Genomic DNA, 230686 nt, shown 5'->3' on the forward strand with positions numbered 1-230686 from the left:
TTGACGACCTCGATGACGGTACCGGTGACGATGCCGTCCTCTTCCTTGATCTTCTCGATGGTGCCCCAGGCACGCTCGTACTGAGCGCGCTTCTTCGAGAGGATCAGGCGGCCTTCCTTGTCCTCCTTCTGGAGAACGAGGGCTTCGATCTCGTCACCGACGGCGACAACCTCGTTCGGGTCGACGTCGTGCTTGATCGAGAGCTCGCGGCTCGGGATGACACCTTCGGTCTTGTAACCGATGTCGAGCAGGACCTCGTCCCGGTCGACCTTCACGATGACGCCGTCGACGNCACCGATGTCGTTGACCGCGACGGCCGGCACGGTGGCCTGCACCGGCTGCACGGTCGCCGCCGTGGCAGGCCGCGCCGCCCCCGGACGGCTGTGCGCGGCAGCCTGCCAGGATGCGGAAGCGTGGACGGAGACGGCGCCGGACGCGCCGTGCCGGCGGTGCGGCCGGTAGGACGACGGGACGCCGTGCCAGCTGTCACCACCTCGGTCGAGGAGGTTTCTGCACACCGTGTAGGAGGCAGTGACCAGGCGTGCGACGGGATGGTCGGCGCCGACCAGGTCGGTGACGGCACGGCATTGCCATCCCAGGTCCTGGAAGATCTGTGCCGACCGGGTGTGTTCGGTGGTCGTGCGCACGCATTCGAGGCGTGCCACCGCGAGGTTCCCGGTCGCGGCGAGGGACTGCGGGTGGCAGGCGCCGAGACGGCGGGACAGGCGCGTGCTGATGAAGGCCAGCTGGGTGGTCGCCCGGTCCAGGCGTGCCGTCGACCGGGCGGCCCGCGCGCACTCGACCTGCACGGCGGCCAGCTTGCCCTGCACCACCAGGGCGCGGGGATGGTCGGCTCCGAGCATGGCGGACAGACGCTGGCTCGCTGCTTCCAGGACTCCCGCCGCGTGTTCCAGCCGGTCGCTGGACTGCGCGTCGCGGGCCGACTCGAAGTACGCGAGGGCGAGTTGGGCCACGATCAGATAGCCCTGCGGGTCGCGGCTGTCGAGGGCCGCGAGGGCGGCCAGCGACGCGTCGCGCAGCTCGGTCATGGGCGCGTCGTCGACGTCCTGGGGCTTCTCACGGCGGGCCAGGCTGACGCGTACTCCCGCCAGGAGCTGGCGGATCCCGGCCGGTGGCATGCCGGGCGCGGCGTCGAGGTGGCCCTCGGCCTGGGTCAGCCAGTGGGCCGCCTGCGTCGGCTGCGTACGGGCGCTTATGGCGGCGAGGTTGGCCAGAGCCCGGAGCCGGGACCAGCCCGGCCGGCCGGCGCCGCCGGGCCGAGGAGCCGGTGGTGTTGCGGGCCGAGCGCCGTCCTCCTGCGCCGCAGCAGGGCTTTCGGCGCCGGCTGTGCTGTCCTGCTCGATTCCGCGAGGGGGTAGGACCGCGTCCGTCTGATCGCCCGCCAGCAGTTGCTGCGCCTCTTCCGGGCGGCCGAGGCAGGTGAGCAACACCGCGCACCGGTTGGGGTCTCCGCCCGGTGGGCGTCCCTGGGGCGGGTGGGTCACGAGCTGCTTCACCAGGGCGTACGAGGCGTCGTTCACCCCCATCTGGTACAGCAGCCAGGCCAGCCGCATCACGGATGCCAGGTCGTCGTCGCCGTAGGCGGGGAACTTCCCCTCGGCCCACCGGGCCGTGAACGTCCTCAGCGCATCGGGCACCGTGACTCGGCGGGCATCACGCAGTGCCGCCTCAGCACACGCGACAGCCTCTTCGTACGAGTCGATCATGCCTCCTCACCCCCCTTGTCGCCGCCGAGTGACCCGTGTGCGCCCAACGCCTCCGTGAGGTCGTCGAGCAACCGTAGACGGAACCCGTCCAGGTCCAGTGGGTCGACCAGCCCGCTGTCGCCCAGGTGGTCGAGAAATTTGAGTGAGTCCTCCGTCCGGGCACAAAGCTGGGCCACCACCGGGTCCCTGATGTCCTGAGGAGACCACGAGGCGACCTCTGCCTTGGGGGATATGTCCAAAGTGGCAGTACTGGAACCCCCATCGGTGCAAACTGGAGGGGATTGAGGGTGTGTTCCGGCGCGCGTCTGCGCGCCGTGCGCCTGCCCGGTGCCGGGGACCACGACCGCTTCCTCGGACGGGGCGGCCGTGGCCGGATGGGCCGGCGGGAGTCCCGTGCCGGTCAGCCATTGCGCCAGACTCAGGGCGGACAGCCCGGGGAACGCTTCCATCGCGCTGTCGATCGCCGTGGCGATCATTCCGTCCGGCGCGCTGGGCGCGGCCGAGCGCGGGGAACTGGACCCCATGAGCACGCCGACCAGCGTCTGCTCGGTGTCCTCGGTCGCTCTCTCGACGGGCCCGCCGCCGAACGCGCTGTAGTCCTTGGCCGGTCCGTCCAGCACCAGTTGCAGAGTCGTACGGCACGGGGCGTCCTGCGCGTGGTCGTGCACGACGCCGTCCACCGTGCCGTGCAACGGGCGCCGCACGCGCGGGGGAGTGTAGGGAGCCAGCCAGTCGTCACCCTTGACGACATGATCCATGCGCGGGGTGGGCAGAACCTGGCTCGGCGGGGCCACCACCAGGATCAGGGCGAGGCCGGCCTCTGGCTGGAGGTCGACGACGCGCCCCTCCAGCTCCACCGGTTCTTCGCCGGCCAGCTCCAGGACCAGCGTGGAGCCGCCGTCGAGCGGCTGCACGCACTCGAGGAGTGTCATGACGAAGAAACGGGTGATGAAGAAGCCGCCGCCCAGCACGGCATCGTGCTGACACAGATCGACCCAGTACTCGTCTTCGTTCATGAGTCCCTCAGGTCCGTTCGCGTACGGTCGGCCGTGGGCCGGAAACCTCAACTGTTCGTGCACCCGCTTTCCGTAGGCGCCTTGGATGTATGCCACCCACAACGCTGCCTCGTGCCCCACTGGTTCCGCTCCGACCCGCGCAGATGGAGTGAAGGCGCATGGTGGTGAGGCAGGCGCACAACGGGGCGTGAACGTTCCTCATGCACGCCTCCTGCCATTCACACGCGCCCCAGGGCGCGGCTGGCGCCCGAGATCACGGCGGTCGCCAGCAGCCAGCCGGACACGATCAGGAAGACGGCCACGGCCTTGTCCCAGCCCGCGGGATCGAAGGCCGAGCGGTAGCCCAACGAGACGACGGGCACCAGGAGGTCCACGCAGTACAGCACCGGATCGAAGGCCCGCTGGCCCGATCCGCCCACAGGGGCGGGCGCGCGCACCGAGAACCAGGACGAGCCCGCAGCCACCAGGGCCAGCAGCCACAGCAGCGCCCGCCGCGGGGCGTATCCGTAGCCGAACAGGACGTCCTGCACGGTGCCCCAGATCCGGCCGGTGAGGCGGTCCCCGCGCCGCAGGTGCCGCTCCCGCGCGTGCCGTACGGTCCGCGCCGCCCGCTCGTCCCCGGAGGACTGGTAGGAGAGCGCCAGCTGTTCGAAGACGCCGACCCCCGCCTCCTGGTCGAGGGCGAGCCAGCCGAGCCGGCCCTTCACGTCCAAGGGCGAGGTGGACCCGAGGCGCTTGTAGACGAGCCCCTCGATGTCGAGGTTGCCCGCTCGGGGCCAGGCGGACGGATCGTCGACGAGCGCGCCCACATGGGCGTCGCGCAGGACGATCCGTCCCTCGGGGGCGCCGCGCAGATCGAGACGCAGCCGCGGAGTCGTCAGCCGGCCGAGGACGAGCCCCGCGTGCGGACCGGCGAGGGTGGCGTCGTGGAAGGTGACCACCGACTCGACGGTCGCCCCGCGCAGCAGGACCTGACCGCTCGTGTGGAAACCCCAGTCCGCGTAGAACCCCCTACCGCAGGCCAGTCCGGTGGCGTCCAGGCCACCGACCCGCGCGCCGTTCAGGCCGAGCGCGTGACCGACCCTCGCGTCGCGCAGATACAGCGCTCCGGTGGCGGTCAGCGACTGCCCCTGCACGGCGCCCTCGACCCGCAGCCGGGGAGCGAAACAGGACCAGGGGCCCGTGGAGAACAGCGCCAGTTCCTCGGCCACCAGATTGCCGGCGATCCTCGCGTCCGCGAGCCGCAGCGGCGCCTCGGCGGACGCCTCCGCGACCCGGCGCGGCGCCCGCACCCCGTCGCGGACGGGGCGCGCCTCGGCACCCAGCGGGACGGGCCTGCCGGGCTCCCCGCCGATACGGCAGCCGGCCAGCCGTACATCGCCCTCGACCGCGAGACCGTCGGCCACCAGTGCGGGAAGACGTGAGGCGCCGAGATCCAGCGACCCCGCCGAAAGACCCCGCAGATCAAGCGAGTCGGTGAAGCGGCACTCCACGAACTCCAGTCCGAAGGCGAGTTGTCGGTGTGTCAGATCCACCGGCCCGACCACGCGCGCACCCCGCAACCGGAACGGACCCGATGCCGGATCGTGGCCGACCACCGCGGCCTCCAGCCTGCTCGCCCTGATGGGCCTTCCGGCCGCCGCCGCACGCTGCAGCCGGGTCATGTCGTCACGCCGCGCCATTGCCAGTTCCCCCGATATGTTCCGCAGGCATATCACCACAACCCGAGCCGCGGCGGGACCGGTTCGGACAGACTGGGCCGATGAGCGCATGCACCTACTTCGGTGACGACGCGGCGGCCGCACTGGAGCAGTGGCAGCGCGGCGGGCCCACGCTGGACTTCGTGGAAGCGCTGCCGGACGGCGGCAGCGGAGCACGGCTGGCCGTCTTCCACCACGACGGGGACGCGGACCACCCGGAACACAAGCTGCTGATCAAACTCTGCGCTCCGGACGAAGGCGCCGTCACCGAACCGTACGACCTGGACATCGCATGGAGGTCGGGTCCGTCGTTCGACAAGGGGGCGCGTACGTTCGACTTCCCGGAACGCCGGCTCGTCCGGCAGGTCTACCCGCCGCTGGCGGTGGCGGACACCTGGCTGATGTTCCTCGGCATCGCCCTCGACGACCGCGGTGATCACGAACTGACCCCGCTCAGCCGGCTCACCTCCTCCACGGAGCGTGCCGGCGTCGCCGCCGCCGTCATCCGATCGGTGCTCAGCGAATGGAACCCGGATCCCGGTGCCGATCACTCCATGACGGCCCTGGAATTCCTGCGCAGGGCGCTCGGCCACCGGGCGGCCCCGGACAGCGCACTGGCGCGCACGGCGACCGGCCTGCTGGGCGCCGACGCGCAGCGCCCGCGCATCACGCTGCCGGGCCGTTCCGCGTCCCTGCCGAACCCCCTGTGCTTCGAGGGCTCTGCGCTGGCCGGGCTGAAGCCGCCCACCGTCGCCCTGGGGCGCGCCCACTACGACCTGCACCCCGGCAACATCATGGTGGAGACGATCCCCGCACTCGTCCCCGACGCCCATCGCTTCGTCGACCTGTCACGCTTCCAGCAACAGGGCCTGCTGGCACGGGACCCGGCCCACCTGACGCTGTGCCTGGTCTGCGACTACCTCCCCGAACTGGGCGATCGCGCCCTCGACGACCTGGTCGAACTCCTCGTCGCGGACGCGCCACCCGACCCGAACGAGGACCTGCTGCCCGCCGGCCTGCACACGATGGTGCGGCAGACCCGCTCCGCCCCGGACGAGTGGCGCCACCGCAGGCGCTATTCCCTGACCGACTGGCGCCCCCAGTACCTGCTGGCTCTTCAGGCCTGCGCCCTGATGTTCGTCACGCGTCGCACCACCGAGCGCGAACGACGCTGGTTCCTGGAACTGGCCGCCCACGCCTGCGCCGCCTTCGAAGGTGTGGCCAAGCCGGTGCCCTCGGCACCCCAGCCGCCTCCTGTGTCCCCGACCGAAGACGCCACGCCGTCGCGCCCCGCGACGGAAACTCCGCGGCCCACTGCTGTCCGGACGGAACTCGAACGCCTACGACCACAGTTGGCCCATGCTCTGGGCCGCCTCTCCGACCTACGCTTCGACCGCGTCCTCGACGAGAACCTGCGCACGGTCATCCACCGGTGCGAGCGGCTGGAACGACTCGCCGCCCCGAGCTCCGCCGCATCCGCCGACGAAGCGGACGACCCACCGTGGCGTCCCGTGCTGTCAACGGCCCGCGCTCTGCGGGAGCTCCGGAACGGTGGTGACGCCCGACAGGACGATGTCGAGCGGGCCAGGGAGCAGTTTCTCGTCGCGCTGAGCGCCCTGCTGGACGACGGGCCGAACATCGGAACGCCTCGATCGAGCCTTCGATAGGGTCCCGATCATGAGCGTTGAGGTGCAGGTCGTCCGTGAGGCGACCGACGAGGTGGTCGGGGCGGTCGCCCGCCTGTTGCCGCAGCTTTCGAGCACGGCGAAGGAACCCGACCGTGAGTCGGTGACGGAGCTGCTGCGCAGTGATGCCAACTCGCTGCTGACGGCCCGGATCCAGGGCCAGGTGGTCGGCATGCTCACCCTGATCACGTTTCCGTTGCCGTCGGGCCTGCGCTGCCGGATCGAGGATGTCGTGGTCGACGAGACGGCCCGAGGGCACGGCGTCGGAGCAGCCTTGACGGCGGAGGCACTGCGCCTGGCCGAGGCGGCCGGGGCGCGGACGGTCGACCTGACCTCCCGTCCGTCCCGCGGGGCGGCGAACCGACTGTACGAGCGTCTGGGATTCCAGGGGCGCGACTCCAAGGTCTATCGCTTCGTCGTGCAGTCGTAGGCGGCGCAGCGGACACGGTGCGAGGCGGGTTGTCGCAGGGCTCGTCATGCCCCTGCGCGGATGATCCGCGTGCCCGGGGCGGCGGGGAACCTCGCGGCGGAGCGGACAGGACCGTCGTGGAAGGACATCGCCCCGGCTCAAAGCCCACGGGGTGATGAGCCGGTGCGTCGCGGGCGGACGTGACCCACGTGCCCAGCCCGCTTCGGCCGCGCCGCTCCAACGGCGCCCGGGGGAGCGGCGGGTGAGGCTCCGGGGCCTGTAATGAGCGAGTAACGGCCTCCTCCTAGCGTCCGTGCTCCCCCGTTCCGTCCCTGGAGGAGCACCCCCGATGCACCTGTCCCGATCGCCCCGGCGCGCTGTCGCCGCGTGGGCGGCGGCCGCGCTCACCGCAGCGGCCCTGATGACGGGGCTGCCGCGCGCGGCAGCCGACTCGTCGCCGCCGGCCGAGAGCCCGAAGGTCGACTCCGCGTTGCGTGACGCGGTCGCAAACGGTCGAGAAGCGTCCTTCTTCGTCGTCCTGAAGGCACAGGCCGATCTCTCCGCGGCCCGCGCCAAGCACACGCACGAGGCCAGGACGACGGCCGCGTTCAAGGAACTGCGCGCGAAGGCCACGGACAGCCAGCGCTCGCTCACCGCCTACCTGGACAAGAAGAAGGTGGGCCACAAGGACTTCTGGACAGCCGACGCCGTCCATGTCACCGGCGACACGCCAAGGCGTACGAGCCGCCGCTCACCAGCCGCGGTGGAAGTTCGCAACAGGCCCATGACGAGCCAGGGTGGGGGGTGCCTGCGCACGGTGCGGGTGCCCGGGGGACACCCCCACCGTGCGGAGGGCGGGGCGCGGCCGACGGCGCCGCGCCGGATCCCGTCAGACGGGGAGCCGCTCCAGCAGCGCCGTGAAATCCGAGCCGGGCGGCAGCGTTCCGAAGGCGAGGCCCCGGTCCCCGGAGAGACGTGACGCGCAGAACGCGTCGGCGACCGCGGCCGGCGCGTGCCGGACCAGCAGCGAGCCCTGGAGCACCAGGGCCGCCCGCTCGATGACACGGCGGGCGCGCAGCGGAGCGTCCTCGGTCAGGACGAGTTCGCCCTGCAACTCCCGCCAGGCGGTGTCGAGTCGGTGATCGGCACCGGCCGCCGCCTCGATCTCGGCACGGAACGCCTCCAGCGACTCGGGCTCCCGGGCCAGGGCACGCAGCATGTCGAGGGCGTTGACGTTGCCGGAGCCTTCCCAGATGCCGTTGAGCGGGGCCTCGCGGTACAGGCGCGGCATGCCAGAGGCCTCGTCATATCCGTTGCCCCCGAGGCATTCCAGGGCCTCGGCCACGGCGGCGGGCTGACGCTTGCACACCCAGTACTTGCCGACCGCCGTGGCAAGACGCAGGAAGGCGCGCTCCTGGGCGTCGCCGCGCTGGGCCCGGTCCGTGGCCCCGGCCAGCCGCAGCGCGAGCGTGGTCGCGGCCTCCGACTCCAGGCCCAGGTCGGCCAGCACATTGCGCATCAGGGGCTGGTCCACGAGCCTGGCGCCGAACACCGTGCGGTGGCGTGCGTGGTGAGCGGCCTGGGCGAGCGCGGCGCGGGTCCCGGAGGCGGAGCCGAGCACACAGTCGAGCCGGGTCATGGTCACCATGTCGATGATGGTGCGCACACCCTTGCCCTCGTCCCCGACGAGCCAGGCCACGGTGTCGTCGAACTCGGGCTCGCTGCTCGCGTTGGAGCGGTTGCCGAGCTTGTCCTTGAGCCGCTGGATGCGGAAGGTGTTGCGGCTGCCGTCGGGCAGGACCCGCGGGACGAGGAAACAGGACAGTCCGCCAGGTGCCTGCGCGAGGACGAGGAACAGGTCGTTCATCGGCGCGCTGGTGAACCACTTGTGCCCGCGCAACCGCCAGGTCCCGTCGGGCTGTTCGGCGGCCGTGGTCGTGTTGGCGCGCACATCGGTGCCGCCCTGCTTCTCCGTCATGCCCATCCCGGCGAGCAGGCCGCGCTTGTCGGCGGGGGTGCGCAGACCGGGGTCGTAGACACGGCTGGTGAGCAGCGGCTCGTACGCCTTGGCGAGATCGGGGGTGTGGCGCAGCGCCGGGACCACCGCATACGTCATGGACACGGGGCAGCCGTGTCCGGCCTCGGCGCTGCTCCACACCATGAACCCGGCGGCGCGCGCCACGTGCGCGCCCTCCCGCTCGTCGGCCCAGGCGCTGCCGCCGAGCCCCTCGCCGATCGCCGCGTCCATCAGCGCGTGGTACGAGGGGTGGAAGTCGACCTCGTCCACGCGGTGGCCGTAGCGGTCGTGGGTGCGCAGCACCGGCTCGTACCGGTTGGCCTCCTCCGCCCAGCGCTGCACCTCCTCGCTGCCCGTGCGGCGGCCGAGCCGGTGCAGGTCGTCCAGGTACCAGGCGGCACCCTCGCGGCGCACGCCCTCGATCAGCACCGGGTCGTCGGCGACGTCGTGCCCGGCCAACGGCGGCGGCTGGTTGGTCACTTCGTGCGTCACGGCGGCAGGGTGGCTGCGCGGTGCGGGCGTGGACATCGGGCCTCCTGGGAGCGGGTCGGGTCAGACGGACGGGGCGCCCGCGCAGCGCAGGGCCATGGCCCTGAGCTCTGCGAGGAGCTCGTCGGTGGCGTCTTCGTCGGGTGCGCCGAGCGGGTCGACGAGCACCTCGCCGATCGCGCCGGTGAGCGCGGCGGCGGTGATCTCGCCGTTCTGGGCGGGCAGCAGCCCCGCCGTCATGCCTTCGCGGACCACTTCCGCGAACAGGGCGCGGTAGCGGCGGCGGAAGTCGAGGCGCTCGGCGCCGACGGCGGGTTCGGTCGGCGCGGCGAGCAGCGCGTAGGCGAGTCCGCGGTTCTCCAGCGCGCGACGGGCGAAGACCTCCACGCCGTGGGCGAGCCGTTCCACGGCCGTGCCGGGTCCGTCGAGCACCTGCCCCAGCACCTCCACCTCGCGTCCGGCCGCGCGCCGGAACACCTCGACGGCGAGGGCCGACTTGGACGCGAAGTGCTGGTAGACCGAGCCCGCCGCGATCCCGGCCGAGTCCGCGACAGCGGTCACCGACGCCTGCGACCAGCCCACCTCGGCGACGACCGCGGTGGCGCAGGCCACGAGGTGGTCCCGGGCGGCTTCGAGCCGTCGGACTTCGGCGGGGGTCTTGCGATAGGGCATGCAAGAAGTGAACCATCATTCAGAGTTTCCCGCTACGGCCCTGAGCCCGGCCTGACTCGTCCGAGGTGCAGACGTCCCGGGCCGACTCGCGAGTACGTACGTGGTCGCGCCGCGGCGAAGTACGGCGGGACAGGGCTCCGAGGACGGGGAAACGCCGTGGGCCCGGCCGGCGCCGCCGATGAGGCGGAGCCGGCCGGGCCCAGAGACGGTGATGTTCGATCAGGCTCGGGTCGACGCCACCGCCGACGCGGACACGGAGGCAGGTGCGGTTCCCGGAGCGGACTCGGCGGCGATGCGCCGCAGGTGGTACGTCCGCAGCCGCAGGGTGCACCAGATGCCGATGACGGAGACCGCCATGAGCGCGGACGCCGGGGGCCAGTAGGCGCCTCCGGCCAGGGACGACAGCCAGACCGCGGTGACCGGTGCGAAGCCGGCGAAGACCAGGTTGCAGATCTGGTAGGAGAGCGAGATGCCGGTGTAGCGGACGTACGGGGCGAACCCGTCGGCCAGGATGGCGGCGATCGGCCCGTACAGCGCGGACATCACCAGGCGCATGGCGAGCATCATCAGGTAGATCAGTACGACGCTTCCGCCGTCCATGACCATGAACTGCGGGATCGCGAGGAGTACGACGCCCACGAGGCCCGCGACGACGACCTTGTGCGCGCCGATCCGGTCGCCCAGGAGCGACAGGAACGGGGTGACCACGAGTTCCAGGAACGCGGCCAGGGTGAGGCCGTTGAGGAGCATGGACTCCGAGAGGTGCAGGTCGTCGGTGCCGTAGGAGAGCAGGTAACTGGTCACGACGTAGTAGCCGCCGGTCGCGGTGGCGAGCGCGAACACGCCCGTGAGAACCGTCTTCCAGCTCTTGTGCAGCACCTCGGCGACGGGCAGCCTGCGATCGCCCTGCTCGGCCCGGTCGGCGTGGATGTCGTCCATCACCGGGGAGTCCTCCAGCTTGGTGCGCACCACCAGGCCGATGGCGACGAGGACCGCGGAGGCGAGGAAGGGCACCCGCCATCCCCAGCTGTCGAACGCCTGGTCCCCGAAGAGGTTCATCAGACTGAAGGCGCCGGTGGAGAGCAGGGCGCCGACGGAGGAGCCGAGCTGCGCGAAGGAGCCGAAGAACGTGGCCTTGCCCTCGGGCGCGTTCTCGACGGCGATGAGCACCGCGCCGCCCCACTCGCCGCCGATCGCGATGCCCTGGACGAGGCGGAGGGTGATCAGCAGGACGGGGGAGAGGACCCCGACCTGTTCGTAGGTGGGCAGCAGGCCGATCGCGAACGACGCGATACCCATCATCAGGAGCGTGATGACCAGGGTCTTCTTGCGGCCGACGCGGTCGCCGATGTGGCCGAACACGATGCCGCCGAGCGGGCGCAGCAGGAAGCCGACGGCGAAGGTCGCGAAGGAGGAGATGGTCTTCAGGGCCGTCGGCATGTCGGCGGGGAAGAAGACGTCGTCGAACACGATCGCAGCGGCGGTGGCGAAGGCGTAGAAGTCGTACCACTCGATGGACGTGCCGGCCAGGGCGGCGAGGGCCGATCTGAACGGGCTCTGCGGTGTGCGTGGGGTGGTGCGGTCCGACATGGGGACCTCCGGCAGGAAGCGGACTGGGGACAGGAGCGGGGGCAGGGCCTGGAGACGAGGGCCGGGCACCCGAGGTGGAGGGCCGGGCCGCCGGACCGGGAATCGAGGTCCGGAACACCCGGGGTGAAGCGGCGGGACACACGAGTGGGGCAGCGGACGCGGGTGGTGTCCACTCGCGCGTGTCCGGTCGGACGGCGCCGACGCGCTCGCCGGCCGGATCACGGACGGGAACGTCGGGCGCCGCGCGGGAGGTCAGCGCCCCGGCGCCGTCCAGGCCCGGCTGCCGCCGACCCAGGTCTCACGGACGCGGACGCCGGTCAGTTCCTCGGCGGGAACGGTCAGCGGGTCGGTGTCGAGGACGGTGAAGTCGGCGAGGAGGCCCGGCGCGAGAGCACCGACCGCCTTCTCGCGGTGCAGCGCGCTCGCCGCCGCAGCGGTGTGAGCGTGCAGCCCGGCCCCGACCGGCAGCCGCAGGGACTCGTCGCCCAGGACCGTGCCGAGCACGGTGCGGCGGGTCGCGGCGGCGGCGACCGCCTCCAGCGGGGCGGGCGGCGCGACGGGCGCGTCGGAGGAGAAGACGACCGGGACGCCCACCTCGGTACAGCGGCCGGCCGGGTTGTAGCGGTGGCCCAGCTCGCCTACGGCGGTCAGCGTGCCGTCGCCGGTGCGCAGGTGGTGCTGCGGCTGCATGACCGGGACGACGCCGAGCGAGCCCATGCGGTCGATCTGTTCGTCGGTGGGCAGTCCGCAGTGTTCGATGCGGTGGCGCATGCCGGGGCGGCGCCGATCGGCCTGCGCCTTCTCGATCGCGTCGAGCACCATGCCGATGGCGTAGGGGGACTGGGCGTGGGTGGCGGTCTGCAGGCCGGCCGCGTGGGCGCGGCGCACGATGTCCGCGTACTCCTCGACCGAGTGGTACAGCTGGCCGTGGTGACAGCAGTCGGCGGCATACCCCTCCGGGAAGTAGGCGGTCCAGCCGCCGAGCGTGCCGTCGGCGTAGAACTTCACGCCCTGCACGCGGAATCGGTCGTCGCCGAAGCCTCGTACGACGCCCAGCTCCAGCGCGGTGTCCAGCAGCGCGGAAGTCAGGTAGGCGGACACCCGCATCCGCAGACTGCCGTCGTGGTGGGCGCGCAGGTACGTCTCCATCTCCCGGCGCGAGACCTGGGCGTCGCCGATCGTGGTGACGCCCGCGGCGAGGAAGACCTCCTGGGCGTGCAGCAGATGGTCCGCCATGATCTCGTCGGGCTCGGAGAGGTGGAAGTTCGGTCCGTGGTTGCCGATCTTCACTCCGGCCGGGCCGGTGAGCAGATCGCAGGCCGCGTCCCACAGCTGCCCGTCGGGCTCGCCGCCGGGGAAGCGGCCGATGCTGCCGCCCTCGGGGGAGGGGGTGCCCGCGGTGATCCCGCAGGTGCGCAGCGTACGGGAGTTGACGACGCCGCCGTGGCCGGAGGCGTTCATCACGTAGACCTCGCGGTCGTCGGCGACGCGGTCCAGGTCGTGGCAGGTGGGATGGCGGCGTTCGGCGAGGCGGCGGTGTTCGTAACCGAAGCCACGGACCGGCACACCGGCGGGCAGGGTGCGTGCGGCCTCGCGCAGCACGTCGACCAGCGTGTCGATGTCCGGTACGCGCTCGGGCCGGAGGTCGACCCAGGCGAGAGCCTGCCCGTACATCACCGGGTGGCAGTGCGCGTCGACGAATCCGGGGTGCACGAGGCCGCCGTCCAGGGCGAGTTCCTCGTCGACCCGGCCGAGCGAGGCGCGGGCGTCCTCGACGGTGCCGACGTGGACGATGCGGTCGCCGCGGACGGCGAGCGCCTCGGCACGTACCGGCGTGCCGGCGGCGGCGACGGCGGCACCGGTGACGAGCAGGGTGCGCTCGGAGGACTCGGGGGGACGGGGCATGGCAGGCCTGCTTTCGACCGGGGAGGTACAGGAGGACGTCGACAGACGATTCGACTCGCTGAACCATAAAGAGCGAACGACTGATTGACCAGAGGGTCCACTGAAGAATTTTTGTAAGGTCGAATCGCTTCTCGGCTTACGTATCGACTGTCGGCACTCAGGGGTTGGTGTCGATCGGTCCTCTCGTCGCCCCGCTCGCCCGTCGTGCCGCGCCCGTGGTCGCCCGTCGTGCGTCGCCCCCGCGGTCGCCCGTCGTGCGTCGCCCCCGGTTGGTCTTGGTGCGCCGCCCCGACCGCCCCTCAGGCGGTCCGGAGTCCGAGGTCGTAGCGCTCCTTGACCAGCTCCAGATGCAGCCAGCTCTCCACCTCGCGCACCTCGGGCAGGGCGCGCATGTCCTCCAGCGTGGCGCGCACCGCGCCGAACGACTCCGCCGTGATGGTGCCGACCAGCTCCGCGCGGCCCAGGCAGGTCGACAGGAATGTGACCCTCTCGAACTTCGCCACCTGCTCGGCCACGGGTGCGGCCTGTCCGGCCACCCGCAGGCTGAAGCCGCAGAGGTAGCCCATGCCCAGCACGTCGGGCCGGACCAGCGCGACCACCTTGGCCACGCCGCCGTCCAGCAGTCGCAGGGTCCGCGAACGGGTCGCGCCGGCCGACAGCCCGACGCGTCCCGCCAGCTCCGCGAACGGCAGCCGCCCGTCCTCCTCCAGCTCGGCGAGGATGCGGTCGTCCAGCCCGTCCTGCACGGCGACCGTGGGCTCCTCGGGCAACAGGTACGGATCCTTCACGTGCCGGGTCGCCACCAGCGGATCCACGCTGCGGACCCCGGGCAGGGCACGGATGCGCTCGATGGTCCGCTCCAGTTCGGCGAAGCCCGCCGTGCGCAGTTCCGTCATGATCGACCGTCGTCCGCTGGTCAGCGTCACGAACGGGGCCTCCGGGAGCGTGGCGATCTCCCGCGCGACCGGGGCGGCGGGACCGTCGGTGTCGATGGCCAGATGGGCCGAGGCGGTCAGTCGCCGTACGGCCGGATGCACGATGGCCACGACGCGCACGGCCCCCGACTCCTGGAGCCGCTGGACCCGCATGCGGGTCGCCGGACGGGACAGGCCGACCCGCTGGGCCAGCGTCTCGTACGTCAGGCGGCCGTCCGTCTGCAGCTCCCGCACGATCGACAGGTCGGTCTCGTCGAGATCCACGTGAAGGTCCCCTCCGTTGGCTCGGTCTCCGCCCGGACCCGGGGCCGGGCGGCTGTTCGCTCATTGTCGGTCAGTCGGCGGGGTGCTCCGGCATCGCGGGGCGCGGTCGTCCGGTTGCCGCCGGAACAACCATCTCATCCGAGCTGGACAATGCATGCTGTCGAAACGTAGGTTCAGTGCCATATTGGCGAGCGAATCATTGATGGAGGATGGTGTGACGCGACCCGTCGCCGTGATCACCGACACGGGGGAGCTCGATCCCGAACCCGGAGTCGGACTTCTGGACGAGGCCGGATTCGAGGTCCGCGTCGTCGGCAGCCCCGACGCGGACGCGATCGCCGCCGCCGCTCATGACGCCGACGCCGTCATCGTGGGCTACGCCCGGATCGACGGCGCGCTGCTGGACCGGATGCCCAAGGTGCGGATGCTCGCCACCATGTCCGCCGGCCACGACATGATCGACACCGTCGAGGCCTCCCGCCGGGGTGTGTGGGTGGCCAACCTGCCGCACTCCGCCACCGAGGACGTCGCCGTCCACGCCCTCGCCCAGGCCCTCTCGCTGACCCGGCGCCTCCCGCAGGCCGACGCGGTCGTCCGGGCGGGCGGCTGGAGCACCGACTTCGGCGAAGTGCCGCGTCGGGCGGGCGAGATGACCCTCGGGCTCCTCGGCATGGGCCGCATCGCCCGTACCCTGGCCCGTCTCGCCGCCCCCGTCTTCGGCCGGGTGACCGCACACGACCCGCACGCGGCGGACTGGCCCGACGGAGTCGAGCGGCTCGACCTGGACGACCTCGTAGAGAACGCCGACGTCCTCTCGCTGCACATCCCCTCCACCCCGCGGACCCGCGGCATGGTGAACGCCGACCTGCTCGCACGGATGCCCCAGGGCGGCGTGCTCGTCAATGTGGCCCGCGGCGACCTCGTCGACCCCGAGGCCCTCCTCGCGGCGCTCGACACGGGGCACCTCGCGGGTGCGGCCCTCGACGTCTTCCCCGTCGAACCCCCCGACGCCACCGACCGCCTGCGCACCCACCCGCGACTTCTGCTCTCGCCGCACAGCGCGTTTCTCACCGACGCCTCCCTGCGCGCCTACGCGACGGAGCCCGCCCGCAACGTCATCGCCTGGTGGACCACCGGACGCCCCCACACGCCCGTGACCGTCCCGGCCGGCGTGGCCGCGCCCGCTTCCGACAGCACCGCCCGCACGCCCCGTACGCAAGGAGCATCCGCGTGACCGACACCTTCACGACCCCCGCCGCAGCCGACGCCACCGCGGAGGAGGAACTGCGGCTTCGGCGCGAACTGGCCGCCGTCTACCGGCTCGTGGCCCACTTCCGCATGACCGACCTGATCTTCACCCACATCTCGCAGCGACTGCCGGGCCCCGACAACCACTTCCTCATCAACCCCTACGGACTCCTCTTCGAGGAGATCACCGCCTCCAACCTGGTGAAGATCGACCTGGACGGCAACCCCGTCGAACCCACCCCGCACCCGGTCAACCCGGCCGGATTCGTGATCCACAGCGCGATCCACAAGGCCCGACCCGACGCGCACTGCGTGCTGCACACCCACACCAAGGCCGGCTGCGCCGTGGCCGCCCAGCGCGACGGGCTGCTGCCCGTCAACCAGATGTCGATGGAGTTCCACAACCGCGTCGGCTACCACGACTACGAAGGCGTCGCCCTCAACCTCGACGAGCAGCAGCGCCTGGTCACCGACCTCGGGCGCCACCCGGCGCTCATCCTGCGCAACCACGGACTGCTCACCGTCGGCGAGAGCGCCGCCCAGGCGTTCCTGCGCATGTACTACCTGGAGAAGGCATGCGAGATCCAGGTCACCGCCCAGGCCGGCGGCGCCCCGCTGGTCCTGCCTCCCGCCCAGGTCTGCGAGTACACCGCGCAGCAGCTGGCCGGCGAGGCGGACGCCGACTTCCAGGACGACATCGCCTACGACCTGGCCTGGGCGGCACTGCTGCGACTCGTGGAGCGCATCGCTCCCGACTACAAGGACTGATCGAGGCAGGTGTGGTGAGCCGGTCGGGCCGGGGCGAGTGTGGAGCGTCGGCCCGGCCCACCGCCGGCCATGAGGTCACCTGACCTGGCCATTCGAAAGCAGTTCGACGGAGTTTCCGCGCCCTACCTTGTCAGGGTCATGCCCTACTTCTACAGTCTCGTTCAAACCGGGAAGATGGGAGCGCTCCCATGCTTCGACGGGTGGGAGCGCTCCCGCGATCGTCCTCGTCTCCCGGCACCCCCACAGAGAGGACCACCATGAGATCGCTCCGGCATCAAGCGCGCACGGTTCGCGCCGTGTGTGCAGCGCTCCTCATGACCTTGGGCACCTTCGCGGGGCTCGCGATCGGCGCGGGTTCCGCGCAGGCCGACACCTCGATCTGCGAGGCGTTCGGCACGACCACGATCCAGGGCCGCTACGTCGTCCAGAACAACCGGTGGGGCACCAGCGCCCCGCAGTGCATCGACGTCACCGGCACCGGCTACCGGATCAGCCGGGCGGACGGATCGGTTCCCACCAACGGCGCTCCGAAGTCCTACCCGTCGGTCTACAACGGCTGTCACTACACGAACTGTTCACCCGGAACCAATCTCCCCGCCCGGCTGGACAGCATCTCCAGCGCCCCGACCTCCATCTCGTACACCTACGTGGGCGGCACGACCTACGACGCCGCCTATGACATCTGGCTCGACCCGACCCCGCGGAAGGACGGTGTGAACAAGACCGAGATCATGGTCTGGTTCAACCACGTGGGACCGGTCCAGCCGGTGGGATCCCCGGTGGGCAGCGCGGCGGTCGCCGGCCGCGACTGGCAGGTGTGGTCGGGCAACAACGGCTCGAACGACGTGCTGTCCTTCGTCGCTCCCTCGGCGATCGGCAGCTGGAGCTTCGACGTGATGGACTTCGTCCGCCAGGCGGTGTCCCGCGGACTGGCCCAGCCCTCCTGGTACCTGACGAGCATTCAGGCCGGCTTCGAGCCGTGGGAGAACGGGACGGGACTCGCCGTCGACACCTTCTCCGCGAGCGTCGACACCGCCTCGGGACCGACCGGACCGGGTGACCCGCAGCCGTCCGGCGCCTGCACCGTCACGTACGGCACCAATGTCTGGCCCGGCGGCTTCACGGCCGACGTCACCGTGACCAACACCGGCTCGACCGCTGTCCAGGGATGGAACCTGGCGTTCGTCCTGCCGTCGGGACAGCGGATCGCCAACGCCTGGGACGCCACGGTCTCTTCGGCCGCGGGAGCGGTCACGGCATCCGGCCTTGCGTACAACTCGCGCATCCCGGCGGGTGGCAGCCAGACCTTCGGGTTCCAGGGAACCTACGGCGGATCGTTCGCCAAGCCCGGGCAGTTCAGCCTGAACGGCTCCGCCTGCACGGCCAAGTAGCAAGCCCGACGGGCTGATCGCCCGTCCGGGTGTGCCGGTGCCGGGGTCCGCCCGACTTCCTCGCCCCGCTCGGGCGGACCCCTCCCGGCACCGGCGTCTCAGAGCCAGGGGAACGCTGCCGTCACCGGCGCGTCAGACGCAGGGCGACGAAATGCCAATGTGTCTCGACCGCCTCGGGGTCCGCCGCCGCGCGGTCCCGCAGACCTGAGGCGAACCCCGCCGCCAGCGCGTCGACCTCGGCGTCGCTGCGGCCGGGCGCGAGCGAGCTGAACAAGGAGGGCAGGAAGGCGGCTTGGAAGAACGCCGTCACCTCGTCCGCGAACTCCTGCGCGTCACCGCTCCGCTCGAACCGCTCCAGCAGATCGTCGGGGAGGGCGACGAGGGTGTGCTCCTCGACCCGGAAGGCGTCCGACACGGGTCCCGTGCGCAGCGGAGCGAGGAACTCCTCCTCGGTGCGGTTCCAGGTAGGGATGGTCATCCGCCTGTACTCGTCCGGCGTGATCTCCTTCCACCTCACCAGATCGCCGAGCACGGCGTCGGCGGCGTCCATCAGCCCCTCGGCGGCACTGGACCCGTCGTCCGCGGACGCGCCGCCGAGGACCACGAGCTGCCCGCCGGCGCGCAGCTCCCGCGCCCGCAGTTCGAGGAAGGTGTCCCAGTCGCGCCGGGACTGCGCCCGCAGCGCCTCGCGCACGTCGCCGGTCGCCCGGGAGCAGAAGATGTGGTCGGGGACGGGCCGGGGGAGACGGGACAGCCAGTGCACGGCGATCGCGCTCCAGACCACGTGCAGCTCCGCGGGCGGGAACAGCGGTTCGTAGAAGGAGCGGGCCTCGGCGCAGGCGAAGACCTCCGGCTCGTGCGTGTACGACTGGGGGGAGCCGGTGACGGTGGAGAACAGCGCGTCGAAGTCGTTCGCCGGGATGTCGGTGTGGACCACCACGACGGGCGTGACGGCACTGGTGCGTTTCCGGATGTCCTCGACGAGCGCCCGCATGGGTTCGAGCGAGTTGGTCCCGGCGGCGGCCCCGAGATCGGCGACGCGGAACACCTCGTCGCCCTCCGGGAGCGGAACCACTTCCAGCGCCCGGTGCAGCAGGGGCATCCCGTAGTCGGCGGCGTGGTGTTGGGCCCCGGAGTGCAACGCGTACCCCTGGCCCATGGCGCCCTCGGCGGGCCGGGGAGCGACACGTCTGCTCATGACGACCTCGCCTCGCCGGCAGTCACATCTCCCACGTCATCGTATCCACGATGGGGAAGGCGGGCGACAGCACGGAGCGCGGGCCGGACGGTGCACGTCGCTACGAGTTCTTACGCAATGCTGACGCCCCGGGAGAACGGTTCCGGCGGGGCCGGTCCATACGGCAGCCTGGGCTCGCCCGTCGTCGAGCGGCACGTCGGATCCGGCCCCGGACGCGTAAGGCGCGGTGGGACGGGACGGGGTTGCCGCAGAGGCCGGTGGAGCAGGGCTCGCCCGCACCGCCGGGTCAGGCGAGGCGGGCGTCGTCGCGGTGCAAGGAAAGCGGCCGCCGCGGCGCCGGTGCCCCGGTCGCCCGACCGGGGCACCGGAGGGCCCCGCGAGATCCGCTCGCGCGGACGCTGACCCAGGGTCTCGACGGGCGGACCTGCGCCGGGGTGACCGGTCTCCGGCAGGAATGCTTGCGCGATCTTGACGTCACCAAGGCGATCGGCTGGGTCATCCGCTCCTACAATCGGGCTCGCACGCACGTGCGGGGGTGCGCGAGACAGTTGAGGAGACACGGTGGGAGCGGGGGACAACAGCTCGGCGCGGAACGTGATGTGGCTCTTGGTCGCAGTCGCGACGCTTGCCGTAGGGGTGGGATCGGCCCTGGGGATCCGCGGAGCGCTGGAGCGGGAACGGGAGTTCCGCACCGCGCCCGCCTGCACCTCCGTGCCGGTACACGCGTCGGGATGCCTGTGGAAGCAGAAGTTCACCGTTCGGTCGGCAGACGCGCACCGTGGCAAACGCGTTTCTCCGGAGGCGCAGTTGGCGCTGCCCTCCGGCAAGCCGTGGCACGTCACGTTCCGGAAGGCCGATCCGGTGGTGTCGGAGATGAAGCCCGACGACAAGGTCGTCGGGCTGATCTGGCACGGGCAGGTTGTCGAGGTACGGGACGCGGACGGACGGCGGCAGCAGACGTCCGAAGGGCCCGTGGGGTGGCCCGAAGACCGCCTCGGCGGTGCGCTCGCCTGCCTCTCGTTCGGCCTGACCGCCCTGGTCGGAGCGGTGTGGGGCCTCTTCGCACGCGACAACAGGCGTCAGGCGACAGCCGCGAGGATCGTGCGGTGGCACGGCGTGGGCATGGGCGTGGCAGCCATCCTGACGCTCTGGGCCCAGGCGGCCAATGACTGGCCCATGTGGGCGATTCCGGCGATCTGGGGGTCGGTCACCGGGCTGCTCCTCGTCACCATGGTGGGCTTCGCCGTCGGCGCGGTCCGCGGCGACCTGGACGACGAGACTCCGTCCTCCCCAGGACCGTCGTCACCGCCCCCGCCCCCACCACCGGCCCTGCCGACGGGCGGACCGGGCGGGAGAACAACCGGCTGAGGCGTTCGGCGCGGCCGGAGGCGGACGTTCGATGCGCTGTTCACGTCCCGTCGCCTGCCTTCGGCGAGGTCTTCGAGCGGGTGGTCGCAGTCCCCGACGGCCGCGCGGAACTGCCCGCCGTGCGAGCCCCCCGCGGGCACGGTTCTCCGAGGCGTCGCAGGTCGCGCTGAACGCTCGGTTTCTTCCACGGATATCGGTCGAAAACTTTCGCTGGATCGATCGATGACGGCCTCCGCTCCCTGAGCGTGTGCCAGAGAACGTGTCCTCCTCCCGATCTCCCCGCGGCCCGCACGGTCTCCTGCCCGCTGCCGGAGGGGTGACGACCGAGTGGGCGGAGCCGACCGGACCGGTCACCTCGCTCGGCAGGAGGCCGACAGCGTGCTGACTCACTTCGTGGCCGCGCTCGGTGTGCTCTGTCTGCTGGTCATGGTGCCCGGCCCCGACATGGCTGTCGTGACCCGGCGTGCCATCGCGGCCGGCACGCCCGACGCGTTGCGGACCGTGGGCGGCATCGTGACCGGGCTGCTGGTCTGGGGCGCCCTGACCGTGGCGGGTCTCGCAGCGGTGCCGGCGGCTTCACCCGTGGCCCACGTGCCGGTCAGACTCCTGGGCGCGGGCTACCCGGTGCTCCTGGGAGCGCAAGCCCTGCGACACAGCAGCCGTCCCCTGACCACGGACGAGGGCCGGAGCACTGCCTTTCCCGTGGGGAGCCGGTCGCCGTCACGGCGCGTTCCGGCGGCGGGGTCACGAGCCGGCGTTCGACTCGTGACCGCTCCTGGGCCCGGACGGGCGTTCGCGCACGGCCCGACAGGCGCGTCCCCAGTTGGTGACCATGTACCAGCCCGAGCACAGGCTCAGGAGCGCACAGCTGACGAAGGTCTTCCGGTCGTCGCTGAGAGCTGTTCGGTAGACGGCATAACCGGTGAAGCAAGTGAGGAGACCGGCGAGCAGGGTCCAGAAGGCGATTCTCATGGCGGCTCCCAGGATCACGCGACGAGCCGCCAACGTAGCTTCGGCATCCGCTTTGCGGGTCCTTTGGTCCTTGTTGGTGAACTCCTGACCCGGCATGGCCACTTGAGACGTGGGAATGATCCGCCACGCCAAGCACCAGGTGTCTTGACCGCACGCCTGTCCGACGACGTCACGGGACGACGCCGCGCCTCCTCGTCAGGACGCGGACCCCGTGGGCGAAGCGCTGGACGTGGCGTTCTTCGGCGGCGCGGTGCGCAGACCGAACTGGGCCGCTTCGAGGGTTCCTGTTCCCGTGCCCGCGGCGTGGAGGTCGGCGAGGGAGAGGGTGAGATCGTTGCGGGCGGCGTAGCGGGTGTACCAGATCTCGTCGATGCCGAGCTTCTTGAGAGCGGTCTTCTGCGCCTGGGTGGGGTCGGTGACGTACTGCCGGGCGACGATGAGCTGATCGGTGTCGGTGAAGGAGAAGTCGGCCTGGTCCTTGCCGTTCCGGTAGGTCCAGCGGACCGTGCTGAAGTAGTCGTCGGGGTAGGCGGAATCGGGGTGCCCCACGGGGTCGGACTCCTGGGCCGTGACCTTCTGCGGGTCGAACGCTCCGACCAGGCGCTCGCCGGACTTGGTGTCGTCGACGAGGAAGACGGGGACGACGGCGGAACCGTACTCCTTGCGGAGATGGAGATCGGCGCCGATCACCGCGTACGGGCCGACGGCTCCGCGGCCCCAGCGCCAGTGCTCGACGGAGTAGGGGAAGGGCCGGTTGCCCCAGTTGTGGTCGTGGTAGCCGAGCCCGGTGAACGACCTCTTCTCCCCGTTGACGGTGACCGAGCCGGTGGCCGTCCCCGACGGCACCACGCACAGCCAGCCGAAGTAGTCCTCCGTGTCGCCGAAGTAGATGATGCCCGTGCCGGGGCGGAAGGGGGCCACCGTACTGGTCAGGGTCAGGTCGACGGCCACGTCGCCCGACTGGCCCTTCATGCGGTACGTCTTCAGGTCGCCGGTGAAAGTGAACGGACCCAGGCGCACGTTGCAGTGGTCCTTCGAGCTGCTGAACTCGTCCCAGCCGTAGGTGTGGACTCCTCCGTGGCTGGTGCCGTCGGGGTCGGTGACGATGACGCTGGACTTGGGCCTGCGGCCGGCCTCGCCCGGCTCGGGTACGAAGCCGTCGTCGACGCGGGTGCTGAGGGTGAAGGACACGACGGTGCCGTCGTCCCCGGTGAAGTCGGAGTACCACCACTCGAAGACGTTCGGGTCGGCGTTGTCCGCGGCGGTGCGGAAACCGTCCTCCCAGCTCTGGACGCTGTCGCGCTCGAGTCCCGAGCGTGCGAAGTCGGCATCGGTGTGTCCGTATCCGTTGGACGTCAGCACACCTTCCGGTCCGGTGCCGCTCGGTGTGGCCGCAGCGGCTTGCGTCTGCCGGTCCCGGGTGCACGCCGACGCGGCCAGACCCGGCACGGCAGCGAGCGCCCCCGCGGTCGCCGCCCTCGCCAGGAAGGCGCGACGGGACGGACGGGTGGTCTCATGAGCCATGGGATCTTCCTCGCATTCCGGTGCACGCGGCGCTGTCGTACAGGCCGCTCCCCGGCCTGCTCCCAACCGACGGCCTGCCTTCAGTCGACGCCGCCGGTCAGGTACGGGCATCCAGGAGGGACCCGAACGGGTGAGAGCCGTCGCCGAACCCGCGGCTTGCGATGAAGTCGCCATCCGTGCCGCGGGTGACGAGCGACCTCAGGTCGACGGGAGCGCGTCGTGGTGGCCGACCGTGATGTGGCGTTCGCGACCCGGTGTCCCGATTTCGTCGACCACGGCGACGGCCTTGTGCGCGGCCGGCACATGGGCGTCGTTGTCGGCGACCGGAAGTTCGCGGTCGGCGGGGCCGCGCAACGCACCGGCCCCGCCGACCGCGAGGACGCGGATCCCCGGCTTCGCGGCGATGCCCAGCACCATCCGGCCGGTGCCGACCGACAGGTGTCCGGACGCACAACGGCCACCCCCGTCGCGCAAGAGCGGGCCTTCGGTGCCCGGTGTTCGAAGACCGCCGAACTCGTCGTCCGGGACGGGTGGTTGGCCTAGGCGGCCCGGCGTGCGGTCGCGGACCTGTCCATCGTCAGAAGGGCCGTGTTCGCCAGGACCACCAGGGCGAACGTGACGGCCCAGACCTGCCCCCGGACCACCCAGAGCGCCGCGGTTGCCGAGCCGAACACCAGGGACTTGACCACCAGTACGGCGGTCGCGGACACCTTGAAGCGCGCCCGAGGGGCGGCGAACATTCCCCAGAGCAGCGCAGCCGCGGCGGGAGCGGCGACAGCCGGAAGAATCCGCCAGATCCCGCCCGTGCTCTGCCATCCCCACCACGCGAGAGCCCCGAGCGCCAGAAGCTCAAGCAGGAACGCGAGTCCTTCGTTCACCACGCGCAGGGAAACGGGAAGGGTCACCGACTGCCCACCTTCGTCAGGGAATGAGGGAGTCATTAGAACAGACTTGCGCACGTTCCGTCCGGCCCTGTCCGATGCCGACGTCGTCGGCCCGCGCGACTCGCGTCGCGGCGACGGCACGGGGGCGTCAACTGCCGGACAGCTTGCCCTGAAGCCAGTCGAAGACGACCTCGCAGTGCTGCTGCGGGGCCATCGGTGAGCAGTGCAACTGCGCTCCGGTGGCGGCGGTCAGCTTCACGTAGTCCTTGGGCGCCGTCAGCTTCTCGAACATCTGGCGCGGCTGGCCGGGATAGAACTGTTCGTCCTCGTAGTCGAGGACCAGCGTGGGCGTCGTGATGCGGCCGACGACGTCGGTGATGTCGAGCGACTCGATGAGCTTGGCCGGGGTGTAGAAGTCCGTGAACATCTTGCCCGCGCGGGCGTCGAGCATCGCCGGTACGGAGAAGGGTTCCATGCGCTTCTTCAGCGTCGCCGCATCCGACGGCGACAGTGCGGGGACGACCTCCTTGTTCCAGGTGCTGTTGGTCCTGGCCTTGTCCGGGGTGAGGATCTCCCGGATCTCGGAGGGAAAGCCCAGCCAGGGCGTGAGGACTCCGGGCATCGCGACGAGGGCGGCGATCCGCTTCTCGAAGGCGGCGGCCCGCGGTGCCAGATCACCGGCCATGCTCAGCCCGGTGAGGGCGATCTTCCCCGCCTCGACGTCCCGGCGGGCCGTCAGCCAGTCGACGAGCGGCGTCACCACCGTCTCCCAGCGCGGTGTGAACACCACGCGGTCCACGAAGAGCAGCTGTCCCTGGCCGGGGCCGTCGTACACGAGCGCGTTCCAGCCCCGCTCCAGCGCGGCGGCGACTCCGTAGGTCCACATGTCGACGTTCTGTCCGTCGCTGCCGTTGGTGAGGATCACGGTGGGGCGCGGTTCGCCGGACGTGTCCGGCCGGAAGAACCACACCGGCAGCGGAGTCCTTCCGTACGGGACGTTCGCCGTCACCGGTGCCGGGTCGGACAGCCTGCAGTACGTGTCCCAGGCCTTGCGTCCAGCCCGGTAGAGCTGTTCCTCGCTGCCGGGATCGTCGGATCCGAGGACGAAGAAGAGTGCCTGGCCGTAGTACTGGGAGGCCCGTAGGGCGCGGAAGCGGGTGGTCTCCTTTCCCGGCTTGCCGCCCTGGGGTGCCTTCATCAGCTGATCGCCGAGATTCCTGAAGGTCTGCGTATAGGACTGCGCCGAGAGGCCGGACTTGTTGATCGTGTTCACGGCCGTCAGTACCTCGCCCACCTCGGCGGCACCGAAGCCGGAGCCGCCGAGCGCGAGAAGCCCGTTGAAATTGAACACGGCGTCCTTGAAGAGGGTCATCGCGCCGGGCGTGGGACCGACCGTCAGGACGGCGGGGGCCGAGGAGGTACGGCCGGGAGTGGGTGCCGAGGCGAGCGACGTGTCCGACGAGGTGCACCCGGCGGCCGCCAGCGCGGCCCCCGCCCCGCCGACGATCCCGGCCAGAGCGGTACGGCGGGTGGGGCCGGATGCGCGATCACTCGACAGGTAGGTCACGGCAGTCGAAGCTACGAGCCGATTCCGCCGACCCCGCTTCGCGACATGCGCGGTTCCCTCGAACGTCGCAGCGTAGGTGCGCCGCCTGCCGCGGGGGCGGCCCGGCCGCCCCCGCGGTGTGATCAGCAGTACAGGTTGGCGCCCGCCGAGGTGCCCAGGATCTGCACGAACCGCTGGTAGGCGTCCACCCGGCTCTGCACCTGCGCCGGGTTCTTGCCGTCGCACTCCAGGGAGCCGTTGATGCTGCGGATCGTCTGCCCGAAGCCGGCGCTGTTGACCATCGCGTTGTGCGGCGTCATCGTGCCGGGGCCCGACTGCGTGTTCCAGTACCAGAGCCCGGTCTTCCAGGCGACGGAGGCGTCGGTCTGCACGAGGTTGGGGTTGTGGAGCAGGTCGATGCCCAGTGCGTCGCCCGCCGCCTTGTAGTTGAAGTTCCAGCTGAGCTGGATGGGGCCGCGTCCGTAGTAGGCGGACTGGCCCGCGGGGCAGCCGTAGGGCTGGCTCCAGTCGCAGTAGTGCGGGTAGTTGGCGGTGTTCTGTTCCACCACGTACACCAACCCGCCGGTCTCGTGGCTGACGTTGGCGAGGAAGGCCGCGGCCTCCTGCTTCTTGACCGTGTCGCTGCCGGTGTTGGCGAAGCCGGGGTACGAACTCAGTGCGGCCTTGAGACCGCTGTAGGTGTAGAACGAATTCCGGTTCGGGAACATCTGGTTGAACTGCGCTTCGCTGACGACGAAGCCGTCGGACGGATTGGTGGGGCCGTTGTCGCAGGCGTAGGGCTCCCAGTACCAGGTGCTGATGGTGGGGTCGTAGCCCGGGTTGTCGTGCTCGGCTATGTAGGCCTTGCCGTCGGTGTACCGGACGATGTTGCCGGTGACGTACGACTTGCCGGCGACCCAGTTCGGGTAGCTCGAACAGGATGCGGCGGAAGCGCCCGCGGCCGGCAGCAGCACCGGTGCGGCGGTTCCGACGACGAGGGCGGCCATGAGCGCGGAGAGGCGTCGCTTCGACACGGAATCAGATCCTTTGCGGCCAGGCCGCACCGGACGCAAGGCAGAGCCTTGTGCGCACGTGCCGAAGGACCGGTCACGGCGTCCGGGGCGGCCGCGGTGGGGGGTGTGGAGCCACACTCAACCGCTTTGGTCTGTACCAGTCAAGGGTGTAGACCAGTCAGATCTGACAACGTTGGCAGGGAACTGCCTTGAGCTGGACGGGTGTTGACGAAGTCGCATATGCACAGCGGAGCCGGTGTCACCGGCTCGGCATCGCCGAATCTCCCACTCAGGGACCGGTACGCAGTCGTGCGGCGTGGAGGCCCAATCCCGGAAGTCGGCGACGAAGAAGGCTCTCGTCAGGAGGATGTCGCCGGCACGCTGATCAGCGACGACTGTACAACTGCGCCCCGCCGGGGTTCTGAGGCCCGGATCCGCCGGAGGAGACCGTGTGTTGGGCCCGAGGGTCTGTGGGTGCGACGTCGGCCATGGGCGTGAATCCGTGTCGGAGTCGGCGCAGTGTTGTCCACGGAGGTCTTTCAGGCGTGCGCCGGGAGTCCCCGGCCACGGCCGGAGGGGGTGGGCGTCAAGCCGCGAGGGCGGGCATCAAGCCGCGAGGGTGGGCATCAAGCCGCGAGGGTGGGCGTCACGCTGCCCGGGAGGTGGCCGTCGGCACCTGCGTGTCCAAGGCGTCCTCGCCGTACAGGTGTCGGACCCAGTCGTTCTGGTAGACGGTCTCCAGGTATCGCTCACCCAGATCGGGTGCGATGGCCACCGCGGTCGGCTTCCGTCCCTCCTGCCGGGCGAGCCACTCCGTCGCACCACTGACCACCGTGCCGGTGGAACCCCCGAACAGGAAACCGCGCCCGGCCAGTCGGTGACAGGCCCGGATGGTGTCCGGCTCCGACACGTGCACCACGTCGTCGATGAGGGACTCGTCGAGAAGCTCGGGGCGCCGGCTCGTGCCCAGACCCGGGATCAGCCGCCGGGCCGGGGCGTTTCCGAAAGTCACCGAGCCGACGCTGTCGACGGCCACGATGCGCACGGGCCGGTGCCACTCACGGAACCAGCGCGCGCAGCCCATCAGCGTGCCGGTCGTTCCGGCGCCGACGAAGAGCACGTCCAGGTCGGGGAACTGCCGGGCGATGGCGGGGGCGGTCCGCCGGTAGTGGGCCAGACCGTTGCCGGGATTGGCGTACTGGTTGAGCCACACATGGCGTTCGTCGGAGGCGCACAGGGCGCGGACGTGGTCGATACGGGCGCCGAGAAATCCGGTGACGGGGTCGGGCTCGGTGATGACACGCACCTCCGCCCCCAGCGCCTCCATCGTCAGCCTGGTCGACAGGTTGCAGCGGGAGTCGGTCACGCAGACGAACCGGTAGCCCCTGCTGGCCGCGATCATGCTCAGCGCCACGCCGAGATTGCCCGAGGAGGACTCGACCAGGACGGAGTCCGGCGTCAGCAGACCGTCGCGTTCGGCGGCCTCGATCATTTCGGTGGCGGCCTTGAGTTTGATCGAGCCGGCGAAGTTGAAGCCCTCGCACTTGAGGAACAGCGGATGCCCGACCAGTCCCTCAAGATCGACATAGAGGTCGTCCTCGTTGAAATCCTGGGGAACGGATATGACGGGCATGGTCATCTCCTCGGCTGTGGGCGGAGCCCCTCCTGGCCATTGATTCCGTATCGGTCAGGGAAGAATCCGGTGGCGACTTCGACTCGGCGGGGCCTCTCCAGTACGCCTGAGTCCGGTTTTCAGGTCACGTCACAGAAATTCGGGGCTTGACGTCCGAGGCGTACACGCGTATGCGAGACGGCTGCTCCCCGGCGAAAGGCGAAGGGGGCGGCTGGAGCCGCTGCCCGAAGCCGCGTCGGCACCCACGCGGAGGGGTTCACGTCATTCAGCGAAGGGTGCCTCCGGGAAGAGAAGCCCCTGTCTGCGGTCTGCGGCGGCAATCGGTCACCGTGCGCACGGAGAATTGCACCTCGCGCACGGAGCGTAGGGAATGGGTGAAGGTGGCCGCCAAATAGCTCGCTTTATCAAGGTCAATATCGCCTGTCAAGATCCGACATTCAGGGGCGGGACAGAAATTGCCCGGCCGGGCCTACTGGAAAGGCGGGCGCGACGAATCCGCGCCAACCGATCGGCATTCGCCGAAACATCCCCAGGGAGCTCATGTGTCAGGGAAATCCGTCGAGACCTTGACGGCCGATCCGGCCGGTGTCGCGACCGTCCAGGACAGCGGTGACACCGGCCCGGCCGCCGCCACCGCGGTGCTGCTGGCCGAAGTGCTCGCGGGCGTCCTGCGCGTCGAGCAGGTGCCGGCCGACAGCCACTTCTTCCACGACCTGGGAGCCGACTCCCTGGTGATGGCCCAGTTCTGCGCACGGGTCCGGAAGCGGGCGGACCTGCCGACGGTGTCGATGAAGGACATCTACCGGCACCCCACCCTCCGGAGCCTGGCCACCGCGTCGGCCGACGTCACGCCGGCTCCCTTCTCTGCCCCGGTCTCACCCGCGCAGGCGTCGCCCGTGAATCCAGCGCAGGCGTCGGCCGTGGATACGGAGACGCCGGCTGCGCATACGGAGGCGCCGACCCCGCCGCAGGCGCCGACCGCCGCCCCCGCGCCGCCCGCGGCGAGGGGAGCGGCCGTCACACGGCGCTATGTCCTGTGCGGAGCACTGCAACTCCTGTTCTTCCTGGGGCACTCCTGCCTCGCCGCGCTCGTGGCCGTGGAGGGATACGAATGGATCTCCGCGGGGTCGGGTCTGCCCGACATCTATCTGCGGTCGGTCCTCGTCGCCGTCCTGACCTTCCTGGGCCTGTGTGCCGTCCCGATCGCGGCCAAATGGACGCTCGTCGGCCGATGGCGATCCGGCGCATTCCCCCTGTGGGGCATGGCCTATCTGCGTTTCTGGATCGTCAAGACCCTGATCCGCACCAGCCCGCTGCGCCTGTTCGTCGGTTCGCCGCTGTACGTGCTCTACCTCCGGGCCCTCGGCGCACGCATCGGCAAGGGCGTCACGATCCTCACTCGGTCGACACCCGTCTGTACCGACCTGCTCACCGTCGGGGACGGCACCGTCATCCGCAAGGACGTGCTCCTGTCCTGCTACCGCGCTCACGCCGGCGTGATCCAGACCGGTCCGGTGAGCCTCGGCAGCGACGTGCTCGTCAGCGAGCACACCGTGCTCGACATCGAGACCTCGATGGGCGACGGCACCCAGCTGGGCCATGCCTCCGCCCTGCACTCCGGCCAGGTGGTGCCCGCCGGTGAACGTTGGCACGGCTCGCCGGCGCAGCCCACCGACGTGGACTACCGGGCGGTCGACCCCACCGACCGCCCCACGACGAAGAGGACCACCTACGGAGTCCTGCAGCTACTGACTCTGCTGACGGTGTACCTGCCTCTCGCGCTCGGCGGCCTGAGCATCCTGTTCGCCGGTGCCCCACAAGTGCGTGAACTCCTCGCCCCTCAGCAAGCCGGCTTCACCAGCCCGGAGTTCTACATCTACGCACTGGTCATGTCCGTGGTCGTCTTCTTCGGTTCCCTGCTGACCGGTCTCGTCGCCGTGGGCCTCGTGCCGCGCCTGCTCAACCGCGCCATCAGGCCGGGCACGGTCTATCCGTTGTACGGATTCCACTACGGCATCCAGCGGGCGATCGAGCTGATCACCAACAGGAAGCTCTTCACCACGCTCTTCGGCGACAGTTCCGCCATCGTCCACTACCTGCGCTACCTCGGATACGACCTCTCCCAGGTGGAGCAGACCGGGTCGAACTTCGGCACCGAAGTACGGCACGACAACCCGTATCTGAGCTCCGTCGGCACCGGCACCATGATCGCCGACGGGCTGTCGATCATGAACATCGATCTCTCGAGCACATCCTTCCGCGTGTCCCGCACATCCATCGGGCCCCGCAACTTCCTCGGAAACCGCATCACCTACCCGTCGCAGGGCAGGACCGGCGACAACTGCCTGCTCGCCACGAAGGTCATGGTCCCCATCGACGGACCGGTCCGCGAAGGCGTGGGCCTGCTGGGCTCGCCCAGCTTCGAGATCCCGCGCACGGTGATGCGCGACAACCAGTTCGGCCACCTGCAGACCGGCGACGAGCTGCACCGCCGCCTGGCCGCCAAGAACAGGCACAACGCCGCGACCGCCGGCCTGTACCTGCTGGCGCGTTTCCTGCACTTCTTCGTGATCACCCTCATCACCATGGGCGCTGCCGATCTCTACCCCGTGCTCGGTGCGCCGGCCATCGCGCTGGCCGGCGTCGTCATCCTCGCGTTCACCGTCGTCCACTTCGCTCTGATCGAACGGGCTTCCACCGGATTCAAGGACCAGAAGCCGCTGTACTGCTCGATCTACGAGCCCTCCTTCTGGCGCCATGAACGCTTCTGGAAGATGGCCTCGGTCCACTACATCGAAGCCTTCAACGGCACCCCCTTCAAGAACGTGATCTGGCGGCTGCTGGGTGCCCGGATCGGCAAGCGGGTCTTCGACGACGGCTGCTTCTTCCCGGAGCGCACCCTCGTCAGCGTCGGCGACGACAGCATGCTGAACGCCGGGACCGTTATCCAGTGCCACTCGCAGGAGGACGGCGCCTTCAAGTCCGGTCGCAGCGCCCTCGGCAGCGGCTGCACCTTGGGCGTCGGAGCCTTCGTCCACTACGGCGTGACCGTCGGCGACGGCGCCGTACTCGCTCCCGACTCCTTCCTCATGAAGGGCGAGGAAGTCCCCGCCCACGCTCGGTGGGGAGGCAATCCGGCCCGGGAGATGCCGGACGGCCACCCCGGTCCCGAGGACCACCGACGGGCCGACACCCCTCTCTCCACCTCGGGCCGCGGCGACTGAACCCGTGCCCGCCGACACCGAACCGACGGAGACTCCGATGACAACGCAGGTGAACCACGGCCAGGCCGACCGCGACTACTGGCGCAGGGTTCTGACGTCCGGGAACCTCACCTCCCTCCCTCGCGGGGCCCTCGACCCGCGGACCGGAGTGGGGGAGTACGAGACACCCGTACCCGACGCCACGATGCGCGGACTGCGCAGGCTGGCGAGCGACTCGGCGGTGCCGCTCAGTGCGCTCCTGCTGGCAGCGCATGCCAAGGTGCTCGCGGCGCTGTCCGGCGAGCGGGAGATCACCACCGGCTACGTCGCCGCGAGAAGAGGCCCGGTGCCGTGCCGGCTCACCACCGGTCCCGTGAGCTGGCGCGAACTGCTGCACCACGCCCAGCACATCGTCGCGGACGTGCTGTCCCACCAGCAGGACGCGCCCGAGCACATCGACGCTCTGCGGGACGAACTGGGCCTGACCGGACCGCTGTTCGAGACCATTCTCGATCCGACCGCGATCGACGGTGACCTCGCCGAGGGCACCGTCCTGCGGGTGGGCGTCGGCCACCACGACGGCTGCCACGTCCTGCGTCTGCGCTACCGCACCGACGTGCTCGACGCCGCCGGCGCCGCCCGCGTCGCCGGCTATCACCTGACCGCGCTCGCGCTCCTGGTCGCCGACCCCGACGCCCGACACGCACACCAGTGTCTGCTGTCCGGCCAAGAACTGCGGTACCAGCTCGACGGACTGGCCGGACCGGAGCGCGAGTTGCCCGACGCGGCGGTGCACGAGCTGTTCGAGCAGCGGGTGCGAGAGCATCCGGACGTCGTCGCAGCCGTGCACGGCGACCGTCAGTGGACCTACACGGAGCTCAACACTCGCGCCAACCGGCTGGCACGCGCTCTGGTGGCCCGCGGGCTGACCAGGGAGGGCGTCGTCGCGGTGGTGACCGAACGCAACCTGGACTGGCTGGCCTCGGTGATCGCCGTCTTCAAGGCCGGCGGCGTCTACCTTCCCGTCGAGCCGCACTTCCCCGCCGAACGCATCGCCGCGACGCTCTCACGTGCCGAATGCCGCCTGGTGCTGACCGAACCCGGAAGCACCACCACGCTCGACCGGGCACTCGACACCCTGCCCGGGGTCGAGCGGGTCTTCGCCGAGGCGGCTTACGAAGAAGACCACGCCGACGACGATCCGGGCCTCCCCGTACGGCCCGACCAACTCGCCTACATCTACTTCACCTCAGGCTCGACCGGCGAGCCGAAAGGCGCGATGTGCGAACACGCGGGCATGCTCAACCACGTCTACGCCAAGATCGACGACCTCGAGATCGGCGAAGGGCAGGTGGTGGCCCAGACCGCACCGCAGTGCTTCGACATCTCCCTGTGGCAGCTGATCTCGGCACTGCTGGTCGGCGGCCGGACCCTGCTGGTCGAACAGGACGCCGTCCTCGACGTGCCGCGCTTCCTGGACACCATCGCCGACGGAGGGGTCACCGTCCTCCAGGTCGTACCGTCCTACCTCGAAGCGGTTCTGACCGAGCTCGAACAACGCCCGCGTACGCTGCCCTGCCTGCGGTACGTGTCCGTCACCGGAGAAGCACTGAAGCGGGAGCTCGCCGAACGCTGGTTCATCGCCCAGCCCGGGATCGCACTGGTCAACGCGTACGGGCTCACCGAGACCTCGGACGACACCAACCACGAGGTCATGCGCGAAGCGCCGGACCGGACCCTCCTGGGCCCTCCGGTGAACAACGTGCGCGTGTACGTCGTCGACGAACACCTCGCACCGGTACCCCTGGGCGCCCCGGGCCTGATCGCCTTCTCCGGGCCGTGTGTCGGCCGCGGCTACATCAACGACCCCGAACGCACCCGAGCGGCCTACCTGGCCGATCCGTACCGGGCAGACACCCGGCTCTACCTCGGCGGCGACCACGGCCGCTGGCACCCTTCGGGGAAGCTGGAGTTCCTCGGCCGCCGCGACGCCCAGGTCAAGATCCGCGGATTCCGGATCGAGATCGGCGAGATCGAGAACACCCTGCTCCGCGTCCCCGGCGTGCACGACGGCGCGGTGGTGGTGACCGAACGCGCCGACCGGAGCAAGCACTTGGTCGCCTTCTACTCCGGTCCGCAGCTCCTCGACACCACAACCCTGACCGACCGGCTGGGCGAGTCACTGCCCGCCTACATGGTCCCCTCGGCCTTTCACTGGCGCCGAGCCCTTCCCCTGACAGCCAACAGCAAGATCGACAAGAAGGCGCTCGAGGCGCTCGCCGCGGACCTCGCCGCCACCGACGAGGATCAGGAGTCACCTGTCACACCGACCGAGCGGCGGCTGGCGGCGGCCTGGGCGCAGGTCCTGCGGGTCCTGCACGAGCGGATCGGACGCCGCGATCATTTCTTCGACCGCGGCGGCACGTCCCTGTCCGCGGTGAAGCTGGCCATCGCCCTGGACCGCGTGGTGTCCCACAAGGACGTCACCGCACACCCGATCCTCACGGACCTCGCCGCCGTGGTGGACGAGCGCAGCCCACACCGGGCATCCGAAGCCGTGGCCTCGGTCTGATCACGCTGCCGCGCCTGGGACTCTGTGGCCGCGTCCGGCTCGCCTCCGTCTGCTGGTGAACTTCTCCGGCGGTCACGCCCGACGGAACCGGAGCCGTGCGGACAACGTCTGTCCGGCTACAAGATCGCCGGCAGGACGAGGAGCATTCGATGAGCGGCACGGCCACCCGGTACCTCTACCTCGTCCGTCACGGCGAGGCCTCCTCGGAGGAGAGCGGGTTGACGGAAGCGGGCCGCGAGCAGGCCACCCTGCTCGGCCGCCGGCTGCGGGACGTTCCCCTCGCCGCCGTTCATCATGGCCCCCTGGCGCGGGCGGAGGAGACGGCACGGCTCATCGGCGATGAGCTGAGCGACGTCTCGCTCCATTCCTCCGAGATCGCGGGCGACTACGTCCCCTACATGCCCGTCAGGGACGAACTCCCGCCGGAGCACGCCGACTTCTTCCTCCGCTTCCTCGAAGGCGCCACCGCCGAGGAACGCGAGCGCGGGCCCGTTCTGGCCCGTCAGGCGCTCGACCGGTTCACAGGACCGGTGGACGGCGACGAGCCCCGGCACGAACTGGTCGTGACCCACAACTTCCTCATCGCCTGGCTCGTGAGGGAGGCCATGTATGCGCCCAAGTGGCGCTGGCTCGGCCTCAACCACGCCAACGCCGCCCTGACGGTCATCCGCTACGCGGCGGACCGGCCCGCCTCGCTGCTCGTCTCCAACGACATGCGTCATCTGCCCACCGAGCTCAGGTGGACCGGTTTCCCTGCCGAGTCGCACGTCTGACGCGACGAGCTCGCGCGGCGTGCAGGGGGTCGTCGGCGACCGTGTGACCTCGGACGGCCGGTCCGCGTGGCTTGGTCCTTCCCCGTGCGCGCGATCGGTGCCTCATACCCGTCCGTCCAGCGTGGCCAGCACCTCCGCGCAGATGGCCAGAGCCGTCTCGGCCGGGGTGCGGGCTCCCAGGTCGAGGCCGATCGGTCCGTGGATGCGGTCGAGGTGTTCCGCGCCGAGGCCGGCTTTGGTCAGTCCCGCGGCACGGCGGGCCTGGGTGCGGCGCGAGCCCAGCGCACCCACGTAGGGGACGCCGGTGGTGAGCGCCGCGGACAGGACCGGGACATCGACATCCGGTTCATGGCTGAGGACGACCAGGCAGGCGGCGGCCGGGCGCTCGGCGAGCAGGCCGACGGTCTCCCGCGCGCCGGCCTCCACCGTGGCGTCCCAGCCCAGCAGACGCGCCTGCGCGACCAGCAGGTCGGCGAGCTCGCCCCCTCCGACGATGACGAGATGGGGTACGGCCGGGAAGGTCTCGATGAGGACGAGTCCTTGGTCGGCGTACTGGGTGTCGCGGCCGGCCCTGCGGCGGGCGAGCAGCTCCCGTGCGCGATCCACCGCCTGCGCCGGCCCGTCCGTGCCCGGGGCCTCGGGTGTGGTCACCGTGCTGGCGGCCATGGTCCGGCTGTCGTCCACTCGGGTGATGAGCGCCGCGTCGGCACCCTCGGCCAGCAGGTCCCACCAACGGGCGGGAACGGCGTCGAGGGGTTGCAGCAGGATCTCGGCCTGCCCACCGCACGTCAGACCGGCTCGCTTCACACCGTCGTCGTGGACGGACACCGTCCGCACGCCCGCGGTGTGCCCCGCGGGAAGGGCAGTGGCTTCCGCCGCCAAGTACTCGTCGAAGGCGCCGCGGTACAGCGTGCCGTGGCACCGGCCGTCCTCGTCGATCAGGAGCGCGTCCGCGGGGTGCCGGGGGCCGAAGCCCTGCTCGGCGAGGGGACGGGCAAGGACGCCTGTCCGGCCTTGGGTCGCCCACTGACGTGCGGTGTCGGCCAGTTCACGCATGATCGCGGCCTTCCTCGTGCCGGGGGTCGGCGCCGCGGAATCGCCTGGTGGATGTGGGCGCCATGTCCCGGATTCTAGTGAGGCCCCCGGCGCCGCAGCGAGTACCGGCGCCACGAGCCTCCGCTTCGGGCCCCTGCCGCGCGACGGGCGGACGCCTGCGCCGCACGCGAGGGACAGTGGCACGACCGACCGGCGCGAAGGCCAGGTGGCCGGGCCGCCCGGCTGGAGCCGGTCACCCGCCGTGCAGCCAGATCCGCAGCGGGCCGATCGGTTCGAAGCCGTGTCGCACGGCGGACGCCAGGTCGTCGCCGTGCTCGTAGCCGACCACCGGCAGGGTGGGAAACAGGTGGTGCACCCCGCCCAGTACGCCCGGCCAGGCACTGTCAGGGTCGCCGTCCACCGCGAAGACGTTGGAGACGCCGACGACCTCGTCGCTTCGGCTCGCGACGGCTCCGGCGACCACACGGCCGTCGGCCGAGCGTCCGGCGAGCATGAACGTGCCCGGATCGGCGAGCAGTTCGGGCCGGAAGAGGCCTGCGTTGCCCTCGCCGCGATCCCACGCCAGCGCCCAGGCGCGCAGCGTGTCCGGGGCGTCCGCCACATCCCATACGAGATCCGACGCGATGGCGGGCGCACCCGCCGGGCGGTGGATCCACTGGGCCTCGAACAGGACATGGAAGCCGGCCCCTGTCAGATCGAGGCAGGCGAAGCTGTCCTTGACGGAGGCGCCGGTCGCGGCCGTGTCGATCCGGCCCGTCAACGCGGCCGGGTCGGTGTCCGGAAGCAGCGTCACCGCATCGGGGTAGTACAGCGGAGTGCGGGCCGGAGCGGTCCAGGCGTGCTGCCCGAACTCGCTTGTCAGGCCGTGCGATCGGCTCACCGCCGCGCACCACTCGGCGTTGTTGCGGGCGGCGGCCCGGACCAGCAGGTGCTTCACTGTCGTCCACTTCACTGTCGTCTGCTTCGGTGTCGTCACGAACGGTGAATCATGGGGGCCCTGAGGGCGCTGCTCAAGTGGTTTGCGTCCTTCGCCGTGCGCTCTGCCCCGTCACGACGCGGCGAGAGCGTCTCGCCAGGCGGGGCTGTCGACGTAGTGGTTGTCATAACGCTCCGAGGACTCCGCGATCTCCTTCGGGTCGCGCTCGCCGCGCATCACGCTGCCGAGCAGCCGCAGGTAGTCGAAGCGGGCCATGCCGGGCGTGAAGGTGAACAGCACGTCTGCGGTGCAGCCGGGAGCCGCGGCGAACGCGTGCGGGGTGTGCGGGGGCACGGCGAGGAAGTCGCCGGCGTCGAGGATCGTGATGTCGTCGCCCACCAGGACCTGAAGGGATCCACTGATCACGAAGAAGAGCTCCGTGGCCTTGGTGTGGAAGTGGGCAGGAGCGCCGACGGCTCCCTCGGTGAACGTGGAGCGGTACGTCGTGAACCCGCCGCCCGGCCCGTCGGCGTCGGCCAGCAGGGTCATCACACTGCTGGGGTCGGCGGAGGTCTCGGCCTTTGCGGCGCGAGTGAGAAGGGCCGGGAATTCGACGTTCTTGCTGTTCATGGTGGTGTCCCCTTCGGCTGTGCAGCGGGTGCGCCGTCGTTGTGATCACCACTGTATGAAGCCGAAAGACCCACCGGAGAGTGCAATTCAGTGCGGGAAACACCGGTCAATTCCCCACCCTCGGGCAGGGGCGTTCCGCCGCGGCGACCCGCCGCCTGTCAGTCTGCGTGCGGGCGGCGACCGTAGGCCGTGTGGCGTCGCGTCGGGGAGCGGCTCGTGACGTCGGCCGGCCCCGCCTCCCGGTCCTGACCGGGAGGCGGGGCCGAGGCGGCTGTGTCCGTCGCGGCCCACGATGGAGCCGCGGACGCCGACGTCAGGAGGCGCAGGGGCGCGACGGCGTCGCTGCCTGCCTCACCTGGGCAGCAGGTCCTCAGACAGTGCCGCAGTCGGAGACGATGATCTCCTTGGAGGTGGCGCCGGAACGGCTGCCGAGCGCCTCGATCGCCTTGACCACGTCCATGCCCTCGACGACCTCGCCGAACACGACGTGCTTGCCGTCCAGCCAGCTGGTGACGATGGTGGTGACGAAGAACTGCGAGCCGTTGGTGTTCGGGCCGGCGTTGGCCATGGACAGCAGGCCCGGCTTGGTGTGCTTGAGCTTGAAGTTCTCGTCGGCGAACTTCTCACCGTAGATGCTCTTGCCGCCGGTGCCGTTCTGGTTGGTGAAGTCACCGCCCTGGAGCATGAAGTCCGGGATGACCCGGTGGAACGGGGAGCCCTTGTAGCCGTAGCCGTGCTTGCCGGTGGCCAGCTCACGGAAGTTCTGCGCGGTCTTCGGGACGACGTCGTCGAAGAGCTTGAACTCGATACGGCCGAGCGGCTCGCCGTCAGCGGTGACCTCGAAAAAGACGTTCTGGCTCATTGCTCTGCTCCTGTGGAATCGAATGGATGCCCCGAGCATATGAGGCCGGGGCGCCGGGTGCGTAAGCGGCACGATCACACGCCGCCCTGGTCACCCGGACCGAGACCCGGCCGGCCGGGACCGAGCCCCGGATTCAGCCGCGTCCCGGGTACCGTCTCCGCGGACCCGCGGATCGCACTTCGCCGCCGGGAATGTCAGTCGACGGCCATCTCGCCGAGCAGCGACCAGTCGTCCTGCGGGATGTTCATGTTCACAATGCGCGGTGTCGCGGCCAGGTGGGGCGGCAGGGTCTGCTGCGCGGCCTTGAAATGGGCGGACTGGACGTGGGCGGCGCCGGCCTCGTCGTCGCGGAACGCCTCGACCAGCACGTACTCCGTCGGATCCTCGACACTCCTGGACCAGTCGAAGAACTGACAGCCGGGCTCCGCGCGGGTGGCTGCCGTGAAATCGGCGACGATCTCCGGCCACCGGTCCGCGTCTTCGGGGCGGACACGGAATTTGGCGGTGATGAAGATCATAAGGGCTCCTTGTGTACGTGGTGAGTCGTCCTCCGGCGCCGGCCGCCGGTGAACGCCGGGGAAAACGTACGCCGAGTGCGGGGCGCCGTGCAGTCGACCGGGCCGAGGCGTGGGCGACCGGGTTCCCCCGCGGGCGCGAAAAGGCTCACGCCCAGCCGCTCCTGAGGGGGTGAATCTCCACGCATCCTATGGACAGGCCATCCGGTACAGGGTCTGTGCCCCCGCGCTTCAGGCCTGCGCACTCGGTGCAGTCCGGGGTGGACACCGCGGATTAGGCTGCTGCCCTGAACAGCGGGGGGAGACGCGTGGTGAGTCAGTACTTCGAGGTGGACGGCCGGACCCTGTGGAACCCTTCCAATGGCGCGGCCCGGCTGTTCCTGCGGCAGGTGTCCGTATTCGAAGCCGAACTGGAACTGCCGTCCGGCATCGGCCCGATGGAATCCGACGAGTCCCGGATCGACCCCGTCACCTTCCAGATGTTCGTGGCCGCCCTGCTGGCACAGCACCGCAGGACGAGCCACGGCGTCATGAACGCACTGTCCGAAGGATTCGTCGCCACGATGCTCGTCCTCGCCGAGCGCGCAGACCTGGAGATCGACTGGGAAACGGACGACCGGGCCATGGACGACGACCGGTCCGATGTCCAAGTCCCGTCAGTCTTCGCTCCGGTCGGCGATGAGGCGTGGGCGGCCGCTCTTCGGGACCGCTCACGCGAGCTGGGCCGTTTCATGGCGTGCTGATCACTGGCGCGGGACGGGCCCGCTCGGCGTCCTGAGACGAGCCGCGTGTTCTAGTCGACCGGCGTCGCCGACAGATGCTGGTCGGCGGCCCACGAGGCGAGGATGCGCAGCCCGTCGTGCGTGGGGGTGCCGACTTCGGCGGTCCAGATGATCAGTTGCTGGTCGGGGTCGGTGCTGGCCGTCAACGTGTCCCAGTCCAGCGCGAGTTCCCCGGCGACCGGGTGGTGGAGGATCTTCGTGCCGACACCGAGGGTGGCGACGTGGTGGGCGGCCCACCACGTGCGGAAGTCCGGGTCCCGTACGGACAGTTCACCGACGAGTGCCGTCAGCCGGGGATCGTCGGGGTATTTCACGGCCTCCATGCGCAGTTGGGCTACGCAGGTACGGGCGACGGTCTCCCAGTCCGCGTAGAGCGACCGCATCGCCGGGTCCACGAAGAGCAGCCGCAGGTAATTCCGGTGCTTTTCCGGGATTCTTCCGAAGTCCGTGACGAGTGCCGCGGCCAGCGAATTCCACGCGATGACGTCCATACGGCGCCCCATCACGATGGCAGGCGTCGTGCTGAGGTCGTCCAGGAGGCGCCGCAGTTGCGGCTGGACCTTCTGGCGGGCCCGGCGCCGCGGACGGGCGCTCGCCCTTCCGGCCAGTCCGAAGAGATAGTCCCGCTGGTCGTCGTCGAGGCGCAGGGCCTGGGCCAGAGCGTCCAGGACGCCGCCGGGCGCGGAGAGCCGGCCCTGTTCCAGGCGGGTGTAGTAGTCGGTGGAGATCGATGCGAGCTGCGCCACCTCCTCCCGGCGCAGGCCCGGAACCCGGCGCGTCCCGGCGCCGTCGGGCAGACCGACGGCGCGTGGGCTGAGCTCGGCGCGGCGGGTCTTCAGGAAGTCGCCCAGCTCGGTGAGGCGTGCGTCGGGACTCATGCCTCCAGTCTGTCACCGCTCGTGCCACCTCTGAGGGGGAGAGTTTCTTCCCAGGATGTCTCCTGCCCAGGAAGGAACTCTCCTCTTTGCGGCACCCATGCGGCGGTGCGAGCCTGAAAATCGCGGCACTGAGATTCGTTCGCATCAAATGCGGAACGTTTACCGGCGCCGCGAGAAACAGAAAGGAAGTGGGTTGTGCCGGAGAATGAATCGGCAGCGCAGAAGGCCCTCGGCGGCCTCGCGCCGAAAATGGTGGAGCTCACCGACGACGTCCTGTTCGGCGACGTGTGGGAGCGGCCGGACCTCTCGCCCCGGGACCGCAGCCTCGTCACGGTGACGACCCTGGCCGCGCTCTATCGCACCGAGCAGCTCGGCTTCCACCTGAAGCTGGCGCTGGACAACGGTCTGAGCCGCGAGGAACTCGCCGAGGCGCTGACCCACCTCGCGTTCTACGCCGGATGGCCCAGCGCCATGAGCGCGCTCGGCCGGCTGAAGGACATCACCGGCAGCTCGGACGGGCCGACCGCCTGACTCCTGCCGCGCTGCCCGGCAGGCGCGTGAGGCGCCCGTGGCAGCGCCCGGCACCATGCGGCAGCCGCCCGCGATCGCACCCCGGCACCCCATGCCGGGCGCCGAGTACCAAGTACCAAGAAGGACAAGGAAACCAATGGAATTCGTCAAGCCCAAGCCGACCACGAAGGCTCCGGGGGAGTGGTTCACCGGAGACGTGTGGTTCGACGTGATCCACGCCGGTCAGGAGCCGTCGAGGCTGCGCGCCAACATGGTGCGGTTCTCCCCGGGAGCGCGAACGGCATGGCACCACCACGCCGTGGGGCAGACCCTGCACGTCGTCGAGGGCGTCGCCCTGATCGGCACGCGCGACGGCACGGTGTTCGAAGCGCACCCCGGCGAGACGGTGACCTGCCCGCCCGGTGAGGAGCACTGGCACGGCGCGACACCCGAACGTTTCATGCAGCACCTGGCCATGTGGGAGGGCCCGGGCGACGACCGGCCGGAGACCACCTGGCTGGAGAAGGTCACCGACGAGCAGTACAGCAGGCCGCGCACCCGCCACCACTGACCCCCGGTTGTCCGGCGGACCCATTTCTTGATCACCATCCCCCCACGAAAGCGAGACGTCCCCATGAGGGCAACGTTCATGCACAAGGCCGGCGACGTCCGCGTCGAGGACGCGCCGGACCCGGTCGTCGAGCACCCCACCGACGCGGTGGTGCGCATCGTCCGCTCCTGCGTGTGCGGCAGCGACCTGCACCCGTACCACTCCCTGTCGGCCGCCGACGGACCCGCGCCCATGGGCCACGAGTTCCTCGGCGTCGTCGAGGAACTCGGCTCGGAGGTGTCCGGCCTCAGCCGCGGCGATCTGGTGCTCTCCCCGTTCGCCTTCGCGGACAACACCTGTGAGTACTGCCGTGAGGGCCTGCACACCTCCTGCCCGAAGGGCGGCTTCTACGGCGCCGGCGGTGTCGGCGGCGCCCAGGCCGAGGCCATTCGCGTACCGCAGGCGCAGGGCACGCTGGTGAAGCTGCCCGCGGGCGTCGACGCGTCGCTGCTGCCGTCGCTGCTGACGCTGGCCGACGTCTACGGAACCGGCTACCACGCCGCCCACCAAGCCCGCGTCGAGCCGGGTGACTCGGTCACCGTCATCGGCGACGGCGCGGTCGGTCTGCTCGCGGTCCTCTCCGCCAAGCAGCTGGGCGCGGAGCGGATCGTCCTGATGGGCCGCCACCAGGCCCGTACCGATCTGGGCCGCGCGTTCGGCGCCACCGACGTGATCGCCGAACGCGGAGAGGAAGGCATCGCCAAGGTCCGCGACCTCACCGGCGGCCACGGCACGCGTGCCGTGCTGGAGGCGGTGGGGCACATGCCCGCCTACGAAATGGCCGTCGGCGTGGTGCGCCCCGGAGGTGTGATCAGCCGGGTCGGAGTCCCGCAGTACGAGGACGCACCCGTCGGGTTCGGCAGCCTCTTCGGCCCGAACGTCACCCTGAACGGCGGCCCGGCACCCGTGCGCGCGTACATGGACACACTGCTGCCGGCCGTCCTGGACGGCACCGTCGATCCCGGCCGGGTCTTCGACCGCGCCGTCTCCCTGGAGCAGACGCCGGAGGGCTACCGGGCGATGGACCAGCGCGAGGCGCTGAAGGTCATGATCACGTTCTGAGGCGCCGGGTGGTCGGAGGGGTGGGCAGGATCGCAGCGACCTGTCCACCCCCTCAGCGGGCGATGCGGTGCTTTCGTCCGCCGCGCCGGATGCGCAGGGCGGCGTAGACGAGGTCGGCGAGCAGGACGACGGCACCGATGATCAGCAGGTAGAAGAGGCCGTGCACGGCGAATCCGATGATGCCGAGGACAAGGGCCACGAGAATCAGGAAAAGAAACCAGCTCATCAGCTCTCCTGGCGCGTTCCGGCGGGTCAGCGGCGGGCGAGGCGGCGTTCGCCGCCGGTGCCCGGTGCGTAGTCGAGTTCGTAGTGCGCGAAGACCTTCGGCTCGTCGGGTGCGGGCAGTTCGCCGTCGGTGTCGATCGCTGGGGCTTTCCTGACCAGGTCCTTGGCGTAGGTGACCGTCAGATAGCCCGGACCGACGGTCGCGCCTGGGAGCGGCACGAACACCAGTCGGCGGCGGGTGGGCAGGCCGACGGTCACCGTGGCGAAGAACGGCTTGTCCGTCGCGGTGTCGACGTACACCGATTCCAGGACCCCGATCTTGTGACCGCCGGGATCCCTCACGTCATGACCGCGCCACTCGCGGATGTCGGCTGCCTCGAACATCGTGAACCTCCGCAGACTGGAGTACCCCTGAACGCTTTTCTGAAGCGCTCCGTGGCCATGGTTGCCCAGAAACGATCAAATGCCGCCGACAACTCACCGGGGCACCGGATCGAACGGTGCGGATGTCGGAACGTCGGCATGTCGGAATGTCTGCCACGGAGCATCCCGCCGCGTTACAGGCCGAAAGGGTCGCCCTCGATGAGGACGAGCGGTCCGAGGGCGATGGGGTCCGGGGGAGAGGACGATTCTCTGTCGGTTGAGCGCATCGAACACGTCGCGAAGAAACTGGACTTGGAAGGTGTCCAGGACGGCCGTCGGTCCCGGCCGCGGCCGGGACCGCGCGGGACGGCCGGCGGTCATTCACCGCCCGCGTCCCCCTTGGCGGGCACGCACCGCCAGGCGAGCGCGGCGGCCGTCAGGTAGGCGAGAGCACCGATGCCCATGCTGACGCGCAGGCCGGTGCCGTAGTCGCTGCTGGTGGCCAGCAGACTGCCTCCGAGTGCCACACCGGTGGCGCTGCCGATCTGCCGGGTGGTGTTGAACAGTCCGGAGGCGGCTCCCGCGTAGGCCGCCGGCGCCGAGCCCATCACGGTGGCGGTGGATCCGGTGAGCGCGAAGGACGTGCCGAACCCGGCGGCCATCATCGGGGCCACCAACAGCGCGTAGGCGGGATCGACCCCGGCCGCGGCCCAGCCGGCCAGGCCCAGGGCGCCCAGGAGCATGCCGGTGACCACCAGCGGGCGATCGCCGGTACGGCGGGACAGGCGGCCGGAGAGGACGGAGGCGAACATGGTCATCGCCACCGCCGGGAACAGCGCCAGTCCGGTTTCCAGGGCGCTGAAGCCACGCTGGTGCTGGAAGTACAGGCTGGCGGTGAACACCATGCCGTAGAAGCCGAAGTTGAACAGCAGACCGATGGCGGCGGCGCCGCTCATGGTGCGTGAGCGCAGCAGGCGCAGCGGAAGGGCGGGGCGCCGTGCGAGCCACTCACGCACCACGAACGCCGCCCCGGCCGGCACGGCCAGTCCGAGCGCGGCGAGGACGGCGGGATCCGACCAGCCGCGCCGCCCGGCCTCGTTCAGCGCGGTGGTCAGCAGGGCCACCGCGGCCACCACCGCGCACTGGGCCGGCCAGTCCAGTGCCCGGTCGGCGCGCCGGGGGGACGGCGCGACATGACGCAGCGTCAGGATCAGGCAGATCACGCCGACGGGCAGGTTGATGAGGAAGACCCACCGCCAGCCCACCGTGGACACCAACAGCCCGCCCAGCAGTGGTCCGGCGGAGGCCGCGACACCTGCCATCGATCCCCACAGCCCGAAGGCGCGCGAGCGTGCCGCCGGCGCCGGATACGCCTGCTGGAGCAGGGCGAGGGAGCCGGGGACGATCAGTGCCGCGCCCAGTCCCTCCACGAGACGCGCCACGACGAGGAAGGCGGTGCCCGGCGCGAAGGCGCACGCGGCCGAGGCCAGCGTGAAGACCACCACGCCCGCACAGAAGACGCGCCGGTTGCCCAGCCGGTCACCGAGCGCGCCGCCGGTCATCAGGAACCCCGCGAAGACCAGGGTGTATCCGTCCGTGATCCACTGGATGCCGGTGAGCGAGGCCGACAGGTCCCGGCCCACCACGGGCACCGCCACGTTGATGATGGTGACGTCCAGGATGACCATGAAGTACCCGGCGCACACCGCCAGCAGCGGTGCCGTGGAGCGTTGCGCGGCCGTGGCGTCGGGGCCAGGAGGTCCGGGCTCGCCGCCACTGACCGATGCCGCGAAGGGCACGTCGCCGACTCCGTCCTGTCCGCGGGCATCCGACCAGGTCAGCATGCTAGGGCGAGTATGACGGCGAGTCGACGACCTACGGCTCTTCCGGCACCTCGGTGTCGGAGGTGGCTCTCGGCAGGCGGGTGTTGATCCGGCGCGGCCGGTCGGCCGGGACCCGTTTCTTGATCAGCGGGGAACTGGCCGGGGTGCAGGGCGCTGACCGCGGGGCGCCCGAGATGGCCTCCGGTGCGGGGCCGCAGTCACCCCTCCGCAGCCCGGCTAGCCCTCCACGAACGTGACCGTCTCGTCGAGCGGCGCCCGGCCGGTACGGGTGTAGCCCACCGTGCCGTCCTCGTACCCGATGGACATGCCGCAGAACAGCATGAGGGCGTCGGGGGGCGACAGGACCTCCGCCACGGTCTTGCGATACACCGACCACGCCATCTGCGGGCAACTGTGCACCCCTTCGGCGCGGAGCAGCAGCATGACGGTCTGCAGATACATGCCGACGTCGGACCACTGGGGCCGCCCCAGGTCACGGTCGATGTAGCAGAACAGGGCGGCGGGCGCGCCGAAGCATTCCCAGTTCGCGGACGCGGCCCGCTGGCGCGCCTCCCAGTCCTCGTGTGCGATTCCTAGTGCGCTGTAGCGCTCATGGCCGAAGGCGGATCGGCGCTCGCGGTACGGGGACTTCAGCGTGGCAGGGTACATCTCGTACTCCCGCTCGTCCCACGGGTCGCCTGCGGCCACGCGCTCGCCCGCGCGCCGCTTGAGCTCGGCCAGCGGCGCGCCGGTCAGCACGTACGCGTGCCAGGGCTGGAGGTTCGATCCGGACGGTGCCCAGGCCGCGGCGGACAGCACGCGCTCCAGCACCTCCCTCGGGACCTGCCGGTCGGTGAACCCGCGGACCGCCCGTCGGCTCGTGACCGCCTCATAGACGTCCAAGACCGTCTGCCTCCCGTCCGCTCGCCGTGTCCGCGGGTCCGAAGGGGAGCCGACGGTTCAGGAGAGCCAGTCGGTGTAGCGGGTGGGGGCGATGCGGGCATCCTTGTCGGTGAGGACGTCGCCCTCGACGGCCGCGAACATGCCGGCGGTGGGGTCGGTGACGACGGTGCGCTTGTCGCCCTTGTGGGACAGGGTGATCCGGCCCAGTTCGTCGAGGTGGAAGATCTCGGGGCCACCGACGTTGCGAATGCCGTTCAGCGGGGCGCCCGCGGCGACTTCCGCCACCGCCTCGGCCACGTCCTTGGCGGCGATCGGCTGGATGGGTGTGGCGGGCAGGCGGACGGTGTCGTCGTCGGAGGTCCAGGACAGGACGGCGTCCATGAACTCCATGAACTGGGTCGCGCGGACGATCGAGTAGGGGACCGACCCAGCCGCGAGGAGCTGCTCCTGGAGAGCCTTGGCCCGGTAGTAGTCCAGCGCCGGCACCTGGTCCACGCCGACGATCGAGAGGATGACGAAGTGGCCGACGCCGCCCTTCCGGGCCGCGGCCAGGAGGTTGTCCATCGAGGTCTGGAAGAAGGCGGGGGAGGCTTCGTCGAAGGTCGGGGAGTTCGTCAGGTTGACGACGACGTCGGCTCCGGCCACCGCCTCGTCCAGCCCCTGACCGGTGAGTACGTCGATTCCGGTGGACTTCGAATGGGGTACCGCCTCGTGCCCGGCGGCGTTCAGATCCTTGACGACCTGTGACCCGATGAGCCCCGTACCGCCGATGACCGCGACCTTCATGACACACCTTTCGTCGAAGGATATGTCTGCAATATGGCATATGGGGCACCGTGTCGGCGCGGCAAAGAGTGGCGCCCTGATCGGTGAGGGGTGCGCTGTCATGACGCCCCGCTTCAGGTGGAGCCGTCGTGGTGGCGGTCATGGCCTGACTCTGTCGTGCGGTGGGGCGGGTGCCGATTCAAGCAAAACGAATGTTCGTCTTGACGTCGCGATGATCGATGTCGCAGGATGGGGAACGCAAAAACGAATGATCGTTCTCGGAAAGGGAGGAGGCGACATGGGTCCTGTACAGACCGGGGGGTCGGCGATGACCGCGTACCGGGTTCCGCGGGACGCCGGGGCGCCGGCCGTGACCGGCCCGGTGCCGTCCGGCACCGTGGCGTTCGTGCTCCAGGGCGGAGGCAGCCTGTGCGCGGCGCAGGTCGGCATGTTGCGAGCGCTCACGCGGGCGGGGATCAGGCCCGATCTCGTGGTGGGCTCCTCGGCCGGCGCGCTCAACGGCGTCGCCTTCGCCGCCGATCCGAGCATCGAGGGCATCGACCGGCTGGAAGCGCTGTGGCTGGGCCTCCGGCGACGGCATGTCGCACCGATATCGCTTCGGACCCTCGTCCGCGCAGTGGCGGGCCGGGGAGAGGCGGCGGTCTCCAGTACGCCTCTGCGGCAGATGTTGCGGGCCGTCATCGGCGTCGGCCGGCTCGAGGAGACCGTGGTGCCGGTGCACGCGGTGGCGACCGACTTCGAGACCGGCGCGCCGGTCGTGCTGTCCCGGGGCGACGCCGTTTCGGCGCTGCTCGCCTCGGCGGCCTTCCCCGGCCTCTACGCCCCGGTACGCCTGGGGGAGCGCCGGCTCATCGACGGCGGTGTGTCGGCGGACGTGCCCGTGCTGCAGGCCGAATCGCTCGGCGCGACCACCATCTACGTACTTCCGGCGGCAGTCACGCGACAGGCCGGCCATGGGCCCGGAGCCCTGTGCGTTGCCTTCCGGGCACTGGAACAGATTCTGGTCGAGCGAGAGCGGCGGGACCTCGCCGCCGTCCGTGGGTCGGTTCTCCGGCTGCCCGCGGCCACCACCCGCGTCGCGAGCGTGATCGACTTCCGCGACACCCCGCGGCTGATCGAGGCCGGTTGCCGGCTGACCGAGGGCTGGCTCACCCGGCAGCCCGCGGCCGCGGCGTGAGGACGCCCGATGGTCGACCTGGCCTCCCCCGCGCCCCCTTTGGCCCCGAATCCCTCGCGAACACCGGGCGGGCGTGCGCTGCCACGGTGGTGGGTGGAGTTGTTGCTGCTGGGGCTGCTGTACGCGGTCTACGAGATCACTCGCGGGATGCAGCGGGGCTGGAGCACCACCGCGGACCGCAACGGCCGAAGCATCCAGAGCTGGGAAGACGCCGTGCATCTGGCGCCGGAGCAGTCGCTCAACGAGGCACTGCACCACGTTCCGGTCCTGGCCGTCCTCGCCGCGTACTTCTACGCCACCCTGCACTACGTCGTCACGCCCGCCGTACTCATCTGGCTCTACCGCAGGCAGCCCGCGCACTACCGCAGGGCCCGCACCTGGCTCGCCACGGTCACCCTGAGCGCGCTCGTCGGATTCTGGCGCTTCCCTGCCACACCGCCCCGGCTGCTTCCCCAGGCGGGGATCCACGACACCGTGGCCGATGTCGAGCAGTGGGGGTGGTGGAGCGGACAGACCAGCGCGCCGCACGGGCTGGGCGGCCTCGTCAACCAGTACGCGGCCATGCCGTCCCTCCATGTCGGCTGGGCCGTGTGGTCGGGCTGGCTCCTCTTCCGGCACGCCCGCCGCGGGTCGCTGAGGGGGTTCGGTCTCGCCTACCCGTTCCTCACGACGCTGGTCGTCGTCGCGACGGGCAACCACTACCTCGCGGACGCCGTCGCGGGAGCCCTCCTCATCGTGCTCTTCGGTGCGCTCGCAGGCCGCGTCCACCTCGGCGGACACGTCTTCGGGCGGACGTCCCGGGCCCGCCCGGCCACGCATGTCCCGCGCGACACCGACGCCACTTCCAGAGCGCACCGCCCAAGTCCCCACGCGAAGCGTCCCCCAGGTGACTCACCATGACCCATTTCGTTCCACCCCAGTCGCCACCCCCGGACGACGGAGACACCCCGAGCATCGGGTCCCGGCCACCGGGGGCGCGACCGGGCAACGGCAACCGTGTGCCCGGCAGTTGGATGCGCAGTCAGCGTCGCGGCCATGGGCCTTCACATCTGCCGTTGCACCTGGTGGAGGCCTTCCTCATCGGTCATGATTCCGGAGGGCCGACCGGGGGGCTCCTGCGCTTTCGGACGGCCGAAGCCGACCGCCCCGGCCGTGCACGGCCGTCCTGGTGGCGCCGCCCCGAACTGGGACATCAACTCGCGGGATCCAGGGGGGAAGTGCGGCTCTTCCGCAACGATCTCTCCGACGGGACCGGTGTCCGACCGGCCCCGATCGCCATCCTCACCCTCAACGGCATCACCGACGCCGCCACCCTGGTCCGGCTGAACATCGGCGGCTCGTACCTCTCCATCACGGGGAAGGGAGCCGGACGAGTCGCAGCCGTCGACGTGGACATACGGTTCTCGGCCGGCTTGTGGGGGCTGCTCGTCCCGGAGCACACGCGATGCCGGGTGCACCTGGAAGGTCCGGCCCACCTGATACCCGACTGGCCGATGCAACGATGAGCAACTCGCAACAGGCCGGGGCGGATCGCGAACAAGATCCAGGCGGGGAAGCGGACGTCCTGGACGGACATGCCTGCCCGAGGGACGAGTTCATCCCTCGGGCGCGCTTGCGTCGACGGACCGTGCTGACCGCGGGCGTCATGGTGGTCGTGCTCGGTACGGAATCCGTGCTGGTGGCGCCCTACGCGCGTCGTGCGGCGGGCCAGTTGGCCCATGTCCGGCCGATGTGGCTCCTGTTGGCCCTCGGTGCCGAGATGGCTTCCATGATGGCGTTCGCCCGCCTGCAACGACTGGCACTGGGAACCGGCGGTCTGCGCGTCGCGCTCGGCTCCGCCGTCGCCACGGTGTTCGGCGGGAACGCCCTCGGCGCCACCTTGCCCGGCGGAAGCCTGGTGTCGATCACCTACCGGACACGCCGCATGCGCTCCTGGGGCGCCAGCGTGCCGCAGATCGGCTTCACTCATGCGGCCACCGGCGTTCTGAGCACGATCGCACTCGTCGTACTGGCCGGGGCGGGCAAGACCCTCGCGGGGGACGGCTCGCAGCTTGCCCGGATCGCCGTCCACGTCGGGGTGATCTGCGCGCTCACGAGCGCCGCACTGGTTCTGATCCACCACGCGGCTGTGCTGCGCCGTCCCGTCAACGCCCTTCTCCGGTTGTGGCGCAGAGTGCGACGCGGCTCGGTGGGCGACGCGTCGGCAGAGGGCCTGCTCGACGAACTGGCCGCGATGCACCCGCCGGCCCGATTCTGGGTGCGAGGATTCGGCTTCGCCCTGCTCAACTGGACCTGCGACTGCCTGTGTCTGCTCGCCGTGTGTCACGCGGTGGGCGCGCGGCCCGCGTTGGGGACGGTCCTGCTGGCCTACACCGCCGGGGTCGCCGCCGCGTCGGCCATGCCGCTGCTGCCCGCGGGGATCGGTGCCCTCGACGCGGCCCTGGTGCTCGCTCTGCATCACGGCGGGGTGGCCAGCGGAACCGCCGCGGCCGCCGATCTCCTCTACCGGACGATCACCCCCGGGCTGGTCGGCGTCGCGGGATGGGTCCTGCTGTTGCGGCAGCGCCGACGGTCGGCCCGTGGTGAGAGGTCGTGCGACAGCGCCTGCACCGTGCCGACGGCCCCGTCCACGAGCCCCACGGCGAGCTTGGCCGGCTGGAGGAGGTAGCCGGGTCGGATTCACCCAGCTCGGCACGGGTGTGCCTGAAGAAAAACGAACATTCGTCTTGACGTTTCCCTGACCGTCGAGCCATGCTGGCTCGGCAAAAAAGAATGATTATTCGCCTTTGGAGGCTTGACCGTGAAGAACCCGTTGGTGCGATTGCTGTCCCTGCGACGGGCCGTCATCGTGATCGTGGCGCTGCCACTGGTGGTCTCGTTGGCCGTGATGGCGTACGCGTGGCCCGCGTCGCGCATCGCGCCGCGTGATCTGCCGGTGGGGATCGTGGGTACGAGCGAGGCCAGTCAGAAGGTGGTCGAAGGCCTGGCCCGCAGCAAGCCGGGCGGATTCGACTTCCATCTTTACGCCGACGAGGCGTCGGCGCGCTCCGCGATCAAGAGCCGGGAGGTCTACGGCGCCTTCGTCATCACTCCGGGCAGTCTCACCGTGCTGGAGGCCTCCGCCGCGAGCACCTCCGTGGCCCAGCTGATCCACACGTCCGGCCAGCAACTCGCCGCGCAGGCCGCCAAGTCGGCCGCCAAGGAAGCCCGGGATGCCGACGAGACGTCCGTCAGGTCCAAAGCCGGAAGGGCCAAAGTCGGAAGGTCCAATGCCGGACGGGCCGTTGCCGAATCGTCGGCCAAGGTCGTCGTGACGGAGGTGGATGTCGTCCCCACTTCTGCCGATGATCCCCGGGGAGTGGTGTTCAACTCGGCGGTTCTCCCGCTCACCATATGCAGCATTCTCATCGCGTCGTTCCTCACGATGTCCGGCATCCGGATGCCCAGGTGGCGTCGCGTCGCCGAACTGGTCGCCGCGTGCACCGCGGCCGGCTTCACCGCCTACTTGGTCGCCCAGGGCATGCTCGGGGCGCTGCCGCACGAGCAGGTGGGCACCTGGGCGGCCGTCTCTCTCACCATGCTCGCCATCAGCGCGACCAGCGCCGGCCTGATCACGCTCGTCGGTCCCGCGGGGCTCGGGATCACCGCGTTGCTCATGGTCTTCGTCGGGAACCCCTTCTCCGGTGTCACGTCCGCACCGGAAATGCTGCCCAAGGCGGTGAACACCATCGGCCAGTGGCTGCCCCCGGGTGCCGGCGCGAATCTTCTGCGCAGCACGGCCTACTTCGACGGCAACGGCTCCGAAGGTCACATCACCGTGCTCGCCCTGTGGTGCGTCCTCGGCCTGACGGCCGTGGCCCTCGGCCGTCGGACCCGCCCCGCCCCGGACGCATCGCCGGTGCAACACCCGGACAGGGCCGACGGCGCGGTGTCTGAAGCCCCGGTCGCGAGCGAAACTGCGACGCCTGACTCGCAGCCGACCCCCGAAGGGCCCTCCGAGTCGCCCTCACTGATGCTGGAAGCGAGCCCCGCACGCTCGCACGCCCGGCACGCGGCAGACCACTGAGACGGGCCGCGGCGGGAGCCGGCTGACGCCGTGCCGCGCCGACGGCGAAGGAGCGTCGGCACTGCCTGCGAAAGCGGCCCCGACCGGTGGCACGACGCGGCAGCGGGCTTCTGGTGCACCACGACACCCTTGGGTCGTGGTGCACCAGAAGCCCGTTTTCGATTGCCGCCGTCACGGGCGGGGACGGTCCTGTCATGACAGCGGAAGGCAGGCTGAAGAGCCGCCCCGGACCGCTCGATCCGACGGGGCAGCCGCCCGCCGGAACCGATGGCCGGTCAGCGGGGATCGTCCGGTGTCAGGATGTGGTCGCGTCGGGCCACAGCGCCCGCAAGGCGTCGGGCACTCCCTCCACGTCCTTGGACCCGCCGATGGCCAACTGGAGAAGGTAGCCGGGCAGGGCGCACATGAGAGTGGCCGCGATCGCTTCGGCAGTCGCCTCGCGCGGGAAGGCTCCGCTGTCCTGGTGCTCCCGGACGACCTCGGCGAGATCGGAACGCATCCGGGCCAGCAGGTCGTTGAACTGCCTGGCCAGTGCGGGGTTCCGCAGGGACTCGGACCAGGCCAGGACGGCCAGTCCGGCGACGTTCTGCTCGACCGTCTTGGTCTTCACCATCTCGAAGACATCGGCCATCATCGCGCCGACGGAACTGCTGGACCGGTCCGTGGCGACACTATGGACCATCGTCACGACCTCCCGCATGTTCTCCTCGGCGATCGCCGTGATCATCTCTTCCTTGCTGGCGAAGTGCCGGTACACCGCGCCTGCCGAGAGACCGGACTCCGCGAACAGGTCCTGCATGGACGTCGAGTGGAATCCGTCCCGCAGGAAGCAACGGCGAGCCGCGTCCAGGATCTGCGCGCGGCGGGCCTCCATGTACTGCGGGGTGACCTTTGGCATGGATCCATCCTAAGCGATAAAAAACGAATGGTCGTGTTAGCTTAGCGTGTCGGCGGTCGGACGGGCGACGGTCGAAGCACCCCGACGGGAGGGGGTGTGTGCGGGTTTGAGCTTCGCGAATACGCCAACGCGATCTGTATGGCCCATTCGACACGAGAAACCGAACGCAAATACGTGGCGCCGGCGGCCGACGACCTCGGATGGCTGTCCGACCTGACCCGTGTGGCCGGGGTCGCGTCGCTCGCGGGGCGCGGCGTGCAGGAGCTGGACGCCGTCTACTACGACACCGACGATCTGCGGATCGTCCGCTCCCGCGCCTCCTTGCGGCGCCGGACGGGCGGCACGGATGCCGGGTGGCACCTGAAACTTCCCCTCTCGGGCGACAGCCGTGAGGAGATCCGGGCCCCACTGTCGTCGGTGGATGTCCCCGACGAACTGCGGCAGCTCACGCTCTCCCGCACCCGTGGCGCAGCCCTGCGGCCGGTGGTCCGCATCCGCTCCACCCGCTCCCTGAACCACCTCCTCGACGCCGACGGCGACGTCCTGGCGGAGCTGAGCATGGACACGGTCAATGCCGACTCGCTGCTCGACGACGACAGGCATGCGACGTGGAACGAGATGGAGATCGAACTCGCCGAGGGCGGCGACCCTGCACTTCTGGACGACATCGAGAAGGTGCTGCGCGAGAACGGTGTCGACCGTGCCCCGAGCCCGTCCAAGGTGCTCCGGGCGATCGAGGAGACCACGCCCCTCCTGCGACGCAAGACGGACCCACGAGCCGGGATCACTCCGGGATCCGCCGGCGACCACGTACTCACCTACGTGGACGGGCTGGTCCGCGCCCTCACGGATCTGGACCCCGCGGTCCGCCGCGCAGCACCCGACGCGGTGCACCGGATGCGCACCACGGCCCGCCGGCTGCGCGGATGCCTGCGTACCTACCGGTCCGTTCTCGACCGCGAGATCACCGACCCGATCCGGAAGGATCTGCGATGGCTCGCGCGCGAGCTCGGTGCGGAACGCGATCAGGAGGTACTCCGGGAGCGGCTGACCTCCGGGATCCAGGAGCTGCCGGTGGAACTGGTCCTCGGCCCCGTCGGCGCACGCCTGCAGGCCTGGGACGCCGGACGTCGGGCCGACGGCCGTCGACGCACCCTCGACGCGCTCGCTTCCGCCCGCTACCTGAAGTTGCTGGAGCGGCTGAAGCGCCTGGCCGACGCCCCGCCGCTGCATGCCAAGGCGGCAGGCAAGCCCAAGAAGGTCATGGTCAAGGCGCTGCTGAAGGAGTACGACCGGCTCACCCGGCGCATGGACCGAGCGCTCGACATGCCCGCCGGAGCGGAGCGTGACGCCTCGATCCATCACGCCCGCAAGGCTGCCAAGAGGCTCCGCTACGCCGCGGAGGCGGCGCAGCCGGCCCTGGGGAAGCCTGTGCGGCGCCTCGGCAAGCGCGCCAAGGTCGTACAGCAGGTGAGCGGCGCTCATCACGACGGCGTCGTGGCCTGCGGCACCCTGAGGGCTCTGGCCATCTCTGCGCACGCGGCGGGCGAGGCCGGCTTCACCTGGGGCCTGCTGTACGGCCAGGAGAGGTCCGCGGCCGGCGCCCGGGAGCGTGAGCTTCCCGAGGTGTGGGCTCGTGTTCCTGCGGCGGCCCGGCACAAGAGCCTTCGTCGCTGAATCGCGGAAGCATCGCGCGCGGCTGGGTCGCAAGAACATCCGTGGGGTCAGGGGCTGTTGGGCTCGCCCGCTGCCCGCTGCCCGCTGCCCGCTGCCTGCTGCCCGCTGGTCGCCGGCGGCGGGGTGCCCGGTCGTTGACTGCGCTTCCATGATGCGGACCGGCTGCCAAGGCGCCCGCGTGCTCCGGTCGGGGTCTGTAGTTGCTCGGACAGGCAAATTCTCGGGGGCGTGGCGCGGACCGTCCGTATGGAGGGACCCTTGCTGGTGGGGTGGGTGCGGGAGCAGGCGGCACCCGCACCCACCTCTGTGTCAGGCGAGCGTCGGGTAGTCGGTGTAGCCGCGGTGGTCGCCGCCGAAGGAGGTGGCGTGGTCGGGGGTGTTGAAGGGGCCGCCGGCGGCGAGGCGGGCGGGCAGGTCGGGGTTGGCCAAGAACAGAGCGCCGTAGGCGATCAGGTCGGCGGTGCCGTCCTCGATGAGGTTCAAGGCGTCGGCGCCCGTGGGCTCCGTGCCGGTGAAGGGGTTGAGCACGAAGGTGCCCGGCCATGCTTTGCGCAGCCGTGCGAGCAGGTCGCGTGTGCCGGCGATCTCCAACTGGTGGAGGTAGGCGAGACCGAGGGGAGCGAGGGCGTCGACGAGGGCGGTGTAGGTGGCGTCGAGGTCCGTACGGTCGCTCTCGTCGATGTCGTTGTGCGGGTTGCCGGGGGAGATGCGGAAGCCGACACGGTCTGCGCCGATGGCCCCGGCGACCGCCTTCGCGGTCTCGACGGCGAACCGGATCCGTCGTTCGGGGCTGCCGCCCCAGGCGTCGGTGCGCCGGTTCGTGTTCGGGGCGAGGAACTGGTGGATCAGGTAGCCGTTGGCGCCGTGCAGTTCCACGCCGTCGAAGCCCGCCTCGATCGCGTTCCGTGCCGCGGAGGCGAAGTCGGCGACGGTCTCTTCGGTCTCCGCATCGGTCAGCTCGCGCGGAGTGACGAAGTCCTGCGGTCCCTCGTGCGTGTAGACCTGCCCCTTCGCGGTGACCGCGGAGGGGCCGACGGGGGTGAGACCCATCAGGCTCGGGTGGCCGACCCTGCCGGTGTGCATGAGCTGGAGGAAGATCACGCCGCCCTCGGCGTGCACCGCGTCGGTGACCTTGCGCCAGGCCGCGATCTGCTCGGCGGAGTGGATGCCGGGGGTGTTCGGGTAGCCCTGACCGACCACCGACGGCTGCGTGCCCTCGGTGACGATCAGGCCGGCGCTCGCGCGCTGTGCGTAGTAGGTCGCCATCAGGTCGGTCGGGCTCTGCGCGGGGCCGTAGGCGCGGCTGCGCGTCATCGGTGCCATCACGATGCGGTTCGGCAGGCGGGTGCGCCCGAGATCGTAGGGAGCGAAGGCTGTGGTCATGAAGGATTCCCGTTCGGATCGGTGGGTCGGCATCGCCACGATGCCAATGCCTGTCCGAACAAGTAATTACCTCCCTCCATTCCGAAAGTCGTGTGACCTGCGTCACCAGCTGCGTCGGATCGGCCGGTAGGTGCCGCCCGAGGCGCGGAGGCCTGGCGCGCTAGGCTGTACTTGCTCGATCAAGATTCTCGTGAAGGGCGGGAGTGACGTGCCGAAAGACGCGGACACCGAGCCGACCGGGTCGTCATCCGCTGACGTGGTGCGTCCTCAGCTGCCGCCGTCGGTGCAAGCGGGAGCCATGACGCACGCGATCTTCCGTGTGGCCCGTCTGCATCGCATGCTCGCCGGGCAACTCCTGCGCCGCGTCGGTCTGCACACCGGGCAGGAGCTCGTCATGATGCAGCTGTGGGACCTCGGCCCCCAGCGTCAGACCGATCTCGTGCGCCTGCTCGGCTCCGACGCCGCCACCATGACCCGCACGGTCAAGCGGTTGGAGCACGCCGGCTTCGTCCGCCGTCGGCCCTGCGAGACGGACAAGCGCGCCACCATCATCGAACCCACCGCGGCCAGCCTCGCGCTGCGCAAGGAGGTCGAACAGGTCTGGGCGGAGCTCGAACACAGCGTCGTCGGCGACCTGGGCGCGGACGAACAGGACGCCATGCTCGGTGTGTTGGCCCGCATCGAGGACAGCCTCAGCCGGGCCGCCGCACAGCACAGCCCGCTCGCCTAGGTCCTGTCCGGCTGGGGAGTCGAAGCAGCACCGCATTTGAGCTCGGCCGGTGCCCGCCGGTACGTGCGAGGGGTATGACGGGGACCACACGTACGCCTCGGAACTCGGCTCGCGGCCGGTCCGACTCCTGAAGCGGTACGGCTCGAACGGACCGACGCCGTACGACGTGATCTGGAGAACCCGGTGATGAACGAGTCCCGACCTTCCCGGGCGGGGATGAGCGCGCTGCTGCGCAGGGGGGTGCCGCCTCCGGCGCTCTGCGGCTTGATCCTGCTGCTGGCCCTGATGTTCGCGCTGTCGTACGCCGTCGGGGCCTCCGCCGGCCCCGTCGCACCCGGTATGCACGGCGTCGGCACACGCGCTCCCGGTGACGGCGGGGGCACGGACGACGGCGACATGGGCGACCAGCACGGTGGTGGCCATTGATGAGCGCCGGAACGGTGACGGCCCAGGTGAAGCAACAGCCCACGGACGAAAGGCAGTCCGGGAAATCCCGGCAGGAGCGTGACCGTCTCCTGGCCATCGCGTTGCTGTCGATGCCCGTTCTCGTGCTGTCGATGGTGCCCGCGCTCCAGTTCCGCAACTGGCAGTGGCTCTGCTTCGTGCTCGCCGCACCGGTCGCCGTGTGGGGCGCGTGGCCGTTCCACACGCGGGCGGTCCGGGGACTGCGGCACTCCGCGGCCACCATGGACACCCTGGTGTCCCTCGGCGTCATGGCGTCCTTCCTCTGGTCGTCGTACGCGCTGTTCCTCGGCGGTGCCGGTGGCGCGGGCATGCGGACGCACTTCAGCCTCGTACCCTCGTCCTCGGACGGCGTGGCGCACATCTACCTCGAAGTGGTCGTCGGCGTACCGCTGTTCGCGCACGCCGGACGGTTCCTGGAGGCGAGGGCCCAGCGGTCGGCCGACGCGGTCGCCGGTGTCCTCGTCCCCGTGATGCTGGCGTCGGCCGTCACCGCGCTCGGGTTCTGGCTCGGTGCCGGGGCCGACCCTCAGGCCGCCGTCACGGCGTGCGTGGCCGTGCTGGTCGTGGCCTGCCCGTGCGCGCTGGGACTGGCGACGCCGACCGCGCTGATGGCCGCGACCGGGCGCGGAGCCCGGTTCGGCGTCCTGGTCAGCGGGCCGAAGGCGCTGGAGGGGCTGCGGCATGTCGACGTCGCCGTACTCGACAAGACCGGGACCCTCACCTCCGGGCACATGAGCGTCGCCCGGCTCACGGCCGTGCCGGGCGGGCTCGAGAAGGACGCGGTGCTGCGGCTGGCCGGTGCGGTCGAGCAGGGCTCGGAGCATCCGCTGGGGCGGGCGATCGCCGCGCATGCCCGACGGGCGCCGGAGGTACTGCCGGACGTCGTCGAGTTCAGCGCCCTGCCTGGGCGCGGGGTCCTCGGCCGGGTCGAAGGGCGCCGGGTCGAAGTACTCGGCCCCGACGGTGAGTTGCCCACCGTCCTGGCGGAGGCGCTGCGGGTCGCGGAGGCCGCCGCGCACTCCTCGGCCGTGGTGCGCGTGGACGGTGTCCCGGAAGCGCTGTTCGAGATCGGGGACGCCGTGCGGCCGGGAAGCCACCGTGCCGTGGACCGGCTGCGGCGCCTCGGCGTCCGGCCCGTGCTCGCCACCGGCGACCGTGCGGCGCCTGCCCGGGCCGTCGCGGCGGACCTGGGGATCGACGAGGTGCACGCCCGCTGTACGCCCGAGGACAAGGCGGGCCTGGTAAGGGAGTTGCGGGCGCAGGGGTGCCGGGTCGTTTTCGTCGGGGACGGTGTCGACGACGCCGCGGCACTGGCCGCCGCCGACCTCGGCATCGCCATGGGCAGCGGCACCGACGTGGCCATCGGCGCCGCCGACGTGACCCTCGTCCACGGGGACATCGAGGCCCTGGCGGATGCCGTACGGCTGGCCCGGCGCACCCAGCGCACGATCCGCGCCAATCTCGTATGGGCGTTCGGCGGCAACGTCGTCACCGTGCCGGCCGCCATGGTCGGTCTGCTCAGCCCCGTGCTCGCCGCCGTCGCGATGGCGGCCGGCTCCCTGCTGGTGGTCGCCAACAGCCTGCGGCTGCATGGTCGGCAGCCTCTGCCCGCCGCCCGGAGGCACCGATGACTCAGCCGTCCGCGTGGCGGCCGACTCGTCGTCGGCTCACCGACACCCTGCTCGCCGCCCTAGCGCCCGTCGTCGTGTGCGGCATCGCCCTCGCCGGCCTGACCACCTGGGCCGGCGCGGGGAACGCGGGCAGCCCGGCCAGAATCGCCGTTGCGAAGGGGCGGGTCTTCCTGCCGTACGGGGACAGCACGGAGACCGCCGCGTTCTTCGACGTCGCCAACACCGGTGGCACGGGCGACCGGCTGGTCGAGGTGACGTCCTCCGCCGCGAGCGGGCAGATCACTCTCAGCCGCCACCGCATGACCGGCGGCGGGTCCGCCACCAGGGCCGAGGTGACCTCGGCCGCCGTCCCCGCGGGCCGTGGGCTGTCCATGTCACCGAGCGGTCTGGCCGTCACGCTTGCCGCCGAGGGGGACTGGACAGAGGGCGACCTCGTGCCGTTCACGCTGCACTTCGAGCGTGGAGGGGCGGTCAGGACCAGCGCGGTGGTGGTCCGTCCGACGTCGTGACCGGCTGCCTTTCACATCATGACCGTACGGCAGCCGACTGCTTCCTGGAGTGCCGGTGGTGTCACATACGTCGCCCCGCACGGGTGGTGGCCGCGGGTGGCGCGAGGACTCGCGGTGCCCGCGGCCCAAGCCCCCTTCTCCGACAGGAGTCGGGCCGAACTGCCGCCCGGTTCCGGGCCGTCGGTGTGGACTGGATCACGTCTCGGGTGTTGAGTACGACACCGGGGCTCATTCCGTACCCCCGCATGACGACCGACGCCCGGATGCGAGGATGTGGCGCCATGACCGCAGGGTGGTGTTCTCGCACGGTACGGGCCGCGATGTTCGCGGCCGTCTGTGTGCTGCTCGCCGCCCTTGGCCACGTGATGATGTCCGGCAGCGACGTCCCAGGGTGGGCGCTGGCCGCCGGGGCGCTCGTGATCGGCGGCGCGGGCTGGTGCCTGACGGGCCGTGAGCGTGGGATGCCGTCGATCGTGGCCGCCGTGGTGGCCGCGCAGACAGGACTGCACTCGGCCTTCTCGTTCGCCCAGTCGACGACGGGCGGAGCGGGTTCCACGCGGCGTGACATGGGCGCAATGGACATGGGCTCCATGCACATGGGGTCGATGCACATGCATCCCATGGACAGTATGGACATGGGGCACATGGAGTCCTCCATGACCGGCTCGGCGTCGTTCGGCATGCCGGCCGCCCACCTGCTGGCCGCGTTGCTGTGCGGCCTGTGGCTGGCGTACGGCGAGCGCGCCGCGTTCCGCATCCTGCGCGCCGTGGCCGGATGGCTGGCGGCGCCACTGCGGTTGCTGCTCGCCCTGCCCCTCACCCCGGAGCGTCCGCGCGTCCGGGCGCGCCGCCGCACCTCGGACCGGGCACGGCGCCTCCTCCTCGTCCACGCCATCACTTCTCGGGGTCCGCCAGTGGGGACCGCTGTCGCCTGACGACAGCCGGTGTCCCGAGGCCGCTCAACAAGCGCCTCGGGCCTCGGCCGTACGCCCACGCAGGTGCCGTACGGCCGTTTCCCCCTTTCCCCGGACCGGCCGCGCTGCCGCGTGCCCCGGTCCGGATCACGGATGACCGAGAAGGACACCAGGTGATTGCTTCCGCCCTGCCCGCGTGCGAGAAACACGACGCGGCGATGTCGCTGGACGAGTCGACGACCGCGTGGGCGCTCGCCGCGCGCAACGGTGACCGGGCCGCCGTCGACCGCTTCGTGCGCGCCCTGCACCGTGACGTCCGGCGCTATGTGGCCCACCTCTGCGGCGACCCTCAGGCGGTCGACGACCTCGCGCAGGACACGTTCCTGCGCGCGCTCGGCAGCCTGCACCGCTTCGAGGGCCGTTCCTCGGCCCGTGCCTGGCTGCTGTCCATCGCCCGCCGCGCGGTGATCGACAGCTACCGGTACGCCGCCGCGCGCCCCCGCCTGTCCGACGTACCGGACTGGCAACTGGCCGTCGAGAACGCGCAGCCGCAGGACCTGCCCGGCTTCGACGACGGCATCGCCCTGCTCGACCTGCTGGCGGCGCTGCCGCAGGAGCGCCGGGAGGCGTTCGTCCTCACCCAACTGGTCGGCCTGCCCTACGCGGAGGCGGCACGGGTCAGCGACTGCCCCGTGGGCACGGTCCGCTCCCGCGTGGCCCGGGCCCGGGCGTCGCTGGTGGATCTGTTGGACGAGGCCGAGGAATCCGTTCCGCTGGCCGCCTAGGCAGGCCGGAGGGTGTCGGTGCCGTAGGCACGGCATCGGCGCCGACACCCCTCCCGGTACTGCGGATCTCGGCGCGGCGCGACGGGCGGGCGCCGGGAACCGTGCATCCGCGTCGTACGCGCGATATGGCCGACTCGCCGGGAACCCAGGGCGTGTTCGCTCCGACTTCTGGACCGGGCGACAAGGGCTTCGCCCGCGTACCGAGTGGAAGCTGGAGACTTTCGATGCGTTCTCGCGTGTGGGGCGTGGCGGCGGCCGTCGTTCTCGGCGGCCTGTTGATGGCGGGCTGCGGCGACGGAGAGCAGGACACGGCCGGCGAGCGCGCCGCCGGAAAGGCCGTGTCCGGTGGCTACCCGGTCTCCGTCACGGACTGCACGGGGGCCAGGACCACGTTCTCCGCCGCCCCCAGGAGGATCGTCACCAGCAACGCCTCCAGCCTGGAACTCCTGCTCCGCCTGGGTGTCGGCGACAAGGTGATCGGCACCGGATTCCCGCCCGGAAAAGGCACGTTGCCCGCAGCCCTCGACGCCGAGGCACGGAAGGTGAAGGTCCTCAGCCGGAGCGTCGTCCCGAAGGAGAAGCTGCTCGGCTCCGGTGCCGACCTGTACATCGACACGTTCGCCTCGATGAACATGGGCGGCGGGACGGGCGACGCACCAACGGCGGAGGAGTTCAAGGCCGCCGGGATCGACCACGTCTACCTGAAGTCCACCGCCTGTGCGGCGCAGGGCAAGGGTCCTGTGACCGACCTGTCCGGCGTCGAGGCAGACATCGTCTCCCTCGGCCGGGTCACCGGCACCGGCGCCACGGCGAGGGAACTCGTCGCCGGAATGAGGGCGAAGGTGGACGCCGTCCGGAAGGCCGTCGGAGGCACGGCCGAGAGCGAGCGTCCGACGTACTTCTTCTTCGACTACGACGCCGGCACGAAGCAGCCCACCGTCGTCTGCAACCGCCAGGTCGCCCATGCCGTGATCACCTCGGCCGGGGCCCGCAACGTCTTCGCGGACTGCGACGGCGACTACAAGCAGGTCGGCTGGGAGGACGTGATCGCCAAGAACCCGGACTGGATCCAGCTCGGGATTCGTCACCGGGGCGGCGCAGCGGCGAACGAGAAGGCGTTCGACGAGGCGGAGCAGTGGCTGAGGTCCAACCCGGCCACCAAGGGTCTGAAAGCGGTCGAGGAGGGCCACTTCCTGCGCATCGGATCCGAGCAAACCACCATCGCGGGCGTGGAGAACGCCGACACCGTCGTGGAGATCGCCAAAACCCTCTACCCGGGCAAGGTCGGCTGACCATGACCTCCTTGCCGATGCGGCGCCGCGAGACGGCCGATGGGGTCCGAACGGTGCCGTCCGGAGCGTTCGCCCTGGCACTGGGCGTCGCGCTCCTCGCCGCCCTGACGGCAGCGGTGGCCCGGGGCTCGACGTCCGTCCCGCCGGGCGAGGTGTGGAGCGTCGTGTGGCGGCGCCTGTCCGGCGAGGCCCCACGGCCGGGCACCGACGACCTGATCGTCTGGCAACTCCGGCTGCCGCGCGCCCTGCTGGCGGCGCTCGTCGGTGCCGGTCTCGGTCTTGTCGGTACGGCGGTACAGGCGCTGGTGCGCAATCCGCTGGCCGACCCGTACCTGCTGGGTATCTCCAACGGCGCCTCGCTGGGCGCGGTCGCGATGATCGTGCTCGGCCTCGGAGCCGGCGGAACGCTGGGACTCGGGCTGTCCGGAGCGGCGTTCGCCGGAGCCCTGGCCACCTTCGCGCTGGTGTGGGCGGTGGCCCGGCGCGGCGGGGGATTCGCACCGCTCAGACTCGTCCTGGCGGGCGTGGCGATCGGACAGTTCCTGTCCGGCTTCACCAGCTACCTCGTCCTGCGGGCCGGGGACGAGCAACAGACGCACAGCGTGCTGTTCTGGCTCATGGGCAGCCTCGGTGGGGCCAACTGGGAGCTCCTCGCCGTGCCGGCGATCACCGTACCGGTCGCCTGGCTGTGTCTCCAGGCGCGCGCCCGCGGCCTGAACGCCCTGCTGATGGGCGACGAGACAGCGGCCGGTCTCGGCATCGACGTCACACGGCTGCGCCGCGAACTGTTCACGGTGACAAGCGTGCTGACCGGCGTGCTGGTCGCAGTGTCCGGCGCGATCGCCTTCGTCGCGCTGATGGTGCCGCACGTCTGCCGCCTCGTCGTGGGCGGCGACCACAGGCGCCTGCTGCCCGTCTCCGCCCTCTTCGGCGCGCTGCTGCTGGTCGTCGTGGACCTCGTCTGCCGAGCGGCCATGGACACGCAGGAACTGCCGGTCGGCGTGGTCACCTCGCTCATCGGGGCCCCGGCCCTGCTGTACCTGCTCGACCGGCGCCTGGGGAGCGGCAGTTGAGGATCGAGATCGAGGACCTGCACATCGCGTACGCCGGCCGCACGGTCGTCGCGGGCGCCCGTCTCGTGGCGGCCGAGGGGGAGATCACCGGGCTGGTCGGACCGAACGGGAGCGGCAAGTCCACACTCCTGCGCACCGTCTACCGGCATCTGAGGCCCATCGCCGGACGGGTGCTGCTCGACGGCACCGACATCCGGGCGATGGCCCCCGCACGGTCGGCGCGGCACGTCGCGGCGCTCCCACAGGAGCGGGGCGACGACTTCGAGCTGACCGTACGGGAGGTCGTCGCCATGGGCCGTACCCCGTACAAGCGGGCTTTCTCCGGCGAGGACGCCACCGACCGGGACATCGTCTCCCGTGCCCTCGCCGACGTCGGCATGGGCGACCACGCCGGACGACGCTTCACCGCCCTGTCCGGAGGCGAGCGCCAACGGGTCCTGCTGGCAAGGGCGTTCGCTCAGAACCCGGACGTCCTGGTCCTGGACGAGCCGACCAACCACCTGGACGTCCGCCACCAGGTGGAGCTGCTGTCCCTGCTCAGGGAGCAGCGGCGTACGACGCTGGTGTCACTGCACGACCTGAACGCCGCCGCATCGGTCTGCGACCGTCTGCATGTCCTGCACGACGGGACCGTGGTCGCCTCCGGGTCGCCGCGCGAGGTGCTCACCCCCGCCCTGATGGCCGAGGTCTTCGGGGTGCGTGCGGCTGTCGTCGACCATCCCCTCACCGGCGATCCGCTGATCGCCTTCGACCACCGGACAGCGGTCGGCCCAGGGCCGGCCGACGCGGTGGAGAAGACCCGCACCGGTGCGTGACACATGGCCGGGCCGGGCGACGGGGCGAAGCCGGCCAGCCCGCACACCTATGAACTCGTCGGGTCGCGGAATCGCCGACGGCCGGGAACTCACCCCGGTTTCGCACCGACTTGTGGGACGAGGCTGCTGTCCGGCAGCCCGGCCCGAGACGGGGAGGGGCGCAACGGTGACACACCACAGTCCCGGCAAGGAGCAGTCCGGCGGCATACCCGTCGGATCCGACGAGGGGGACCGCTGGCTGCTGGTCGCCGTGTCGGGCGCGCTGGCGTTCGTGGCGATGCTCGACATGAACATCGTCAACGTGGCCCTCGCGGACATCGCCGACGGTCTCCACGTGTCCGCCGCCACCGCCCAGTGGGCCGTGCTGGCCTACCAACTCCCCGTAGTCGCCCTGCTGTTGCCCGTCGGCCGGTGGCTGGACGGCGTCGGTACGCGCCCGGCCGTACTCACCGCGACCGCCGGCTTCGCCCTGTGCAGCGCCCTGAGCGCCGTGGCACCGTGGGCGGCCTGGCTCGTCGCCGCCCGCTTCGCGCAAGGAGCCTTCGGCGCGGTGCTGTTCGTGCTCATGCCGGTCCTCGCGCTCCACTCCGTACGCCCCGAGCTGCGGGGGCGGGCGATGAGCGTGCCCGCTACCCTGGGGCCGCTGGGTGCGGTGACCGGACCGGCGGTGGGCGGTCTGCTGCTGGACCATCTGGGCTGGCGTTGGGTCTTCCTGGTCAAGATCCCCTTCTGTGTGCCGGCCCTGATCGTCGCCCGGAGAGCGATGCCGAAGGACGGGCGACTGCGTGCGCCCGACCGTCGGTCGGTGGCTGACGCACTGCTGGTGACCACCGGAGTCGCGGTCCTGCTGCTGGCGTTGACCTTGGCGTCGGACGCCACGCCGTGGCTGCTCCTCGCGCTCACGGCCGTGCCGCCCCTGTGGTGGTGGCTGCGGGGTCCCGGCGGCCGCCCGGTGACCGGTGTGCTCCGGTCGACGGGCCTGCTGTGGACGCACGGCGCGGTGCTGACCTCCGCGATCGGTTTCGCCGCCATGCACTACGTCGTCGCCCTGCACCTTCGGCGCGACGACGGGGTGAGCGCCACCACGACCGGCCTGACCGTCCTCGCCTTCCCCCTCGCCATGGGCCTGGCAGGCCCGCTGGGCGGACGACTCGCCGACCGGTACGGCGCCCGTCCGGTCGCGGTCGCCGGCGCCGTGCTCACCGCCGCGGCACTCCTTGTGGTGATCCCCCTTCACGGCGGCTGGACCCCGGTCGACGTGGCTTGGCGGCTCGCGCTCGGCGGGATCGGCATGGGGCTGAACGGCGGCCCCACCCAGGCCCTCGTGATGAGTGCCGCTCCACCGGACCGGACGGCGACCGTCGGATCCACCGTCCAGCTCGCCCGCAGCCTCGGCTTCACCCTCGGCCCGGCCCTGGCCACCGCAGCCTGGGCCCTGACCGGCGCGGCACGGGCGGGACTCGCCCTGGCCGCCACCGCCGCCTGTCTCGCCGTCCCTCTGCTCGCCCGGTCCGGCGGACGTCCCGTGCCGCGTCCCGAGCAGACCGTCACCGCCCACCACTGATCCAGGAGCCACCCGAATGTGCGGAATCACCGGCTGGGCGTCCTTCCACCACGACGCCCGCACCCAGGCACCGGCCATCGAAGCCATGACCGCCGCCCTCACCCCGCGCGGCCCCGACGCCGGCGGTGTCTGGCTCGGCGAACGCGCCGCGATCGGTCATCGCCGGCTGGCCGTCATCGACCTCCCCGGCGGTGTCCAGCCGATGACCGACCGACCGGGCGAACCGAACCTCGTCCTCAGCTACAGCGGCGAGGTCTACAACCACCACGAACTCCGGGCCCAACTGGCGAACCTGGGACACCGCTTCCGTACCCGGAGCGACACCGAGGTGGTCCTGCGCGCCTGTGCCGAGTGGGGCGAGGACGTCGCCGAACACCTGGACGGCATGTTCGCCTTCGCCGTCTGGGACGAGCGCGCCCAAAAGCTGCTGCTGGTCCGCGACCGCCTCGGCGTCAAGCCTCTCCACTGGGCGCCTGTCGACGGCGGCCTCGCCTTCGCCTCGGAGCCCAAGGCGCTCTTCGCCCACCCGGAGATCCGGCCCCGCGTGGACGCCGACGGCCTGCGGGAGGCGTACAGCCTGCTGTTCAACACAGGGCCGACCGTGTGGTCGGGCGTCCGGGAGGTCGAACCCGGCGGTCTGCTCGTCCTCGACCGGGACGGCATCCGCGAACGCCGCTACTGGCAACTGGAGGCGGGTCGCCACACCGACGACCGCGACACGACCGCCGAGCGGATCCGTGACCTGGTCGGCACGGCTGCCCGCGCCCAGCTGGAAGCAGACGTCCCGCTGTGCAGCCTGCTCTCCGGCGGCATCGACTCCACCGTCCTGACCGCGCTGCTCGCCGACGAACTCCGCCTGCGCGAAGGCGCAAACGCCCGCATCCGCTCCTACGCCGTCGACTACAGCGACCAGGCCGCGCAGTTCACGGCAGACGCCCTGCGCACCGGGCACGACACGCCCTACGCCGCCGAGGCCGGTGCCTTCATCGGCACCGACCACAGCACCGTCGTACTCGACCCACGCGCCCTGCTCGACACCGAGCATCGCAGGGCGGTCGTCGTGGCCCGCGACTCACCGATCGGCGTCGGCGACATGGACACCTCGCTCTACCTGCTCTTCGGGCGGATACGGCGGCACTCGACCGTCGCCCTGTCGGGTGAGGCGGCGGACGAGATGTTCGGCGGCTATCCGTGGTTCCACAACCCCAAGGCGCTCGCCGCGCACACCTTCCCGTGGCTGCTGGTGACGGGCGACGAGGCCGCCATGCCACTCAACCCCGAACTCGACCTGCGCATCGCCGAGTTCCGGGACGACACCTACGCGAGCGCCCTGGCGGCCGTGCCGCACCTGGACGGCGAAAGCCCCACCGAACACCGTCAGCGCGAGATGCAGCACCTCTCCCTGACCCGCTGGCTGCGCCAACTCCTGCACCGCAAGGACCGCTTGAGCATGGCCCAGGGCCTCGAAGTCCGCGTCCCCTACTGCGACCACCGTCTCGCCGAGTACGCCTTCGACACTCCCTGGGCCCTCAAGAGCTTCGACGGCCGCGAGAAGAGCCTGCTGCGCGCGGCCGGCGCGGGTCTCGCACCGGACTCCGTCCTGTGGCGCCCCAAGAACCACTACCCGGCCACCCACCACCCCGACTACAACCGCGGCCTTCAGGACATGGCCCGCGAAGCCCTCTGTCTCGACCAGGTCCGCGCGATCGCCGACGAGACCCGCATCAAGCCCTGCCTCGACACCCCGCCCGACCGACTGGAGTGGGGCCGACGGCTGCGGCTGGAACGCGTCGTCGACCTCGCCCTGTGGCTGGACCACCACAAACCCGAACTCGCCCTCTGAGGAGCCTCGTTCATGACCCTCCAGGAACCCGGGACGACCGCGGACCCGGTCCCGCTCATGGGTTGCCCGTACAAGGCCGACCCTTACCCGCTCTACGAGCGGATGCGTGAGGCGGGCCCGGTGCACCCGGTCCTGTTCCCCAGCGGTGTGCAGGCATGGCTCGTCACCGGCTACGCCGCCGCCCACGCCGCCCTGAACGACGACCGCCTCGGCAAGAACCACGACCGCGGCAACGACCGCTGGCGCGCCCGCGCCTCGATCATGCCGGAACCCCAGCACTCCCAGCTCCAGGTCCACCTTCTTCACCAGGACCCGCCGCAGCACACGCGCATGCGCCGCTTCGTGACGGAGGCGTTCACACCCCGCCGGATCGAAGAGCTACGACCCCGCTTCCAAGAGCTCGCCGACGCTCTCGTCGACGCGCTCCCCGAGGCCGGCCCCACCGACCTCGTGCCGGGATTCGCCGCCCGCCTCCCCTTCCAGGTCCTCGCCGAAGTCATCGGCCTCCCAGAGCACTTGGCGACCCGCTTCGACCGCGACTGGGGGAAGGTCGTCCAGCCGGTCGGCCCCACCGACCCCGGACGCCCGCTGTACGAGGCCCGTCTGCACGGCCTGCAGAGCTACATAGCCGAGGTGGTGACCCACAAGCGCGAGCACGGGCAGGACGACCTGCTCGGCCGCCTGGTCATCGCCCGCGACCGGAGCGACCTGTCCCAGGAGGAACTGGACTCGATGATCTTCCAGCTCCTGGTCGCCGGCCAGGAGCCCGTCACCAACCAGATCACCACCGCTCTCATCGCTCTCTTCCGCCACCCGGACCAGCTCGCCCGCCTGCGCGCCCAGCCGTCCCTCCTGCCTCGCGCGGTCGAGGAACTCCTCCGCTACGACAGTGCCTTCGAACTGACCACCTGGCGCTTCTTCGACCAGGACGACGACCTGCACGGCACGGCTGTCCCGGCCGGCGACTCGGTGATCGTCTCCCTGTGTGCCGCCAACCGCGACCCACGGCGTTTCGACAACCCGGACACCCTCGACCTCGGCCGGTCACCGAACCCCCACCTCGCCTTCGGCCACGGCATCCACTTCTGCCCGGGTGCCGCCCTCGCCCGCGCCGAACTCCAGATCGCCCTCGGCACCCTCCTCACCCGCCTGTCCGGCCTGCACCTCGCCATCGACGACGGGGACATCGAGTGGACGCCGGCCGTCCTCGGCCGCGGAACCCACCACCTGCCCGTCGGTTACGACCGGCGCCTTTGACCCCTGCCTCCGGGTGAGCGGGTCAGGTCGTCGTACCGCCTGACCCGACGCCCCGGGCCGACCCCACCCACCGGACGGCGCCCGGCACCTTTGCCGGCGCGCCGCACCGCCATGCCCGCACGCCTCCCGGAGGAACGACATGCCGTCGACGACCACGCCGGACGCTCTCACCGTCGCCACGGGCACCGCGATCGTGAACCTGCTCCTGCCTCATCACCGCACGGCCGGCCCAGGCCACGCCGCCGCCGAGGCGTTCCCTCATCAGCTGCGCCGGATCACCGATTTCGTACGCGAAGGCGCTCCCGTCGTCTTCACGCTGCCCGCCTTCCCCTGCAAGTCCCCCAATCCCGCGAAGGTCCTCGGCCACCTCCCCGACATGGGTGAGCGACTCTCGCTCACCTTCCTCGACGCCCTGTGCAGGGACGTCGAGCGCATCCATCCGCCCGGCGCCCGCATGGTCATCTGCTCCGACGGCCACGTCTTCGGCGACCTCATCGGCGTCACCGACGGGCACATCGACGCCTACGCCGACGAACTGCGCCTGCTCATAAGCCGGCTGGGCCTCACGAGATTGTCGGTGTTCGACCTGCGCGACGTTCTGGGCCATCTCCCGCCCCAGGAGCGACGCGCCCACGTCGACGAGCACCACACCCCAACCCTGGAGGCCCTGCGGGCCGAGATCGGCGCCGACGGCCACGCGCTGGCGCTGTATCGCGGGATCACCCGCTTCCTAGTCGAGGACACCGCCGACCACCCGGGAACCCGCTCGGCGCTGCAACGTGCCTGCCGACGGCGGGCGTACGGCGTCATCAGGCGCAGCCGCGCCTGGGGCGATCTCGTCGCCGACCACCACCCCCACTCGGTGCGCCTGTCCATCCACCCGCAGCCCGTCGGCGCCCCCAAGTTCGGCATCCGTCTCCTCGAAGCTCCCGACGCCTGGACCACCCCGTGGCACTCGGCGGCCCTGCGTCGCACCGACGGCACCTGGACCCTCCTGCCCAGTGCCACCGGAGAGCAGCAGGGGCGGCTGATCCATCACGAGGGCAGACCCAGTCACTTCGAACAGGTCCTGGGCGCGTGAGCGCGCCGCCGGCGAGCGAGGACGGCCGGGGAGACCCGGGGAGTGCGAGCGCGGGCGACGGAGCGCGCCCCGGGGCCCGGTCCGTCCTGGACCGGTCACCCGGGGCGCGTGCGTGTGTGACGGCGGTGGGTCAGCCGTGGAAGGTGACGTAGCCGTTGCGGTCGGGGTCGGAGCCCGACTTGGTGTACGAGTGGACGTCCGCCTTGCTGCCGGAGGACTTGACCAGGTTGATGGTGTCCTTGTCGTTGTTCCAGATGAAGTTGCAGTTCTGGCGGTAGACGACGTTCTTGGTGTCCGAGTCGGTGCCGTGGCCGCCGCGCAGCTTCACGTAGTCGCCCGGCTGGAGGTAGTGATTGGCCGGGAAGGTGAAGTGGTTCCCGACGGCGTCCTTGACGACGTAACCCTTGAGGTTGACGGTCGTGCTGGACGAGTAGTTCTTGATGGTCAGGTACTCGTCCTTGCTGTTGCCGGTGGAGCAGCTGTTGGAGTCGCTGCCGGGCGCGTCGTACTGGACGCCCTTGATCTTCAGCGCGGACGAGTACTCGGTGGCCTGGGCCGGAACGGCGGCAGCGGCGACGACGAGCGTGCCCGCAGCTGCCGCGGCAGCCAGAGCGTGACGTATGTACACGAGGATTCCCCCCTCGGTGGTGCGAATGGAGCGTCAGGAGCATAACCGACCGGTGATCGGTGAGTGACGAGATGGTGGGGGAAATGTGAAGACGGGGCTGACGTGCACGCTCCGGTTCATCGGCATGGCCCGAGGGCGCCGGTGCCGAGGCCCGGCCGCTCGTCAGCCGGCTGCGCTGCCGTATCCGCAGAGCCAGGCGAGGCCATGGTGGAGCCCGCGGACGTAGTCCATGGCGCCGGGCAGGTCGCCGGTGTCCTCCAACCGGACGGTCACCGCGTCGAGTTCGGCGGTGAGCACCGTGAGATCGGGAACGCCCTCGACCGTCCGGGCGGTGACCGGGGAACCGGCCGACCGCCCCAACGCCCATTCGTACGCGGTCGCCTCCCCGGCACGGAACTGGGGCGACCCGGCTCCCTGCCCGCCCGTGAGCTTGTTGAGGGCGGCCTCGACCTCGGAACAGGGGCGCACTCCGACCCTCTCCGATGCGCTGCCGCTCTCGTCCTCTCCGCCGGCCATGGACCATGAGTACCACCATGGGCGCACGGCAACCGGGTAGGCCGTGCGGCGAGTTCGGGGGCTGTGCGGACGGGTCAGGCGCAGGCGCGGAGGAAGTCGACGAGCGCCGCGTTCACCTCGTCCGGCCGTTCCTGCTGCGTCCAGTGTCCGCAGCCTGCCAGTTCGATGGGCCTGCGGTGCAGGTTGGGCATCCGGGCGGGGAGGCTCTCGATGAACTCGGGCGTACCCGGGAACGACGGTACGGGGTCGCGGTCGCCGTAGATGTACAGGGCGGGAGGGGTGACGACGGCGCCGTCCCACGGCGCGGTCAGTTCCCAGTTGCGGTCGAGGTTGCGGTACCAGTTGAGGGCGCCGGTGAAGCCGTCGGAGAAACTCTCGGTGAGTGCGTCGAGATCCTCCTCGGTGAACCAGTCGGGCAGCTCCTCGGGGTACGGCATGGCCGCGAGCCACCCCTCGTCGGCGTCGACCAGCGGCTGCTTGGTGTCGCCGGGAGCGTCACCGGAGGCCGAGTGGAAGAGCTTGCGCAGGGCGGTGCGCGGGTCCTTCGCGAACTCGGCGTCGGCAACCCCGGGGCGGTTGAAGTAGTTCCAGTAGAAGCGCCCGCCGAACTTCTTGTCCATGGTCACCAGCGGCGGCTCGGCTCCCCGGGAAGGAGGCGGCACGCTCAGCCCGGCCACCCCGCGCACGATGTCCGGCCGCAGCAGCGCGGTGTGCCAGGCGACCGGCGCGCCCCAGTCGTGTCCGACGACGAACGCCTTCTCCTCGCCCAGGGCGTGGATCAGACCGACGACGTCGCCAACCAGGTGCAGGATGGTGTACGCGTCGACGTCGTCGGGATGGTCGGTGAGTCCGTAGCCCCGCTGGTCGGGGGCGACGACACGAAAGCCCGCGTCGGCGAGCGGGGCGAATTGGTGCCGCCAGGAATGCCATGACTCGGGGAAGCCGTGCAGAAGCACCACCAGAGGGCCGTCGCCCTGCTCGGCGATGTGCATACGGATCCCGTTCACGTCGACCGTTCGATGCTGGATCATGTGCATGAGCGTACGGGTTGCGCCCTTCCGGCGGCGGTCGTGGTCCCGGCCCCGGGGCCGGGGGAGTGACGGTGCGGGACGTCGCGGGCCGCTCGGACCTTCGCGGCCGCACAGGGCCGGACTTCACCCGGACCGCACTGAAGGACGAGACCGGCGGACCGAGGCGGAGGCCGCGCGCACCGGGCACGGACGCGGCACAGGACTGGCACCGCTGTCGCCGGGCCCATTCGACGACCGCCACGGCATTCACCCCACCGATTCCTCGGCGCATGGGCACCATGGGACGGGAGAGAAGGGAGCAGCGATGACTGAGCGCATGGTCGCGGTGGACGGCATCGAACTGTGCACCGAGTCCTTCGGCGACCCGTCGGATCCGCCCGTCCTGCTCATCATGGGCACCGGGGCTTCGATGCTCTGGTGGGACGAGGGTTTCTGCCGGACGCTCGCCGAGGGCGGACGGTTCGTGATCCGTTACGACCACCGCGACACCGGCCGGTCGACGACCTACGAGCCGGGCCGCCCCGGGTACACCGGCGCGGACCTCGTCGGGGACGCCGTCCGCGTGCTCGACGCCCACGAGCTCCAGGCCGCGCACGTCGTGGGCGTCTCGGCGGGAGGGGCGCTCGCGCAGCTGCTCGCGCTCGATCACGCGGAGTCGGTGCTCTCGCTCGTCCTGATCAGCACGTCCTCCGCCGTGCCCGGCGACCGCGGACTGCCCTCGCCGACCGAGGAGTTCATGCGGTTCGTCTCGGCCGCACACGTCGACTGGTCGGACGGCGAATCGGTGATCGAGCATCAGGTGGCCTACGCGCGCGTACTCGCGGGCGGGCGACGCCCCTTCGACGAGGCCGCCGCCCGTGCCCTTGTCCGTCGCGACGTCGAGCGGGCGCACGATTTCGCGGCGGTCCGCAATCATGACTCTCTTCCGGACGGCGACCTCTCGCATGCGTCCTTGTCCTCGATCGCGGTGCCCACGCTGGTGATTCACGGCACCGCCGATCCGATGTTCCCGCTGCGGCACGGTCAGGCACTGGCCGAACAGATCTCAGGGGCAAGGCTGCTGACGCTGGAGGACGCCGGACACGGGGTCGAGCGTGCCGACCGGCAGACGATCGCCGCGGCCGTTCTCGAACACACCTCCGCGGGCACCGCCGACTAGTACGGAGTCAGGCACCGTTCCCATGGTCGGCCGATGGTGCCGGTTCGCGCCGAGCGGTGTCCTGCTCGGCGTCGAGCTGGTGGTCGGCCCAGACGTAACTCTCGGGGAGCAGGTCGACGATGGAGACGCTTCGCACGCGGTCTCCCCCGCCGACGATGACCTTGACGGCGGGGAAGTAGTCGAGAAGGACCTGACGGCACCGGCCGCACGGGGGCACGACGCCGCGGTCGCGATCGCCCACGGCCACGATCGTGTCCAGCTCGTAGACGCCCTGGGAGGCTGCGGCGCCGATGAGGACCAGTTCGGCGCAAGGCCCTCCGGTGAAGTGGTAGGCGTTCACCGCCGTGACGATCCGGCCGTCCCGGGCGCGGCCCGCGGCCGCCATGGTGTGGTTGTCGCCCCGGCAGCGGGTGCGAGCGACGTGGGCCGCGGCCTGGATGAGTTCGTGGTCGACGGGGTCGGTCTGCATGGTCGTCTTCTCCGCCTTCTCGAGGTGTCGGGCGACGGCGAGCCGAGCCGAGCGGCGAAGGAGCGCACGGGGTTGCCGGTTCCCTCAGGTGCCCGTTGTGAGGGATCGAGCTGCTTCGTCGCTTGCGGTGGGCGTGGCCGATGCCGTTCGGCGCCGATTTATGTGGGTGGTGAGCCGGGCGCGCGAAGGCGCCCGTTCATGCCGTGGGCCGGGGGAGCGCGCTCCAGCCGTTCTCCAGGAGGTCGAAGGCGCGGGTGATCGCCTGACGGGGGTCGTCGTGGGCGGCCGCCGCGCGAGGGGCTTCGAGAGCGAAGTGGGCCAGGGCGGTGCAGGCCGGGTCGCCGTCGGCGAGACCGCTCTCCTCGGCGATGACCTGGGCGAGCGCCGCGGTGTGGCGCAGCCACATGTTCTGGGAGTAGTCGCGCAGCGCGGGGGTGCCGGCCACCAGGTCGGTGAAGGCGGCGAAGCGGGGGTCGTTGTCGGCGGTGGCCAGCCGCATGGTCAGGGCGTGTTCGCGCAGCGCGGCGGGGACGGACCGGCCCTCGGGTCGCTCGCGGACGGCGGCGAGCAGACGCGCCTCCTGGTCGGCGTCCTCGTCGAAGACGAGGGCTTCCTTGACCGGGAAGTGCTTGAACAGCGTGGTGGTGGACACGTCGGCGGCGTCCGCGATCTCACGGATGCCGACCTCGTCGTATCCGCGTTCCAGGAACAGGCGCAGAGCGGCGTCGGCGATGGCCTTGCGGGTGGCGGCCTTCTTGCGCTCACGGCGCCCCATCGGCGGGGGAAGGGCACCTGCCGCGGTGTCGTTCGTGGTGCTGGGCATACCGGCACTCTATCTCTTGGGTTGCTCAACTTCAAAAGGTGAGTCGTTGCACTTGTTGAGTTGATGTGCTTTTCTGAAGCGACGGCCGTGAGGCGCTGCCCGGCCCCGTCCCTCCTCCTGTCGGCCCGCGCGCCGAGGCCCCGCCCGGCGAAGTGGCCGCCACGGCCCGCTGATCCACCCACCCCACCGGCGCGACAGTCACCGCACTGCCGCACGGAACGAACGGAGCACACCCTGATGAACACCGATCCCGCACCCCGCGTGGCCGTCATCGGCGCCGGTCCCGGCGGCCTGACCTGCGCCCGCATCCTGCAGCGGCACGGCATCGCCGTGACCGTCCACGACCGTGATCCCGGCCCCGACGCCCGCGATCAGGGCGGCACCCTCGACCTGCACGCCGACAACGGCCAGGTCGCCCTGCGCGAGGCCGGGCTCCTGGAGGATTTCTTTCGACTGGCCCGCCCCGAGGGGCAGGAGATGCGTCAGATGGGCCCGGCCGGGACGGTCCTCTTCCACCATGTCCCCGAGGAAGGTGAGCGGTTCAAGCCGGAGCTCGACCGCGGACGGCTGCGCGACCTGCTGCTCCACTCGCTTCAGCCCGGCACCGTCCGCTGGGGTCACACCCTGCGGAGCGTCAGCGGCCCCGCCGAAGGCCCCCGGCAACTGCACTTCACCGACGGCACCACCGTCGGAGCCGACCTCGTGGTCGGCGCCGACGGCGCCTGGTCGAAGGTCCGCCGCGCCCTCTCGCCGGCCACGCCCCAGTACAGCGGCGTGAGCTTCCTGGAAGCCTGGTTCCACGACGTCGACAAGCGGCACCCCCACATCGCCGAACTGGTCGGCCAGGGCAGCGCCGCGGCGGCCGACGGCGACCGCGGCCTGTTCGCCCAGCGCAACAGCGGCGACCACATCCGCGTCTACCTCATCCAGCGAGTCCCGGCCGACTGGATCAGCGCCGCCGGCTTTGATCCCCTGGACACCGACGGCATCCGCGCCCTCCTCCTGGCGCGCTACCGCGACTGGTCACCCCACCTGCGCCGGCTGATCACCGACAACGACGGCCCCTACGTCGACCGCCCGATCCTCGCCCTGCCCGTCCCGCACACCTGGGAGCACAACCCCACCGTGACCCTGCTCGGCGACGCCGCCCACCTCATGCCCCCGCTCGGCGTCGGCGTCAACCTGGCCATGCTGGACGCCTGTGAACTCGCCCTCGCTCTCGCACACCACGACACCGTCGACGACGCGGTCCACGCCTACGAGAAGACGATGCTTCCCCGCTCCACGAGGACGGCAGAGCTCCTCGACGGTGCCGCCGATGACCTGCTGTCCACCGACCTGCCCGACTTCGCCGCGGAAGGCGGCCGCTGACCCTCCATCAGCCTGTCCTCGGTGCCCCGCCACACGTCGGCACAAACTCCAGAAGTGTCGGCGCACATGCTGTCCTCATTGGTTGATCCGCCAGGCATACGCGAACTTTCTATGAGATTCTGCGTGGCAGATGCAAGATGTGAAGTGTTCCGGGGCGCGGAGGTCACCGCCCCGACCGGCCACGAGGCGAGGTCAGCATGGTCATGCGCACTTTCGACGGCGGCGCCGGCGACGTCGACCACAACGCCATCGGCTCCACGTACGCCGCGTACCGCCGCCCCGACGAACGCATCGCCCAGGTGATCGCCGAAGCCCTGGGCGATGCCCGTACCGTCCTCAACGTCGGCGCCGGCACCGGCTCGTACGAGACCGCCGCGCACGTGATCACCGCCGTCGAACCCTCGCCGGCCATGCGGGTCCGGCGCCCCGCCGGCCTCGCCACGGCCATCGACGCCGTCGCCGAGGACCTCCCCTTCTCCGACGGGCAGTTCGACGCGGCCATGACCCTCTTCAGCGTCCACCAGTGGTCCGACGCCGAAGCCGGACTGCGCGAGATGCGACGTGTGACCCGCGGCCCCGTCGTCGTCCTGACCTGCGATCCGGCGCGCGTACGCGACTTCTGGCTCTACGAGTACGCCCCCGACGTCCTGGAGACCGAAGCCCGCCGCTACCCGCCGCTCGACCGGCTCGCCGCAGCACTCGGCGGCACGACCACCCTCCGGTCGGTGCCCGTCCCGCTGGACTGCACCGACGGTTTCAACGAGGCGTACTACGGCCGCCCCGAACTCCTCCTGGACCCCGCGGCCCGCCAGGCCTGCTCGGCCTGGAGCTTCGTCGACGACCGGGCCCGCCAGGCCTTCGACGCCTCCCTGCGCCGTGCCCTGGGCTCGGGCGCCTGGGACGAGGCCTTCGGTCACCTCCGCGGCCGGCCGAGCTACGACGGTTCGCTCGTACTCCTGCGCGCCACCCCATGATCACGGCACAGACGCATTCCGCGGAGAGGGGCACAGCGTGGACCCGTTCGCACGCCGCAAGATGATCGCCCAGGTGCAGGTCGAACAGCAGCGACTACTGCCGGAGCACGAGGAAGCCACGCGGACGACCATCGAGATGCTCCGCACCAGCACCGGCCACGACGACGCCGGACTGGTCCCGTGCCTGAATCTCGCCTACTTGCTCGGCGTCAAGAACACCTACGGCGACGACAGATTGATGGCCCTGGCCCTGTCGGTGGCCAACTGGGCGACCACAGCCGTCAACGACCTCGCGCGCCACACCGGCCGCAGCCCGCAACAGATCATCGACCAGTACGAGACCGACATCATCGCCGACCGCGAAGACCTCGCCTGACGGCACGGAGGAGGGACGAGGCCGAGAGGCCGATCATGCGGCCAGGCGGCGGATCGCGACCACGGCTGCGTCGTCGTCGAGGTGGCCGTGGACGTGGGCGAGCAGGTCGTCCTGGAGGTGGCGCAGAAGATCTTCGGGATCCTTCTCGCACCACTTGGGCAGTCGTTCGGCGAACGGGTAGAAGGCCCCGTCGGCATTGCGAGCCTCGATGACTCCGTCGGTGTAGAGGAGCAACAGGTCGCCGACTTCGAACGGAAAGGTCTCGACGTCGTAGTCGTCGGGGTCGCAGAGCCCGCCCAAACCGATCGGCAGGTGGCTCGCCCGGGCCGCGACCGTGGTGACGCTCCGGCCGCGGAGCAGGAGCGGCGGCGGATGACCGCAGGAGATGAGGTGCACGACCGCTTCGTGGTCGGGGACGTCCAGCAGGGTCGCGGTGGCGAAGTCCTCGTCGGTGTCCTGCTCGGTCTCGCCGCGCCACTGGCCGGCGTCCCAGCGGAAGGCCGCGTCGAGGTGGACGGCGAGGCGGGGGAGGGTGGCCTGCCGATGAGCGGCCGCGCGAAAGGCCCCCAGGAGCAGGGCGGCGTTGTCGACCGCGCCCAGACCGCTGCCGCGGACGTCACCGATGAGGAGCCGGGTGCTGCCATGGGCGGTCCGGGCGGCCGCGTACAGGTCCCCGCCGAGATCGGCTTCCTCCTCGGCCGGGAGATACCGGGCGGCGATCCGCAGCGGGCCACTGCGTGCGGGCAGCGGCTGCAACAGGACGCTCTGGGCGACTTCGGCCACCGACCGCACCCGGTGCAACTGCCGTTCGCGCCGCCTGCGCACCAGGGAGAAGGCGACGCAGAGAACGGAGATGACGATCAGGGCGGCGATCTGGGCCATGACGTTGGCCGTGGACAGGACCCCTCGCACGGCACCGATCAGCACTTGGGCCCCCACCGCGAGAGCTCCCATGAGGGCCGTCATGCGAGCGCCGGCGAAGGCCACCGTGATAGCAGGGGCCGCCACGAGCAGAGGACCGAGGTGGATGTGCGACGGGGCCAGGATGTCGATCACACAGACCGCGACGATCAGGCCCAGCGGGATGACCACCAGCTCGGGCGCGTGTCCCGGCCGCCAGGACTGCCGGAGCTCCGTCCACGGTCGAAGAGCCATGCATCAAGCCTTGCACTTGCCTCCGCGTGCGGCCTTCCGCCACTCCGTCGCCGTGGGCTTCGGCTGTGTCGTGCGCAAGCGCTCCGTACGGCCGGAACGGCCCGGATCTCTGAGCGGGGTGCAGCGTTCTGATCCGCCGTTCAGCCGAACGGTCACACGTGGTGCGCCTGCGTGCACGGTCGATCGCGGAGGGTTGGACCCGCTGTCTCATCACGCGCAGGACGCGTCGGAGAACGCAGGGGACGCGAGGCAGACGGCGGTGCGGGCACCGACACCGACGACGGTGGTGCCGGCCCCGACGTCTGCGAGGGCCACGCTCCGTCCACTTCGACCGCTCACAGATCCCGGGCCTCAGGAGCGGCTCTCTCCAGATCGGCGATGCTGCCCGACATGATCGTCCGCACGTGCTCGGTGATGTGCTCGGCCGGCCAGTCCCACCAGGCCACCGCCAGGAGCCGGGCGACGTCCCGCTCGTCGTAGCGGGTGCGGATGAGGCGGGCCGGGTTCCCGCCGACGATGCCGTAGTCCGGTACGTCGCCGGTCACGACGGCACCCGAGGCGATAATCGCCCCGTGCCCGATCCGCACGCCGGGCATGACCGTCGTCCCGTGGCCGAACCAGACGTCGTTGCCGACGACGGTGTCCCCGCGGTTCGGCAGGCCCGTGAGGAGGTCGAAGTGGTCGGCCCACGAACCGCCCATGGTGGGGAACGGGAAGGTCGACGGGCCGTCCATGCGGTGATTGGCGCCGTTCATGAGGAACCGCACGCCCGTGCCCAGCGCACAGAACTTGCCGATGACCAGCTTCTCCGGCCCGTAGTGGTACAGCACATTGCGCGTCTCGAACGCCGTCGGGTCCTCCGGGTCGTCGTAGTAGGAGTACTCCCCGACCTCGATCAGCGGAGACGTCACCAACGGCTTGAGAAGCACCACCCGCGGCTGCTCGGGCATCGGATGGAGCACTGTCGGGTCGGCGGGGACGGGCATGACGAGGGACTCCTCCTGGGGACCGGGCAGTGACTGCTCCATGATCGTGACGCAGACCCGACCGCGACACCCATTTACCACCCGGACGTGCGAGGACAATGCGGCCGCGTTCCGGGCCTTCCACCGGCTGCGCCGTACGCCGTGGCCGAGCGCGCCCACACCCGCGCGCGTCAAGGGCGAGGCCGTCGAGGATGCGAGCGGCCAACTCCGGTTCAGAACAGGTACGTTCACCACTTGCCGTGTCACGGCGTGCTCGCGTGGACGCCCCGTTGACACCCTGCGCCCCACGTGTTTGCATCCCGCCATGCCGCTGTCGGAGCCTTTGACCCGCCGCCGTGCCGTGGACCTCGTCCGCGTTGCCGCCGCGCTGTGTCGCACGACCGGCTGATCGCGCTCCTCCTGACGCCTTCGCCATTCGCCCTGCCGAGCAGGCCAGTTGTGCAGCGGGTCCCATCGACGTAGGCCCCTGCCCTGGTCGCGCGCCAGGCGCCCGTCGTGTTCTTTCACCCCTCATGCCGAGGACCCACCATGCCTTCTCCCACCCCCGCAGGTCACCGCTACGAAACCGACTACGACCGCCGCCGGCTGCGTCAGTGGCTCGCCGGTGAGGCCAGAGCAGACGGCGTCACCCGTCGGCGGCTGCTCACCCTGCTGGCCGCCACGGCCGCCGGGACCGCGCTGGGCGGCACACGCTCCGTCCACGCCGCCGACGGGCCGATCGTCAAGCTCTTGCCGCCCGAGTGGTTCATCGCGCGGGGCACCAACGCCGAGACCCGCTGGGAGGCGCTGCGCGGAACCGGCCACCACACCCCCAACGAGCTGTTCTTCGTGCGCAACCACACCGCCACGCCCGTCCTGGACGCCGACGACTGGCGGCTGCGGCTGTGGGGGAGCGGACTGCGGGGCTCCCCCGGCGAGGACCGGCCGGTGGAGTTCGGCTACGACGATCTGCGGGCCCTGCCGGCCGTCACCCGTACCGCCTTCGTCGAGTGCGCCGGGAACGGCCGCTCCTACTACACGACACAACAGAGCGAGACGGTCACCGGCACGGCCTGGACGCTGGGGGCGATCGGTGTCGCACGCTGGCGCGGTGCGCGCCTGTCCGACGTGCTGCGCAGGGCCGGGCTCTCCCCGTACGCCGTGGACGTGCAGCCGCGCGGCCTGGACGCCGATTACGTGAGCGGAGGCGAGAGCCTGGGGCGGGTGCGCCGACCGCTGCCGCTGGCCAAGGCGCTGGACGACGTACTGCTCGCGTACGAGATGAACGGCGAGCCGCTGCCGTACGACCACGGGTATCCGGTGCGGGTGTTGGTGCCCTCGTGGGTGGGCATCGCGTCCATCAAGTGGGTCGGCGACATCGAGGTGTCGGCGCAGCCGCTCTACTCGCCGTGGAACACGACCTTCTACCGGCTCTACGGCTCCGCCTACCCGGAGGGCGGCAGCGCTCCGCTCACCCGGCAGACGACGAAGAGCGCCTTCGAGCTGGCGAGCGGGGCCACGTTCGCGGCGCGGCGGCGGCACGTGGTGCACGGGCGGTCGTGGTCGGGTGCCGGCGCTGTCGCCCGGGTCGACGTCAGCACCGACGGCGGGGCCAACTGGCGGCCCGCCCGGCTGCACGACCGACCCCGAGCCGGCACCTGGACCCGCTGGTCGGTCAGTTGGCAGCCCGACGCACCGGGCGCCACCCAACTGCTGGCCCGCGCCACGGACACAGCCGGCCGAACTCAACCGGATGCGGCCGTGCCCAACACACAGGGCTACCTGTTCGACGCGGTGGTGCGGCATCCGGTGAGTGTGGTGTGAGCGACGGCAGCCCGGTGTGAGCGACGACGGTCCGGGGTGACGGCGTCCAGGGTGTTCCTTCCGGTCCGGCCGTCGGTCCGGAGCGTGGGCGCACTGTCGTCGTGAGGTGCGGGTCCCGGCCTCGGCGGGCCTGCCGCCGAGGCGGACCGGCTGCCGACAGCGGGGTGATCTAGCGTTCTCCGTCGAGGAGTTCGCGTACGAGTGCGGCGACCTGCTCGACTTCGATGAGGAAACCGTCATGACCGTAGGGGGACTCGATCACCCGGAGGTGGTCCGCCGTGGGGATTCCGGCGGCCAACTCCGCCTGCTGGGCGAGGGGGTAGAGACGGTCCGAGCTCACTCCGGCGACCAGCGTCCGCGCGGTCACGCGACGCAGCGCGGCGCTCGTACCTCCGCGACCGCGACCGATGTCGTGCGTGTTCATCGCGTCCGCGAGCACGACATAGCTGCCCGCGTCGAAACGGCTCACCAGTTTGGCGGCGTGGTGGTCGAGATAGGACTCGACCTGGTAGCGGCCGCCGTTGCGGGGGTCCTCCTTGCCCTGGGGTGTGCGGCCGAAGCGGACCTGCAACTCCGGCTCGCTGCGGTAGGTGACGTGGGCGATGCGGCGGGCCAGGCCGAGCCCCGCGTGCGGGCCTCGGCCGGTGTCGTGATAATCGCCGCCGCTCCAGTGCGGGTCGCTGCGGATCGCAAGGAGCTGAGTGCCGGCCCAGGCGATCTGCTCCGCGCTCGCGGCTGCCGTGGTGGCGAGCAGGAGGAGAGCGTTCGTGCGCTCCGGATGGGCCACGGCCCACTCCAGGGCGCGCATACCGCCCATGGAGCCGCCGATCACCAGGGCCCAGCGGTCGATGCCGAGCGTGTCGGCCAGGCCGGCTTCCGCGGCGACCTGGTCGCGCTGGGTCAGAGCGGGGAAGCTGCTGCCCCAGTGCCGTCCGTCGGGCCGTGATGAGGACGGTCCGGTGCTGCCCTGGCAGCCGCCGAGCACGTTGGGTGCGACGACGAACCAGCGGTCCGTGTCCAGTGCCCGGCCGGGCCCGATGAGGCCGTCCCACCAGCCGCGGGTGGGGTGACCGGGTTCGGCCCGTCCGGCGGCATGGCTGTCGCCGGTGAGCGCGTGGAGCACCAGTACGGCGTTGGAGCGGTCCGGTGCGGGCAGCCCCCAGGTCTCGAACGCGAGCCGCGCACCGGGCAGTTCGCCTCCTGCCTCCAACGGCAGCGGCTTCTCCCGCAGGTGCCATCGGCGGCGCCCCGGAGGGTCCCCCTCCCGCCAGGCCCCGGAGGCCGGCGGGAGGGGGACCCCGGTGGTCGTCCGTACGGTGCTCAGGACGCACCCTTCGCCGCGCGGAAGCCGGCCTCCAGGTCCGCCCTGAGATCGGCGAGGTTCTCGATGCCGACCGACAGGCGGACCAGGCCGGGCGAGGTGCCGGTCGCCGCCAACTGGGCCTCGTCGAGTTGGCTGTGGGTGGTGGACGCCGGATGGATGATGAGGCTGCGTACGTCGCCGATGTTGGCGAGATGGCTGAAGAGTTCGACGCCGTCGACGAACCGCTTGCCCGCCTCGACCCCGTCGCGCAGTTCGAAGGCCAGGACCGCGCCGGCGCCGCGCGGCAGATAGCGTCGGCCCGCCTCGTACCACCGGTTGGACTCCAGGCCGGGGTAGTGGACGGCGGCGACCTCGTCGCGCCGTTCCAGCCATTCGGCCAGGGCCTGGGCGTTGGCGGAGTGCCGTTCGATGCGCAGGCTGAGCGTCTCGACGCCTTGCAGCAGCAGGAACGCCGACTGCGGGGAGAGGGCGGGCCCGAGGTCGCGGAGCAACTGGACGCGCAGCTTGACGGCGAAGGCGCCCGGGCCGAGTGCGGGCCAGTACTGCAGGCCGTGGTAGCTGGGGTCCGGCTCGCTGAAGTCGGGGAAGCGGTCGGCGTGGGCGCCGAAGTCGAAGGTGCCGCCGTCGACGACGACACCGGCGATGGTGGTGCCGTGGCCGCCGAGGAACTTGGTCGCGGAGTGGACGACGATGTCGGCGCCGTGCTCGATGGGCCGCAGCAGATACGGCGTGGGAACGGTGTTGTCCACGATCAGCGGGACACCCGCCCCGTGCGCGACGTCGGCCACCGCCCGGACGTCGAGCACATTGCCGCGCGGATTGCCGAGCGTCTCCGCGAACAGGGCCTTCGTGTTCGGCCGGACCGCCGCCCGCCAGGCCTCGACGTCATCCGGGTCGTCGACGAACGACACCTCGATGCCGAATTTGGGCAGGGTGTGGCGGAACAGGTTGTACGTGCCGCCGTACAGGGACGTGCTGGAGACGATGTGGTCGCCCGCGCTCGCCAGCGTCAGGACGGCGAGGGTCTCCGCGGCCTGTCCGGAGGCCAGGGCCACCGCGGCGACCCCGCCTTCCAGCGCGGCGATCCGCTGCTCGAAGACGTCCTGGGTCGGATTGTGGATGCGGGTGTAGATGTTGCCCGGCTCGGCGAGGGAGAACAGGTCGGCGGCGTGCTGGGTGTCGCGGAAGACGAACGAGGTGGTCTGGTAGATCGGCACCGCCCGCGCCCCGGTCGTCGGATCCGGGGCGGCACCGGCGTGGATCTGCTTGGTCTCGAACGACCAGGCCGAGGTGTCGGGCCCGGCCGGTCCGTCCTCGGGGGTGTGGCCGGCGGTGACGGAGTCGAGCGGCTGGCTCATGGTTCTCCCTTGTGCGGGGCGTACGGGTGCGTGAAGGGGCCACGGGGCCGCGGTCCGGCCCGGGAGCGGGCAGCGCTGAGGACAGTGCGGCGCGGTGGTGAAGAGGGGGATCGGATGCCGGAGCGCGGCGTCAGCTCACGGCGGAACAACCCGTGGTGGTGACACGCACGTAGTCGACGTGGCGGCGGGTCACGAGCACGGTCATGCAGTCAGGTAACCACAGATGGTGACGGCGCACCAGCATGCACAGCCATCACCGCACATGCCCCGATGCGCGGACCTCGTCACCGCCACCACAATCGTGAGCCACGGAAAAGCGGAAGCAAAAGAACATTGATGAACAAAACGCTCTCTCGTCGATGTCGAGCGCGCCCGATGTCCTCGATGTCCGCCCGGCGTCGAGCGTCACTTCGCCATTTCCGTCGCGCTCCTTGAAGCACGGGATTCGCCGGGATTCAATCTGTCCGTCACCGACGAAAGTCGCTTGCGCGACTCCGCTAACATGATCGAACTCACGACGAGTGCCCTGATCGCCCACCCTTTACGGAAAACTGTGCTATCTGGCGCGAGAAGTGACTTATTAACCAATACCTACCAAATCGGCCAAACAATTGATACCTAGAGCGTCGCGTGCACTTTCGCGAATAGATAGCAGAACTGCGTTCGCCGCGTGGCGCCGACCGCGGGCGATGTTGTGGACCGCGACAGGCGTGGCGGTCATCGGATTCCTCGTCGCCCTGGAGATCGCCGCGCGCCACTACGGCCTGCCCGGGCCGATCACGAACCAGGCGCAAGAGGTGATCTTCGGCCCGCGCTCGGGGCCGCTGCTGTACGGCGGTCTGGCGCTCATGATGGTGGTCCTCACCTGGCGCCAGCGCCTCATCGCGCTCGGTACCGCGATCGGCATCGACGCCGTCTTCGGCCTCGTGCGACTGGTCGTCGACGCAAGGCCGAACTTCGGCAACGGCGCGCTGTGGGTGATCCTGGGCTGCGCCGTCATCGCTGTCACGCGGCGCACCGGCCGGGAACGCGTACTGCTGCTGAAAGGCGTCGGACTCGGCCTGCTCCTGGTGGCCGGCCACAAGACCGGCGACACCTGGCTGCTCATCACGTCGAAGACCCGCCCGGCGGTCCTGGACCCGTACGTGGCGACCGCCGATCACGCGCTCGGCAACCCGTCGTGGGTGGTGGGCCGCATGGTCGAGGCCACCGGCCCGGTCGGCGCCCACACCCTCCACATCGTCTATGGCCAGCTCCCGCTGGCAGCGGCCATCTTCGGGCTGTACCAGCTGCGCAACGTCGCGGTCGAGCGTCGCTTTCCCAGCCACCACCTGGTCCGCACGTTCTTGGTCATCGGCCTGCTCGGACCGGCGATCTACATGCTCTTCCCCGTGGTCGGCCCCGTCTTCGCCTACGGCACCGGCGCGTTCGGCACCGGCGGCCAGCAGTGGGCGATCGCCGACCTGTGGCCCCACACCCCGCCGCCGATCGCCCTGCACTCGATCTCGTTCGACGAGATCACCCCACGCAACTGCATGCCCAGCCTGCACACGGCCTGGGCCACCTCGCTCTTCATCCACTCCCGCAAGGGCCCGAGGGTGCTGCGCTACACGGGCACGTTCTGGCTGATCGCCACGCTCACCGCGACCCTGGGATTCGGCTACCACTACGGCGCGGACATCATCGCCGGTGTGGTGTTCGCCCTCACCATCGAGGCAGCGATGCGCGCGATCGCCCGGGGCTGGGACCGCCAGGCAACCCAGCTCGTCGCCCACGGCACGGCCGTCTTCGCCGCACTCTTGATCTCCTATCGCTATCTGCCGTCGGAAATGGCCGAGCATCCCGGGGTGTTCGGGCCCGTTCTCCTTCTGGCGATGGCATCCGTCGTCTACGGCTACGTGCGGACCACCAAACTGTGGGAGCCGAAGGCCGCACCGGTGCAGCAGCCGGAACTCCAACCCGAACCGGCGTGAGTGCGACACCGGTCCGGACAGCAGGCGCTCCCGCCTGATCCACGCGGCCGCGACCCGACACATCGGGTCGCGGCCGCGCCGTATGCGGGGCCCGCCGACTGCTTCGGTGCCCCGTCGGTCGAGCCGGACCCGGCCGAGCCGGCTCACCATGGCGGGATCACGGTGGTCGAAGTGGACGTCGCCCTCGACCACGAAGCCATGCTCCTGCTCGACATGACCGCCGCCCGGACGGAAACATTCGACGACGTCGCCCGCTTCGGGCGTAGCTCGGACTGACGAGTCTCCGCGCCGCCGACGGCTGCGATGTGTGCGGCACGACTGCCGCGACGGGTGGGGCGGTACGCCCTCGGGGAGCGCCTTGCCGGTCACCGGTTCGAGCAGCTGCAGGTGAGGCCGAGAGCGTCGCAGGGCGCATGTGCAAGGATTTCCGAGTGAACGATCTACGCGTCCGCCCGGTCGAAGAGGCCGACCTGGCCGTCCTCGTGCGCCTCCGCGACGATGCGGCACGCTGGATGTCGGCCCGCGGCATCACCGGGCAGTGGCAGCCGGGAGAGCTGGACGAGGGCCACTTCCGCCAGGTCATGGGAGACGGGGAGGTCTGGGTCGCGGAGGCGGCCGGGCGCGTCGTCGGCGCCTGGGAGTTGTGGTGGGACGACGAGGCCGCCTGGGGTCCGCAGCCGCCTGTGGCCGGATACGTGCACCGGCTCATGGTGGACCGGGGCGCAGCCGCGCCCGGGACGGGGCGGCTGCTGCTGAGCGCCGCGGAGGACCGAGTGGCGGCGGTGGGGCGGACACGTGTGCGCCTGGACTGCCTGGCCGGCAATGCACCACTCAACGCCTACTACCAGAAGGCCGGTTACCGCATCGTGGGCCACAAGGCGGGCAAGCCACAGCCGAGCGGTACGCCCAAGTCCTTCACGCTGCTGGAGAAGGAACTTCGGCAGGCAGGGCAGGGCTGAAGTCGGGCGTCTCCATCCGGTGCCGCATCGTCGGCCCGGTCGCGAGGTGTGGCGAAGGGACCCTCACCGCCTGGGGGGCTGCTGCAAGAACGCCGCGACGCGACGCTGGCGGCGGGACTGGGGAAGGGAGGAGCGGCGTTGATCTTTCGCGGAGTGCTCGCGCTGCTCGTGGGCGTCGTCTTCACGACGGTGGCCTGCGGCTGTCGCGGTGTCGACGTGTGGGTCTGGGACTGGGCCGACGTGGTGGTGAGGCAGCGCACCCGCTACGGAACGCCCTGGAGGAGCCTCACCGTCATGCGGGTCTACTTCGGTGTCCTCGGAGCCGTATCGCTGGTGGCCGGGCTGTACTTCCTGGCGAACTGACGGCACCCGGACGCGACGAGACGAGTTTCCGGAGCGTGGCCCGTACCGCCAGTGGATCTGGTGTGCTTGTGGTGGGGGTCCAGGTCGCGCCTCTCGTGAGGACGAGCCGGTTCGGGCTGCCGCGTGGGCACGCGCGAAGGAGATGGTTGCTTGGACACGCTCTCGGTGACGCTGGTCTCGGCGCTGACCTCGGGCGTCATCTCCGCGGGGCTCGTGTGGCTGACCAGCCGGCAGCAACGCCGGGACAGCAGACGCACACAACGCGAGACCCACAACACGTCATACCTGAACCCCCTCAGGTGGCATACCGCTGAAGCACATCACCGGCTCTCCCTGTACGCCACCGCTGTCGACCGGCACGGCGGCTATCGCCCGGCCCAGGTCGTCGACGAACCGGGGGACATCGACGGAAAGGACGCCGCGTGGTTCGCCGGACGGGGCGTCGTACTGGTCTCGAGCGTCTGGATGACTTCCTGCCTCTTTGCCCAGATGACCCGCACCCGTCACGACATCCCGTTCCTGCGGTTGCCGGGGAAGGACGACACACGACTGGCCGCCCTGATCCTGAAGGTCCATGTCGCCTTCGCCGCTTGCGAGGTGTACTACGCGACGCAGTCCAGCCTCGGCACGGATGTCATCCTCGAACCCGAAGGACGCCTCAGGAGCTACAGAGAATTCTGCGAGCTCCTCTCGCAACCGGACCGACGGGTGTGGGCCGACCCCCTCGTATGGTTCCACCTGGCCATCGCCAAGGGCGAGCGTCGCCCCCATCTCCGGCGTGCTCTGGACGCCCTCCAAGAGCTGTCGGAGTTTCTCGACGACTGCCTCGCCGGCGGCGCGTCACTGCGTGCGCGCTGGGACGCGGAGCTATGAACGGGCCACGGCCTGCGCCCCGTTGGACGGCGGCTCCGCGACGCCGACGAAGTGGCCTGCGACCGGACGGACCCGGGCCGACCACCCCAGAGAGGTGAGATCCTCCGTCAGGGTCCGCGGATCGTGGAACACCTTCACGATGCGGTACTGGCTGCCGTCGTCGAGCCGTCGCATCGCCACGGGGACGGTGCGATCCGCGAGGACCTCCTCCTGCGCGGCCACGGAGGGCCCGTCGTCGACGAAGATCGCTCTGCCACCCGGCGCGAGCGCAGCGGCCAGGGTCCTCCAGAAGTCGGGCAACCGCGCCGGCGGCACATGAGAGAGCCAGAAGGCGAAGAACACGGTGTCGTAGCGCCGCGGCGGCTCCCACTCGAACAGGTCGGCCCGGACGAACCGGACCTTGGGCGATGCGGCACGCGCCCGGGCGATGGCCACCATCTCGGCGGACGCGTCGACGGCCGTCACGGAATGCGCCCGCGCGGCCAGCAACGCGGTCCACCGACCCGTTCCACAGGCCAACTCCAGTACGTCCCCGGTGATCGGGAGGTCGTCCACGACAGTCAGTAACTTCCGCAGCTGTTCGTACTCCGTGTATTGCCGGTCGTATTCGACCGCACCATCGTCGTAGTAGGCCATCTGCTCTGTCAGGAGAGCGTCGTCCTCCATGTGCAGGCTCCTCTCATCCGGTCGGACTGAGCCGAGCGCGCCCGACGCGCCGACTCGACTGCCACGCACACTGTCGGCCTTCACCTTCGGGCAAGGTCAAGAACACCGAAGGCAGTGACGCCCGGGGCGCAGCAGCCGGCACGGTGAGTCGACTGGCGCGGACCCGTGATGCCCGGACCATGGCACTGTGGACGAATACCAGGACTTCGGTGGGGCGGCCCCGGTGGACACGCTGGAGGTGGCGCAGACGGCCAGGACGGCGGTGGCGTGGCTCCCACCGAAGGAGCTGTGGGCGCCGATCCAGGACATCCGCTGGGAGCACGATCCACAGGTGCGCCGGTGGCCGCCGCACGTGAATCTGGTGTTCGGCTTCGTGCCGGAGGAGGAGTTCGAGCGGGCTGTGCCGCTGCTGCGCGCCGCCGCGGTGGAGAACTCGCCGTTCACCGCGCGTCTGGCCGGCGTGCGGTACTTCCGGCACCGGCACGACGCGACGGTGTGGCTCGATCCGGCCGCCGCGGACCTGGCGCCCTGGGCCCGGCTTCAGGCGACGCTGGCCATGCGGTTCCCGCTCTGCCGCGGCCGGGGCGCCCGCTTCACCCCGCATCTGTCCCTCGGCCGGACCCCGGACCCGAAGCATCTGGCCCCCGAATTGTCCGCCCGGATCGGCGCGCTGTCGGCCGTGGTGGAGGACGTGGTGCTGCTCAGCCGGCGCGGAGCGGAACCCATGCGACCCCGATTCGTGGTCGGGCTGGGCACGGGAGAGTCCTTGCGCGTGCCGGAGGATTGAGGTGAGCTCCCGGGGCGCCGCTGTGGGATGCCCGAGTCAGAACGGCGGGTCCTCGGAGCAGCCGCCGGAGAGCCGCCCACGGTCACGGCGGTGTGCACGGCAAGGAGCCGACGACGCGGTGTCCGGCTACTCCACGGCCGGGTCCTCCTGCGCCTGCCGCACCGCGGCCTTGACCGCCTGCTCCACCTCGTGCGGGTCCACCTGGGCCGCCTCGGCGTGGGCCGACACCGCCGCCTGAACCGCGTCGGCGGCCGACCGCCACACGTGCCACTGCGCGTCGTACGCCTCGCCCGCGAGGCCGGCGAGCTTGGCCCGTTCGGCTTCGGCCGTGCATTCCAGGCTGATCAGGTGGTCGGGGATGTCAGTCACGGTCGGATCTTAAGCGGGCGGCAGAAGGCTCCGGTGGCGACCTGCGGGCGGAATCCGTTTTCGGCGCGATGAGGGCAGTGCTCCGCTCACCTGTTCGCCGAGGCGGCACGCGGTTCGACACGGGCGTCCCAGGCGCCGACGGGCCAGTGGGCGCGGTCGTGCACGGTTGCGGAGGGGTAGCTCCAGGTGGCCGCCTCCTGGCGACCACGACTCGGCCGTCGGCTCGCGACTGGTTCATCCGGGTTCCGTTCGCGCCGCAATCTCCTTGGTGACAGCCACGCTTGATCGACGGCGCACGCACGGGCGCAGCGGACAAGAGTGAATACTGGCTCCCCATACAGAACACGCATGAGGAGCCTGCCAGTGACCGGCGACACCCGTATAGGACCGCCCAATTTCGGAAGCGAACGCGACATGCTCCGGGGGTTCCTCGACTACCACCGCGCGACCCTCGCCATGAAGTGCGAAGGGCTCACCGACGAGGAACTGCGCCGGCAGTCGATGCCGCCGTCCACGTTGTCGCTGCTCGGTCTCGTGCGGCACATGGCCGAGGTGGAGCGTGCTTGGTTCCGCCGCGTGTTCGAGGATCACGACGTTCCCATGGTGTGGTCCGACAAGATCGACTTTCAGGCTGCGTACGACGCGAGCACGTCGACCCGGGGCGAGGCCTTCCAGGCCTGGGAGGCCGAGGTGGCACACTCGCGCCGGATCGAGCGGGAGGCGGAGTCCCTGGACCAGGCCGGTTACCAGCCGAGATGGGAAGAGGAAGTGTCGCTGCGGATGGTGATGGTGCACGTGCTCCTGGAGTACGGCCGCCACAACGGGCACGCGGACTTTCTGCGTGAGGGCGTCGACGGGACCGTGGGCGCCTGAGGCCGTGCCAACCGCCGTGCACACGGCGCGTCGTGTGCACGGACCCGCGGGCGGCCGGTCGCTGCACGGGGGCTGTCAGTGGCTGGTACTAACGTGCCGAGAAGTCCCGTCGATCTTTGCCCGTCCGAGGAGCCATGATGACCGGAGCCATACCCGAGTTGCCCGCGAAGGATCTGCTCACACTGATACCGGAGTACGCGGGCCTTGTCCGGGACACCACGCTCCTCAACCCGGAGCCCGGCGACCCCGGCGTGCGGGAGAGCTCGCTGGGAGGCCCGGTGCTGTGGCCCGCGGACGAGCCGTGGCCGTACTGCGCGGAGGAGGACCACTGGACGTTCGGGTCCGACTGGCGCAACCGCACCGAGATCGTCCCGGGTGCGGTGCCGATGACGCCGATCCTCCAGCTGTTCGCCCGGGACGTGCCGGGGCTGAAGTTCCCGGAGGGGAAGGATCTGCTGCAGTTGGTGTGGTGCGCGCTGATCCATGAACAGGACGAAGGGCTGGTCGTCCCGAAGCTGTACTGGCGCAACGAGGCGGAGGTCGTGGCCGGAGGACTGCTCACCGAGATCCCCGCGGTGGGCGAGGGGGAGTACGACCCCGACAACATGCCGGTGCCGTCCACGTTGTCCCCGGCGACGGCGGAGGACTATCCGCGGTGGCGCGATCTGCCCAAGGACATCTGGGACACCTGGGAACCTCGTCTCCGGTTGCCGTCCGGCGGCTCCATGTGGCCCCCGGACTCCAACGTCATCGGGACGAAGGTCGGCGGCTGGCCCGCCTGGACGCAGCCTGCCGACTGGCCGGACTGCGCGAGCGGACACCGCATGGAGCACCTGCTGACCATCACGGGCGACATCCAGCTGGGCGACTGCGGCGGCGTCTACTTCTTCCATTGCAGCCAGTGCCCCGACCACCCTTGGGACTGGCGCTTCGACTGCCACTGAGAGCTGAGCCCGGCCGGGTGCCGCCGGCCGGCGTCGTCTCGTGGCGAACGAGCCGCTTCACCGCCGTCAGCTTGGCGACGGTCGGCGGGAGGGTCGAACAGTCGCCGCCCGATGGGGACTTGCCCGTCTCGTGGTGCACGCCGGGGGCTCGGCGCAGGAACGGCGTGGGGCGGCGGCACGCCTGTGTGCCGCCCGCCCGGGACGATCACCCGAAGTGCGTTCGGGCCGCGCTGTCGTGCAGCTCCGCCAACGTGGCGGCGGACAGCTGCCGGGGTGCGTGATCGGTGTCGACGAGGACGACCGTGCACGCGGCGGCGTGGGTGAGGGCGGTGGTGAGGCTGCCGTCGGCGAACTGGGTGAGGGGACCGCGTGAGGAGCGCCCGACGGCGACGGTGTGCGCGTGGACGTCCGCGGCGTGCCGGGCGAGGACCCGCCCGGCGGCGGCGTGATCGCCCACGCTGGCGAGGACTTGGCCGGTCGCGGCGTCCGACTCCGCCGGGTCCCCGAGTGCTGCGGCGGACGTCCTGGCCTCTCGGATGAGACAAGGCCGGGCGCGTTACGTATCGCATCACGACGCAACAGCAGGGCGCGGTCTGCTCCGCGTGACTCAACTCCGTTCCACGGAAGTGACGTTGGGGGCGCCGGCCATCGCCGCGGACGTACGTGCTCAAGGAGGACTGCCGGTGGGACTCGACGACCCCGAACCACAGCAAGCCCCCGGTTCCGGACCCGACTTCGCGCAGGAGATACAGCACTCCTTTCAAGCCGTGTTCGCTGCCCTGGACGCGGCACGCGCCGACCTCTACGCGGGCGACGAGCGGTTGGAGCACGCCCTGACGCCGTCACCGCCCGGCGTACCGGCCGCCGACGCCGGCCTCGCCGTGCCGGCCCCGGCCTCGGTGCCGGTGCCGGTGCCCGTGCCGGTGACGGTCGCCGTGTCGGCCCCGGCACCGGCTACGGTCCCGCCTCCGGCGCTGCCCCCGCGTCCGCGGATGCAACCGCTGAGGAGTGTCCCCGCCCCGGATCAGGGACCATCCCGCGGTGCCCCGCCGCGCCCAGAGGAGCCACCGCGGACCGTCGGACCAGGTCGACACCGCGCTCAACAGGACATCGTGGTCGCAGAGTTGTGGCTGCACGGCCCACGTCCGGAAGCTGCTCCGGTCCCGCCGGAGGGAAGGCCGGCGGCGGCGCGCCACGCGGGCCCCGCGCACGCGGCCAAGAGAGCTCTTGGATGGCGGTACCTCGTCCATCGGCGGGAAGCCCGTGTCGCCGGTGTCTTCGGTGTGGGTGCCGTGAGCGGGTTGGTTCTCGCGTCCTCGTTCCTGGTCGGCAATCGGCCTGTGCCGCAGGAGAGTTCGCCGCCCGCCGAACGGCTGCACCAGCCGGTGCCGGACACGCCGGATCCCTCGCTTCCCGAGATCCCGGGGACCGGCGTGCTGCGCCAGGGCGACAGCGGCCACGGCGTGTACGAGTTGCAAGTACGTCTGCTTCAGATCCCCAACGTCTACGACGGCGGTGCCATCGACGGCCGCTACGGCACGGAGGTCCGGGAGGCGGTGGCCAGATTCCAGGAGTGGTACGGCATTCGCGGCGACGAGACCGGCGTGTACGGCGACGAGACGCGGCACGCTCTCATGCTGCGGACCAAATAGCCCGCGGACCCGTACGAGACGGGTCGGCCGCGCCGTCGGCGAGACGATCGCCCATTCCCCTTCAAGCCGTGGCCCGGCCGCCTGTCACCGTCGGATGTCGCCCTTGATCATCGCGTGCAGATGCTGGTCGTGCCATCCGTCCTCGTGCAGCAGCGCACTGCGCATCGTGCCTTCGACGGAGAAGCCGGCCTTCGCCGCGACGCGGCACGACGCGGGGTTGGCCACCGAGTGGCACAGCCGCAGCCTGTGCAGGCCGAGCTCGTCCAACGCCCACTGGCTGAGGCGCATCGTGGCCTCGACGGCGACGCCCCGACCGCGTCCGGCCGGAAGGATCCAGTACACGATCTCGGCGCTGCCGTCGGCGAGGTCGATGTCCCCCCAACCGATCAAGCCCACGGCCCGGCCGTCGTCGCGCGGGGCGATGGCCCAGATCGCGGCCTGTTCGTTCCGCCAGCGTTCGTGCATGCGCTCGATGCGCGTGCGTGCTTCCGCCGGCGAGGGCACTATCAACCGATTCCACCGGCGGACGGCCGGATCCTGGCCGGCGGTGACCAGGGCGTCGGCGTCGTCGGCGCGCCAGGGACGCAGTTCCAGGCCGCAGTCGAGGGGCAGCACGGGTTGGTCCATGGCGGCCATGCGGCCCGCGGGGACGACGGGTGGTACGGCTGAAGTGATCACCGAGGCATCGTGCCACGGCTCGATTTCGGACAGACCGCTGGTGGGCCGGGTACCTCGTTCGTGCTTCGCGTAAGGGCTTACTACGGTGTTCCGTTGTCCAACTCTGGCCTGATGAGGGCGTTTTTGTGCGCGCCGACTTGCCGACCCTTTGACGATCCGTTCCAGCGGCGTTAAGCCAGAGGTCTGTGAGCGTGTTGTGTGCAGTCTTTAGGGTCCCTGAAGATTTCTAAGGAAGGGACGCATGGACGCACTCCTAGCGGTCCGGGCTCGCGGGATCACCAAATGTTTCGGCGATGTCGTCGCGCTCGACGATGTCGATCTCGACGTGACGCAGGGTCAGATCCACGGCCTGGTGGGACCGAACGGCGCGGGCAAGACGACTCTGCTCGGCCTTCTGCTCGGGCTGGCCGTCGCCGACAGCGGGCAACTGGAGATCCTGGGCGCGCCGGTAGGGCGGGTGCTCGCCGCTGCCGACGGTGTCGCCGGCTTCGTCGACGGGCCCGGTCTCTACCCCTCCCTCACCGCCCGGCAGAACCTCGCCGCCCTCGCGGCTCTGCGCGGACGCGACGCGCGGACGGCCGGGGTCGACGACGTGCTCGATCAGGTCGGGCTCACCGATGTCGCCGACGACCGGGCCCGCGGCTTCTCCCTGGGCATGCGTCAGCGGCTCGGACTCGCCGCGGCCCTGCTCACCAGGCCCCGGCTGCTCGTGCTCGACGAGCCGTCCAACGGCCTTGACCCGGCCGGCAAGAAGCACGTGCACGGTGTCCTCAACCGGCTCGCCGCAGACGGCACATGTGTCGTCCTCTCCAGCCACCGCATGGACGACCTCGAGGCACTGTGCTCCGACGTCACCATTCTCGCCACGGGACGGGTCGTGTTTTCCGGCCCGCTGGGAAAGCTGGCCGCCGAGAACCGCGAACTCGAGTACCGGTTGCTCACCTCCGCCCCGCACGCCGCTCGCCTGCTGGCCGCCGAGACGGACGGAATCCACCTCGTCGACGACGGCGCACGACGCGACGGCGAGCGGCTCGTCGTGCGCGCCCTCGTGCCCGCTCTCGACGAACTCGTGGTCCGACTCGTGCGCGCGGGCATCGCGCTGCGTGAGCTCGCCCCCGTGGCGTCCCCGCTCGAAGCCGCGTTCCTCGCCCTCACCGAGCAGCAGGAGGGTGTCCGATGACGACTGCGACCGTCGCCGTCGACCACGACTCCGGTGCCCACCGTGTCACGGTCGCCCGCAGCTACCGCTTCGAGCTGCTCAAACTGGTGTCGCAATGGCGGATCCGTCTGCTGCTCCTGGCCTGCTGGATCGCACCGGCGCTCTTCGTCGCCGCGGTCAGCCGGCAGAGCACACTGCCCAGCGACACGCTCTTCGGCCGCTGGATGCACGCCACGGGATGGGCCGGACCACTGGTGGTGCTCGGCTTCGCGGGCACCTGGGCGCTCCCCCTGCTGACCTCGGTGATCGCCGGCGACGCGTTCGCCTCCGAGGACCGGCTCGGTACCTGGCGCCACCTCCTCGTCGCGGTCCGCTCACCCCGCCGGATCTTCGCGGCGAAGGCACTGTCCAGCCTCACCGTCATCCTGCTGCTCGTGGCCGGACTCGCCTGCTCCGGCGCGGTCGGAGGCGTCCTGGCCGTCGGCAACCAGCCGTTGGTCGGTCTCGACGGCCATCTGCTGGCACCGGGGGACGCCGCGGCGAAGGTGTTCCTCGCCTGGGCGTGCGTACTGGCCCCGACCCTGGCCCTCGCCGGAATCGGACTGCTCGGGTCGGTCACGCTGGGACGCTCCCCGATGGGGCTGCTGCTGCCCGCGCTCGTCGCGCTCGCGATGCAGCTCGCCCAGATGATGCCGCTGCCCGTCGCCGTCCGCCTCAGCCTGCCCGGCTACGCCTTCATCGCCTGGAACGGCCTGTTCGCGGATCCGGCGCAGCTCGACCAGCTGGTGATCGGCATCGTCGTCGCCCTGGTGTGGGCCGTCGCCACCACCGCCCTGGCCTGGCTGCTCTTCCTGCGGCGCGACTTCACCAACGCCGGCTACGACGGCTCGGGACGTCGCGCGGTCACCGGCGGGGTCCTTCCGCTGGCCGGGCTGCTCGCCGTGACGGTCGCGGCCGTCGCCGCGACGACCGGGGCCACGGGTTCCGGCATCGAGCAGGACGAGGTGCAGGCCTCGCTCGCCACGGCGTTCGCCCACCTCTATCGCGTGCAGACCGATGAGCTCAACCGTCCGGCCGTCACCGAGGACCGGCTGAAGGCCACCGCGTCCTGCGACAAGGGCAGCGTCAAGGTCAGCGCCGAAGGCCCCGGCAACGACTGGCGTTGCGTCGTCACCTGGCAGCTGCCCGGTGTCGAGGCCGCGGGCACGGCCATCTACCAGCTCGACGTCGCCCCGGACGGCCGCTTCATGGCCGACGGCGACGGACCGAAGGAGGTCAACGGGTACTTCCTCGTCCGCACTCCGACCGGAGACGCACCGAACCCGCTCTGGCAGTTCGACGGCAATGTCGAACTGCTCGCCACCTCGAAGGGATGACTCCATGCAGGTAACACGCCGTCGCAGACGTGCCGAGAAGGGCCCCTCCGGCCTTCTCGGCAGACGTCTCAGCCGCCGGATCCCCCTGCTGACGACAGGTACCACCGCTCTCGCCCTCGTCGCCACCGGCGCCGCCTTCGCCCAGACGCACCAGTTCGGCACCGACCAGGTCGGCCAGACGACCCGTCAGGGGCAGGTCGTCTCCAGCGACCAGTACATCGCCCCGTACGGCGAGCGCCTCGTCGTCGACAACGGCAAGATCATGTCGTCGTCGGTCAGCCCGGACGGCACCCACCTCGCGGCCTCGCTCACCGACGGCGGCAGTGCGCTGTCGATCGTGGACCTGAAGAGCTGGAAGGTGCAGCAGCTCGTCGGTACCGCGGCGACGTCGAACCCGCGCCTGACGAGCAACTCCGTGGGCCAGGAAGGCCCCACGTACTCGCCCGACGGCTCGCAGCTGTGGCTCGGCCAGACCGACGGCTACACCCGCTTCGCCGTGAACCCGGACGGCAGCGTCACCAGCCCGACGTCGGTCCCCATCGCGGCGGACGGAGCCAAGCACGCGCTGGTGGGCGAGCCGGTGTTCTCGCCCGACAGCTCCACCGTGTACTCCGCGGTCAACGGCCAGAACCGAGTGGTCGCCATCGACGCCGCGACCGGCGTCGTACGGCAGAGCTGGGCCGTGGGCAACGCCCCGCGCGACATGGTCCGCGTCGGCGACAAGCTGTACGTCAGCAACGAGGGCGGCCGCCCGGCGCAGCCCGGCGACACCACGATCAACTCGTACAACACCCAGGTGCCCGCCGACCCGGTGACCGCCGCGACCACCACCGGAACCGTCAGCGTCATCGACCTGGCGAAGCCCGACACCGCGGTCACGAGTATCAAGGTCGGCCTGCACCCGACGGCCCTGTACGCCAAGAACGGGGCGCTGTTCGTCACCAACACCGCCACGAACGACGTGTCGGTCGTGAACACGGCCACCGACAAGGTCGTGCAGACCATCGCCACCCGCCCGTGGCCGGAGGCGTCGGTGGGCTACGAACCCGACGCGGTGACGCTCACCGACGACGGCCACCTGCTGGTGACGCTCGGCCGCGCCGACGCGGTCGCCGTCTACCGGTACAAGAGCCCGCAGGAGCCCGTCAGTTACATCGGTCTGCTCCCGACGGACTACTTCCCGGCAGAGATCGCCGCCGACGGCGACCAGGTGCTCGTCTCCAACACCCGTGGCATCGACGCCCGCCGCCCCACCACCAGCGCCGGGCACGGCACCCACGACACCACGTCGAGCCTGCAGCGGTTCACGCTGCCGGGTGACAACGTCGTCAGGGCCCAGACGGCCAAGGTCTTCCGGCAGAACGGCTGGACCCATGGCTCGGTCGAGCAGACCAAGGGCAAGAGCAAGGCGAAGCCGGTGCCGGTCCCGCAGCGGCTCGGCGACCCGTCGACGATCAAGCACGTCTTCCTGCTCGTCAAGGAGAACCGGACCTACGACCAGGTCCTGGGCGACGTCCCGCAGGGCAACGGCGACCCGTCACTGACCCAGTTCGGCGAGAACGTGACGCCGAACCAGCACGCGCTGGCCAAGCAGTTCGGGCTGTACGACAACACGTACGACATCGGCACGAACTCCGCCGAGGGCCACAACTGGCTGATGCAGGCCGACGACCCGGAGTACACCGAGTCCTCGGCCGGTGAGTACGCGCGCAGCTACGACACCGAGGACGACGCTCTCGGCCATCAGCGCACCGGCTTCATCTGGACCGGGGCGCAGGCGGCGGGGAAGTCCGTGCGCGACTTCGGTGAGTTCCAGCAGTTCCTGACCAAGCCGTCGGGCGCGAGTTGGCAGAACCTGTACTGCGACTCGAAGAACATGGACGCGACCGGGCAGGACACCGCCTACACGCTCGACTCGTCCTCGCCGATCCCGTCGCTCAACGACGTGTCGGTGCACGGCTTCCCGAAGTTCGACACCAGCGTCCCGGACGTCTACCGATACCAGATCTGGAAGCGTGACTTCGAGAAGAACGGGCCGGCCGACCTGAACATGTTCTGGCTCTCCAGCGATCACACCGGCGGACCGGCGAACGCCGCCGCCCAGGTCGCGGACAACGACCTCGCGACCGGGAAGATCGTCGACGAGATCTCGCACAGCAAGTACTGGAAGGACTCCGCGATCTTCGTGGTCGAGGACGACTCCCAGGCCGGCCTCGACCATGTCGACGGCCACCGTGCCCCGATCCAGATCATCAGCCCCTGGGCCCGGCACGGCATCGTCGACAGCCGCTACTACACACAGATCACGACGATCCGGACCATCGAGCAGATCCTCGGGATCCACCCGATGAACCAGAAGGACAGCGCGGCCAGCCCGATGAGCGCGGTGTTCACCCGGCACCCGGACTACACCCCGTTCACCGCGCTGCCCAACCGGACCTCGCTGACCGACGGCCTGAAGACCCCGCCGTCGTGCGGCCTGGACACCCCGGCGCCGCAGAACCCGAATGCCGCGGCCGTGCCGTCGGCGAAGGTGCCGGCCGAGAAGCAGGCGCTCGCGGACCAGTGGGCCAAGTGGAAGTCCAAGCAGCGGCTGACCGGGCCCCACGCCGTGCCCGACTTCGCGAACCCCGCGCAGATGAACCACTTCACCTGGTACGAGACGCACGGGTGGACGAAGCCGTACCCCGGTGAGAAGAAGATCTTCGCGCCGGACGACGTACCGGGCGCCTACATCCCGTCGTCGGAGTCCGACGGCTGACACGGGCTCTCCCCGTGACAGGGCTCCTGACCGACGACGCCGTCGCCGGTCAGGAGCCCTCGTCCCCGCGCAGCCGCCGCGGGGCGGGAGTCTCAGCAGCTCCCGCCCCGCTTCCTCGCGCCCGACAGCCCCGCGGATCAGGCGATCGTCAGGACGATCTTGCCGGTGGTGCGACCCTGCTCGCCGATCTCGTGGGCCTTGGCGGCCTCCGCCAGCGGCAGGACCGTCTCGACCACCGGCTTCAGCGCGCCCCGCTCCACCAGGGCGGCGATCTCGCGCAGCCCCAGGTGGTCCGGCTCGACCAGGACCCATGCCGCACGCACCCCGTCCTGGGCGGCGGGGACGTCGTCCGGGCCCGGCAGGGTGATCAGCCGGCCGCCGGGGCGGAGCACCTTCAGCGAACGCTCGGCCGTTTCGCCGCCGAGGCCGTCCAGGACCACGTCGACGTCGCTCACGGCGTCCTCGAACCGCACCGCTCGGTAGTCGATCACCTCGTCCGCGCCCAGCCGGCGCACCAGGTCGTGCTTGCCGGCACTGGCCGTGCCGATCACGTACGCGCCGCGGGCCTTGGCGATCTGCACCGCGAAGTGCCCGACCCCGCCGGCCGCCGCGTGCACCAGCACCCGCTCACCGGGACGCACGTCCGCCGCGTCCACCAGGGCCTGCCAGGCGGTCAGCGCGGCCAGCGGCAGGGCCGCCGCCTCCACGTGCGTCAGGCCCGCCGGCTTCGGGGCGAGGTGCCGGGCCGGTGCCACCACGTACTCGGCGTACGCGCCCGCCTGGCGCGGGAACAGCGGCATCCCGAAGACCTCGTCGCCGGGACGGAAGACGCCCACGCCGGGCCCGACGGCCTCGACCGTGCCGGACACGTCCCAGCCGACCGCCGGTACGGTGCCCCACTCGATGAGAGCCCCGCCGGCGCGGGTCTTCCAGTCCACCGGGTTCACGCCGGCCGCGTGGACCCGCACCAGGACCTCGTTCAGTCCCGGCTCCGGACGATCGAGCTCACGCTCTACCAGGTTCTCGGGTCCGCCCCACTGCTCCACGACCACCGCACGCATGCTGTCTGCCTCGAATTCCGTATCGATCCGCTCGTCGCCGGGAGGTCCCCGGCGCGACGCAGTCCACGATCCGGCAGCCCGGCCCACCGTGGTGTTGGCCGTTTGGCCATGATGTGACAGGATCTGGCCATGACGGCCACGCAGTGGATGACCAGGGAAAACGAGCCGGACCGGGCGGCAGAGGCCCCCCGTAGGCACCGGATCGCCGTGCTCGCCCTGCCCGGGGTCCCGCCCTTCGAGCTCGGCATCCCCTCCCGCGTCTTCGGCAGCGTGGAGGACGCCGAAGGGCGCCCGCTCTACGAGGTCACCGTCTGCACCGCCGACGGCGCCCCCGTACTCAGTGACGCCGGCTTCTTCGTGCAGCCCGCGGCCGGCCCCGAAGCGCTGGCCGCCGCGGACACCGTGATCCTCCCGCCCACCCACGCGATGCCCGAGCTGGGCGAAGGCGGCCCGCTGCCCCCGGAGGTCACCGCGGCCATCGCCGGCATCCGGCCCGGCACCCGGCTGGTGTCCATCTGCTCCGGGTCCTACGTGCTCGCCGCGGCCGGGCTGCTCGACGGCCGCCCGGCCACCACCCACTGGAACCTCGCCCCGGAGTTCCGTCGCGCCTATCCCAAGGTCAAGGTCGACGAGGAGGTCCTCTTCGTCGACGACGGCGACGTGCTGACCTCCGCGGGCGTGGCCGCGGGCGTCGACCTGTGCCTGCACATGATCCGCCGCGACCACGGCGCGGCCGCCGCCAACCGGGCCGCCCGCATGTGCGTCGTGCCGCCCTGGCGCGACGGCGGGCAGGCGCAGTACATCGACCGCCCGGTCCCCGAGCCCACGGTCGCCAGCACGACCGACACCCGGGCCTGGGCCCTGGAACACCTCGGCGAGCCGCTGACCCTCGCCCGGCTCGCCGAGCACGCCCGGATGAGTCTGCGTTCCTTCACCCGGCGGTTCCGCGACGAGGTCGGCATGACCCCGGTGCAGTGGCTCACCGCCCAACGCCTCGAGCTGGCCAAGCAGTTGCTGGAGACCACCGACCTGTCGATCGACCTGGTCGCGCACCGGGCCGGATTCGGCTCCGCGAACTCCCTGCGCGCCCACATGCGGTCGGCCTTCGGTGTCTCACCCGCCGCCTACCGCCGCACCTTCAGCCCCAATGACCCGGTGGAACCCAGTAGTTGATCCCTACCGCGTCGGACCTGGGGAGGCCATCGGGACGGTGGCGGTTGGCGGCGTGGCGTTCGTGAGCCGGGTGTTCAGCATGATCTAGCGCGGAACCCGGGCGTTTGCGCCCGGGAGGAAGCGCTTCTTAGTACTGCGGTGACTCGCGCGGGCGCATGGGTCTGCGCTGCTGACCTGAGTCGCCTCCGGCGGGTCGTTTCTGGTTTTTGATGTACTCCTTGATGACTGCGCGCGGGGCACCTGCGCGCGAAGCGGCGAAGTAGGACGGCGACCAGAAGTCGGGTAGTGCACGAGGAGGTGGACGTGATCGGATTCGCCGTTGAACTCCCGCAGCTGTGCACCGAAGTCGGTGCACACGTCGCGCATGACCTCGTTGCAGCGCTGAAGGATCTCGTCGGTGAACGGTCCGCGCCGGTACTTGGGGGTGAAGACCACGTGCGCATGAAGGGTGTCGACGACGCTACGGCCCCTGCGGATATCGGGGTTTGGCTCCCGGCGTGGTGACAGGGATCATACGATCGTGTCCGTGAAGATCGTGACGCAGGTCAAGCTCATGCCGGATGCCCTGCAGGCACCGGCACTTGAGGCGACCCTGCGCACGGTCAACGACGCCGCGAACCGAGTGTCAAGGGTGGCGTTCGAGCACGGCGTGCCGCGTGAGTACGAGCTGCGTAAGCACACCTACGCCGAGCTCAAAGCCCGTGGGCTGGGAGCGCAGGCCGCGCAACACGTCATCAAGAAGGTGCGCGACTCGTACACCACGCTCAAGGCCAACGTCCGCGCGGGGAACCTGGGCAAGGAAGGCTCCAGGCGTCGCCGCAAGGCAGAGTCCAAGCCGATCACCTTTCGTCCCGAGGCCGCCCAGCCGTATGACGACCGGTGCCTGAGCTGGCAGTACGACCAGCAGACGGTGTCCATCTGGACTGTGGAGGGCCGGGTCAAGAACATCCGCTTCGCTTGTTCCGCCGACGCGCTCACGATGCTCCAGGCGCACCGGCAGGGCGAATCCGACCTGATCTGGCGCGACGGCGTGTTCTACCTCGTCGCCACCTGCGACGTGCCCGAGGCCGAGCCCTACGAGCCGGACGGCTTCATCGGCGTGGACCTCGGGATCGAGAACATCGCCACCACTTCTACCGGATACCTCGCCGCCGGGCGGGGGCTGACCCGGTACCGCAAGCGACAGCTTGCCCTGCGGGCCAAGCTCCAGAAGAAGCGCACCAAGTCCGCCAAGCGGCGCCTGAGGGCCCGTGCCCGCAAAGAGGCGCGGCATGCCGCCAACCAGAACCACATCATCTCCAAGACGATCGTGACCGAGGCTGAACGCACCGGACGCGGCCTGTCCCTCGAAGAACTCAAGGGCATCCGCAACCGGGTACGGCTCCGTAAGCCCCAACGGGTCGCACTCCATTCCTGGGCATTCGCCCAGCTCGCAGACTTCATGGTCTACAAGGCCAAGCGGGCCGGGGTGCCCCTGGTCTTCGTTGATCCCGCCTACACCTCGCAGACATGCGCCGAGTGCGGCCACGTCGACAAACGCAACCGTGTCGACCAGGGGCTTTTCATCTGCCGGGGATGCGGGGTCGTTGCCCACGCGGACCGGAATGCTTCCCACAACATCGCCACCCGTGGCGAGAGCGTGTGGAACGCGGGGCGTGAGTCACGCGTCCCTGCCACCCCATAGCGGGGTGTCTGGACGGAGGAGTCCACCCCGGCAGCCAGTTGGGCACTACCTCCAAACCCGGCCCCTTAGGGCCGGGTCAAGTTGACTTCCGGGTCGGACTGGAGGAAGCCGTTGAGCGACCAGCCCAGCGCACCGGCGAGGGCGCTGCCGTCGATGCCCTTGATGACTTCGGTCAGGTCGGCGGGCGGAGCGCCCCGCGTAGGTGCCGGAGAGCGTCAACTCCGGAGCGTACGACGGCTGGAGTCCGGCGGCAGCCGCGCTCGCCCCGCCGCCCTGGCTGTAGCCGTACAGGCCCACCCGGGACTGTTCGGTGATCGACGCGGTCGGCAGCGCGCGTGTGGCGCGGACGGCGTCCAGCAGGGCGTGGCCGCCGTCGAGGCGATTGACATAGGCGTGCAGGCGGTCGGTCGCGCCGAGCCCGACGTAGTCGGTGACGACCACGGCAACGCCGGAAGTCAGCAGCCAGTAGACCCGCCCGCACGCTGTGGAGCCACTTTCCGACCAAGGAGAGCTGCGTCAGACCGCTGCTGACCGCCGGACTCGACATCGCCACCGACCAGTTGAGCCACTGGCCGCCGGGCACCACCCTGGTGGACTTCCTCACCGCCGCCTTCCATGGCGGGGGACTCCCGGCCGCCGACCCGGCGGTCCTCGGACTGGTCAGGATGACCCACACCGAGCCGGCACTGCGTGCCGTCTGGCTCCAGGCCCACGACGACGCACTCCCCGTCCTGCAGACACTCCTCGCCCGCCGATCCGGCGCGGATCCGGACGACCTTCGCGTCAAAGTGCACGCGGCAACCCTCAACGGTGCCCTGCGGGCGGCAGCCGAGGACTTCGCCCGCCGTTGCGCCGACGACCCCGACGCTCCGGGCGATGAACTCGCCGCACGCCTGCTCGCCGCCGTGGGTGCCGCGTCGGAGGGACTCCCGTACTGAGTCGGGGGGACCCCCGTACTGATCGGAGAGATCCCGTACCGAGGGGCGTCTCAGTCGGAAAATGGACGTCCTGCCGACGATCCCGCCACCGGCCGCAGTGACTTATTGACGGGCGGAAACGGCCGCAGCGTTGCGATGCTGGTCGCCGGGTCCGGGTCCGCCCGCCCAACGATGGTCCCGAAGACATCGGGGGTGGTGCTGTTGCCCTCGGATGGGGATGTGTACTCAACGATGAGGGAGGACGGTATGGAGCCATCGGAACTTCGCCGCGCAGTTGAGGCAGGCCGGGCGACCGCTTCGGAGCTGGGCCTTCAGGTCGACGACGTGATCGTCATCCACAACTCGGACCGCGTCGCGCTGCGCCTGGTCCCTTGCGATGTTCTGGCTCGGGTCGCGCCCTGGGGGCATCTGGCTGATTCCGCGTTCGAAGTGGAGGTTGCCCACCGTCTGACCGCCGTCGACGCTCCGGTGGCCGAGCTCGCCCCTCGGGGAGGCGCGCGAGTCCATGTGCGTGATGCCTTCGCCATCTCGCTCTGGACCTACTACGAACCTGTGGGATCAGAGATCGCGCCGGCCGACTACGCAGACGTGTTCACGCGGCACCATGCAGCCCTGCGCCAGATCGAGCTCGACGCACCGCATTTCACCGATCGGGTCGCCGCGGCACTGCGTGTGGTGAACGACCGGGAGCAGTCACCCGACCTGCCCGATTCCGACCGCGAACTCCTCAGCACCACACTGGGCGGACAGAGCGCCGCGATCGGCGTCGACAGAGCCGACGACCAGCTCTTGCACGGTGAGCCGCACCCGGGCAACCTCCTGAACACAAAGCGAGGGCTGCTTTTCGTCGACCTCGCCACGTGCTGCCGTGGGCCGATCGAGTTCGACCTCGCCCATGCGCCCGAAGAAGTGGGAAAGCACTATGCGGGAGCCGACCACGACCTGATTCACCGGTGCCGCGCCTTGAACTGGGCGATGTTCTCGGCGTGGCGCTGGCGCCGAGACGACCAGATGCCCGACCGGAACCACTGGAGAGCGGAGGGGCTCGACCGGGTTCGTGTTGCACTTGATCGCTGCGGACCGGGCTGAACTCGAGACAGAAGGGCTCCTCGGCGCAGGAGCGGTCCCGAAGCTCGTGCGGCGCGCGGGCCCCGGCCAGGCCGAGCAGGTGATCGATCGGCGGCAGCTGTGCCACCGGCCACGGATTGGCTCTCGCGCCGGAACGACGCACCGGCGGAGACTGGACAGCTGATGCCGTCCTTGGAGGAGTTGTCATGCAGGTAGCCGTGGTCACCTTCGACGGGTTCAACGAGCTCGACAGTTTCATCGCTTCCGCCCTGATCAACAGATGTCGTGGGGACGGACTGGAAGCCTTCATCACGACACCGACACCGGTGATCACCTCCATGAACGGTGTCGAAGTGTCGGGACAGCGCCCGATGGAGTTCGTGGCGGAGGCCGACGCGGTGCTGATCGGCAGCGGCGTGAAGACACGTGACGTGGTCGCCGACGACCGGCTGATCTCCGCACTTCGGCTCGACCCCGCGCGACAGCTGATCGGCGCCCAGTGCTCCGGCGCCCTGGTGCTCGCCCGGCTCGGGCTGCTGGACGGCATGCCGGCATGCACCGACGTGAAGAGCCGGCCCTTCGTCGAAGCCTGTGACATCACCGTGCTCGACACGCCGTTCCACGCGGAGGGGAACATCGCCACGGCAGGCGGTTGCCTGGCCTCGCAGTACCTCGCCACCTGGGTGATGACCCGGCTGGTCGGGGAGGACTCCGCGCGCGGAGTCCTCGACTACGTGGCTCCGGTCGGAGAGAACCAGGAAACCGTCGAGCGCGCCCTGCGTGCCGTCCGCTCGGGCGAGGCCGCCCTCCACTGACACCCGGAGGGCCGAGGTCGGCCGGCACGGAGGCGTCCGCACGCTCTCGTGCCGCCGGTGCCGGCCCGCCACGCGGTGCGGTTCCGCCAGGACGGCGGTGGCGTCTCGGCGCCGGAACACGCTGCCGCAGGGCGGTGCGCGGACGAGCGACGGCACCTCACCGCCTCATGGCGGGAGGTGCCGTCGTAGCTTCCGGCGCGGGGTGCGTCACGCCGGTCCCGCTTGCGTCGTCCCGGGAGCCACTCCCTGGGCGTGCAGTTCCGCGATCTCGGCGGGAGTGAATCCCAGCTCGGCGAGGATCTCGTCGTTGTGCTCGCCCAGCTCGGGCGCACGCCTCGCCGGCACCTTCGGCACACCTCGGAGGGTGACCGGACTGCTGACCGTGTAGTCCAGACCCGTGACTCCTTCGAGGGGCACGACGATGTCGTTCGCGCGCAACTGCGGGTCCTGTGCCGCCGCCTCCGGTGTCTGGATGCGGCTGTAGGTGACGCGTTCCCGGTCCAGGGCGTCCTTCCAGTGGGCGAAGGGGCGCGAGCGGAACGCGGTGTCCAGCAGCTCGCTCACCGCGGCGGCGTTCGCGACCAGGCTCCCGATGTCCGCGAAACGCGGGTCCTCGACCAGCTCGGGGCACCCGATGGCCCGCGTCAGCCCGGGCCAGTGCACGGGCGAGGTCGCCAGCATGAACCACTGGCCGTCGGAGGTCCGGTAGGGATTGGTCAGCGCGTTCACCGGAGCGTTCCGGTCGTGCGGTTCGAAGGGCGTGCCGCCCGCGAGCGCGCCCGCCACGAGTGTTCCCGTGGCCCACACGCCTGCCGCCAGCAGAGACGTCCCGACATCGGCCCCCAGCCCGGTCCGCTCACGGCGATAGAGAGCGGTCGCGATCGCCGCGTAGAGGGCGATCGCCGACGTGTAGTCGCCGCTGCCCCAGACCGGCACGGTCGGCGGGGCTCCCGCGTCCCGGGTGGAGGCCAGCAGCCCGCTGCGGGACCAGTACGCCGTCAGGTCGAAGCCCGGTTGCCGGGCGTCGGGGCCGGCATCGCCGAAGCCGGTGATGTCGGCGTAGACGACTCTCGGGTTCCAGCTCGACACCTCGTCGTAGCCGAGGTGCAGCTTCTCGCGGGTGCCGTGCGGGAAGTTGGTGATCACCACATCGGCCCACTCGACGAGGCGCTTGAGGACCTCCGTGGTCGCCGGTGACTTGAGATCGATCACCATGCCGCGCTTGTTGCGGTTGGCGAGGTGCCAGCCGTAGTTGGCCTGGGCCCGGGGGCTCGGGGGCACGGAGCTCAACCGCCGCTGGGGGTCGCCCTGTCCCGGCGGTTCGATCTTGATGACGTCCGCTCCGAAGTCGGAGAGGACCGTGGCCGCGGCCGGTCCCGCGATGAAGCTCGCCGCGTCGAGGACCTTCAGGCCGGTGAAGACGGATTCGGTGGTCATCGCCGTCACCCCACGAAGGCGCTGTGGCCGGTGATGGACTTGCCGACGATGAGCGTCTGCATCTGGTGCGTGCCCTCGTAGGAGTACAGGGCTTCGGAGTCGGCGAAGAAGCGGGCCACGTCGTAGTCGAGGACGATGCCGTTGCCACCGAAGATCTCGCGGCTCCAAGCGACGGACTCCCGCATGCGGGCCGCGACGAATTCCTTGGCGAGCGCGGACTGCTCGTCCCGGAAGATGCCCTGGTCCTGCAGGCGGGCGAGCTGGATCAGCATTCCCCAGGACGCGGTGATGTTGCCCAGGCTCTTGACGAGCAGGTCCTGCACCATCTGGAACCTGGCGATCGGACGGCCGAAGGCCATACGCTCCTTGGCATAGTCGAGTGCGAGTTCGTAGGCGCCGATCATGACGCCCAGGGCCTGCCAGGCGACGCCGCCGCGGGTGACGCGCAGGACCTCCGCGACGTCGCGGAAGCCCTTGATGTTGTGCAGCCGGTCGGCCTCGGACACGCGGACGTCGGTGAGGGTGATCTCGGCGTTCTGCACGATCCGCAGAGCGACCTTGCCCTCGATCTTCACCGGCGTGAAGCCGGGGGTGCCCTTCTCGACGACGAAGCCCTTGACCTTGTTGTCGTCGACGTCCCGTGCGAAGACGACGACGTAGTCGGCGAAGGTGGCGTTGCCGATCCACTTCTTGGCGCCGTTGAGGACCCAGGTGTCGCCCTCGCGCCTCGCGGTGGTGCGCATGCCGCCCGAGACGTCGGAGCCGCCGAGAGGTTCGGTCAGGGCGAACGCGCCGATCTTGTCCATGGAGGCCATGGCGGGCAGCCACCTGTCGCGCTGCTCCTGGTCGCCGCCGTAGTGGATGGAGTAGAAGGCGAGCCCGTTGTGGACGCCGAAGAAGGTGGCGACCGAGGCGTCGACGCGGCTCAGCTCCATGGCGAGCATGCCGCCGAGCAGATGGCTGATCGCCGGCTGGTGTTCGCCGTAGCCCTCGTAGGCCAGGGCGGCCAGCCCGCTGCCGCGGAACTTCTCGATCAGTTCCATGGGGAACTCGCCTCTGCCCCAGTATTCGTTGACCAGGGGCTTTATCTCGTCCCGCATCAGTGTGCGGGCCTTGAGGAGGATCTTTCGTTCCTCGTCCGAGAGCAGTGCCTCGTAGAGGTAGAAGTCGGCGGCCAGTTGGTCGTCCAACGGTGCGAGGCGGGCGGCGTCGGCGGTCAGCCGGTCGTCCGATGATGCGAGGCGGGTGGCGTCGGTGGTCATCTCAGTTCTCCTTCTGGTGCTGGTTGCGGCGGACGTCTTCCAGGGCGGACAGGACGGCGAGTTGTCTGCGGTCGCGGGCTTCGGCCAGATCGGCGTACGGAGTGGAGGCGTATGCCTTCTCCACCGCCTGGACGACGCGCTCGCGGTCCTCGGGGTCCTGCGAGGGCTCGCCGAGCGGCAGGCGCTGCAGGGTCGAACCGATGTGCTCGGTGATGTGGCGGTAGCCGCCGGGACCACCGCCCAGGTGGGCGCCGAGGAACGGCCCGACCGTGGCCCAGCGGATGCCGAGCGAGTGGGTCACGACGGTGTCCAGGTCCTCGGGCGTCACCACACCCTGCTGGACGAGATGGACGGCTTCACGGCTGAGCGCGCTCTGCAGTCGGTTGCCCACGAACCCAGGGATCTCGTGGCGTTCGACGACCGGGCTGCGGCCGACGGCCTTGTAGAAGCCGAGGGCAGCCTGCACGGCCTCCTCGCTCGTGCGTTCGCCGGGGACGACCTCGACGAGCGGCAGGAGGTGGGGCGGGTTGAAGGGGTGCCCGATGAGGATGCGGCCGGCGTCGTCGAGTTCCGTGGTGAACGCGGTCGCCGGGATCGCCGACGACGAGCTCAGCAGCAGCGTGTGCCCCGGGGCCTCCCGTACCAGGCGTGCGAACAGCTCCTTCTTGAACTCGACGCGCTCAGGCCCGTTTTCCTGGACGACGTCGGCGTCCCGGACTGCTTCGGTGACGTCGGCCGCGATGTGGACCCGGTCGGCCATGCCGTCCGTCTTCAGACCCTGGGCGGCCAGGTGCGGGGCGAATTCCGCGAGTGCGGTGTCGATCGCCTCGGCGAGGTCGGGCCGTGGGTCGCTCACGCGGACCGTCAGGCCGTGTGCGGCGAACAGTGCTGTCCAGGACAGTCCGATGGTGCCTGCGCCGATCACGGCGGCGGCACGGAAGTGGTGCGTCATCGCGTGTCTGCCTCGAGGTAGTCGAAGACGGGCCTGACGGGGGCGAGGGTCAGGTCCGTGAGGATGTGGTCGGCGGAGACGATCTCCAGGACGGGCAGGTCGGCGAGCGGCGCGAGGACGTGCTGGAACAGCTGCAGCCGAGCCGGACCGGAGTAGGCGGCCTTGATCACGACATCGGTGATCTCGGTGCGGACGAGCTCCAGGACGCGCGGGGCTCCGTCGTATCCGGGGATGCCCTTGAGCATGAAGGTCGGCAGCGTGATCTGGGATTCGGCCTCGCGCTTGTCGAGCGCCCGGTGCTTGTAGCCCATGGTCGCCGTGGCCACCCGCAGGGAGCCGTAGTCGAGGGTGCCGACCAGTACGTCGTGGTCGACGTACAGACGCGGTGAGCCGATGACCTTCGGATAGGCGCTGACCTCACGCCCGGCCGCCGTCGCCGGGAAGTTGTCGAGGTACATCGCGTGCAGGTACTCGCCCTGCTCGCCGTCGAAGGTGACCTGGATCGCCTGGCCGCCCTCGGTGTAGGGGCCGTACCCGGTGACGTCGTTCATCTTCATGATCTCGAACCGGACCAGGGGTTCCTCGATCCGCAGCGGCTCGGGGACGACGGCGCGCAGCGCGTCGGGATCGGTGCGATAGACGATGTTGAGGTACTCGCGGTCGGTGAACCGCGGGGCCATCGGCGCGTACGCCGGGCGGGTGAGCGGGGTGGTCGCATGGCGCCGTACGTCTTCGATCCTCATGTCACTTCCCCGTCCACCGCGGCTCGCGGCGCTCGGCGAACGCGGTCATGCCCTCGTGGGCGTCCGCCGAGGCCATCAGCGTGTCCATCGCCGCGCGCTGCACGGCGAACGCGTCGGCTTCGGGCATGCCGTCGCCGCTCCTGACGAGGCGCTTCACCATGGCAAGCGAGAGCGGGGCACTGTGCGCCAGCTGTTGGGCGAGCTCAAGGGCGGCGGCCACCGCCTCGCCGGGCGCGGTGACCTGGTTGACCAGGCCCAGACGGCCGGCTCGGTCACCGCTGACCGGCCGGCCGGTCAGAAGGAGTTCCATCGCCAGGTGGTACGGGATGCGCTTCGGAAGCCGGATCACGCCGCCCGCCGCCGCGACCAGTCCCCGTCTGACTTCGGGCAGGCCGAACTTGGCGTCCTCGGCGGCGACGATCAGGTCGCAGCTCAGGGCGAGTTCGAATCCGCCCCCCAGGGCGAAACCCTCCACGGCGGCGATCAGTGGTTTCGTCAGCTCGGCCTCGGTCAGGCCGCCGAACCCACGGCCCGGGACCGTGGGCAACTCACCCTCCAGGGCGGCCTTGAGGTCCATGCCCGCGCTGAACGTGCCCTGCGATCCGGTCAGGACGCCGGACCGCAGCGTGGTGTCGGCCTCCAGCTCGTCCAGTGCCTTCGAAAGGAGGGCGGCGACCGCGGAGTTCACGGCGTTGCGTGCATGCGGGCGGTCGATCGTGATCAGCAGCGTCGAGTCGACCCGCTGGACGCGTACTTCGTTGGTGCTCATGACTGTGTCACTCCTACGGACATCTGGGCTTCAGCCGGTGGCCGCCGGCTCGGTGAGGACTCCGGCCAGGCTTTGGCCGGGACCGGTGCCGGGCTGCGGATCGGTGCGGGTGCGGCGGAGAACTTCGCCGGGATCCCGATCGGTCGGACCGGACGTTCGGTCGGGTGTCCGACCGTGTCCCGCACGTGGCCTTCACGGACGTTCCTGCCCTCGGCGCCTCGGTCGACCACGAAAAGAACGCTAGGCGCGAATCGTGCGAAAGGGAATTATCGTATTGCTGATGCCGGTGTGACCGCAGCGGTCACACCGAATTTCATGCCGCTTCGGGACGCGGTGAACCATGACGGTGAGGGCGCGCACCGCACTCGGCGCAATGGGTCTCAGGCATGGAGCGGATCAGCGAAGACCTCGCGGGCCGTCTCGACGAGGTCATCCAGGTCACCGCCCGAAGCGCGGTCGCGGCGCCAGATCAGGGCCGTCTCCAACTGGGCCTCGAAATCACTGAACGGCAGGACCTTCGTATTCTCCATCGCGAAACCGTGTATGGGACTGCCCGGGTCGAGCATGGAAAAGTAGAAAGCGAGCCCGCTGGATACTATTTCGGCGATCCCGCCATGGCCGGCATCGCTCAGCTTGATGCGCTTCTTGATTCCCCGCTCCAGCAATTCCCGGTCGAGCTGGTCGAAATACGCGGATCTGATCTCATGGGGTGCGACGACGAAACAGAGGTCGGTGAGGTCGGCCAGCGCCACGGAGTCCCGCCCGGCGAACCGATCGGCAGGCACCACCGCCCCCAGCCGTTCCGACATGACCGGCAGCAGGTCCAGGGAGGGGTCGCTGATCGGCAGGCGCGCCAGCGCGAGCGCGAGCCTGTTCTCGCACACGCCGGTGATCAGGGCCTTGGACGTGCCGGGCCAGCGCAGGAGTTCACACCACTCGCCGACGCGCTCGGCGAGTGTGTTGATGCGTTCCCTCAGCCTCGGGTGGACCCCGGACGGAATGCCCACGAACATGGTGTTCCGCTCCTGCGGGACCGCCTCGCGCAGTCGGCGCGGAATGGAATTGACCTGTTCCAGCACCTCCCGCGCGAGTGGCAACAGCGCTTCGCCCGCAGGTGTGAGGCTCACACTGTGCGTGTCGCGTTCGAACAGTCGGTGGTCGAGCTCCCGCTCGAGGTCCCTTATCCGCTGGCTCAGCGGAGAAGTGGCCATGTGGAGGCGCCGGGCCGCCGCCGAAAAATTCAGTTCCTCGGCGACTGCCACGAAATATCGCAAATGCAGCATCTCCACCTTTTTACGTTAACCCCGATCCACCCCCATGCCCTCGGGCAGTCGCCCTTCAGGACCGGCACGGCCGGGCATGGTGGGTCCCCGTCGCGCGAGTCGCCCCGGCCCGCGGTTCCGGGGTGCAATGGAGGGCCGGCTGCCGCCGGGCATAACCCGGGGCCCGCCTCGGTTGGGACTGGAGCAGACGGCGATCATGGAACGGCACCGCCCGGAGGGATCGGAACGTATGAGCGACACGACGGACACCCCGTACGACGCCAAGGCCGCGGTCGGCCGGTACGGCCTCTGGAGCGTCGGCCTCCGCTCGGAGGATCCGGCCCGGCGCGCCGACATCGCCGAAGCGGCCGCCGAGATCGAGCAACTCGGTTACGGAGCGGTCTGGTTGGGCGGCAGCAGCCACGCCCGGCACGCCCTGCCCCTGCTCGAAGCGACGTCGCGCCTGACCGTCGGCACGAGCATCCAGAGCATCTGGCAGTACGACACCGACGAGAGCGCCGCCGGTTTCGACGAGGTCGAGTCGGCGCACCCCGGCCGTTTCCTGCTGGGCCTCGGGGTGAGCCACGCCAAGCTCGTGGACCAGTACCGCCGCCCGTACTCGTCGCTCGTGGACTATCTTGACGCGTTGGACGCCCTCGGGGTGCCCGCGGACCGTAGGGTCCTGGCCGCGCTGGGGCCGAAGACACTGACCCTGTCCGCCGACCGGGCGGCGGGCGCGATCCCCTACCTGGTCACGCCCGAGCACACCGCCCAGGCGCGCGAGATCCTGGGCGAAGCCCCGCTGCTCGCACCGGAGTTCGCGGTGGTCCCGGAGACCGATCCCACCCGCGCCCGCACTCTTGCCCGAGCGCACCTCGCCCTGTACCTCACCCTGCCCAACTACACGAACAGCTTCCTTCGCCTCGGCTTCACCGAGGAGGACCTCGCCTCCGGGGGCAGCGACCGCCTGGTGGACGCCTTGTACGCATGGGGCGACGAGGCCCGGATCCGCGACCGGGTCAACGCCTTCCTGGAGGCGGGCGCGGACCACGTCGCGCTCCAGATGGTGGACGGAACCCCTGGGGACGGCCTTCCTCGCGAGGCATGGCGCAGGCTCGCGGTCACTCTGGAATTGAGCTAGTCCCGAGCGGCACGACGAAACGAGGTGCGCGATGCGTGCTGTGGTGCTGGAGGAGTTCGGAGGTCCGCTTCGGCTGAGAGACCTCCCTGAGCCTGTCCCCGGGCCCGGCGAGGTCCTGGTGCGCGTGCACGCCAGCGGAGTGAACCCGCTCGACACCAAGATCCGTGCAGGCCGGGCCGGGCACGCCCGCACACACCTGCCTGCCGTGCTGGGCCTGGACCTGGCCGGAGAGGTCGTGGAGACGGGCGCGGGCGTGGACGGCATTGCCGTGGGTGACGAGGTGTACGGCCTGACCGGCGGTGTCGCGGACCTGCCGGGTTCACTCGCGGAGTTCGCAGCCGTCGACGCCCGGCTGCTGGCCCCCAAGCCCGTCACCCTCTCGATGCGGGAAGCGGCAGCGCTGCCGCTGGCCGCGATCACAGCCTGGGAAGGACTCGTGGACCGGGCCCAGGTGCGGGCCGGGCACAAGGTCCTCGTACACGGGGGCGCCGGCGGTGTGGGCAGCACGGCGGTGCAGATCGCCCTGTCGCGCGGGGCGGAGGTGTTCGCGACCGCTTCGGCAGCGAAGGCGGACGTAGTCCGCCGGTTGGGGGCGGTGCCCATCGACTACACGACACCGGTGGAGAAGTACGTGGCCGCACACACCGGCGGTGCGGGGTTCGACATCGTCTTCGACACCGTCGGCGGTCAGGTGCTCGACGCCTCCTTCGAAGCGGTACGCACCTACACCGGCCATGTGGTCAGTGCCCTCGGCTGGGGCACTCACGCACTGGCACCCTTGTCGTTCGAGGGCGCGACGTACTCGGGTGTGTTCACACTCCTGCCCATGCTCACGGGGAACGGACGCGCCCATCATGGCGACATCTTGCGCGAGATCACGGCCCTGGCGGATGCCGGCAAGCTGCGCCCGCTGATGGATCCGAACCGGTACGACCTGACCACGGTGCCGGAAGCACACAGTGCGGTGGAAGGAGGCACGGCACTCGGAAAGATCGTCGTCGACATCACGCGCTGACGGCTGTTCGGCGGCGCACAAGTGCGGCGGGGGACAGGACATGGCCGGCTGAGGCGCGCGTGGATAATGCCTTCGTGACTTCAGACATGGGCCGCCCGAGTTGGCGGCCGGCGCTGCGGGGCTTCCTGCTCTTCCTCGTGGGCGGCGGCCTTGGCTCGTTCGTCTACGAAAAGATGAGACATCACTCCGTGGACGCGTCGGTCTGGGGCGGATTGCTGTTCGGGGCGATCGTGTGCGCGACGCTCACCGCGCTGTTCCCGCGACGACGGCGCCCTTGAGCCGGTCTCGTGCGAGTGAGCGCGTGGGCCTGTGATCGGGCGGTCGGCGTCCGCCTCGGTGGAAGCCTTCCTCGCCGCGGACACGGGCCCGTTCGGCGCTCGGTTGCGAGTCGTCGCGCGGCGGGCCGCTGGGGCTGCTGTGACACTCGTGGAGGTGCAGCGCCATCTCATGACTGCTGACCGGATGTCGGCGTCCGTCTAACCGCTGCAGTCGCCCACCACCAGCGAACCTGTGCCGTCATGGCACCAGGGTGCCGTGACGGCTGGGTTCGACGCCGCGTAAGCCCAAGTCATCGGGCGAACAGAATCACGCAAGAATTTGCGCTCCTTGCGTTCGCTTGCGCCGGGCGAATCGGCGCCCCGATCCGCACGCGCGCGGAGTCGTGCGCGGGGGAACGCGAGCGCGTACGGAGCCGCCGCCCGGAATGCGCGTGTGATGCTCCACGCGCAGAAAGCCTGAATCGGGACGGCACTTGATGCATCCGTGGCGGCCCGGATCCGTCTCTCCTGGGCGCCTGCTCACCGGCCTGTTCAGTGGCAAGCGCGTCGCGGACGCGTGGCCTCCGCCGTTGAGACGCGGGTGCGGCCGGTGAAACTTGTGTCGTCCGAGCCGTAGACGGACTCGCAGACCTCTGCAATATTGCGATGAAACAATGCAAGAAGCTGCGCACGGTCCTCTGGTGAAGACCGTGCCCCTCCGTACGGCCGGCTCCTGCCGTCCTGTCGTACCGCGCCACCGCTCCGCCCAGGAACGAGCCGCCCTCGCCGCCCCCTCGGCGCGCGAACCTCCTCAGGGAGTAACCCCACATGAATCGACACAAGCCGAGATCCTGGAGGCCACGCGCAGCAGCAGCCGCGCTCGCCTCCGCCGTCATGGTTCTGGGCCTGCCCGCCGTCGGCGCGCACGCGGCCGGCGGTCCCGACGTCGCCGCGGACGCCTCCACCAAGGCCGGCAGCGCTCTTGGCGCGCACGCGGCCGCCGGCATCACCGACGGCGACGCCGACACCTACTGGCAGGCCGGAAAGAAGTCGGCCCAGTGGGTGCAGACCGACCTCGGACGGACCAAGCGGGTCCGCCAGGTCGTGCTGCGTCTGCCCGAGCACTGGAAGTCCCGCAAGCAGACGCTCGCTCTCCAGGGCAGCGCCGACGGAAAGAGCTTCGCCACGCTCAAGTCGTCGGCGCAGTACGTCTTCAGCCCCGGCAACGGCAACACGGTGAAGGTGTCCTTCCCCGCGACCCTCGCCCGGTACGTGCGGGCCGACTTCAGCAGCAACTCGGTCGCCTCCACCGCCCAGCTCGCCGAGATGCAGGTCCTCACATCCGCCGCCGCGACCCCCAACCTCGCCCTGGGCAAGCCGTTCAGCGAGAGCGGCCACGCCGATGTCTACGGCGCGGCCAACGCCGGCGACGGCAACCGGGCCACCTACTGGGAGAGCAAGAACAACGCCTTCCCGCAGTGGCTCCAGGTCGACCTCGGTTCCTCGGTCAAGGTCGACGAGGTGGCGCTGCGACTGCCCGGAGGATGGCCGAGCCGCAGCCAGACCCTCAAGATCCAGGGCTCCACCGACAACCAGAACTTCACCGACCTGACGGCCTCGAAGGCCTACGCCTTCGACAGCGGCAACGACCAGTCGGCGACCATCAGCTTCGACACCACCACGACCCGGTACGTGCGCGCGCTCTTCACCGCCAACACCGGTTGGCCCGCCGGGCAGTTGTCCGAGCTCGAGGTCTACGGACCGGCGACCGGCGACACCCAGGCGCCGACCGCGCCGTCGAACCTGAGCTACACCGAACCGGCCACCGGGCAGATCAAGCTCACCTGGAGCGCCGCCACCGACGACACGGGCGTCACCGGATACGACATCTACGCCAACGGCCAGCTGCGGGCGAGCGTCGCAGGCAACGTCCTGACGTACACCGACACCCAGCCCACCGGCAGCGACATCACGTACTACGTGCGGGCCAAGGACGCCGCGGGCAATGTCTCCTCCAACAGCAACAGCGTCACCCGCAAGGGGGCGGGCGGCGACACCCAGGCCCCCACGGCGCCCGGCAACCTCGCCTACACGCAGTCCGGCAGCGACGTGAAGCTCACCTGGCAGGCGTCGAGCGACAACGTCAAGGTCACCGGCTACGACGTCTATGCGGGCGGCCAGCTCGTCAAGTCCGTGGCGGGCGACGTCACGACGTACACCGACACGCCGCCGGCGACGGCCACGGTCACCTACTACGTGAAGGCGAAGGACGCCGCCGGGAACGTGTCGGCGGCGAGCAACAGCGTCACCCGGACCGGCTCGACCGGTTCCGGCTCCAACCTCGCCGAGGGCAAGCCCATCGAGGCGTCCTCCTACACCTTCACATACGTCGCCACCAACGCCAACGACGGCCAGACCAGCACCTACTGGGAGAGTGCGGGCGGCGCCTACCCGGCCACCCTCACCACCAAGCTGGGGGCCGACGCCGACCTCAGTCAGGTCGTCGTCAAGCTCAACCCGGACGCCGCCTGGTCGACGCGCACGCAGAACATCCAGGTGCTCGGCCGCGACCAGGACGCGACGGCCTTCACCAGCCTCGTCGCGGCGAAGGACTACACATTCAACCCGTCCAGCGGCAACACCGTGACCATCCCGGTCACCGGCTCCGCCGCCGACATCCAGCTCAAGTTCACCGCCAACTCCGGCGCTCCCGGCGCGCAGGTCGCCGAGTTCCAGGTGATCGGCACCCCGTCCGCCAACCCGGACCTCACGGTCACCGGCATCACGAGCACGCCCGCGGCCCCCGTCGAGTCGGACGCCATCAGCCTCACGGCGACCGTCACCAACAGCGGCAGCAAGGCGGCCAAGGCCACGGACCTCAACTTCACACTCGGCGGCACCAAGGCCGCCGCGGCCGACGTGCCGGCCCTCGCCGCCGGTGAGTCCAAGACCGTCACCGCGAGCATCGGCACCCGGGACGCGGGCAGCTATCCGGTCGGCGCCGAGGTCGACCCGACGAACAAGGTCATCGAACAGAACGAGGCGAACAACACCTTCACCCGCTCCGACGCACTCGTCGTCAAGCCGGTCTCCAGCTCCGACCTGCTCGCCGCACCGGTGTCCTGGACCCCCTCCAGCGCCTCGTCCGGCGACGAGGTCAAGTTCACCGTCGCGATCAAGAACCAGGGGTCGGTGGCCTCCGCCGCCGGCGCCCACGGCGTCACGCTGACGATCCAGGACTCCAAGGGCGCCACCGTCAAGACGCTCAGCGGCACCTACAACGGCGCCATCGCAGCGGGCCAGACGACCGCACCGGTCGGCCTCGGATCGTGGACGGCCGCCAACGGCAAGTACACCGTGAAGACGGTCATCGCCGACGACGCCAACGAACTGCCGGTCAAGCGGGCCAACAACACCACCACACAGCCACTGTTCGTCGGCCGCGGCGCGGACATGCCGTACGACATGTACGAGGCCGAGGACGGCACGGTCGGAGGCGGCGCCAAGGTCGTCGGCCCGAACCGGACCATCGGCGACATCGCCGGCGAGGCGAGCGGCCGCAAGGCGGTGACCCTCACCGGAAACGGCCAGTACGTCGAGTGGACCACCCGGGAGGCGGCCAACACCCTGGTGACCCGGTTCTCGATCCCGGACGGCACGAACACGACGCTCGACGTCTACGTCGACGGCCAGTTCCTCAAGGCGATCGACCTCACCTCGAAGTACGCCTGGCTCTACGGCAACGAGACTTCGCCCGGCAACTCGCCCGGCTCCGGTGCCCCGCGCCACATCTACGACGAGGCGAACCTGCTGCTCGGCAGGACGGTGCCGGCGGGTTCCAGGATCCGGCTCCAGAAGGACGCGGCCAACACCTCCAGTTACGCCATCGACTTCATCAACACCGAGCAGGCGACGGCGAACCCCAACCCTGACCCGGCCGCCTACGCCGTGCCGACCGGATTCACCCACCAGGACGTGCAGAACGCGCTCGACAAGGTCCGAATGGACACGACGGGCAAGCTCGTCGGCGTCTACCTGCCCGCCGGCGACTACGAGACGTCCAGCAAGTTCCAGGTCTACGGGAAGGCGGTCAAGGTCGTCGGCGCCGGGCCGTGGTTCACCCGCTTCCACGCCCCCGCCTCTCAGGAGAACACCGACGTCGGCTTCCGCGCCGAGGCCAGTGCCAAGGGCTCGACGTTCGCCGGCTTCGCCTACTTCGGCAACTACACGTCGAGGATCGACGGCCCGGGCAAGGTGTTCGACTTCTCCAACGTCTCCGACATCACCATCGACGACATCTGGGTCGAGCACATGGTGTGCCTCTACTGGGGCGCCAACACCGACAACATGACCATCAAGAACTCCCGCATCCGTGACATGTTCGCCGACGGCATCAACATGACGAACGGCTCCACGGACAACCACGTGGTCAACAACGACGCCCGGGCCACGGGCGACGACAGCTTCGCCCTCTTCTCTGCGATCGACGCGGGCGGCGCCGACGAGAAGAACAACCTCTACGAGAACCTGACGTCGACCCTCACCTGGCGGGCCGCAGGCATCGCCGTCTACGGCGGCTACAACAACACCTTCCGCAACATCCGCGTCGCCGACACCCTGGTGTACTCCGGCATCACGATCTCCTCGCTGGACTTCGGCTACCCGATGAACGGCTTCGGGACCGAACCCACGACGATCGAGAACGTCTCCCTGGAGAGAACGGGCGGCCACTTCTGGGGCTCCCAGGTCTTCCCCGCCATCTGGGCGTTCTCCGCCTCGAAGGTCTTCCAGGGCATCCGGGTCAACGACGTCGACATCGACGACTCCACCTACGGAGGCGTGATGTTCCAGACCAACTACGTCGGCGGCCAGCCGCAGTTCCCGGTCAAGGACACCATCTTCACCGACATCTCCATCACCAACTCCAAGAAGAGCGGAGACGCGTTCGACGCCAAGTCCGGATTCGGCATCTGGGCCAACGAGCTGCCGGAACCCGGCCAGGGCCCGGCGGTCGGCGAAGCCACCTTCCGCAATCTGCGGATGAGCGGCAACGCCCAGGACGTCCGCAACACGACCAGCACATTCAAGATCAACATCGAGTAGGTCCGGAACGGCACTGAACGGTACGGGGTCGCCTTCGTGTAGGGCGGCCCCGTACCCGTCGTATCCGTCCCCGGCGCACCTGGGCGGCTTCGCGGGCGGAAAAAGACAAAGGCAAGGAGAAGTCTCTCCTTGCCACTCTCAACTTATAGCGCACCGGGGGGCTTGCGGCAAGGCCCGGGTGATGGCGCAGAATCGTCGGCCGGTGCCACAACCTGCGTGAACGAGGACGCGACACGCGCGTGGTGCTGTCGACGGGCAGGGACGCGGTGACGTAGAGCCGGTTCCCGACAGAAGGAACGACAGATCTGGAGGCGCTGTGAACCGATCGGCCACCGCGGTGCGACGGAGCACGGCTGCCTCGGAGGAAACGCAATGACCGAGCAGTACGTACTGGATCTCCAAGAGGTCGACGAGACACAGGTCGCGGTCGTCGGCGGCAAGGGCGCACACCTGGGCGGGCTGTCACGGATCGAGGGCATCCGTGTGCCGGTCGGCTTCTGCGTGACGACGGATGCCTTCCGGCAGATCATGGCGGAGGTGCCGTCGATCGACGAGCGGCTCGATCGGCTCTCGCGCTCGAACCCGGACGACCGGGAGGCGATCCGCACGCTCAGCGCGGAGATTCGCCGGAGCATCGAAGAGATCGCCCTCCCCGGTGAGCTCGCGGCGGCGGTCACCGGTGCGCTCGCCCGGCTCGGCGAGCGGTCCGCGTACGCCGTCCGGTCCAGCGCGACGGCCGAGGACCTGCCGACGGCCTCCTTCGCCGGCCAGCAGGACACGTATCTGAACGTCGTGGGGCCGACGGAGATCCTTCAGCACGTCAGCCGGTGCTGGGCCTCGCTGTTCACAGAGCGGGCCGTGACCTACCGTCAGCGGAACGGCATCGACCACCGCACGGTCCACATGGCCGTGGTCGTGCAGCAGATGGTCTTCCCGGAGGCGTCCGGCATCCTGTTCACGGCCGACCCCGTCACGGGCCATCGGAAGGTCGCCACGGTGGACGCCGGGTTCGGCCTCGGTGAGGCCCTGGTCTCCGGTCTGGTCAACCCGGACGTCTTCAAGGTGCGAGACGGCGAAGTCGTCACCAGGACGATCGCCGCCAAGCAGCGTGCCGTTGAGGCCCTGCCGGCCGGCGGCACGCGGGAAGTGGTGATCGAAGCGCAGCGGCAGGAGCGGCCGGCGCTGACCGACGCGCAGGCCGTGGAGCTCGTGCGGCTCGGGCGGCGGATCGAAGCACACTTCGGCAGTCCGCAGGACATCGAGTGGTGCCTGGTCGACGACGATTTCCGGATCGTTCAGAGCCGGCCGATCACGACGCTGTTCCCCATCCCCGAGAGCAGTGACCAGGAGAATCACGTCTACGTCTCTGTCGGCCATCAGCAGATGATGACCGACCCCATGAAGCCCCTCGGGCTGTCCATGTGGCGGCTGACGGCCATGGCGCCGATGCACGAGGCCGGCGGGAGGCTGTTCGTCGACGTCGCCCGGCGCCTGGCCTCACCCGCGAGCCGCGCCGCCCTCCTGGACATCATGGGGAGAGGCGACCCGTTGGTCAGGGACGCTCTGGAGACCGTCCTCGCCCACGACGATTTCGTCCCGTCGCTGCCGGACGCGGGTCCCGGCGGGCCGCCGACAGGCGGTGCGTCCGCTCCGGTCGAGGTTGATCCGGCCATCGTCGCCGAGCTGATCGAGCGCAGCCGGGCGTCCATCGCCGCACTGGAGCGCGATATCCGGACGAAGACCGGACCGGCGCTGTTCAACTTCCTGCTGGAGGCCTTCGAGGAGCACAAGCGGGTCCTCGGTGATCCGCTGAACATGCGGGCGATCATGGCGGGGATGGAAGCCACCTGGTGGCTCAACGACAAGCTGTGGGAGTGGCTGGGCGAGAAGAACGCGGCTGACACGCTGACGCTGTCCGCCCCGGACAACATCACGTCGGAGATGGGCCTGGAGCTGCTCGACGTCGCAGATGTGATCCGCCCGCATGCGGAAGTGGTGGCGTTCCTCCAGGACGTCGAGGACGAGGGTTTCCTGGACGAGCTGGCCAAGCTCGCGGGCGGGACCGAGGCACGGGACGCCATCGAGGGCTACCTCGACCGGTACGGCATGCGCTGCGTCGGCGAGATCGACATCACGAGGCCACGGTGGCGCGAGTACCCCACCACGCTCGTGCCCGTGATCCTCGACAACGTCAGGAACTTCGAGCCGGGTGCCGCCGAGCGACGCTTCGAGCAAGGGCGGCAGAAGGCACAGAAGAAGGAACAGGACGTGCTGGCACGCTTGCGGGCCCTGCCTGACGGGGACCGGAAAGCCGACGAGACCAAGCGGATGATCGACCAGGTTCGCACCTTCATCGGCTACCGGGAGTACCCGAAGTACGGCATCGTCACCCGCTACTTCCTCTACAAGCAGGCGCTGTTGGCGGAGGCCGAGCGCCTCGTGCGGGCCGACGTGCTGCGCGACAAGGAGGACGTCTTCCACCTCACGTTCCAGGAGTTCCACGACGTCGTACGCTCGCACCAGGTGGACCAACGGCTCATCCAGCAGCGCAGGGACGCGTTCCGGTCGTACCACGCGCTCACGCCGCCCCGGGTGCTCACCTCGGACGGTGAGGCCGTGACCGGGGCGTACCGGCGCGACGACGTCCCGGCCGGCGCCCTGATCGGCCTGCCGGTCTCCGCCGGGACCATCGAGGGACGGGCCCGCGTCATCCTCGACATGGCGGACGCGGATCTCGCAGCGGGCGACATCCTGGTCACGCCCTTCACGGACCCCAGCTGGTCGCCGCTGTTCGTCTCGATCGCGGGCCTGGTCACGGAGGTGGGCGGCCTGATGACCCATGGCGCGGTGATCGCCCGGGAGTACGGCTTGCCGGCCGTCGTGGGCGTGGAGCAGGCCACCCGGCTGATCCGGGACGGGCAGCGGATCCGTGTGCACGGGACCGACGGGTACATCGAGATCCTGCCTTGACCGACCACACCGAGAAGCGCCCTCCATGACTTGCGGTCATACGACGCCGAGCAGTTGACGACCACCCCGACCACCCCGACCGGCCCGTCGAGGCGGGTCGGGGTGGCGCACGCTAGGTTGGCGAGGACGGCCCCGTCGAAGAGGCAGGAACGAAAGCATGGAAGAGGAAGCCGAGCGCCACCGGGTCGAGTTCGCCAGTGGTACCGCAGCCTCGGTGGCCAATCGGCGCTCCTTCCGCGACCACGAGCGCAACGACATCGAGCCCGAGCTGCCCGGTTGGCCCCCGCGGCGGGGCTTCGCGGTACGGGGGTTCTTCGGCCGGCTCGGCTGGCACGCTCGTACCGCCCTCGCCGGGCTGTTGATGTTGCCGCTGTACGTCGTCGCCGAGGCCCTGGGCAGTCCCTCGTCGCCGGACAAGCGGGGCAAGCTGGAGGAGCGGGAGAACGAAGTGGACGACTTCCCCGTCATGTGGGCGGGTGACGGCGAGACGGCCCGAACGCTGCCCTGGCAGCTCGACCCCTCGCGGCGCTCCTGGCGAACGGTCACGCAGATCGAACTCGGCGGGCCCGACGGCCTCGTGCGCATGACGTCCTATGAGGACACGGCGCGGGGCAACTGGTTCGTGTCCTGGGGCGGTGGCGGAAAGGTGCCGGGGTCCGAGACCGTTCTGTGGGAACTGCCTCGAAAGGAGATCACCGGCGCGGAGATCAAGTCCTTCAGCATGGCCGAAGCCGACTTCAGGATCTCGTTCCGAGACGGTTCCTGGACCCGGCTGACGACGACTTCGTCGGACGGAGCACGCAGGATCGTGGCCCTTCTCGGCTAGCGCCCACCCGCGGTCCTTGCCACGGACAGGGGCCTCTGGGTGCCGCGTCGACCCGCTGCTCCGCAGTTCGGGTCATGTGTCGCCTCACCGGCTTCGGGGATCCCTCACCGACTGCGTGGGGGACGAGCTCGCCCGCCGACCGAGGCCCTACGACGTCCCCGGCCGGACCTGCGACGGAATCTCCACGTCCCGCGCCTTGTCTCCCGCCGGGAGCTGATCGGCGTAACCGGCCTCGGTCCACACCAGCTTCTTGAACTGTTCCGGGGTGAGTGTTCCCTGCCATGGGACGCCACCCGGGCAGAACACCGAGGTGCAGCCGTAGCAGTAGTGCGCCGGCTGCCACACGAGCTCCGCACGCGGTGACCCGGCCTCCGCGGCCGCCTTCTCTCGCCCATCACCCCGCACGACGACGAAGGTCCCGATGAAACACAGCAGGGCGAGCGCCGCACCGCCGATCACGTACAGCGGCTTGTCCTGCTGAACACCCGTGTAGGCGACGGCGATCCCGATGCCGGTCATCACCATGCCCTCCACGAAGTGCATGCATCCGTCGCCGGTCTTGTCCGGACCCGGTGCCAGACGTCCGTACAGGTCGTCACGCATCGCACCCTTGCCACCGCGGGCCTGCTCGACCGCCCGGACTTCGGTACCGCCGCACCCCGGACACTTGATCGCAACCGGCTCTCCGGTCCCCTCGTACCCCATGGCGATCAGCGTATCGACCCCCGAAATGGGAGCGGCCACCGGTCGCCGTATGTTCCGGGGCCCGCCGAACAGAGCGTGACCCTTGAGCGGCGGCCATGTCATCACCCATGAGCATCACCGTGACGGCAAGACCCTGATCGGGTGAAGTCACGACAAATGACTGACAGTTGGGGGTCTCGGTCGGTAAGTCTGGCTGGGGACATACGCAAGGCGGCGGACCGACCGACGCCGAGAGGCGCCGGTCGGCACGGGCTGTTCGATCAAGGGGGAAATCTTGCACAGGTCGTACACCTCGGCTGCGACGGTGACCGGCGTCGTGTGTCTCTCGCTGGCTCTCCTGGGCTGCGAAAAGGGCACGGGTTCCGACACCTCCGACGCGAAGGGGCCGTTCGCGGGCGAGGCGTCGCACGCAGCTCGGTCCCCGGATCCAGTCGGTACCGCCGGCGCCGGTTGGCAGGCCGTCAACAGCGACCAGCTACCGCCCAATGAGGACGCGGCCACGGCCAAGAGGGACGACGACGGCAAGGACCTCGCCAATGAGCGCGAGGCCATCGACGCCGGCACGCCCGACCCATGCGCGTTCATGACCATGCAGCGCTACAGCAGGATCACCCATCACGACGCCTACATAGCCGTACACGGTGGCGGCCCGTACGTCGCTGACCCGACCAGCTCCACGCCGGTCGACCGTCGCAACTGCTACATCACCAAGGGCGAGTGGGACGGAAAGCTCAAGAACAATCCACTCACGGGTGAGGTGATCAGCGTCTACAAGGACCCGGACGGCCTCATGGCCGACCGGCTCCGCAAGCGGCCGGCCGGCGACGAGCCCTGCGCCATCGGTCCGCAGGGCTATGTCCAGGAGGAGCCGGGGTGCACGGTCGTCAACCTCGACCCGTACGGCGCCGGCTTCGACAGCAGCAAGAGCAACGCCAACGTTCCGGACGCGTGGTTCTGTCTGCAGCGCGACGGCGACGGCGTCAACATCGTCACGGTCGTGATCAAGACCAGCAACGGCTACCTCACCCAATGGACCTACTACGGCACCGAACAGAGCGTGGCCCTGAACGGCGGGCGCATCATCGCCAACGAGCTGCGCGTCACGTTTGGTCTGAACGCCGCATGAACCATGACATGTTGACGCGTCGTAGCAGCCGATTCGAGCTCAGGGCCCGCCCCACAGCGGGCGATCGTCCTCCGGGCGGCTCGTCTCCCTGAGGGTGGGACCCATCGTCTCGTGCAGGGCGGTGACACCGGGACCGTCCAGTGCGGTCTCGGCCAGGCGGCCGTCGTTGCCGAGCGTCAGGCTCGCGAAGTGGCCCATGGACAGCGGATTGAGGACTTCCTCGTAGAAGAAGTCGATCGAGTCGGCCGGATACTCGGCCATGATCTGGCCCACCAGCGGAACGAGGCGGTCGTCGGCCGGCGCGTGATCGGCGAACATGACCGCCAGCCGTCCTGAGTCCAGGCGCCAGACGCGAAGCTGCAGGCCGAATCCCGCTTCGGCGGGAGGCCATGGGTCCTCGACTCGGAGCAGTTGCGGGGTTCCCGTCCCGGGTCCGCCGTCGTCCGCCTGTGACACGTCGCCTCCAAGTCAGTGGAACCGGACCCTCGTTGTGCCTGCGGCACGCCTGGCTGCTCGCCCTGCGTGTCCACGTCTCCGGACGATACGCCGCGGCCGGGCACCGCACATCCGTCACGGTTCGCGGTGACCCTTCACCGGGATGTTCCCGGTGACAGGGGATGCCGGACGGCCGGTCCGGCGCTGGAGCGGTGCGCCGATCAGCGGCGGATGAGGCCCAGGCTCGTGGCAGCGGCCACGGCGGCGGTGCGTGAGTCGACGTCGAGCTTGGCGTAGACGCGGGCGAGGTGGGACTTGACGGTGCCCTCGGTGAGGTGGAGGCGCTCACCGACGGCCTGGTTGGACAGGCCCTGGGCGACCAGGGTGAGGACTTCGGTCTCACGAGGGGTGAGGGCGGTGCCGGGCGCGCGGAGCCGGTTCATGAGTCGCTCGGCGACCGTGGGGGACAGGGTGGTGCGGCCGGTGGCGGCGGTGCGGACGGCGGCCGCCAGTTCCTCGGGTGGTGCGTCCTTGAGGAGGTAGCCGGTGGCGCCGGCTTCGATGGCGGGCAGAGTGTCGGCGTCGGAGTCGTAGGTGGTGACGATCAGTACGCGGGGTGCACCGGGCCGGGCGGTGATGGCGGCGGTCGCCTCGGCGCCGCCCATGCCCTTGCCGAACTGAAGGTCCATGAGGACGACGTCGATGTCGCCTTCGGTGGCGCGCGCGACGGCCTCCTCGGCGGTGGCGGCCTCCGCCACGACGGTGAGGCCGGGTTCGGTCTCCAGTACGGCCCGAAGCCCGGCCCGTACGACGGGGTGGTCGTCGGCAAGGAGGAGGCGGATGGCGCTGTCGGTCACGGGTGGGCCTCGGGCTCGGTCTCGTCGGGTGCGGGCAGGGGCAGCCGGGCGGTCAGGGTGGTGCCGTGGCCGGGGGTGGATACGACGGTCAGGGTGCCGCCGAGGTCGTGGGTGCGTGAGCGCATGGCGGCCAGTCCGAAGCCTCCGTTGCCGGTGTCGCGGTCGGGCAGCCGGCCGGTGTCGAAGCCCGTGCCGTCGTCGGTGACGGTGAGGGCGACATGGCCGTCGGCGTATTCGAGGGTGACGTCCGCCGCGGTTGCCTGCGCGTGGCGGACGGTGTTGGCGAGGGCGGACTGGGCGATGCGCAGCAGGGCGACCTCGTGTCCGGTCGGCAGTGGCACGGGGTCGCCGGTGAGGTGGAAGCGTGCGGTGAGCGGGTGGCGGGCGCTGGTGGTGGAGCACAGGCGTTCCAGGGCGTCGGCCACGGTGGTGTCTTCGAGGGCGGGCGGGGTGAGGGCGGCGACGAAGCGGCGGGCCTCGGTGAGATTGTCCATGGCCGTCTGGCGGGCTTGGTCCACATGGCGGGCGGCGGCCTCGGGGCGGCCGGGGAGGGCGCGCTCGGCGGCGCGCAGCAGCAGCTGGATGCTGGTCAGCCCCTGGGCGAGGGTGTCGTGGATCTCGCGGGCCAGGCGTTCGCGTTCGGCCAGTACCCCGGCGGTGTGCTGCACGGCGGCGAGGTCGGCGCGGGTCGCGGTCAGCTCCTGGATCAAACGGCGGCGCTGTTCGCTCTCGCGGTAGAGCGCCTGATAGCCCCACACCACGGCGACGGCGACGGCTGCACCCAGAGCGGGGCCGATGGCCATGGCCGGGCTGAAGGCGTCCTGATGAGCGGCGAAACCCGCGATGGCGGCTACCGCGGTGGCCACCACGGCGATGAGGCCTGCGCGGCGGGGCAGCAGGTGGAGCTGGAGAAAGTAGAGGGGGAAGGCGACCCAGACGGCGTCGGCGGACAGGGCCAGCAGCCCCAGCCAGACGGCGCCCACGGCAGCCAGCCACAGTGCGGCGGCGCGCCGCGAGCGGCGGACACGGGGCAGGAGTGGCCCGGCCGCGTAGACCCCCGCGCAGAGCGCCGATACGGCGACGACGGCTCCGGCGTGCGGCAGGTGCCCGGTGACGGCGCGGCCCGCGGCGAGGGCGAGCAGGGCGACGACCAGCAGGTGCAGGCACCAGGTCAGGGCCCGGGTGGTCGGGGTCAGGGTGGGAGCGGTGGAGTTCACGGTTCTTCCAGGCTAAGGAAAGGGACCGGTTCGGGCCTCTGCCGAAAGTTACAACTGGCGGCCCCCCTCTTGATCCGCGAAGTGCGGTCCTGGGCCAGATGCCGGTGCGGGGCGCCGACGGCGACGGTGGGGGAGTACCGCTTCCACCACCGCAAAGGACAGGTCCGTGTTCGTCGCCTGGAGAGACCTGAGGTTCGCCAAGGGGCGCTTCGCCCTGATGGGGACCGTCATCGTGCTGATCACCCTGTTGGTCGGGCTGCTGTCCGGGCTGACCGCCGGACTGGGGCAGCAGAACGTCTCCGCGATCACCTCCCTGCCCGCCGACAGAATCGCCTTCGCCGCGCCCGGCGGCGGGCAGGACCTGTCGTACGCCGACTCGACCGTCACCGAGGAGCAGTGGCGGTACTGGGCCCGCACGCCCGGTGTCACCCGCGCCGAACCGCTGGGCATCACCACCACCCGAGCCGCGGCGGGGGACAGGAGCGCCGGGGTGTCCGTCTTCGGAGTACGGCCCGGCTCCTCGCTCGCACCGGAGGGCGGCGAGCTCGACGACCACAGCGCGGTGCTGTCCGACACGGCCGCCGACGACCTCGGCCTAAGGCCGGGTGACACCGTCACCGTCGCCGGGCAGCGACTGACGGTCGCAGCTGTGAGGGGCGACGCCCACTTCAGCCACACCCCGGTCGTCTGGACCTCCCTCGACGTCTGGCGCAGGACCGCACCGCCCACCGCCGATGGCGATGGGGCGTCCGCGACGGTGATCGCCCTGAACACCACGTCCGACGCCGACGTCGACGCCGCGGACCACGCGGCGGGCACCGAGACGCTCTCCCGGGACGACTCCCTGTCCGCGATCGGCTCCTACACCTCGGAGAACGGCTCCCTGCAACTGATGCGTGGCTTCCTGTTCGCCATCTCCGCCCTGGTCATCGGCGCGTTCTTCACCGTGTGGACCATCCAGCGCAGCGGCGACGTCGCCGTACTGAAGGCTCTGGGTGCCTCCACGGCCGGCCTGCTGAAGGACGCTCTCGGCCAGGCCGTCGTCCTGCTCGCCGGCGGCACCCTGCTCGGTACGGGCATCGCAGGCGCTCTCGGTGCCGCCGTCTCCGGTTCCTCCGTGCCCTTCGTCCTCGAACCCGCCACGATCCTCGTCCCGGCGGCGGTGATGATCCTGCTCGGCGCGCTCGGTGCCGCCCTGTCCGTCCGCCGCATCACCTCCGTCGACCCGCTGACCGCCCTGGGGAGCGTCCGATGAGCCTGCACCTGACCGACGTCACCCTCACCTATCCCGACGGCGATGCCCGGCTGACCGCCCTGGACCGGATCACCCTGGACGTCCCGAGGGGCAGCCTGACCGCCGTGGTCGGCCCTTCCGGCTCGGGCAAGTCCAGCCTCCTCGCGGTCGCCGCCACCCTAGTCACCCCCGACGCCGGGACCGTCACCGTCGACGGCACCTCCACCACGGGCATGACCCGCCGTGAGCTGACCGAGCTGCGCCGCCACAAGATCGGCATCGTCTTCCAGCAGCCCAACCTGCTGCCCTCGCTCACCGCCGCCGAACAACTCCAGGTCATGGCACAGATCGACGGCCGCTCACCGAAGAAGGCGCACGGCCGGGCCGTCGAACTCCTGGACTCCGTCGGGCTCGCCGGTCACGCACACCGCCGTCCCCACCAGCTCTCCGGCGGCCAGCGTCAGCGCGTCAACATCGCCCGCGCCCTGATGAACGACCCCACCGTCCTCCTGGTCGACGAACCCACGAGCGCCCTCGACCACGAACGCGGCGCCGCCGTCATCGAACTGATCACCCGCCTCACCCATGAGCGTGCCACCGCCACGGTGCTGGTCACCCACGACCGCACCCACCTCATCGCCGCCGACGGCCTCGCCGAGGTGCGCGACGGGAGGCTCAGCGTCGCGACACCGGCCTTCGGCACGCGTCGCCGAGAGGGCGTGGACGGAGAGGGGCGTGTGGACGACATCCATGGCGACGGCACTTGAGGGCGAACCGTGGTCACACCTGGGCCTCGAGGTCGCTGAAGACGACGATCGCGCGGCCTCCTTCCTGGACGACAGAGTCGGCGGCAGCGGCTCGAAGAGGGCGGTCAACGCGCTGCGGGCCGCCCTGGAGGAGGGCAAGTTCGTGGAGTACCACGAGGTGCTGTACGCCAACCAGCCCGAGGAGAGCGTCGACGGCTGCACCGACGCCTAACTGTTGGAGCTCGCCGGCCAGGTGAAGGGCTTGCGTGAAGGGTGTCGAAGCTCGAAGGTCCACCACGAGGCCCGCACCGGACCGGGTGCCCCGCCATGCCAAGGGGAGGCGGTGGCGGACGCCGGTGCCTGCGGCGATCGGAGGATCCGCCGGCCGGCCGTACGCGTCAACACTGGCGCGGCCGCGGCCGCCCCCCGTACTGCCGCCCGACCGAGTACCGGTCGGCCCGGGCTCTTCACTTCCGCCGTCGCTGCACTGCCCCCCGGTTCCGGCGCTCGGGGGTGACGGACACGACTCTGTCGCGCGGTGTCTCCAGGCGTGACTTCACTGCGTCCGCAGCCTGTGCCCACCGCCCCGGGTGACGGCATCGAGCGAGAAAGGGCCCCGCCCTGCGGTCACCGCTCCAAGTTTTCCGCAGGGACGGGGCCGCCCGCCCCTTCGCTCCATTGGGCGGGCCGTGGGCGGTTGTCCCCGAACGCCCACTCCCCAAAAATAAAACGAACGATTATTTTTTGCAACTCTCCTCCGGCTGCACACCCGGCGTCGCGGGACGGCATCTGCCGGGGCCGTTCTGGTGCTGGTGTCGCCCCTCGCCGTGGCCTGGTGGGGGCGTCGGCGAGGCGCCTGGTGATCCGGTCGAGCGCTCGGACCTGGGGTGGCGGGGCTGTGCCCTGGACCATCATCGAACCGATCGGTACCATCTCCTGCATGCCCGTACCCAAAGGAAGCTCCCTGGACCCGGAACGAACCCGCGCGACGCTCCTCGCCTCCGCGACCGGGATCCTTTACGAGCGCGGCCTCGACGGCGTCGGCGTGAGCGAGCTGTGCCGCGCGGTCGGCGCCTCCAAGGAGACGCTGTACCGGCACTTCGGCTCCAAGGACGGCCTCGTCCAGGCGGTGCTCGAGGAGCGCAGCGACCGTGTCGTGCGGTGGCTGACGGACGTGGCCGAGGCGGCGGGACCCGACCCGCGCACCCAACTGGCGGCGGTATTCGACGAGTTGAGCGACTGGTATCGGCAGCCCGGCTTTCGTGGCTGTGCCATCGTCAATGCCGCGACGCAACGGCACGTGCCGCCCGCGCGCACCGTCGCCGACCGCCATCTGGGGCGCTACCGGCAGCTGCTGACGGACATCGCGCAGCGGTCCGGAGCCCGGGATCCGAACCGCCTGGGACGCCAGCTGCTGATCCTCCTGGAGGGCGCCACCGTGGTCGCCGACCACCACGACCCCGATGGTTCGGCCGCACAGGACGCCAAGCAGGCGGCCCTCGCGCTGGTCTCGGCCGCGGGGGCGTGACGAGATGGACGTTCAGGGATTCACCGCGCCCGGCTTCGGGGCGGTGGCCGAAGTCTTCGCCCGCAACTTCGATCGGTACGGCGAGGTGGGCGCGGCCTTCGCCGCGTACCGCCACGGCGCACCCGTCGTGGACCTCTGGGGCGGCACCGCGGATCCGTCGAGCGGACGCCCCTGGCACCGTGACACGCTCCAGCTGGTCTTCTCCGGTGCCAAAGGTCTGACGGCCGCGTGCGTCCTCCTGCTGACGGAACGCGGACTTCTGGACCTCGATGCGCCCGCCGCACGCTACTGGCCGCAGTTCGCGGCCGCCGACAAGGGGCGGATCACAGTCGGCGAGATCCTGTCCCACCAGGCACGACTGCCTGGCGTGCAAGCACCCTTCAGCACCGAGGAGTTGCTGGACCACGAGCACATGGCCAAACTCCTGGCCGCACAGGCACCGACCCAGGACCCGCGGGCCGGGTTCATCTATCACGCGCTCACGTGGGGCTGGCTGGCGGGCGAGCTGGTGCGCCGGGTCGACGGACGGACCGTCGGGGCCCTGTTCGCCGAGGAGTTCGCCCGCCCGCTCGGCCTCGACATCTGGCTGGGACTCCCCGACGAGGAGCACCACCGCGCCGCGACGACGCTCGCCGGCCCGGACGTCCTGCAACCGCACGCCGAGGACGACGACCCGCTTCTCGCTCTGATCCGCAACCCCCTGCTCACCCCGGACGCCCCCGCGCTCTGGAACAGCGCCGCCTTCCGACGCGCCGAATTCCCTGCGGTCGGTGCGCATGTGACGGCCCGTTCGATGGCTCGCTTCTACTCCTGTCTGGCACAGGGCGGCGAGCTCGAAGGTGTACGCGTACTGCAGCCGGCGACCGTGGAACTCGCACGGCGTGAACTGCGGCGAGGGATCGCGTCACTGTGGGGCAGCCCGATGGCGTACGGAGCGGGATTCGAACTCCGCACCGAACTGGCGCTGTTCGGCCCGCCCACGGACACCTTCGGACATGCCGGAGCCGGCGGTTCGCGGCACGGTGCCTGGCCCTCCGAAGGCATCGGCTTCTCCTACACGATGAACCTGACCCGCGCCGACCTCCCGGACCGGCGCCCGCTCGATCTCCTGCACGCGCTGCACGACGCGGTACACCCTTGAGACCTCGCCACGGAGCCCTCATGGTGCCCCTGCAAGGGGACTTGGAACCGTGGTGCGATCCCATTGAATTGGGCACCCGGCGGGCGCCGAGAAAGGGCTCGCGCACGGCTTCGGCGGGGGCGTCGACGCCTTGCGGGCACGTTGTGAATCCCCTTTGGTCGACCGACTCCCGACAAGTATTCAGCCGCCCGTCCATGCCATCGGCAAAACGGCTCTGACCTGGCGCTTTCCAAGGATCGGCCTAAGCTGGCGAGCACTGTTGGACAGTCCTGGAGGGCTTCATGGGCGGGGACGGCGCGATGTACGACGCGACTCGGATCCAGGTACTCGAAGGGAGGGAAGCCATCCGGAAGCGACCGGGCATGTACGTCGGGTCGACCGGCGAACGCGGCCTGCATCAGCTGGTGTTCGAGGTCGTCGACCGGGCGGTCGACGAAGTGCTCGCCGGCCGCGCCGAGTCCGTCGACGTCACGCTGACCCCCGGCGGCTCCATACGGGTCACCGACGACGGGCCGGGTGTCCCCGTCGCAGCCGCGGGGGACACCGAGACCCCCAGCCTCGAAGCGCTGCTGACCCGCATGCCGGCAGCGACACAGTCCGGCGGCCGTCACAGCGTGACCATGGGACTCTTCGGCCTCGGCCCCAGTGTCACCAACGCCCTTTCGCGCCACCTGACGGCCGAGGTCCGGCGCAACGGGATGCACTGGGTGCAGCACTACGCGCGCGGTGAGGCAATCGCGCCGCCCACACGGAAAGGGCCCACGACCCGCACCGGCACCACCATCGTCTTCGAGCCCGACGCGGACATATTCAGCACGGTGGAGTGCTCGTTCGACGTGCTCGCGCAGCGGTTCAGTGAACTGGCCTTCCTCAACCGCAACCTGACCCTCTCACTGACCGATCGGCGCCCCACGGGCCAGGCACGGCCTCTGCGCTTCCACCACCCGGGCGGAGTCCGCGACCTCATCGCCTCCCTCGACGCTCGGGCGGCCGCTCATGCGGACATCCTCGGTTTCGAACACGAGGACCCGCGCATGGCGGGGACCATGGAAGTGGCACTCGGCTGGTCCGACACCGCCGCAGCGCGTGTCCACAGCTTCGCGAACAGCTCACCCACACCCGAAGGCGGGACACACGTGGCGGGCTTTCGCGACGGGGCGACGGCCGCAATCAACGCGTTCGCGCGGGAGCGACAACTGCTCGAAGCAGCACAACCCGATATCGGCGCCGACCGGATCATCGAGTGCCTCACGGTGGCCGTCTCGGTGAAACTCGACCGGCCCGAATTCGAAGGCGCCACGCGCGGCCTGCTCGGCGGTACCGCAGTACACGCCTGCGTCCAGGAGGCCGTCCGGGAGCACATGGGCACCTGGCTGGCACAACACCCGAAGCTGGCCGCGGCCGTCATCGGCAGGACCACCTGAGGGACGCAGCTCGGCTGACAGGCGCATCCAGGCGGTGAGCACCGGACACGTGGCCTTCCCCGACGTCGGCGCTCATGAGGTCACCACCTCTCAGGCGCCGTCGCCTCGTCGTCAGAGCATGAGCTGGTCGATCGTGATGGGCAGCGAGCGGATGCGGCGCCCGGTGGCGTGGAAGACGGCGTTGCCGATGGCCGCGGCGAGCCCGACCAGGCCGACTTCGCCGATTCCCTTGGTTCCCGTGCGAGTTGCCCGGTCGGGGCCGCCGACGAAGAGCACGTCGATGTAGGGGACGTCGGCGTTCACCGGCATCAGGTAGTCCCCGAAGGTCGCGTTGGCGATGCGCCCGGTGACGGCGTCGGTGGCCGTCTCCTCGAACAGGGCCTGGCTGATGCCGCCCACGGTGCCGCCGATGATCTGGCTGGTCGCCGTCTTCTCGTTCAGGATGCGTCCGCCGTCGATGGCGGAGACCACCCGCGCCACCCGTAGCAGACCCAGCGCGGGGTCGATGCGTACTTCGACGAACTTCGCGCCGAAGGCACCTGCGGGGGCCATCCCCAGATCCTCGGCACGAGGCGGGGTGCTCCTGCCGTCGGCGCTGAGTTCCTCCAGGCCGTGACGGGCCAGGATGCCCACGTAGGACTCTCCCTGCGCGGAATCCTCGATGAGGTGGATGCGTCCGTCGGAGACCGCCACGTCTTCGGCGGTGGCCCCTTGCAGAGGGGATCGGGTGTCGTCGCGGACGATGTCGAGGAATTCCCGCGTCAGCCGTCGGCAGGCGGCGTGGACGGCGTTGGCGAGGGCCCCGGTGAGACCGGACCCGCCGGCCTGGGGCGCGTACGGCATGTCGGAGTCACCGAGGTCGAAACGCACCCTGTCGACGTCCAGACCCAGGAGTTCGGCCGTCAGCTGGGTCATGACCGTGTAGGTGCCCGTTCCGATGTCGGTGGCGGCGCTGCGCGCGTACGCCGAGCCGTCGTGACGTACGGACACCCGGGCCTGGCACGGCACTTGGTAGAACGGGTACGAGACGCCGGCGAGACCGTAGCCGACGAGCAGGTTTCCCTCGCGCATGGAGCCGGGTTCCCGGCCGCGTCGCGACCAGCCGAACCGTTCGGCGCCTTCGAGGTAGCACGCGCGCAGGGCGTTGCTCGACCAGGGGAGGCCGCGCAGCGGGTGCTCGTCGGCGAAGTTGCGCAGGCGGAACTCGAGTGGATCCATGCCGATGGCGTGGGCGACGTCGTCGATCGCGGACTCCAGGGCGAAGTTGCCCTGTCCCTCGGCCGGTGCGCGCATGGAGCCCGGGCAGGGGATGTTCAGGCGCGCCTGGCGGTCGCGGGTCAGCACGTTGGGACAGGCGTAGGCGACGGCCGAACCGGCGGAGACCGGTTCGTAGTCGTCGTCCTCCATCGCCACGGAGGAGATGCCGTGGTGCTCGATGGCGACGAGGTCCCCGTCGCGGGTCGCGCCGATCTTGATCTGCTGGACACTGTTGGGCCGGTGCCCGACGGAGGTGAACATCTCGGGTCGGCTCAGCACCAGCTTGACCGGGCGTTTGAGCTCACGAGCCGCCAGCACGGCGAGGATCACATGGGACCACACCCGCAGTCCGGCGCCGAAGCCGCCACCGACGAAGGGGGCCAGGACTCTGACGCCGCTCTCGGGGATCCCGAAGACCGCGGCGAGTGTCGTACGGACGTTGTGGGGCCACTGCGTGGAGTCGTGCACGGTCAGCGAATCGCCGTGCCAGGACGCGACGGTGGTCATCAGCCCGAGCGGGTTGTTGGTGTTGTCGGGAGTGGTGTAGGTCCCCTCGACGACCACGTCCGCCTGGGCGAATCCCGCGCCCACGTCACCGCGTTCGGTGTCCATGCCCCAGGGGTTCACGACGATCTCGGCCCGGGGGTCGTCCACGTCGAGCAGGGCCTCGGTCGCCTCGTACCGGATGTGTATCAACCGCGCGGCGTGCCGGGCCTGTTCGGCGCTCTCGGCCACCACGATCGCGATGTGTTGCCCGTAGTGCAGGATGCGGTCGTCCCGCAGCGGAGTCGGAGGCGATCCGCCCAGCAAAGTCATCGGGCCGGGTTCCAGTCGCGGCGCGGTCAGATGGGTGATGACGGTCAGCACACCAGGAGCCGCCAGGGCCTCGGACGCGTCGATGCCGGTGATGCGTCCCGCGGCGATGGTGCTGCCCACCAGGGCGGCGTGTGTCATTCCGGGCAGGGTGAAGTCATTGGGGTACTGGGCCGCTCCGGTCACCTTGAGCGGGGCGTCGACGCGGTCGAGACCCGCACCGACGATCCTGCCGGCTTCGAGAGTCGTCATGACGGGGCTCCTGCAACGGTCTCCAGAGTGCGTACGAGAGTGCGCTTGGCCAACTCCACCTTGAAGGCGGTGCCGGGCAGTGGCCTGGCGCCCTCGAGGGCTGCCTCCGCCGCGACGCGGAAGAGGTCGGCACCCGCGGGGTTGCCCCGCAGGACGTCCTCCGCGTCCCAGGCGCGCCAGGGGATGGTGCCGACTCCGCCCAGTGCCACGCGCGCCTCCTGGACGACGCCGTCCTCGATCACGAGAGCCACCGCGGCCGAGGTCAGCGCGAACTCGTAGGAGGCGCGGTCGCGGACCTTGATGTAGTGGGACCGGATTCCGGCGTCGAGCAGCGGGATGTCGATCGCGGTGATCAACTCTCCGTGCCGCAGCACGTTCTCGATGTGGGGTGTGTCGCCCGGCGGCAGGTAGAACTGGGTCATGGGGATCGACCGTGAACCGTCCATGCCTTGCGTGTGGACGATCGCGTCGAGTGCTGTCAGCGGCACCGCGACGTCCGAGGCGTGCAGGGCGATGCAGTGGTCGCTGGTGCCGAGGATGGCGTGCATCCGCTGGATTCCGGCGATCGCGGCGCATCCCGAGCCGGGGTTGCGCTTGTTGCAGGCGGCGACGGTGGGGTCTCTGAAGTAGCGGCACCGGGCCCGTTGCAGCAGATTGCCGCCGATCGTGGCCATGTTGCGCAGTTGGGTCGAGGCACCGAGCAGAAGGGCCTCGCGTACGAAGGGCAGTCGCTCGCCCATGACGGGATCGGCGGCGAGTTCCTCCATCGTCGTCAACGCTCCGACCTGGACGGCCGAGTCGGTGTGCGTGATGCCGCCGAGGGGGAGGCGGGTGATGTCGACGAGCCGGTCGGGGTGGAGAACGCCGTCCTTCATCAGGTCCAGCTGTGTGGTGCCGCCGGCCAGGAACATCGCGTCCGGATCGGCGCTGACCGTGGCCACGGCCTGGTCGGCGTCGGTTGCGCGGGCATACTCGAAGGGATGCATCGTCAACCCTCCGCGGCCACATCGCGAATCGCGGCGCGGATGTTCGGATAGGCGCCGCAGCGGCAGAGGTTGCCGCTCATGAACTCGCGGATGTCTTCTTCCGAGTTCGCGCGTCCCTCGGCGATGAGGCATACAGCGGACATGATCTGCCCCGGCGTGCAGTAACCGCACTGGAACGCGTCGTGACGGGCGAACGCCGCCTGCACGGGGTGCGGCTCACCGTCCGCGGACAGCGACTCGACGGTGGTGATCTCGCGCCCCTCGCACTGGGCGGCCAGGGAGAGACACGACACCACGCGCTTCCCGTCGACCATGACCGTGCAGGCCCCGCAGGCACCCTGGTCGCACCCCTTCTTCGCCCCGGTGAGGCCCAGATGGTCGCGCAGCGCGTCGAGCAGTGTGACCCGTGTGTCCAGGCGGAGCCGGTGCGGTGTGCCGTTCACGTTCAAGGTCACGTCGACCTGGGGTACTTCCGGCGGAGCTTGTCCTGCCGTCCGCGCCTCGGCTTCCACATGCTTCATGGCGCCTCGATTCGATCTCTCGGGCGGAGCGTCTGCCGGGCCAGGCGTTCCACACGCGACCGGTCCGTCGACGCGCAGCGCTGTGCCGCACACCATGGCCGTCCCGGCCGGGACACTATGGATGCGAGCGGCTACGGGGAGCGAGGGCCCTGTCATGGAGACGTCCACCGGAGAACATGGCCAACCCGTCATTGCCGTTGCCCCAGCCTAACGACGTTGCGTCCGGTCCGCAGAAGTTCAAGTGTGCTCCTGACCGGGGCACATGATGCCGTCGGGGCTCACACGTTTCGCAGGAAAGTGGTGGGCGTCGTGCCGTACGCCTCCTTGAACCGGCGTGTGAAGTGGCTGGCATCCGAGAACTCCCAGTGAGCGGCCACGTCCGCGATCCTCGCCGCTGCGCCCGCCCGCGCCAGTTCGTCGCGTGCCGCGTCCAGCCGGCGGCGCCGCAGGTATGCCATCGGGGTCTCCCCCTCAGCGGCGAAGGAACGGTGAAGCGTGCGGACGGACACTCCGAGTGCCGCGGCGATCGCAGCGGGGGACAGCGAAGGATCATCGAGGTGCCGTTCGATGGTTCGCTTCGCCACGGCGACGATCGCGTTGCCGAGCTGCTGCGCGTCGGTCGTACCCCGCTCGGTGACGACTCCACCGAGCAGACACACGGCTGCTTCCTGAGCGGCGCGCCGCCCCGCGGGGCAGAGCGCGTGCACCGCGTCCCCGTTCCGGAGCGTCTCCAGGTACGAGATCAGGACACGGACCTGCGGATCGGCGAGGTCGCACAGCATGTACGGGCGCAGGAGATGCGATCCGCCGAGATGGTCGGCGAGCAGGGGCCTGGGGACCGTCATCCAACGGGAGACGGTCGCGTGCCCGACGGCGAAGCGCCACGGCATGGCCGTGTCGCGGATCAACAGCTTGCCGGGTTCGAGGGTGAAGGCGCTGATCCTGTTCTCGAAGCGGATCCATCCGGTGAGGACGTACTGGAGGACGACCGGGTCGATCGCGCAACCGCCGCCCGACACTCCGGTGAGCTCGTCGGTGTGCTGGTGGGCGTAGGACAGGTCTCTCAACACGAATCCGTAGGCCTCGAAGCGGAAGCCCCTGACGCCCGAGTACGCCGGGAGGCAGAGCCCTGTGCAGTGCCGCCAGATCCGGGGCTTCCACGCGTGCAGGAGACGACGGGCTCCCTCCAGCGGCTGTGGCGCGATGTTCAGTGACGCCAGCGGGAGCGGGCTGTTCTTGGGCGAGGGGAGTGGCGTTGCGGGTTCCATGACGGTCCTCGCCGCGCCCGGACGTCCTGGCGTGTCCGGCCGCAGCGGCATGGGGGGATCGAGAGTCACCAATCTACGGACGTGTGAGGGTCGGCGCACGTGCGCGAGCGTCGGCGAGCGGCTTGTGGACGTCGGGACGTGCGGATTCGGGTGCCGCCCCGTCGCGGACACGAGCGTGCGACCTGTCGCCGTCTCGGAGGACACTGGGGGCGTACCGAGTTCTGCAGCGAATGAGAGCTGACGACCATGGGTGCACCCCATGCCACCCAGCGCGATGGCGATCACACGGCGGTCCGGGCGGAAGAACCGGCCCACATCCTCATTGATCACGCGGGCGTGGTCGTCGGATGGAGTCCCGCGGCCGAACGATTGCTCGGCCCTCCCGCTCGCGCGGTGCTGGGGCGCTCGGTGGGGGATCTGCTCGTCGATGCCACGCCTTCGGAGCGCGCCCTCGGCGCCGGTGACGACCTCACGGTTCGGCTGCAACGCACGGACGGACCGTGCTCGTCCTGCCGGTTGGACGTGCGTCGTGAACGCGTGGGCGACGGCGACACGCGATGGGCGGTGACGATCACTCCGGCGGACGGGGAGCATCCGACGTCGGAACTGCATCAAGCCCTCCTGGAGACCCTCTTCACGGTCTCGCCCGTGGGCCTGTATCTCTTCGATCCTCATCTGCGGATCATCCGGTTCAACCCCACGGCGGAGGGCATGGAGAACACCTCCCTCGCGGACGCCGTCGGCAAGCGTCCCGCCGAGGCATGGCCCGGCGTCGCCGTGGAGGCGATGGAGCGCGTGATGGAGCAGGTGCTCGACACCGGCCGGCCGGCGATCGGCGTCGAGAAGCGGATGTGCCCACCGGGAGACCCCGATCACGAGCACGTCTATTCGGCTTCCGTCTTCCCACTGGTGAGCGATCAGGGCCGCCTCCTGGGCCTCGCGGATGCCACCGTCGATGTGACCGACCGCCACCTCGCGCAGCGGCGGCTGCAAGTGCTCGCGCAGGCCGGCACCCGCATCGGGGCGACGCTGGACGTGCTCGACAACGCTCGTGGCCTGGCCGAAGTGTCCGTACCCGGCCTGGCCGACACCATGACCGTGGACGTACTGGAACCGGTCCTGGTGGGAGAGGAACTCGAAGCCGGTCCGGTGCGACCGGACACCGTACTGCGTCGTGCGGCTTCGAGTTCCCGTGACGAGAGAGCGCCGACAACGGCCCACCCCGACCGCACGATCCCCTCGGCGACCGCGGCCGCCGAGGTACTCGCCGACCTCGAACCGCGCATCCTCGACCCCCTCGACGCCGGCGGGCGCCAGTCATTGAACGCCCTGCCGGGACACGGCGAAGAGGTCCACTCCCTGATGCTCGTCCCCCTGGTCGCCCAGAACAGGGCGCTCGGGCTCGCCGTGTTCGGCCGCGACCGGCACCGCAGGCCCTTCGAACCGGACGATCTGGTCCTGGCCGGAGAGCTCGCCCGACGCACCGCCGCCTGCCTCGACAACACCCGCCGATACCTGCGTGAGCGCAATGCGCTGGCCGCGTTGCAGTGCGACCTCCGCTCGGAAGACCTTCCACCGGCGGACACCCTTGATGTGGCACACACGTATGTGCGAGCAGGATCCGGCGGCGACTGGGTCGATGCCGTACCGCTCTCCGGAGCACGCGTAGCCCTTGTCGCGGGCCGTGTGCCGGGCCGCGGCCTGCAGACCGCGGCAGCCGCCGGCCGGCTGCGCGCGGCGGTCCACACCCTGTCGGACCTGGACCTGGAACCGGACGAACTCCTCGCCCGGCTCGACGACCTCGCACGTCGGCTCACCATGGGAGAGCGCCCCGGAACGGGGACCGCACGACCGGAGCATCACACGGTGCGGTCGGAGGAAGGAAGCGAGGCCGGCGCCACATGCCTCTACCTGATCTACGACCCCGTGTCGGGACGTTGCTCGGCCTCCAGCGCCGGCCATCCCTGGCCCGTCGTCGTACACGCCGATGGTACGGACACCGTCCTGAAGCATCCCACCGGCGCCGCACTGTGCCGTTCCGACGGGCCTTTCGAGACGATCGACCTCACCCTGGCCGAGGGCTCCACGCTGGCCCTGTACACCCAGGGTCTCTTCCAGGAGTGGCCCGTGGAGCCGGCACGCGAGCGTGCGGCCGCCCTCCTCGATCGATTCGCAGGACCTGTGCGCCGGGCGTGCACCCTGTTGACCGACGCCTTCCTCCCGGCACGCCCGAGCGAAGACGCCGTCGTCCAGGTCGCCCGTACACACACGCTCGGTCCGGCACGGGTCGCCTCGTGGGACCTGCCGAGCGAGCCCTCCGTCGTCTCCACGGCCCGGTCGCTGGTGACCCGGCAGCTCACCGCATGGGGCATGAGCGACCTGACGTTCACGACGGAACTGATCGCCAGCGAACTCGTGACCAACGCCATCCGGTACGCCAGACCTCCCGTGACGCTGCGCTTGATCCGCACCCACGCTCTGACCTGCGAGGTCTCCGACGGCAGCAGCACCTCGCCCCGGCTGCGGCACGCCCGCACCACCGAGGAAGGAGGGAGGGGGCTCCTCCTCGCCGCCGGGTTCTCCGACCGGTGGGGCACCAGGTACTCCGAACAGGGCAAGACCGTCTGGGCCGAGCAGGGCCTTCCCGAACCTGTGGGGTGAGGCCGGCGGTAACGGTTCGAGCCTCCGTCACTCCGACAGCCCCCGAGAAGGTGCCATGAACTACCTTGAGAACGAAGGCAATCTGGACCTACCGACCGACAACGACAGTGTCTTCCCCCGCCTTTCGGACGAACACGTGGACTGCTTCCGCCGGTATGGATTTCAGGACCGGCTGGAGGCGGGCCAGGTGCTGTACTCCCGCGGCGCCCAGAATTTCGATTTCTACCTCGTCCTGGACGGGACGATCAATGTCTACCAGGAGGGCAGCCCGGGGGAGTCGGACGAGGAGCGGATCATCACCGTGTACGGCGGCGGCCAGTTCACGGGCGAGCTGTCGCTCCTCAACCGGCAGAAGTCCCTGGTCGAGGCGGTGGCCGGCGAGGCCTGCGAGGTGATCCGCCTGCGCCCCGCACAGCTGCGCCGGATGATATCGAACGAACCGGACATCGCTCGCATCGTACTGAAAGCCTTCATCCTGAGGCGTCTGAGATACATTCGGCTGGGGCTCGGAACCGTCGTGCTCGCCGGGCCGCCCAGTTCCAGAGACGTCGTCCGCATTCGAAGTTTCCTGGAACGCAATGACTATCCGGTTCACCATGTCGATCCGGACGTATCCGAAGCCGGCGCCCTGCTGGGCAGCTACGGCGTGGGAACGTCGGTCCGGTGGCCGGTCGTCGTCTGCCGCTCCGGCGGCTACCTGGAGAACCCGACGATCGCTGAAGTCGCCAGCTGCGTAGGCATCGTCGAGGTCCTCAGCGATCTCGAGACCGTCGATGTCGCCGTGGTCGGCGCGGGCCCGTCCGGTCTGGCCGCCGCCGTCTACGCCGCGTCCGAAGGCCTCAGCACGGTCGTGATCGAAGCCACCGCACCGGGCGGACAGGCGGGTACTTCCTCGATGATCGAGAACTATCTGGGATTCCCGCTCGGCATCAGCGGCCATGAACTCGCCGCACGGGCCCAGGTGCAGGCACGGAAGTTCGGCGCTCGCATCGCGATACCCCGTTCCGTGGAAGGCGTCGACTGCGCGAGCAGCCCGTTCACCCTGCTTCTCGATGACGGCCTAGCGGTCGCAGCCCGCACCGTCGTGGTGGCGACCGGCGCTCACTACCGGCGTCTGGACCTGCCGGAACTCGCCCAGTTCGAGGGAAACGGCGTTCACTACGCCGCCACGGCTCTCGAAGGGCCGTTCTGCGCCGACGAAGAAGCCTTTGTCGTCGGCGGAGCGAACTCCGCTGGACAGGCAGCGGTGTTCATCTCCCGGTTCGCCAGTCACGTCCGGGTCCTCGTGCGGGGACGAGGTCTCGCCGACTCGATGTCCCAGTACCTGCTCACCCGGATCGAGGCATCCGCGAAGATTTCGGTCCACCCGCGATCCGAGATCACCGCGTTGCAGGGCAACGGCCATGTGGAGTCCGTGCGCTGGAGCAACAGCGCGACAGGGGAGTCGCGCGTGGATCCCACGTCCAATGTCTTCCTGATGCTGGGCGCCGTGCCCAACACCGACTGGCTCAACGGCTGCCTGGAGACCGACCCGAAGGGTTTCGTACGCGTGGGCAGCGATGTGACGGACACGTCCGCGTTCCCGGAGCGCCGCCGCCCGATGGCGATGGAGTCCAGCGTGCCGGGCATCTTCGCGGTCGGCGATGTGCGGGCGGGTTCGGTGAAACGCGTGGCGTCCGCCGTGGGAGAGGGGTCGGTGGTGATCTCCGAGATACACCGCGCCCTGGCAGCGGCCGGCTCACACGCCTGATGGCCCGAAGAAGCACGACGGTGGGGCTCGGTCTGCGTGCACTGCACGCCACCCGCCCGGGGCAGGCGGGGGCGTGCACGGTCCTCGGCTGCCGACGAGTTCACGGCGCGGACGGCAGCGCGGGCCTCATTCGAAGACGATCACCTGGCGCCCGACGACGTCGCCGCGCCCCAGGGCTTCCAGATTCTCGTTGACGTCATCGAGCTTGACGCTGGTGACGTTGTGCTTGACGAGGCCGGCCTCGGCGAGGGAGAGCACCTCGACCAGGTCCAGGTGGTTGCCCCAGAAGGAACCGAGGTAGGACAACTCCGTTCCGACGAAGGGGAACTGGTTGTGCTCGACGCGGTGGCTCATCAGACCGACGGCCGCCAACGCGCCCTCAGGACCCAGCAGGTCGAACCCCATGGAGACGGAAGCGTCGCTGCCGACGCAGTCCAGGACGGCGTCGATCGTTCTCCTGCCGGTCAGCCGCTCCAGTTCGTCCTGGATGGCCTCGGTGGACTTGTCCTTGACGTTGATGCCGTGGTCCGCGCCGTTCTCCTTCGCCACGTCCAGCTTGTTGTCCGAACGGGCGAGGGCCACCACCGTCGCTCCGCTTCCGAGGAGCTTCGCGTACTGGACCGCGTAGCTGCCCAGACCGCCGATGCCCGTGACCGCGACGGTGCGGCCCGCACCGAGCTTGCCCGCGTCCCGCAGCTTCTTCATCCCTCGGTACGGCGTCATCCCCGCGTCGGTCATGGGAGCCAGGAGCTCCGGTGTCTTCGCGGCCTCCTCGGAGACCGGGATCGCATGACGGTGCTCCACGGTCATGTACTCGGCGAAACCGCCCGGAGGGCCGAAGCCCACCCACCGACCGGTGCCGCTGCACAACTGCTCGTTGCCTTCACGGCACTGGCGACATGTGCCGTCGCCCCAACTGGGGTTGACCACCACCGTGTCACCCTCGGAGTAGCCGATGGACTGCGGAACGTCACTGCCCAGTCCCGCCACTCGGCCTGTGACCTCATGGCCGGGAATGTAGGGGAAGTCCACGGGGAACGGGCCTTTGAAATAGCCATCGACGAGCTGGTAGTCGCTTCGGCACATGCCGGTCGCGGCGACCTTCAACAGAATCTCGTCCGGTGCGGGTTCGGGCACGGGAACCTCCTCGATCCGAAGAGGCTCGTTGTAGCCGTGCATCCGAGCTGCTCGCATCTGCATGGGGGGTGCCTCGCTTTCGCCGTCGAGCCGCGGCGCGCGCCGTTCGGCGTGACGGTGTCCGAGTGCCGTCCCCGGTCGCGGCCGCCGCGTGCGATGTCACCAGGTTGCTGTGTCCGCCGTGGCCCCGCATCCGGGCTTGGCGCGCAGATTCCACTACCGACAGATGCTCAGGCGTGACACTCCGCGGTTCGCTGCCTTCATGAACCCGGTGAGGCTTGTGGTGGCGTTCATCGGGTGCTTCGGCCGCCGCGTCGGCTCCGTACGCGATGGAACTTCGGCGCCACTGAGGCAGGGTCGATCCGGATTGCCGGGCGGTCATGCCGGTCCTAGCGTTGAACACGGCCTCTCAGCGCGACGGACCCGGTCGCCGGTGAGGGTGAAGGCGCGGGCGGCCCCCTCACCCGAGCAGGCGCTCGCAAAGGACAGCCATGATCAAACCGTATGGTCCCTACGACTTCATGCCGCCGATCAGGACCTTCTCGTTGACCTCGGAGTCCGTGGCCGACGGCGGACGACTGGCCCGCGAGCAGGTGAGCGGCATCCTCGGAGCGGGCGGGCGGGACATCTCACCTCAGTTGAGCTGGTCCGGCTTTCCCGAGGAGACACGCAGCTTCACGGTCGCGATGTTCGACCCCGACGTGCCCACCGCGTCGGGCTTCTGGCACTGGGCCCTGGCCAATCTCCCGGCCTCCGTGACCGACCTGCCGGCCGGGGCAGGGGACGGAGGCAGCCTGCCCGGCAGCGCGGTGACACTGGCCAACGACGCCGGCCACAGAAGGTATCTCGGTCCGGCGACACCACCGGGCAACGGGCCGGACCGGTACTTCCTCGTGGTCCATGCCGTCGACGTGGACGAACTGCCGGTGTCCGAGTCGACCACACCCGCCTACATGGATTTCCTGCTGTTCACTCACGCCCTCGCGCGGGCGACCATGTACGGCACCTACGAGCGATGAACGGTCCGGCCGGTCTCCGCGCCACCGGCGTGAGTGGCCGTGCCGAGCGGGGTGTCCGCCAGCGCGGCCGCTGGGCCACTGCTTCGGGCAGTGACCCAGCCGGACTCGTCCGGACGCGGAGCTTCGGGAATCGTCCCCGCGTCACTTCGGCTGACGGTCGTCCTGGCCTGCGGTCAGGGCGTTCCGTATCGCCAGGGGGCGAGGGCCTCGTCCGGGCTGCCGAGCAGTGCGGCCGCCTGATGCCGCGTGCGCTCCGCAGCCAGCTTGGCCTCCGCGACGACGTCGCCACGCTCACGGACCAAGTCGTCGTAGATCGTGAGATGAATGTTCTCGGTAGGGCTGAGCGTCACTACCGGTCCTTCCGCTGTCGTGTCTCTTCCGTGGCCGTTCCTGCTCCCCGGTAAAACCTCACCGGACCGTCAGGCCCGATTGAGCCGGGAAGCGATTCCGTGACCGACCAGCAAGTAAAGAACCGCCGGAAGTCCATAATTGAGAACGACGCGTAGGCCTTCTGTGTCCATCGTGAAAATGTCCTGCGACCACCAAGCCAGCCAGTCCGCTGAGCCCCGCACGAATTCGACGAACACATTCGCCTGGTTCGCATCGAGCAGGAACAGCAGGACCCACAGAACCAACAGGCCGGCCGCTGTGTCCGCGACCGTGCAGACCGCCAGCGCCGCCCGTCGTCCGCCGTCGCGGTGGCGCACGACGCGCTCCGGTCCCGGAGGCTGGTTGTACGTGGAGTACCCGGAAACCGGGTCTGGATTGCTCACGAGAAATTCCCATCTGACGCGTTGTCGTGTCGGCAAGACGGCGCAGGCGCTGCAATTCGGTCCGAGGCGCTTGCCGACTCCTCTCCCCTTCTGCGCCTTACCGGCATGGTCGCGTTACACCGCCGTCCACAACTCGCGAAATATGGCCGCCTATAAGGGCACTTACCGCGTTGTCGGTCATCGAGATATGAGAACCGGATTCTGTACGCCGCATCCCCGGAACTCCGGCATGACCACGTGACATCACCGGAAGGCGCCAGGCATCGGGCATCGGGCATCGGGTGCCAGGCGCCTGGGAGCCGGGCGCAGGGCCGAACATCGGCCCTGCGCGCCGAGGGCCGCCGTCACCGCTCAGATGGTGATGACGAGCTTGCCTTGAGGGTGTCCCGTCTCCAAGTGACGTACGGCGTCCACGGCCTGGGACAGCGGATAGGTCCGGTCGACGACCGGTTCGACGGCGCCGGCCTCGGCGAGTTCGGTGAGCTTCAGCAGATCCTGTCGCCGGGTGATCGCGATCACCGGGCGCAGCTTCTGTCCGACGAAGACGGACAGCACCAGACCGCGCACCCACCGGTCGGTGCCCCCGAACACGGGGCCGGCGTTCTCACCACCGACGAAGACCACGGTGCCGCGCGGGGCCAGCACACGACGCAGCCGGGAGAGCGAGCGGTTGCCCGCGGCGTCCAGGATGACGTCGTAGCGGGTGGGCCGGTCGGTGATGTCCTCCCGCGTGTAGTCGATGACGTCGTCGGCTCCGAGGGAGCGGACAAGACCGACCGCGGCGGATCCGCAGACGCCGGTGACCCGGGCCCCGTAATGAACGGCGAGCTGCACGGCATACGTGCCGACGCCGCCGGAGGCGCCGATCACCAGTACTTCCCGGCCGGGACCCGGACGCGCCATCTCCAGCCCCTGGAGGGCGGTCACGGCGGAGACCGGGAAGGCGGCGGCCTGCTCGAACGAGAGGCCCGCAGGCTTCGGAGCGAGCTGCTCGGCCTTGCCGCACGCGTACTCGGCGAAGGAGCCGTCGCACTGGCCGAAGACCTCGTCGCCCGGCTTGAGCGACGTCACGTCCGCTCCGACCGCTTCGACGACCCCCGCGGCGTCCCAGCCCCGCACGCGACGGGCGGGCCGCCGCAGACCTATCTGCGGATTCAGGCGGGCGAAGTAGGGCCGTCCGGTCATGAGGTGCCACACGCTCGGGTCGACGCCCGCGGCGTGCACACGCACGAGCACCTCGTCGTCGCGGGGGACCGGCGGATCGATGTCCCGCAGATGCAACTGGTCGACGGAACCGTAGGCGTCCTGGACGATGGCCTTCATCTGGGCTCCCTCACCGAGGCCGTGTCGGGGGTGCTCTCCTCCGGATGGTCTCCACGGATCGCTCCGTACGCCAGAGTCCGACGCGTGACCGGTCGGGAACCGGTCGGAGTGTCCAGCGGGACGGCCACCAACTGGCCCTCCGGAAACTGCTGTTCTGTCGGGCCGGTCGTCAGTGTGGCCCGAGGCGGTCTCGGCATCGCGGCCGGAGACGCGTACGAGGCGCCGCTGGTGAGGACCCCTCGCAGGGTGCCTCCCCGCGACAGTCCGTCCAGGCCGTCGCGCTCACGCCGAACGACACGTACGCCGATGATCCCAAAGCCCTTGTATTACCCACAGAACAAGGCAGACTTGGGCCTCGTGACGGGGCAGGACGAACTTCAGCAGCGGCGCCGGCACAACGCGACGCCGGACGAGGACGACGACCGGCCCCGGCGCGGCCCGGTACTGCTCATGACCCTCCTGGTCCCGGCCGTGGGAGCGGCAGGCGGACAGGCGGGTTCACTGATCCGGGCGGCGGAGCCCGCCGGCGGCGCGATCCTCCTGGCCTCGGCCGCCGCGGCGTTCCTGCTCGCCTTCGCCGCTCTGTCGCTCGGCACCATCTGGACCATCAACGCCGTCGCCGGCCTGATCGACAGCCACCGCGACCGTCGCGAGCGGCACTCCGGCGACACCTGGTAGCCGATCTCCGTCGCACAGGCGGCGTACGAAGCCGGTGTCGAGCCGGTGTTCACCGGCCCCACTGCCGCGCGCCGCGGCGAAGCAGCAACCGAGCTTCCCACCGGCCGACCCGTGCGCCCAGGCACTACCCCCAGGGTTTACCCACGTCCCGTCTACCGCGTCAGTTGCACCTCCATGTCAATCAGCCACGGGACGACAGCAATCGCATCGCAGCGTGCGATCCCGGCGAAGCCGAGGGCGCGAACGACTCCAAGCCCTCGGCCGGCACCAGCGCCACAAGCTCGGCCGGCGCGAGCACGCCCGGCTCGGCCGAACCCGGCGACGGCTCGTCGAAGCCCGGTACCGGGGACGGCGACAGCGGTGCCGACGACGCCGTCGCCGCCTGTGCACGTACAACTCGGCGCGGATGTCCAGGCCCCGGTCGCGGTGATCGAGGGCAGCGACCTGGAGGAACCCCCGGTTCTCGCTCCGGGGGACGAGGCGCATGCCGCCCTGCTGGTCAACGGCGGCGCCCGGGACACCTACGAGGCGAAGACCATCACGCTCCACCTCCAGGACCCAGAACTCGGCAGTCATGCGATCGGCCAGATCGGCTTCGATCTGCCCGGCGTGGACTCGTTGACGGTCGACGACGGTGCTCGCGTCACCTACTGGACGACCGCTTCGGGCTACGCCCTGGACTTCATCATGTCCCTGTGACAGTTCCCGGCCGGGAGCACGGGGAGGCGTTCCGGGTCGGCAGAGCATCGAGGCGGATTCCGTGGCGTCCGTCGAGCACGGGTGGCCGTGTGTGACGAGCGCCACTTTCGCGACGTACAACTAAAACGTTGATCTCTGATCGTTACGCCAAGAGACCCTAACGAGCTGGCAAAGCCTGCTGGACATGGGCTTTGATGTCGGCGCGGCGCGACCGGCATCTGGACGCGCCCACGGACACATGAGGGTGGGAACGAACGTGAAGTCAGCTCTGGGACGCGTCCTGGTCGGTATCGGTGTGACGGCGGCGCTCGGCGCGACGGCCGCATGCGGTGGGCAGGGCACCGACGAGAAGGACAGTGGCTCCAAGAAGCCTGCGGCGAAGGCCACGCCCGCCGCGCAGGAGGGTCTGAAGCCGCTCACCGAGGCGCAGTTGACGAAGGCCGCGATCACGAAGGCGGACGTGAAGGGCTACCGCGTCGGCAACACTCCCGACGACGAGATCCCGGAGGTGAGCGTGCCCGCGAAGCCCGCCACCTGCCAGGCCGTCGCCGACATGTTCCTGCTCGGCACCGAGCCCGACGCCACGGCCCGTGTGTCCCGTTCGCTGACCAGCCTGACGCAGACCGACGGCACGCTGCTGCGCATGGGCCTGCTCGCGCAGAAGGAGGCCGACGCCAAGAAGGTGGTGGCCGACCTGCGCACGCAGAGCCAGGAGTGCAACTCCTACGAGCACACCGACTACAAGTACACCGGCGTCAAGCCTCTCAAGGACCCCGGTCTCGGCGACGAGTCGGTGTCGTACACGATGACCAGTGACATCGAGGGCGAGAAGTTCCCGGTCACCTACTCCGTCGTCCGCAGCGGCTCGACCCTGGTCGTCTTCTACGCGATGAACGCCCTGGGCGGAAAGGCGCCCGAGGTGCCGGCCGCTGTCATGGAGGCGCAGGTCACCAAGCTGGAGAAGACCGTCTGACACGACGGTACGGCGTGAACGAAGGGCCCCGCAGCAAGATTTGGCGGGGCCCTTCGCCGTCGTCCTCGACGACGACATCCACGACACAGTCCGCGCTGCGACGGCGGGCAGCACCGCATGTTCAACGAATGTGACGGCATGCGAGACAGCTCACCCAGTCACCGCCGAGAGCACCCGCCCGCGGGCACGCCGTGGCCACGTCCGCACCGCGGGGGAGCGAGAACCGGCGGGGTCCGAGGCGTACGGCAGGGCGCCGGTCGGCGCGATCTGGCTGGGGCCCGGTGAGTTCCGCGAGGCACCACGAAGTGGCGCTCGCTCCGAGAAGAGAGAGCGAGGACGAAGGTGCGCTGAACCCGTTCGTCCACGCACCGAGCCGGCCCTAATGCCGGACCCGGACGACAAGCTTGCCGGTGGCGCGGTCGTGTTCCATGTCGTCGTGGGCCCGCGGGACCTGCTCCAGACCGTCGTAGACCCGGTCGACGGGGAAGGTCAGTCGACCGTCTGCGACCGCGTCGAGAATCTCCTGAAACGCCTTGCGGGGCAGGTCGGCGGCGTCGCCGAAGTAGCCCGAGAGGCGCACCCCCTTGGGAAGGTATTCGTTGGGGGAGAAGTCCCGTACCGTCCACTGGTTGGAGAGGCTGCCGCCGAAGCACCCGGTGCCGTGCACGCGTACCGCACGCAGGGTGTCGGGCAGGGTGGGCGTGCCGACGAGATCGAGGGCGGCGTCGACACCGTCCGGATACAGCTCGCGCACGGCGGATGCGACCTCACCGGTGTCGAGCAGGGGATGGTCGACACCGTGCTCCTTCAACAGGGCGAGGCGGTCGGCCCGTCGGGTGGTGGAGAGCACCGTGGCGCCGCGCCATGCGGCCAGTGCGGCGGCCGCCAGCCCGACCGACGAGGTGCCGCCTCGGATCAGTACCGACTGGCCGGGCTTCAGGTCCAGGCCGATGGTCAGCGAGCCGTAGGCCGTCTGCACCATCTCCGGCAACGCGCCGAGCACCTCCCAGGGCAGGTCGGTGTCGACAGGGATCACCTGGGACAGCGGCACCGACGTGTACTCGGCATAACCGCCGTCGTAGGTGCGCCCCATGTCCCCCATCATCGCGACGACCTTCTGCCCGCGGGCCAGCCCACTGCCGGCCGGGGCCGCGTCGACCGTACCGGCAGCCTCGATACCCGGTACCCGGGGAAAGCTGACGCCCACGCTCACTCCCAGTCGCAGCTTGAGCTCGGAGCGGTTGAGGCCGAACGCCTCGACGCGGATGCGTACCCAGCCCTCCCTCTCCGGCGGAAGCGGGAGGGTGGTCAGCCGCAGGTTCTCGATGGGGCCGGGGGCAGTGAGCCGTACTGCGCGCATCGTGGTCGGCGAGGACGTCATGGTTCTGCCTACTTCCCGAGGGGAGGAGAGCGGTCGGCGGTGGTCAACAAGCGGCGGGCGTGCCTTCATTCCCGACTCGCCCCGGTCATCTGCCTGTTGGGAGACCGACCGGCCTGTCTGCGCCGACCGCGCATGGTCTCCCTCTGGAGGCGGCGGGCACCGGCGCAGCCATCGCGGCACACCAGCAGGGCGGGCAGGGCCGCGCGACGGGGACCGGGGGAGGGGAGCGAGGAGAAGGCGACGGTGTGGTGACGGCCCGCCCGACGATCGTCCTGGCAAGATGGCGGCATGGAACGAGTGCTTGGAATCGGTGGGTACTTCCTTCGGGCCGCAGATCCGGCGGCGCTGAGTGCGTGGTATCGCGACTGCCTGGGCCTGGACGCCGACGAGAACGGCCTGTGGCGTCAGGAAACCGGGATGACGGTGTTCGCGACGTTCGAGTCCGACACCGACTACTTCGGATCCCGCACCCAGCGAACCATGCTCAACTTCCGGGTCCGCGACCTGGACGCGATGCTCGCGCAACTGCGGTCCAAAGGAGCGGATGTCGACGAAGAAACGCAGGACATGGAAGGAGTCGGCCGATTCGGCTGGGTCACCGACCCCGATGGCAATCGCATCGAACTGTGGCAGCCCGCATAGTCACTGGTCTTTGCGGCACACGCCGGTGCACGCCACCGGGACACCGGCGTCCTCGGTGAGGAATGGCATGAAGACCCATGCCCAGCTGCAACTCTGAGCTGCCCGAGGCTTCACCTGCCGGCAGACGCCTGACCTGACCTGATAAGTTACCCACACACGCGAGCCTTCTCGGTGCGGACTGCGATCCGCCGAGGAGGCTTTTTTCATGCCCGGGCACGCGACTCCCGGCATGTGGCGCAACCGCTTCGAGACCGCCGGCCCCACGAGGGACCGGAAGTCGCGTACCCAACCACTGGTTCCCCACCCCAGCCCGCAAGAGGAGTCCCTTTCGCATGCTCCGACCGACGAACGCTGCAGCACCCGCCGATACGTGGCGACTCGGCGACTCGATCATCAACCGCCTCGGGTTCGGCGCGATGCGTCTGACCGGGACCGCGCCCTTCGACCGAGGCACGCCACGTGACCGCGAGCCGTCGATCGCCTTGCTGCGGCGGGCTGTTGGGCTGGGTGTGAATCACATCGACACCGCGGCGTTCTACTTCTCGGCGACGCGCTCCGCGAACGAGCTGATCAATCGCGCACTGGCACCGTACCCGGAGGATCTTGTCATCACGACCAAGGTCTGGCCGGGCCGCGACTCCTCAGGCGGATGGTGGTGGGCCACACCCGCACAGCTGCGTGGCCAGGTGGAGGAGAACCTACGACAACTCGGTCGGGACCACCTCGACGTGGTCAACCTCCGCGTGCCACCGAGCCGGCGGACGGACTCGATCAGCGATCACTTCGGTGCGCTGGCCACACTGCGCGACGCGGGACTGATCCGGCACCTGGGCATCTCGAACGTCACGTCCGAGCAACTGACCGAGGCGCTCGCCATCGCCCCCGTCGTCTGCGTGCAGAACCCGTACGGAATCGGCGCGTCGAACGCGGATCGGGCTCTGCTTCACCTCTGCGGCGAACTCGGCATCGCCTTCGTTCCCTTCTTCGCGATCGCCGGTTCCGGGCGCGAGGCAGGGCCGGCAGCCCAAGACAGCGAGGAGGTACGCGCCGTCGCCCGCACACACGGGGTCTCCACCGCGCAGGTCCGACTGGCCTGGACCTTGCACCAGGGACCACATGTTCTGGCCATCCCCGGGACCGGCGATCAAGGCCACCTTGAACAGAACATGGCCGCCGGCGCGCTGCGACTCTCGGAGGAGGAAATGACACTCCTGTCGCAGCCCCAGTCCCAGTCCCAGTCCCAGTCGCAGCCGAAGGCGACTCCTGGTCATAGGGCCGACCACGCGACACCGCCCGCCGGCTAGGGCCAGGGGGATGGCGCGCCGGCCCGCAGCGTGCCCCACTTCCGTGGCTGTCAGGAGACGCTCGCGAGGATCTTCTCCGCCACCTTGGATGCTGCCGCCCCGCCGCCGTCTCCGTCGGCACCTTCGTTCGAGGGCAGGCCTTCGACGCGGACGGCCACGGCAATGCGACGTCCGTCGGATGTCTCCGCGTGGCCGATGAACCACGAGACGGCGGAGTCACTCCCGGTGCGAGTGACCCACCCCGTCTGCCCGCCGCCCCCGAGTGCCGCGCGCAGCGCTTCGGCCGTGCCGCGGGAGATCGCCTGCTCAGCGGATGGGCCACCTGCGGCCTCGGGCGGTTGAGTGACACCCGCCTTCGTCACATGGTCCACCAGCTGCGGGTGCACCAGGCGCCCGCCGTTGACGACCGCTGCCGCAACTCGCGCCATCTCCAATGGAGTTGCCCGGACCTCACCGGCCCCGATCCCCGACAGAGCGGCCTCGGCGGCCGACGCGCCGGCACCGGGGTAGCTGCTTTCGGCGACCGACAGCGGCACCTTGAGCTTGTCGTCGTCGAAGCCGAACTTCTGCGCGACGGAACGCAGTCGCGCCTGGCCGAGGTCGGCGGCCATCTTGGTGAACACGTTCGCGCAGGAGTGGCGCAGTGCCACTCTGATCGAAGCGTTCACGCATTGCGGCGACGCGCCGGTCACCCGCGTCGTCGAGAGAGGGAGCACATACGTGAGAGGGCTGGCGGTGGCTTCGTCCACCGTCGAATAGAGCCCCCCGTCCAAGGCGGCGGCCGCGACGACGATGCTGAAGGTCGCCCCCGGCGCATCGGCCCGCCTGACGGCCCGGTCGAGCATCGGCGAACGGCTGTCGGTGGTGGCCGACTTCCACGCCTGCACGTCCTTCGACCCTCGGCCGCTGAACAGCGCCGGGTCGTAGGAAGGCGTGCTGACGACGGCGAGAAGCTTTCCGGACTTCGCGTCGAGCGCCACCGCGGCACCCTGCTGGTCGCCCAGCGCGTCGAAGGCGGCCTTCTGGACGGCGGGTTCGATGGTTGTCGCGACGTCGCCAGTGGCGGCGCCGGACGCCCCTGCGTGCAGGACGTCGTCGTAGACGGCCTCGAGCCCGGCGTTGCCGAACGCCATCGACCGGTAGCCCGTGACCGACGCGTAGAGAGGGCCGTCGGTGTAGGTCCGCTGGTACGGGATCTTGGTGAGATCCGTGGGCTTCGAACCGGTGACGGCCTTTCCACCGACGAGGATGTCGCCGAGTCCGCGTTTCGACAGGGAAGTCGGCCCGGCGGAGGACTTGCCCGCGTTGTCGGTGTGTGTGTCCTGGCTGCAGCCGCTCGTGACCGCGGCGAGTGCGACGAGAGCCCCCGAGACGCGGAGCGCCCCTCTCATGGTCGAGTGCATGGCGGCATCTTAGGGAAAGCACTGAAGCGAGAGGGTAGTTGTGCACAATCGGTACCCGTCTGCCGCATTCATGTCAGGATCTGCGGAGTGCACCCTGTGTCATGGGGGCGGGGGACGAGGGGGGGCGCTCGTGGACGCTTTTCTGCAGAACATTCCGCAGCCCGAGGATCTGTGGAGATTCGCCGTCAACGGTGTCTTCGGACCTGGCATCGCGGTGACCGCGTATCTGCTGTACGTCCTCGTGACCGCGTGGCTGGGCACCATCAAGTCGACCATGAAGCTCGCCCGCCGGATGGGCGGGGTGGCCCGTGAGGCCCAGGTCCGACTGGTGGAGATGTCCTCGACGGAGATCACGGCCGCCGTCGGGCTGTCCTTTCTGCTCGGGCTGGTGGTGTGCGGCTGGCTGCTCGGCGTGCTCGTCATCGGGAACCTGATCGCCTTCGCCTATCAGAAGTCGGGGCATGAGTTCCTGGAGCTCCAGACGCGGGACGCGGCGTCGCTCGTGGACTGGCTGCAGTGGAACACGTTCACCAAGGGCTACTTCATCGCGGCGCTCGTCGTGCTGCTGATCACGATCGTGCAGCGGGGAATTCCGAACCTTGGCTTCCTGGCCTTCCTGATCGGCGTACCGACCATGCCGTGGGGCCTGTCGATCGCCGTCCTGACGGTGTTCGAGGTCATCCTGGGCTGCTTCGCGTGGATGGGGACGGGGCACTACTCGGCGGGGGCCGGTTTCACCTGGCACCTGGTGTTCGCGGCCATCGTCGCCGCGTACCTCGGCGCGTGCGTCGTCGCCCTGCGCGCGGCCAGGGGCCTGGGCCGGTTGTGGCTGGCGAGGGCGTAGTCCGCTGTGCGCACCGGCCGTGCCGGCGCGCCGAGGGCTTCCTGGTGGGGCCTGTTGATGACGGTGCGATGCGGTGGCCGACGGTACGGGCGGGGTCCACGGCGGGTTGTCCGTGCGGTCGAAAGCCACCGTGCTGATGTCGCACACCCACCTTGGTAACATCTGTTACCATGCGGCTATGGCGAAGACGCAACTGGGCGCGCGAGTGGACGAGGATGTCGCGGAGCTCGCGAGGAAACGAGCCGCGGACCTGGGGTTGAGCATCGGGGACTACCTCGCGAGGCTTGTGCAGGACGACGCCAGCGGCCTGCGCACGCGCGCGGTGGACGCGGCTGCCCGCTTCCTCGCCGACCACCAGGCGGTCTTCGACGATGCCGAGGAAGCCCAGCAGGCGCCCCGGGGAGGACGCGCGGCCTGATGGATCTGCACATCGACGTCCCTTGGATCCTGCAGGTCGCTGAGGCCGCCGGCGCCAACGACCCGGCCCCCGACGACTACGGCGTTCCCATTTCCGCGGTCGCCCGCCACCGCGCCGAGCTGTTCGAGCACTCCGTCTATGACGGTCCCTACGCGAAAGCCGCGGCCTTGGTGCACACGCTGGGCCGGTGCCGCTGGCTCGAGCGCTCCAACCTGGCCGTCGCGGCCGCCACCGGCGTCATGTACCTCGAAGCGGCCGGGATCACCGTCAAGCCGGCCCGTGAGGATGCCGTCGCCCTGAAGGACCTGCTCCTCGACCCGGGCTGCACCGCAGGGAGCATCGCCGCCCTGCTGCGGACCTGGCCCACCCCCACCTGACGCGCTGAGGGCACCTGATGCCGTTGGTGCCGGCGCCGTGGCGTGATCACCACGGAAGTCGGCTCGGCTGTGCGGTTCCGCGTCGACCCCATGGGCTGACGGGATGCTCTCCGTCCGCCTCCCGTCGCCGTCATCACCTCGCCGGACCCGCCGCCTCGTCGTCGACTGGAATGCCCAGCCGGCCGGCCACGAAGGTGAGCGCCGCGCCCAGGGGGAGCGCGACCCGGGTGATGGCGTGCTGGTCACCGCGGGTCGGGTCCCGGTTGACGATCAGCACCGGCTTTCCGGCCCGGGCCGCTTGGCGGACGAACCGGAGCCCGGACATGACCGTCAGGGAGGAGCCCAGGACCAGGATCGAGGCCGCTTCGCGAACCAGCTCGCGGCAGTGCTCGACCCGCGACGGGGGCACGGCTTCGCCGAAGAACACCACATCCGGTTTGAGGATGCCGCCGCAGAGCGTGCAGGGCACCACGCGGAAGTCCCCGACCTGTTCGTCGGTGAGGTCGGCGTCACCGTCCGGGTTGATCCCGGCGGCCACGGGCTCGAAGTCCGCGTTGGCTTCCTCCAGCCGCCGGGCCAGTTCGCGACGCGGGCTGAACGCGCCGCAGGAAAGGCAGACGACCCGGTCCAGACTCCCGTGGAGCTCCACGACGTTCTCGCTGCCGGCGGCCTGGTGCAGGCCGTCGACGTTCTGGGTGATCACGCCCGAGAGCAGGCCGTGCCGTCCGAATGCGGCGACGGCTCGGTGTCCGGCGTTGGGATGGGCGCGGCTGAAGGTGCGCCAGCCGAGGTGGCTGCGCGCCCAGTACCGGCGCCGGGCGTGGGCGCTGGTGGTGAAGTCCTGGTAGGTCATCGGGGTGTGCCGGCTCAGACTCCCTCCCTCGCCTCGGTAGTCGGGGATGCCCGATTCCGTGGAGATGCCGGCACCGCTGAGCACCAGCACACCGCCGGTGCCCAACGCTGCGGCTACCGGCTCCGGATCTGTGGTGCCCGGCGGCAGGTCCTCGGCGGGGGACCAGCTCAGGGTGGGGCGCATGCGCATGCCCTCCAGGCTACGGAACAGGCAGCCGTACGCGTCGTCGGCCGTGCTCCGATCAGCGGGGGCTCGTGTGGGCGGCGAGGAAACGGGCAGCATGGCGCCCATGGGTCATCCAAACATCAGTTCCGCACCGGGCGGGGGTGTGCGGATCAGGCGGTCGCCCCCGGCGCGAGCCATTGGTAGCGCCCGCCGCACTCTTGGGCGAGCCAACGGTTCAGGCTGCTCAGGCCGCGCTCGTTGATCTGCCCCTCATGGATGCCGTGGGCCCGTTCCGGATCGACGGTGCGGATGAAGTCGATGGCCTCGTCCGTCTTCATCCATGAACCCTGGAGGGGGACCAGCAGGATCTCGACCGGTCGGTCGGGGCAGTGGAGGGAGTCTCCGGGGTGGTAGAGGCGGTCCTCCACCAAGTAGCCCAGATTCGCGCAGTCCGGGAGGCCTCCGTAGACGGGTGCGTGTCTCCCGCCCTGGCTGGTCACCCGGAAGCCCGCCGCCCTGAACTCCTCGCCGGCGCCGACTCCGGTGAAGTCCAGGGACGGGATCCGGGCGTACTCGGGGGCGTAGACGGGCGCACCCAGCCCCTTCAGCCGCAAAACGTCGACGTGATCCGCGTGTTCGTGGGTCACCAGGACCGCGTCGGCGCCGACGAGTGCCTGGGGTTCGCTCCAGATGCCGGGATCGATGACCAGCGTGCCGCCGTCGTGCTCCAACCGGACACAGGAGTGGGCGTACTTGGTGATCCGCACTCGAGTGAGGATAGCCTGGGACCTGATGGGCGCCTTCGGCGAATGGCCGGACACCGCCAGTCGGCCCCCAGTCGGTCCGGCACCCGGGTACTGCGCGCCGCTCGTGAGGTCCGCGCACTGAGCACCGGTGTGCCTGCCCCAAGATCCACTCGCGTCAGCCTGCGCGCGTCACAGTGACCCCGGCCGCTGGGTTCCACGCGGCCGCGGTGCGTGCGAGGTCAGGACATGATCAGGGGATCAGGGCTTGAAGGCGTCCTCGGTTCCTTCCTTGGCGCTCCGCAACTTGCCCCGTGCTTCGAGCGCGGCACCCTTTGCTTCGAGGGTCTCGTTGTGCACCGCGTGGGCGGCCTTCCGCACGGTCTTGCCGACGACCTGTTCGGCCTTGGCCTTGGCTTTCTGTCCGGCACTCATGTCAGCACCTCCATGCAGGCTCACTGTGCCGCGTCCCCTTGATGCGGGAGATGAAACCGAGAGGTTCCGATCGGGGAGGAGCAGGCCTCTGCCGTTGTCCCGGTAATCCTGCCGACCGGTCGCCTCGCACTGCTGAAGCGCGCCGAGGTGGGTTCCCTGGAACCATCGACGCGACGGCTCGCTCGACCCGCACCGATCAGGAGGCGTCCTCGCTCATCTTCTCCACCACACGCTCGGAGATCTGGGCCAGCACCCGCAGTTCCGCCGGCGTGACATGGTCGAGGAACAGGGTGCGCACCGCCTCGACATGCAGTGGGGCGGCGGCCTCGATCATGGCGCGCCCGGCGTCCGTGATCACCGCGAAGGCGCCCCGCCCGTCCTCGGCGCACTCTTCCCGCATCACCAGCCCACGTTTGACCATGCGGGAAATCTGGTGGGAGATCCGACTCTTCTCCCACTCCAACGCGCGGGCGAGATCGAGAACCCGCTGCCGCCCGTCGGGTGCGTCGGTCAGCTCGACCAGCACCGCGAAGTCCGCCTCGGAGATGTTGGACTCCGTCTGCAACAAGCGCGACAGTCGGCCGCGGAGCGTCGCTTGAAGACGGACGAAACAGCGCCACGCGTGTTGTTCCTCAGGCGTCAACCACCGCACCGTTTCTGTCATGGACGAAGCCTAAACTAGTTGATACATCATCCGAATGTCGTGGGGGCCTTCGGCGGGTGACCGCTTCGCTCGTCAGGTCCCGCCTGGGTCGCGCACTCCTTCCCCGGTGGGGAACCCCCCTCGTGCGCCGTGTGACGCCACGGCCTTTGGTTGACACGTCAACCATGTTGCCTGATGATTGACGCGTCAAGCAATTGGTCGCCCGTGCATCGTACGGTGCCTGGTGCCAGTAGGAGGAGTGCAATGACGGCCACAGCGTTCGAATTGGGGCTGAACTCGTTCGGAGAGGTCGCCACCGACGGCGGTCGGACGATGAGCGATGCCGAGACCGTTCGCCTGTTGATCGAGGAGGCCCAGCTCGCCGAAGCCGTGGGGATCGACGTGTTCAGCGTCGGTGAGCACTACCGTGCGGGCCACAACGACAGCGCCACTCCCGTCCTGCTCGCCGCGATCGCCACCGCGACGGAACGGATCCGGCTCGGCACCTCGGTGACCGTACTGAGCACCAATGACCCCGTCCGGCTCCACCACGAGTTCTCCACGCTGGACGCCGCGTCCAACGGCCGCGCCCAGCTCGTACTGGGGCGGGCATCGGCCACGGAGTCGTTCCCGCTGTTCGGATACGACCTCGCCGACTACGAGGAGCTGTTCGAGGAGAAGCTCGACCTGTTCATGCGCCTCCAGCGCGAGGAGACGGTGACCTGGTCCGGCCGCTTCCGGCCGCCGCTCGTCGAGCAGGAACTGCGTCCCCGGATGCCGCCCGGCGGCATTCCCACCTGGATCGGCGTCGGCGGCAGCCCGAACTCCGTGGTCCGCGCGGCCCGCTACGGCCTGCCGCTCATGCTGGCCATCATCGGTGGACGCCCCCAGCGCTTCGCCGGCCATGTCGAGCTCTACCACCGGTCGCTCGAACAATTCGGGCACGCCAGGCAACCCGTCGCCCAGCACTCGCTGGGGCTCATCGCCGAAAGCGACGAGGAGGCGATCGAGACCTGGTGGCGGTACTGGCAACCGGTCGTCGCCGCGCTCGCGGAGGAGCGCGGGTTCTACAAGCCCACCCGCGAGCGCTACCTGGCGGAAGTGGACCAGGGCGCGCTCTTCGTCGGCTCCCCCGAGACCGTCGCACGCAAGATCGCGACGACGGCCCGCGATCTGCGTCTCACACGCTTCGACCTCAAGTACGACGTCATGTACCTCCCCCGGGAAGCCCGGGCCCGCACGATCGAGCTGCTGGGCCGCGAAGTCGCGCCTCGGGTGAGGGAACTGCTCGCGAAGGAGCCGGCTCATGTCTGATCTCGTCTTCGGCCTCGACACGTTCGGCGATGTGCCGCAGGACGACGCGGGCATCCCGGTGTCCGACGCGCGGGCCATCCGGCAGGTCCTCGAGGAGGCCGTTCTCGCGGAGCAGATCGGCGTCGACGCCGTCGCACTCGGTGAACACCACCGTCCGGAGTACGCGATCTCCAGTCCGGAGACCGTCCTCGCCGGCATCGCCACACGTACCAGCCGTATCCGGCTCTCCTCCGGGGTGACGGTGCTGAGCTCGGACGATCCGGTCCGCGTGTTCCAGCGGTTCTCGACCGTGGACGCACTCTCGAACGGCCGGGCCGAAGTCATCCTCGGGCGCGGCTCTTTCACTGAGTCCTTTCCGCTCTTCGGATACGACCTGGCCGACTACGACGTGCTGTTCGAGGAGAAGATCGAGCTCTTCGCCAAGCTGCTGGAGGAGAAGCCCGTCACCTGGAGCGGCAGCAAGCGGGCGCCGCTCGACGATGCCGACGTCTTTCCCAAGACCGAGTCCGGGCACCTGAGCACCTGGGTCGGTGTGGGCGGCACGCCCCAGTCGGTCATTCGCACCGCGCGCTACGGGTTCCCTCTGATGATCGCCATCATCGGCGGCAACCCTGAACGCTTCGCGCCGTACATCGACCTCTACGAGCGGGCAGCCGACAAGTTCGGCACGACCGCTCACCCGGTCGGGATGCACTCGCCCGGCTTCATCGCCGCCACGGACGAGGAGGCCCGGGAACTGCACTGGCCGCACTACAAGGTCATCCGTGACCGCATCGGCGCGCTGCGGGGCTGGCCGCCGGTCCGCAAGGACGAGTACGAGGCCGAGATCGAGCACGGCTCGCTCTACATCGGCTCGCCCGAGACGGTCGCCCGCAAGATGGCCCGCGCCATCGAGGCGCTCGGCGTCGGCCGTTTCGACCTCATCTACACCACGGGGGCCCAGTCGGTCAGTGCCCGCCTGCGTGCCGTCGAGCTGTACGGCACCAAGGTGCTCCCGATGGTCCGCGACATCCTCGCAGGCTGACGTCATGAACGGAGCAGAAATGGACATCACCGGCGCCGTTGCCGTGCGCACGGTCGGCATCCTGGGCGCGGGGAAGGTCGGCACCGTGCTGGCACGTCTGGCTCTGGCGGCCGGCTATCGCGTGCTCATCGCCGGATCGGGCGAACCCGCCAAGATCGCACTCACCATCGAAGTCCTGACGCCCGGCGCCGTCCCGGTCAGCGCGGCGGCCGCCGCCGAGGCCGATGTCGTCATCCTGGCGCTCCCGCTCGGCAAGTACCGCACGATTCCCGCCGAGGCACTGCGCGGCAAGCTCGTCATCGACGCCATGAACTACTGGTGGGAGGTCGACGGCATCCGCGACGACCTCACCGACCCGCTGACCTCTTCGAGCGAGATCGTGCGGGCGTATCTGGCCGGGGCACGGGTGGTCAAGGCCTTCAACCACATGGGCTACCACGACCTCGAGGACGGAGCCGAGCCCGGGAACGCGCCGGGACGTAAGGCGATCGCGATCGCCGGTGACGACCCGGACGACCTCGCCACCGTTGCGAGCCTCGTGAACGCGTTCGGCTTCGACCCCGTGGTGGCAGGTCCCCTCGCCGAAGGAGTTCGGCTCGAACCGGGCACCGAGCCTTTCGGCGCCAACGTCACCGCCGAGGAGCTGCGCGCGATGGTCCTCCGCTTCCCGGAATCGGAGCGCGGACGGACCGTGTGCAGTGCGAGGAACGCCGCCTTGGCAGCCGGCGACCGAGCAGTCTGACGGCGCCGCCTGCGCTGGGTTGTCGGTGCCTCCGAGTGCCCGCACCGGCTTGCTCCAGGCTGCGCAGGGTGGAGCCATGTCCACGGAAGCCCGACATGCGCGGCCACGTGCCCGGCCGTCGCACAGGGCGGCCTGTGGAAAGCCGGGTGACGCGTCAGCCGTGGGAGACGTTCAGGCCGTAGAAGGCGACTCGTGCGCCCTTCGTGGTGCTGTTCGACGACGACTGGTTGTACGAACCCGCCTTGAAGTACTGCTTGTACGGGAAGAAGGACGACGGAATCGGGTAGTGCGTGGTGCTGCCGTTGACGGTCAGGTCGATGGTGTTTCCGCCGGACACGGCGATGGTGTACGTCCAGGTCTTGCCGACCGACACATGTCCCACCGTGTGGGTCGTCTGGCCGCCCGAGGGCGAGTTCTCGGTGCCGACGACGATGTCACCGCTGGAGCGGTAGTAGAGCTCCACCAGCGGTTTCGTCGAGGAACCGCCGGAGCCGAGGTGGATCTGACCGACGCACACGTTGGACGTCACCGAAACGACCCGAAGTGTCGCGCTCAGCCGGTGGCTGCCGCTCAGCGACCAGTCCGCGGCGCTGCCGCTGCGGTTCATCTCGCGCAACTCGGAGCGGGCGTAGTTGGAGTTCGGGGTGGTGACACCCTTCTCCGGCGCCCAGAACGTCATCGCACCGTCGCGGGTGTCGGTGTAGAAGTACGAGTCCTGGTAGCCGTTGGCTCCCTGGAGGCGGGACGAGGGAATGGTCGTCGGCGAGCCCGGGGAACCCACCGGCTCCTGCAACTGCCAGACGGACAGGTCGAAATTGCCGCCGGGCGCGACCTTCGGGTCCGCGGCACCCGCGCTGGAGGTGCCGAGGACGGTCACCACGGTGACGACGCCCGCGACGGTGGCCGTCGCCAGAAGCCTGGAACGAGTCATGTCGAGCTCCTTCGTTGATCGTGGGGAGGGAAGAGCGGTGCGGTGGGTCAGCCCGCATCGGCGGCGTCGGCGCGCCCGGCAGGGCTCCCCGCCGCCGTTCCGGTCGGCGAAAGGAGGGGTCCGGCGCCCGACGGCGGTGGCGTTACGGCGAGTCCGCCACCTACGGCGGAGGTTCGGGTATGTGGTGACATCTTCAAGATGACGGTCACAGCCTTTCGTCTGGTCGTGCGGAGCAGACGGTGGGGGAAGGCGGCGTTCAAGTAGGTGAATATCAAGTTCACCTGTGAACCGTGTGTGCCGTGACGCTAAAGGTCTGAACCACGACCGTCAAGAGGTGGCGCGGGTGGGGGCATTGGGGAAGCCACCCAGAGACCCGTTCCCGCCAGGCCACCCAACAGCGGCCGGACGGGGTGCTGTTGCTCGTGGCTGAGCTGGTCGAGTCGAGAAGGCCAGCCGGCGGGTTCGGTGCGCGGCACACCGTGCCCGCACGGCCCCTGCATTTGTGTCCGTCCTGTGTAGCCTGGACCGCGTGTATACGACGCGGGTGTCGCGGCGGGTGAACGCTTCACGAGCCGCCGTCTATCGGGCACTTCTGGACGCGGAAGCGGTCGCGCGGTGGCGGGTGCCGACGGGCATGCGGAGCGAGGTGCACACCTTCGACGCCCGTGAGGGCGGGCTGTTCCGCGTCTCGCTCACGTATGACCTGCCGAGCGCGGCCGGCAAGTCGGAGGCGCACACGGACACCTACCACGGCCATTTCGCGGAGCTCGTCCCCGGCGAGCGAGTGGTCGAGGCGCTCGAGTTCGAGACGGCCGATCCCGCCCTGCGCGGGGAGATGGTCATGACCACGGAGCTGACCGAGGTGGACGGCGGTACCGAAGTCGTCATCATGCACGAGGGAGTGCCGGACGCGGTTCCCGTCGCGGACAACGAGACCGGAACACGTATGGCGTTGGAGAACCTCGCGCTGCTGGTCGAGTCCGCCTGTCCTCAGGCATGCCGCTTGGGCATCTACGGCACCCCGCCCGGAGAGAGCAGGCGGTAGAACTCCAGCGTCCACGTGCGCTGTTCCTCGGTGTCGGGAACCCTCGCCCCCCGGGCCCGTTCCATGGCCGTCCAGGCGGCCTCGGGTGCCGTGCCCTCGAGGATCATCAGGCTGACCGCGATCAGGGAGGACCGTCCGATGGCGCAGCGGCAGTGGGCGACGACATGGGTGCCCGTTCGCAGGGCCTCGGCGAGTTCCCGCAGCACCGGCAGCACGCTGGGGACCGACGGGACCGTGAAGTCGGGGATGGGCAGGGCGACGAACCGCAGCCCGGCGGCCTCGGCGTGGCGGGGCTCGTCGGTGAGTCCCAGCTCGGTGCGCTCGGCGTCGGGGAGGGCGCAGACGACGATGTCGGCGCCGGCGCGGCGCAGGGCCGCCATGTCGTCGGCCAGGTGTCCGTGGCCGCGAGGCCGGGCCATGGTGCTCAGGCGTCCCGGTCCTCGTCGATCGGTGAGCGTGTAGAGGACGGGGGCGGACGGCTCGGTCATCGCGCGGGCGACCCCTGCGCGAGGGGCGGACGGCTCGGCCATCAGGCGGACGACCCCGGCGCGAGCCAGCGGTAGCGGCCGCCGCACTCGTCGGTGAGCCAGCCGTTGAGGCTGCTCAGGCCCCGCTCGTTGATCTGCCCGTCATGGATGCCGTAGGCCCGTTCCGGTTCGACGGCGCGGACGAAGTCGATGGCCTCGTCCGTCTTCATCCAGGAACCCTGCAGGGGGACCAGCAGGGTCTCCACCGGCCGGTCGGGGCGGTGAAGGGAGTCTCCGGGATGGTAGAGACGGTCGTCCACGAGGTAGGCCAGGTTCGCGCAGTCCGGGAGGCCCGCGTAGATGAGCGCGTGCCTGCCGCCCTGGGCGGTCACCCGGAAGCCCGCCGCCGTGAACTCCTCGCCGACGTCGACGCCGATGAAGTCCAGTCCCTGGATCCGCGCCGACTTGGGGGCGTGCACGGGCACCCCCAGCCCCTTCAGCCGCAACAGATCGACGTGATCGTCGTGCTCGTGGGTCACCAGGACCGCGTCGGCGTCGGCGAGTGCCTCGGGTTCGCTCCAGACGCCGGGATCGATGACCAGCGTGCCGCCGTCGTGTTCCAACCGGACACAGGAGTGGGCATATTTGGTAATCCGCACCCGCGTGAGCATAGCGCGGGGGGACTTGTGGCCCCTCAGGGAATGGCCGGAAAATGCCGGTCGACGGCATCCCTGGAGAGCGCCCGGGCGAGCAGCGGCATTGAGACGATGCGTGCGTTCCGAAAGAGTCGATATCTCGTCAACCTCCTTCTGTGCACTCAGAGTTCATCTTGTGGCCAGAGTGGTGCGCTGTTAGCGTCAATTCATGGACATATCAAACTCGAACGTCGAGGAGCTCGCCGACCTGGCCGAGCTGGAATTCTCTCCGATCACCCCGGAGGAAGCCGCTGACCTGGACGACCGTGTGTATCTGCTCGGTGTCCGCCCGGAGTTCGTGAACCGGTAGGGTCCGCTCGCCAACCCGCCCCCGTCTGTGCAGGGGGCTCGTTGCCATCAGGGGTTCACCACCGGAGACGGTGCCGGACCCCGCCACGGGGGATGGGGATTCAGTACGTGGTCATGGATCATCTGCCGGACGCTCTTCCTGCTGATTCAGCGCTGCGGCTGCCGGTCGATGCCGCCGACGACACCCTCCGTGAGGCGATCGCCGAACTAGATCCCGACCATCGCCTCGGGAGTGCGCAGCACCCCGTCTTCCTGACAGCCTGGCTGCCCTGCCTGAAGGGCGGCTGCCTGTCGTTTCTCGGGATGGGCCCTGCCGGCCAGCGATGGCTGGCAGGGCTCGCCGGTGAGGACTTCGCCGCGCGGCGCCGGGCCGAACTGGCCGCCGCTCTCGCCGCCGCCGACCCCGACGCCGTGCTTCCGGACGACCCGGTCGATCAAGTCATCGTCCTGGTAAGGGCATTGACCACGACCGAGTCGAACCAGGCCTCGTTCGCGCTCGCCCGTCAGACGCTGTGGTGCGGCCCCGACGGAGGCAGCGGACTCGCCCACTCGTGCGATCCGGCCACCGGCCGGCCCGGTGTGACCGGCTCCTACCTCGCCGGGGGATCGGGGGCCCAGCTGCTGACCGAAGGCGGCGTGGATCTCGCAGGACTCATCGATACTCAGGCTTGGGGCCCGCAGCTGCGGGCGGCGGTGGACGCCGCCGAGACCGAACTCGACTGGCCGGCGCGCGTGGAGTTCGTCGTCGAACAAGGCATGCTCACCGTCGTCAGAGCCACCCGTGCCGTCCTGCACGGCGCCGCTCTCCTGGACACCGTCGCCACCCGCTACGAACGAGGCCTACTGACCTCCGCACAGGCGGTGCGACTGGTCGAGCCCCTGGACGTCGAACAGGCGCGCGCCGCGAGCGTACGGTCCCTCGGACTGCCCGTGGCCGCGCGCGGTCTCGGTGCGTCCCCCGGCATCGACTCCGGCACCGTCGTCTTCAGCGCGGCCGACGCCGTCGCCGCGCAGGTCGACGGCAAACGACCGGTGCTCGTCCTCACCGAGTCGAAACCCCAAGACCTTCCCGGCCTGCTGGCCTGCACGGCCGTCGTCACCGAGCGGGGCGGGCTGACCTCGCACGCCGCGGTCGTGGCGCGCGGGCTCGGACTGCCGGCCGTCACCGCGCTCGTCGACGGCGTACTCGACGCCGACTCCAGGGTCCTGCGCACCTCGCGCGGCGACACCGTCCGGACCGGCGACCTGATCACCGTGGACGGACACGCCGGAATCATCCACCTAGGCGGCCAGGAGCCCTCCGCCGCACGGCAGACCACCCCGCAGCTGCCCGGCTGGCTGGACGACGCGCTGTCCGGGCTGCCCGGCATCGCCGTGCACGTGAACGCCGACACCGGCGCCGACGCGGCCGCCGGGCGGGCGCTGGGCGCGAGCGGGGTCGGACTGTGCCGCCTGGAGCACATGTTCCTCGGCGAGCGCCACCAGGTGCTCCGACGGGTCCTGATGGCGCGGCCCGGACCCGACATGGCGGAGGACCTCGGCACGATCCACACCTTCCTGCGGGCGGAGATCACGGACATCCTCGTAGCGATGGACGGGCTGCCCGTCACGATCCGCCTGCTCGATCCTCCGCGCCACGAGTTCCTCCCCGACCTGACCGAACTCTCCCTCACCACGGCAGCCGGCGGGGCGCCGGCAGACCGGGACCGGCTCGACATCACCCGTCGGCTGCACGAGCACAACCCGATGCTCGGGGTGCGCGGGGTGCGGATGGGCGTCCTGCTGCCGGCGCTGACCGCCGTACAGATCAAGGCACTGACGGAGGCGACCCACGCATTGCGCCGCGCCGGCCGGGACCCACGGCCCGAACTGCTCGTCCCCATGGTGAGCACCCCCGCGGAACTGGACTTCGTCCGAGGCATCCTCGACGACGTCTGCACCCGCCTGGGCACCTCATCGGCCGAGGCCGGCATCTCGCTGGGAGCGATGATCGAGACGCCGCGGGCCGCGCTGCTGGCCCGGTCCCTCGCCCGCCGGGCGGACTTCCTGTGCCTGGGCACGAACGACCTCACCGCACTCGTGTGGGGCCTGTCCCGCGATGACGCCGAACAGCATCTGCTGCCCGCCTACCAGGACATGGGCCTCCTCGACGCCTCGCCCTTCGCACGGCTGGACGTCGAGGCTGTCGGAACCCTCGCCCGCCAGGTCGCCGACGAGGCACGCGCCGTACACCCCGACATCACCCTCGGAGTCTGCGGCGAACAGGCGGCCGACGAGACGGCCGTACGGTTCTTCGCCGAGGCGGGCTACCACCACATCTCGTGCGCGCCACCACGGATCCCCCTTGCCCGGCTGGCAGCGGCGCGCGCCGCTGCCGCCCAGGACGCGGCGGCCAACCACCCGACGGGGGCCAGGCCTTGAGCGAACCGGCGATCGTCGTGGAACAGCTCGGCCGCTCCTTCACCGACCGCGGGCGCGAGATCGTGGCCCTGCGGGACGTCAGCTTCCAGATCGGGGCCGGCGAGATCGTGGGCCTGCTGGGCAGCAACGGCGCGGGCAAGACCACCCTGACCAAGATTCTCGCCACCCTGCTGCTGCCCACCACGGGCCTCGCGCGGATCTTCGGCCACGACGTCACGCGCGATCTGCGCGCGGTACGCCGCATGACCGGCGTCGTCCTGGGCGGCGACCGCGGCCTGTACGCCAAGCTCAACGCCCGGGACAACCTGAGGTTCTTCGCCGTGCTCGCCGGCGTGGGCCGACGTGGTCTGAGCGCGAAGGTGGATGCCGCCCTGGAGGAAGTCGGCCTGGTCGGCGCCGCCGACCGCGCGGTGGAGACGTACTCCAAAGGGATGCGCCAGCGGCTCCACATCGCCATCGGCATGATCGGCGAACCTCGCGTGCTGCTGCTGGACGAACCGACCGTGGGCCTCGACCCGGTCGAGGCCGAACGACTGCGCGGCACCGTCGCCGCGCTGCGCGACACCGGCGTCTCCGTCCTGCTCACGAGCCACCACCTGCTCGACATCGAACGCCTCGCCGCCCGGGTGATCATCCTCGCGGACGGTACCCTGGCGGCGGACCTGCCGGTCGAGGAGTTCGCCCGCCAGGCCGGCTACACCGCCACGGTGATCGTGCGGGGCACCGGCACCCCGCCCGACGCCGGAGCCGTGTCGTCCCCCGACATCGCCGTCGGCGCCGTCGACACCGCCGACGGGGCCTGGACCCTCCGGCTGCACGTGCGGGACTGGAGCGTCGGCTCGTTCGGACTGCTGGAGAAGGCGCTGGCGCACGTCAGTGTCCTGGACGTGCGCATAGAACCGGTGCGGCTGGAGGACGTCTACTCGCACGTGGCCGCGCGCCTCGCCGCCGGCAGCCGGGTCGGTGGAGTGCGATGAGCGGCGCCCTGTGGATGTTCGTGACCGCGTTCCGCATGGAACAGCGGGCCATGCAGCGCAACCCCCTGCTGCTGGTCAACTCGGGCATGCTCCCGGCCGTGTTCCTCGTCATCGCGGTGGAGACCGGCAGCGCCGACCCCGAGAGCGCGACGGAGCTCGTCGTGGCGGTGATGCTGACCGCGCTGTGGGGCTCCACGGTATGGATGAGCGGAGGCGTCCTGCGCCGCGAGCGCAGCTTCGGCACACTGGCCCGCTGCGTCTCCGGAGTCTGGTCGCCCTACCTGGTCCTGCTGGGCAAGAGCCTGGGCGCGACCGTCACCAGCGTCGGCGCGATCCTCCTCAGCACCGGCGTCACCGCGGCGGCGCTGGGCCTGCCGCTGAGCATGTCGCACCCGGCGTGGATCGTCCTGTCCCTGCTGGTGCTGGTGTGCTCCGGCACCGCCCTCGGCGCGCTGGTTTCCTGCCTCTTCCTGGTGACCCGCAACGGCCTGGTCTGGTCCCACGCGTTGATGTACCCGGTGTTCGCGGTGGGCGGGCTGCTCATCCCCACCGACGCGCTGCCCGCGTGGCTGCGCTGGGCGCCCGATGTGCTCAGCCTGCACTGGATCAAGAGCTGCCTGGTCGACGGGGCCACCGGCGGCATCACGGCCGCCCCGCTGGGCCTCGCGACGCTGCTGACGCTCGGCTACTTCCTGGCCGCCGGCTTCGCCTACCACCGGTCCGTCGAGACGTCCCGGAAGGAGGGGACGCTTGACCTCGCTTGACACCGCCGCGCCCCGCTCCCTGCCGGTCTGGCGCGCGGCCGAGGCGGCCCGGACGGGCTGGCTGGAATACCGCGCACTCCAGACGCCCGCCGGCCTGCTCGGCGCCACCCTGCCACGCGGGGTCCTGCAGATCCTGTTCTTCACCACGCTCGCGGGCGTCCTCGCCGGACCCGGACATCGCGAGTACGCCTTCGCCGGATCGCTCGTCCTGGCGTTGAGCGGCACCAACGTCAACGGTGTGGTAGCCGTGCCCGTCCTGGACAAGCAGTACGCCACCTTCGCCCGGGTGCGCACCGGCGCCCTGTCGCCCACCGTCACCCAGATCGCCCGGGCTCTGCCCTACCCCGTCATGGGCTGGCTCCTCCTCGTCGTCCAGGGCGCGATCGCGGCGCCCCTGCTCGGCATGACGGACTTCGCTCTGCGCCTGCTGCCCTGGGCATGGGTGTACGCGCTGATCGCGCTGACACTCAGTGTGCTGGGGCTCGCCGGAGCGACGATGACGGTCGGCAGACGGGCCGACGTGGTGGCTCCCAACGTCCTGTCCTACCTGGTCATGCTGTGCAGTGGCGCGATCGTCCCGCCGGGGCGGGTGGGATGGGTGGACGCGATCGGCCAGGTGTTGCCGGCCCGGCACGGCCTGGACGCCGTACGCGCGGGGATGGCCGGCCGGCCCTGGCTCGGCGACCTGGGCCTGGAAGCCGCCGCCGGGGCCGGCTTCACCGTGCTCGCCGCCCTGTCCATCCTCGTCCAGGCCCGGCGCGCGAGCCGGCACGGCCACGACGACTTCGAGTGACCGATGCGCCGACACCCGAGGGGAACCCGATGAGCATCATTCGCCTGCCCCTGGCCGTGCGGACCGAGGCGGACCACATGCTGTCCGCCGCACCGCCGAGCAGAGCCCTGCGCGTCGCCCTGGTGAACATGCCCTGGGCGCGCATCCACGCGCCCTCCATCCAATGCGGACTGCTGCAGTCGATCACCCGCAGGGCCGGGCACGAATGCGACAGCCACTACCTCAACATCGAGTTCGCCTCCTTCTTCGGCAGCCAGGCGTACGACGCGATCGCCAACATCGCCTCCGAGCGGTTGCACCTGATGGGGGAGTGGCTGTTCTCCTACGCGGCGTTCGGCGAAGTCACCCCGGACGACGACTACTTCGCCGCCTACCCCGAGGTGAAGTCCATCTGGGACGAACTCACCGGCAAGGGCCTCGAGGACCTCGTGGAACTGCGCCGCGAGAAGCTGCCGGAGTGGATCGCCGCATGCGCGGCCCGTCCGGAATGGGGAGAGTACGACGTCATCGGGTTCACCTCCACCTTCCTGCAGAACACGGCGTCGCTCGCCCTGGGAAGGAAGATCAAGGAGTTCCACCCGCACGTCACTCTCGTCTACGGGGGCGCCAACTTCGACGGGGAGATGGGAGCCGAGTACGCGCGGAAGCTGCCCTGGCTCGACCACGTGGTGGCCGGCGAGGGCGACCTCGTCCTGCCCGCCCTGCTGAAGAACATCGCCGACGGCACCGACACCCCCATCCCCGGCGTCCTGGGGCATCCCGCCACGGACGCGCCGCCGGCCGGTGACGCCCAGCGCCCGCAGACCCTCGACGACCTTCCCACCCCCGACTACCGGGACTACTTCTCCTGGCTGGAACGCTTCGACCGCACCCGGCTCCTGGGCCGCACCCCCGTACGGCTGCCGGTCGAGTTCTCCCGGGGATGCTGGTGGGGCCAGAAGCACCACTGCACCTTCTGCGGCCTCAACGCACTAGGCATGGCCTACCGTTCCAAGTCCGGCGAGCGCGCCTTCACCGAACTCGCCGCGCTGCTGCGCGACTACCCCGTGGTGCACGTCGACACCGTCGACAACATCCTCGACATGGGGTACTTCTCGTCGCTGTGCGCACGGCTGGCCGAAGAACACTGGGACGTGAACCTCTTCTTCGAGGTGAAGGCCAATCTCACCCGCGACCAGCTCGCCACCCTGAGAAGCGCCGGAATCCTGCGCATCCAGCCCGGCATCGAGAGCCTGAGCACCCATGTCCTGAAGCTCATGCGCAAAGGTGCCGGCAAACTGATCAACATCCGGCTGCTGAAATGGGCCGCCTACTACGGCATCGACGTGGCGTGGAACATCCTGGCCGGATTCCCCGGTGAGACCGAGGAGGACTACGCCGAACAACTGCGCGTGCTCCCGCTGCTGCATCACCTCCAGCCGCCCGGCGGCTGCGGACGGATCTGGCTGGAGCGCTTCAGCCCCTACTTCACCGACCCGGCCTTCCCCATCGACAAGGTCCGGCCCCGGGCCAGCTACAGCCATGTCTACCCGCCCGCACTGGACCTCGACAAGATCGCGTACTTCTTCGACTACGAGGCGTCCGGCACCGTGTCCCACGAGACGGTCGCCGCCCTCAACGCCGCCGTCGCGCACTGGCAGACACGCTTCAGCGAGGCCAAACCCAGCCTCGTCTACCAGCGGCTGCCGGGGAAGCTGACGCTCATCGACCGCAGGACCGACCAGCCCGTACGGGCCGTCCTCGTGGGTTGGAAGGCCGAGGCCTACGAAGCCTGCGGCGACGCGCCCCGCACCGCGGCGGTGGTGTCCCGCAAGCTGGCGGAGCTCGACCTGTCCGTGCCCGAGGACACGGTCACGGCCTTCCTCGAACAGTGCTGCCGCGCGGGCGTGATGGTGTCGGACGACGGCAAATACCTCGGACTCGCGCTGCCGGAGAACCCCGGCTGGTAGCCACCCCGTGCCAAGGAGGGAGAGCGCATGACCGTCATCTCGTCGGTCCGGGACCGGGTGCGCCTGGGCAGGAGCATCGCCTCCCGCCTGGCCGCGTCGGCGGACGCCGACGCCGCGTTCGTCGCCGGCAGTTCGGTGGTCGGACTGGGCAGCGCCACCAGCGACATCGACGTGTACCTGGTCGGATCGTCGGCGGGCGAGACACGCAGGCAGATGTTCGCCGACACCACCCGCATCGACGTACAGCATCTCCGCCTCGACACCCTGGAGTCGCTCGTCGACCGCGTCCTCGGACGCGGACTGCGCTCGGACCATGCGGGACAGCCGCTGTCGGACCGCGAGATCGCGCTGGTCGTCCGGCTGCGCACCGGAGACATCGTGACCGACTCGGGCGCCCTGGCCGCCCTGCGCGAACGGCTGGACGAGCATCCCCTGCGACTGGCCCGGCTGGTCATGAACAACTGGATGCTCGCCGCGTTCTTCGCGGCCGAGGACTGCCTCGGACTGTCCCGGTCGGAGGACCCGAACGACCTGGACCCGGCCGTGCTGGCCGGGCGGCGAGCCCTGGTCTGCGCCGGGAAGGCGCTGGCTGCGGCGGGCGGTGACCTCTACTTCGGCGAGAAATGGGTGTGGCGCCAGCTCGCCCGCAGCGGCCCCGACGGATTTCCCTTCGAGGACTTCCAACGCCTGCTGAGGGACGACCCCTTGGCCGTCGACCCCCAAGCCGGCCTGACCGCCCTCACATCGTTCGCCCAGACCTGTCTCATCGCCACGGCCACCCTCGGCTGGCAGGGGGCCGACGTCTCCCACTGGCCGGTCTGGCGGCAGGGGAGCGGCCCACTGCACAGATCCCCGGCGTTCTTCCCGCGCGCCTACGACGACATGGTGACTCTCATCGAACCCGCCGGCCGGCACTTCCGGCTGCCGCCCCGCTCCGCGCTGGTCTGGGGCCTCAGCCACGGACTCTCCTCGCAGACTGCCACCGAGTACGCGCTGAACCTGTCGAAGGTGGCGCCCGCGTTCGCCGCGCTGACCGAACAGCGGTGCCGGGGCATCACGACCGAATTGCGGGAAGCAGGTCTGCTCACCGAGCAGGACGGGCAGCGGGGGGCGATGTGAAGTTCCGTCAGAAACACAGCGGCACCCTCGACCTCGCTCTCGCGCTGCAGCGCGAGCTGATCGGGCGCACCGGCTCGTGGGAACCCAACTTCCTGCCCAGACCGGTCAGTTCGGAGACGGATCTGTTCCGTGACGGACTGCGGTCCTGGGCGAGAGCCGTCGGATCCGGGCTCCCCGCCTTCCTGGCCGCCGCCCGCAGGCCGGAAGACCTCGCCACCTTGGTCGACGACGACCGCCTCCGCCCCGGAACGACGCTCGTCACCACGGCACTGACCGCAGCGGCCCCGACCCTCGCCGAGGCCCTCCCCGCGTTCGAGGACATCCGCAAGCAGGCGGCCGCGGAGATCAACGACCTCCTCGTACCCGAGCGTTACCTGACCCCCCTCTGCGCGGCGCTGGGCACCGCCGAGACCGAACGGACGCTGGATCTCCACCTGGTGCCTCTCGCGCCGGCCCCGCCCGCCACGGGTTTCCTGATCGACGCGGGCAAGATCACCGGGCTCTACGTCGACTGCCGCCGCTTTCGCGGATCGACGCTCGCCGACGCCGTCCTGACCATGCTGGGCTGGGCACAGCTGAAGTCCGGCGCCATCCCCGAGAACCACCTGTCCACCGAACTGGTCCGGCGCCTTCCCGGCAGCGCTCCGTACCAGCGTCGCCTGCGCGTCGTCCTCACCAAGATCCTCGTGGAGATGACAGCCGGTCATCTGGTCCGCTCACTGGACGCCACGCACCGGCCCTGCGTCGACGTGCTCGGCACCAAGTGGCGCTACGCGCGGCTGTACGCGGTGGCCGAACGGCACTGGCCCCGCCACCTCGACGGCGACATCGACCGCGACGAAGCCCTGAACATGATGGCCGCGGACCTTTCCGCGCACAGCCCACGCTGGTTCGTCGACTCCGTCGACCCGTCCTCGATCGCCGCGGACTTCTACCTTCTGGAGTGGCTGACCGCGGCGGGCGACCGGACTGCCGGAGCACGGCTCTTCCGCTGGCTGCCCCACCTGTGCGCCGAACTGGCCGGGCACCTGGACAACGTGATCGGCAACGAACTCGGGCACTACGAACGAGCCCGGACCCAGCACTACCCGCAGGAACTGGCGGACTTCATCACGGAGATCAACCAGGGCGACAGCCGCGTCACATGGCAGCGGCTGCGCCGCGACAGGGGGCACGGCCCGGCGCTGCGACTCGCCACGGACGCCTTCGCCGGTCCGGGCGTCGAGTTCGGCGGAGAGGCATGGGCCCCGGTGGCCGCCATGATGCGGCGCTACGTCCAGCACGAGCTGCCCGACCGGGTCTTCGTCGACCAGTGCTTCACCCTGGAGCACAACAACGGCTCGCTCTTCGACAAGTACCACGACACGACGACCATGCGCGCGGTGCTGGACGCCCAGGCGGCGACCGATGTCGACACGCTGCTGGCCCACGCCTCCGCGGAGGTCAGGGAGTTGTGCCACGCACACCGCCTCGCCTCCGCGGAGGGCCATCCGGCATGGCTCGGGTCGACCCCAACGGCCCCTGCCCGGATCCCGGCAGGCCCGCCGGGATGGAGCGCGGCCGGCCTGCACACCAGCGCACCGGGCACGGTCGGATGCGGCGACCCCAGCGACCGGAACGCGTTCGACCCCCTGAGCGACCCGATGCGCGACTCCCCGGTACGGGTACGCCAGACACCCGCCCGGCGCCCCTTCTCCTCCTCCTTGAGGACCTACCGATCCCTGGCGGCGGTCCTGCACACGGAACTCGGAGACGTCCATCTCGCCCTGCACCCCGGCGAAACCCCCTACACGGCGGACAACTTCGTGGGCCTGGCGACCGGGAGCCGCACCTGGACGGACCCCTTGACCGGGACCAACGGGCAGGGCGGCTTCTACGACGGCACGGTCTTCCACCGCCGCGTGCCCGGCTTCGTCGCCCAGGGCGGCGACCGACTGGGCACCGGACACGGCAGCGCCGGATACCGGATCCCCGACGAGATCCGTCCGGACCGGGGGTTCGAGCAACCCTTCCGACTCGCCATGGCCAATCTCGGCAGGGACAGCACCGGATCGCAGTTCTTCATCACCCTGGCGCCCGCGCCCCACCTCAACGGGCAGTACACGATCTTCGGAGAGGTGGCGGACGACCGGTCGAAGGGCGTGGTCGAAGCCATCGCCTCGTCATCGACCGCGGTCCGGCTCGAACGTGTGACGATCACGGCGACATGACGTGATCCGACCCGAACAGGGGCGGTCTCACGACCCGCTGTGGGCGAACGCGGCCACTGTCCGAAGGGGACGTGCCTGATCGGGAGGGCGACTACTCATTGGCTGTGTGCTATGAACGCGCAATGGCCATGAGTATCGAGCGGACCGACGCACGCCCTTGGCGAGATGAGCATCTCAAGGAGCTCTTCAGCGAAGGATTCCCGGAGTTCATCACCGCTGACCGGCTTGTGAAGGAGTACATAGGCAGGATCAGAGAGTGGTTCGGCGATCTGAACCTCATGTTGGTGGACGACCACGACGTGCCCGTCGCCTCAGGCTGGGGTGTGCCGATCCGCTGGGACGGGCAACCCGAGGACCTCCCTGCGGGTTACACCGAAGCGCTCGTGCGCGCAGTGGAGGGCCATGAACAGGGCATCGAACCCGACACCCTGGTGATCTGCGGAGCGATCGTCACGCCGTCACTGAAGGGACGAGGCCTGGCGGGGGAGGTGCTTACGGCGCTCCGGCAGACAGCTGGACAGTCCGGATGGGACCGCGTCATCGCGCCTGTCCGCCCGACGGCGAAGGCCCGGTATCCGTTGACACCGATCGAGACCTTCATGCGCTGGAGCCGTGAGGATGGGACGGCTCTTGATCCTTGGATCCGGACCCACCAGCGCCTTGGCGCCACATTGCTGGCGGCAGCTCCGGCTTCGCAGACCATGACCGGTACGGTCGCCGAGTGGGAGGGCTGGACCGGGATGACCTTCCCCGACTCGGGAGAGTATGTGATCCCTGGCGGCCTTTCCCTCCTGCGGATCGACCGCTCCGCGGATCAGGGCGTGTATCAGGAGCCCAACGTCTGGATGCGGCACAGCTGAAGTGGACCACAGGCTCACCGAACCTTCCGCCCGTCCCGCCTCGGACACCTGAGTGGTGATGGTGATCGACAGTGGCAGGTGTCAGGAGCGGCGACTCACGGGGCGGCAGGTGACGTGCTCCCGCGTCGCTGCAAGAGGCTCTGCAACGGTCCTCGGCGTCTGTCCGCGCTACTGGCTACGGCGCGCGGTGCGGAAGCGGCGCTGGTATGCGGCGGGACTGATGGACAACTCCCGTGCGAAGACGCGCCGGAGACTCTCGTAACTCGGGAACCCGGCCAACGACGCCGCCTGCGTCGCGGTATGTCCTTGATCGAGCAGGGCCTTGGCGATGTCGAACCGGATCGACTCGACGTAGCGGGCCGGCGTCGTGGACAACTCCTCTCGGAAGAGCCGCGTGAGATGGCGGGGACTGAGGTGGAGGCGCCCGGCGAGTTCGCCGAGGGAGTGGTTGCCCGCGGGGTCGGCCTTCACGAGGTCGACGACGGTGCGCAGGGCGGGGGAGCGGGGCGGTGGACCCTGCAACGGCGCGGAGAACTGTGACTGGCCGCCCGCGCGTTGCAGGTAGACCACCAGGGCGCGGGCGACGTCCCGGCTCATGTCAGGACCGTGGTCTTCCTCGACGAGAGCCAGTGCCAGGTCGATCCCGGCGGTGACGCCTGCCGAGGAGTACGTGGTGCCGTCGCGCACGTAGATGGCGTCGGGTTCCACGCGAATCTTCGGATGCCGGGCGGCGAGTTCGCCCGTGATCTTCCAGTGGGTGGTCGCACGCTTGCCGTCCAGCAGGCCGGTGGCCGCGAGGACGAATGCTCCGGAGCAGACGGACGCGACCCGGCCGGAGCGGACCGCCACCTCCCGTGCGGCCTCGATCAGATCCCGCGTGACGGGAGTTCTGGGATACACGACCCCGCCCGGCATCACGAACGTGTCAGGGTCCGGCTCGGAAGCGGGACTGCCGTCGACGGCGATGCGTACGCCGATCGAGGAGGCGACGTCGGTCCCGGTCGTCGACAGCAGGACGATCCGGTAGTCGGCGCCCAGCCGGTTCGCCTCGCCGAACACCTCTGCCGGACCGGCGACGTCCAGCAGGTTGACCCCGTCGTAGACGAGGATCGCGACCCGATGCGTCGTGGAGCTCACAGTCCCGTTCCTCAGGTGTCTGGATTCGAGTGGTTCATGGCCGTACCGAGGCGGCGGAGAAGCGCCGCAGTCGGCATCGTAGGGAACAGGAGCACCGCTTACTCCTCACCAGCACTTCGAAAGAGCGAACATCATGAACGACATCATCGCAACAGTGAAAATACCCGAGACCGCGGCAGTGGCGGAGGCCACCAGTTTCCTTCAGGAAACGAACAGTCCTCTCATGTTCCACCACTCCCGGCGTGTCTTCTTCTTCGGTTCTCTGCATGCGCGTCGACTCGGCCTCCAGCCCGATCCGGAGCTGCTCTACATATCCGCGATGTTCCACGACACGGGGCTTTCGACCCCGTTCTGCGAAACGGAGCAGCGCTTCGAACTCGACGGCGCCGATCACGCCCGCAAGTTTCTGCTCGACCGAGGGTTCTCGAAGAGTTCCGCCGAGGTCGTCTGGACGGCGATCGCGCTGCACACCACGCCGGGGATTCCAGGCCGGATGGGCCCGGAGGCGGCTGCCACGAACTACGGCGTCCTGACCGACGCGGTCGGCTGGGGGCTCGACAGGCTGGAGGGCAGCGAGGTGGACGAGGTCATCGCCGCGCATCCGCGCGGAGATTTCAAGAAGGAATTCCTGCAGGCATTCGTCGACGGGCTCAGGAATCGACCCGACACCACCTACGGGACAGTGAATTCGGATGTCCTGGAACACTTTGTTCCAGGTTTCCGCCGCAAGACCATGGTCGAGCGCGTCATCGATGCGCCCTGGCCGAATTGATTTCCAGGAAACCCGAGGGAAACCGATGAAACCAATGTGATGATGGCGGCCGAGAGCGCACCGTCTGTCCGCCGTAGCGGGAGCACTGGGATTCTCGGTCACCATGGTGACAGCCGTCTCCGCCGTGTACGCCGTAGGTCCGTCTCGGATCGACAGAGAGCCGACCCGGCGCGGGACCGCCTGCACCGACCATCCAGGCGCGCCGCCCTGGGACTCGTGCAGTTCGACACGAGTTGCGAGATCCGACATCGGGTTGATGGGCCGGCCGGGCGTCAGCCGGCTCGGCCGACGGTGCTGACGGGTGCCTCCATGCCGCTGAGGCCCAGTCTGTGTCCGAGACCGACCCCTTGGCCGTAGATGGCGGCGCCCTCGGCGAGGCGGAGCTGCTCCCACGCCCGCAGAGCGGCATCGGCGGACTGTGCTTGCCGCAGGGCGTGGAAGAGGGTGATGGCGTCGGCGGCGGCCTTTTCCGCGCTGGCGGCGGTGTGGGGCCGGACCACGAAGGCGGCGTCTCCGGTCAGCAGCAATCGGTCGTTGCGCATTCTGGTGACCCGGGCGTCGAGGATGGCTTGAAGGAAGGGCTCGCGGGTGTGTTCCACCAGCTCTCGCAGGGGCTGCGGCAGCGTCGAGCGTGCGCGGGTCAGGAGGTCGGTGCGTACCTGGGGTGCGATCAGCCCTGGTGGCAGGGAGAGGCCGTGGCCGATGCCGTTTCGGTCTGTGGTGATGTGCTCGAGTTCGGGTGCGTCGGCCCGTACGTACCAGACCCAGTTCATCCGGCGGTGGCCCGGCGCGGTTGTGCCGAAGTCGCCCGGGATGAAGTAGCACAGGAATTGGGTGCGGTCTCCGTCGTAGAAGCTGAACCGGTCGCGGAAGCACGCGGCCAGCTCCTGGGGGAGGTCGGCTTCGTCGATGACGCCGCGGTAGGCGACGTAGCCGGCGTAGCGGGAGGCGCTTTCCGGGGCGACGAGTCCGCGGTGCAGGGAGGCGGATCCGTCGGCGACGATCGCCAGGTCGACCGCATGCGCGGTGCTGCCGAGGTGGAGGGTGGCTGCTGCGGGTGTGGGGGTGAGTGCGGTCACTGGCTGCCCGTCGTGGTAGCGCTCGGCGGGCAGCGTGTCGCGCAGGGCCTTGTAGATCGTTCCCCAGGAGATCATCTGCTGCCGCATGGGCATGATGCGGACGTTCCCGGTCCTGGTGAAGAACTGCCGGTGGGTGACAGGGACGCTGACCTGGTCGGCGTCGACGCCGCAGAACTCGCTCAGGAACCAGGCGACGCTCGGTTGCAGCACGATGCCGGCGCCGCGGTCGTCGGGGCGGCCTGTGGAGCGTTCCCAGACGTGGACGTCCAGGCCCAGCTCGGTGAGCGCGACCGCGTGGAACAGGCCGCCGAGCGATCCGCCGACGATGCCGACGGTCGAGATGTCGGGCGGTGTGGTCACGGTGAGCACACTCCTTCTTCGCACGTGGCCCCGGCCGGGGGTGCGGTCGCCTGCTGTTCGAGGGCTTCGACGAGTTGCTCGACCTCGACCGCGCCGTTGATCGCCCGGTCGCCCAGGACGAACAGAGGTACGCCACGCAGGCCCATCTGCTCGGCCAGTTCCTCTTCCTCGCGCACAGCCGTCTCCAGCGCCGGGTCGTCCAGGCGTGCCGCCACGCCCGCGGCGAGGCCGGTCTCTTCGCCCAGCCGTGCCAGGACGGCCGGGTCGCCGATGTCGCGCCCTTCGGTGAAATAGGCGACGAACAGCCGGTCCGCCACGGCGGCTCCCAGCCCTGCCTCTCGCTCCGCCAGGGCGATGAGGCGGTGTCCTGCCCGGGTGTTCGGGGTCCTGGCGATCGCGTTGTAGTCGAAGGTGATGCCTTCGCTGCGGCCGGCGAGGACGGTGCCCTGGTCGAGCTGCTGCGACCGTTCCCAGCTGCCGAACTTGGCACTGCGGTAGCTGCGCCGGTCCATGCCGGCGACGGGCATGGTCGGGTTCAGCTCGAATGCGTGGTACTGGATCTGGATCTTGACGCCGGTGCGTTCCTCGACGATGCCGACCGCCTGCTTGAGGCGGCGGCCGCCGATGTAGCACCAGGGGCAGATCAGATCGCTGAAAACGTCGATGGTGAACATGCATCCTCCCAATCGAACCGACTAGTCTGTTCGATGCAACCGCAACCGAGCCGGGCTCATTCCCGGGCCTGTCGGAGGTACCGATGACCAGCCCCGAGGCGACACGCACCAAGATCGTCGAGGCCGCGGCCGACCTGTTCACCCGCTGCGGCGTGCGAGCCGTGGGGATCAACGAGATCTGGCGGGCCGCGGACGTCGCCAAGTCGACGCTGTACCAGCACTTCCGGTCGAAGGACGAGTTGGTGGCCGCGGTCCTGCGGCAGCGCAACGACCAGTGGTGCGGGCGACTGCGCGCGCTCGCCGAGACACGCGAGCAGCCGGCAGACCGGCTGCTCGCCATCTTCGACCTGCTGGGCGAGGAGTTCACCGTTCCCGCCTACCGGGGCAGCGACCTGGTGAACGTCGCGGCCGAATACCCCGACCCCGACCACCTGGTGCGGGTCGCCGTCCGGGACCACAAGCAGGAAGTCCTGCGCTACCTGGGCGGCCTCGCCGCCGATGCGGGCGCTCCCGAGCCGGCCGCGGCCTTCGTGCTCATGCTCGCCGACGGGGCCGTGTGCGCCCGGGTCGGCCTCGGTGACACCGCGGCCGCCGCCACCGCGCGCCGGGCGGCGGCACGGCTGCTGGCGGCCGGCCCGGCGGCCAGGCCCTCGTGACAGGGATCGGACGTCGAGGTGGGACAGTGGATGTCGAGCGGCTTGTCGGTGATGAACAGGACGGTGCGGTCGCCGTCCGGCGTGGCGCCGTGCGTCATCGCGCCGCCTCCGGGGAACCGCACGAAGCTGCCGGCCGGGTGGTTGCCCTGGTGCACGGCCGGCTGAATGGGTCAGGATGCCAGTTCCCGGCTGCGGGGCCTGGCGGCCGGATCGGGGCGGGGCTGGCGCCGGCGCAGGGCGAGGCGCCCTTGGCTGACCAGGATGCCGAGGATGACGAGAGCGCCGCCGGCGGGCTCGTTCCAGTGGAGGGATTCGCCGAGGACGGTGACGCCGAGGACGACGCCGACCAGGGGAGTGAGGTAGGTGACGGTGGCGGCGGTGGTGGCGCCCCAGGCGGCGATGACCCGGGTGTTGAGGATGTAGGCCAGGCCGGTGCCGGCTACGCCCAGGACCAGGATGCCGGCCAGGACCGCAGGGGTCGGATCGACCGGTGCGAGCCCTCCGATGAAGGGGGCGACGGCGAGGCCGAGCACGGCGGCCAGCGCGATCTGACCGGCGGCGATGGTGACGGTGTCGTGCTCGCTGCCTCGCAGCAGTCGGCGGCTGAGGACGAAGCCGATGCCGTAGCAGAGATTGGCGCCCAGGCAGGCGAGCTGGGCCAGCACGTACCGGTCGTCACCGGCCCGGCCGAGGACGCTCCACGGCGCGGCGACGACCGCGACGCCGAGCAGGGCCGTGGCCAGGCCCGCGGTCCGGACCCGGGTCAGCCGCTCGTCGGGCAGTACGACCAGCGACACCAGCAGGGCCGCGATCGGTGTGGTCGCGTTGTAGATGCTGGACAGGCCCGACGGGATGCGCTCACCCGCCCAGGCGTACAGCGAGAACGGTGCCACGCACAGGAAGACCGAGATCACCGCGAGCGCGCCCCAGGTGCGCGCATCGCGGGGCCACCGGCGCCCGGTGACGGCCATGACGCCCGCCAGGAACACCGCGCCGAGGGCGAGTCGGCCGAACATGACCTGCGCCGGGGACAGCCCCTCCAGGGACACCTTGATGAACAGGAAGCTCGCTCCCCACATGAGTGCCAGGGCGATGAATTGCGCTCCGACAGAACCCGCTCTCCCGCTGGGAGTCACCACGGTCGCTCCTGTTCTCCGATACCGAATTCCGCTGCGCTGCTATCGTCGGCACCGGGCGCAAGATGAAGCAAATCGATGGATTCGATTTCAAGATTCGGAGAATCGATGGGCGTGACGCTGAAGCAACTGGCCGTATTCGCTGCCATCGCGGACCACGAGGGCTTCGGCGCAGCAGCGGAAGCCCTCGGCATGGGCCAGTCCTCGGTCTCGCACGCGCTCGCCGCGATGGAGCGCGAAGTCGACGGCGAACTCGTCCACCGCACCGTGCCGGTCCGCCCCACCCCGCTCGGGGAACTCCTGCTGCCGCACGCGCGTGCGTCCCTGGCCTCCGCCCGCGCCCTGAGCGCCGCCGCCTCCGCCTTCCACAGCCCCGACGCGGCCGCGACGATCGGGTTCGCCGTCCCGCCGACGGCCGCGCAGGGACTGCTCCCGAACCTCTTGAAACTGTGGCGCACCCACCTGCCCCACGCGCAGATCAAGATCTTCGAAGGCCTCGACGAGGAGATCGAGACCTGGCTGGAGGGCGGCACCGTCGACGCCGCCCTCCTCACCGATCCCGACCCCATGCCGCGCGGGGCGCTGCGTGTCGCCACCGACACCTACCAGGCGGTCGTCCGCACCGACCACCCCCTGGCGGGCCAGGACGCCATCAGCCTCGACGACCTGCTGGACGACCCGCTCCTGGCCACCACCAGCGGCTGCGAGACCGCGGTCAAACAGCTCCACGCCCTGGTCGGCCGTCCCTACCGGCCCACCCAGCGCATCCGTGAATTCACCACCCTGCTGGCCATGGTCGAAGCAGGCCTCGGCGTCGCGATCGTCCCCTCGCTGGCGGCCGGCATGCTGTCCGACACCCTCACCCTGGTGCCGCTCCTGCCGCGCCTGGAACGCCATCTCGTCCTGACCGGGCCCGCCGGCCGCCCCTGGCACCCCTCCGTCACCGCGATCCGCGACCTGTCCCGCAGCCAGGGCCCGCACACAGGCTGAACCGAGCGATCGGGCGGTCCCGAGCCGGGCCACGGTTACGGTGTCGGCTCGTTCGGCGGCGACTTCGGCGGCGAGGCCCGAGGCTGAGGTGCCGGCGCAGCCCTCGAACAGGGCGAGCTCGGTGTGCTCGTACCGGCGGGCGCCGGCGACCGTGCCGAAGGGCTGGTGGGTGATGTGCCGGGCGAGCGTGTGACTGACGGCCCCGGCCAGGTGCGGACGCACCCGGCGCGCGCGGCGACCCTGTGGCCGGCAGTCACCACGCCGGACACCGGAGAGAACGCGACGAACCAGTAAGAATCGCTTGATGTGATCGATCCACGCATGCTTCGGGAAAAGAAACGATCCAGGCACGCTTCGGAAATCCACACAGAGGAACAGTCATGCAAGCGATCACCGCCCCGGGCCGCGACGCAGGCGTCAGCGGGCTGACCCTGACCGACCTGCCGTATCCCCATGCGGCCGAGAACGACGTCGTCGTGCGGGTGCACGCCGCCGGATTCACCCGCGGAGAGCTCGACTGGCCAGGGACGTGGTCCGACCGCTCCGGACGCGACCGCACACCGAGCGTGCCCGGGCACGAGGTCTCGGGAGTCGTGGCGGCGCTCGGGTACGGAACCACCGGCCTCACCGTCGGCCAGCGGGTTTTCGGACTGACCGACTGGGCCCGCAACGGCTCGCTGGCCGAGTACGTCGCCGTGGAGGCCCGCAACCTCGCCCCGCTCCCCGCGGACGTCGACCACACGGTGGCGGCCGCACTGCCGATCTCCGGACTGACCGCCTGGCAGGGCCTTTTCGACCACGCGCGGATCCTGACCGGCCAGACCGTCCTGATCCACGGCGCCGCGGGTGCCGTCGGCTCGATCGCGGTGCAACTCGCCGTGGAGGCGGGAACCCGCGTGATCGGCACCGGCCGGTCCGCCGACCACGACACCGTCCTGGCTCTGGGCGCGCACACGTTCTTGGACCTCGAGGCCGACTGGGTGAAGGAGGCCGGTGAGGTCGACGTCGTCTTCGACGTCGTCGGCGGTGACATCCTCGACCGCTCGGCCACGCTCGTACGTGCCGGCGGCACGCTCGTCACGATCGCCCAGCCGCCCACCGTCCAGCCCAAGGACGGGCGGGCACTGTTCTTCGTCGTGGAACCCGACCGCGCGCGCCTCGCGGACCTGGCGCAGCGGGTCCGGGACGGACGGCTGGACGTGCGGGTCGGCGCGGTCGTCCCGCTGAAGGAGGCAGTCTCCGCCTTCGCCCCGAAGCTGCGCGTCAGCGGCAGGACGATCATCCGGGTCGCCGAGGACTGACGGCGAGGGTGCCGGGCCGCCACGAGAGCGGCGCGGCGGCACGGCGCAGGCCGCCCGGAGGACTCTACGGGGCGGAGAGACGCCGGCCAGGCAGGGCCCCGGTCGCTGTGGTTGCGGTACGGCGTCGCTGTACCGCAACTCGTCCCAGGGCGGGTCGGCGCTCGCGGTGGCCGCGAAGCCGCTACGAGCACACAGGCCGGGAGCGACCCGGGCTGGAACCGCTGGCACGCGCCCGGGCGACCTGCTCCCGGTCCTCGGCGGCGGCACCGGTGGCCGGGGAGGGCAGCCCGCCCACGCTCCGGGTTCGGGACGGGACGGCGTGCGGTGCGGGTGCAGACAGGCGCGGCGGGGTCCTGCCCTGACCTGCTGCTTCCCGGTCCGAGGGCGCCCCGCACCCGCCCCACGGTGAATGGTGCTGAGGACCGGGTGAAGCGCGCTCGAAGGTCCTGACTGACGTCGGCTGGATTTCCGTCCGGCCCCGAGGCGCGAGATCGTGGAAGTCCGGCCGTGGATCGGCGAGCAGTCGCGGGCCGGTGCGCCTCTCACGTGCTGTGCCCACCTCATGCTCATGCGGCCCCCAGCGCGACAGGTACCGTCGCCGTCGCGCCTTGCCGAAGGAGGCCTGCGATGAATCTCCTGGAGTACCGCGACCGCAGAAGCGTGACACCGCCCCCGCGACTCCCGGGCCGGGCCAGAAACGCACGCAGACTGAGTACTGCTGCGGCCGTGGCGGCGATGCTCCTGGCGGGCTGTGTCACGGCCACCCCCAAGGCGGCATCGCACTCCAGTGGCCTCGGTGTGTCCCTCGCCCCACCCGTCACGTCTTCCCGCCCCGGTTCGACGTTGACTCCGGCCGTCACCCCCGCGGCCGGCGCGTGCACGAACAGCACGAAGCTGTCCGCCTGGTCGAACAAACGGCTGGCCATGCTGACCATCGCGGTCCCCGTGTCGGAGACCTCGGTGTCCGACGCCACCGCCGAGGTGAGCGCGGGTGCGGGCGGTGTACTGCTGTTCGGCAGCAAGGCGCCCTCAGACCTCGGCGCCCGGCTGACCACCCTGAAGTCCCATGTACCCGGACACCTGGGCCTGTTGGTGATGACCGACGAGGAGGGCGGCGGCATCCAGCGCATGTCCAACCTCGTCGGGTCCCTGCCCTGGCCCGCGTACATGGGCGCACACTGGACCCCGGCGCAGATCCAGCAGAACGTCACGAAGGTCGCCACCAGGATGGCGGCCGCCCAGGTCAACATGGACCTCGCGCCGGTGGTGGACGTCGACGGCAGGAACGTGGCACCCAGCAAGACGAATCCCGACGGGTGGCGGTCCTTCAGCGGCAACACCGCGGTGGTCTCCAAGGCCGGCGTCGCCTACATGAACGGGCTGCGCGCCGGAGGCGTGATACCCGTCGTCAAGCACTTCCCGGGCATCGGAGGTTCCACTTACAACTCCGACTTCGGCCCAGCCCGGACCCTCCCCTGGTCCACCCTGCAGAAGGTGGGCATCCCGCCGTTCACGGCGGCCATCAAGGCCGGAGCCCCGGCCATCATGGTCTCCAACAACATCGTGCCGGGCCTGGGCACCAACCCGGCGAGCCTGTCACCCACCGTCATCAGCTATGAGCTGCGCGGCCAGCTGGGATTCAAGGGGCTGGTCGTCACCGATTCGCTCAGCGCCAAGGCGATCTCCGCCGCCGGCTTCAGCGTCCCCGCCGCCGCCGTCCAGGCCCTGCGCTCCGGCGCCGACATGGTCATGTTCGACCTGGGGAGCAACGTCGGCGCCCAGACGTCCTCCATAGCCACGGCGATCACCAACGCGGTGGCCAACGGGCATCTTTCCCGCAGCCGCCTCATCGATGCCGCGGGGCACGTCCTGGCCGTCCGGCACGTGAATCTGTGCTCCTGAGCGCGAGCGGTGTGCTAGAACTCCTGTCCCACCCGACTCCCTCTTGGAAGGCGCCCCTTGACGCCCGGACGCCGGTCCCTGGAACGGGAAGTCCCATCCGCTCGGGAACCGGCTTCTCGAGCCGCTCATTCGGTGCTGGGCAGGAGAGGCACACCGCGCGCCGTAACGCATAACCCGGTAAGTTGACAAGCGATGCATGCTTCTCCGACCTGGCTGGGAGAGCGTCGTCAACAAGATCAAGTCCCGGGTTGGCCCCGCCTTCCGCCTGGCCCAGGCCATCACGGTCTGCAGAACGGCGGAATCGCCGATCCCGCGATGTCGCCTTTTCGATGCGCCGAGTTCAGGCGGTGCGCCAGGAAAGGAGAAACTCATGGGAATGAAGCTCGAAGTCGTCATCGTGTCCGTATCCGACGTGGATCGAGCCAAGCAATTCTATGAGAAGGCGGGATTCCGGCTGGACATCGACGTGTCCGCGGGTGACGACTTCCGGGGCGTGCAGTTCACGCCGCCGGATTCCGAGTGCTCGATCATATTCGGCAAAGGTATGACCGCTGCCGCGCCCGGCTCGCTCGACGGCCTTTACCTCATCGTCTCCGACATCGAAGCGTCCCGCCAGGATCTCGTCGGCCGCGGCATCGAGGTGAGCGAGGTGTTCCATGACGCCGGAGGGCTCTTCTTCCATGGTCACGGCGCCGACGGGATCATTCACGAGGCCGAGGGCAGCGGGCGGCTGGCAGGTCCCCACCCCGAGCGTGCCGACTACGGCTCCTACGCCACCTTCAGTGACCCGGACGGTAACGTCTGGATCCTTCAGGAGGTCAGGCAGCGAGCCCCGGGCCGCTGACACCGCATCAGCCACGCGGTGCCCCGGCCGGCCGTTTGCCGGGGAACGGCCGCCGGCCCGGTGATGCGCGACGGCCCCAGAAGCCGCTGACGACCGGAAGCCGGCGACCGGTCGAGCCACCCCGCCCCTTCGGAGCAGGTCATCATGAGCAGTCAGATTCAGAAGGTCGCGGTCATCACCGGTGCATCTCAAGGCATCGGAGCGGGCCTCGTCGTCGGCTATCGCGAACTCGGCTACGCCGTCGTCGCCACCTCGCGCACCATTGCCGAATCGCAGGACGTGGACGTCCACACCGTCCAGGGCGACATCGCCGATCGTGCCACCGCCGAGCGCGTCATCACGGAAGGCATCGAGAGGTTCGGCCGCATCGACACTCTGGTCAACAACGCCGGGATCTACATCGGGAACGCGTTCACCGACTACACCGAGGAACAGTACGACTCCGTGGTCGCCGTGAACCTGACCGGCTTCTTCCGGATCAGCCAGCTCGCAATCCAACAGATGCTGACCAAGGGTGGTGGTCACATCGTGCAAATCACCACCACTCTCGCCGAATACGCCAACTCCAACGTGCCCTCCGTCCTCGCCTCCATGACCAAGGGCGGCCTGCAGTCCGCCACCAAGGCCCTGGCCATCGAATACGCCACCCGCGGCATCCGTAGCAACGCCGTCGCTCTGGGAACCATCAAGACACCGATGACCGAGGGCTATCACGAGACGCTCGCCAAGCTGCATCCGGTCGGCCGCATGGGCGAGGTGAAAGACGTTGTCGACGCGGTGCTCTATCTCGAGAACGCTCCGTTCGTCACCGGTGAGATTCTCCACGTCGACGGTGGCCAGAGCGCCGGCCACTGAATTGCGGCCGTCTGCTCCCGTCCGACCTGCGGATCGCCGGATCGCTGCGCCGCCGGACCGCCGGACCGCCGGGACCTACACGGAACACCCGGTCCTTGGCGGCGAGAGGGGCGAGCGAGATCGAGGGGCGGCACGTTCAGCGCACCTTGTCAGGGCTTTGAGTGCGGGCCTGTTCGCAGGGCAGCTTCGTCATGCGTCGTCAGGTGTGTGACGACGGTCAGCAGTCATGTCAACGGTTCCCCGGCCACCGGCACGCCGGTCCACGTCGGCCCTCGGTGCGCCCTGGGTGCGTGCTTCGATCGCGTGCAGGACGGCCACCATGTCCTCGGCGCCGTGGCCGAGCGAGACGGTCTCCTGGAACAGGGAGTGGCAGACGTCGAGAAGCGGTGAGGAGAGGCCGTTCTTGCGGGCCGCCTCGGCGATCAGCCGGTTGTTCTTCAGGACGTCCAGCACAGCGGCCTGCACCGCGAAGTCGCGGGCCAGCAGCTTCGGCGTCTTCATCCGGGTGACCGCGCTGGCCATCGGGCCCGCGCCCAGGACATCCATGAACAGGTTCCGGTCCAGGCCCTGGCGCTCGGCGAAATGAAAGGCTTCGGTCAGAGCGGTGACCTGGGCGATCAGGAACAGGTTCACCGACAACTTCATCAGCAGCGCGTTCGGCGCGGGGCCGCACACGAACGTCTCACGGCACAAGGGGCCGAGCAACGGGCGTACTTGCTGCACGGCCTCCTCGTCGCCGGCCAGCATCGCCACCAGATCGCCGTTCTCCGCCGGGACTCGGGAACCTGAGACGGGTGCCTCGACGTAACGGGCGCCCGCCGCGCGGACGTCGGCCTCCAGGCCCTGCGAGTACTCCGGCGAGGTCGTTCCCATGTGGACGACCGTGCTGCCGGCGACGCGCGCGGCGAAGTGGGGAGTGCCGCGGCCCAGGACGGCGTCGATCGCGAGGCCGTCGGCCAGCATGACGATCACCACGTCGGCCTGCGCGAACACCTCCGCGGGGTCAGCCACCACCACCGCGCCCGCCGCACGCAGGGGCTCCGTGCGGGCGGCGGTGCGGTTCCACACCACCAGGCGAGTGCCCGCACGGGCCAGACGGAGAGCCATGGGCTGCCCCATGACCCCGAGACCGATGAAGCCGACGTCCACGAGTGCACCACCCTGCCCACGCGCGGCGGCATGGTCGCCGCGCCCCGACTATGACAGCGGTCATAGTATCGGCCGTCATGACGACGGTCATAGAGTGGGGGCCTGGACGGGAGGCGGGCGATGGCGATGACCGAACGAGGGCCGCGCGAACGGATGGTGTTCAGCGCGGCACAGCTCATCCGGCGCGACGGAGTCGACGCGACGGGCATGCGGGACGTCGCGGCGCATGCCGAAGCGCCCCGCGGCTCGCTTCAGCACTACTTCCCCGGCGGCAAGGAACAACTGGTCAACGAAGCGGTCGCCTGGGCCGGCCGCTACGCGAGCAAGCGCGTCGCGCTCTTCATGGCCGGCATGGCGGAACCGACCCCGGCCGGTCTGTTCGCGGCGATGGTGCGGCAGTGGACCGACGAGTACGAAACGCTCGGCTTCGCCTCCGGCTGCCCCGTCGCCGCGGCCACGGTGGCCTGCGCCGAGTCGACGGAGTCCACACGCCGGTCCGCGGCCGAGGCGTTCGCCGGTTGGGCCGCCCCGATCGCCCAGGCCCTCACGGACATGGACGTCCCAGCGCCGCGCGCCGAGCCGCTCGCCACACTCATGATCAGTGCCCTGGAGGGAGCCATCCTGATGGCCCGCGCGGAAAGGGACGTGCGCCCACTGGTGACCGTGGCGCGAGAACTCGGCCCCATGCTCGACCAAGCGGTACGGGACGGTGAACCGAAACGCGGAGGCCCTCGGGACGGGGCATAGGACCGGCCGTCCGGACCGCAGTCGCCGAGAAGGAGCTACGCCCAGGCCGCCGGAAAGGGTGTGACGTCGCCCGGAGGGACGAACCCGGCCTCGGGATGGCTGCGCCTGTTCGGGCGAACTATGACGGCAAACGCTCATCGGGCCCGGGAAGCCATGGTTTCTTCGAAGAAATCAGGCTCGGAGAAGGGACCAGGAAGTGTATTTGAGGCGTGCCGCAACGGCCTTGTGCGCAGCCGCGCTCACCCTGCTGACAGTTCCGGCCGACGCCCACGCCGCGGCAATCGCCTGCGGCGGTGGTACGTCGACCGGTCGCGTGGCCGTCAACGGCTGCATCAGCGCCCAGCGGGGAACCGTCGGCGCATTTCCCTCGCGCGAGATGACGGCGCACATCAAGCTGCGAAACGCCGGCACACGAGCACTGAACGTCTCCTACGAGGCATTCGCCCGCCCTGATGGCGGCTCCTGGGCCAAAGTGGGCACCGGTCGCGCCTACGTCAAGGCAGGCGAGGAGATCGGTCCTGTCGAGGTGGGGAGCACGACCCGGGTGTGCGCTCCCGTGAGGGTCGAGATCCGGGTCCATGCCCGCGCCGACGGCGCTGCCTGGAGCAACTGGTCCACCGCAGCGACGAAGCAGTGCCAGACCTGACGACCGCTCCTTCGTCCGTGGCCCCGGCCGTGTCCCGGCCGGGGCCACACGTGTGTCCGGGCACAGGATCGCGGGTCATGTGCACGTGCTCTTGAAGCACACATGGCATCGGCGAGGACCGACGACGCGCCCCCTGCCTCCGCCGCCGACCGGGTGGCAACGGGCGGGCGGTTGGGCCACGCCGGTGACGCTCCGCAGGACGGGCCGTGCGGGGCGAGGCATCGTGCAGGGAGAGGCGTCGAGGGACGGGTGACCGTCCTGGCCCGGGCTGAACGGCCTTTGCACAGCCCGGAGTACGAACGCCGTCGTGCGGTGCCGAGCGCCGTATTCCGCTTGTTCCGTCTGTGAGGGAGGCCGTGCGTGCGAGCCGTCACTTCCCGTGCTCCAGCAGCCAGATACGCCGCTCGGGCGGCGTCGTGCACGGCGGCGACGGCCGCCTTGCTGGTGCCGATACTCGGTGACTTCGCGCCCGGCAGTCCGCAGACGCCGTCCGTGACGTCGATGCAGCAGGCGTTCGCCGATTCGGCGGCCGAGTACCGGGTCCCGAAGAGTGTGCTGCTCGGGGTGTCCTACGTGCAGTCCCGGTGGGACACACATGCCGGCGTCCCGAGCGTCAGTGGCGGGTACGGGCCGATGCACCTCACCGACGCGCGCACCGCTCTGGCCCAGGCGCACCGGAACAGTGCACCCCACTCCCAGGCAGGTTCGTCCGCCGCGATATCCGGCGCACCTCTGCCGGAAGGGCCCCCGCCCGAGCAGATGACCACACTGGAACAGGCGGCCCGGCTCGTGGGCATATCGTCGCGCAGGCTCCGCACGGACGCCGCCGAGAACGTACGCGGAGGCGCAGCGTTGCTGGCAGACGCCCAGCGGCAGCTCGGCAGACCGCTCAGCGCCGATCCGGGCGACTGGTGGGGCGCGGTGGCGCGCTTCAGCGGCACGACGAACAGCGTGGCAGCAGCCGAATTCGCCGACGACGTCTTCGCGGTGATCCGAAAGGGCGTCCGACGCACCACGGACACCGGGCAGCAGGTCGCACTCGCGGCCAGTCCCGGCGCCCGGCCGAACGCCTCGCAGGTCCAGGCCGTACGCCCGGCGAAGGCACCTCACACCGACGTCGAATGCCCTGCGACGCTCGCCTGCGACTGGATTCCCTCACCCCATGTGGAGTTCGGCGACGACCGGTACGGCAATCACGACCCGGCCGACCGTCCCAAGGACCAGAAGATCGACTACATCGTCATCCACGATACGGAGGACACCAACCAGGTCATGATCAAGACGGTGCAGGACCCCAGCGAGGCGTCCTGGCACTATACGATCCGCTCCAGCGACGGCAGCGTGATCCAGCACGTCAAGACCAAGGACGTCGCCTGGCAGGCCGGAAACCAGTTCATCAACGCCAGGTCCATCGGCGTCGAGCACGAGGGTTTCCTCGCCCATCCGGACGCCTGGTACACGGAACAGATGTACCGCTCGTCGGCCCGCCTGGTGTCCTACCTCGCCAAGAAGTACGGCATCCCGCTGGACCGCCAGCACATCCTCGGTCACGACAACGTGCCCGGACCGACCGCTTCGACGATCCCGGGCATGCACGAGGATCCGGGACCGTACTGGGACTGGCGGCACTACTTCGATCTCCTCGGCGCGCCACTGCGTGCCACCGCCGGCCCCGACAGTGAACTGGTCACCGTCCTGCCCGACTTCGCCTCGAACAAGCCGGTGTTCACGAACTGCGCCGGACACGACGAACCCTGCCCGGCGCACGGGTCCAGCGCGGTGCGGCTGTACTCCGAGCCGAGCGAGGACGCCCCGCTGGTCCACGACGAGGGGAAGCACCCGGGAGGCGAGGACTCCACCCTCCGTGTCGCCGACATGGGAGCACGGATCTCCACCGGGCAGACGTACGCCGTCGCCGAGCGCCGAAGGGAGTGGACAGCCATCTGGTACTTGGGCCAGAAGGCGTGGTTCAAGAACCCACCCGCACACCCGACGGCCGTCGGTGCCACCGGACGGATGGTGACTCCGAAGCCCGGCCTGGACGACATTCCCGTATACGGTCGCGCCCTCCCGGAGGAGGACGCCTATCCGGCAGACGTACCCGTGCAGTCCGCCTCACCTCTGCCGTACGAACTGTCGGCGGGTCAGCGCTACGCCACCCAAGGGAGCACGACCGGCTCGTACGTCGACAGTGGGTCGGGCTTCGACGACGCACCACATCGGGTGGTCGTGGGCAACGACGTGTACTACGAGATCCAGTTCGGCTACCGGATCGCCTACGTCCGTGCGGACGACGTGGACGTGGTGCGCGCGGACGGCTGATCGCCGGTCGGATCGCGTGGCCGCTCTGCACCGCGTGACGTCGGCGAGGGAGGAGTGGCGGGGGGCGGTGGCGGACCGCCACCGCCCCCCGCCACTCCTCCCCGCGTGTTAGCTCGACGATGCCGTCGAGGCGGCCTGCTTCGCCGCCACCGTGCCCACCGACGGCGTCCGAACCGGGCTGCGACGATTCCTCGACGTCAGGGGCCCGTCCCATGCCCGCACCACATCTCGTGGCAGGCATACGTGACCGTCAGCGCCGACCGGCCATGCCTGGCAGACGTGGGCGATGAGACTCTCACTCGCCCCGACGGAACCCCGAACGTCGTTGCGCTCGGCCCTGCCCACTCCAGTCGGGCTTCCGTCGCCGCCGGTTCCGTTTGCTCCGGTCAGAACCAGTGCAGGCAGTGCGGCGGGCGTTCGGCGCGGAAGAGCGCGTCGGCGAGGGAAGCCGCGCCCGGGCGGTGGGCCCGGATGTGTCCGGCGCGCACGAGCATGCTCGGGGCGGTGCCGCCGAGGTAGATCGAGCCCAGGTCGCTCACGTCCAAGGACAGGTCGGGCTCCCGGTCCGTCGGGACGCACTCTGCTTTGCCGTCCCGGACGGTCAGCAGGTACCGGGCGTGCTCGCCGAGGAACGGGTCGTCGACGTCGAGGACGAGCTCGCCGTCCATGAACCACCCGCGTGCGGTCAGGGCACGCGGGACATCCAGCAGCCGCACCCAGAGCCAGTCGGTGTCGTGGCTCACCTGGCCGGCGCGGAAGTCCGCGAGCTGCCAGCGCAGTGGGTGCTCTGGCGGCACGTGCTTGAACACGACATGGCTGACCAGGTCGTGTCCGAGGAGGAACCTGGCCAGGGCCGTGGCAGTCGCGTCGTCGACGGCGATGGTCTCGTCGACCGTCAGGGTGTCGGGCTCGCCGATGGAGTAGCTGGCGTACCCGTCCGGGACGCCGTCGGCGTCCCGGTGGACGGCGACGTAGCGCGGCGCCGGAGAGACCGGGGGCTGACCCGCTCCCGAGGTCCACCAGCGGTGCGGCCGGGACAGTGCGCCGGGCTGCGCGCGGCGGTACCGGTCGTAGATCTCCTCCAGGACCTCGCCGCACTCGGCACGCCGCAGCAGCTCGACCAAGCCGGTCGCTGGGGCATCGGCCGTTCCGCGGGCCCGAGGGAGGGCGAGTGCGCCCCGGTGGCGCTGCACCGTCAGCCGTCCCGTGTACGTCGCCGGTCCGTACCCGAACCTGCGGTAGATCAGGGCCTCGGAGGCCAGCAGTACGGAGAGGAACTCCCCTCGGGCCCGCAGCTCGGCGAGCTGATGTCGCATCATCGCGCTGAGCACACCCTGGCGCCGATGCGAGGGCAGGACGCCGACGGCGGTCACCCCGGCGGCCGGGACGAGGATCTCACCGGGGAGGGTGAGCTCGAAGGAGTACGCGCCGGCGGTGCCGACGGGCCGCCCGTCCGCCGTGACGGCGAACAGATTCCGGTCCATCTCCAGCGCCGACCACCACACCCCGCCGCCCTCGGCCGGACTTTCCGGGAAGCGCCCGAACGCAGCGTGGAGTGTGTCGACGAAGACGTCGAGGTCCTGATCGGTCGTGGGACGTATCTCCATCGCTGCTGCTGCCTCCCCGGGATACCAGCACCACGACTCGTGGTGTCTCGCCACTCTGCAGCGTCGACAGGTGGCCCGGTCAAGCGAATTACGGTCGAGCCGTCGCGGCTGGACACAGCGCCGCCCGGTTCCGCACACCCCGGCCCGGAGGGCGAGTCGTGTTCTACGGTCTCGGTGGCGGTGATCCCCTGAAACCTCATGGCACGCAAACAGAGGGCGGGGCATGTGGCCGAACCCGGCCAGGCAAAGGATGCTGGTGACGTAGCCCTGGCGCTGCCCGGGTCAGTCGAGGCCGGCCCCGAGTCGCCGCGCGAGATCGGTCAGATCTGCCACCCGCAGCACCCGTCCGCCGAACCCCGGCAGGGGCACATGCAAGGACTCGGTCCACCGGGCGGGGATCGCTTCCCATCCGTAGTAGGCGCCCGCGAGACCTCCGGTGACCGCGGCGACGGTGTCGGTGTCACCGCCGACGTCGATCGCCGCCCGAAGGGCATCCTCGAAGCTGGTCGTACTGCGCAGAGCCCAGACCGCCGTCCCCAAACAGGGCCAGACCGCGCCGTTGAACTCGGTCGCCTGGGCGGGGTGCCAGTCAGTAGCCAGGACCGCTGCGTATCGTCGGCGGTGGCCTGGATCGACGAGGTCCAGAACGTCAGGAAGGGCGCGGAGGGGATCGACGCCGGTCAGGCTGAGGCGAATGAGTTCGTGGAATATGGCGGTGCCTTCCCAGGCAGCGCGATCGCCGTGAGTAAGGGCGGCAATGCGTCGCGCGGCATCCATCGTGGCCGACTGTCCGGCCCGCGCAAAGTAGACCGCGGATGTCGACGCCCGCATCAACGAGCCGTTGCCGGCTGCTCGTTGGTTGACCTGGAAGTGAATCGCGGCGGCGAGATCCCAGGGCATGCCGTTGGTCAGTACGTCCTCGGTCTGCAGGCCGATGTCTTTGGGCTCGGCCGCCGCCCACTGCTGGAAGCGAGCGAAGATGTCGGGCAGGTCCGGTCCGCCCTGCTGCAGCAGCGACTCGGCGACAAGAACGGCCATCTGCGTGTCGTCCGTGGCCTCGCCCGGGTCCCAACCGCCGCCTCCGCACATCTCGCCACCGCTCCCTGGCGCAGGGAATCGGACGGAGAACGCACCCGGCGGGCCGAACTCGAAGGGAGCCCCCAGAGCGTCGCCCACGGCTGACCCGACGACTGTCGCGACGGCTCGCTCCATATGTTCCATCGGCGCAGGCTATCCGCCTCATGCGAAAGTACACCCGCCATTTCAGGGTCCGCGGTCAAGGCGTGTGCCGCGGCCAGCCTGGACGAGACAGGACAGGGAGCCGCTGGAGAACGGCCAGTGCCGTTTTGCGTCCCGGTGTCTGTGCGGGCCACCGGCGCAGCCATGCCATGCCATGTGTTGGCGGAGGCGCCCCGCTCCGGCTTGCGATGGTGCCCGCTCCAGGTCACGTCGAGTCGACGTGACCTGAGGCGGCGCTTCTGACGGGTTGTTACTTCAGTGTCACGGGGCTCCGCCGGACACGACGCGCGCGGTCGTGTCCGTACCGGGGAAGTAGCGGTTCTGGCCCTTTTTCCTTACATGATTCCTCCCCTGTGGTGTGCGAGGAGAGTGCAGGGTAGACGACCTCGACCTGTTCGGCAGATCGATCGTTCAGCCGGTGTGTGGCCGCGAACGCCGGTGCAAGTGGGCCGCTTTGGTTGTGAGGTAGCGCTGTTCGGGGGTGTTGGTGGTGAGGGCGGCTGCCAGACGGTACTGAGTCACTGCCGACGTCGGCTCTCCCGCCATTTCCAGCAGGTGTGCTCGTACCGCGTGCACCCGATGATGGTCGGTGAGCGGCCCGCGGTCGTCGGCGTCGAGCCGGTCGAGCAGTGCCAGGGCGGCGCTCGGGCCGTCGACCATGGCGAGGGCGACCGCGCGGTTGAGAGTGACGAGCGGGCTGCCTGCCACACGTTCGAGCAACTCGTAGAGGCCGTGGATCTGAGGCCAGTCGGTGTCCTGAGCGCGAGCCGCTCGGTCGTGGACGGCTGCGATGGCGGCCTGCAGCCGGTACTCGCCGGGCCGTCCCTCGTTGGCGAACGAACCGATGAGCAGCGCGGACCCCTCCCTGATCAGGCGGCGGTCCCAGCGCGTGCGGTCCTGTTCGGCCAAGGGGACCAGTTCGCCGTGCGGTCCGGTGCGTGCCGGCCGGCGCGCCTCGGTCAGGAGCATCAGGGCCAGCAGCCCGGCCACCTCACCTTCGGCCGGCAGGATCCGGTGCGCCTGCCGGGCCAGCCGGATTGCCTCACCGGACAGGTCCGCTCGGTGCAGCATCGGGCCCTTGGAGGCGGTGTAGCCCTCGTTGAACAGGAGGTACAGCACGTGCAGTACGGAGCGGAGCCGGCCGGGCCAGTCCGGCTCACCCGGCGCGGGCACCGCGAACTGCACCGACGACGCCTTCAAGCGCTGCTTGGCCCGGCTGATGCGCTGGGCCATCGTCGCCTCGGGCACCAGGTAGGCGGCTGCGATCTGCGCGGTCGTCAGGCCGCCGACGGCCCGCAGTGTCAGGGCGATCGCCGAGGCGGGTGTGAGCGTGGGGTGGCAGCACATGAACAGCAGCGCGAGGCTGTCGTCGGCAGTCGGGGCTTCGGGCTGGGCCGGCTCCCGTGCCACACGTTGCTCGCGCCGTCGTCGTGCTGTGTCGCTGCGCATCTGGTCGGTGTAGCGGCGCGTGGCGGTCCGCAGCAGCCAGCCGCGCGGATTCTCCGGCACCCCGTGTGCGGGCCAGTGGCGGGCGGCTGCGATCAGGGCTTCCTGGACCGCGTCCTCACATGCGTCGAAGTCGCCATGCCGTCGCGCGAGCAGGCCGAGGACCTGCGGCGTCAGCGAGCGCAGCAGGTCCTCGACATCCGGGCGGTCGGTCACAGGTCGAACGCGGTGTCGTTCATCACCTGGCGCACCTCGACCGGCTGTTGGGTCGCAACCCCACCGGGCCCGGGCACGGCCGAGATCCTGGCTGCGATCTCCAGGGCGCGGGCCTCGGAGACCACGTCGATGACATTGAACCCGGCCAGAACCTCCTTGGACTCCGGGAACGGCCCGTCGGTCACCACCGAAACCGCGGTCCCGTCCGAGCGCACGATCCTGGCGAGACGCGGGTCGGCCAGCCCGGTGAACTGCACCATCTCACCGCTCGCGACGAGTTCTTCGGTCAACGCCTCGTAGTAGTTGAAGTGGGCCGTGATGTCGTCGGGAGCCCATTCGTCCATGGGCTGCTCGAACACTCCACCGTCGTGGTTGACCAACAACAGGAACTTCGGCACGTGAACTCCTTGATCTTCGGCGCGCCCAGTGTGGCGCACTCGCCCCATGAACGGAGCCGTCGAGGGGTTCTCTACATCGCCTGGGAGGGAAAGGAGCAGGTTCACCATGAAGGAAGAACGAGGGGAGTCGAGCCAGGCTCTCGACCGCTCCCCGCAGCGAGGTCGGTGCCTCACGGTCAGCCGCGAGGAACTGCCCGCCCGAGTTCCAGCGTTCGGATTCCGTGTCACCCGCTGACTGTTCGGCCGTCTTGGGACACGGTGAAGTAGTTGTTGCCGGAGAAGGCGAGCTTGAACACCATGCCGTACTGGTCGCGCAGGTTCGTGACGCTGGTGGAGGCCGGCTCACGCAGGCAGCGCTGGACAGGCGGATCGCCAGGGGAACATGCCGGGAGTTCCTCGATCCGCTGACGTTTCCCGTCCTGGCGGACCTGGTCCCAGTCGAGCGTGATCGTGGGCGCGCTGAACAGTTCGTTCGGCTCACCGGTGCCTGGGCCCTGCGGGTCGCCCGTCTTGCCCCGGTAGTAGTCGACGACCTTGGTCGCGTAGAAGAAGTCGTGTCCGAAGGGAATTCGGGAGCCGCGGTGATCACCCGCGGTGAGGATGCTGTCGATCGTGTCGGCCGCATGGTCCGGGTCGGCGCCGAAGTAGGCGTTGACGTACATCGTGCAGTGGATCTTGTACTGGTCGTCCCCGTCCACGGAGAACCACTCTCGCGCCTGCCCGCCCACGCACGAGTCGTCGACGGTGACCAGGCCGAGCGAGAGCGCGGTGTGGGCATCCCAGTAGGTGATGGTTTCCCGGATCTCCTGCTCCGCCTGCTTGCGGGCCTGCGCCGCCTCGGCGCTGCCGGCGAGTTCGCGAACCGTCTTCGGACTGGTGGCGCCATCCTGCGAACAGGCGGAGACGGCCAGCAACGCCGCGCTGCACACCACGCCCAGAATGGCTCTGGTACGACGTCGATGCCCCACCACAGTCGCCCCTTCCCGCGTCTGTGACCACTGTGGACGGCGGGGGTGAGAAGCCGCATGAGTATGCGTACTCAGCTGTCACCGTGCCTCATCGGGACGCTCTCCAGTCGCCGGGGGCCGTGGGGTCCGGAGACCCTCAACGGCCGAGGCCACGGCGGTTGGAGGTCGCGCCCGGCCTTGGGGACCATTCGGGAAGGAGGTCATTGGCTGTCCGGCCTGAAGCCACGAGAACGCTCGGCGCCGGTTTGCCTCATCAGCACGGCTTGATCTGCTGGTTCAGGGCCGTGACGACAACCTCTGCGGCACGAGCGATGAGCCTGTCGTCGTAGTCGGCATCTTGAGCGTCTCGGCTGGAGAGGACGACGATGATGACGGGGGCTGCGTGGGGCGGCCAGGCGAGGGCGATGTCGTTGCGGGTTCCATGGCTTGCCGAGCCGGTCTTGTCGCCGATCGACCAGGTGCCCGGGACTCCTGCTCGAATGAGGTTGTCACCTGTGGTGTTGCGCTTGAGCCAGTCGATGAGCAGTGCTCGCTCGGCGGCGTCGAGGGTGTCGCCGAGGCCGAATTCGCGTAGATCGGCGGCGAGGGCACGTGGGGTGGACGTGTCGCGTCGGTCGCCGGGCGTGGCTTCGTTGAGAGCGGGTTCGTAGCGGTCGGCCTGGGTGGTGTCGTCCCCCAGCGCTGCCAGGGCGTTCTGGAAGCCCTTCGGTCCGTTGAGCTCGTCGAACAGCAGGTTTCCGGCGGTGTTGTCGCTGTACCGGACCGCGGCGTCGCACAGAGCCCGCAGGCTCATGCCGGTGTCCACATGCTGTTCCGTGATGGGCGAGTGGTCGACCAGGTCGTCCTGGGCGTAGTGCACGATCCGTGCGAGGTCTTCCAGGCGGTTCTGGTCCAGTACTGCGGCGGCTGCCAGCGCCTTGTAGGTGGAGGCGTAGGCGAACCTCTCGTCCGCGCGATGGGCGACGATCGTGCTGGTACCGGTGTCTACCGCGAAGACCCCGAGCCGCGCGTCGAACTCCCGCTCAAGGGCGGTGAAGGCCTGATGCGCTGCCGTGTGAGCCCTCCCTGCGACCGCGTTGGCGACGGGTGCGCCGCCACCGATGATCGGGGTGACGGCGAGGCCGGCCAACGCGGTCAGGGAGGAACGGCGCGTGATGGGCATCGAAGGTCCTGTCCGGTGGGGTTGTTGCCTATTGGCCGAGGCTATCTGCCGCAATCGACTGCCGCGGGCACGGCGCCACGGGTCGCAGAATGATCGGATCGCGGTCTCGTAGAGGACGACGAGCTCTTTCATCCAGCCCTCAACAGGCAGTGTCAGTGCCCTGTGCGACAGTCGGTGCCTGAACAGAGGGCGAGGGCTGGGAGATAGAGGTGCGCGTACTGCCTGAGGTTGCTGAGCGTGATGAGTTCGCTGCCTTGGTCATCAGGACCGACTACAGCGACTGTGCAGCGTGGCAGGCGGTGGTGAGGGACCTGATGCGGCCATGGGGTGTGAGAGGCGAGTTCCAGGCGCAGGTTCACCTCGTCGATGACATGGTCCGGAGCTACGATCACCGGCCTGACACCGACCTGAGGAGGCGGGCGAATTGACCGCCGTGGTACTCGTTCACGGCCTGTATCACTGTCCCGAGCACTTCGCCGTGGTGGCGGAACGCTTGCGGACCGCAGGAACCGAGGTTGTCGTTCCCGAGCTCCACCGGGGCTCGTTGCCCGCCGACACAGCGGCGGTGCAGGCTGCCATCGACTCCCTGGGGGAGCCTCCGGTTGTGCTCGGTCACTCCTACGGCGGGTCAGTGATCACCGGGGTGCGCGGAGCCGGACACCTGGTCTACCTGGCGGCCTTCGTGCCGGATGCCGGCGAGAGCGCGGCGAGTCTGGGTGGGGCGTCCCCGCAGCTCCAGGACGCGATCAGCCGGAAGCCCAACGGTTCGACCAGCCTGTACCCCGACCGGGCTGTCGACACCCTCTACAGTGGCTGCCCCGGACCTCTCGCCGCCTGGGCGGTTGGGCTGCTCCGTCCGCAGGCCCCCGGTTGCGGACGAGGAGTCCCGGAGCACCACAGCTGGAAGCGAACTCCCTCCACCTACGTCGTCTGCGCACAGGACCGGGCCATCGACCCGGACCTGCAACGGAAGATGGCCTCGCGCTGCACCAACGTGTGCGAGTGGCAGACAGGCCACTCCCCGTTCGTAGGACAGCCCGATCTTGTCGTTGAACTCCTGCAGGAACTGCTTGTCACCACCAACCCGCGCAGGCGAGATGAAGAGGTCAGGTGAGGATCATCCGATGCCAGGTGCCGTTGCGCTGCCACCTGCGGAACAAGTCGTAGCCCCGGCCCCACGGCCCGTACTCGACGGATACGTCCCGCCACGGCACACCTGTCCGGACCCGGAAGCGTATGCCGTCGATCAACTGCCGTCGAGGCCAGACGGGAGGCCGCCCCGCCTTCGTCTCCTTCGAACAACAATGGTTCCAGTGCCGCCCATTGCCCGTCCGTGAGATCTCCCCGCCCCATGAGATGAGATCATTCGTCCTTCAAGATCCACTTTCGATACACGGCCTGGGTGCCGGGTGGCGCTGATCTTGGCAATGGGGAAGAGCTTCGAACTCCGGCCGGGCCGTGCCCGGTTGACGTGGGGGCCTCGCGTTGCCGGCTTTATGCCCTTGGTTCCGTCGAGCCGACGGGGCCGGCCGGTGCGCTGTCCGTCGCGGCGATGTGCGGGCCGCTCCGACTCGGGGCTTCGGCGTGGCACTGACCGTGATTCAGCGTGTCGATGTACGGGCTGTCCCAGGTGTGCTGGACTTCTGTGCACGACGAGCGAGGGGTGTCGGAAGTGATTCGTAAGCTGCAGGCGGTCGCACTGGACTGCGCCGATCCAGTACGGCTCGCGGAGTTCTACGCGAGCCTGCTGGGCGGCCGGGTGGTTGTGGACCCGAAGGATGCCGACTGGGTCGAGGTGCACGGGTTCGAGGGGACGCCGTTGGCCTGCCAGCGGGTCGATGGATACAGGCCGCCCGAATGGCCCGGCCAGCAGTACCCGCAGCAAATCCATCTGGACTTCGACGTGGACGACCTCGACGGGGAGGAAGAGCGGGCCCTCGCCCTCGGAGCGACCGTGCTCGAGCGGACGGACCAGCTCCGCCCGGAGGCGAACTGGCGGGTCTACGCCGATCCGGCCGGTCATCCGTTCTGCCTGTGCCTCCACTGAGTGCGCCGAACTCATCACGGCCCGGGATGGCGAGCAGGCCGGCGGTGAGCACGATGAGGCGCCGTCGAGGCCGGACAGCATGCGCGTCGTGTAGGCCTGGCGCGGTCGGAGAGGCTCAAGTGGCACGTGCCTATGCGCGGAAGGTGCGCCGATACGTGTCCGGGGGGACGCCCACGGTGCGGTTGAAGTGGCGGCGCAGGGTCGTGGCGGTGCCCATGCCGGTGGCTTCCGCGATGGTGTCGACGCTGTCGTCACTGATCTCCAGCAGTTCCTGGGCGCGGCGGAGCCGCTGGGTCAGCAGCCACTGGAGCGGAGTGGTGCCGGTGGCCGACTTGAAGTGGCGGCCCAGATGGCGGGAGCTCATTCGCGCCTGGCGGGCGAGGTCCTCGACGGTCAGGGGCTGGTCCAGGCGGGCCAGGATCCAGGGGAAGAGTTCGGCGAGCGGGTGGTGCGCGGGAGAGGGCACCGGGGTGGTGACGTACTGGGACTGGCCGCCGTCCCGGTGCGGCGGGACGACCAGGCGCCGGGCCACGGCGTTGGCCACGGACGAGCCGTGGTCGAGACGGACGATGTGCAGGCACAGATCCATGGCGGCTGCCTTGCCCGCCGAGGTGAGGACGCGGCCGTTGTCCAGGTACAGGACGTCGGGGTCGACGTCCACCTTCGGGTAGCGGGCCGCCAGTTCCCGTGTGTGTGCCCAGTGCGTCGTGGCGCGCTTCCCGTCGAGCAGACCGGCGGCCGCGAGTACGAACGCGCCCGTGCACAACGAGGCCACACGGGCGCCGGCTTCATGGGCTTCCCGTACGGCGTCGACCAGTTCGGTGGGCGGGTCGACGTCGATGTCGGACCAGCCCGGGACGATGACGGTGTCGGCGTGCCGCAGGCGGTCCAGCCCGTGGTCCGGTGAGAGGCGGAAGTTGCCGATCCGTACGCCCTCGGGCCCGCACACGGCGACCTCGTACCAAGGCACCTTCACGGCGTCCGCGGGCGGGCCGAAGACCTCGTAGGCGAGGGACAGTTCGAAGTGGAGCATTCCGTCGGTGACGGCGATCGCGACAGTGGCCATGTCCGGAATTGTATGGCGTAGGTCGTTCCGGACACTGGTTTCCGGGTTTCCGGCTGGCCAGGATGAGTGCAGTTGATCGTCCGGGAGCGAGGAGACGGGTCATGGGATCGGTGCAGAAGGTCGCGGTGTTCGGTGCGTACGGGCACACCGGGCGGTTCGTCGTGGCGGAGCTGCGTGAGCGCGGGTTCGTCCCGGTCCTGTCCGGCCGCGACACCGCCAAGCTGGAGAAGTACGCCGCGGAGACCGGTCTGGAGGCGCGACCGGCGTCCGTCGACGACCCGGACTCGCTCGATCGCGCGCTCGCGGGCACGGACGCCGTCGTCAACGGCGCCGGCCCCTTCGCCTCGACCGCCGGCCCGGTGATCGAGGCGGCCCTGCGCGCCTCGATCCCGTACATCGACGTCGCCGCCGAGGTCGAGGCCAACCGCGATACGTTCGCCGATTTCGCCGACCGCGCCCGCGCCGCACAGGCGGTGATCGTCCCCGCCATGGCCTTCTACGGCGGTCTCGGTGACCTGCTCGTCACCGCCGCCATGGGGGACTGGACCACGGCCGACGAGGCGCATGTCGCCTTCGGGCTGAACAGCTGGCACCCCACCGCCGGGACGCGTGCCTCGGGCGCCGTGTCCCATGAGCGGCGCGACGGTCGGCGCGTGCGCTACTCGAAAGGCCGGCTGGAGTACCGCGACGACGCCCAGCCCACCCTGGAGTGGCCCTTCCCCGAACCGATGGGCTCGCGTCCGGTCATCGGCGAGTTCACGATGGCCGAAGTCATCACCGTGCCCAGCCACTTGGACATCGCCGAGGTGTGCACCTACATGACGACCGAGGCCGCCCGTGACCTGTCGAACCCCGACACCCCGGCACCGACTCCGGTCGACGCGAGCGGCCGGTCCGAGCAGACGTTCCTCGTCGACGCGGTCGTACGCGCCGGCGGCGTCGAACGCCGCGCCGTGGCCACGGGTCAGGACATCTATGCGGTCACCGCACCGCTCGTCGGCGAAGCCGTCGACCGAGTCCTCAGCGGCCGGACCCGGGCAGTCGGGGTCGCGTCCGCGGGCGAGATCTTCGACGCCGTCGACTTCCTCAAGGCGCTGGCCCCTCACATCAGCGTGGAACTGCCGGCATAGCGGGCAGCCGACGGCATCCCGTCCCGCCCCTGGATCACCCCCCCGTGTCCGAGGCGCCCTCCTTCTCCCCTTCAGACCCACCCCCGCCAGGGGACTCGCGACCTCACGGAGGGGCTCGGGCAGGCGGCAGGACGGGTGCAGGCGCCGACAGAGCGATTAGTATCGAATGATACCGTCGTGATCGAGACCTTGAGGGGAGTCGTCGCGATGGGTTCGGTCTGTCGCCCTTCCCCTCGCGCGGCGTGAGCGGACAGGAGTGACCATGAAAATCGCAGTTGCCGGTGGTACAGGGGTGGCCGGACGAGCGGTGGTGGAGGAACTGCGGGCTCGCGGACATGTACCCGTAGTGCTGTCGCGCGGACACGGTGTGGATCTGGTGAGCGGGTCGGGGCTGTATGCCGCGCTGACCGGGGTCGAGGCGGTGATCGACGTCAGCAATGTGACCACGAATCGCAAGTCGGTGGCCGTCGGCTTCTTCGACAAGGCGGGACGGAATCTCCTCGGGGCGGCCGAACGCGCCGGGGTTCGGCACCTCGTGACGCCGTCGATCGTCGGGGTCGACCGGGTCGGGCACCCGTACTACACGGGCAAGTTGCGGCAGGAGGAGATCATCCAGGGTGGGGTGGTGCCGTGGACCATCTTGCGGGCGACGCAGTTCTACGAGTTCGTGGGGCAGGCGCTGAGTGGTGTCCCCGGGCCGATCGCGCTCGTGCCGACGGCAGTGGTCCAGCCCATCGCCGTCCGGGAGGTGGCCGAAGCCCTCGTCGATCTTGCCCTCGGATCGCCGAGGGGGATGGCCCCTGAGCTCGCGGGTCCGCAGGTCGAGTCGCTGGTCGACCTGGCCCGGCGCCTCATCGCCGCGGGCGGCGCGCGCCGACGCCCGGTGGTGCCCCTGTACCTCCCCGGCGCGATGAGAAAGGGAGGCCTGCTGCCGACCGGCCCCGGGCCCCGCGGCACCCAGACATTCGCCGACTGGCTCAAGGAGGAGAGCCCGGCGACGCCGTGATGACGAAGTCCCGTCCCGTGAGCCCGGCGACGTTCTCTTGACGAAGTCCGGTGCCGCGAAACGGACGGACGAGGAGGCCGGTCTGAGCCCAGCAGGCCCACGAAGGGCAGTGGTCGGAGCGTGGCCGTCGCCACCAGATACGACGTGCTCACCGTCCGCTGTCAGGCGGTTGTGCCGGTCGCAGCGCTCGGCGAGTGGCTGTGGCCAACGGGGCGTCGGCACGCTGACGTCTGCCCGAATGCCCTGCCGCACCGGCCGGCCGGGCAGTAGAGTCCCCATGTGCGTTGATCTTCCGGGCGGCCGTCGTACGCAGCCGCAGACAGTGCAGGGCGCCTCTCACGCAAGGGGCCGCCCCAACAGGCATCCCGGTCGTCACCGCAGCGGAGAACCACACCATGACTGCTCAGCAGCCTCCCACCTACGACGCGCTCGTCGAACTCGCCACCGCTGATTCATCCGTCGTCGGGCTCGTCCTCAAAGGATCCCGAGCCCACGACGGCATGATCACCCGACACTCCGACCACGATCTGTACGTAGTCGTCGCCGACGACGCGCCGACCGACCTCGCCCGATTCGCGGGCCACCGCACCGCCGAGCTGGATCTCGTCGTCGTCTCTCTCACCGAGTTCCGTGCGGCCGGGATGCCAGGCTTCGAGCGCTACGCCCTCGCCCATGCCCGGATCGTGCTCGACCGGCTCGACGGTGGCATCGCCCGGATCCTTGCCGACAAGGCACGTCTGGGTGCCGACGAGGCGTTCAAGGACGCCCGTGACCGCCTCGACGCCTACGCCAACTCGCTCTACCGCTCAGTCAAGAACCACCGGGACGGACAGGCTCTCGCCGCGCGCCTCGACGCCGCCGACAGCATTCGGTTCCTGCTCGAACTGCTCTTCGCCCTCGACCGTCGCCCCCGCCCCTACAACAAATACCTGGAGTGGGAGCTCGCCCGACACCCGCTTCCGGGCTGGGACACCGACGTGTTGCTCCGCGCCCTGGACCGCATCTCGGCAACAGGCGACGTATCCATGCAGCGGTCCCTGTTCACCCTTGTCGAAGTGGCGGTCCGAGAGGCCGGACATGGTGAGGTACTGGACGCATGGGGCGAGGACCTGGACCTCATGCGACCGCAATAGGGAGACACGGACTCCCTGGTTGGAGCCGGCGTGGCGCACCCGCGCCGCGCACCTGTGCGGTCGCCCTTCCAAGTCGCGAAGATCGAGACCATGCGCAACGCTGATCGGCCAACCGCTCCTCGCCCGGGGCGCGGTGATGCCGAGAGGACAGGGAGATCCTGTGGTGGGGGAATGGTCCACGTGGTGTGGCAAGTGGCTGGGCTCGGCGCCCGTCGAGACGCTCTTCGAACGCGCCCACCTGTCCACGGTCGTGGGACTGCGACTGGCGGACGGCCGCGAAGTCGTCGTCAAGGCAAGGCCGTTCGAGCACCGACTGGCCGGGTGCCTGGAGGTGCAACGCCGCATGCACCAGGCCGGCTTCCCGTGCCCGGAGCCGCTGGTCGGGCCGGAGCCTCTTGACGGCCGGGGGCCGTTGAGGGGCCTGGTCGTCACGGCCGAGGCACTGGTCCCGGACGGCACCGTGCTGCCGCCGCGTCCGGACGCGCCCGAACTGTTCGCGGCGGCGCTGGCCCGGCTGGTGACGGCGGCGCCGTCAGCCGCGGACGTACCGTCGCTGGCCCCCTCGCCACCGTGGAACGGTTGGGACCATGCCGATCCACGCCCCTGGCCGTGGCCGGACGACATGGACGTGGACCTCAACGACCGCCCCGGACCCGGCCGGCTGGACGAGACGGCGCGCCGTGTGCGCAATCGGCTGCGGCGTGCCGCCCTGCCCGAGGTGGTCGGCCACGGCGACTTCGAGTCCCAGAACATCCGCTGGAACGGCGACACAGTGCACGTGGTCCACGACTGGGACAGCGCGGTCGCACGGCCCGAGGCGGCCCTGGCCGGGCTGGCAGCCGCGGTCTTCCCCGCGGGCGGGCCCGAAGACCGGCCCGCGACCGTCGCCGAGACCGAGCGGTTCCTGGCCGGATACGCCCGGGCCCGCGGCCGGCACTGGACGCGTGAGGAGTCCGAGGTGGCCTGGGCCGCGGGGCTGTGGGTGCTGGCCTTCAACGCCAAGAAGGCCTCGATCGCCCAGCCGGACGGCGGTGCAGCCGCTCGGCTGGCCGAGGAAGCAGCCGAGCGGCTGCGCCGGGCCGACGCCTGAAAGGTGTGGGCCGGGGTGCGCCCGGCAGCGATGTCCAGCTGGGGTGCCATCGCTCGCCACGGTCGGCGCCGGCCGTGGCGGACCGCCGGACAAGGAGCGGGCCAGGCCTCCTCGAGCGGGGACGCCCCACGTGTTCAGCTCAGGCTTTCGGGGACCGTTCAGCGTGTGGCGAGGAGTTCCAGTGAGTCGATGACGCGGTTGGAGAAGCCCCACTCGTTGTCGTACCAGGCGACGACCTTGACGTGTCGGCCGTCGACTCGGGTGAGGGCCGCGTCGAAGATCGACGAGGCGGGGTTGCCGACGATGTCGGACGACACGAGGGCGTCCTCGGAGTACTCGAGGACGCCGGCCAGCGGGCCCTGCGCGGCGGTGCGGTAGGCGGCCAGCACGTCGTCGCGGGTCACCTCGCGGGCGACGGTGGTGTTGAGCTCCACGATCGAGCCGACCGGCACCGGCACACGGATGGAGTCGCCCGACAGCTTGCCGTCCAGGCCAGGCAGCACGAGGCCGATCGCCTTGGCGGCGCCCGTCGTGGTCGGCACGATGTTGACGGCGGCGGCGCGGGCGCGGCGGGCGTCGCGGTGCGGGCCGTCCTGCAGGTTCTGCTCCTGCGTGTAGGCGTGCACCGTGGTCATGAAGCCGTGCTCGATGCCCGCGAGGTCGTCGAGCACCGCGGCCAGCGGCGCGAGCGCGTTGGTCGTGCAGGAGGCGTTCGAGACGATCGTGTGCACGGCCGGGTCGTACGCGTCCGTGTTGACTCCGTACGCGAGCGTGACGTCGGCGCCGTCCGACGGGGCACTGACGAGCACCTTGGCCGCTCCCGCGTCCAGGTGGGCGCGGGCCGCCTTGGCCGACGTGAAGCGGCCGGTCGCCTCCAGCACGATGTCGACGCCGAGCTCGGCCCACGGCAGCTGGGCCGGATCCCGCTCGGCGAGCACCGTGATGCGCCGACCGTCCACGACCAGGGCGTCGCCGTCGACGGTCACCGGACGGCCGAGCCGTCCGGCGGTGGAGTCGTAGGCGAGGAGCCGGGCGAGGGTGGCGGGCTCGGTGAGGTCGTTGACGGCGACGATCTCCAGGTCGCTGTCGCGTTCCAGCAGGGCGCGCAGCACGTTGCGTCCGATGCGGCCGAATCCGTTGATGGCGATGCGAGTCATGTGTGGTGTCCCTTCGGTTCTCCATCAGCCTCGCGTGCGCGATCCGTCCGTGGCCGTGGCGAGAGCGCCATGGTTCGAAAGGATCGCGCCAAGCGTCAGGCGCCGGGGCTACTCGCCTCGGGTGAAGGTGCGCCGGTACTCGCTCGGTGTGGTGCCGAGGATGCGCTGGAAGTGCATCCGCAGATTCGCGCCGGTGCCCAGACCGACGTCGTTGGCGATCTGCTCGACGCTGCGTTTCGAACGCTCGAGCAGTTCGCGGGCCAGGTCGATGCGGGCGCGCATGACCCACTGCATCGGCGTGTACCCGGTGTCTTCGGCGAAGCGGCGGGAGAACGTGCGCGGTGAGACCGCCGCGTGCTGGGCGAGAGATTCGAGGCTGAGTGGTTCGTCGAGCCGGTGCAGAGCCCATTCCCGGGTGGCGGCGAACCGCTCACCGAGCGGCTCGGGCACGCTGCGCGGCACGTACTGAGCTTGGCCGCCGCTGCGGTAGGGGGCCGCGACCAGGCGCCGGGCCGCGTGGTTCGAGGCGGCCACCCCGAGGTCGCCGCGCAGGATGTGCAGACACAGGTCGATGCCCGAGGCGGCGCCGGCGGACGTCAGCACACTGCCCTCGTCGACGAACAGGACGTTCTCGTCGATCCGGATCAGCGGATGCTTCTCGGCGAGCGCGTGCGTGTAGTGCCAGTGCGTCGTGGCGCGCTTGCCGTCGAGCAGGCCTGTCGCTGCGAGCGCGAAGGCGCCGGTCGAGATGGCGGCAAGCCGTGCTCCTCGCTCGTGCGCGGAGACGAGCGCATCGACGACGTCCTGTGGCGGGTCGTCGCGGTCCGGGAACCGATAGCCGGGGATGAAGACGATGTCGGCCCACGCCAGCGCGTCGAGACCGTGGGCGACGTGGTAGGCCAGGCCGTCGCCGCCGGTCACCAGGCCGGGTGCCGCACCGCACACCCGCACCTCGTACGGCATGCTCGCCCGGGTCGTGAACACCTGAGCGGGGATGCCGACATCAAGCGGCTTCGCACCCGCGAGAACAAGAACGGCGACGCGACGCAGGCGGGAGGAGGACACGGGGGACAGGGTACGAGGTCGCGCATCGGATGCCTGCGGACCATGCCCGGGCACACGAGTTCCGTGCCCCCTGATCCGCTACCGCCAAGTCGTCTGCCGAGGTGAGCCGGCAGGCCTTCGCGGGAAACGGCGGTCGTCGAAAGGCTTCAAGGTGGTCGTGGACATCGATCTGAACGGCACCTTCCATGTGGTGCGCGCCGCGTTCGCGCACCTGGCTCCCGGCGCCTCGGCCCTCTCCTGACGTCGCAGGAGCCCTCCGCTGGAGAAGGAGGTGCTGCCCCATCCACGGAGGGACCACCGAGATCATGAAGGAGATCATCGGTCGCTCGCTGCTCGCCTGAGTCCGGCTGCCCTCGCAGCACCCACGCCCTGCGTCGGGAGTGCGCGGGAAGGCCGGCACCGGCACGCGGGCGGCCCGCCGCCTGTGTGTGCGACGGACGCGCCTACAGGGTCGTAGGCGCGTCCGTCGCTTCTCGTCGTTCCGTCGACGTCAGCTCAGCGGTTCGATCCAGATGTTGCGATAGCGCACCTTGTTGCCGTGGTCCTGGAGGCGGACGGCTCCGGCTGACAGTCCCTCCGACGCGCCCCCGCCGGTCGGACCGTCGATCGTGATGTCGTCGTGGACCTTCTTGCCGTTCCAGACGACGGTCACGCGAGCGTCAGCGGTCTTGGTGCCGTCGGCGTCGAATCGTGCTGCGCGGAAAGTGATGTCGTAGGTCTGCCAGGTTTGCGGGGCCGTTGCCGCGTTGACGTCCGGTGCCTTCTTCAGATAGATCGCTCCGGCTTCGTTCGTGTCGAGTGTCGTGTCGCCGTAGGAGTCGAGGATCTGCAGTTCGTAGCGGTCCTGGAGGTAGACGCCGCTGTTGCCTCGGTTCTGGCCGGTCACGTCGTCCGGCAGGAGCGGGACGCGGAACTCCACGTGCAGCTTGAAGTCCTGGTAGGCGTCCTTGGTGCGGATGTCGCCGCAGCACACCTCCATGGATTGCTCGTCGGTCAGCGGCCATTGCACGGCTCGCCCGTTCGTGTGCTGCCACTGACCCTGCGAGCCGCTGGTGCCGTCGAAGAGGGTGATCCGGGTGCCGTGCGGGCGCACGGTGATCAGGTCCAGGTTCACGTGGCCGTCGTCGCCGGAGTCGAAGCGGTACGCGATGGTGTTCTTCCCCTTGCGGAGCATGACCCGCTCGGTCTGCGTCGACCAGGCGTCCCAGGTGCCGGTCGAGGCGAGCTTCGTCTGCCTCAGCTTCTGCCCGTTGGCGTACAACGAGAGTGACTTGGTGCCCTGATAGGGGTTGGGCCCGTTGGAGTAGCGCAGGTTCACGTCGTACTCGCCGGCCTCCGGCACGGTGACGTCGAAGGTCGTGGCACCCTTGCCCTCGGTGTTGTAGCGGTCGACGAAGCCGCTGCCCGAGTAGCCGGTGTGGTCGGTGTTGATGCCCGCCGTCCCGGTCAGCCGCGCCTCCTCGGCTTCATACAGCGTGGCGGGCGGCGGTTGCTTTCCCGGCAGGGCATTGAGGGTGTACCAGGCCTCCGTACTCCACAGTGCCTCACCGGAAGCGGATGCGAACGGGCGTGGGGAGCGGACGTGCACGACGCGGCCGGGCTTGAGTCCGTCGACCCGCAGATGGACCGTGCGTCCGTCGCCGGCGAGCGTTGCCGAGCGGACGTCGAGCCGCTCCTCCGCGATCTTCGGCCCTCCGTAGTCGGACGTGGGGGTGTAGCGCCACTGCTCGGCCTGGTAGTGGGAGGCCAGCTTCTCCGCGGTGGCCTGTGACAGCGGTTGGGTGTACTCCAGGTCGAAGCCGCCGTCCACGGCGCGCATTTCCTTGATGTCGAACGTGTTGCCGCCGTTGGGCGTCAGTTTCTGCAGCCCGAACTTCAGTTTCCCTTCCTGGCCCCAGTTGCCGTCGGCACCGAGCCCGCCCGCGTAGATGGCGCCGTCGGGGCCCAAGGTGATGCGGTTGACGCCGGCTTCGAGTCCTTGCGTGTAGCGGAACACGGCGCCCTGGTACTGGCCCTTCACCTTTTCCAGGTACGCGCGCTGGAGCCCGCCGTAGGTGACGTCACCGAAGAGCATTTGCCCGGCGTACCGGCCCTTGGTCAGGTAGAGCGGTGTGCTGGGGGAGTTGGCGATCTCGTTCTGCGGCAGCCACAGCACCGGTTGGGTGACGGAGCGGTCGTCGAAGGGGCCCTGGGGCTCGGTGTAGTGGTTGAAGAAGCGGTCCTGCTTGATGTGGACGAGCTTCGACGCGGGGAGCCAGCCGCCTTGGTTGTCGGTGGTGAAGATGTCGCCGCCGGGACCCCAGCCGATGCCGTTCGGGGTGCGCAGGCCACCTGCGACCGGGTGGATGTCCCCTGTCTTCCTGTTGATCTTGTACGTGGTGCCGCGACCGGGAGCCGGCTGCGGAGTCGTGGTCGCCCCGCCGTAGTTGATGGCGACGGAGAGGTTCACGTAGAAGTAGCCGTCACGGTAGAGCAGGCCGAAGGCGAACTCGTGGAAGTTGCCGCCGTAGGGCCATGTGGCGATCGTGCGGCGGTCGTCCGCGACGAAGTCTCCATTGTTGTCGACCAGTTGGGTCAGCTCATGCTTCTGCGACACGTACAGCGAACCGTCGACGTACTTGATGCCCATCGGTTCGCGCAGTCCGCTCGCCACCTTCTGCACGGTCACCTTGTCGCGACTCGTCTTTCCGGTGACGTGGTCCAGGAGGTACACCTCGCCCGCCGTGGTCTGGGAACCACCCCAGGTGGAGATCGCCAGGCGGCCGTCGGGCAGCCAGTCCATGCCGGTGACTTGAGGGTCGAAGCCGTCCGGACGCAGGTCGGTGAGGTCGAGGTCGGGTCGTACCTCGGTCAGGGGCAGGCCGTCGCCGGGGCTGTCGGCCCCCGATTCGCACTCCTTGCGGCCCGGTGCGGTGACCCGGACGACTCCGCTGTCGGTGCTCAGCGCCTCACTCGGCACGGTGGTGAAGTCGTTCGCGCCCGGCGGCTTCCAAGCGAGCGCAAGGCGTTGCTCTCCGCCGGCTTCGAAGTAGTCGATGCGGAACGGGTGTGATCCGGCGCCCAGTTGGACGGATCCGTCCTTGGGTTCGGCCGCGTGGAGTCCGTCGTGCTCGATGACCGTCCGGTCGTCGACGGTCAGCCGTGAGCCGTCATCGCTGGTGAGGCGGAAGTCGTACGTTCCGTCGCTGGGCACGACGAGGTAGCCGGAGGCCTCGGCCATGAAGTTGTCGGCAAAGCCGCCGAAGTCACCGGTCGTCGACCAGTCCACGGTCGGCATCAGCTTGTCGACGTTGGGTGTCTGGCCCGGCTTGAGGGTGCACAACTTGCTGAGCGGAACCTGGGTGTCGAAGACCCGCAGGGTCACTCCCGGTTCCTGGGGCGGGATGTCGGCGCCGGCGGCCGCGGTCGTAGGCGCTGCCCACACACCTCCGACAAGGAAGCTGCCCAGAAGCAGCGGAGTGAGCCGTCTTCGGGCACGTGAGAACAACCGTCGATGCATCGGACCTCCAGTCGGACCGGAGGCCGTCGGATCGCACTCCGGTCGAGCTTTCCCTCTGCGCGGGCGGCGCGAAGAGAGGGCGGTACTGGTGCGGTTGTGTCGATACGGTAGGGGTCTTTTGCGGAGCGCGTCCAGACTTTGTCATCAGTGAGTTCAAAGTTCACCGCTCACCGGCGGAAGCGGTGATGAGCGCTGCGGCGGCGACAAGGAAGGACCCTCCGCCGAACCGCTCAACTGGCCTGGACGCAACGGGGTTTGACCGGCCCGGTGGATCAGCGGTGTGCGGTGTGCGGCGAGCGCCGCCAGTGGACCGCTGCGAGGCAGAGTGAGGCGGGAACACGTCTGGCCCAGCTCTCGCTGGACCAGACATGGGAAGAACCCGGGCCAACCACGAGCCCTTGTCGCCTCGTTACGTCGCCGGACGGTTCTCCAGCTCCCGCTGCCGGGCAGCCAGTGCCCGCGTCAGCATCTTCGCCCGGTAGGGGTTCGCCGCGCTGAGGGCCGTCGCCACCTTCACCGCCTCATCCAGCAGAGCCAGCCGTTGCTCCGGCAGGTCCCGCACCAGGGGCGAGGTGCTGGCCTCCACCAGGACGTACGCCAACTTCGACCCGTACACCTCCGGCTCGACCTGTGTGAGAAGGCGGTACGCCCACAGCCCCTCCGTGCCGCGTACCACCCGTCGGTTGGCGCTGAGCAGCTTGACCCTCGCCAGCACGACCATGTCCTGATCCAACGATCCCCCTCAGTTCCCATGCTCCCGACGTGCCCGTCGCACGACGAGACAGCACAGCGAACGCACCGGCAGCCGAGGACGGATGCCGGCACGGACGCCGGAATGTGGATGACGACGAGTTTGCGGGCGGACCGTCATCCGCGACAAGCCCGAACGGACGTGCTCTCCGTCCTACCGAAACACCCGCCGAACAGGCATGATGGATCTGACACTCACCCCAGGCCCGGCCGGCGGACCACCCGACGCGCAGGGATCGCAACACCGGGCGCAGAGCGGTTGTCGTATCCGGGTCGAGTCGGCCGTAGGGCGCAGGACACTCGCCAGGCAAGGTCGTATCGCACCAAGGGTGTGTCCACCTCGGCCAGTTGTTGTAGCGGGCGCCGCCGAGACCACAGCAGTCTTCGGGTCGCTGACACAAGTCCCGTGTGCCTGCGCGTCGTTCAGGAGTCAGGGGGTGTTGGCGGCCCGGCTGCACACCGAGCTGGGACCTCCGTGTGACGGGCGCGCAGCGGATGACACATGTGGTCGAGCATCGAATGGTCCGGTCCCGGAGCCGGCGGTGTCCGGAGGAACGTCAGGGCAGGGTCAGGATGCGAGGGCCCTGGTCGGTGATGGCAACGGTGTGTTCGAAGTGGGCGGCCCTGCTGCCGTCGGTCGTGCGCAGGGTCCAGCCATCGGCATCGGTGCGGTAGGTGTTCCGTCCACCGGCCATGAACATGGGCTCGATGGCGAGGACCAGGCCGTGACGGAGGGGGAAACCACGGGCGGGGCGGCCACGGTTGGGGACATGAGGGTCTTCGTGCATGCGGCGCCCGATGCCGTGGCCGCCGAAGTCGGCGGGCATGCCGCAGCCCGCCTTGCGGGCGACGGTGTCGACGGCGTGGGAGATGTCGCCGATGCGACTGCCGGCCTGAGCGGCGGCGATGCCGGCGTCGAGGGCTTGCTGCGTGGCGTCGATCAGTTCCAGGTCGCCGGGGCGTGGCGTTCCGACGGTGAAGGTGATGGCCGCGTCGCCCGCCCAGCCGTCGAGCTGCGCACCGCAGTCGATGCTCACCAGGTCGCCGTCGCGCAGCCGGTAGCCGGTGGGGATGCCGTGCGAGACGGCGTCATTGACGGACGTGCAGATCACGGCCGGGAAAGCGACCGGGGCGAAGGACGGCCGGTATCCGAGAAAGGGCGAGCCGGCCCCGGCCTCGTCCAGAACTGACCGGGCCGCCTCGTCCAGCTCTCGTAGGGACACCCCCACGCCGGCCGCGTCGCGCACCGCGGCCAGGGCGTGGGCCACCACACGCCCGGCTTCCCGCATCGCCTCCAATGCGGCATCGGTCTTGATCTCCACCATGTCTTTGACTCCTCGAAGCACGTCGACCCAATTCTTATACCGGTATTAGTATCACGGTCGGGCCGGACTCCTCGTGACACCGTGGGCGCGGGAGCCGGCGTGCGGCGAGCGGTTCGGCGTGCTGCTGCGTCGGGCGTGCCGTAGCCGAAGCATGTTGGAGGTGGCGATAGAGGCGTAGCGGATGTGGCGGCTGCGGCGGAGCCTCCTGGGAGGCCCTGCACAGGATCGAAACCGGCCGCGCCACGCCCCTGTCACCCCCGTCCCTTCCGTCATCGCGGCCCCGGTCCGCCGCGCCGCCCCCGTATGAGCCGTCTACGCTCTCGATATGTAGCGCAGTGGTGTCATACGGGATGACGGCGCATGGATGTGATACATCGACTGGTTCGTCCACTCGGGCTCGTGGGAGGTTCTTCCGTTGCGGCCGGTACCCGATCCGGGTGACAGCCGGGTCAAGGCGTACCGCAAGCAGGCTCGTGAAGGGGCCCTCCCGCCCGTCTTGTTGTGGTGGGTCAGTGGCCTGGACTGCCACGTGATCCTGGACGGTCATGCACGGCTCGCCGCGGCGATCGCCGAGTCCGTCGAGCTCCCGCTGCTGCACCTGAACCGATCGGTGCCGCGTGATGACCTCGACGTACGCATCGATGACGCCGTGGGCTCCTACGAGCGCGAACTGGCCCGCTTCGCCGCACTCCGTGCCGTCCACGGTCCTGCCGTCCCGGACGGCGCCACCATCGCCGGTCCGCAACTCGCCCGCCGCCTCCACGGCCTGGACACGGCGGCGCAGCTCACGTGGGCCTGGCCTCTGCCCGGCGGGCAGGCTCAGTGGCGTCGCGTCGCACGTGAGGTGACGCTCCGTCAGGACTGGCCCCGTAGCTGAGCGTTGGTGCATCCCGTAGGCGGTGGGGGAGGTCCGCACGTGCTGCGAGGCGGCACGGCCGCTCAAGGCATCTGCGGCCGGGCTCGCCATATGGGCGAGGATTCGGCACTGCGGTGGGCCCGCCTCGGTCGCGGCTTCCGGGGTCGGCGTGTGCTCGCGGGCCGGGCGGCACCTCCGGCATAGCGTTCACCGTCAATCCATTGCAATGGAATCAAGGTCTATTCGTTGCATTAAAGTCAAGTCATCGCAATGATTATTCCTCTTCTACCTGCAGATATGTTGATCCTGGGCAATAAATAGATTGCTGAAGATATGAATGCAACGTAGCGTTTCCTTCGTCAGAAACGCACGCTCGGAGGCCTCGCAGGCCGCCGACCGCGCGTTTCGCGGGGTGGGCGATCAAAGGGGGCGGACCATGGACACAGCGCAGAGACGGCAGCCGGGAGAACCCGGCAACGTCACCGCCTTCGCCCGCTTCGTGGTCTGCGGCGGCGGAGTGGGTGTCGCCTCCAGCTTCGCTGTGGCGGCCCTCGCGTCCTGGATTCCCTGGGGCCTTGCCAATGCCCTGATCACCGTGGTTTCCACGCTCCTCGCCACTGAGCTGCATGCCCGCTTCACCTTCGGTGCGGGCGTACGCGCCACCTGGCGTCAGCATGCGCAGTCCGCCGGGTCCGCGGCGGCCGCGTACGTGGTGACCTGTGTGGCGATGTTCGTCCTGCAGCAACTCGTGGTGGAACCGGGCGCGATGCTTGAGCAGGTCGTCTACCTGTCGGCATCCGCGCTCGCCGGTGTCGCTCGGTTCGCGGTGCTGCGCCTCGTCGTCTTCGCACGGAACCGCTCGCACGTCGCAGCCGGCGACCGCACCGCGCGTCTCGTGCATGCGACCGTGGCGCGCGACGCGGCACCCGCCGATCCGGTCGCGCTCTACCGCGCCGCCTGAACCTTCCGTTCGGGCGGCGCGCCGCGCGCCGGCCTCGTGACCGGCATCTTCGCGATGCGCAGTGCCGAAAGAAGACGCCCGGTGCACAGCACAGGTGCCTGGTGATCGTGAAGCGAGGGGGTCCCGTTTGACCTTGACACGGTGACAAGGCCTTCACTGCTCGCCAAGGAGGTGGTCCCGATGGCCATGACGAGACAGGACACGGATGCGGGACGAGCGCTCCAGGCGCTGGAGGACGGCCGGTCGTCCGTACGACTGCGAGCGGCTCTGGAGGCCGGTACGACGCCCGACCCGCGCTTCGTCGGCAAGCTCATCGAGCGATGCGCGATCGAGCCGGAGTTCTTCGTCCGCGACATGCTGACCTGGGCTCTCACCCGGCACCCGGTGTCCTTCACGCTTCCCGGGCTGCTGCGCGAAGTCCGCTCGGAGCGTGCGCAGGCACGGAGCCAGGCGCTGCACACGCTGTCCAAGATCGGGGACCGGCAGGCGTGGCCGTCGATCACGACGGCGCTCCTGTCCGACGCCGACGACGAGGTGGCGCGGAGCGCCTGGAGGGCCGCAGTCGTACTCGTGCCGCCAGGCGAGGAGTCCGCCTTGGCCGCGGTGCTGGCGACACAGCTCGGGCGCGGTGAGCGGGAGACGCAGCTGAGCCTCAGCCGGGCGCTGGTCGCGCTGGGTGACGTCGTTCTGCCCGCTCTGCGTTCTGCGACGAAGGACCGTGACCCGGGCGTGCGTGCGCACGGGCTCGCCACGGAACGCCTGCTGCGCGACCCGGATGCCGGATTCGAGTTCGCGATCGAGGAGGCGAAGCGCATCCTGGCCCTCGGCGGTTCCGACCAGCAGGGATGAGGGGAAGTGTTGATCGGTGAGGTGGCGCGGCGGTCCGGGGTCAGTGCCCGGATGCTCCGGCATTACGAGTCGCTCGGCCTGGTGCGGCCTTCTGGTCGTACGGGCTCCGGCTATCGGGAGTACTCCGGGGAGGACATTCGGCGGATCTTCCACATCGAGAGCCTGCGGTCGCTGGGGCTGTCGCTGCGTGACATCGGGCGTGCGCTCGACGATCCCGGCTTCGCGCCCTCGGCGCTCGTCGACGATCTCATCCGTCGGACGCGCGAACGCCTCGCGGCCGAGACCGAACTGCTCACGCGACTTCGCCGGATCGACGCCGCGGGACCCGCCGGCTGGGAGGACGTCCTCCAAGTCGTGGCGCTCCTCCAGGCACTTGAGTCGAAGAGCCCCGACGCGCGCCAGCGTGCGGCCCTTTCCTCGGTCGACGAGGTTCCGGTGCCGGTGGAGGCGCTGGTCGAAGCGGCGCTGAGCGAGACGGAACCGAACGTCGCCGGAGCCCTCCGGTGGGCGCTGGCGCGATCGGGTGAGGGCGGGACGGAACTCCTCGCGGAGGGCCTGAGCTCACCGGTGGCCGCGGTGCGGGAACGTGCCGTTCGATCCCTCGCCGAGATGCCCGGTGACGAGGCCACCGCGCGGCTGCGCGACGCCCTCGCGAACCCCGACGCCGCGGTCCGCGGTTGTGCGGCTCTGGCGCTCGGGACGCGGGGCGTGGCCGATGTGGTCCCGACGCTCATCGGCATGATCGTGGAGGGCAGGAACGACACCGATGCGGCCGATGCGCTGAGCGCGCTGGCGAGCGACACCGTGACAGCGGATCAGATCGCGACCGGGCTCGTCGACCGCCTCGCCGACGACACCACCGAGGCGCCTGCACGGGGACGGCTGACCCAGGCGCTGGCGGACATTCCGGGGACCACGGCGTCACGTGCCCTCGTGGAGTTGTCGCACGACGAGGACCGGGCCGTCGCGCTGACCGCGGCGTATCTTCTTCAGCTGCGCGAGGCACGGTGAGCGATCTCTTCCCGGGGCGCGCTCGGCCAGGAAAGCCGCCCGCGCCTGAACCGACGCGCGATGCAGTGGCCCGCAGGCCACTGCGCGTCGCGGGGCTGCTGCGCGTCGTGAGGCCGCTCCGGTGCCGCGGGGTCCCTTCCGTGTGCCACCACCGTCGCGACGAAAGACGAGTCTCGCCGAAACCGTGCAGCGCGTGACGCGCGCCTGCGGAAGGTGACTTGGTGGCCGCCGCCTACGCGGAATCCGACCAAGGCCCCCTCTCCCGGTCGTGGTCACCGCCGGCTCCGACGATGTCCTCCCGGTTGTGGTCCGGCGCCGGCGGTCGCTGCGGTGTCTGATGGCCCTGCGCCGCCGCGAGTGGGCTCAGGTGCCGCTCGGCGCTGTCGAGCAGCCCGAGGTCGGCCTTCGTGTGCGCGATGGCGGCGTCGACGAGCAGGGCGACCAGCGGCTCGTCGGCGTGCGCCCTGCGCTGCTGTGCGAGGCCCGCGAGCTCCGACAAGTACGTCTGCCGCTGGGTCTCGATCAGACTGCTCAGCGCTTCGCTGCCCAGGGCGACGGCTCCGAGGAGTTTCAGGAACACCTCGTCACGGAAGCCGCCGGTGCGTACCGAGGCGGTGGTCGCCCAGGAGCGTACTTCGGCGTTCCCGGCGGGAGTCAGCGTGTACAGGTTCTTGTCGGGCCGGTCGGGCTGCGCGACTTGTGAGCGCGTGACGTAGCCGTCCCGGACGAGCCGTTCGAGGATCTGGTAGAGGTGGCCGATGTTGAGGCCACCCCACTGCGGCCCGATGGTCTCCTCGAACTGGGCCTTGAGCTCGTAGCCGTGGCTCGGTCGCTGCGTCAGGAGCGCGAGCACGGCGTGGTGTAGCGGCATATACGTCCCTCCTGCATTGTGACAATGTACCGTTGCATTGCGGCAATGCAGGGGAGTGGGGGCTGTTTCCATGGCTGTGAGCGTGGCGTTGCGAGGGGTGAGCCGGCGGTACCCCGGCCTGATCGCCCTGGACGAAGTCGACTTGGAGGTCGCGGCCGGGGAGGCCGTGATGCTGACCGGGCCGTCCGGAGCTGGCAAGTCCACGGTGCTGCATGTGACGGGCGGGATGGACCGGCCCGACGAAGGCAGCGTCGAGATCGACGGAAAGGAACTGCGCCCTCGGGACCTGGACGGCCACCGACGGCGCATCGGGTTCGTCTTCCAGCGCTTTCACCTGTTGCCCGCGCTGACCGTGCTGGACAACGTGCTGGCCCCCGTACTTCCTCGCAAGGTCGACTTCGACCGGCGCGAACGCGGCACGGAACTGCTGGAGGCGGTCGGCCTGGGCGGGCGGGCCGACGCTCTGCCGGCGGAGTTGTCGGGCGGCCAGCAGCAACGCGTCGCCGTGGCACGCGCATTGATCAACCGGCCGGGACTGCTGCTGGCCGACGAACCGACGGGCAACCTCGACAGCGTCATCGGCCGGGAGATCATCGACCTGCTGATGTCCCTGCGGGAGCGCTACGGCATGACGATGCTCATCGCCACCCACGATGCCGAGGTCGCCGCGAACGGCGACCGCGTGGTGCGCCTGCAGGACGGCAGGATCACCTCGGACCAGCGGCTCACCCCTTCCGGCGACGTGCTCGACCGGCTGGGAGGTCTGCGCCCGTGATAGCGATGATCATCGGGCAGCTCCGGCGTCGGCGCGGGCGCGCGACGGCGCTGGCCGCCGGGATCCTGGTCGCGGCGACCAGCTTCACCCTGCTGACCTCGACCGTGCACACGAGCCAGGCGAGCACCGTGGGCACGGTACGGAAGAACGCCCGGTCCGCGTACGACGTCCTGGTGCGGCCGCCGAACTCGCAGACGGACGTGGAGCGCCGAAGCGGCCTGGTCGCGCCCAATTTCCTGTCCGGCACCTTCGGCGGCATCACCATGGAGCAGTACCGGCGCATCCAGCGTATGAGCGGAGTCGACGTCGCGGCGCCGGTCGCCAACATCGGCTACCTCATGGTGCACAACACGGTCTCCGTGGACGTGTCCCGTTTCCTCGACAGCAAGGCGACCCGGCAGATCCTGCGCATCGCTCCGACGCTCACCGCGGGCCTGAGCACCTATCGCACCGCCGACCAGTACGTGTACCTCACCCGCAGCCCCCTCACCTCGGGGAAGCACGACGTGTTCGAGTCCGACACCCTGGAGAAGGGCGCGATCGACAAGAGCACGCGGCAGTACGTGATGAACGGGAAGTACAACGTGTGCTTCTACTTCAACGGCGACAAGACGGAAAAGACCCGCTGGAACCTCGAACTGCCGATGATGGAGAGCATCATCGCCGAGGACCTCAGCGACAGGTCGGCGTTCGACCCCGACCTGCACTCGCGGATGAACTGCCAGTCGGGACAGGGCAAAGCCACCATCGACATCCCGGTCGCCTACCCCGTCCTGCTCTCCGCCGTCGACCCGCGGGCCGAGGATCGGCTGGTGGGCCTGCGCCGCACCGTCACCTCGGGCCGGATGCTCACCGAACAGGACAAGCCGCAGGTGGTGCCGCCCTCGAAGAACCCGAACGGCCAGCGGGAGACGTTCGTGCCGGTGGTGCTCAGCAGCCGCCCGCTGACCGCGGGGAAGATCAGCGCCACCGTCGAGCGACTCGACACCGGAGACCCGGCCGAGCTGCCTTCACGACTGGGCAATCCGACCGCCGCCGGCTTCGTCAAGAACCTGCGTGGCACACCCGTGGGCCGTGTCGCCGTCGACCTCAGCCAGGGCTACGAGAAGGCGGTGCCCACCTACGGGGTCGACGCCACCAACTACTGGACCGTCGGCCCCGTGACCTACCGTCGCGCGTCCGGTGGTGAACTCGTCGTACAGCCGCAGCCGGCGCAGAGACCCGGTCTGTGGGTGACCAACCTGAACCAGCAACCGGTGGCGGACGTCCCCGAGGAGAACACGGGCCCGCAGTACCGGAAGGTGACCAGCCACGCCTCCACCTTCTGCAGCGGCTTGGGCGTGTGCGAGAAACTCGACTACGGTCGCCTGCCGAACCCGCTCTTCCACGTCGTCGGCCGCTTCGACACCGGCAGACTGCCCGGCTTCTCGCCCCTGACCGAGGCCCCGCTGGAGACGTACCAGCCCCCCAAGGTCACCGGCGCCGACGAAGCCACCCGCACCGCACTGAACGACACGTCACTGCGGCCCGACCGCAACCTGGGTGGCTACCTCACCCCACCCCCCACCATGCTGACCACGATGGACTCCATCACCGCGCTGACCAAGAGCCGCCGGACCCCGAACCTCCAGGACAGGTCACCCGTCAGCGCGATCAGGCTCCGGGTGGCCGGAGTGACCGGCGTCGACGCCGCCTCCCGCGCACGCGTCAACGCCGTGGCCGGCAAGATCCGTACCGCCTACCCCGAACTCCAGGTCGACGTGACCGTGGGCAGCTCGCCCACCCTCCAGACCATCGCGCTGAGCACCAAGGCGCACGTGACGGAGCGCTGGGTGAGCAAAGGCGTGGCACTACGGATCCTCAAGGCGGTCGACACCAAGAGCGCCATCCTCTTCACGCTGGTCCTGGTCGTCTGCGCGCTGTTCCTCGGCCAGGCGGCGCTGGCCTCGGTACGCTCCCGCCGCACCGAGATCGGCACGCTGCGCTGCGTGGGCTGGAGCGGCGCGGAAGTTCTCCGCCTGGTCCTGGGCGAACTGGCCGTGATCGGCCTCGCGGCCGGGGCCGTGGGGGCGCTGCTCGCGTACGTGCTCGGCAGACTGCTGGGCCAGCCCGACGCCGGCGCCAAATCGCTCCTGGTCCTCCCGGTGGCGCTGCTGCTGGCCACGGCCGCGGGCCTGATCCCGGCCTGGCTCGCCACCCGGCTGGGCCCCATGCAGGCCGTCCGGCCTCCGGTCACGGCGGTCCGCCGGGCCCGCCCGGTGCACTCGGTGGCCGGCCTGGCCCTGCTCAACCTCCTGCGGATGCGAGGCCGCACCCTGCTCGGCGCGGCGGGCCTGGCGCTCGGAGTGGCCGCGTTCACGGTGCTCCTCGCCCTGACCCTCGCCTTCCAGGGCGAAGTGGCAGGGTCGCTGCTCGGCAACGCCGTCGTGGCACAGGCCCGGACCGCCGACTACCTCAGCGTCGCCTTGTCATTGGTGCTCGGCGCCGCGGGAGCCGTCGACGTACTGGTCCTCTCACAACGCGAACGCGCAGCCGATCTCGCCGTACTGCGGGCAACCGGCTGGACCGACCGCGAACTCGCCCTGCTCACCCTCTACGAGGGCATCGGACTGGCTCTGCTGGGCGGCCTGTCCGGCGCCGCGCTGGGCCTGGCGGCGGTGATGGTGCTCGGGCAGGGCGTACTGCACGGACACCTCCTCGCGATCACCGGCGCCGCACTCCTGGCCACGCTGGCCGCCACCGCACTGGTCAGCGCCGCGCTCACGGTACCCATCCGGAAACTCTCCCAGATCGCTCCCGCCCACCTGCTGGCCGCCGACTGAAGCTCTTGGCTGCTCGTGCCCGCTTCCGCCAAAGTCGCCTGGCGGAGCGGCACCAGCGGTCGGCCTGATCGGTTCTGGTTCACATCGTCCGTACGCCGACCTGTTCCCAGGCCTTGTACACCGCTTGAAGTTCTTCGCCCTGGCCGTATCGCTCGCGTGCGGCACGCATCGTCAGGGTGGCGAAGTCGGAGAACAACGCCAGCTCCGTGAGTTCACCACCCGTGAGGGCGTCGTACCAGATCTGTCCGGCCCTGTTCCAGGCGTGACCGCCGAGGGCGATGGCGACGAGATAGAACGCGTGATTCGGTATGCCGGAGTTGATGTGAATACCACCGTCGTCGCGGCCGGTGCGGACATAGCCGTCCATGGTCGCAGGCTGAGGGTCCTTTCCAAGGACGTCATCGTCGTACGCCGTGCCAGGAGCCTTCATCGAGCGCAGAGCCAGCCCGGTCACGCGGGGGGTGAACAGACCGGCGCCCATGAGCCAGTCCGCCTCACCCACCGTCTGACCCAGCGCGTACTGCTTCACGAGTGATCCGAACACATCACAGATCGACTCGTGGAGCGCGCCGGTCTGACCGTAGAAAGAGAGGTTGGCCGTGTACTGCACTACGCCGTGCGTGAGTTCATGCGCTGTGACGTCGATGGGTATGGTGAAGTCCTCGAAGATCTCCCCGTCGCCATCGCCGTAGATCATCCGTTCGCCGTCCCAGAAGGCGTTGTTGTACGTCTTGCCGCTGTGAACCACCGCTTGGAGAGGCAGACCTTCTCCGTCCAGGGAATCGCGATCGAAGGCCGTCAGGAAGAACTCATATGTGCACCCCAATGCGCTGTATGCGCGGTTGACCGCGGCGTCCCGCGTCGGGGGATCGCCCTCGATGCGCACCCTTCTGCCCGGCCCAGCCGTTGTTGGCGAGGCTTCGTAGACGCTCACGCGGGAGGACCGGATTCGCTCGACCGCCTGGACGACGAAACGGCGCGGCACCCGCGTGCGGCGGCAGATTTCCTGCTCGCCCAGTCGCTCGATGACCTGCTCGACGGTGAGGTCGTTCACAAAGGCGGCCTGCCGCAGGAAGGCCGCCGTTTTGTCGACCGGTAAGGGCGGGTCTCGGTGCGGCGGGCTGGTCGGCCGCAGCCAGGTCGTCCACACGCCCGCGCCGGCGAGTCGGGAGGTCGCGTACTCGGCCGCGGAGCCCGGCACGAGTGGGCTCCTGTCGTCCGGACCTCTCTCCGCATCGAGGGCCAGTAGTTGCAGGCACGAAAGGGCCATGACCGGAGGCGTGCCGATGGCGGACTCCCGCAGCCCGCCCAGGTTCGGCTGCAGAACACGGACATCGGGGTGCCCGGGCATCCGCCGGACCAATTCCTCTGTGATGGTCTGGAGTTGTCGTCGTCGTTCTGTGGCGCTCTCCGCCGGCTCTGACGCCTGAAGCGCGCGAGCGCACACAAGGGCTTGCATAGGGTTGAAAGTGTCACCGAGCAGGCGCTCGACCATCCCTACGGAAACCAGGCAGTGGTTCTGTCGCAGGCCGGACAGAACGACCTCCTGCGCGAGGGCCATCTCATCGTCGGGATCCCACGCCGCTCCCCACGGAATCGTGTGGATCGTGGCATGCACGGGATCGAGACCTCTCCTGCCCTCCGGAATGAAAGCGACAGTCGTCCAGTTCTGCTCCACCCACAGCGCGAGGGCCAGCGTCAGAGCACCGCTGCGCCATTCGAGGCGGTAACTGCCCGCCGGAACACGGCGACTCCAGGTCACCCATGACCCGGCACCGCTTCCTCCCGCCTCCCAGGCGTCAGGGTGCAGCACGTGGCCTGCCTCGTCCGTGATCTGCCACATGAAGAGGCTGTCGTGGTTCGAGGAAGGGATCACCCCGAGGAGCAGGACGACCAACGACGGCACTTCACTGACTGAGCCCGGCGTCGAGTGACGGCTCCAATGACCCGCTGCCCTCTTGTGTTCCGCATGGGCCGGCCGCGTGCCCGCCAGTGGAGCCGCGCAGGGCAGATCCATGGGAAGGGTCTGGTCAGTCATGCGTCGTGCCGGTCGGGTAGTGGACATCGGTGCCCCTTCCCTTCACGGAGAACTCGCAGTACGGGTCCCCAGCCGCGTAGTCCCTGGGACCCACCCAGTACGTTCCGCTGGGCAAGGACAGCTCCCACGGTGTGTCACTCCGGGCGTCGGCGCGGATCAGAAGGTCCTCGTAGTCATCTCTGATCACCAGGTCCTTGACGTCGTCCGTGAAGTGCACCCGTATCGGGTACTTCTCCGTGGCTTCTTCGCGGCGCACGATGACGGGCATGCCCTGTTGCAGACGGACAGATGCCAGTTGGCGCCGGTCCGAGTAGCGGAGGACGAGACGGCGGACGTGATCGTCGAGCCCTGGAACCGTCACGCGCCCCGCCGAGTCCACGGCTGCGCGCATTCCATCCAGGAGAGCCGTCGTGAAGTATCCCCGCAGCGGTTGACCGTCGGCCGCGGCTGACGGTTCCAACGCCTGCTGGCCTCTTTCGGCCGCCAGCCCGAGGACGACACTGGGCAGATCATCGGGACGCCAGGCCTGCAACATCGGAGGTCCGCACGGAAGCAGATGGAGCTCTTCCCGGCAGCAGTCGACGAAGAAGACGACTTCCTTGAAGGGGCCGAATCGTCCGTACCAGTCGGCCAGTAGTTGGACCTCGACATGGTTGACCAGCCCGAGCTCGTCAGCCGATGGCATCAGCACGGCGCACCCCGTGCCACCTGGGGCAGTGCCGTGCCCGGCCAGGTAGCCGTAGAGACGAGACTGCTCCCAACTCTCCGGCGAGGACTCCAACGTGGCGATCAGCCGGTTGTTGATCTCGACGAAATCCCTGAAGATGCGGTCCGCCGTCGGTTGGGCGGAAACGGCATCGATGAGATCGGTGTCCCCAGAGGCCGGCACCCGGATGATGTTCTCCTCAGGTACGTCGCCACCACAGGGATCGATGAGCCAGCGGTGAAACGCCTCCGCGTCGTTGACCGGGCCGTGCAGGTCGTCGAGCGACACGTACCGGTTGATGCCGGAAACCACGGCGTAGTGATGTTCGCGCATGTGACGTCCCGTCTCAACCGGAGATCATCAGCTGCAGGTTGGCGAGCAGCGCGGGATCCGCGCGGAACTGCGCATGGGAGCGCGCCCCGCACTCCGCTCCTGGCGACCGGACGAACGCACTGGGCTCGGCGTCGGCGACGGCACGTACCTCCTCGGCCTCGGGCCCGCCCACGACCTGCCCGGAGTCGTACCAGCGTGCCATGCCAGACAGCGGGACCGCCGCGCTCATGCCGTTGGCATCGCGCTCAAGCACTCCGGAGACGAAGTACAGCAGTGACCGCGGATAGGCGACAGGAACGAGGTGATCGGCCTTCTCGGCCTCGTCCGTCAACGCGAACAACCGGAAGTGTTCAAAGGCCGTGTTCCTTCTGCGGAGTGTCGACGCCAGCTCTGGAAAGGTGCACATCGGAGCCAGGGCGACCACATTGCGTATCCGGAAGTCGGCAGGGAGGGGACTGTCGGCCGAGCCTCGTCTGGCGTCGAAGGCGGCAAGGAACGCGTTCATCAACGGGGTGCCGGAGCCGTGGCCCACCACCGTGACGTCCTTGCGCTCCGGTACCGCGACGGCCTCGATGAAGCGGTCCAGAAAGTAGCGTCCGACGCCCGCGGGACTTCCCTCGTCCGAACGGAACGCGGTGGCTGCTTCGTTCTTCATTCCGGACCACAGTGCGGCACCCAGGTGGGTGAGGCAGAACTCTCGCAGAATCTCTTCGACGGCTGTGGGGTAGAGGCCGTGATGGGTACCGGTCCGGAATCGTTCGATCACCGCCCGGGCCGCATTCACCACCTTGCGGACGAGGAGACCAGTGGCGACTTCCAATCCGGTACGGGAACTGTGCCTTCCCTCGGTTGCCCCCGGAGTTTCGGCGCGCGTCAAGGACATCAACAACTCACTGTCAGTGGCACTCGCCGAGCGACCGAGGCTCCGTAGCTGCTGGTCCTGCGACAGCGTGCGGGCGAGCCATTGAGACTCGGCGTCGGTCAACCGGGACATGCCCGTCGGCGGAGTCAGCGAGGCGTAGGGCTCGACTCCGTCCTTCTCCATGCTGTTGAGTTCGACGGCCACGCGATGGGGAGAGGGGACGGGCAGGTTGCCGGACCGTGACCGTCCGCGCGCGCCGGGTACCGAGCGCTCCGCTGCTTTGCCGAGCACGCACAACAGCACGCGCTTCAGGACGATTTCGAAGACGGCTTCACGCAGGACATGGGGCAAGTTCCGCGTCAGTGTCTCCCTCAGTCCACCGCTCTGCAGGACGAAGAGGGAATGGGCGCCGGCCCCGCCGTAGGCCTCCGCGACATCACCCATCGAGGAGGCCATGGCATTGCGATCGAGCGGGCCCCCGGCGAAATGGAGTACGACTCGCTGCCGGTCCAGTGAGGTGATCAGCCCGTCCACCGTGGCGTTCGTGGCGTAAGGGCTTGTTCGTGGCTCCGCGAGATCGAGCCATCGCACTTCGTCAGACGATCCCATGCGACCGCCAGTCTCCGCCTGCCGTCCGTGGTTGTGCGCCGATCCTCAGTAACTCGCTCACCGGCAGGCTCCCCCTCGTGCGGCGGTGACACGGCGTCAGTGGCGCGAGTGTGTCACCAGATGGGAGAAGCGTCCAGTTATGGGCAGAGGTATCCGGTCTCGAGTGAATCCGTAGTGCGGGGTTGCGTTGGCGCCACGCTGCCCGGAATCAGTACGCCTGGGAAGCACCCGACACCCCTGAGAAACCGTCCGTTGCCGCGCGCCGCCTCTGGTACGACAGCGTCGGACACGGGCACACCCCGGCCCTGCGCGCTGCCGTAGACCGGATCGTCCTCGGGACGGACTTCCCTACGAAGCGGGGGATCTCTTCCGCACCGCCGTCAGCTACGTCGAACACGCCATATTCCCGCCGGAGCAGGCCCGCGCGATCCTCGACACCAACGCCGTCACCCTCCTCGGCATCCGAGCCGACCACCCGTAGCGGCACACACCCGTCACGGGCCCCGGGAGGCCGCACCGCCCTCAGCGAGGCAGGCTGGATTCATGTCGTGTCTCGACCGACAGCGAAGGAGGAGACGACCGGTCATGTCCTACCCGGAGCCCCGCTACCTCGGGGCACAGGGCGAGATCACCGCTCTGTTCCGCCCCGCAGACACCTCGCCCGACATCACCTCACCCACGGGCAACCACACCCATTACCTCGCCACCCACACATCCACCGGCGGCGAGTTCGGCCTGTACCGGGTCGATCTGGGCCCGGCCTCCCCTGGCCCCAGCACCCACTTCCACCGGTCGATCTCGGAGTCGTTCTTCATCCTTTCCGGGGCGGTGAACCTCTTCAACGGCGACCAATGGATCACCGCCCGTCCCGGCGACTTCCTCTACGTGCCGCCCGGCGGCCTGCACGCCTTCCACAACGAGGCCGACGAGCCGGCGTCGATGCTTCTTCTCTTCACGCCCGGTGCGCCCCGCGAGGAGTACTTCGAGAAGATCGGCGAGGTGGCGCATCGCGGCGGCGACGAACTGCGGGAGTTCCTGCTGCGTCACGACAGTTTCTTCGTCGACCCGCCCTGAACCCGTCGGCGGCGTGGCCGCGTACACGTCGAGGATTCATCGCTCCTGGCCCCACAGGTGAGCCGTCGATCCACGGCACGAGCACGGTGACGGAAGAGAGCAAGCCGTGAACGTCCGCGACGCCCGTCGGAGGGAGGCGTCGTGCCTGCCGCTTCTTCGCGAGCCGCAGAAGCCTCGGCGCAGCCTCGTCCGGATCGTCGGCCCGGTACAGCACCAAGTAGGCCTCACCCGCGTCCGGTTCGCGCAGCAGAAGGCCATCGCATCGGGCGTGCCTGCTCGCCGGTGGCCAGGCGGGCGAGGCCGCGGGCTAGCCGCGCTTCGAACACGAGGGCCACCAGGCCGACGGTGGAGGCCACGAGGAAGAACCACCCGCGGCCGGCCCCGCCGAAGGCGTGCAGCACGCCGCCGAACCCGAGTCGGTGACCGGGGCTGCGGAGGGCGTGGCGCAGGCGGGTGTCGTCGGCCTGGACGTGCCGGTCGAGGGTGGAGGCCCAGGAGGGGAGGAGCCAGCCGTCCCCACGGTACGAGGACATGCGCGTTTGCTGCAGGATCAGTGGGCGACGCCGAACTGGCTGATCACACGGCTGGCGCATGAGGTGGGGCCCGGTCGAGCTCAGCCGACCGTTCTCGCCCTCGTCACGCGCTTGCCTGACGTGAGAAAGGCCGGGGTCGGTGTGAGACTGGGCATGGAAGGGGTGATCCCCGTGCCGGATCCGCCGCACGCGCCCTCCGGTCCCGACACCGCCATCGACGAGAACCGGCTGGAAGAGCTGATCGTCGAGGCGCAGACGGCCCTGCCGGTCGAACTGCCCGCCCTGGCGAACCGGTGCGCCTCGTCCCTCGGCCTGGACACCGCGCTGATCTACCTCGTCGACCTGCAACAACGGCTTCTCATCCCACTCGACGAGGCTCTGGAGCCGCTGCCCGTGGATCTCTCGTCGGCCGGCTGGGCCTACCGCACCGTGTCCCCGCGGGTGGCCGAGGCCGACGACGGCCTGATCCTCTGGATGCCCCTGGTCGACGGCGCGGAGCGGCTGGGCGTGCTGGCCGTGCGGACCGCCTCGCTCGACGGGATACGGATGCGGCGCATCCGGATGCTGGCCCATCTCCTCGCCATGCTGATCACCTCCAAACGCGCCTACAGCGACTGGCTCGCCGCCCGTACCCGCACCGCGACCATGCAGTTGCCCGCCGAGATGCTGCGAGCCTTCCTGCCGCCCCGCACCATC

General features: G+C 69.9%; 206 protein-coding genes and 6 pseudogenes (1 of these 212 cut by a window edge). 117 read left to right on the forward strand and 95 right to left on the reverse strand.

Annotated features, from left to right (window positions below):
- The 3 genes from ABEB03_RS45365 to ABEB03_RS20575 form a co-directional block, all read right to left on the reverse strand.
- Window positions 1-344 (reverse strand): S1 RNA-binding domain-containing protein (locus ABEB03_RS45365; RefSeq protein WP_425589285.1); only part of this gene is annotated, 344 nt, incomplete at its 3' end.
- A gap of 1379 nt (window positions 345-1723) precedes the next feature.
- On the reverse strand, window positions 1724-2743 hold the full coding sequence (locus ABEB03_RS20570; RefSeq protein WP_345651015.1) for a hypothetical protein: 1020 nt from the start codon (window positions 2741-2743) through the stop codon (window positions 1724-1726).
- Between the two features lie 218 nt (window positions 2744-2961).
- On the reverse strand, window positions 2962-4425 hold the full coding sequence (locus ABEB03_RS20575; protein WP_345651020.1) for a hypothetical protein: 1464 nt from the start codon (window positions 4423-4425) through the stop codon (window positions 2962-2964).
- An 80-nt stretch (window positions 4426-4505) separates the two neighbouring features.
- Here ABEB03_RS20575 and ABEB03_RS20580 point away from each other — a divergent pair, with 80 nt between their 5' ends.
- The 3 genes from ABEB03_RS20580 (at window position 4506) to ABEB03_RS20590 (ending at window position 7516) form a co-directional block, all read left to right on the forward strand.
- A complete protein-coding gene (locus ABEB03_RS20580) occupies window positions 4506-6110 on the forward strand; it encodes a hypothetical protein (protein ID WP_345651025.1) in 1605 nt (534 codons plus the stop codon).
- Between the two features lie 10 nt (window positions 6111-6120).
- A complete protein-coding gene (locus tag ABEB03_RS20585; RefSeq protein WP_345651028.1) occupies window positions 6121-6558 on the forward strand; it encodes a GNAT family N-acetyltransferase in 438 nt (145 codons plus the stop codon).
- Between the two features lie 328 nt (window positions 6559-6886).
- Window positions 6887-7516 (forward strand): hypothetical protein, encoded by a 630-nt coding sequence (locus ABEB03_RS20590; protein ID WP_345651031.1) that lies wholly within the window; start codon window positions 6887-6889, stop codon window positions 7514-7516.
- Here the strand turns inward: ABEB03_RS20590 and ABEB03_RS20595 are convergent.
- From ABEB03_RS20595 to ABEB03_RS20615, 5 genes are all read right to left on the reverse strand, one after another.
- Window positions 7427-9082 carry an acyl-CoA dehydrogenase family protein gene (locus ABEB03_RS20595; protein ID WP_345651035.1) on the reverse strand — a complete coding sequence of 552 codons (1656 nt, stop codon included), beginning with the start codon at window positions 9080-9082 and terminating at the stop codon, window positions 7427-7429. The genes ABEB03_RS20590 and ABEB03_RS20595 overlap by 90 nt on opposite strands.
- A gap of 24 nt (window positions 9083-9106) precedes the next feature.
- On the reverse strand, window positions 9107-9715 hold the full coding sequence (locus tag ABEB03_RS20600) for a TetR/AcrR family transcriptional regulator (protein ID WP_345651038.1): 609 nt from the start codon (window positions 9713-9715) through the stop codon (window positions 9107-9109).
- 219 nt (window positions 9716-9934) lie between these two features.
- Window positions 9935-11305, reverse strand: a complete 1371-nt coding sequence (locus tag ABEB03_RS20605; protein WP_345651041.1) for an MFS transporter — start codon at window positions 11303-11305, stop codon at window positions 9935-9937.
- 252 nt (window positions 11306-11557) lie between these two features.
- A complete protein-coding gene (locus ABEB03_RS20610; RefSeq protein WP_345651044.1) occupies window positions 11558-13210 on the reverse strand; it encodes an amidohydrolase in 1653 nt (550 codons plus the stop codon).
- Window positions 13211-13509: 299 nt separating this feature from the next.
- Window positions 13510-14409, reverse strand: coding sequence for an Lrp/AsnC family transcriptional regulator (locus ABEB03_RS20615; protein WP_345651049.1), 900 nt, complete (start codon window positions 14407-14409; stop codon window positions 13510-13512).
- Window positions 14410-14623: 214 nt separating this feature from the next.
- Between ABEB03_RS20615 and ABEB03_RS20620 the strand changes: the two genes are divergently transcribed.
- The 3 genes from ABEB03_RS20620 to ABEB03_RS20630 all read left to right on the forward strand — a co-directional run bounded on the left by ABEB03_RS20620 (window position 14624) and on the right by ABEB03_RS20630 (window position 17816).
- A complete protein-coding gene (locus tag ABEB03_RS20620) occupies window positions 14624-15643 on the forward strand; it encodes a C-terminal binding protein (RefSeq protein WP_345651054.1) in 1020 nt (339 codons plus the stop codon).
- Entirely contained in the window at window positions 15640-16425 is a 786-nt protein-coding gene (locus ABEB03_RS20625; protein WP_345651057.1) for a class II aldolase/adducin family protein, read from the forward strand. Before ABEB03_RS20620 ends, ABEB03_RS20625 begins: the two co-directional genes overlap by 4 nt.
- A gap of 257 nt (window positions 16426-16682) precedes the next feature.
- On the forward strand, window positions 16683-17816 hold the full coding sequence (locus ABEB03_RS20630) for a GH12 family glycosyl hydrolase domain-containing protein (RefSeq protein WP_425589276.1): 1134 nt from the start codon (window positions 16683-16685) through the stop codon (window positions 17814-17816).
- 121 nt (window positions 17817-17937) lie between these two features.
- Here ABEB03_RS20630 and ABEB03_RS20635 read toward each other — a convergent pair whose 3' ends face one another.
- Window positions 17938-19014: a class I SAM-dependent methyltransferase gene (locus ABEB03_RS20635; protein WP_345651063.1), complete on the reverse strand. Its 1077-nt coding sequence runs from the start codon at window positions 19012-19014 to the stop codon at window positions 17938-17940.
- A gap of 636 nt (window positions 19015-19650) precedes the next feature.
- On the opposite strand from ABEB03_RS20635, the gene ABEB03_RS20640 reads away from it, so the two are divergent.
- Complete coding sequence (locus ABEB03_RS20640) at window positions 19651-20382, forward strand: hypothetical protein (RefSeq protein ID WP_345651066.1); 732 nt, start codon at window positions 19651-19653, stop codon at window positions 20380-20382.
- Window positions 20383-20760: 378 nt separating this feature from the next.
- A pseudogene (locus ABEB03_RS20645) lies at window positions 20761-21045 on the forward strand (LysE family translocator); the annotation flags it as partial.
- An 81-nt stretch (window positions 21046-21126) separates the two neighbouring features.
- On the opposite strand, the gene ABEB03_RS20650 reads toward ABEB03_RS20645, so the two are convergent.
- The 7 genes from ABEB03_RS20650 to sbnA all read right to left on the reverse strand — a co-directional run bounded on the left by ABEB03_RS20650 (window position 21127) and on the right by sbnA (window position 27954).
- Window positions 21127-21354 (reverse strand): hypothetical protein, encoded by a 228-nt coding sequence (locus ABEB03_RS20650; RefSeq protein WP_345651069.1) that lies wholly within the window; start codon window positions 21352-21354, stop codon window positions 21127-21129.
- A gap of 195 nt (window positions 21355-21549) precedes the next feature.
- Complete coding sequence (locus ABEB03_RS20655) at window positions 21550-22878, reverse strand: lipocalin-like domain-containing protein (protein ID WP_345651072.1); 1329 nt, start codon at window positions 22876-22878, stop codon at window positions 21550-21552.
- A gap of 198 nt (window positions 22879-23076) precedes the next feature.
- Complete coding sequence (locus ABEB03_RS20660; protein WP_345651074.1) at window positions 23077-23352, reverse strand: hypothetical protein; 276 nt, start codon at window positions 23350-23352, stop codon at window positions 23077-23079.
- A gap of 65 nt (window positions 23353-23417) precedes the next feature.
- A complete protein-coding gene (locus ABEB03_RS20665; RefSeq protein WP_345651077.1) occupies window positions 23418-23783 on the reverse strand; it encodes a YrdB family protein in 366 nt (121 codons plus the stop codon).
- 127 nt (window positions 23784-23910) lie between these two features.
- Window positions 23911-25329 carry an alpha/beta hydrolase family protein gene (locus tag ABEB03_RS20670; protein WP_345651080.1) on the reverse strand — a complete coding sequence of 473 codons (1419 nt, stop codon included), beginning with the start codon at window positions 25327-25329 and terminating at the stop codon, window positions 23911-23913.
- Window positions 25330-25451: 122 nt separating this feature from the next.
- Window positions 25452-26342 carry a glycoside hydrolase family 19 protein gene (locus ABEB03_RS20675; protein WP_345651083.1) on the reverse strand — a complete coding sequence of 297 codons (891 nt, stop codon included), beginning with the start codon at window positions 26340-26342 and terminating at the stop codon, window positions 25452-25454.
- Between the two features lie 625 nt (window positions 26343-26967).
- Window positions 26968-27954 (reverse strand): 2,3-diaminopropionate biosynthesis protein SbnA, encoded by a 987-nt coding sequence (gene sbnA / locus ABEB03_RS20680; protein ID WP_345651088.1) that lies wholly within the window; start codon window positions 27952-27954, stop codon window positions 26968-26970.
- A gap of 542 nt (window positions 27955-28496) precedes the next feature.
- Between sbnA and ABEB03_RS20685 the strand changes: the two genes are divergently transcribed.
- From ABEB03_RS20685 to ABEB03_RS20695, 3 genes are all read left to right on the forward strand, one after another.
- Window positions 28497-31178 (forward strand): Pls/PosA family non-ribosomal peptide synthetase, encoded by a 2682-nt coding sequence (locus tag ABEB03_RS20685; protein WP_425589277.1) that lies wholly within the window; start codon window positions 28497-28499, stop codon window positions 31176-31178.
- A 37-nt stretch (window positions 31179-31215) separates the two neighbouring features.
- Window positions 31216-33729 (forward strand): non-ribosomal peptide synthetase, encoded by a 2514-nt coding sequence (locus ABEB03_RS20690; RefSeq protein ID WP_345651092.1) that lies wholly within the window; start codon window positions 31216-31218, stop codon window positions 33727-33729.
- A gap of 149 nt (window positions 33730-33878) precedes the next feature.
- The gene (locus tag ABEB03_RS20695; protein ID WP_345651095.1) at window positions 33879-34502 is read left to right on the forward strand and encodes a histidine phosphatase family protein; all 624 of its coding nucleotides are present in this window, start codon (window positions 33879-33881) and stop codon (window positions 34500-34502) included.
- A gap of 102 nt (window positions 34503-34604) precedes the next feature.
- On the opposite strand, the gene ABEB03_RS20700 is transcribed toward ABEB03_RS20695, so the two are convergent.
- The 5 genes from ABEB03_RS20700 to ABEB03_RS20720 all read right to left on the reverse strand — a co-directional run bounded on the left by ABEB03_RS20700 (window position 34605) and on the right by ABEB03_RS20720 (window position 38484).
- Window positions 34605-35558 carry an XdhC family protein gene (locus ABEB03_RS20700; protein ID WP_345651097.1) on the reverse strand — a complete coding sequence of 318 codons (954 nt, stop codon included), beginning with the start codon at window positions 35556-35558 and terminating at the stop codon, window positions 34605-34607.
- A 232-nt stretch (window positions 35559-35790) separates the two neighbouring features.
- The gene (locus ABEB03_RS20705) at window positions 35791-36534 is read right to left on the reverse strand and encodes a hypothetical protein (RefSeq protein ID WP_345651100.1); all 744 of its coding nucleotides are present in this window, start codon (window positions 36532-36534) and stop codon (window positions 35791-35793) included.
- Window positions 36535-36606: 72 nt separating this feature from the next.
- Window positions 36607-37104: a cupin domain-containing protein gene (locus ABEB03_RS20710; RefSeq protein ID WP_345651103.1), complete on the reverse strand. Its 498-nt coding sequence runs from the start codon at window positions 37102-37104 to the stop codon at window positions 36607-36609.
- A 370-nt stretch (window positions 37105-37474) separates the two neighbouring features.
- Entirely contained in the window at window positions 37475-37966 is a 492-nt protein-coding gene (locus ABEB03_RS20715; RefSeq protein WP_345651106.1) for a peptidylprolyl isomerase, read from the reverse strand.
- A gap of 194 nt (window positions 37967-38160) precedes the next feature.
- Entirely contained in the window at window positions 38161-38484 is a 324-nt protein-coding gene (locus ABEB03_RS20720; protein WP_345651109.1) for a putative quinol monooxygenase, read from the reverse strand.
- 308 nt (window positions 38485-38792) lie between these two features.
- On the opposite strand from ABEB03_RS20720, the gene ABEB03_RS20725 reads away from it, so the two are divergent.
- On the forward strand, window positions 38793-39224 hold the full coding sequence (locus ABEB03_RS20725) for a DUF6086 family protein (RefSeq protein ID WP_345651112.1): 432 nt from the start codon (window positions 38793-38795) through the stop codon (window positions 39222-39224).
- Window positions 39225-39274: 50 nt separating this feature from the next.
- Here ABEB03_RS20725 and ABEB03_RS20730 read toward each other — a convergent pair whose 3' ends face one another.
- A complete protein-coding gene (locus tag ABEB03_RS20730) occupies window positions 39275-40141 on the reverse strand; it encodes a helix-turn-helix transcriptional regulator (protein ID WP_345651115.1) in 867 nt (288 codons plus the stop codon).
- Window positions 40142-40390: 249 nt separating this feature from the next.
- Between ABEB03_RS20730 and ABEB03_RS20735 the strand changes: the two genes are divergently transcribed.
- The 3 genes from ABEB03_RS20735 (at window position 40391) to ABEB03_RS20745 (ending at window position 42323) form a co-directional block, all read left to right on the forward strand.
- Window positions 40391-40672 carry a carboxymuconolactone decarboxylase family protein gene (locus ABEB03_RS20735; RefSeq protein WP_425589286.1) on the forward strand — a complete coding sequence of 94 codons (282 nt, stop codon included), beginning with the start codon at window positions 40391-40393 and terminating at the stop codon, window positions 40670-40672.
- 136 nt (window positions 40673-40808) lie between these two features.
- Window positions 40809-41222, forward strand: a complete 414-nt coding sequence (locus ABEB03_RS20740) for a (R)-mandelonitrile lyase (protein ID WP_345651122.1) — start codon at window positions 40809-40811, stop codon at window positions 41220-41222.
- Window positions 41223-41285: 63 nt separating this feature from the next.
- Window positions 41286-42323, forward strand: coding sequence for an alcohol dehydrogenase catalytic domain-containing protein (locus tag ABEB03_RS20745; protein ID WP_345651127.1), 1038 nt, complete (start codon window positions 41286-41288; stop codon window positions 42321-42323).
- A 52-nt stretch (window positions 42324-42375) separates the two neighbouring features.
- Here ABEB03_RS20745 and ABEB03_RS20750 read toward each other — a convergent pair whose 3' ends face one another.
- The 5 genes from ABEB03_RS20750 to ABEB03_RS20770 all read right to left on the reverse strand — a co-directional run bounded on the left by ABEB03_RS20750 (window position 42376) and on the right by ABEB03_RS20770 (window position 46423).
- Complete coding sequence (locus ABEB03_RS20750; protein WP_345651132.1) at window positions 42376-42549, reverse strand: hypothetical protein; 174 nt, start codon at window positions 42547-42549, stop codon at window positions 42376-42378.
- A gap of 26 nt (window positions 42550-42575) precedes the next feature.
- Complete coding sequence (locus ABEB03_RS20755; protein ID WP_345651135.1) at window positions 42576-42932, reverse strand: PRC-barrel domain-containing protein; 357 nt, start codon at window positions 42930-42932, stop codon at window positions 42576-42578.
- A 356-nt stretch (window positions 42933-43288) separates the two neighbouring features.
- The gene (locus ABEB03_RS20760) at window positions 43289-44755 is read right to left on the reverse strand and encodes an MFS transporter (RefSeq protein WP_345651137.1); all 1467 of its coding nucleotides are present in this window, start codon (window positions 44753-44755) and stop codon (window positions 43289-43291) included.
- Between the two features lie 216 nt (window positions 44756-44971).
- On the reverse strand, window positions 44972-45637 hold the full coding sequence (locus ABEB03_RS20765) for a nitroreductase (protein ID WP_345651140.1): 666 nt from the start codon (window positions 45635-45637) through the stop codon (window positions 44972-44974).
- 57 nt (window positions 45638-45694) lie between these two features.
- Entirely contained in the window at window positions 45695-46423 is a 729-nt protein-coding gene (locus ABEB03_RS20770; protein ID WP_345651142.1) for an SDR family oxidoreductase, read from the reverse strand.
- Between the two features lie 277 nt (window positions 46424-46700).
- Between ABEB03_RS20770 and ABEB03_RS20775 the strand changes: the two genes are divergently transcribed.
- The 5 genes from ABEB03_RS20775 to ABEB03_RS20795 all read left to right on the forward strand — a co-directional run bounded on the left by ABEB03_RS20775 (window position 46701) and on the right by ABEB03_RS20795 (window position 51666).
- Window positions 46701-47600 (forward strand): patatin-like phospholipase family protein, encoded by a 900-nt coding sequence (locus ABEB03_RS20775; RefSeq protein ID WP_345651145.1) that lies wholly within the window; start codon window positions 46701-46703, stop codon window positions 47598-47600.
- 93 nt (window positions 47601-47693) lie between these two features.
- A complete protein-coding gene (locus ABEB03_RS20780; protein WP_345651148.1) occupies window positions 47694-48500 on the forward strand; it encodes a phosphatase PAP2 family protein in 807 nt (268 codons plus the stop codon).
- A gap of 317 nt (window positions 48501-48817) precedes the next feature.
- Window positions 48818-49105: a hypothetical protein gene (locus tag ABEB03_RS20785; protein WP_345651150.1), complete on the forward strand. Its 288-nt coding sequence runs from the start codon at window positions 48818-48820 to the stop codon at window positions 49103-49105.
- Window positions 49106-49212: 107 nt separating this feature from the next.
- Window positions 49213-50268: a lysylphosphatidylglycerol synthase transmembrane domain-containing protein gene (locus tag ABEB03_RS20790; protein ID WP_345651153.1), complete on the forward strand. Its 1056-nt coding sequence runs from the start codon at window positions 49213-49215 to the stop codon at window positions 50266-50268.
- Window positions 50269-50400: 132 nt separating this feature from the next.
- A complete protein-coding gene (locus ABEB03_RS20795) occupies window positions 50401-51666 on the forward strand; it encodes an ABC transporter permease (protein ID WP_345651156.1) in 1266 nt (421 codons plus the stop codon).
- Window positions 51667-51961: 295 nt separating this feature from the next.
- Here the strand turns inward: ABEB03_RS20795 and ABEB03_RS20800 are convergent, their stop codons facing one another.
- Window positions 51962-52564 carry a TetR/AcrR family transcriptional regulator gene (locus ABEB03_RS20800; protein ID WP_345651161.1) on the reverse strand — a complete coding sequence of 201 codons (603 nt, stop codon included), beginning with the start codon at window positions 52562-52564 and terminating at the stop codon, window positions 51962-51964.
- Between the two features lie 138 nt (window positions 52565-52702).
- On the opposite strand from ABEB03_RS20800, the gene ABEB03_RS20805 reads away from it, so the two are divergent.
- Complete coding sequence (locus ABEB03_RS20805) at window positions 52703-54241, forward strand: CYTH and CHAD domain-containing protein (RefSeq protein ID WP_345651164.1); 1539 nt, start codon at window positions 52703-52705, stop codon at window positions 54239-54241.
- Window positions 54242-54550: 309 nt separating this feature from the next.
- Here ABEB03_RS20805 and ABEB03_RS20810 read toward each other — a convergent pair whose 3' ends face one another.
- Window positions 54551-55624 (reverse strand): alkene reductase, encoded by a 1074-nt coding sequence (locus ABEB03_RS20810; protein ID WP_345651169.1) that lies wholly within the window; start codon window positions 55622-55624, stop codon window positions 54551-54553.
- Window positions 55625-55922: 298 nt separating this feature from the next.
- Here ABEB03_RS20810 and ABEB03_RS20815 point away from each other — a divergent pair, with 298 nt between their 5' ends.
- The 13 genes from ABEB03_RS20815 to ABEB03_RS20875 all read left to right on the forward strand — a co-directional run bounded on the left by ABEB03_RS20815 (window position 55923) and on the right by ABEB03_RS20875 (window position 69583).
- The gene (locus ABEB03_RS20815) at window positions 55923-56354 is read left to right on the forward strand and encodes a MarR family winged helix-turn-helix transcriptional regulator (RefSeq protein ID WP_345651172.1); all 432 of its coding nucleotides are present in this window, start codon (window positions 55923-55925) and stop codon (window positions 56352-56354) included.
- A gap of 186 nt (window positions 56355-56540) precedes the next feature.
- Entirely contained in the window at window positions 56541-56780 is a 240-nt protein-coding gene (locus ABEB03_RS20820) for a hypothetical protein (protein WP_345651175.1), read from the forward strand.
- The gene (locus ABEB03_RS20825; protein WP_345651178.1) at window positions 56780-58450 is read left to right on the forward strand and encodes a heavy metal translocating P-type ATPase; all 1671 of its coding nucleotides are present in this window, start codon (window positions 56780-56782) and stop codon (window positions 58448-58450) included. Before ABEB03_RS20820 ends, ABEB03_RS20825 begins: the two co-directional genes overlap by 1 nt.
- Entirely contained in the window at window positions 58447-58959 is a 513-nt protein-coding gene (locus ABEB03_RS20830) for a copper chaperone PCu(A)C (protein WP_345651181.1), read from the forward strand. Before ABEB03_RS20825 ends, ABEB03_RS20830 begins: the two co-directional genes overlap by 4 nt.
- 281 nt (window positions 58960-59240) lie before the next feature.
- Window positions 59241-59894 carry a hypothetical protein gene (locus ABEB03_RS20835; RefSeq protein ID WP_345651183.1) on the forward strand — a complete coding sequence of 218 codons (654 nt, stop codon included), beginning with the start codon at window positions 59241-59243 and terminating at the stop codon, window positions 59892-59894.
- Between the two features lie 152 nt (window positions 59895-60046).
- Window positions 60047-60658: a sigma-70 family RNA polymerase sigma factor gene (locus ABEB03_RS20840; RefSeq protein ID WP_425589278.1), complete on the forward strand. Its 612-nt coding sequence runs from the start codon at window positions 60047-60049 to the stop codon at window positions 60656-60658.
- Window positions 60659-60882: 224 nt separating this feature from the next.
- Window positions 60883-61950 carry an ABC transporter substrate-binding protein gene (locus ABEB03_RS20845; protein ID WP_345651186.1) on the forward strand — a complete coding sequence of 356 codons (1068 nt, stop codon included), beginning with the start codon at window positions 60883-60885 and terminating at the stop codon, window positions 61948-61950.
- Window positions 61951-61967: 17 nt separating this feature from the next.
- Window positions 61968-63023, forward strand: a complete 1056-nt coding sequence (locus tag ABEB03_RS20850) for a FecCD family ABC transporter permease (protein ID WP_425589287.1) — start codon at window positions 61968-61970, stop codon at window positions 63021-63023.
- On the forward strand, window positions 63020-63838 hold the full coding sequence (locus tag ABEB03_RS20855) for an ABC transporter ATP-binding protein (RefSeq protein WP_345651192.1): 819 nt from the start codon (window positions 63020-63022) through the stop codon (window positions 63836-63838). The genes ABEB03_RS20850 and ABEB03_RS20855 overlap by 4 nt, the downstream gene beginning before the upstream one ends.
- Before the next feature lie 166 nt (window positions 63839-64004).
- Complete coding sequence (locus ABEB03_RS20860) at window positions 64005-65402, forward strand: MFS transporter (RefSeq protein ID WP_345651197.1); 1398 nt, start codon at window positions 64005-64007, stop codon at window positions 65400-65402.
- A gap of 16 nt (window positions 65403-65418) precedes the next feature.
- Complete coding sequence (gene asnB, locus ABEB03_RS20865; protein WP_345651204.1) at window positions 65419-67245, forward strand: asparagine synthase (glutamine-hydrolyzing); 1827 nt, start codon at window positions 65419-65421, stop codon at window positions 67243-67245.
- 12 nt (window positions 67246-67257) lie between these two features.
- On the forward strand, window positions 67258-68502 hold the full coding sequence (locus tag ABEB03_RS20870) for a cytochrome P450 family protein (RefSeq protein WP_345651209.1): 1245 nt from the start codon (window positions 67258-67260) through the stop codon (window positions 68500-68502).
- Between the two features lie 139 nt (window positions 68503-68641).
- Entirely contained in the window at window positions 68642-69583 is a 942-nt protein-coding gene (locus tag ABEB03_RS20875) for an isocyanide synthase family protein (protein WP_345651212.1), read from the forward strand.
- A gap of 130 nt (window positions 69584-69713) precedes the next feature.
- Here ABEB03_RS20875 and ABEB03_RS20880 read toward each other — a convergent pair whose 3' ends face one another.
- From ABEB03_RS20880 to ABEB03_RS20890, 3 genes are all read right to left on the reverse strand, one after another.
- Entirely contained in the window at window positions 69714-70211 is a 498-nt protein-coding gene (locus tag ABEB03_RS20880; protein WP_345651215.1) for a lamin tail domain-containing protein, read from the reverse strand.
- Window positions 70212-70373: 162 nt separating this feature from the next.
- The gene (locus ABEB03_RS20885; RefSeq protein ID WP_345651218.1) at window positions 70374-70727 is read right to left on the reverse strand and encodes a hypothetical protein; all 354 of its coding nucleotides are present in this window, start codon (window positions 70725-70727) and stop codon (window positions 70374-70376) included.
- A gap of 74 nt (window positions 70728-70801) precedes the next feature.
- Window positions 70802-71758, reverse strand: coding sequence for an alpha/beta fold hydrolase (locus ABEB03_RS20890; RefSeq protein ID WP_345651221.1), 957 nt, complete (start codon window positions 71756-71758; stop codon window positions 70802-70804).
- A gap of 304 nt (window positions 71759-72062) precedes the next feature.
- Here ABEB03_RS20890 and ABEB03_RS20895 point away from each other — a divergent pair, with 304 nt between their 5' ends.
- Window positions 72063-72917 carry an alpha/beta fold hydrolase gene (locus ABEB03_RS20895; protein WP_345651224.1) on the forward strand — a complete coding sequence of 285 codons (855 nt, stop codon included), beginning with the start codon at window positions 72063-72065 and terminating at the stop codon, window positions 72915-72917.
- A 7-nt stretch (window positions 72918-72924) separates the two neighbouring features.
- Here the strand turns inward: ABEB03_RS20895 and ABEB03_RS20900 are convergent, their stop codons facing one another.
- Window positions 72925-73386, reverse strand: a complete 462-nt coding sequence (locus tag ABEB03_RS20900; RefSeq protein WP_345651227.1) for a cytidine/deoxycytidylate deaminase family protein — start codon at window positions 73384-73386, stop codon at window positions 72925-72927.
- Window positions 73387-73582: 196 nt separating this feature from the next.
- Complete coding sequence (locus ABEB03_RS20905) at window positions 73583-74209, reverse strand: TetR/AcrR family transcriptional regulator (protein ID WP_345651230.1); 627 nt, start codon at window positions 74207-74209, stop codon at window positions 73583-73585.
- A gap of 237 nt (window positions 74210-74446) precedes the next feature.
- On the opposite strand from ABEB03_RS20905, the gene ABEB03_RS20910 reads away from it, so the two are divergent.
- The 3 genes from ABEB03_RS20910 to ABEB03_RS20920 all read left to right on the forward strand — a co-directional run bounded on the left by ABEB03_RS20910 (window position 74447) and on the right by ABEB03_RS20920 (window position 76930).
- Window positions 74447-75580: an FAD-dependent oxidoreductase gene (locus tag ABEB03_RS20910; RefSeq protein WP_345651235.1), complete on the forward strand. Its 1134-nt coding sequence runs from the start codon at window positions 74447-74449 to the stop codon at window positions 75578-75580.
- A 203-nt stretch (window positions 75581-75783) separates the two neighbouring features.
- On the forward strand, window positions 75784-76554 hold the full coding sequence (locus tag ABEB03_RS20915; RefSeq protein WP_345651238.1) for a class I SAM-dependent methyltransferase: 771 nt from the start codon (window positions 75784-75786) through the stop codon (window positions 76552-76554).
- 37 nt (window positions 76555-76591) lie between these two features.
- Entirely contained in the window at window positions 76592-76930 is a 339-nt protein-coding gene (locus ABEB03_RS20920; RefSeq protein WP_345651241.1) for a hypothetical protein, read from the forward strand.
- A gap of 33 nt (window positions 76931-76963) precedes the next feature.
- Here ABEB03_RS20920 and ABEB03_RS20925 read toward each other — a convergent pair whose 3' ends face one another.
- Complete coding sequence (locus ABEB03_RS20925; RefSeq protein WP_345651244.1) at window positions 76964-78085, reverse strand: PP2C family protein-serine/threonine phosphatase; 1122 nt, start codon at window positions 78083-78085, stop codon at window positions 76964-76966.
- Between the two features lie 335 nt (window positions 78086-78420).
- A complete protein-coding gene (locus ABEB03_RS20930) occupies window positions 78421-79071 on the reverse strand; it encodes a CatB-related O-acetyltransferase (protein ID WP_345652653.1) in 651 nt (216 codons plus the stop codon).
- A 528-nt stretch (window positions 79072-79599) separates the two neighbouring features.
- Between ABEB03_RS20930 and ABEB03_RS20935 the strand changes: the two genes are divergently transcribed.
- Complete coding sequence (locus tag ABEB03_RS20935) at window positions 79600-80874, forward strand: sulfite oxidase (protein WP_345651249.1); 1275 nt, start codon at window positions 79600-79602, stop codon at window positions 80872-80874.
- Between the two features lie 169 nt (window positions 80875-81043).
- Here ABEB03_RS20935 and metX read toward each other — a convergent pair whose 3' ends face one another.
- Both metX and ABEB03_RS20945 read right to left on the reverse strand, forming a co-directional pair.
- Window positions 81044-82198, reverse strand: coding sequence for a homoserine O-acetyltransferase MetX (gene metX / locus ABEB03_RS20940; RefSeq protein WP_345652656.1), 1155 nt, complete (start codon window positions 82196-82198; stop codon window positions 81044-81046).
- Window positions 82195-83556: a bifunctional o-acetylhomoserine/o-acetylserine sulfhydrylase gene (locus tag ABEB03_RS20945; protein ID WP_345651252.1), complete on the reverse strand. Its 1362-nt coding sequence runs from the start codon at window positions 83554-83556 to the stop codon at window positions 82195-82197. Before ABEB03_RS20945 ends, metX begins: the two co-directional genes overlap by 4 nt.
- A gap of 689 nt (window positions 83557-84245) precedes the next feature.
- Here ABEB03_RS20945 and ABEB03_RS20950 point away from each other — a divergent pair.
- The 4 genes from ABEB03_RS20950 (at window position 84246) to ABEB03_RS20965 (ending at window position 87724) form a co-directional block, all read left to right on the forward strand.
- A complete protein-coding gene (locus ABEB03_RS20950; protein ID WP_345651255.1) occupies window positions 84246-85529 on the forward strand; it encodes a phosphatase PAP2 family protein in 1284 nt (427 codons plus the stop codon).
- Window positions 85530-85942: 413 nt separating this feature from the next.
- Window positions 85943-86488: a GNAT family N-acetyltransferase gene (locus tag ABEB03_RS20955; RefSeq protein ID WP_345651258.1), complete on the forward strand. Its 546-nt coding sequence runs from the start codon at window positions 85943-85945 to the stop codon at window positions 86486-86488.
- 138 nt (window positions 86489-86626) lie between these two features.
- Entirely contained in the window at window positions 86627-86851 is a 225-nt protein-coding gene (locus tag ABEB03_RS20960) for a hypothetical protein (RefSeq protein ID WP_345651261.1), read from the forward strand.
- Between the two features lie 150 nt (window positions 86852-87001).
- Window positions 87002-87724 (forward strand): hypothetical protein, encoded by a 723-nt coding sequence (locus tag ABEB03_RS20965; protein WP_345651264.1) that lies wholly within the window; start codon window positions 87002-87004, stop codon window positions 87722-87724.
- On the opposite strand, the gene ABEB03_RS20970 is transcribed toward ABEB03_RS20965, so the two are convergent.
- Window positions 87719-88390, reverse strand: a complete 672-nt coding sequence (locus tag ABEB03_RS20970) for a class I SAM-dependent methyltransferase (RefSeq protein WP_345651267.1) — start codon at window positions 88388-88390, stop codon at window positions 87719-87721. The two genes, ABEB03_RS20965 and ABEB03_RS20970, sit on opposite strands and share 6 nt — an antisense overlap.
- 187 nt (window positions 88391-88577) lie before the next feature.
- On the opposite strand from ABEB03_RS20970, the gene ABEB03_RS20975 reads away from it, so the two are divergent.
- Window positions 88578-89177, forward strand: coding sequence for a 2'-5' RNA ligase family protein (locus ABEB03_RS20975; protein WP_345651270.1), 600 nt, complete (start codon window positions 88578-88580; stop codon window positions 89175-89177).
- 126 nt (window positions 89178-89303) lie between these two features.
- On the opposite strand, the gene ABEB03_RS20980 is transcribed toward ABEB03_RS20975, so the two are convergent.
- Complete coding sequence (locus ABEB03_RS20980; protein WP_345651274.1) at window positions 89304-89546, reverse strand: hypothetical protein; 243 nt, start codon at window positions 89544-89546, stop codon at window positions 89304-89306.
- 363 nt (window positions 89547-89909) lie between these two features.
- Between ABEB03_RS20980 and ABEB03_RS20985 the strand changes: the two genes are divergently transcribed.
- Both ABEB03_RS20985 and ABEB03_RS20990 read left to right on the forward strand, forming a co-directional pair.
- A complete protein-coding gene (locus ABEB03_RS20985; RefSeq protein ID WP_345652659.1) occupies window positions 89910-90419 on the forward strand; it encodes a DinB family protein in 510 nt (169 codons plus the stop codon).
- A 137-nt stretch (window positions 90420-90556) separates the two neighbouring features.
- Complete coding sequence (locus tag ABEB03_RS20990) at window positions 90557-91363, forward strand: DUF1963 domain-containing protein (RefSeq protein ID WP_345651279.1); 807 nt, start codon at window positions 90557-90559, stop codon at window positions 91361-91363.
- Window positions 91364-91568: 205 nt separating this feature from the next.
- Here the strand turns inward: ABEB03_RS20990 and ABEB03_RS20995 are convergent.
- Window positions 91569-91844, reverse strand: a pseudogene (locus tag ABEB03_RS20995) (universal stress protein); the annotation flags it as partial.
- Between the two features lie 811 nt (window positions 91845-92655).
- Between ABEB03_RS20995 and ABEB03_RS21000 the strand changes: the two are divergent.
- Window positions 92656-93015 (forward strand): peptidoglycan-binding domain-containing protein, encoded by a 360-nt coding sequence (locus ABEB03_RS21000; protein WP_345651282.1) that lies wholly within the window; start codon window positions 92656-92658, stop codon window positions 93013-93015.
- Between the two features lie 84 nt (window positions 93016-93099).
- Here ABEB03_RS21000 and ABEB03_RS21005 read toward each other — a convergent pair whose 3' ends face one another.
- On the reverse strand, window positions 93100-93651 hold the full coding sequence (locus tag ABEB03_RS21005) for a GNAT family N-acetyltransferase (RefSeq protein WP_425589288.1): 552 nt from the start codon (window positions 93649-93651) through the stop codon (window positions 93100-93102).
- Between the two features lie 283 nt (window positions 93652-93934).
- Here ABEB03_RS21005 and ABEB03_RS21010 point away from each other — a divergent pair, with 283 nt between their 5' ends.
- The 3 genes from ABEB03_RS21010 to ABEB03_RS21020 are packed head-to-tail and all read left to right on the forward strand — an operon-like array spanning window position 93935 to window position 98989.
- Window positions 93935-94873 (forward strand): ABC transporter ATP-binding protein, encoded by a 939-nt coding sequence (locus tag ABEB03_RS21010; protein ID WP_345651285.1) that lies wholly within the window; start codon window positions 93935-93937, stop codon window positions 94871-94873.
- On the forward strand, window positions 94870-96228 hold the full coding sequence (locus tag ABEB03_RS21015; RefSeq protein ID WP_345651290.1) for an ABC transporter permease: 1359 nt from the start codon (window positions 94870-94872) through the stop codon (window positions 96226-96228). The genes ABEB03_RS21010 and ABEB03_RS21015 overlap by 4 nt, the downstream gene beginning before the upstream one ends.
- Before the next feature lie 4 nt (window positions 96229-96232).
- Window positions 96233-98989, forward strand: a complete 2757-nt coding sequence (locus ABEB03_RS21020; protein WP_345651295.1) for a bifunctional YncE family protein/alkaline phosphatase family protein — start codon at window positions 96233-96235, stop codon at window positions 98987-98989.
- Between the two features lie 137 nt (window positions 98990-99126).
- Here ABEB03_RS21020 and ABEB03_RS21025 read toward each other — a convergent pair whose 3' ends face one another.
- Window positions 99127-100050 (reverse strand): NADP-dependent oxidoreductase, encoded by a 924-nt coding sequence (locus ABEB03_RS21025; RefSeq protein WP_345651298.1) that lies wholly within the window; start codon window positions 100048-100050, stop codon window positions 99127-99129.
- A gap of 147 nt (window positions 100051-100197) precedes the next feature.
- Between ABEB03_RS21025 and ABEB03_RS21030 the strand changes: the two genes are divergently transcribed.
- Window positions 100198-101223 (forward strand): GlxA family transcriptional regulator, encoded by a 1026-nt coding sequence (locus ABEB03_RS21030; RefSeq protein WP_345652665.1) that lies wholly within the window; start codon window positions 100198-100200, stop codon window positions 101221-101223.
- 127 nt (window positions 101224-101350) lie between these two features.
- On the opposite strand, the pseudogene tnpA reads toward ABEB03_RS21030, so the two are convergent.
- Window positions 101351-101730 (reverse strand): annotated as a pseudogene (tnpA, locus tag ABEB03_RS21035) (IS200/IS605 family transposase).
- A 46-nt stretch (window positions 101731-101776) separates the two neighbouring features.
- On the opposite strand from tnpA, the gene ABEB03_RS21040 reads away from it, so the two are divergent.
- On the forward strand, window positions 101777-102907 hold the full coding sequence (locus tag ABEB03_RS21040; protein ID WP_345652668.1) for an RNA-guided endonuclease InsQ/TnpB family protein: 1131 nt from the start codon (window positions 101777-101779) through the stop codon (window positions 102905-102907).
- 83 nt (window positions 102908-102990) lie between these two features.
- Here ABEB03_RS21040 and ABEB03_RS21045 read toward each other — a convergent pair.
- Window positions 102991-103378: pseudogene (locus tag ABEB03_RS21045) on the reverse strand (lipase family protein); the annotation flags it as partial.
- Window positions 103379-103380: 2 nt separating this feature from the next.
- Here ABEB03_RS21045 and ABEB03_RS21050 point away from each other — a divergent pair.
- From ABEB03_RS21050 to ABEB03_RS21060, 3 genes and pseudogenes are all read left to right on the forward strand, one after another.
- A pseudogene (locus tag ABEB03_RS21050) lies at window positions 103381-103845 on the forward strand (acyl-CoA-like ligand-binding transcription factor); the annotation flags it as partial.
- A 246-nt stretch (window positions 103846-104091) separates the two neighbouring features.
- Window positions 104092-104934, forward strand: a complete 843-nt coding sequence (locus ABEB03_RS21055) for an aminoglycoside phosphotransferase/kinase family protein (RefSeq protein ID WP_345651301.1) — start codon at window positions 104092-104094, stop codon at window positions 104932-104934.
- 185 nt (window positions 104935-105119) lie between these two features.
- On the forward strand, window positions 105120-105728 hold the full coding sequence (locus tag ABEB03_RS21060; protein WP_345651304.1) for a DJ-1/PfpI family protein: 609 nt from the start codon (window positions 105120-105122) through the stop codon (window positions 105726-105728).
- A 207-nt stretch (window positions 105729-105935) separates the two neighbouring features.
- Here ABEB03_RS21060 and ABEB03_RS21065 read toward each other — a convergent pair whose 3' ends face one another.
- The 6 genes from ABEB03_RS21065 to ABEB03_RS21090 form a co-directional block, all read right to left on the reverse strand.
- Complete coding sequence (locus tag ABEB03_RS21065) at window positions 105936-107165, reverse strand: CaiB/BaiF CoA transferase family protein (RefSeq protein ID WP_345651307.1); 1230 nt, start codon at window positions 107163-107165, stop codon at window positions 105936-105938.
- 5 nt (window positions 107166-107170) lie between these two features.
- A complete protein-coding gene (locus ABEB03_RS21070; RefSeq protein ID WP_345651310.1) occupies window positions 107171-108427 on the reverse strand; it encodes an acyl-CoA dehydrogenase family protein in 1257 nt (418 codons plus the stop codon).
- Window position 108428: 1 nt separating this feature from the next.
- Window positions 108429-109379 carry a 3-hydroxyacyl-CoA dehydrogenase NAD-binding domain-containing protein gene (locus ABEB03_RS21075; protein WP_345651315.1) on the reverse strand — a complete coding sequence of 317 codons (951 nt, stop codon included), beginning with the start codon at window positions 109377-109379 and terminating at the stop codon, window positions 108429-108431.
- Window positions 109376-110122, reverse strand: a complete 747-nt coding sequence (locus ABEB03_RS21080) for an acetoacetate decarboxylase (protein WP_345651318.1) — start codon at window positions 110120-110122, stop codon at window positions 109376-109378. Before ABEB03_RS21080 ends, ABEB03_RS21075 begins: the two co-directional genes overlap by 4 nt.
- A 1-nt stretch (window position 110123) precedes the next feature.
- Window positions 110124-110891: a crotonase/enoyl-CoA hydratase family protein gene (locus tag ABEB03_RS21085; protein WP_345651321.1), complete on the reverse strand. Its 768-nt coding sequence runs from the start codon at window positions 110889-110891 to the stop codon at window positions 110124-110126.
- A gap of 380 nt (window positions 110892-111271) precedes the next feature.
- Window positions 111272-112174, reverse strand: a complete 903-nt coding sequence (locus ABEB03_RS21090) for a LysR family transcriptional regulator (protein ID WP_345652673.1) — start codon at window positions 112172-112174, stop codon at window positions 111272-111274.
- 229 nt (window positions 112175-112403) lie between these two features.
- Here ABEB03_RS21090 and ABEB03_RS21095 point away from each other — a divergent pair, with 229 nt between their 5' ends.
- The 6 genes from ABEB03_RS21095 (at window position 112404) to ABEB03_RS21120 (ending at window position 123465) form a co-directional block, all read left to right on the forward strand.
- Window positions 112404-113294 carry an LLM class F420-dependent oxidoreductase gene (locus ABEB03_RS21095; RefSeq protein ID WP_345651324.1) on the forward strand — a complete coding sequence of 297 codons (891 nt, stop codon included), beginning with the start codon at window positions 112404-112406 and terminating at the stop codon, window positions 113292-113294.
- A 31-nt stretch (window positions 113295-113325) separates the two neighbouring features.
- Complete coding sequence (locus ABEB03_RS21100; protein ID WP_345651328.1) at window positions 113326-114309, forward strand: zinc-dependent alcohol dehydrogenase family protein; 984 nt, start codon at window positions 113326-113328, stop codon at window positions 114307-114309.
- Window positions 114310-114383: 74 nt separating this feature from the next.
- Window positions 114384-114587 (forward strand): hypothetical protein, encoded by a 204-nt coding sequence (locus ABEB03_RS21105; protein ID WP_345651333.1) that lies wholly within the window; start codon window positions 114384-114386, stop codon window positions 114585-114587.
- A gap of 807 nt (window positions 114588-115394) precedes the next feature.
- Window positions 115395-119669, forward strand: a complete 4275-nt coding sequence (locus tag ABEB03_RS21110) for a discoidin domain-containing protein (RefSeq protein WP_345651336.1) — start codon at window positions 115395-115397, stop codon at window positions 119667-119669.
- A gap of 372 nt (window positions 119670-120041) precedes the next feature.
- Window positions 120042-122639: a rifamycin-inactivating phosphotransferase gene (gene rph / locus ABEB03_RS21115; protein WP_345651339.1), complete on the forward strand. Its 2598-nt coding sequence runs from the start codon at window positions 120042-120044 to the stop codon at window positions 122637-122639.
- A gap of 157 nt (window positions 122640-122796) precedes the next feature.
- Window positions 122797-123465 (forward strand): hypothetical protein, encoded by a 669-nt coding sequence (locus tag ABEB03_RS21120; RefSeq protein ID WP_345651342.1) that lies wholly within the window; start codon window positions 122797-122799, stop codon window positions 123463-123465.
- 147 nt (window positions 123466-123612) lie between these two features.
- On the opposite strand, the gene ABEB03_RS21125 is transcribed toward ABEB03_RS21120, so the two are convergent.
- Complete coding sequence (locus tag ABEB03_RS21125; protein ID WP_345651344.1) at window positions 123613-124068, reverse strand: hypothetical protein; 456 nt, start codon at window positions 124066-124068, stop codon at window positions 123613-123615.
- Between the two features lie 376 nt (window positions 124069-124444).
- Between ABEB03_RS21125 and ABEB03_RS21130 the strand changes: the two genes are divergently transcribed.
- Complete coding sequence (locus ABEB03_RS21130; protein ID WP_345651347.1) at window positions 124445-125296, forward strand: hypothetical protein; 852 nt, start codon at window positions 124445-124447, stop codon at window positions 125294-125296.
- Between the two features lie 39 nt (window positions 125297-125335).
- On the opposite strand, the gene ABEB03_RS21135 is transcribed toward ABEB03_RS21130, so the two are convergent.
- The 3 genes from ABEB03_RS21135 to ABEB03_RS21145 form a co-directional block, all read right to left on the reverse strand.
- Window positions 125336-125614 carry a hypothetical protein gene (locus tag ABEB03_RS21135; protein ID WP_345651351.1) on the reverse strand — a complete coding sequence of 93 codons (279 nt, stop codon included), beginning with the start codon at window positions 125612-125614 and terminating at the stop codon, window positions 125336-125338.
- Window positions 125615-125952: 338 nt separating this feature from the next.
- The gene (locus ABEB03_RS21140) at window positions 125953-126588 is read right to left on the reverse strand and encodes a response regulator transcription factor (protein ID WP_345651354.1); all 636 of its coding nucleotides are present in this window, start codon (window positions 126586-126588) and stop codon (window positions 125953-125955) included.
- On the reverse strand, window positions 126585-127805 hold the full coding sequence (locus ABEB03_RS21145; protein ID WP_345651357.1) for a sensor histidine kinase: 1221 nt from the start codon (window positions 127803-127805) through the stop codon (window positions 126585-126587). The genes ABEB03_RS21140 and ABEB03_RS21145 overlap by 4 nt, the downstream gene beginning before the upstream one ends.
- A gap of 166 nt (window positions 127806-127971) precedes the next feature.
- Between ABEB03_RS21145 and ABEB03_RS21150 the strand changes: the two genes are divergently transcribed.
- The 6 genes and pseudogenes from ABEB03_RS21150 to ABEB03_RS21175 all read left to right on the forward strand — a co-directional run bounded on the left by ABEB03_RS21150 (window position 127972) and on the right by ABEB03_RS21175 (window position 133878).
- The gene (locus ABEB03_RS21150) at window positions 127972-129060 is read left to right on the forward strand and encodes an ABC transporter permease (protein ID WP_345651360.1); all 1089 of its coding nucleotides are present in this window, start codon (window positions 127972-127974) and stop codon (window positions 129058-129060) included.
- Window positions 129057-129806 carry an ABC transporter ATP-binding protein gene (locus ABEB03_RS21155; protein WP_345651363.1) on the forward strand — a complete coding sequence of 250 codons (750 nt, stop codon included), beginning with the start codon at window positions 129057-129059 and terminating at the stop codon, window positions 129804-129806. The genes ABEB03_RS21150 and ABEB03_RS21155 overlap by 4 nt, the downstream gene beginning before the upstream one ends.
- A gap of 55 nt (window positions 129807-129861) precedes the next feature.
- Window positions 129862-130014: pseudogene (locus ABEB03_RS21160) on the forward strand (DsbA family protein); the annotation flags it as partial.
- A 711-nt stretch (window positions 130015-130725) separates the two neighbouring features.
- Complete coding sequence (locus ABEB03_RS21165; protein ID WP_345651368.1) at window positions 130726-131313, forward strand: TetR/AcrR family transcriptional regulator; 588 nt, start codon at window positions 130726-130728, stop codon at window positions 131311-131313.
- Between the two features lie 4 nt (window positions 131314-131317).
- On the forward strand, window positions 131318-132454 hold the full coding sequence (locus tag ABEB03_RS21170; RefSeq protein ID WP_345651371.1) for a serine hydrolase domain-containing protein: 1137 nt from the start codon (window positions 131318-131320) through the stop codon (window positions 132452-132454).
- Between the two features lie 299 nt (window positions 132455-132753).
- Complete coding sequence (locus ABEB03_RS21175) at window positions 132754-133878, forward strand: ATP-binding protein (protein ID WP_345651374.1); 1125 nt, start codon at window positions 132754-132756, stop codon at window positions 133876-133878.
- Between the two features lie 111 nt (window positions 133879-133989).
- Here the strand turns inward: ABEB03_RS21175 and ABEB03_RS21180 are convergent, their stop codons facing one another.
- The 4 genes from ABEB03_RS21180 to ABEB03_RS21195 all read right to left on the reverse strand — a co-directional run bounded on the left by ABEB03_RS21180 (window position 133990) and on the right by ABEB03_RS21195 (window position 138975).
- Window positions 133990-136200, reverse strand: a complete 2211-nt coding sequence (locus tag ABEB03_RS21180; RefSeq protein ID WP_345651378.1) for a xanthine dehydrogenase family protein molybdopterin-binding subunit — start codon at window positions 136198-136200, stop codon at window positions 133990-133992.
- Complete coding sequence (locus ABEB03_RS21185; RefSeq protein WP_345651383.1) at window positions 136197-137186, reverse strand: FAD binding domain-containing protein; 990 nt, start codon at window positions 137184-137186, stop codon at window positions 136197-136199. Before ABEB03_RS21185 ends, ABEB03_RS21180 begins: the two co-directional genes overlap by 4 nt.
- A gap of 2 nt (window positions 137187-137188) precedes the next feature.
- Window positions 137189-137707: a (2Fe-2S)-binding protein gene (locus tag ABEB03_RS21190; RefSeq protein ID WP_345651386.1), complete on the reverse strand. Its 519-nt coding sequence runs from the start codon at window positions 137705-137707 to the stop codon at window positions 137189-137191.
- Window positions 137708-137985: 278 nt separating this feature from the next.
- Window positions 137986-138975 (reverse strand): helix-turn-helix domain-containing protein, encoded by a 990-nt coding sequence (locus ABEB03_RS21195; RefSeq protein ID WP_345651389.1) that lies wholly within the window; start codon window positions 138973-138975, stop codon window positions 137986-137988.
- A gap of 246 nt (window positions 138976-139221) precedes the next feature.
- On the opposite strand from ABEB03_RS21195, the gene ABEB03_RS21200 reads away from it, so the two are divergent.
- Window positions 139222-141636, forward strand: coding sequence for a SpoIIE family protein phosphatase (locus tag ABEB03_RS21200; RefSeq protein ID WP_345651392.1), 2415 nt, complete (start codon window positions 139222-139224; stop codon window positions 141634-141636).
- Window positions 141637-141691: 55 nt separating this feature from the next.
- Window positions 141692-143386 carry an FAD-dependent oxidoreductase gene (locus tag ABEB03_RS21205; RefSeq protein ID WP_345651394.1) on the forward strand — a complete coding sequence of 565 codons (1695 nt, stop codon included), beginning with the start codon at window positions 141692-141694 and terminating at the stop codon, window positions 143384-143386.
- Window positions 143387-143512: 126 nt separating this feature from the next.
- On the opposite strand, the gene ABEB03_RS21210 is transcribed toward ABEB03_RS21205, so the two are convergent.
- Complete coding sequence (locus tag ABEB03_RS21210) at window positions 143513-144523, reverse strand: NAD(P)-dependent alcohol dehydrogenase (RefSeq protein WP_345651396.1); 1011 nt, start codon at window positions 144521-144523, stop codon at window positions 143513-143515.
- A gap of 491 nt (window positions 144524-145014) precedes the next feature.
- Here ABEB03_RS21210 and ABEB03_RS21215 point away from each other — a divergent pair, with 491 nt between their 5' ends.
- Window positions 145015-145542, forward strand: coding sequence for a YbhB/YbcL family Raf kinase inhibitor-like protein (locus tag ABEB03_RS21215; protein ID WP_345651398.1), 528 nt, complete (start codon window positions 145015-145017; stop codon window positions 145540-145542).
- A gap of 173 nt (window positions 145543-145715) precedes the next feature.
- On the opposite strand, the gene ABEB03_RS21220 is transcribed toward ABEB03_RS21215, so the two are convergent.
- The 3 genes from ABEB03_RS21220 to ABEB03_RS21230 form a co-directional block, all read right to left on the reverse strand.
- Window positions 145716-145892, reverse strand: coding sequence for a hypothetical protein (locus ABEB03_RS21220; RefSeq protein ID WP_345651401.1), 177 nt, complete (start codon window positions 145890-145892; stop codon window positions 145716-145718).
- Window positions 145893-145961: 69 nt separating this feature from the next.
- Window positions 145962-146315 (reverse strand): hypothetical protein, encoded by a 354-nt coding sequence (locus tag ABEB03_RS21225; protein WP_345651406.1) that lies wholly within the window; start codon window positions 146313-146315, stop codon window positions 145962-145964.
- A gap of 351 nt (window positions 146316-146666) precedes the next feature.
- A complete protein-coding gene (locus tag ABEB03_RS21230; protein ID WP_345651409.1) occupies window positions 146667-147638 on the reverse strand; it encodes an NAD(P)-dependent alcohol dehydrogenase in 972 nt (323 codons plus the stop codon).
- Between the two features lie 357 nt (window positions 147639-147995).
- Here ABEB03_RS21230 and ABEB03_RS21235 point away from each other — a divergent pair, with 357 nt between their 5' ends.
- From ABEB03_RS21235 to ABEB03_RS21245, 3 genes are all read left to right on the forward strand, one after another.
- Complete coding sequence (locus ABEB03_RS21235) at window positions 147996-148316, forward strand: hypothetical protein (protein ID WP_345651412.1); 321 nt, start codon at window positions 147996-147998, stop codon at window positions 148314-148316.
- A gap of 384 nt (window positions 148317-148700) precedes the next feature.
- Complete coding sequence (locus ABEB03_RS21240) at window positions 148701-149015, forward strand: hypothetical protein (protein ID WP_345651416.1); 315 nt, start codon at window positions 148701-148703, stop codon at window positions 149013-149015.
- Between the two features lie 256 nt (window positions 149016-149271).
- Complete coding sequence (locus tag ABEB03_RS21245) at window positions 149272-149988, forward strand: hypothetical protein (RefSeq protein WP_345651420.1); 717 nt, start codon at window positions 149272-149274, stop codon at window positions 149986-149988.
- Window positions 149989-150367: 379 nt separating this feature from the next.
- Here ABEB03_RS21245 and ABEB03_RS21250 read toward each other — a convergent pair whose 3' ends face one another.
- Entirely contained in the window at window positions 150368-151369 is a 1002-nt protein-coding gene (locus tag ABEB03_RS21250) for a zinc-binding dehydrogenase (RefSeq protein ID WP_345651423.1), read from the reverse strand.
- Window positions 151370-151657: 288 nt separating this feature from the next.
- Here ABEB03_RS21250 and ABEB03_RS21255 point away from each other — a divergent pair, with 288 nt between their 5' ends.
- Both ABEB03_RS21255 and ABEB03_RS21260 read left to right on the forward strand, forming a co-directional pair.
- Entirely contained in the window at window positions 151658-152011 is a 354-nt protein-coding gene (locus ABEB03_RS21255; RefSeq protein ID WP_345651426.1) for a VOC family protein, read from the forward strand.
- 332 nt (window positions 152012-152343) lie between these two features.
- Window positions 152344-153315, forward strand: coding sequence for an aldo/keto reductase (locus tag ABEB03_RS21260; protein WP_345651428.1), 972 nt, complete (start codon window positions 152344-152346; stop codon window positions 153313-153315).
- 50 nt (window positions 153316-153365) lie between these two features.
- On the opposite strand, the gene ABEB03_RS21265 is transcribed toward ABEB03_RS21260, so the two are convergent.
- Complete coding sequence (locus ABEB03_RS21265; RefSeq protein ID WP_345651431.1) at window positions 153366-154718, reverse strand: penicillin-binding transpeptidase domain-containing protein; 1353 nt, start codon at window positions 154716-154718, stop codon at window positions 153366-153368.
- A 130-nt stretch (window positions 154719-154848) separates the two neighbouring features.
- On the opposite strand from ABEB03_RS21265, the gene ABEB03_RS21270 reads away from it, so the two are divergent.
- The 3 genes from ABEB03_RS21270 (at window position 154849) to ABEB03_RS21280 (ending at window position 156357) form a co-directional block, all read left to right on the forward strand.
- Complete coding sequence (locus ABEB03_RS21270; RefSeq protein ID WP_345651434.1) at window positions 154849-155562, forward strand: hypothetical protein; 714 nt, start codon at window positions 154849-154851, stop codon at window positions 155560-155562.
- A gap of 178 nt (window positions 155563-155740) precedes the next feature.
- Window positions 155741-155980: a hypothetical protein gene (locus tag ABEB03_RS21275; protein WP_345651437.1), complete on the forward strand. Its 240-nt coding sequence runs from the start codon at window positions 155741-155743 to the stop codon at window positions 155978-155980.
- The gene (locus tag ABEB03_RS21280; protein WP_345651440.1) at window positions 155980-156357 is read left to right on the forward strand and encodes a fic family toxin-antitoxin system, toxin component; all 378 of its coding nucleotides are present in this window, start codon (window positions 155980-155982) and stop codon (window positions 156355-156357) included. The genes ABEB03_RS21275 and ABEB03_RS21280 overlap by 1 nt, the downstream gene beginning before the upstream one ends.
- Window positions 156358-156490: 133 nt before the next feature.
- Here ABEB03_RS21280 and ABEB03_RS21285 read toward each other — a convergent pair whose 3' ends face one another.
- The 4 genes from ABEB03_RS21285 to ABEB03_RS21300 form a co-directional block, all read right to left on the reverse strand.
- Window positions 156491-157399: an NAD-dependent protein deacetylase gene (locus ABEB03_RS21285; RefSeq protein ID WP_345651444.1), complete on the reverse strand. Its 909-nt coding sequence runs from the start codon at window positions 157397-157399 to the stop codon at window positions 156491-156493.
- Between the two features lie 146 nt (window positions 157400-157545).
- Entirely contained in the window at window positions 157546-158142 is a 597-nt protein-coding gene (locus ABEB03_RS21290) for an MBL fold metallo-hydrolase (RefSeq protein WP_345651447.1), read from the reverse strand.
- A gap of 237 nt (window positions 158143-158379) precedes the next feature.
- Entirely contained in the window at window positions 158380-158553 is a 174-nt protein-coding gene (locus ABEB03_RS21295; protein ID WP_345651450.1) for a hypothetical protein, read from the reverse strand.
- Between the two features lie 196 nt (window positions 158554-158749).
- The gene (locus tag ABEB03_RS21300; RefSeq protein ID WP_345651453.1) at window positions 158750-159217 is read right to left on the reverse strand and encodes a MarR family winged helix-turn-helix transcriptional regulator; all 468 of its coding nucleotides are present in this window, start codon (window positions 159215-159217) and stop codon (window positions 158750-158752) included.
- Window positions 159218-159460: 243 nt separating this feature from the next.
- Between ABEB03_RS21300 and ABEB03_RS21305 the strand changes: the two genes are divergently transcribed.
- Genes ABEB03_RS21305 through ABEB03_RS21315 form a run of 3 tightly spaced genes read left to right on the forward strand, consistent with a single transcriptional unit; the run spans window position 159461 to window position 162276 of the window.
- Entirely contained in the window at window positions 159461-160510 is a 1050-nt protein-coding gene (locus ABEB03_RS21305) for an LLM class flavin-dependent oxidoreductase (RefSeq protein ID WP_345651458.1), read from the forward strand.
- Window positions 160503-161534, forward strand: coding sequence for an LLM class flavin-dependent oxidoreductase (locus ABEB03_RS21310; RefSeq protein ID WP_345651461.1), 1032 nt, complete (start codon window positions 160503-160505; stop codon window positions 161532-161534). The genes ABEB03_RS21305 and ABEB03_RS21310 overlap by 8 nt, the downstream gene beginning before the upstream one ends.
- A 4-nt stretch (window positions 161535-161538) precedes the next feature.
- Window positions 161539-162276, forward strand: coding sequence for an NADPH-dependent F420 reductase (locus tag ABEB03_RS21315; RefSeq protein WP_345651464.1), 738 nt, complete (start codon window positions 161539-161541; stop codon window positions 162274-162276).
- Between the two features lie 154 nt (window positions 162277-162430).
- Here the strand turns inward: ABEB03_RS21315 and ABEB03_RS21320 are convergent, their stop codons facing one another.
- The gene (locus ABEB03_RS21320; RefSeq protein WP_345651467.1) at window positions 162431-163207 is read right to left on the reverse strand and encodes a polysaccharide lyase family 7 protein; all 777 of its coding nucleotides are present in this window, start codon (window positions 163205-163207) and stop codon (window positions 162431-162433) included.
- 529 nt (window positions 163208-163736) lie between these two features.
- Here ABEB03_RS21320 and ABEB03_RS21325 point away from each other — a divergent pair.
- Entirely contained in the window at window positions 163737-164252 is a 516-nt protein-coding gene (locus ABEB03_RS21325) for an SRPBCC family protein (RefSeq protein WP_345651470.1), read from the forward strand.
- Here the strand turns inward: ABEB03_RS21325 and ABEB03_RS21330 are convergent.
- Window positions 164219-164740, reverse strand: coding sequence for a phosphatase domain-containing putative toxin (locus tag ABEB03_RS21330; protein ID WP_345651473.1), 522 nt, complete (start codon window positions 164738-164740; stop codon window positions 164219-164221). The two genes, ABEB03_RS21325 and ABEB03_RS21330, sit on opposite strands and share 34 nt — an antisense overlap.
- Window positions 164741-164781: 41 nt before the next feature.
- Complete coding sequence (locus ABEB03_RS21335) at window positions 164782-165390, reverse strand: MBL fold metallo-hydrolase (RefSeq protein ID WP_345651476.1); 609 nt, start codon at window positions 165388-165390, stop codon at window positions 164782-164784.
- Window positions 165391-165583: 193 nt separating this feature from the next.
- Between ABEB03_RS21335 and ABEB03_RS21340 the strand changes: the two genes are divergently transcribed.
- The 9 genes from ABEB03_RS21340 to ABEB03_RS21380 all read left to right on the forward strand — a co-directional run bounded on the left by ABEB03_RS21340 (window position 165584) and on the right by ABEB03_RS21380 (window position 176816).
- Entirely contained in the window at window positions 165584-165724 is a 141-nt protein-coding gene (locus ABEB03_RS21340) for a hypothetical protein (RefSeq protein ID WP_345651480.1), read from the forward strand.
- Window positions 165725-165837: 113 nt separating this feature from the next.
- Window positions 165838-168144: a putative PEP-binding protein gene (locus ABEB03_RS21345; RefSeq protein WP_345651483.1), complete on the forward strand. Its 2307-nt coding sequence runs from the start codon at window positions 165838-165840 to the stop codon at window positions 168142-168144.
- The gene (locus ABEB03_RS21350) at window positions 168141-169121 is read left to right on the forward strand and encodes an ABC transporter ATP-binding protein (protein ID WP_345651486.1); all 981 of its coding nucleotides are present in this window, start codon (window positions 168141-168143) and stop codon (window positions 169119-169121) included. The genes ABEB03_RS21345 and ABEB03_RS21350 overlap by 4 nt, the downstream gene beginning before the upstream one ends.
- Window positions 169118-169885 (forward strand): ABC transporter permease, encoded by a 768-nt coding sequence (locus ABEB03_RS21355; protein WP_345651488.1) that lies wholly within the window; start codon window positions 169118-169120, stop codon window positions 169883-169885. The genes ABEB03_RS21350 and ABEB03_RS21355 overlap by 4 nt, the downstream gene beginning before the upstream one ends.
- Window positions 169872-170678: an ABC transporter permease gene (locus tag ABEB03_RS21360; protein WP_345651493.1), complete on the forward strand. Its 807-nt coding sequence runs from the start codon at window positions 169872-169874 to the stop codon at window positions 170676-170678. The genes ABEB03_RS21355 and ABEB03_RS21360 overlap by 14 nt, the downstream gene beginning before the upstream one ends.
- 29 nt (window positions 170679-170707) lie before the next feature.
- The gene (locus tag ABEB03_RS21365; protein ID WP_345651496.1) at window positions 170708-172627 is read left to right on the forward strand and encodes a RiPP maturation radical SAM C-methyltransferase; all 1920 of its coding nucleotides are present in this window, start codon (window positions 170708-170710) and stop codon (window positions 172625-172627) included.
- 27 nt (window positions 172628-172654) lie between these two features.
- Window positions 172655-173746 (forward strand): nucleotidyltransferase family protein, encoded by a 1092-nt coding sequence (locus ABEB03_RS21370; protein ID WP_345651499.1) that lies wholly within the window; start codon window positions 172655-172657, stop codon window positions 173744-173746.
- The gene (locus ABEB03_RS21375) at window positions 173743-175956 is read left to right on the forward strand and encodes a peptidylprolyl isomerase (RefSeq protein ID WP_345651502.1); all 2214 of its coding nucleotides are present in this window, start codon (window positions 173743-173745) and stop codon (window positions 175954-175956) included. The genes ABEB03_RS21370 and ABEB03_RS21375 overlap by 4 nt, the downstream gene beginning before the upstream one ends.
- A 122-nt stretch (window positions 175957-176078) precedes the next feature.
- Window positions 176079-176816 (forward strand): hypothetical protein, encoded by a 738-nt coding sequence (locus ABEB03_RS21380; RefSeq protein ID WP_345651505.1) that lies wholly within the window; start codon window positions 176079-176081, stop codon window positions 176814-176816.
- 168 nt (window positions 176817-176984) lie between these two features.
- On the opposite strand, the gene ABEB03_RS21385 is transcribed toward ABEB03_RS21380, so the two are convergent.
- Window positions 176985-177953: a GlxA family transcriptional regulator gene (locus ABEB03_RS21385; RefSeq protein WP_345651508.1), complete on the reverse strand. Its 969-nt coding sequence runs from the start codon at window positions 177951-177953 to the stop codon at window positions 176985-176987.
- A 133-nt stretch (window positions 177954-178086) separates the two neighbouring features.
- Here ABEB03_RS21385 and ABEB03_RS21390 point away from each other — a divergent pair, with 133 nt between their 5' ends.
- Window positions 178087-178725, forward strand: coding sequence for an HD domain-containing protein (locus ABEB03_RS21390; RefSeq protein ID WP_345651511.1), 639 nt, complete (start codon window positions 178087-178089; stop codon window positions 178723-178725).
- A 272-nt stretch (window positions 178726-178997) separates the two neighbouring features.
- Here ABEB03_RS21390 and ABEB03_RS21395 read toward each other — a convergent pair whose 3' ends face one another.
- Together ABEB03_RS21395 and ABEB03_RS21400 are read right to left on the reverse strand one after the other, a co-directional pair.
- A complete protein-coding gene (locus ABEB03_RS21395; RefSeq protein ID WP_345651514.1) occupies window positions 178998-180164 on the reverse strand; it encodes an FAD binding domain-containing protein in 1167 nt (388 codons plus the stop codon).
- Complete coding sequence (locus tag ABEB03_RS21400) at window positions 180161-180838, reverse strand: DsbA family oxidoreductase (protein ID WP_345651517.1); 678 nt, start codon at window positions 180836-180838, stop codon at window positions 180161-180163. The genes ABEB03_RS21395 and ABEB03_RS21400 overlap by 4 nt, the downstream gene beginning before the upstream one ends.
- Before the next feature lie 83 nt (window positions 180839-180921).
- On the opposite strand from ABEB03_RS21400, the gene ABEB03_RS21405 reads away from it, so the two are divergent.
- The gene (locus ABEB03_RS21405) at window positions 180922-181494 is read left to right on the forward strand and encodes a TetR/AcrR family transcriptional regulator (RefSeq protein WP_345651519.1); all 573 of its coding nucleotides are present in this window, start codon (window positions 180922-180924) and stop codon (window positions 181492-181494) included.
- Between the two features lie 170 nt (window positions 181495-181664).
- On the opposite strand, the gene ABEB03_RS21410 is transcribed toward ABEB03_RS21405, so the two are convergent.
- On the reverse strand, window positions 181665-182633 hold the full coding sequence (locus tag ABEB03_RS21410) for a DMT family transporter (protein ID WP_345651522.1): 969 nt from the start codon (window positions 182631-182633) through the stop codon (window positions 181665-181667).
- Between the two features lie 105 nt (window positions 182634-182738).
- Between ABEB03_RS21410 and ABEB03_RS21415 the strand changes: the two genes are divergently transcribed.
- The 5 genes from ABEB03_RS21415 (at window position 182739) to ABEB03_RS21435 (ending at window position 188522) form a co-directional block, all read left to right on the forward strand.
- Window positions 182739-183620, forward strand: a complete 882-nt coding sequence (locus ABEB03_RS21415) for a LysR family transcriptional regulator (RefSeq protein WP_345651524.1) — start codon at window positions 182739-182741, stop codon at window positions 183618-183620.
- A 380-nt stretch (window positions 183621-184000) separates the two neighbouring features.
- Complete coding sequence (locus tag ABEB03_RS21420; RefSeq protein WP_345651529.1) at window positions 184001-184921, forward strand: NADP-dependent oxidoreductase; 921 nt, start codon at window positions 184001-184003, stop codon at window positions 184919-184921.
- A gap of 627 nt (window positions 184922-185548) precedes the next feature.
- On the forward strand, window positions 185549-186823 hold the full coding sequence (locus tag ABEB03_RS21425) for a glycoside hydrolase family 3 N-terminal domain-containing protein (RefSeq protein WP_345651532.1): 1275 nt from the start codon (window positions 185549-185551) through the stop codon (window positions 186821-186823).
- Window positions 186824-187193: 370 nt separating this feature from the next.
- Complete coding sequence (locus ABEB03_RS21430) at window positions 187194-187667, forward strand: VOC family protein (RefSeq protein ID WP_345651535.1); 474 nt, start codon at window positions 187194-187196, stop codon at window positions 187665-187667.
- A gap of 144 nt (window positions 187668-187811) precedes the next feature.
- Window positions 187812-188522, forward strand: a complete 711-nt coding sequence (locus tag ABEB03_RS21435; protein ID WP_345651538.1) for an SDR family NAD(P)-dependent oxidoreductase — start codon at window positions 187812-187814, stop codon at window positions 188520-188522.
- Between the two features lie 189 nt (window positions 188523-188711).
- Here the strand turns inward: ABEB03_RS21435 and ABEB03_RS21440 are convergent, their stop codons facing one another.
- Window positions 188712-189671, reverse strand: coding sequence for an NAD(P)-dependent oxidoreductase (locus tag ABEB03_RS21440; RefSeq protein WP_345651541.1), 960 nt, complete (start codon window positions 189669-189671; stop codon window positions 188712-188714).
- Between the two features lie 120 nt (window positions 189672-189791).
- Here ABEB03_RS21440 and ABEB03_RS21445 point away from each other — a divergent pair, with 120 nt between their 5' ends.
- The 3 genes from ABEB03_RS21445 to ABEB03_RS21455 all read left to right on the forward strand — a co-directional run bounded on the left by ABEB03_RS21445 (window position 189792) and on the right by ABEB03_RS21455 (window position 193386).
- Window positions 189792-190418, forward strand: a complete 627-nt coding sequence (locus ABEB03_RS21445; RefSeq protein ID WP_345651544.1) for a TetR/AcrR family transcriptional regulator — start codon at window positions 189792-189794, stop codon at window positions 190416-190418.
- Between the two features lie 313 nt (window positions 190419-190731).
- Window positions 190732-191064 carry a hypothetical protein gene (locus ABEB03_RS21450; RefSeq protein WP_345651547.1) on the forward strand — a complete coding sequence of 111 codons (333 nt, stop codon included), beginning with the start codon at window positions 190732-190734 and terminating at the stop codon, window positions 191062-191064.
- 360 nt (window positions 191065-191424) lie between these two features.
- On the forward strand, window positions 191425-193386 hold the full coding sequence (locus tag ABEB03_RS21455; RefSeq protein ID WP_345651550.1) for an N-acetylmuramoyl-L-alanine amidase: 1962 nt from the start codon (window positions 191425-191427) through the stop codon (window positions 193384-193386).
- A gap of 386 nt (window positions 193387-193772) precedes the next feature.
- On the opposite strand, the gene ABEB03_RS21460 is transcribed toward ABEB03_RS21455, so the two are convergent.
- From ABEB03_RS21460 to bla, 6 genes are all read right to left on the reverse strand, one after another.
- The gene (locus ABEB03_RS21460) at window positions 193773-194993 is read right to left on the reverse strand and encodes a GNAT family N-acetyltransferase (protein WP_345651554.1); all 1221 of its coding nucleotides are present in this window, start codon (window positions 194991-194993) and stop codon (window positions 193773-193775) included.
- A 282-nt stretch (window positions 194994-195275) separates the two neighbouring features.
- On the reverse strand, window positions 195276-196214 hold the full coding sequence (locus ABEB03_RS21465; RefSeq protein WP_345651557.1) for an ADP-ribosylglycohydrolase family protein: 939 nt from the start codon (window positions 196212-196214) through the stop codon (window positions 195276-195278).
- 429 nt (window positions 196215-196643) lie between these two features.
- Entirely contained in the window at window positions 196644-197894 is a 1251-nt protein-coding gene (locus tag ABEB03_RS21470) for an RNA polymerase sigma factor (protein WP_345651562.1), read from the reverse strand.
- The gene (locus ABEB03_RS21475) at window positions 197891-198292 is read right to left on the reverse strand and encodes a YciI family protein (protein WP_345651565.1); all 402 of its coding nucleotides are present in this window, start codon (window positions 198290-198292) and stop codon (window positions 197891-197893) included. Before ABEB03_RS21475 ends, ABEB03_RS21470 begins: the two co-directional genes overlap by 4 nt.
- Window positions 198293-198516: 224 nt before the next feature.
- Entirely contained in the window at window positions 198517-199260 is a 744-nt protein-coding gene (locus ABEB03_RS21480; protein WP_345651567.1) for a hypothetical protein, read from the reverse strand.
- Window positions 199261-199513: 253 nt separating this feature from the next.
- Entirely contained in the window at window positions 199514-200422 is a 909-nt protein-coding gene (bla, locus tag ABEB03_RS21485; RefSeq protein ID WP_345651569.1) for a class A beta-lactamase, read from the reverse strand.
- Window positions 200423-200631: 209 nt separating this feature from the next.
- Between bla and ABEB03_RS45370 the strand changes: the two genes are divergently transcribed.
- Complete coding sequence (locus ABEB03_RS45370) at window positions 200632-200850, forward strand: DUF6924 domain-containing protein (RefSeq protein ID WP_425589279.1); 219 nt, start codon at window positions 200632-200634, stop codon at window positions 200848-200850.
- A complete protein-coding gene (locus ABEB03_RS21490; protein ID WP_345651572.1) occupies window positions 200847-201536 on the forward strand; it encodes an alpha/beta hydrolase in 690 nt (229 codons plus the stop codon). The genes ABEB03_RS45370 and ABEB03_RS21490 overlap by 4 nt, the downstream gene beginning before the upstream one ends.
- Here the strand turns inward: ABEB03_RS21490 and ABEB03_RS21495 are convergent.
- Window positions 201529-201672, reverse strand: a complete 144-nt coding sequence (locus ABEB03_RS21495; protein ID WP_345651574.1) for a transposase — start codon at window positions 201670-201672, stop codon at window positions 201529-201531. The two genes, ABEB03_RS21490 and ABEB03_RS21495, sit on opposite strands and share 8 nt — an antisense overlap.
- 422 nt (window positions 201673-202094) lie before the next feature.
- Between ABEB03_RS21495 and ABEB03_RS21500 the strand changes: the two genes are divergently transcribed.
- Entirely contained in the window at window positions 202095-202469 is a 375-nt protein-coding gene (locus tag ABEB03_RS21500; protein ID WP_345651576.1) for a VOC family protein, read from the forward strand.
- A 130-nt stretch (window positions 202470-202599) separates the two neighbouring features.
- Here ABEB03_RS21500 and ABEB03_RS21505 read toward each other — a convergent pair whose 3' ends face one another.
- The gene (locus ABEB03_RS21505) at window positions 202600-203535 is read right to left on the reverse strand and encodes a helix-turn-helix domain-containing protein (protein ID WP_345651579.1); all 936 of its coding nucleotides are present in this window, start codon (window positions 203533-203535) and stop codon (window positions 202600-202602) included.
- Window positions 203536-203636: 101 nt separating this feature from the next.
- Between ABEB03_RS21505 and ABEB03_RS21510 the strand changes: the two genes are divergently transcribed.
- The 4 genes from ABEB03_RS21510 to ABEB03_RS21525 all read left to right on the forward strand — a co-directional run bounded on the left by ABEB03_RS21510 (window position 203637) and on the right by ABEB03_RS21525 (window position 207894).
- Window positions 203637-204665: a saccharopine dehydrogenase family protein gene (locus ABEB03_RS21510; protein ID WP_345651582.1), complete on the forward strand. Its 1029-nt coding sequence runs from the start codon at window positions 203637-203639 to the stop codon at window positions 204663-204665.
- 262 nt (window positions 204666-204927) lie between these two features.
- Window positions 204928-205671: an SDR family oxidoreductase gene (locus ABEB03_RS21515; RefSeq protein ID WP_345651585.1), complete on the forward strand. Its 744-nt coding sequence runs from the start codon at window positions 204928-204930 to the stop codon at window positions 205669-205671.
- A 395-nt stretch (window positions 205672-206066) separates the two neighbouring features.
- Complete coding sequence (locus ABEB03_RS21520) at window positions 206067-206804, forward strand: hypothetical protein (protein ID WP_345651590.1); 738 nt, start codon at window positions 206067-206069, stop codon at window positions 206802-206804.
- A 163-nt stretch (window positions 206805-206967) separates the two neighbouring features.
- Window positions 206968-207894, forward strand: a complete 927-nt coding sequence (locus ABEB03_RS21525; RefSeq protein WP_345651595.1) for a phosphotransferase — start codon at window positions 206968-206970, stop codon at window positions 207892-207894.
- Between the two features lie 158 nt (window positions 207895-208052).
- Here ABEB03_RS21525 and gap read toward each other — a convergent pair whose 3' ends face one another.
- The 5 genes from gap to map form a co-directional block, all read right to left on the reverse strand.
- Window positions 208053-209051, reverse strand: a complete 999-nt coding sequence (gene gap, locus ABEB03_RS21530) for a type I glyceraldehyde-3-phosphate dehydrogenase (RefSeq protein WP_345651598.1) — start codon at window positions 209049-209051, stop codon at window positions 208053-208055.
- 108 nt (window positions 209052-209159) lie between these two features.
- Window positions 209160-210116 carry a GlxA family transcriptional regulator gene (locus tag ABEB03_RS21535; protein ID WP_345651601.1) on the reverse strand — a complete coding sequence of 319 codons (957 nt, stop codon included), beginning with the start codon at window positions 210114-210116 and terminating at the stop codon, window positions 209160-209162.
- Window positions 210117-210606: 490 nt separating this feature from the next.
- A complete protein-coding gene (locus tag ABEB03_RS21540) occupies window positions 210607-213615 on the reverse strand; it encodes a family 16 glycoside hydrolase (protein ID WP_345651604.1) in 3009 nt (1002 codons plus the stop codon).
- Between the two features lie 409 nt (window positions 213616-214024).
- Window positions 214025-214348, reverse strand: a complete 324-nt coding sequence (locus ABEB03_RS21545) for a hypothetical protein (protein WP_345651607.1) — start codon at window positions 214346-214348, stop codon at window positions 214025-214027.
- 574 nt (window positions 214349-214922) lie between these two features.
- Window positions 214923-215690: a type I methionyl aminopeptidase gene (gene map, locus ABEB03_RS21550; RefSeq protein ID WP_345651610.1), complete on the reverse strand. Its 768-nt coding sequence runs from the start codon at window positions 215688-215690 to the stop codon at window positions 214923-214925.
- A 415-nt stretch (window positions 215691-216105) separates the two neighbouring features.
- On the opposite strand from map, the gene ABEB03_RS21555 reads away from it, so the two are divergent.
- From ABEB03_RS21555 to ABEB03_RS21570, 4 genes are all read left to right on the forward strand, one after another.
- On the forward strand, window positions 216106-216567 hold the full coding sequence (locus tag ABEB03_RS21555) for a hypothetical protein (protein WP_345651613.1): 462 nt from the start codon (window positions 216106-216108) through the stop codon (window positions 216565-216567).
- A 415-nt stretch (window positions 216568-216982) separates the two neighbouring features.
- Window positions 216983-217507, forward strand: coding sequence for a hypothetical protein (locus tag ABEB03_RS21560; protein ID WP_345651616.1), 525 nt, complete (start codon window positions 216983-216985; stop codon window positions 217505-217507).
- A 180-nt stretch (window positions 217508-217687) separates the two neighbouring features.
- Entirely contained in the window at window positions 217688-218356 is a 669-nt protein-coding gene (locus tag ABEB03_RS21565) for a HEAT repeat domain-containing protein (protein WP_345651619.1), read from the forward strand.
- 6 nt (window positions 218357-218362) lie between these two features.
- Entirely contained in the window at window positions 218363-219367 is a 1005-nt protein-coding gene (locus ABEB03_RS21570) for a MerR family transcriptional regulator (RefSeq protein ID WP_345651622.1), read from the forward strand.
- A gap of 232 nt (window positions 219368-219599) precedes the next feature.
- Here ABEB03_RS21570 and ABEB03_RS21575 read toward each other — a convergent pair whose 3' ends face one another.
- The gene (locus ABEB03_RS21575) at window positions 219600-220238 is read right to left on the reverse strand and encodes a PadR family transcriptional regulator (RefSeq protein WP_345651626.1); all 639 of its coding nucleotides are present in this window, start codon (window positions 220236-220238) and stop codon (window positions 219600-219602) included.
- A gap of 70 nt (window positions 220239-220308) precedes the next feature.
- Between ABEB03_RS21575 and ABEB03_RS21580 the strand changes: the two genes are divergently transcribed.
- Both ABEB03_RS21580 and ABEB03_RS21585 read left to right on the forward strand, forming a co-directional pair.
- Window positions 220309-221013, forward strand: a complete 705-nt coding sequence (locus tag ABEB03_RS21580; RefSeq protein ID WP_345651630.1) for an ABC transporter ATP-binding protein — start codon at window positions 220309-220311, stop codon at window positions 221011-221013.
- 5 nt (window positions 221014-221018) lie between these two features.
- Window positions 221019-223835, forward strand: coding sequence for an FtsX-like permease family protein (locus tag ABEB03_RS21585; RefSeq protein WP_345652676.1), 2817 nt, complete (start codon window positions 221019-221021; stop codon window positions 223833-223835).
- A gap of 79 nt (window positions 223836-223914) precedes the next feature.
- On the opposite strand, the gene ABEB03_RS21590 is transcribed toward ABEB03_RS21585, so the two are convergent.
- The 3 genes from ABEB03_RS21590 to ABEB03_RS21600 form a co-directional block, all read right to left on the reverse strand.
- Complete coding sequence (locus ABEB03_RS21590) at window positions 223915-224907, reverse strand: M4 family metallopeptidase (RefSeq protein ID WP_425589289.1); 993 nt, start codon at window positions 224905-224907, stop codon at window positions 223915-223917.
- A gap of 958 nt (window positions 224908-225865) precedes the next feature.
- The gene (locus tag ABEB03_RS21595) at window positions 225866-226912 is read right to left on the reverse strand and encodes a caspase family protein (protein WP_345651634.1); all 1047 of its coding nucleotides are present in this window, start codon (window positions 226910-226912) and stop codon (window positions 225866-225868) included.
- Window positions 226913-226925: 13 nt separating this feature from the next.
- On the reverse strand, window positions 226926-228308 hold the full coding sequence (locus tag ABEB03_RS21600) for a hypothetical protein (protein ID WP_345651636.1): 1383 nt from the start codon (window positions 228306-228308) through the stop codon (window positions 226926-226928).
- 660 nt (window positions 228309-228968) lie between these two features.
- Here ABEB03_RS21600 and ABEB03_RS21605 point away from each other — a divergent pair.
- A complete protein-coding gene (locus ABEB03_RS21605) occupies window positions 228969-229457 on the forward strand; it encodes a cupin domain-containing protein (RefSeq protein ID WP_345651639.1) in 489 nt (162 codons plus the stop codon).
- Window positions 229458-229681: 224 nt separating this feature from the next.
- On the opposite strand, the gene ABEB03_RS21610 is transcribed toward ABEB03_RS21605, so the two are convergent.
- A complete protein-coding gene (locus tag ABEB03_RS21610; RefSeq protein ID WP_345651642.1) occupies window positions 229682-229990 on the reverse strand; it encodes a hypothetical protein in 309 nt (102 codons plus the stop codon).
- A gap of 153 nt (window positions 229991-230143) precedes the next feature.
- Here ABEB03_RS21610 and ABEB03_RS21615 point away from each other — a divergent pair, with 153 nt between their 5' ends.
- Window positions 230144-230686 carry the start of a PP2C family protein-serine/threonine phosphatase gene (locus tag ABEB03_RS21615; RefSeq protein ID WP_345651645.1) on the forward strand. 684 nt of this gene lie beyond the right edge of the window, so only the first 543 of its 1227 coding nucleotides appear in the window; its start codon is at window positions 230144-230146; its stop codon lies beyond the right edge, outside the window.

The organism is Streptomyces siamensis (genome assembly GCF_039543605.1).
Lineage (GTDB): Bacteria > Actinomycetota > Actinomycetes > Streptomycetales > Streptomycetaceae > Streptomyces > Streptomyces siamensis.

Bases quoted from the DNA above. Each gene is read 5' to 3' on its own strand.
- ABEB03_RS20570 (WP_345651015.1), bottom strand. From the start codon at position 2,743: ATGAACGAAGACGAGTACTGGGTCGATCTGTGTCAGCACGATGCCGTG.
- ABEB03_RS20575 (WP_345651020.1), bottom strand. From the start codon at position 4,425: ATGGCGCGGCGTGACGACATGACCCGGCTGCAGCGTGCGGCGGCGGCC.
- ABEB03_RS20580 (WP_345651025.1), top strand. From the start codon at position 4,506: ATGAGCGCATGCACCTACTTCGGTGACGACGCGGCGGCCGCACTGGAG.
- ABEB03_RS20585 (WP_345651028.1), top strand. From the start codon at position 6,121: ATGAGCGTTGAGGTGCAGGTCGTCCGTGAGGCGACCGACGAGGTGGTC.
- ABEB03_RS20590 (WP_345651031.1), top strand. From the start codon at position 6,887: ATGCACCTGTCCCGATCGCCCCGGCGCGCTGTCGCCGCGTGGGCGGCG.
- ABEB03_RS20595 (WP_345651035.1), bottom strand. From the start codon at position 9,082: ATGTCCACGCCCGCACCGCGCAGCCACCCTGCCGCCGTGACGCACGAA.
- ABEB03_RS20600 (WP_345651038.1), bottom strand. From the start codon at position 9,715: ATGCCCTATCGCAAGACCCCCGCCGAAGTCCGACGGCTCGAAGCCGCC.
- ABEB03_RS20605 (WP_345651041.1), bottom strand. From the start codon at position 11,305: ATGTCGGACCGCACCACCCCACGCACACCGCAGAGCCCGTTCAGATCG.
- ABEB03_RS20610 (WP_345651044.1), bottom strand. From the start codon at position 13,210: ATGCCCCGTCCCCCCGAGTCCTCCGAGCGCACCCTGCTCGTCACCGGT.
- ABEB03_RS20630 (WP_425589276.1), top strand. From the start codon at position 16,683: ATGAGATCGCTCCGGCATCAAGCGCGCACGGTTCGCGCCGTGTGTGCA.
- ABEB03_RS20635 (WP_345651063.1), bottom strand. From the start codon at position 19,014: ATGAGCAGACGTGTCGCTCCCCGGCCCGCCGAGGGCGCCATGGGCCAG.
- ABEB03_RS20650 (WP_345651069.1), bottom strand. From the start codon at position 21,354: ATGAGAATCGCCTTCTGGACCCTGCTCGCCGGTCTCCTCACTTGCTTC.
- ABEB03_RS20655 (WP_345651072.1), bottom strand. From the start codon at position 22,878: ATGGCTCATGAGACCACCCGTCCGTCCCGTCGCGCCTTCCTGGCGAGG.
- sbnA (WP_345651088.1), bottom strand. From the start codon at position 27,954: ATGCCCGTCATATCCGTTCCCCAGGATTTCAACGAGGACGACCTCTAT.
- ABEB03_RS20690 (WP_345651092.1), top strand. From the start codon at position 31,216: ATGACAACGCAGGTGAACCACGGCCAGGCCGACCGCGACTACTGGCGC.
- ABEB03_RS20695 (WP_345651095.1), top strand. From the start codon at position 33,879: ATGAGCGGCACGGCCACCCGGTACCTCTACCTCGTCCGTCACGGCGAG.
- ABEB03_RS20700 (WP_345651097.1), bottom strand. From the start codon at position 35,558: ATGCGTGAACTGGCCGACACCGCACGTCAGTGGGCGACCCAAGGCCGG.
- ABEB03_RS20710 (WP_345651103.1), bottom strand. From the start codon at position 37,104: ATGAACAGCAAGAACGTCGAATTCCCGGCCCTTCTCACTCGCGCCGCA.
- ABEB03_RS20715 (WP_345651106.1), bottom strand. From the start codon at position 37,966: ATGAGCCAGAACGTCTTTTTCGAGGTCACCGCTGACGGCGAGCCGCTC.
- ABEB03_RS20720 (WP_345651109.1), bottom strand. From the start codon at position 38,484: ATGATCTTCATCACCGCCAAATTCCGTGTCCGCCCCGAAGACGCGGAC.
- ABEB03_RS20730 (WP_345651115.1), bottom strand. From the start codon at position 40,141: ATGAGTCCCGACGCACGCCTCACCGAGCTGGGCGACTTCCTGAAGACC.
- ABEB03_RS20735 (WP_425589286.1), top strand. From the start codon at position 40,391: ATGGTGGAGCTCACCGACGACGTCCTGTTCGGCGACGTGTGGGAGCGG.
- ABEB03_RS20740 (WP_345651122.1), top strand. From the start codon at position 40,809: ATGGAATTCGTCAAGCCCAAGCCGACCACGAAGGCTCCGGGGGAGTGG.
- ABEB03_RS20745 (WP_345651127.1), top strand. From the start codon at position 41,286: ATGAGGGCAACGTTCATGCACAAGGCCGGCGACGTCCGCGTCGAGGAC.
- ABEB03_RS20750 (WP_345651132.1), bottom strand. From the start codon at position 42,549: ATGAGCTGGTTTCTTTTCCTGATTCTCGTGGCCCTTGTCCTCGGCATC.
- ABEB03_RS20755 (WP_345651135.1), bottom strand. From the start codon at position 42,932: ATGTTCGAGGCAGCCGACATCCGCGAGTGGCGCGGTCATGACGTGAGG.
- ABEB03_RS20760 (WP_345651137.1), bottom strand. From the start codon at position 44,755: ATGCTGACCTGGTCGGATGCCCGCGGACAGGACGGAGTCGGCGACGTG.
- ABEB03_RS20770 (WP_345651142.1), bottom strand. From the start codon at position 46,423: ATGAAGGTCGCGGTCATCGGCGGTACGGGGCTCATCGGGTCACAGGTC.
- ABEB03_RS20775 (WP_345651145.1), top strand. From the start codon at position 46,701: ATGGGTCCTGTACAGACCGGGGGGTCGGCGATGACCGCGTACCGGGTT.
- ABEB03_RS20800 (WP_345651161.1), bottom strand. From the start codon at position 52,564: ATGCCAAAGGTCACCCCGCAGTACATGGAGGCCCGCCGCGCGCAGATC.
- ABEB03_RS20805 (WP_345651164.1), top strand. From the start codon at position 52,703: ATGGCCCATTCGACACGAGAAACCGAACGCAAATACGTGGCGCCGGCG.
- ABEB03_RS20810 (WP_345651169.1), bottom strand. From the start codon at position 55,624: ATGACCACAGCCTTCGCTCCCTACGATCTCGGGCGCACCCGCCTGCCG.
- ABEB03_RS20815 (WP_345651172.1), top strand. From the start codon at position 55,923: ATGACGCACGCGATCTTCCGTGTGGCCCGTCTGCATCGCATGCTCGCC.
- ABEB03_RS20820 (WP_345651175.1), top strand. From the start codon at position 56,541: ATGAACGAGTCCCGACCTTCCCGGGCGGGGATGAGCGCGCTGCTGCGC.
- ABEB03_RS20825 (WP_345651178.1), top strand. From the start codon at position 56,780: ATGAGCGCCGGAACGGTGACGGCCCAGGTGAAGCAACAGCCCACGGAC.
- ABEB03_RS20830 (WP_345651181.1), top strand. From the start codon at position 58,447: ATGACTCAGCCGTCCGCGTGGCGGCCGACTCGTCGTCGGCTCACCGAC.
- ABEB03_RS20835 (WP_345651183.1), top strand. From the start codon at position 59,241: ATGACCGCAGGGTGGTGTTCTCGCACGGTACGGGCCGCGATGTTCGCG.
- ABEB03_RS20845 (WP_345651186.1), top strand. From the start codon at position 60,883: ATGCGTTCTCGCGTGTGGGGCGTGGCGGCGGCCGTCGTTCTCGGCGGC.
- ABEB03_RS20850 (WP_425589287.1), top strand. From the start codon at position 61,968: ATGCGGCGCCGCGAGACGGCCGATGGGGTCCGAACGGTGCCGTCCGGA.
- asnB (WP_345651204.1), top strand. From the start codon at position 65,419: ATGTGCGGAATCACCGGCTGGGCGTCCTTCCACCACGACGCCCGCACC.
- ABEB03_RS20870 (WP_345651209.1), top strand. From the start codon at position 67,258: ATGACCCTCCAGGAACCCGGGACGACCGCGGACCCGGTCCCGCTCATG.
- ABEB03_RS20875 (WP_345651212.1), top strand. From the start codon at position 68,642: ATGCCGTCGACGACCACGCCGGACGCTCTCACCGTCGCCACGGGCACC.
- ABEB03_RS20885 (WP_345651218.1), bottom strand. From the start codon at position 70,727: ATGGCCGGCGGAGAGGACGAGAGCGGCAGCGCATCGGAGAGGGTCGGA.
- ABEB03_RS20890 (WP_345651221.1), bottom strand. From the start codon at position 71,758: ATGATCCAGCATCGAACGGTCGACGTGAACGGGATCCGTATGCACATC.
- ABEB03_RS20895 (WP_345651224.1), top strand. From the start codon at position 72,063: ATGACTGAGCGCATGGTCGCGGTGGACGGCATCGAACTGTGCACCGAG.
- ABEB03_RS20900 (WP_345651227.1), bottom strand. From the start codon at position 73,386: ATGCAGACCGACCCCGTCGACCACGAACTCATCCAGGCCGCGGCCCAC.
- ABEB03_RS20905 (WP_345651230.1), bottom strand. From the start codon at position 74,209: ATGCCCAGCACCACGAACGACACCGCGGCAGGTGCCCTTCCCCCGCCG.
- ABEB03_RS20910 (WP_345651235.1), top strand. From the start codon at position 74,447: ATGAACACCGATCCCGCACCCCGCGTGGCCGTCATCGGCGCCGGTCCC.
- ABEB03_RS20915 (WP_345651238.1), top strand. From the start codon at position 75,784: ATGCGCACTTTCGACGGCGGCGCCGGCGACGTCGACCACAACGCCATC.
- ABEB03_RS20925 (WP_345651244.1), bottom strand. From the start codon at position 78,085: ATGGCTCTTCGACCGTGGACGGAGCTCCGGCAGTCCTGGCGGCCGGGA.
- ABEB03_RS20930 (WP_345652653.1), bottom strand. From the start codon at position 79,071: ATGCCCGTCCCCGCCGACCCGACAGTGCTCCATCCGATGCCCGAGCAG.
- ABEB03_RS20935 (WP_345651249.1), top strand. From the start codon at position 79,600: ATGCCTTCTCCCACCCCCGCAGGTCACCGCTACGAAACCGACTACGAC.
- ABEB03_RS20945 (WP_345651252.1), bottom strand. From the start codon at position 83,556: ATGAGCCAGCCGCTCGACTCCGTCACCGCCGGCCACACCCCCGAGGAC.
- ABEB03_RS20950 (WP_345651255.1), top strand. From the start codon at position 84,246: ATGTTGTGGACCGCGACAGGCGTGGCGGTCATCGGATTCCTCGTCGCC.
- ABEB03_RS20955 (WP_345651258.1), top strand. From the start codon at position 85,943: ATGTGCAAGGATTTCCGAGTGAACGATCTACGCGTCCGCCCGGTCGAA.
- ABEB03_RS20970 (WP_345651267.1), bottom strand. From the start codon at position 88,390: ATGGAGGACGACGCTCTCCTGACAGAGCAGATGGCCTACTACGACGAT.
- ABEB03_RS20990 (WP_345651279.1), top strand. From the start codon at position 90,557: ATGACCGGAGCCATACCCGAGTTGCCCGCGAAGGATCTGCTCACACTG.
- ABEB03_RS21005 (WP_425589288.1), bottom strand. From the start codon at position 93,651: ATGGCCGCCATGGACCAACCCGTGCTGCCCCTCGACTGCGGCCTGGAA.
- ABEB03_RS21010 (WP_345651285.1), top strand. From the start codon at position 93,935: ATGGACGCACTCCTAGCGGTCCGGGCTCGCGGGATCACCAAATGTTTC.
- ABEB03_RS21015 (WP_345651290.1), top strand. From the start codon at position 94,870: ATGACGACTGCGACCGTCGCCGTCGACCACGACTCCGGTGCCCACCGT.
- ABEB03_RS21020 (WP_345651295.1), top strand. From the start codon at position 96,233: ATGCAGGTAACACGCCGTCGCAGACGTGCCGAGAAGGGCCCCTCCGGC.
- ABEB03_RS21025 (WP_345651298.1), bottom strand. From the start codon at position 100,050: ATGCGTGCGGTGGTCGTGGAGCAGTGGGGCGGACCCGAGAACCTGGTA.
- ABEB03_RS21030 (WP_345652665.1), top strand. From the start codon at position 100,198: ATGACCAGGGAAAACGAGCCGGACCGGGCGGCAGAGGCCCCCCGTAGG.
- ABEB03_RS21040 (WP_345652668.1), top strand. From the start codon at position 101,777: ATGCCGGATGCCCTGCAGGCACCGGCACTTGAGGCGACCCTGCGCACG.
- ABEB03_RS21055 (WP_345651301.1), top strand. From the start codon at position 104,092: ATGGAGCCATCGGAACTTCGCCGCGCAGTTGAGGCAGGCCGGGCGACC.
- ABEB03_RS21060 (WP_345651304.1), top strand. From the start codon at position 105,120: ATGCAGGTAGCCGTGGTCACCTTCGACGGGTTCAACGAGCTCGACAGT.
- ABEB03_RS21065 (WP_345651307.1), bottom strand. From the start codon at position 107,165: ATGACCACCGAATCCGTCTTCACCGGCCTGAAGGTCCTCGACGCGGCG.
- ABEB03_RS21070 (WP_345651310.1), bottom strand. From the start codon at position 108,427: ATGACCACCGACGCCACCCGCCTCGCATCATCGGACGACCGGCTGACC.
- ABEB03_RS21075 (WP_345651315.1), bottom strand. From the start codon at position 109,379: ATGACGCACCACTTCCGTGCCGCCGCCGTGATCGGCGCAGGCACCATC.
- ABEB03_RS21080 (WP_345651318.1), bottom strand. From the start codon at position 110,122: ATGAGGATCGAAGACGTACGGCGCCATGCGACCACCCCGCTCACCCGC.
- ABEB03_RS21085 (WP_345651321.1), bottom strand. From the start codon at position 110,891: ATGAGCACCAACGAAGTACGCGTCCAGCGGGTCGACTCGACGCTGCTG.
- ABEB03_RS21090 (WP_345652673.1), bottom strand. From the start codon at position 112,174: ATGCTGCATTTGCGATATTTCGTGGCAGTCGCCGAGGAACTGAATTTT.
- ABEB03_RS21095 (WP_345651324.1), top strand. From the start codon at position 112,404: ATGAGCGACACGACGGACACCCCGTACGACGCCAAGGCCGCGGTCGGC.
- ABEB03_RS21100 (WP_345651328.1), top strand. From the start codon at position 113,326: ATGCGTGCTGTGGTGCTGGAGGAGTTCGGAGGTCCGCTTCGGCTGAGA.
- ABEB03_RS21110 (WP_345651336.1), top strand. From the start codon at position 115,395: ATGAATCGACACAAGCCGAGATCCTGGAGGCCACGCGCAGCAGCAGCC.
- rph (WP_345651339.1), top strand. From the start codon at position 120,042: ATGACCGAGCAGTACGTACTGGATCTCCAAGAGGTCGACGAGACACAG.
- ABEB03_RS21120 (WP_345651342.1), top strand. From the start codon at position 122,797: ATGGAAGAGGAAGCCGAGCGCCACCGGGTCGAGTTCGCCAGTGGTACC.
- ABEB03_RS21125 (WP_345651344.1), bottom strand. From the start codon at position 124,068: ATGCGTGACGACCTGTACGGACGTCTGGCACCGGGTCCGGACAAGACC.
- ABEB03_RS21135 (WP_345651351.1), bottom strand. From the start codon at position 125,614: ATGTTCGCCGATCACGCGCCGGCCGACGACCGCCTCGTTCCGCTGGTG.
- ABEB03_RS21155 (WP_345651363.1), top strand. From the start codon at position 129,057: ATGAGCCTGCACCTGACCGACGTCACCCTCACCTATCCCGACGGCGAT.
- ABEB03_RS21165 (WP_345651368.1), top strand. From the start codon at position 130,726: ATGCCCGTACCCAAAGGAAGCTCCCTGGACCCGGAACGAACCCGCGCG.
- ABEB03_RS21170 (WP_345651371.1), top strand. From the start codon at position 131,318: ATGGACGTTCAGGGATTCACCGCGCCCGGCTTCGGGGCGGTGGCCGAA.
- ABEB03_RS21175 (WP_345651374.1), top strand. From the start codon at position 132,754: ATGTACGACGCGACTCGGATCCAGGTACTCGAAGGGAGGGAAGCCATC.
- ABEB03_RS21180 (WP_345651378.1), bottom strand. From the start codon at position 136,200: ATGACGACTCTCGAAGCCGGCAGGATCGTCGGTGCGGGTCTCGACCGC.
- ABEB03_RS21185 (WP_345651383.1), bottom strand. From the start codon at position 137,186: ATGCATCCCTTCGAGTATGCCCGCGCAACCGACGCCGACCAGGCCGTG.
- ABEB03_RS21190 (WP_345651386.1), bottom strand. From the start codon at position 137,707: ATGAAGCATGTGGAAGCCGAGGCGCGGACGGCAGGACAAGCTCCGCCG.
- ABEB03_RS21195 (WP_345651389.1), bottom strand. From the start codon at position 138,975: ATGGAACCCGCAACGCCACTCCCCTCGCCCAAGAACAGCCCGCTCCCG.
- ABEB03_RS21200 (WP_345651392.1), top strand. From the start codon at position 139,222: ATGGGTGCACCCCATGCCACCCAGCGCGATGGCGATCACACGGCGGTC.
- ABEB03_RS21205 (WP_345651394.1), top strand. From the start codon at position 141,692: ATGAACTACCTTGAGAACGAAGGCAATCTGGACCTACCGACCGACAAC.
- ABEB03_RS21215 (WP_345651398.1), top strand. From the start codon at position 145,015: ATGATCAAACCGTATGGTCCCTACGACTTCATGCCGCCGATCAGGACC.
- ABEB03_RS21230 (WP_345651409.1), bottom strand. From the start codon at position 147,638: ATGAAGGCCATCGTCCAGGACGCCTACGGTTCCGTCGACCAGTTGCAT.
- ABEB03_RS21250 (WP_345651423.1), bottom strand. From the start codon at position 151,369: ATGACGTCCTCGCCGACCACGATGCGCGCAGTACGGCTCACTGCCCCC.
- ABEB03_RS21255 (WP_345651426.1), top strand. From the start codon at position 151,658: ATGGAACGAGTGCTTGGAATCGGTGGGTACTTCCTTCGGGCCGCAGAT.
- ABEB03_RS21260 (WP_345651428.1), top strand. From the start codon at position 152,344: ATGCTCCGACCGACGAACGCTGCAGCACCCGCCGATACGTGGCGACTC.
- ABEB03_RS21265 (WP_345651431.1), bottom strand. From the start codon at position 154,718: ATGCACTCGACCATGAGAGGGGCGCTCCGCGTCTCGGGGGCTCTCGTC.
- ABEB03_RS21275 (WP_345651437.1), top strand. From the start codon at position 155,741: ATGGCGAAGACGCAACTGGGCGCGCGAGTGGACGAGGATGTCGCGGAG.
- ABEB03_RS21280 (WP_345651440.1), top strand. From the start codon at position 155,980: ATGGATCTGCACATCGACGTCCCTTGGATCCTGCAGGTCGCTGAGGCC.
- ABEB03_RS21285 (WP_345651444.1), bottom strand. From the start codon at position 157,399: ATGCGCATGCGCCCCACCCTGAGCTGGTCCCCCGCCGAGGACCTGCCG.
- ABEB03_RS21295 (WP_345651450.1), bottom strand. From the start codon at position 158,553: ATGAGTGCCGGACAGAAAGCCAAGGCCAAGGCCGAACAGGTCGTCGGC.
- ABEB03_RS21300 (WP_345651453.1), bottom strand. From the start codon at position 159,217: ATGACAGAAACGGTGCGGTGGTTGACGCCTGAGGAACAACACGCGTGG.
- ABEB03_RS21305 (WP_345651458.1), top strand. From the start codon at position 159,461: ATGACGGCCACAGCGTTCGAATTGGGGCTGAACTCGTTCGGAGAGGTC.
- ABEB03_RS21310 (WP_345651461.1), top strand. From the start codon at position 160,503: ATGTCTGATCTCGTCTTCGGCCTCGACACGTTCGGCGATGTGCCGCAG.
- ABEB03_RS21315 (WP_345651464.1), top strand. From the start codon at position 161,539: ATGAACGGAGCAGAAATGGACATCACCGGCGCCGTTGCCGTGCGCACG.
- ABEB03_RS21320 (WP_345651467.1), bottom strand. From the start codon at position 163,207: ATGACTCGTTCCAGGCTTCTGGCGACGGCCACCGTCGCGGGCGTCGTC.
- ABEB03_RS21330 (WP_345651473.1), bottom strand. From the start codon at position 164,740: ATGACCGAGCCGTCCGCCCCCGTCCTCTACACGCTCACCGATCGACGA.
- ABEB03_RS21335 (WP_345651476.1), bottom strand. From the start codon at position 165,390: ATGCTCACGCGGGTGCGGATTACCAAATATGCCCACTCCTGTGTCCGG.
- ABEB03_RS21340 (WP_345651480.1), top strand. From the start codon at position 165,584: ATGGACATATCAAACTCGAACGTCGAGGAGCTCGCCGACCTGGCCGAG.
- ABEB03_RS21345 (WP_345651483.1), top strand. From the start codon at position 165,838: ATGGATCATCTGCCGGACGCTCTTCCTGCTGATTCAGCGCTGCGGCTG.
- ABEB03_RS21355 (WP_345651488.1), top strand. From the start codon at position 169,118: ATGAGCGGCGCCCTGTGGATGTTCGTGACCGCGTTCCGCATGGAACAG.
- ABEB03_RS21365 (WP_345651496.1), top strand. From the start codon at position 170,708: ATGAGCATCATTCGCCTGCCCCTGGCCGTGCGGACCGAGGCGGACCAC.
- ABEB03_RS21370 (WP_345651499.1), top strand. From the start codon at position 172,655: ATGACCGTCATCTCGTCGGTCCGGGACCGGGTGCGCCTGGGCAGGAGC.
- ABEB03_RS21380 (WP_345651505.1), top strand. From the start codon at position 176,079: ATGGCCATGAGTATCGAGCGGACCGACGCACGCCCTTGGCGAGATGAG.
- ABEB03_RS21390 (WP_345651511.1), top strand. From the start codon at position 178,087: ATGAACGACATCATCGCAACAGTGAAAATACCCGAGACCGCGGCAGTG.
- ABEB03_RS21400 (WP_345651517.1), bottom strand. From the start codon at position 180,838: ATGTTCACCATCGACGTTTTCAGCGATCTGATCTGCCCCTGGTGCTAC.
- ABEB03_RS21405 (WP_345651519.1), top strand. From the start codon at position 180,922: ATGACCAGCCCCGAGGCGACACGCACCAAGATCGTCGAGGCCGCGGCC.
- ABEB03_RS21415 (WP_345651524.1), top strand. From the start codon at position 182,739: ATGGGCGTGACGCTGAAGCAACTGGCCGTATTCGCTGCCATCGCGGAC.
- ABEB03_RS21420 (WP_345651529.1), top strand. From the start codon at position 184,001: ATGCAAGCGATCACCGCCCCGGGCCGCGACGCAGGCGTCAGCGGGCTG.
- ABEB03_RS21425 (WP_345651532.1), top strand. From the start codon at position 185,549: ATGAATCTCCTGGAGTACCGCGACCGCAGAAGCGTGACACCGCCCCCG.
- ABEB03_RS21430 (WP_345651535.1), top strand. From the start codon at position 187,194: ATGGGAATGAAGCTCGAAGTCGTCATCGTGTCCGTATCCGACGTGGAT.
- ABEB03_RS21435 (WP_345651538.1), top strand. From the start codon at position 187,812: ATGAGCAGTCAGATTCAGAAGGTCGCGGTCATCACCGGTGCATCTCAA.
- ABEB03_RS21445 (WP_345651544.1), top strand. From the start codon at position 189,792: ATGGCGATGACCGAACGAGGGCCGCGCGAACGGATGGTGTTCAGCGCG.
- ABEB03_RS21460 (WP_345651554.1), bottom strand. From the start codon at position 194,993: ATGGAGATACGTCCCACGACCGATCAGGACCTCGACGTCTTCGTCGAC.
- ABEB03_RS21465 (WP_345651557.1), bottom strand. From the start codon at position 196,214: ATGGAACATATGGAGCGAGCCGTCGCGACAGTCGTCGGGTCAGCCGTG.
- bla (WP_345651569.1), bottom strand. From the start codon at position 200,422: ATGCCCATCACGCGCCGTTCCTCCCTGACCGCGTTGGCCGGCCTCGCC.
- ABEB03_RS21505 (WP_345651579.1), bottom strand. From the start codon at position 203,535: ATGGCCACTGTCGCGATCGCCGTCACCGACGGAATGCTCCACTTCGAA.
- ABEB03_RS21510 (WP_345651582.1), top strand. From the start codon at position 203,637: ATGGGATCGGTGCAGAAGGTCGCGGTGTTCGGTGCGTACGGGCACACC.
- ABEB03_RS21515 (WP_345651585.1), top strand. From the start codon at position 204,928: ATGAAAATCGCAGTTGCCGGTGGTACAGGGGTGGCCGGACGAGCGGTG.
- ABEB03_RS21520 (WP_345651590.1), top strand. From the start codon at position 206,067: ATGACTGCTCAGCAGCCTCCCACCTACGACGCGCTCGTCGAACTCGCC.
- gap (WP_345651598.1), bottom strand. From the start codon at position 209,051: ATGACTCGCATCGCCATCAACGGATTCGGCCGCATCGGACGCAACGTG.
- ABEB03_RS21540 (WP_345651604.1), bottom strand. From the start codon at position 213,615: ATGCATCGACGGTTGTTCTCACGTGCCCGAAGACGGCTCACTCCGCTG.
- map (WP_345651610.1), bottom strand. From the start codon at position 215,690: ATGGTGGAGATCAAGACCGATGCCGCATTGGAGGCGATGCGGGAAGCC.
- ABEB03_RS21560 (WP_345651616.1), top strand. From the start codon at position 216,983: ATGGACACAGCGCAGAGACGGCAGCCGGGAGAACCCGGCAACGTCACC.
- ABEB03_RS21565 (WP_345651619.1), top strand. From the start codon at position 217,688: ATGGCCATGACGAGACAGGACACGGATGCGGGACGAGCGCTCCAGGCG.
- ABEB03_RS21575 (WP_345651626.1), bottom strand. From the start codon at position 220,238: ATGCCGCTACACCACGCCGTGCTCGCGCTCCTGACGCAGCGACCGAGC.
- ABEB03_RS21580 (WP_345651630.1), top strand. From the start codon at position 220,309: ATGGCTGTGAGCGTGGCGTTGCGAGGGGTGAGCCGGCGGTACCCCGGC.
- ABEB03_RS21585 (WP_345652676.1), top strand. From the start codon at position 221,019: ATGATCATCGGGCAGCTCCGGCGTCGGCGCGGGCGCGCGACGGCGCTG.
- ABEB03_RS21595 (WP_345651634.1), bottom strand. From the start codon at position 226,912: ATGCGCGAACATCACTACGCCGTGGTTTCCGGCATCAACCGGTACGTG.
- ABEB03_RS21605 (WP_345651639.1), top strand. From the start codon at position 228,969: ATGTCCTACCCGGAGCCCCGCTACCTCGGGGCACAGGGCGAGATCACC.
- ABEB03_RS21610 (WP_345651642.1), bottom strand. From the start codon at position 229,990: ATGTCCTCGTACCGTGGGGACGGCTGGCTCCTCCCCTCCTGGGCCTCC.